206 protein-coding genes, 1 tRNA gene, 1 pseudogene and 1 riboswitch (2 of these 209 only partly in view) are annotated in these 228,276 nt (G+C 60.2%); of the genes and pseudogenes, 92 read left to right on the top strand and 116 right to left on the bottom strand.

The window, feature by feature from the left end:
* The 17 genes from ACWKV5_RS07220 to ACWKV5_RS07140 form a co-directional block, all read right to left on the bottom strand.
* A protein-coding gene (locus ACWKV5_RS07220; RefSeq protein WP_483840744.1) for a TIGR00180 family glycosyltransferase crosses the window boundary here: on the bottom strand, positions 1-682 show its beginning. Its footprint begins 2,252 nt before the window's first position; 682 of the gene's 2,934 nt are visible here — the first part of the coding sequence; the start codon lies at positions 680-682; the stop codon falls past the left edge of the window.
* A gap of 56 nt (positions 683-738) precedes the next feature.
* On the bottom strand, positions 739-1,476 hold the full coding sequence (locus ACWKV5_RS07215) for a cephalosporin hydroxylase family protein (protein ID WP_483840743.1): 738 nt from the start codon (positions 1,474-1,476) through the stop codon (positions 739-741).
* A 17-nt stretch (positions 1,477-1,493) separates the two neighbouring features.
* On the bottom strand, positions 1,494-2,564 hold the full coding sequence (locus ACWKV5_RS07210; protein WP_483840742.1) for a class I SAM-dependent methyltransferase: 1,071 nt from the start codon (positions 2,562-2,564) through the stop codon (positions 1,494-1,496).
* A complete protein-coding gene (locus ACWKV5_RS07205) occupies positions 2,554-3,411 on the bottom strand; it encodes an NAD-dependent epimerase/dehydratase family protein (protein ID WP_483840741.1) in 858 nt (285 codons plus the stop codon). Before ACWKV5_RS07205 ends, ACWKV5_RS07210 begins: the two co-directional genes overlap by 11 nt.
* The gene (locus ACWKV5_RS07200; RefSeq protein ID WP_483840740.1) at positions 3,408-4,634 is read right to left on the bottom strand and encodes a methyltransferase domain-containing protein; all 1,227 of its coding nucleotides are present in this window, start codon (positions 4,632-4,634) and stop codon (positions 3,408-3,410) included. Before ACWKV5_RS07200 ends, ACWKV5_RS07205 begins: the two co-directional genes overlap by 4 nt.
* Positions 4,631-5,191 carry a dTDP-4-dehydrorhamnose 3,5-epimerase family protein gene (locus ACWKV5_RS07195; RefSeq protein ID WP_483840739.1) on the bottom strand — a complete coding sequence of 187 codons (561 nt, stop codon included), beginning with the start codon at positions 5,189-5,191 and terminating at the stop codon, positions 4,631-4,633. The genes ACWKV5_RS07200 and ACWKV5_RS07195 overlap by 4 nt, the downstream gene beginning before the upstream one ends.
* A complete protein-coding gene (gene rfbG / locus ACWKV5_RS07190; RefSeq protein WP_483840738.1) occupies positions 5,188-6,270 on the bottom strand; it encodes a CDP-glucose 4,6-dehydratase in 1,083 nt (360 codons plus the stop codon). The genes ACWKV5_RS07195 and rfbG overlap by 4 nt, the downstream gene beginning before the upstream one ends.
* The gene (gene rfbF, locus ACWKV5_RS07185; protein WP_123434018.1) at positions 6,252-7,025 is read right to left on the bottom strand and encodes a glucose-1-phosphate cytidylyltransferase; all 774 of its coding nucleotides are present in this window, start codon (positions 7,023-7,025) and stop codon (positions 6,252-6,254) included. The genes rfbG and rfbF overlap by 19 nt, the downstream gene beginning before the upstream one ends.
* Positions 7,026-8,019: 994 nt before the next feature.
* Complete coding sequence (locus ACWKV5_RS07180) at positions 8,020-11,592, bottom strand: glycosyltransferase (protein ID WP_483840737.1); 3,573 nt, start codon at positions 11,590-11,592, stop codon at positions 8,020-8,022.
* Between the two features lie 93 nt (positions 11,593-11,685).
* The gene (locus ACWKV5_RS07175) at positions 11,686-13,251 is read right to left on the bottom strand and encodes a flagellar hook-associated protein 3 (RefSeq protein WP_483840736.1); all 1,566 of its coding nucleotides are present in this window, start codon (positions 13,249-13,251) and stop codon (positions 11,686-11,688) included.
* Positions 13,252-13,264: 13 nt separating this feature from the next.
* Positions 13,265-15,331: a flagellar hook-associated protein FlgK gene (gene flgK / locus ACWKV5_RS07170; RefSeq protein ID WP_483840735.1), complete on the bottom strand. Its 2,067-nt coding sequence runs from the start codon at positions 15,329-15,331 to the stop codon at positions 13,265-13,267.
* A gap of 23 nt (positions 15,332-15,354) precedes the next feature.
* Positions 15,355-16,650, bottom strand: a complete 1,296-nt coding sequence (gene flgJ, locus ACWKV5_RS07165) for a flagellar assembly peptidoglycan hydrolase FlgJ (protein ID WP_483840734.1) — start codon at positions 16,648-16,650, stop codon at positions 15,355-15,357.
* Between the two features lie 12 nt (positions 16,651-16,662).
* On the bottom strand, positions 16,663-17,751 hold the full coding sequence (locus tag ACWKV5_RS07160) for a flagellar basal body P-ring protein FlgI (protein WP_032833447.1): 1,089 nt from the start codon (positions 17,749-17,751) through the stop codon (positions 16,663-16,665).
* Between the two features lie 27 nt (positions 17,752-17,778).
* Entirely contained in the window at positions 17,779-18,474 is a 696-nt protein-coding gene (gene flgH / locus ACWKV5_RS07155; protein ID WP_483840733.1) for a flagellar basal body L-ring protein FlgH, read from the bottom strand.
* A gap of 52 nt (positions 18,475-18,526) precedes the next feature.
* The gene (gene flgG, locus ACWKV5_RS07150) at positions 18,527-19,312 is read right to left on the bottom strand and encodes a flagellar basal-body rod protein FlgG (protein WP_027922324.1); all 786 of its coding nucleotides are present in this window, start codon (positions 19,310-19,312) and stop codon (positions 18,527-18,529) included.
* Positions 19,313-19,357: 45 nt separating this feature from the next.
* Entirely contained in the window at positions 19,358-20,098 is a 741-nt protein-coding gene (gene flgF / locus ACWKV5_RS07145; RefSeq protein WP_483840732.1) for a flagellar basal body rod protein FlgF, read from the bottom strand.
* Between the two features lie 264 nt (positions 20,099-20,362).
* Positions 20,363-21,925 (bottom strand): sigma-54-dependent transcriptional regulator, encoded by a 1,563-nt coding sequence (locus ACWKV5_RS07140; RefSeq protein ID WP_483840731.1) that lies wholly within the window; start codon positions 21,923-21,925, stop codon positions 20,363-20,365.
* A 414-nt stretch (positions 21,926-22,339) separates the two neighbouring features.
* Between ACWKV5_RS07140 and phhA the strand changes: the two genes are divergently transcribed.
* The 6 genes from phhA (at position 22,340) to ACWKV5_RS07110 (ending at position 26,749) form a co-directional block, all read left to right on the top strand.
* The gene (gene phhA / locus ACWKV5_RS07135; protein ID WP_140670815.1) at positions 22,340-23,125 is read left to right on the top strand and encodes a phenylalanine 4-monooxygenase; all 786 of its coding nucleotides are present in this window, start codon (positions 22,340-22,342) and stop codon (positions 23,123-23,125) included.
* Positions 23,126-23,229: 104 nt separating this feature from the next.
* Positions 23,230-23,586 carry a 4a-hydroxytetrahydrobiopterin dehydratase gene (locus ACWKV5_RS07130; protein WP_322221475.1) on the top strand — a complete coding sequence of 119 codons (357 nt, stop codon included), beginning with the start codon at positions 23,230-23,232 and terminating at the stop codon, positions 23,584-23,586.
* Positions 23,586-24,779 (top strand): amino acid aminotransferase, encoded by a 1,194-nt coding sequence (locus tag ACWKV5_RS07125; RefSeq protein ID WP_483840730.1) that lies wholly within the window; start codon positions 23,586-23,588, stop codon positions 24,777-24,779. The genes ACWKV5_RS07130 and ACWKV5_RS07125 overlap by 1 nt, the downstream gene beginning before the upstream one ends.
* A 278-nt stretch (positions 24,780-25,057) precedes the next feature.
* Positions 25,058-25,189 (top strand): hypothetical protein, encoded by a 132-nt coding sequence (locus ACWKV5_RS07120; RefSeq protein WP_010461912.1) that lies wholly within the window; start codon positions 25,058-25,060, stop codon positions 25,187-25,189.
* Between the two features lie 76 nt (positions 25,190-25,265).
* On the top strand, positions 25,266-25,448 hold the full coding sequence (locus ACWKV5_RS07115; RefSeq protein ID WP_483840850.1) for a hypothetical protein: 183 nt from the start codon (positions 25,266-25,268) through the stop codon (positions 25,446-25,448).
* Positions 25,449-25,552: 104 nt separating this feature from the next.
* On the top strand, positions 25,553-26,749 hold the full coding sequence (locus tag ACWKV5_RS07110; protein ID WP_483840729.1) for an MFS transporter: 1,197 nt from the start codon (positions 25,553-25,555) through the stop codon (positions 26,747-26,749).
* On the opposite strand, the gene arfB is transcribed toward ACWKV5_RS07110, so the two are convergent.
* Both arfB and ACWKV5_RS07100 read right to left on the bottom strand, forming a co-directional pair.
* Entirely contained in the window at positions 26,746-27,159 is a 414-nt protein-coding gene (gene arfB / locus ACWKV5_RS07105; RefSeq protein ID WP_008010994.1) for an alternative ribosome rescue aminoacyl-tRNA hydrolase ArfB, read from the bottom strand. The genes ACWKV5_RS07110 and arfB overlap by 4 nt on opposite strands.
* Positions 27,160-27,301: 142 nt before the next feature.
* Complete coding sequence (locus ACWKV5_RS07100) at positions 27,302-28,714, bottom strand: amino acid permease (protein ID WP_483840728.1); 1,413 nt, start codon at positions 28,712-28,714, stop codon at positions 27,302-27,304.
* A gap of 811 nt (positions 28,715-29,525) precedes the next feature.
* Between ACWKV5_RS07100 and ACWKV5_RS07095 the strand changes: the two genes are divergently transcribed.
* Positions 29,526-29,663, top strand: coding sequence for a hypothetical protein (locus ACWKV5_RS07095; RefSeq protein WP_170219177.1), 138 nt, complete (start codon positions 29,526-29,528; stop codon positions 29,661-29,663).
* Positions 29,664-29,732: 69 nt separating this feature from the next.
* Entirely contained in the window at positions 29,733-30,698 is a 966-nt protein-coding gene (locus ACWKV5_RS07090; protein WP_483840727.1) for a leucyl aminopeptidase, read from the top strand.
* Between the two features lie 200 nt (positions 30,699-30,898).
* Here the strand turns inward: ACWKV5_RS07090 and rluB are convergent, their stop codons facing one another.
* The 5 genes from rluB to ACWKV5_RS07065 all read right to left on the bottom strand — a co-directional run bounded on the left by rluB (position 30,899) and on the right by ACWKV5_RS07065 (position 35,752).
* On the bottom strand, positions 30,899-32,185 hold the full coding sequence (gene rluB / locus ACWKV5_RS07085; RefSeq protein WP_483840726.1) for a 23S rRNA pseudouridine(2605) synthase RluB: 1,287 nt from the start codon (positions 32,183-32,185) through the stop codon (positions 30,899-30,901).
* 255 nt (positions 32,186-32,440) lie between these two features.
* A complete protein-coding gene (gene scpB / locus ACWKV5_RS07080; RefSeq protein WP_483840725.1) occupies positions 32,441-33,412 on the bottom strand; it encodes an SMC-Scp complex subunit ScpB in 972 nt (323 codons plus the stop codon).
* 11 nt (positions 33,413-33,423) lie between these two features.
* The gene (locus ACWKV5_RS07075) at positions 33,424-34,245 is read right to left on the bottom strand and encodes a segregation and condensation protein A (protein WP_487247653.1); all 822 of its coding nucleotides are present in this window, start codon (positions 34,243-34,245) and stop codon (positions 33,424-33,426) included.
* Positions 34,246-34,875, bottom strand: coding sequence for an L-threonylcarbamoyladenylate synthase (locus ACWKV5_RS07070; RefSeq protein ID WP_140667231.1), 630 nt, complete (start codon positions 34,873-34,875; stop codon positions 34,246-34,248).
* Positions 34,876-34,888: 13 nt separating this feature from the next.
* The gene (locus ACWKV5_RS07065) at positions 34,889-35,752 is read right to left on the bottom strand and encodes a PHP domain-containing protein (RefSeq protein ID WP_483840724.1); all 864 of its coding nucleotides are present in this window, start codon (positions 35,750-35,752) and stop codon (positions 34,889-34,891) included.
* 87 nt (positions 35,753-35,839) lie between these two features.
* Here ACWKV5_RS07065 and ACWKV5_RS07060 point away from each other — a divergent pair, with 87 nt between their 5' ends.
* The 6 genes from ACWKV5_RS07060 (at position 35,840) to ACWKV5_RS07035 (ending at position 40,077) form a co-directional block, all read left to right on the top strand.
* Positions 35,840-36,436 carry a septation protein A gene (locus ACWKV5_RS07060; RefSeq protein WP_483840723.1) on the top strand — a complete coding sequence of 199 codons (597 nt, stop codon included), beginning with the start codon at positions 35,840-35,842 and terminating at the stop codon, positions 36,434-36,436.
* A gap of 1 nt (position 36,437) precedes the next feature.
* On the top strand, positions 36,438-36,737 hold the full coding sequence (locus tag ACWKV5_RS07055; protein WP_084320523.1) for a YciI family protein: 300 nt from the start codon (positions 36,438-36,440) through the stop codon (positions 36,735-36,737).
* A 120-nt stretch (positions 36,738-36,857) separates the two neighbouring features.
* Entirely contained in the window at positions 36,858-37,271 is a 414-nt protein-coding gene (locus ACWKV5_RS07050; RefSeq protein WP_483840722.1) for an SH3 domain-containing protein, read from the top strand.
* Between the two features lie 7 nt (positions 37,272-37,278).
* Positions 37,279-37,956: a response regulator transcription factor gene (locus ACWKV5_RS07045; protein ID WP_027922300.1), complete on the top strand. Its 678-nt coding sequence runs from the start codon at positions 37,279-37,281 to the stop codon at positions 37,954-37,956.
* Positions 37,957-38,112: 156 nt separating this feature from the next.
* Positions 38,113-38,562 (top strand): Spy/CpxP family protein refolding chaperone, encoded by a 450-nt coding sequence (locus tag ACWKV5_RS07040; protein WP_483840721.1) that lies wholly within the window; start codon positions 38,113-38,115, stop codon positions 38,560-38,562.
* Between the two features lie 174 nt (positions 38,563-38,736).
* Positions 38,737-40,077, top strand: coding sequence for a sensor histidine kinase (locus ACWKV5_RS07035; RefSeq protein ID WP_483840720.1), 1,341 nt, complete (start codon positions 38,737-38,739; stop codon positions 40,075-40,077).
* 49 nt (positions 40,078-40,126) lie between these two features.
* Here the strand turns inward: ACWKV5_RS07035 and ACWKV5_RS07030 are convergent, their stop codons facing one another.
* Positions 40,127-40,693 carry a nitroreductase family protein gene (locus ACWKV5_RS07030; RefSeq protein ID WP_483840719.1) on the bottom strand — a complete coding sequence of 189 codons (567 nt, stop codon included), beginning with the start codon at positions 40,691-40,693 and terminating at the stop codon, positions 40,127-40,129.
* 121 nt (positions 40,694-40,814) lie between these two features.
* Between ACWKV5_RS07030 and ACWKV5_RS07025 the strand changes: the two genes are divergently transcribed.
* Positions 40,815-42,269, top strand: a complete 1,455-nt coding sequence (locus tag ACWKV5_RS07025; protein WP_483840718.1) for a TrkH family potassium uptake protein — start codon at positions 40,815-40,817, stop codon at positions 42,267-42,269.
* Here ACWKV5_RS07025 and ACWKV5_RS07020 read toward each other — a convergent pair.
* Positions 42,226-43,287 carry an AraC family transcriptional regulator gene (locus ACWKV5_RS07020; protein WP_483840717.1) on the bottom strand — a complete coding sequence of 354 codons (1,062 nt, stop codon included), beginning with the start codon at positions 43,285-43,287 and terminating at the stop codon, positions 42,226-42,228. The two genes, ACWKV5_RS07025 and ACWKV5_RS07020, sit on opposite strands and share 44 nt — an antisense overlap.
* Before the next feature lie 163 nt (positions 43,288-43,450).
* Here ACWKV5_RS07020 and ACWKV5_RS07015 point away from each other — a divergent pair, with 163 nt between their 5' ends.
* Both ACWKV5_RS07015 and ACWKV5_RS07010 read left to right on the top strand, forming a co-directional pair.
* The gene (locus ACWKV5_RS07015) at positions 43,451-43,762 is read left to right on the top strand and encodes an Mpo1-like protein (protein ID WP_027922294.1); all 312 of its coding nucleotides are present in this window, start codon (positions 43,451-43,453) and stop codon (positions 43,760-43,762) included.
* 33 nt (positions 43,763-43,795) lie between these two features.
* Positions 43,796-44,386, top strand: coding sequence for an HD domain-containing protein (locus ACWKV5_RS07010; protein ID WP_483840716.1), 591 nt, complete (start codon positions 43,796-43,798; stop codon positions 44,384-44,386).
* Between the two features lie 175 nt (positions 44,387-44,561).
* Here the strand turns inward: ACWKV5_RS07010 and ACWKV5_RS07005 are convergent, their stop codons facing one another.
* Positions 44,562-45,377, bottom strand: a complete 816-nt coding sequence (locus ACWKV5_RS07005) for a UDP-2,3-diacylglucosamine diphosphatase (protein WP_483840715.1) — start codon at positions 45,375-45,377, stop codon at positions 44,562-44,564.
* Between the two features lie 129 nt (positions 45,378-45,506).
* On the opposite strand from ACWKV5_RS07005, the gene ACWKV5_RS07000 reads away from it, so the two are divergent.
* Positions 45,507-46,265 (top strand): helix-turn-helix transcriptional regulator, encoded by a 759-nt coding sequence (locus ACWKV5_RS07000; protein WP_483840714.1) that lies wholly within the window; start codon positions 45,507-45,509, stop codon positions 46,263-46,265.
* Positions 46,266-46,343: 78 nt separating this feature from the next.
* A complete protein-coding gene (locus ACWKV5_RS06995) occupies positions 46,344-47,237 on the top strand; it encodes a DMT family transporter (RefSeq protein WP_483840713.1) in 894 nt (297 codons plus the stop codon).
* Here the strand turns inward: ACWKV5_RS06995 and ACWKV5_RS06990 are convergent.
* The 4 genes from ACWKV5_RS06990 to recQ all read right to left on the bottom strand — a co-directional run bounded on the left by ACWKV5_RS06990 (position 47,231) and on the right by recQ (position 52,113).
* Complete coding sequence (locus ACWKV5_RS06990) at positions 47,231-47,518, bottom strand: Rdx family protein (RefSeq protein WP_140666852.1); 288 nt, start codon at positions 47,516-47,518, stop codon at positions 47,231-47,233. The two genes, ACWKV5_RS06995 and ACWKV5_RS06990, sit on opposite strands and share 7 nt — an antisense overlap.
* A 44-nt stretch (positions 47,519-47,562) precedes the next feature.
* Entirely contained in the window at positions 47,563-49,305 is a 1,743-nt protein-coding gene (locus tag ACWKV5_RS06985; RefSeq protein ID WP_483840712.1) for a motility hub landmark protein FimV, read from the bottom strand.
* A gap of 127 nt (positions 49,306-49,432) precedes the next feature.
* Positions 49,433-49,867, bottom strand: a complete 435-nt coding sequence (locus ACWKV5_RS06980) for a MarR family transcriptional regulator (protein WP_483840711.1) — start codon at positions 49,865-49,867, stop codon at positions 49,433-49,435.
* Between the two features lie 119 nt (positions 49,868-49,986).
* On the bottom strand, positions 49,987-52,113 hold the full coding sequence (gene recQ / locus ACWKV5_RS06975; protein ID WP_123433986.1) for a DNA helicase RecQ: 2,127 nt from the start codon (positions 52,111-52,113) through the stop codon (positions 49,987-49,989).
* Positions 52,114-52,547: 434 nt separating this feature from the next.
* On the opposite strand from recQ, the gene ACWKV5_RS06970 reads away from it, so the two are divergent.
* From ACWKV5_RS06970 to ACWKV5_RS06945, 6 genes are all read left to right on the top strand, one after another.
* Positions 52,548-53,135: a UPF0149 family protein gene (locus ACWKV5_RS06970; protein WP_483840710.1), complete on the top strand. Its 588-nt coding sequence runs from the start codon at positions 52,548-52,550 to the stop codon at positions 53,133-53,135.
* Positions 53,136-53,145: 10 nt separating this feature from the next.
* Positions 53,146-53,553: a YbaN family protein gene (locus ACWKV5_RS06965; protein WP_483840709.1), complete on the top strand. Its 408-nt coding sequence runs from the start codon at positions 53,146-53,148 to the stop codon at positions 53,551-53,553.
* Between the two features lie 80 nt (positions 53,554-53,633).
* A complete protein-coding gene (gene lapG, locus ACWKV5_RS06960; RefSeq protein ID WP_483840708.1) occupies positions 53,634-54,341 on the top strand; it encodes a cysteine protease LapG in 708 nt (235 codons plus the stop codon).
* Positions 54,342-54,363: 22 nt separating this feature from the next.
* Positions 54,364-56,304 carry a cyclic di-GMP receptor LapD gene (gene lapD, locus ACWKV5_RS06955; RefSeq protein ID WP_483840707.1) on the top strand — a complete coding sequence of 647 codons (1,941 nt, stop codon included), beginning with the start codon at positions 54,364-54,366 and terminating at the stop codon, positions 56,302-56,304.
* A 138-nt stretch (positions 56,305-56,442) separates the two neighbouring features.
* On the top strand, positions 56,443-59,496 hold the full coding sequence (locus ACWKV5_RS06950; protein ID WP_483840706.1) for a hypothetical protein: 3,054 nt from the start codon (positions 56,443-56,445) through the stop codon (positions 59,494-59,496).
* A gap of 440 nt (positions 59,497-59,936) precedes the next feature.
* A complete protein-coding gene (locus ACWKV5_RS06945; RefSeq protein ID WP_483840705.1) occupies positions 59,937-60,302 on the top strand; it encodes a DUF6124 family protein in 366 nt (121 codons plus the stop codon).
* A 355-nt stretch (positions 60,303-60,657) separates the two neighbouring features.
* On the opposite strand, the gene ACWKV5_RS06940 is transcribed toward ACWKV5_RS06945, so the two are convergent.
* On the bottom strand, positions 60,658-69,327 hold the full coding sequence (locus ACWKV5_RS06940; protein WP_483840704.1) for a retention module-containing protein: 8,670 nt from the start codon (positions 69,325-69,327) through the stop codon (positions 60,658-60,660).
* Positions 69,328-69,921: 594 nt separating this feature from the next.
* Here ACWKV5_RS06940 and ACWKV5_RS06935 point away from each other — a divergent pair.
* From ACWKV5_RS06935 to ACWKV5_RS06925, 3 genes are read left to right on the top strand one after another with little or no spacing between them, the layout of a single operon-like run.
* Positions 69,922-71,286 carry a TolC family outer membrane protein gene (locus ACWKV5_RS06935; RefSeq protein ID WP_483840703.1) on the top strand — a complete coding sequence of 455 codons (1,365 nt, stop codon included), beginning with the start codon at positions 69,922-69,924 and terminating at the stop codon, positions 71,284-71,286.
* Positions 71,287-71,304: 18 nt separating this feature from the next.
* A complete protein-coding gene (locus ACWKV5_RS06930; RefSeq protein WP_483840702.1) occupies positions 71,305-73,464 on the top strand; it encodes a type I secretion system permease/ATPase in 2,160 nt (719 codons plus the stop codon).
* A gap of 9 nt (positions 73,465-73,473) precedes the next feature.
* Positions 73,474-74,841: an HlyD family type I secretion periplasmic adaptor subunit gene (locus ACWKV5_RS06925; protein ID WP_027925806.1), complete on the top strand. Its 1,368-nt coding sequence runs from the start codon at positions 73,474-73,476 to the stop codon at positions 74,839-74,841.
* A gap of 131 nt (positions 74,842-74,972) precedes the next feature.
* Here ACWKV5_RS06925 and ACWKV5_RS06920 read toward each other — a convergent pair whose 3' ends face one another.
* Both ACWKV5_RS06920 and ACWKV5_RS06915 read right to left on the bottom strand, forming a co-directional pair.
* Positions 74,973-75,569, bottom strand: coding sequence for a tRNA-uridine aminocarboxypropyltransferase (locus tag ACWKV5_RS06920; protein WP_483840701.1), 597 nt, complete (start codon positions 75,567-75,569; stop codon positions 74,973-74,975).
* 3 nt (positions 75,570-75,572) lie between these two features.
* Positions 75,573-76,466 (bottom strand): LysR family transcriptional regulator, encoded by an 894-nt coding sequence (locus tag ACWKV5_RS06915; RefSeq protein ID WP_007945995.1) that lies wholly within the window; start codon positions 76,464-76,466, stop codon positions 75,573-75,575.
* Between the two features lie 355 nt (positions 76,467-76,821).
* Here ACWKV5_RS06915 and speB point away from each other — a divergent pair, with 355 nt between their 5' ends.
* The 6 genes from speB (at position 76,822) to ACWKV5_RS06885 (ending at position 82,429) form a co-directional block, all read left to right on the top strand.
* Positions 76,822-77,772: an agmatinase gene (gene speB / locus ACWKV5_RS06910; RefSeq protein ID WP_027925808.1), complete on the top strand. Its 951-nt coding sequence runs from the start codon at positions 76,822-76,824 to the stop codon at positions 77,770-77,772.
* A 9-nt stretch (positions 77,773-77,781) separates the two neighbouring features.
* Complete coding sequence (locus tag ACWKV5_RS06905; RefSeq protein WP_483840700.1) at positions 77,782-78,204, top strand: YybH family protein; 423 nt, start codon at positions 77,782-77,784, stop codon at positions 78,202-78,204.
* Positions 78,205-78,258: 54 nt separating this feature from the next.
* Positions 78,259-79,770, top strand: coding sequence for a purine-cytosine permease family protein (locus tag ACWKV5_RS06900; protein WP_483840699.1), 1,512 nt, complete (start codon positions 78,259-78,261; stop codon positions 79,768-79,770).
* 161 nt (positions 79,771-79,931) lie between these two features.
* Positions 79,932-81,311 (top strand): sodium:solute symporter family protein, encoded by a 1,380-nt coding sequence (locus ACWKV5_RS06895; protein ID WP_483840698.1) that lies wholly within the window; start codon positions 79,932-79,934, stop codon positions 81,309-81,311.
* Between the two features lie 85 nt (positions 81,312-81,396).
* Positions 81,397-82,122: an MBL fold metallo-hydrolase gene (locus ACWKV5_RS06890; protein WP_483840697.1), complete on the top strand. Its 726-nt coding sequence runs from the start codon at positions 81,397-81,399 to the stop codon at positions 82,120-82,122.
* A gap of 55 nt (positions 82,123-82,177) precedes the next feature.
* Positions 82,178-82,429: an acyl carrier protein gene (locus ACWKV5_RS06885; protein ID WP_483840696.1), complete on the top strand. Its 252-nt coding sequence runs from the start codon at positions 82,178-82,180 to the stop codon at positions 82,427-82,429.
* A gap of 203 nt (positions 82,430-82,632) precedes the next feature.
* Here the strand turns inward: ACWKV5_RS06885 and ACWKV5_RS06880 are convergent, their stop codons facing one another.
* Together ACWKV5_RS06880 and ptrR are read right to left on the bottom strand one after the other, a co-directional pair.
* The gene (locus tag ACWKV5_RS06880; protein WP_007914492.1) at positions 82,633-82,761 is read right to left on the bottom strand and encodes a PA1414 family protein; all 129 of its coding nucleotides are present in this window, start codon (positions 82,759-82,761) and stop codon (positions 82,633-82,635) included.
* A gap of 139 nt (positions 82,762-82,900) precedes the next feature.
* Entirely contained in the window at positions 82,901-83,794 is an 894-nt protein-coding gene (gene ptrR / locus ACWKV5_RS06875; RefSeq protein WP_483840695.1) for a putrescine utilization regulator PtrR, read from the bottom strand.
* 103 nt (positions 83,795-83,897) lie between these two features.
* Here ptrR and ACWKV5_RS06870 point away from each other — a divergent pair, with 103 nt between their 5' ends.
* Complete coding sequence (locus tag ACWKV5_RS06870; protein WP_483840694.1) at positions 83,898-85,079, top strand: MFS transporter; 1,182 nt, start codon at positions 83,898-83,900, stop codon at positions 85,077-85,079.
* On the opposite strand, the gene ACWKV5_RS06865 is transcribed toward ACWKV5_RS06870, so the two are convergent.
* Complete coding sequence (locus ACWKV5_RS06865) at positions 85,024-85,956, bottom strand: DMT family transporter (RefSeq protein WP_483840693.1); 933 nt, start codon at positions 85,954-85,956, stop codon at positions 85,024-85,026. The two genes, ACWKV5_RS06870 and ACWKV5_RS06865, sit on opposite strands and share 56 nt — an antisense overlap.
* Positions 85,957-86,053: 97 nt before the next feature.
* Entirely contained in the window at positions 86,054-86,890 is an 837-nt protein-coding gene (locus ACWKV5_RS06860; RefSeq protein WP_123433967.1) for a CvfB family protein, read from the bottom strand.
* A 353-nt stretch (positions 86,891-87,243) separates the two neighbouring features.
* Here ACWKV5_RS06860 and ACWKV5_RS06855 point away from each other — a divergent pair, with 353 nt between their 5' ends.
* The 3 genes from ACWKV5_RS06855 (at position 87,244) to ACWKV5_RS06845 (ending at position 89,292) form a co-directional block, all read left to right on the top strand.
* Entirely contained in the window at positions 87,244-87,432 is a 189-nt protein-coding gene (locus tag ACWKV5_RS06855; RefSeq protein WP_017337097.1) for a hypothetical protein, read from the top strand.
* 208 nt (positions 87,433-87,640) lie between these two features.
* The gene (locus ACWKV5_RS06850; RefSeq protein ID WP_483840692.1) at positions 87,641-88,357 is read left to right on the top strand and encodes a TorF family putative porin; all 717 of its coding nucleotides are present in this window, start codon (positions 87,641-87,643) and stop codon (positions 88,355-88,357) included.
* Between the two features lie 65 nt (positions 88,358-88,422).
* Positions 88,423-89,292, top strand: coding sequence for a DUF6279 family lipoprotein (locus tag ACWKV5_RS06845; protein WP_483840691.1), 870 nt, complete (start codon positions 88,423-88,425; stop codon positions 89,290-89,292).
* A 123-nt stretch (positions 89,293-89,415) separates the two neighbouring features.
* Here ACWKV5_RS06845 and ACWKV5_RS06840 read toward each other — a convergent pair whose 3' ends face one another.
* Positions 89,416-89,805 carry a transcriptional regulator gene (locus ACWKV5_RS06840; RefSeq protein WP_483840690.1) on the bottom strand — a complete coding sequence of 130 codons (390 nt, stop codon included), beginning with the start codon at positions 89,803-89,805 and terminating at the stop codon, positions 89,416-89,418.
* Positions 89,806-89,982: 177 nt separating this feature from the next.
* Between ACWKV5_RS06840 and ACWKV5_RS06835 the strand changes: the two genes are divergently transcribed.
* From ACWKV5_RS06835 to ACWKV5_RS06825, 3 genes are all read left to right on the top strand, one after another.
* A complete protein-coding gene (locus tag ACWKV5_RS06835) occupies positions 89,983-90,717 on the top strand; it encodes a DUF899 domain-containing protein (RefSeq protein WP_123433963.1) in 735 nt (244 codons plus the stop codon).
* A 150-nt stretch (positions 90,718-90,867) separates the two neighbouring features.
* Positions 90,868-91,338: an AraC family transcriptional regulator gene (locus tag ACWKV5_RS06830; RefSeq protein WP_483840689.1), complete on the top strand. Its 471-nt coding sequence runs from the start codon at positions 90,868-90,870 to the stop codon at positions 91,336-91,338.
* A gap of 91 nt (positions 91,339-91,429) precedes the next feature.
* The gene (locus ACWKV5_RS06825) at positions 91,430-91,705 is read left to right on the top strand and encodes a hypothetical protein (protein ID WP_483840688.1); all 276 of its coding nucleotides are present in this window, start codon (positions 91,430-91,432) and stop codon (positions 91,703-91,705) included.
* Between the two features lie 68 nt (positions 91,706-91,773).
* Here ACWKV5_RS06825 and ACWKV5_RS06820 read toward each other — a convergent pair whose 3' ends face one another.
* Positions 91,774-93,120, bottom strand: a complete 1,347-nt coding sequence (locus ACWKV5_RS06820) for a DEAD/DEAH box helicase (protein ID WP_027925824.1) — start codon at positions 93,118-93,120, stop codon at positions 91,774-91,776.
* A 192-nt stretch (positions 93,121-93,312) separates the two neighbouring features.
* On the opposite strand from ACWKV5_RS06820, the gene ACWKV5_RS06815 reads away from it, so the two are divergent.
* Positions 93,313-94,611, top strand: coding sequence for a mechanosensitive ion channel family protein (locus ACWKV5_RS06815; RefSeq protein ID WP_483840687.1), 1,299 nt, complete (start codon positions 93,313-93,315; stop codon positions 94,609-94,611).
* Between the two features lie 161 nt (positions 94,612-94,772).
* Here ACWKV5_RS06815 and ACWKV5_RS06810 read toward each other — a convergent pair whose 3' ends face one another.
* Positions 94,773-95,417, bottom strand: a complete 645-nt coding sequence (locus ACWKV5_RS06810) for a hydrolase (RefSeq protein WP_027925826.1) — start codon at positions 95,415-95,417, stop codon at positions 94,773-94,775.
* 159 nt (positions 95,418-95,576) lie between these two features.
* On the opposite strand from ACWKV5_RS06810, the gene ACWKV5_RS06805 reads away from it, so the two are divergent.
* The gene (locus tag ACWKV5_RS06805) at positions 95,577-96,464 is read left to right on the top strand and encodes a LysR family transcriptional regulator (protein ID WP_483840686.1); all 888 of its coding nucleotides are present in this window, start codon (positions 95,577-95,579) and stop codon (positions 96,462-96,464) included.
* A gap of 21 nt (positions 96,465-96,485) precedes the next feature.
* Here the strand turns inward: ACWKV5_RS06805 and ACWKV5_RS06800 are convergent, their stop codons facing one another.
* The 3 genes from ACWKV5_RS06800 to ACWKV5_RS06790 form a co-directional block, all read right to left on the bottom strand.
* The gene (locus ACWKV5_RS06800) at positions 96,486-97,352 is read right to left on the bottom strand and encodes a carboxylate/amino acid/amine transporter (protein ID WP_483840685.1); all 867 of its coding nucleotides are present in this window, start codon (positions 97,350-97,352) and stop codon (positions 96,486-96,488) included.
* 347 nt (positions 97,353-97,699) lie between these two features.
* Positions 97,700-98,299 (bottom strand): FMN-dependent NADH-azoreductase, encoded by a 600-nt coding sequence (locus ACWKV5_RS06795; RefSeq protein ID WP_027925829.1) that lies wholly within the window; start codon positions 98,297-98,299, stop codon positions 97,700-97,702.
* 164 nt (positions 98,300-98,463) lie between these two features.
* On the bottom strand, positions 98,464-98,778 hold the full coding sequence (locus ACWKV5_RS06790; RefSeq protein WP_027925830.1) for a hypothetical protein: 315 nt from the start codon (positions 98,776-98,778) through the stop codon (positions 98,464-98,466).
* 49 nt (positions 98,779-98,827) lie between these two features.
* Between ACWKV5_RS06790 and ACWKV5_RS06785 the strand changes: the two genes are divergently transcribed.
* From ACWKV5_RS06785 to aqpZ, 5 genes and pseudogenes are all read left to right on the top strand, one after another.
* Complete coding sequence (locus ACWKV5_RS06785) at positions 98,828-99,751, top strand: PA3225 family LysR-type transcriptional regulator (RefSeq protein ID WP_483840684.1); 924 nt, start codon at positions 98,828-98,830, stop codon at positions 99,749-99,751.
* Positions 99,752-99,765: 14 nt separating this feature from the next.
* Positions 99,766-100,571 (top strand): annotated as a pseudogene (locus ACWKV5_RS06780) (alpha/beta fold hydrolase).
* A gap of 3 nt (positions 100,572-100,574) precedes the next feature.
* Positions 100,575-101,132, top strand: coding sequence for a peptidylprolyl isomerase (locus ACWKV5_RS06775; RefSeq protein WP_483840683.1), 558 nt, complete (start codon positions 100,575-100,577; stop codon positions 101,130-101,132).
* A gap of 85 nt (positions 101,133-101,217) precedes the next feature.
* Positions 101,218-103,050: an ABC transporter ATP-binding protein gene (locus ACWKV5_RS06770; protein WP_123433950.1), complete on the top strand. Its 1,833-nt coding sequence runs from the start codon at positions 101,218-101,220 to the stop codon at positions 103,048-103,050.
* A gap of 285 nt (positions 103,051-103,335) precedes the next feature.
* Positions 103,336-104,034, top strand: a complete 699-nt coding sequence (gene aqpZ / locus ACWKV5_RS06765; RefSeq protein ID WP_483840682.1) for an aquaporin Z — start codon at positions 103,336-103,338, stop codon at positions 104,032-104,034.
* 15 nt (positions 104,035-104,049) lie between these two features.
* Here the strand turns inward: aqpZ and ACWKV5_RS06760 are convergent, their stop codons facing one another.
* Positions 104,050-105,174, bottom strand: coding sequence for a GNAT family N-acetyltransferase (locus ACWKV5_RS06760; protein ID WP_483840681.1), 1,125 nt, complete (start codon positions 105,172-105,174; stop codon positions 104,050-104,052).
* 282 nt (positions 105,175-105,456) lie between these two features.
* On the opposite strand from ACWKV5_RS06760, the gene ACWKV5_RS06755 reads away from it, so the two are divergent.
* The gene (locus ACWKV5_RS06755; protein ID WP_483840680.1) at positions 105,457-106,788 is read left to right on the top strand and encodes a putative porin; all 1,332 of its coding nucleotides are present in this window, start codon (positions 105,457-105,459) and stop codon (positions 106,786-106,788) included.
* A 135-nt stretch (positions 106,789-106,923) separates the two neighbouring features.
* Here the strand turns inward: ACWKV5_RS06755 and ACWKV5_RS06750 are convergent, their stop codons facing one another.
* The 5 genes from ACWKV5_RS06750 to aceK all read right to left on the bottom strand — a co-directional run bounded on the left by ACWKV5_RS06750 (position 106,924) and on the right by aceK (position 115,186).
* Positions 106,924-107,160: an anti-sigma factor family protein gene (locus ACWKV5_RS06750; protein WP_483840679.1), complete on the bottom strand. Its 237-nt coding sequence runs from the start codon at positions 107,158-107,160 to the stop codon at positions 106,924-106,926.
* A complete protein-coding gene (locus tag ACWKV5_RS06745; protein ID WP_483840678.1) occupies positions 107,154-107,768 on the bottom strand; it encodes an RNA polymerase sigma factor in 615 nt (204 codons plus the stop codon). The genes ACWKV5_RS06750 and ACWKV5_RS06745 overlap by 7 nt, the downstream gene beginning before the upstream one ends.
* A 144-nt stretch (positions 107,769-107,912) precedes the next feature.
* On the bottom strand, positions 107,913-109,034 hold the full coding sequence (locus tag ACWKV5_RS06740; protein WP_483840677.1) for a beta-ketoacyl-ACP synthase III: 1,122 nt from the start codon (positions 109,032-109,034) through the stop codon (positions 107,913-107,915).
* Between the two features lie 331 nt (positions 109,035-109,365).
* Positions 109,366-113,277, bottom strand: coding sequence for an ATP-dependent RNA helicase HrpA (gene hrpA / locus ACWKV5_RS06735; RefSeq protein ID WP_483840676.1), 3,912 nt, complete (start codon positions 113,275-113,277; stop codon positions 109,366-109,368).
* 190 nt (positions 113,278-113,467) lie between these two features.
* Positions 113,468-115,186 (bottom strand): bifunctional isocitrate dehydrogenase kinase/phosphatase, encoded by a 1,719-nt coding sequence (aceK, locus tag ACWKV5_RS06730; protein ID WP_483840675.1) that lies wholly within the window; start codon positions 115,184-115,186, stop codon positions 113,468-113,470.
* Between the two features lie 156 nt (positions 115,187-115,342).
* On the opposite strand from aceK, the gene ACWKV5_RS06725 reads away from it, so the two are divergent.
* A complete protein-coding gene (locus ACWKV5_RS06725; protein WP_483840674.1) occupies positions 115,343-116,251 on the top strand; it encodes a DMT family transporter in 909 nt (302 codons plus the stop codon).
* 131 nt (positions 116,252-116,382) lie between these two features.
* Here the strand turns inward: ACWKV5_RS06725 and ACWKV5_RS06720 are convergent, their stop codons facing one another.
* The 6 genes from ACWKV5_RS06720 to ACWKV5_RS06695 all read right to left on the bottom strand — a co-directional run bounded on the left by ACWKV5_RS06720 (position 116,383) and on the right by ACWKV5_RS06695 (position 123,965).
* Complete coding sequence (locus ACWKV5_RS06720) at positions 116,383-117,963, bottom strand: aldehyde dehydrogenase (NADP(+)) (RefSeq protein WP_483840673.1); 1,581 nt, start codon at positions 117,961-117,963, stop codon at positions 116,383-116,385.
* 21 nt (positions 117,964-117,984) lie between these two features.
* Positions 117,985-118,980 carry an AraD1 family protein gene (gene araD1, locus ACWKV5_RS06715; RefSeq protein WP_483840672.1) on the bottom strand — a complete coding sequence of 332 codons (996 nt, stop codon included), beginning with the start codon at positions 118,978-118,980 and terminating at the stop codon, positions 117,985-117,987.
* 52 nt (positions 118,981-119,032) lie between these two features.
* Positions 119,033-120,208, bottom strand: coding sequence for an L-rhamnonate dehydratase (locus tag ACWKV5_RS06710; RefSeq protein WP_007943924.1), 1,176 nt, complete (start codon positions 120,206-120,208; stop codon positions 119,033-119,035).
* Positions 120,209-120,659: 451 nt separating this feature from the next.
* On the bottom strand, positions 120,660-121,664 hold the full coding sequence (locus tag ACWKV5_RS06705; RefSeq protein ID WP_140665797.1) for a 4-hydroxythreonine-4-phosphate dehydrogenase PdxA: 1,005 nt from the start codon (positions 121,662-121,664) through the stop codon (positions 120,660-120,662).
* On the bottom strand, positions 121,661-122,617 hold the full coding sequence (locus tag ACWKV5_RS06700; protein WP_483840671.1) for an amidohydrolase family protein: 957 nt from the start codon (positions 122,615-122,617) through the stop codon (positions 121,661-121,663). The genes ACWKV5_RS06705 and ACWKV5_RS06700 overlap by 4 nt, the downstream gene beginning before the upstream one ends.
* Complete coding sequence (locus ACWKV5_RS06695) at positions 122,610-123,965, bottom strand: MFS transporter (protein ID WP_483840670.1); 1,356 nt, start codon at positions 123,963-123,965, stop codon at positions 122,610-122,612. Before ACWKV5_RS06695 ends, ACWKV5_RS06700 begins: the two co-directional genes overlap by 8 nt.
* A 381-nt stretch (positions 123,966-124,346) precedes the next feature.
* Here ACWKV5_RS06695 and ACWKV5_RS06690 point away from each other — a divergent pair, with 381 nt between their 5' ends.
* The 4 genes from ACWKV5_RS06690 (at position 124,347) to ACWKV5_RS06675 (ending at position 128,487) form a co-directional block, all read left to right on the top strand.
* Positions 124,347-125,363, top strand: a complete 1,017-nt coding sequence (locus tag ACWKV5_RS06690; RefSeq protein WP_483840669.1) for a Bug family tripartite tricarboxylate transporter substrate binding protein — start codon at positions 124,347-124,349, stop codon at positions 125,361-125,363.
* Positions 125,364-125,415: 52 nt separating this feature from the next.
* Positions 125,416-125,949: a tripartite tricarboxylate transporter TctB family protein gene (locus tag ACWKV5_RS06685; RefSeq protein WP_483840668.1), complete on the top strand. Its 534-nt coding sequence runs from the start codon at positions 125,416-125,418 to the stop codon at positions 125,947-125,949.
* The gene (locus ACWKV5_RS06680; RefSeq protein ID WP_483840667.1) at positions 125,946-127,475 is read left to right on the top strand and encodes a tripartite tricarboxylate transporter permease; all 1,530 of its coding nucleotides are present in this window, start codon (positions 125,946-125,948) and stop codon (positions 127,473-127,475) included. The genes ACWKV5_RS06685 and ACWKV5_RS06680 overlap by 4 nt, the downstream gene beginning before the upstream one ends.
* A 70-nt stretch (positions 127,476-127,545) precedes the next feature.
* Complete coding sequence (locus ACWKV5_RS06675; RefSeq protein WP_123433932.1) at positions 127,546-128,487, top strand: LysR family transcriptional regulator; 942 nt, start codon at positions 127,546-127,548, stop codon at positions 128,485-128,487.
* A gap of 39 nt (positions 128,488-128,526) precedes the next feature.
* On the opposite strand, the gene ACWKV5_RS06670 is transcribed toward ACWKV5_RS06675, so the two are convergent.
* On the bottom strand, positions 128,527-129,390 hold the full coding sequence (locus tag ACWKV5_RS06670; protein WP_483840666.1) for a DMT family transporter: 864 nt from the start codon (positions 129,388-129,390) through the stop codon (positions 128,527-128,529).
* Positions 129,391-129,485: 95 nt separating this feature from the next.
* A complete protein-coding gene (locus tag ACWKV5_RS06665) occupies positions 129,486-129,650 on the bottom strand; it encodes a hypothetical protein (protein WP_483840665.1) in 165 nt (54 codons plus the stop codon).
* Positions 129,651-129,834: 184 nt separating this feature from the next.
* Between ACWKV5_RS06665 and ACWKV5_RS06660 the strand changes: the two genes are divergently transcribed.
* Complete coding sequence (locus ACWKV5_RS06660; protein ID WP_483840664.1) at positions 129,835-130,380, top strand: hypothetical protein; 546 nt, start codon at positions 129,835-129,837, stop codon at positions 130,378-130,380.
* A 257-nt stretch (positions 130,381-130,637) separates the two neighbouring features.
* Here ACWKV5_RS06660 and ACWKV5_RS06655 read toward each other — a convergent pair whose 3' ends face one another.
* Positions 130,638-131,576, bottom strand: coding sequence for an aspartyl/asparaginyl beta-hydroxylase domain-containing protein (locus ACWKV5_RS06655; protein WP_483840663.1), 939 nt, complete (start codon positions 131,574-131,576; stop codon positions 130,638-130,640).
* Between the two features lie 202 nt (positions 131,577-131,778).
* Positions 131,779-132,753, bottom strand: a complete 975-nt coding sequence (gene cysK, locus ACWKV5_RS06650; protein WP_483840662.1) for a cysteine synthase A — start codon at positions 132,751-132,753, stop codon at positions 131,779-131,781.
* Positions 132,754-132,850: 97 nt separating this feature from the next.
* Here cysK and ACWKV5_RS06645 point away from each other — a divergent pair, with 97 nt between their 5' ends.
* From ACWKV5_RS06645 to ACWKV5_RS06635, 3 genes are all read left to right on the top strand, one after another.
* Positions 132,851-133,957 carry a DUF748 domain-containing protein gene (locus ACWKV5_RS06645; protein ID WP_483840661.1) on the top strand — a complete coding sequence of 369 codons (1,107 nt, stop codon included), beginning with the start codon at positions 132,851-132,853 and terminating at the stop codon, positions 133,955-133,957.
* A gap of 257 nt (positions 133,958-134,214) precedes the next feature.
* On the top strand, positions 134,215-135,060 hold the full coding sequence (locus tag ACWKV5_RS06640; RefSeq protein ID WP_008035065.1) for an AAA family ATPase: 846 nt from the start codon (positions 134,215-134,217) through the stop codon (positions 135,058-135,060).
* A 12-nt stretch (positions 135,061-135,072) separates the two neighbouring features.
* Positions 135,073-136,251, top strand: a complete 1,179-nt coding sequence (locus tag ACWKV5_RS06635) for a vWA domain-containing protein (protein ID WP_027925858.1) — start codon at positions 135,073-135,075, stop codon at positions 136,249-136,251.
* A 103-nt stretch (positions 136,252-136,354) separates the two neighbouring features.
* Here the strand turns inward: ACWKV5_RS06635 and ACWKV5_RS06630 are convergent, their stop codons facing one another.
* The 4 genes from ACWKV5_RS06630 to ACWKV5_RS06615 are packed head-to-tail and all read right to left on the bottom strand — an operon-like array spanning position 136,355 to position 140,063.
* A complete protein-coding gene (locus tag ACWKV5_RS06630; protein WP_483840660.1) occupies positions 136,355-137,281 on the bottom strand; it encodes a 5-oxoprolinase subunit C family protein in 927 nt (308 codons plus the stop codon).
* The gene (locus ACWKV5_RS06625; RefSeq protein WP_483840659.1) at positions 137,278-137,982 is read right to left on the bottom strand and encodes a 5-oxoprolinase subunit B family protein; all 705 of its coding nucleotides are present in this window, start codon (positions 137,980-137,982) and stop codon (positions 137,278-137,280) included. The genes ACWKV5_RS06630 and ACWKV5_RS06625 overlap by 4 nt, the downstream gene beginning before the upstream one ends.
* Positions 137,979-138,731, bottom strand: a complete 753-nt coding sequence (locus ACWKV5_RS06620) for a 5-oxoprolinase subunit PxpA (protein ID WP_483840658.1) — start codon at positions 138,729-138,731, stop codon at positions 137,979-137,981. Before ACWKV5_RS06620 ends, ACWKV5_RS06625 begins: the two co-directional genes overlap by 4 nt.
* A 45-nt stretch (positions 138,732-138,776) precedes the next feature.
* Entirely contained in the window at positions 138,777-140,063 is a 1,287-nt protein-coding gene (locus tag ACWKV5_RS06615) for an MFS transporter (protein ID WP_027925862.1), read from the bottom strand.
* Between the two features lie 148 nt (positions 140,064-140,211).
* Here ACWKV5_RS06615 and ACWKV5_RS06610 point away from each other — a divergent pair, with 148 nt between their 5' ends.
* The 4 genes from ACWKV5_RS06610 (at position 140,212) to ACWKV5_RS06595 (ending at position 146,505) form a co-directional block, all read left to right on the top strand.
* Positions 140,212-141,141 (top strand): LysR family transcriptional regulator, encoded by a 930-nt coding sequence (locus tag ACWKV5_RS06610; protein ID WP_483840657.1) that lies wholly within the window; start codon positions 140,212-140,214, stop codon positions 141,139-141,141.
* A gap of 111 nt (positions 141,142-141,252) precedes the next feature.
* Positions 141,253-143,175, top strand: coding sequence for an IucA/IucC family protein (locus ACWKV5_RS06605; RefSeq protein WP_483840656.1), 1,923 nt, complete (start codon positions 141,253-141,255; stop codon positions 143,173-143,175).
* Positions 143,165-144,376, top strand: a complete 1,212-nt coding sequence (locus ACWKV5_RS06600; RefSeq protein WP_483840655.1) for an MFS transporter — start codon at positions 143,165-143,167, stop codon at positions 144,374-144,376. The genes ACWKV5_RS06605 and ACWKV5_RS06600 overlap by 11 nt, the downstream gene beginning before the upstream one ends.
* A 14-nt stretch (positions 144,377-144,390) precedes the next feature.
* Positions 144,391-146,505, top strand: coding sequence for a TonB-dependent receptor (locus tag ACWKV5_RS06595; protein WP_483840654.1), 2,115 nt, complete (start codon positions 144,391-144,393; stop codon positions 146,503-146,505).
* Between the two features lie 79 nt (positions 146,506-146,584).
* On the opposite strand, the gene ACWKV5_RS06590 is transcribed toward ACWKV5_RS06595, so the two are convergent.
* The 3 genes from ACWKV5_RS06590 to ACWKV5_RS06580 are packed head-to-tail and all read right to left on the bottom strand — an operon-like array spanning position 146,585 to position 148,447.
* Positions 146,585-147,127 (bottom strand): DUF2937 family protein, encoded by a 543-nt coding sequence (locus ACWKV5_RS06590; protein ID WP_027925864.1) that lies wholly within the window; start codon positions 147,125-147,127, stop codon positions 146,585-146,587.
* 12 nt (positions 147,128-147,139) lie between these two features.
* A complete protein-coding gene (locus tag ACWKV5_RS06585; RefSeq protein ID WP_123433917.1) occupies positions 147,140-147,916 on the bottom strand; it encodes a class II glutamine amidotransferase in 777 nt (258 codons plus the stop codon).
* A 33-nt stretch (positions 147,917-147,949) separates the two neighbouring features.
* Entirely contained in the window at positions 147,950-148,447 is a 498-nt protein-coding gene (locus tag ACWKV5_RS06580) for an MFS transporter (protein ID WP_483840653.1), read from the bottom strand.
* 247 nt (positions 148,448-148,694) lie between these two features.
* Between ACWKV5_RS06580 and ACWKV5_RS06575 the strand changes: the two genes are divergently transcribed.
* Together ACWKV5_RS06575 and ACWKV5_RS06570 are read left to right on the top strand one after the other, a co-directional pair.
* The gene (locus ACWKV5_RS06575) at positions 148,695-150,749 is read left to right on the top strand and encodes a S9 family peptidase (protein WP_483840652.1); all 2,055 of its coding nucleotides are present in this window, start codon (positions 148,695-148,697) and stop codon (positions 150,747-150,749) included.
* A gap of 217 nt (positions 150,750-150,966) precedes the next feature.
* The gene (locus tag ACWKV5_RS06570) at positions 150,967-151,440 is read left to right on the top strand and encodes a cyclic nucleotide-binding domain-containing protein (RefSeq protein WP_007944003.1); all 474 of its coding nucleotides are present in this window, start codon (positions 150,967-150,969) and stop codon (positions 151,438-151,440) included.
* On the opposite strand, the gene ACWKV5_RS06565 is transcribed toward ACWKV5_RS06570, so the two are convergent.
* A complete protein-coding gene (locus tag ACWKV5_RS06565; RefSeq protein ID WP_483840651.1) occupies positions 151,437-151,727 on the bottom strand; it encodes a hypothetical protein in 291 nt (96 codons plus the stop codon). The genes ACWKV5_RS06570 and ACWKV5_RS06565 overlap by 4 nt on opposite strands.
* Positions 151,728-151,822: 95 nt before the next feature.
* Between ACWKV5_RS06565 and ACWKV5_RS06560 the strand changes: the two genes are divergently transcribed.
* The 4 genes from ACWKV5_RS06560 (at position 151,823) to ACWKV5_RS06545 (ending at position 154,033) form a co-directional block, all read left to right on the top strand.
* On the top strand, positions 151,823-152,509 hold the full coding sequence (locus ACWKV5_RS06560) for a spermidine synthase (protein WP_027925870.1): 687 nt from the start codon (positions 151,823-151,825) through the stop codon (positions 152,507-152,509).
* A gap of 49 nt (positions 152,510-152,558) precedes the next feature.
* Complete coding sequence (locus ACWKV5_RS06555) at positions 152,559-152,930, top strand: YajD family HNH nuclease (protein ID WP_007898702.1); 372 nt, start codon at positions 152,559-152,561, stop codon at positions 152,928-152,930.
* A 163-nt stretch (positions 152,931-153,093) separates the two neighbouring features.
* Positions 153,094-153,564: an RNA methyltransferase gene (locus tag ACWKV5_RS06550; RefSeq protein ID WP_008153126.1), complete on the top strand. Its 471-nt coding sequence runs from the start codon at positions 153,094-153,096 to the stop codon at positions 153,562-153,564.
* A gap of 91 nt (positions 153,565-153,655) precedes the next feature.
* The gene (locus tag ACWKV5_RS06545; RefSeq protein WP_483840650.1) at positions 153,656-154,033 is read left to right on the top strand and encodes a YgaP family membrane protein; all 378 of its coding nucleotides are present in this window, start codon (positions 153,656-153,658) and stop codon (positions 154,031-154,033) included.
* 97 nt (positions 154,034-154,130) lie between these two features.
* Here ACWKV5_RS06545 and ACWKV5_RS06540 read toward each other — a convergent pair whose 3' ends face one another.
* A complete protein-coding gene (locus tag ACWKV5_RS06540; RefSeq protein ID WP_483840649.1) occupies positions 154,131-155,360 on the bottom strand; it encodes a hypothetical protein in 1,230 nt (409 codons plus the stop codon).
* Positions 155,361-155,455: 95 nt separating this feature from the next.
* On the bottom strand, positions 155,456-155,905 hold the full coding sequence (locus ACWKV5_RS06535) for a YcgN family cysteine cluster protein (protein WP_483840648.1): 450 nt from the start codon (positions 155,903-155,905) through the stop codon (positions 155,456-155,458).
* Positions 155,906-156,070: 165 nt separating this feature from the next.
* Between ACWKV5_RS06535 and ACWKV5_RS06530 the strand changes: the two genes are divergently transcribed.
* The gene (locus tag ACWKV5_RS06530; protein WP_483840647.1) at positions 156,071-156,664 is read left to right on the top strand and encodes a nitroreductase family protein; all 594 of its coding nucleotides are present in this window, start codon (positions 156,071-156,073) and stop codon (positions 156,662-156,664) included.
* Positions 156,665-156,805: 141 nt separating this feature from the next.
* On the opposite strand, the gene ACWKV5_RS06525 is transcribed toward ACWKV5_RS06530, so the two are convergent.
* From ACWKV5_RS06525 to ACWKV5_RS06495, 7 genes are all read right to left on the bottom strand, one after another.
* Positions 156,806-157,738 carry a D-2-hydroxyacid dehydrogenase gene (locus ACWKV5_RS06525; RefSeq protein ID WP_483840646.1) on the bottom strand — a complete coding sequence of 311 codons (933 nt, stop codon included), beginning with the start codon at positions 157,736-157,738 and terminating at the stop codon, positions 156,806-156,808.
* A 121-nt stretch (positions 157,739-157,859) separates the two neighbouring features.
* Complete coding sequence (locus ACWKV5_RS06520) at positions 157,860-158,153, bottom strand: YcgL domain-containing protein (RefSeq protein ID WP_007898694.1); 294 nt, start codon at positions 158,151-158,153, stop codon at positions 157,860-157,862.
* Complete coding sequence (rnd, locus tag ACWKV5_RS06515) at positions 158,150-159,283, bottom strand: ribonuclease D (protein WP_483840645.1); 1,134 nt, start codon at positions 159,281-159,283, stop codon at positions 158,150-158,152. Before rnd ends, ACWKV5_RS06520 begins: the two co-directional genes overlap by 4 nt.
* Before the next feature lie 122 nt (positions 159,284-159,405).
* Positions 159,406-160,068, bottom strand: a complete 663-nt coding sequence (locus ACWKV5_RS06510) for a class I SAM-dependent methyltransferase (protein ID WP_483840644.1) — start codon at positions 160,066-160,068, stop codon at positions 159,406-159,408.
* A 73-nt stretch (positions 160,069-160,141) separates the two neighbouring features.
* Positions 160,142-161,791 carry a phosphoethanolamine transferase gene (locus ACWKV5_RS06505; RefSeq protein ID WP_483840643.1) on the bottom strand — a complete coding sequence of 550 codons (1,650 nt, stop codon included), beginning with the start codon at positions 161,789-161,791 and terminating at the stop codon, positions 160,142-160,144.
* Positions 161,792-161,959: 168 nt separating this feature from the next.
* The gene (locus ACWKV5_RS06500) at positions 161,960-163,342 is read right to left on the bottom strand and encodes a glutamine synthetase family protein (RefSeq protein ID WP_483840642.1); all 1,383 of its coding nucleotides are present in this window, start codon (positions 163,340-163,342) and stop codon (positions 161,960-161,962) included.
* Between the two features lie 364 nt (positions 163,343-163,706).
* Positions 163,707-163,910: a hypothetical protein gene (locus tag ACWKV5_RS06495; protein WP_483840853.1), complete on the bottom strand. Its 204-nt coding sequence runs from the start codon at positions 163,908-163,910 to the stop codon at positions 163,707-163,709.
* Between ACWKV5_RS06495 and ACWKV5_RS06490 the strand changes: the two genes are divergently transcribed.
* Together ACWKV5_RS06490 and ACWKV5_RS06485 are read left to right on the top strand one after the other, a co-directional pair.
* A complete protein-coding gene (locus ACWKV5_RS06490) occupies positions 163,855-165,039 on the top strand; it encodes a cyanate transporter (RefSeq protein WP_483840641.1) in 1,185 nt (394 codons plus the stop codon). The two genes, ACWKV5_RS06495 and ACWKV5_RS06490, sit on opposite strands and share 56 nt — an antisense overlap.
* A gap of 109 nt (positions 165,040-165,148) precedes the next feature.
* The gene (locus ACWKV5_RS06485) at positions 165,149-166,084 is read left to right on the top strand and encodes a LysR family transcriptional regulator (RefSeq protein WP_483840640.1); all 936 of its coding nucleotides are present in this window, start codon (positions 165,149-165,151) and stop codon (positions 166,082-166,084) included.
* Positions 166,085-166,087: 3 nt separating this feature from the next.
* Here ACWKV5_RS06485 and ACWKV5_RS06480 read toward each other — a convergent pair whose 3' ends face one another.
* From ACWKV5_RS06480 to ACWKV5_RS06455, 6 genes are all read right to left on the bottom strand, one after another.
* On the bottom strand, positions 166,088-166,453 hold the full coding sequence (locus ACWKV5_RS06480) for a 5-carboxymethyl-2-hydroxymuconate Delta-isomerase (RefSeq protein WP_483840639.1): 366 nt from the start codon (positions 166,451-166,453) through the stop codon (positions 166,088-166,090).
* Positions 166,454-166,509: 56 nt separating this feature from the next.
* Positions 166,510-167,436 (bottom strand): LysR substrate-binding domain-containing protein, encoded by a 927-nt coding sequence (locus tag ACWKV5_RS06475; RefSeq protein WP_483840638.1) that lies wholly within the window; start codon positions 167,434-167,436, stop codon positions 166,510-166,512.
* Between the two features lie 72 nt (positions 167,437-167,508).
* Positions 167,509-169,620, bottom strand: coding sequence for a DUF6311 domain-containing protein (locus ACWKV5_RS06470; protein ID WP_483840637.1), 2,112 nt, complete (start codon positions 169,618-169,620; stop codon positions 167,509-167,511).
* Positions 169,617-170,003 carry a GtrA family protein gene (locus tag ACWKV5_RS06465; RefSeq protein WP_483840636.1) on the bottom strand — a complete coding sequence of 129 codons (387 nt, stop codon included), beginning with the start codon at positions 170,001-170,003 and terminating at the stop codon, positions 169,617-169,619. The genes ACWKV5_RS06470 and ACWKV5_RS06465 overlap by 4 nt, the downstream gene beginning before the upstream one ends.
* Positions 170,000-170,710: a class I SAM-dependent methyltransferase gene (locus ACWKV5_RS06460; protein WP_483840635.1), complete on the bottom strand. Its 711-nt coding sequence runs from the start codon at positions 170,708-170,710 to the stop codon at positions 170,000-170,002. Before ACWKV5_RS06460 ends, ACWKV5_RS06465 begins: the two co-directional genes overlap by 4 nt.
* Positions 170,711-170,713: 3 nt before the next feature.
* Positions 170,714-171,682 (bottom strand): glycosyltransferase family 2 protein, encoded by a 969-nt coding sequence (locus ACWKV5_RS06455; RefSeq protein ID WP_483840634.1) that lies wholly within the window; start codon positions 171,680-171,682, stop codon positions 170,714-170,716.
* A gap of 277 nt (positions 171,683-171,959) precedes the next feature.
* Here ACWKV5_RS06455 and ACWKV5_RS06450 point away from each other — a divergent pair, with 277 nt between their 5' ends.
* The gene (locus tag ACWKV5_RS06450; protein ID WP_123433895.1) at positions 171,960-172,151 is read left to right on the top strand and encodes a YegP family protein; all 192 of its coding nucleotides are present in this window, start codon (positions 171,960-171,962) and stop codon (positions 172,149-172,151) included.
* Between the two features lie 194 nt (positions 172,152-172,345).
* Here the strand turns inward: ACWKV5_RS06450 and ACWKV5_RS06445 are convergent, their stop codons facing one another.
* From ACWKV5_RS06445 to ACWKV5_RS06380, 14 genes are all read right to left on the bottom strand, one after another.
* Entirely contained in the window at positions 172,346-173,050 is a 705-nt protein-coding gene (locus ACWKV5_RS06445; RefSeq protein WP_483840633.1) for an NAD(P)H-dependent oxidoreductase, read from the bottom strand.
* A 65-nt stretch (positions 173,051-173,115) separates the two neighbouring features.
* Positions 173,116-174,531 carry an aldehyde dehydrogenase family protein gene (locus tag ACWKV5_RS06440; RefSeq protein WP_483840632.1) on the bottom strand — a complete coding sequence of 472 codons (1,416 nt, stop codon included), beginning with the start codon at positions 174,529-174,531 and terminating at the stop codon, positions 173,116-173,118.
* A complete protein-coding gene (locus ACWKV5_RS06435; RefSeq protein ID WP_483840631.1) occupies positions 174,524-175,714 on the bottom strand; it encodes a pyridoxal phosphate-dependent aminotransferase in 1,191 nt (396 codons plus the stop codon). Before ACWKV5_RS06435 ends, ACWKV5_RS06440 begins: the two co-directional genes overlap by 8 nt.
* A 27-nt stretch (positions 175,715-175,741) precedes the next feature.
* The gene (locus tag ACWKV5_RS06430; RefSeq protein WP_483840630.1) at positions 175,742-177,349 is read right to left on the bottom strand and encodes a 5-guanidino-2-oxopentanoate decarboxylase; all 1,608 of its coding nucleotides are present in this window, start codon (positions 177,347-177,349) and stop codon (positions 175,742-175,744) included.
* A 10-nt stretch (positions 177,350-177,359) separates the two neighbouring features.
* Complete coding sequence (locus ACWKV5_RS06425) at positions 177,360-179,459, bottom strand: acetate--CoA ligase family protein (protein WP_483840629.1); 2,100 nt, start codon at positions 179,457-179,459, stop codon at positions 177,360-177,362.
* An 18-nt stretch (positions 179,460-179,477) separates the two neighbouring features.
* A complete protein-coding gene (locus ACWKV5_RS06420; RefSeq protein WP_483840628.1) occupies positions 179,478-180,638 on the bottom strand; it encodes an acyl-CoA dehydrogenase family protein in 1,161 nt (386 codons plus the stop codon).
* A 41-nt stretch (positions 180,639-180,679) separates the two neighbouring features.
* Positions 180,680-181,471, bottom strand: a complete 792-nt coding sequence (locus ACWKV5_RS06415; RefSeq protein WP_483840627.1) for an enoyl-CoA hydratase/isomerase family protein — start codon at positions 181,469-181,471, stop codon at positions 180,680-180,682.
* A 327-nt stretch (positions 181,472-181,798) separates the two neighbouring features.
* Complete coding sequence (locus tag ACWKV5_RS06410) at positions 181,799-183,211, bottom strand: amino acid permease (protein WP_027925895.1); 1,413 nt, start codon at positions 183,209-183,211, stop codon at positions 181,799-181,801.
* A gap of 193 nt (positions 183,212-183,404) precedes the next feature.
* Complete coding sequence (locus ACWKV5_RS06405) at positions 183,405-185,666, bottom strand: ATP-binding protein (RefSeq protein ID WP_483840626.1); 2,262 nt, start codon at positions 185,664-185,666, stop codon at positions 183,405-183,407.
* Positions 185,663-186,436, bottom strand: a complete 774-nt coding sequence (locus ACWKV5_RS06400; RefSeq protein WP_483840625.1) for a substrate-binding periplasmic protein — start codon at positions 186,434-186,436, stop codon at positions 185,663-185,665. Before ACWKV5_RS06400 ends, ACWKV5_RS06405 begins: the two co-directional genes overlap by 4 nt.
* 5 nt (positions 186,437-186,441) lie before the next feature.
* Positions 186,442-187,158, bottom strand: a complete 717-nt coding sequence (locus tag ACWKV5_RS06395) for a response regulator (protein ID WP_483840624.1) — start codon at positions 187,156-187,158, stop codon at positions 186,442-186,444.
* Between the two features lie 92 nt (positions 187,159-187,250).
* Positions 187,251-187,898 carry a TetR family transcriptional regulator C-terminal domain-containing protein gene (locus ACWKV5_RS06390; RefSeq protein ID WP_483840623.1) on the bottom strand — a complete coding sequence of 216 codons (648 nt, stop codon included), beginning with the start codon at positions 187,896-187,898 and terminating at the stop codon, positions 187,251-187,253.
* Positions 187,899-188,281: 383 nt separating this feature from the next.
* Positions 188,282-189,064, bottom strand: coding sequence for a class II aldolase/adducin family protein (locus ACWKV5_RS06385; RefSeq protein WP_483840622.1), 783 nt, complete (start codon positions 189,062-189,064; stop codon positions 188,282-188,284).
* A gap of 76 nt (positions 189,065-189,140) precedes the next feature.
* Positions 189,141-190,190, bottom strand: a complete 1,050-nt coding sequence (locus tag ACWKV5_RS06380; RefSeq protein ID WP_483840621.1) for an ABC transporter substrate-binding protein — start codon at positions 190,188-190,190, stop codon at positions 189,141-189,143.
* A 216-nt stretch (positions 190,191-190,406) separates the two neighbouring features.
* On the opposite strand from ACWKV5_RS06380, the gene ACWKV5_RS06375 reads away from it, so the two are divergent.
* Both ACWKV5_RS06375 and ACWKV5_RS06370 read left to right on the top strand, forming a co-directional pair.
* Positions 190,407-192,368 (top strand): oxidoreductase, encoded by a 1,962-nt coding sequence (locus tag ACWKV5_RS06375; protein ID WP_483840620.1) that lies wholly within the window; start codon positions 190,407-190,409, stop codon positions 192,366-192,368.
* A gap of 66 nt (positions 192,369-192,434) precedes the next feature.
* On the top strand, positions 192,435-193,040 hold the full coding sequence (locus ACWKV5_RS06370) for a cupin domain-containing protein (protein ID WP_483840848.1): 606 nt from the start codon (positions 192,435-192,437) through the stop codon (positions 193,038-193,040).
* Between the two features lie 29 nt (positions 193,041-193,069).
* Here ACWKV5_RS06370 and ACWKV5_RS06365 read toward each other — a convergent pair whose 3' ends face one another.
* A complete protein-coding gene (locus ACWKV5_RS06365; RefSeq protein WP_483840619.1) occupies positions 193,070-193,402 on the bottom strand; it encodes a hypothetical protein in 333 nt (110 codons plus the stop codon).
* Positions 193,403-193,990: 588 nt separating this feature from the next.
* Between ACWKV5_RS06365 and ACWKV5_RS06360 the strand changes: the two genes are divergently transcribed.
* A complete protein-coding gene (locus tag ACWKV5_RS06360; protein WP_483840618.1) occupies positions 193,991-194,281 on the top strand; it encodes a DUF3077 domain-containing protein in 291 nt (96 codons plus the stop codon).
* A 140-nt stretch (positions 194,282-194,421) separates the two neighbouring features.
* Here ACWKV5_RS06360 and ACWKV5_RS06355 read toward each other — a convergent pair.
* The 5 genes from ACWKV5_RS06355 to dapA form a co-directional block, all read right to left on the bottom strand.
* A tRNA-Ser gene (locus ACWKV5_RS06355) sits at positions 194,422-194,511 on the bottom strand.
* An 84-nt stretch (positions 194,512-194,595) separates the two neighbouring features.
* Positions 194,596-195,309: a phosphoribosylaminoimidazolesuccinocarboxamide synthase gene (gene purC / locus ACWKV5_RS06350; RefSeq protein ID WP_007944067.1), complete on the bottom strand. Its 714-nt coding sequence runs from the start codon at positions 195,307-195,309 to the stop codon at positions 194,596-194,598.
* Positions 195,310-195,337: 28 nt separating this feature from the next.
* The gene (locus ACWKV5_RS06345) at positions 195,338-196,096 is read right to left on the bottom strand and encodes an MBL fold metallo-hydrolase (protein WP_123433871.1); all 759 of its coding nucleotides are present in this window, start codon (positions 196,094-196,096) and stop codon (positions 195,338-195,340) included.
* A gap of 4 nt (positions 196,097-196,100) precedes the next feature.
* Positions 196,101-197,216: an NlpB/DapX family lipoprotein gene (locus tag ACWKV5_RS06340; RefSeq protein WP_483840617.1), complete on the bottom strand. Its 1,116-nt coding sequence runs from the start codon at positions 197,214-197,216 to the stop codon at positions 196,101-196,103.
* 17 nt (positions 197,217-197,233) lie between these two features.
* Positions 197,234-198,112, bottom strand: a complete 879-nt coding sequence (dapA, locus tag ACWKV5_RS06335; protein ID WP_483840616.1) for a 4-hydroxy-tetrahydrodipicolinate synthase — start codon at positions 198,110-198,112, stop codon at positions 197,234-197,236.
* Between the two features lie 326 nt (positions 198,113-198,438).
* Between dapA and ACWKV5_RS06330 the strand changes: the two genes are divergently transcribed.
* Together ACWKV5_RS06330 and ACWKV5_RS06325 are read left to right on the top strand one after the other, a co-directional pair.
* A complete protein-coding gene (locus ACWKV5_RS06330; protein WP_027925530.1) occupies positions 198,439-198,999 on the top strand; it encodes a glycine cleavage system transcriptional repressor in 561 nt (186 codons plus the stop codon).
* 10 nt (positions 199,000-199,009) lie between these two features.
* Positions 199,010-199,483, top strand: a complete 474-nt coding sequence (locus ACWKV5_RS06325) for a peroxiredoxin (protein WP_123433867.1) — start codon at positions 199,010-199,012, stop codon at positions 199,481-199,483.
* Between the two features lie 124 nt (positions 199,484-199,607).
* Here the strand turns inward: ACWKV5_RS06325 and ACWKV5_RS06320 are convergent, their stop codons facing one another.
* Together ACWKV5_RS06320 and ACWKV5_RS06315 are read right to left on the bottom strand one after the other, a co-directional pair.
* Positions 199,608-200,678 (bottom strand): AI-2E family transporter, encoded by a 1,071-nt coding sequence (locus ACWKV5_RS06320; protein ID WP_483840615.1) that lies wholly within the window; start codon positions 200,676-200,678, stop codon positions 199,608-199,610.
* A gap of 31 nt (positions 200,679-200,709) precedes the next feature.
* Positions 200,710-200,949, bottom strand: a complete 240-nt coding sequence (locus ACWKV5_RS06315) for a sulfurtransferase TusA family protein (protein ID WP_027925533.1) — start codon at positions 200,947-200,949, stop codon at positions 200,710-200,712.
* Positions 200,950-201,047: 98 nt separating this feature from the next.
* Between ACWKV5_RS06315 and ACWKV5_RS06310 the strand changes: the two genes are divergently transcribed.
* Positions 201,048-202,481: a M48 family metalloprotease gene (locus ACWKV5_RS06310; RefSeq protein WP_483840614.1), complete on the top strand. Its 1,434-nt coding sequence runs from the start codon at positions 201,048-201,050 to the stop codon at positions 202,479-202,481.
* A gap of 74 nt (positions 202,482-202,555) precedes the next feature.
* Here ACWKV5_RS06310 and ACWKV5_RS06305 read toward each other — a convergent pair whose 3' ends face one another.
* From ACWKV5_RS06305 to rpoE, 4 genes are all read right to left on the bottom strand, one after another.
* Positions 202,556-203,980, bottom strand: a complete 1,425-nt coding sequence (locus ACWKV5_RS06305; RefSeq protein ID WP_483840613.1) for a DegQ family serine endoprotease — start codon at positions 203,978-203,980, stop codon at positions 202,556-202,558.
* A gap of 182 nt (positions 203,981-204,162) precedes the next feature.
* A complete protein-coding gene (locus tag ACWKV5_RS06300) occupies positions 204,163-205,119 on the bottom strand; it encodes a MucB/RseB C-terminal domain-containing protein (RefSeq protein WP_483840612.1) in 957 nt (318 codons plus the stop codon).
* Positions 205,120-205,127: 8 nt separating this feature from the next.
* Positions 205,128-205,715: a sigma-E factor negative regulatory protein gene (locus ACWKV5_RS06295; protein WP_027925537.1), complete on the bottom strand. Its 588-nt coding sequence runs from the start codon at positions 205,713-205,715 to the stop codon at positions 205,128-205,130.
* A 30-nt stretch (positions 205,716-205,745) separates the two neighbouring features.
* The gene (gene rpoE, locus ACWKV5_RS06290) at positions 205,746-206,327 is read right to left on the bottom strand and encodes an RNA polymerase sigma factor RpoE/AlgU (RefSeq protein ID WP_007944079.1); all 582 of its coding nucleotides are present in this window, start codon (positions 206,325-206,327) and stop codon (positions 205,746-205,748) included.
* 557 nt (positions 206,328-206,884) lie between these two features.
* Here rpoE and nadB point away from each other — a divergent pair.
* Entirely contained in the window at positions 206,885-208,501 is a 1,617-nt protein-coding gene (gene nadB / locus ACWKV5_RS06285) for an L-aspartate oxidase (RefSeq protein WP_483840611.1), read from the top strand.
* Here nadB and ACWKV5_RS06280 read toward each other — a convergent pair.
* Together ACWKV5_RS06280 and ACWKV5_RS06275 are read right to left on the bottom strand one after the other, a co-directional pair.
* A complete protein-coding gene (locus tag ACWKV5_RS06280; RefSeq protein WP_483840610.1) occupies positions 208,470-208,922 on the bottom strand; it encodes a protein YgfX in 453 nt (150 codons plus the stop codon). The two genes, nadB and ACWKV5_RS06280, sit on opposite strands and share 32 nt — an antisense overlap.
* A complete protein-coding gene (locus ACWKV5_RS06275) occupies positions 208,906-209,160 on the bottom strand; it encodes an FAD assembly factor SdhE (RefSeq protein WP_007944081.1) in 255 nt (84 codons plus the stop codon). Before ACWKV5_RS06275 ends, ACWKV5_RS06280 begins: the two co-directional genes overlap by 17 nt.
* 149 nt (positions 209,161-209,309) lie before the next feature.
* Between ACWKV5_RS06275 and ygfZ the strand changes: the two genes are divergently transcribed.
* Together ygfZ and ACWKV5_RS06265 are read left to right on the top strand one after the other, a co-directional pair.
* On the top strand, positions 209,310-210,251 hold the full coding sequence (ygfZ, locus tag ACWKV5_RS06270) for a CAF17-like 4Fe-4S cluster assembly/insertion protein YgfZ (protein ID WP_483840609.1): 942 nt from the start codon (positions 209,310-209,312) through the stop codon (positions 210,249-210,251).
* Positions 210,252-210,285: 34 nt separating this feature from the next.
* Entirely contained in the window at positions 210,286-211,107 is an 822-nt protein-coding gene (locus tag ACWKV5_RS06265) for an HDOD domain-containing protein (protein WP_483840608.1), read from the top strand.
* 119 nt (positions 211,108-211,226) lie between these two features.
* On the opposite strand, the gene ACWKV5_RS06260 is transcribed toward ACWKV5_RS06265, so the two are convergent.
* Together ACWKV5_RS06260 and ACWKV5_RS06255 are read right to left on the bottom strand one after the other, a co-directional pair.
* Positions 211,227-212,612, bottom strand: a complete 1,386-nt coding sequence (locus tag ACWKV5_RS06260; RefSeq protein ID WP_483840607.1) for a sensor histidine kinase — start codon at positions 212,610-212,612, stop codon at positions 211,227-211,229.
* Entirely contained in the window at positions 212,605-213,276 is a 672-nt protein-coding gene (locus tag ACWKV5_RS06255) for a response regulator (RefSeq protein ID WP_310271290.1), read from the bottom strand. The genes ACWKV5_RS06260 and ACWKV5_RS06255 overlap by 8 nt, the downstream gene beginning before the upstream one ends.
* Before the next feature lie 394 nt (positions 213,277-213,670).
* Here ACWKV5_RS06255 and ACWKV5_RS06250 point away from each other — a divergent pair, with 394 nt between their 5' ends.
* From ACWKV5_RS06250 to ACWKV5_RS06235, 4 genes are read left to right on the top strand one after another with little or no spacing between them, the layout of a single operon-like run.
* Positions 213,671-214,648: a Bug family tripartite tricarboxylate transporter substrate binding protein gene (locus ACWKV5_RS06250; RefSeq protein ID WP_483840606.1), complete on the top strand. Its 978-nt coding sequence runs from the start codon at positions 213,671-213,673 to the stop codon at positions 214,646-214,648.
* A 58-nt stretch (positions 214,649-214,706) separates the two neighbouring features.
* Positions 214,707-215,165, top strand: a complete 459-nt coding sequence (locus tag ACWKV5_RS06245) for a tripartite tricarboxylate transporter TctB family protein (protein ID WP_483840605.1) — start codon at positions 214,707-214,709, stop codon at positions 215,163-215,165.
* Position 215,166: 1 nt separating this feature from the next.
* On the top strand, positions 215,167-216,681 hold the full coding sequence (locus ACWKV5_RS06240) for a tripartite tricarboxylate transporter permease (RefSeq protein ID WP_483840604.1): 1,515 nt from the start codon (positions 215,167-215,169) through the stop codon (positions 216,679-216,681).
* Positions 216,674-217,708 (top strand): AbrB family transcriptional regulator, encoded by a 1,035-nt coding sequence (locus tag ACWKV5_RS06235; RefSeq protein WP_483840603.1) that lies wholly within the window; start codon positions 216,674-216,676, stop codon positions 217,706-217,708. The genes ACWKV5_RS06240 and ACWKV5_RS06235 overlap by 8 nt, the downstream gene beginning before the upstream one ends.
* A gap of 106 nt (positions 217,709-217,814) precedes the next feature.
* On the opposite strand, the gene ung is transcribed toward ACWKV5_RS06235, so the two are convergent.
* A complete protein-coding gene (gene ung, locus ACWKV5_RS06230; RefSeq protein WP_140666037.1) occupies positions 217,815-218,507 on the bottom strand; it encodes a uracil-DNA glycosylase in 693 nt (230 codons plus the stop codon).
* 132 nt (positions 218,508-218,639) lie between these two features.
* On the opposite strand from ung, the gene ACWKV5_RS06225 reads away from it, so the two are divergent.
* Positions 218,640-219,752 carry an enoyl-CoA hydratase/isomerase family protein gene (locus tag ACWKV5_RS06225; protein WP_483840602.1) on the top strand — a complete coding sequence of 371 codons (1,113 nt, stop codon included), beginning with the start codon at positions 218,640-218,642 and terminating at the stop codon, positions 219,750-219,752.
* Between the two features lie 116 nt (positions 219,753-219,868).
* Here ACWKV5_RS06225 and ACWKV5_RS06220 read toward each other — a convergent pair whose 3' ends face one another.
* Both ACWKV5_RS06220 and ACWKV5_RS06215 read right to left on the bottom strand, forming a co-directional pair.
* A complete protein-coding gene (locus tag ACWKV5_RS06220; protein ID WP_483840601.1) occupies positions 219,869-220,321 on the bottom strand; it encodes a hypothetical protein in 453 nt (150 codons plus the stop codon).
* Positions 220,322-220,488: 167 nt separating this feature from the next.
* A complete protein-coding gene (locus ACWKV5_RS06215) occupies positions 220,489-220,719 on the bottom strand; it encodes a hypothetical protein (RefSeq protein WP_483840600.1) in 231 nt (76 codons plus the stop codon).
* Positions 220,720-221,002: 283 nt separating this feature from the next.
* Positions 221,003-221,103: riboswitch (guanidine-I (ykkC/yxkD leader) on the top strand.
* 61 nt (positions 221,104-221,164) lie between these two features.
* Here ACWKV5_RS06215 and ACWKV5_RS06210 point away from each other — a divergent pair.
* The 6 genes from ACWKV5_RS06210 to uca all read left to right on the top strand — a co-directional run.
* The gene (locus ACWKV5_RS06210; RefSeq protein WP_483840599.1) at positions 221,165-222,232 is read left to right on the top strand and encodes a putative urea ABC transporter substrate-binding protein; all 1,068 of its coding nucleotides are present in this window, start codon (positions 221,165-221,167) and stop codon (positions 222,230-222,232) included.
* Between the two features lie 16 nt (positions 222,233-222,248).
* Positions 222,249-223,064 (top strand): ABC transporter permease, encoded by an 816-nt coding sequence (locus ACWKV5_RS06205; protein ID WP_027925556.1) that lies wholly within the window; start codon positions 222,249-222,251, stop codon positions 223,062-223,064.
* Positions 223,061-223,849 (top strand): ABC transporter ATP-binding protein, encoded by a 789-nt coding sequence (locus ACWKV5_RS06200; RefSeq protein WP_483840598.1) that lies wholly within the window; start codon positions 223,061-223,063, stop codon positions 223,847-223,849. Before ACWKV5_RS06205 ends, ACWKV5_RS06200 begins: the two co-directional genes overlap by 4 nt.
* 12 nt (positions 223,850-223,861) lie before the next feature.
* Positions 223,862-224,587, top strand: coding sequence for an urea amidolyase associated protein UAAP1 (locus tag ACWKV5_RS06195; RefSeq protein ID WP_483840597.1), 726 nt, complete (start codon positions 223,862-223,864; stop codon positions 224,585-224,587).
* Positions 224,588-224,598: 11 nt separating this feature from the next.
* Positions 224,599-225,240: an urea amidolyase associated protein UAAP2 gene (locus ACWKV5_RS06190; RefSeq protein ID WP_046029470.1), complete on the top strand. Its 642-nt coding sequence runs from the start codon at positions 224,599-224,601 to the stop codon at positions 225,238-225,240.
* 217 nt (positions 225,241-225,457) lie between these two features.
* A protein-coding gene (gene uca, locus ACWKV5_RS06185; protein WP_483840596.1) for an urea carboxylase crosses the window boundary here: on the top strand, positions 225,458-228,276 show its 5' portion. The gene runs 823 nt beyond the window's last position; the window shows 2,819 of its 3,642 coding nt (coding positions 1-2,819); the start codon lies at positions 225,458-225,460; its stop codon lies off the right edge, out of view.

Here is a 228,276-nt window from a genome sequence, read left to right as displayed (position 1 = left end):
CCGAGGAACCGTAAGGGATTTCCCGCACGGCGAACGGGATCGGCAAGATCCGCGCCTTGGCACGCGCGAGCATGTAATAGGCATGGCCGATTTCCTGCCACTCGAAGCTGGTGCCCGGCAGCAGCGCGTTGTGCCAGTCCTGCAGCAACTCGGTACGGCTGACCGCGTAGAACGGCGGCAGGAAGTGCCCCATGAATTGCGTCAGGCGTTCTTCGGCCGACTCCGAGCAATAGTCTTCCGGGCCCTTGCGGTCGCGGCGGAAGTAATTCACTTCCGTGGCGCGTGCCAGGTACATGATCCCGTAGCCGTGGCACATGCCGTAGTCGGCATGGTCTTCGAGGAATTCCAGCGACTCGGTGATCGCATCGTGCAGCAGGAAATCATCGTCAGCCGCCAGCACCATGTACGGCGTGGTCACCTGATTCACGCCATAGGCGAGTTTTTCCTGCAACCCGGTGTAGGTGAATTGCGGCAGGTGCCGGTAATCGACCATCGGGTAATCACGGGCGATGTCGTCGTCGCTTTTCAGCGACGAGTCCAGGACCAGAATCGTGCAGGGATAGCTGCTGTAATACTGCAAGGTGCGCCGCAGGTAGGCGTTGCGGTTGTGGGAAATCACCACCACCGTCAACCGTTCATTCAGCGGTGCCACATCGTTTCGAGCAGTGTTTTGAACGCGCATATTTCTATCCCCACAACCGGCCAGAAGCCGAGAACCTACATTCAATTCAAGAGTGATTAACGAACGCGACGCAGATAGCCATCCGGCGCCACGGTGATCAGCAGCTTGTTCTGCAACTGACGGTCGATTTCGAAGTCAGCGTTTTCTTCCAGGTATTTCCACACGGCGGTCTTCGGGTTGTCGCCCGGGCCCCATGGACGGTCCGGGAAAAAATCGGCCGGCATGTCTTCAACCACGGTGTCCATGACCACGCAGTAGCTGCCCACCGACACCAGTGGTGCGTACAGGCGCAGCTCTTCCAGTACGTGATCGTGGGTGTGGTTGGAGTCGAGTACGAGGATGACTTTCTTGCCTTCGGCGGCAGCGCGTACTTGTGCGGCGATGGCCTCGTCGATGCTCGAGCCTTCGATCATCTTGATGCGCTTGCTCATCGGGTGGCTTTCGATGGCTTCGCGGTTGTGCGGGCGAATGTCGAGGTCGATGCCCAGCACTTCACCATGGCCTTGCAGCTCCAGCAAGGAGGCGTAGTAGATGATCGAACCGCCGTGGGCGATGCCGCACTCAATCACCAGGTCCGGTTTGACCTGCCAGATGATTTCCTGCATCGCCATCATGTCTTGCGGCAGCTGGATGATCGGACGGCCCATCCACGAGAAGTGGTAGCTGTACTTGTGCTTGGCCGACTGATTGAAGAAATCCTGGGCCAGGCCGGTGAGTTTCTGGTCATCGCCCTGAGCGGCGATTTGTTCTGCGCACTCGGCTTCGAAGGCTTTATTGATGGTGTTGTCAGTCATTTTTCTAATCTCAATAGTCACTGGAACGAAGCGCTGTCGACGGCGTGATAGACGTAGCGTCCATCGGTCATCCGCTTGATTTCTTCGAGGTAGTTGGAATTCATTACAAATAGGTTGGCGCCTTCGGGCAGCGCGTCCATGACCTCTTGTGGTGAGGAAACACGCACGCCGCTCAGGGGCAGATAACGACCCTGCTTCGCCGGGTTGATGTCCACCACGCGATCCACTGCCACACCCGCCCTTTGCAGGAACAGCGAATAGATCACGCCTTTGGACGATGCACCCCAGATCGCTGAACCGTGCTCGGGCGCCTCCTGGATAATCTGCACCGCGCGCGCAAGACTCGCGGTGAAACCTTGCGGCAGGTCCAGGCGTGGCACCGGTTGTTCCGGGGTCAGGCGCAAGGTCGCCAGGTCGGCAACGATGTACAGGTATTGGCCGCCGAACAGGTGGCCGGCCTCGTGCACAGTGCCGAACATCCGGCGCAGGTCATCGAGGCGGAAATAATTGACGTGCTCGTAGAACAGGTCGAACCAGGCTTTGTGTTCGAGGATCCAGTCGAAGCACGGCACTTCGATGTAGATCTGCCCGCCCTGATTGGCGTCGGCGATCTCGGCGAGAAAACTCACCGGGTCCTGAATGTGTTCCAGCACGTGGCGCAGCACGATGGCGTCCGCCGCCAGGCCGAGGCCACGGGTGAACGGTGCCTTGATCACGTCGGCGTTGTCGCCTTCGTAGGCCGGGTCGATGCCGGTGATGGCGTAACCCAGGCCTTTGAGCAATTCGAGAAAGTAGCCTTTGCCGCAGCCGACTTCGATCAGTTCCCGGCCCTTGAAGTGGCGAGCAATGATGCGCTCGACATCACCCAGGTGCTTCTGGAACTGGCCCGAATGCGCCTGCTCGTTCTGGTAGTCGGCGTCGTAGCTGAGCCTGTTGGCATCGAAGGCCTGGTTGAAGATCAACCCGCTCTTTTCATCCTGCACCAGGACCATATCGGCAGACGCCGAAGCCCTGGCAGACTCGGGGTCGGCAAAGGTGCGGTTTTGCAACACCGGCAGGTCGGCGACCCGATACAACTCATGCCTCATGCGATGCTCCCAGTAGCTGTTGCAAACGGTCCGTCACGCCCCAGAACGCCATCGGTTCGTGGGTCGGGTATGGGTAGTGACCGAGGTTCAATTGGATCGTCGCGCCGCGCGCGCGCAGTCGCTGCTCGACCAGCGCCCGCACCGAAACCGGCTGGCCGCTGGCGCAATTGATCACGCCATCGAATTCACGCTGTTGCACGATGGCCGCGAGGTAACCGGCCGCGGTTTCAATCGCCAGGTAATCACGCAATTGCTCACCGGCCGACATGTTGAAACTGTCATCGCCCGCGTCGATGGCGCGGTCCAGCGCGGCGAGCAAACTGTTCGGGTTTTGCCCCTCGCCGTGCAGGTAAAACAGCCGCACCCATTGCAGGGTGAACGGTTGAACCTGCTGCAGGTTTTGCAGAAACAGGCGCAGGGTATTTTTCGCCAACCCGTACGGGTTGCTCGGCAGCGGCGCGGTGTGCTCACTGAGCGGGCCGCTTTGCATGCCATATTCGAAACAGGTGCCGGTGACCAACACGTGCGAGACGCCCGCCTCGACCGCGCCCTTGATGAACCGGTAATCGGCCATCAAGTTATGCTCGAAGTGAAACAGCGCCCGATAGTTCGGCAGCCCTGGCCAGGCCAGATGCACCAACGCGTCGATGCCATCGGTCAATGCGGGGATGTTCAGATCGTCGGCGTGAATATCCGCCGCGATGAATTCCACGGCATTGATCCACGGCAATGTCGCGGCAGTCTCGGCATTGCGCGCCACGGCGCGGACTTCGCAGCCACGGGCGAGCAAGGCTGCGACCAGATGACGGCCGACAAACCCGGTGGCGCCGGTCACTAGCACTTTCACAGCACGGTCAACTCAGGCACGGCGATCACGAAGCGGCCATCCCACTGACGCACCTGAGCCAATTGCTGACTGACTTCGGTCAGCAGGTTCCACGGCAGCACCAGCACGTAATCGGGTTTTTCCAGATCGATCTGTGCCGGCGAGACAATCGGAATGCGACTGCCCGGCAAATACTTGCCCTGCTTGTGCGGGTTGGCATCGGCCACCCACGCCAGCAAGTCCGGTTTGACCCCGGCGTAATTGAGCAACGTGTTGCCCTTGGCTGCGGCGCCGTAACCGACCACGCGCTTGCCATCGGCCTTGGCCTGCAACAGGAAGCGCAGCAGTTCGTGCTTGATGCGTTCGGCGGCGGGTGCGAGGGTCGCGTAGTACTCGGCAGTTTTCACCCCGGCGGCGAGTTCGGCCTGCAGTTGCTGAGCTACCGAAGCTTGCACATCGCGACGCACACCGTCGGCACGCTGGACGAAAACCCGCAGCGAGCCACCGTGGGTCGGCAACTGAGCGACGTCGAACACCTGCAAACCGTTGCGCTCGCACAATGCCTGAACAGCGGTCAGCGACAGGTAGGAATAGTGCTCGTGATACAGCGTGTCGAACTGCTGGCCGGCCATCAGCGTCAGCAATTGCGGGAACTCGAACGTCGCCACGCCGCTCGGTTTGAGCAAGGTCGCAAAACCACCAAGGAAATCGTTGATGTCCGGCACGTGGGCCAACACGTTATTGGCGGCCATCAGGTCGGCGGACCAGCCTTCGCTGACCAATTGCGCCGCGGTGTCGCGACCAAAGAACAGCTCACGAATCTCCAGGCCTTTGTCTCGCGCCGCTTGTGCGGTGCTGCGCGTCGGCTCGACGCCCAGGCACGGAATGCCGCGCCCGGCGACGTACTGCAACAGGTAACCGTCGTTGGCCGCGATTTCCACCACGCGGCTGTCTGCCGTCAGGCCGAAGCGCTCGGCCATCTGGGCCACATACGTTTCGGCATGGGCCAACCAGGTGCTGGAGAACGAACTGAAGTAGGCGTATTCAGCGTCGAACAGGCTGTCGGCGCTGGTGTAATCCTCGGTCTGCACCAGCCAGCATTGCTGACACACCGCCACCTTGAGCGGCACCCATTGCTCGGCTTGCTCAAGTTGATCGGCGCGCACATACGCGTTGGACGGCGGCGAGGTGCCGAGGTCGATCAGCGGCAAGGCCAGGGAAGTCCCGCAACCACGGCAATTCATACACGCACTCCAGCGAAGTGGTCATCAAGCAAGGGATGGCTGGAATCCCGTGCCGACAGATTATTGACAGGCAACGGCCAGGCAATCGCCAGCCGTGGATCGTTCACGCTCAAACCACCCTCGTGCACCGGCGTGTAGTCCGCGCTGTGCAGGTAGAGCAATTCGGCATCGTCGGTCAGGGTCTGGAAGCCATGGGCGAACCCGGCCGGGATCAGCAGGCTGCGTCCATCGCCGGCACACAGGTGCTCGGCGTGCCAGTGCAGGAAGGTCGCGGAATCGGGGCGCAAATCCACCGCCACATCCCAGACTTCGCCGCGCAGGCAGGTGATCAATTTGGCTTCCGGCGCGCTCGCATTTTGATAATGCAGCCCACGCACACTGCCCCGCTCACGGGTGCAGGAATGGTTGATCTGACGGATATGAAACGGTTCGCCGAAGGCGCTCAGGCTGCCTTCACAGAACAGGCGCGCGAAGTGCCCGCGCTCATCCTCGAAACGTTTGTGCTGCACGCTGAACAAACCGGCCAGCGGCAACGGCATTAACGAAAACTCGCTCACAGCGCGCCTCGGTACAGGTTCAACTGGCCCAAAGTGATGGCGCGCATGTCGTCGCCGTTTTGCCAGGCCAGGTGCCAGTCCAGCGTCTGGGTCAGGCACTGCTGCAACGACCAGCGCGGCTGCCAGGCCAACAGTTGACGGGCGCGGCTGCTGTCCAGGCGCAACAGGCCGGCTTCATGCAACTCACTCGGTTCGATGCGCAAGCCGCGGGCTTGCGGCCAGCGGCTGGCAAGCAATTCGACGACTTCGCCGACGCTGCACATGTCCGCTTCACTCGGGCCGAAGTTCCACGCACCGGCAAACTCGGGGCCTTGTTCATAGAGACCTGCCGCCAGTTGCAGGTAACCGGCCAGCGGTTCCAGCGCGTGTTGCCATGGGCGCACGGCTTGCGGGTAGCGCAAGGTCACCGGTTCGTCGGCGGACCAGGCCTTGAGCACATCTGGAATCAACCGCTCAGGTGCAAAATCACCGCCACCCAGCACGTTGCCGGCGCGGGCGGTGGCCAGGGCCAGACCGTGCTCGGCGTACTTTTCAGCCGGGAAGAACGACGCCGCGTAAGACTGCGCCAGCAACTCGCAGCAGGCTTTGCTGCTGCTGTACGGATCGTGGCCACCGAGGGCTTCGTTTTCGCGGTATGGCCACAGCCATTCCTGATTGGCGTAGACCTTGTCGGTGGTCACCAGCACACAGGCGCGCACACCGCCGACCTGGCGGATCGCTTCGAGCAGATTGAGGGTGCCCATGACGTTGCTGGAGTAAGTGCCCAGCGGGTCGCGATAGCCTTCGCGCACCAGCGGCTGGGCCGCCAGGTGCAGGACGATTTCCGGTTGGGTCTCGGCGATCAGCTCCAGCAATGCCCCGAGGTCACGCAAATCGCCGCGCTGATCGTTGATGCCTTCGTGCACGCGCGCCAGTTCAAACAGGCTCGGTTCGGTGGACGGGTCGAGCGAAAAACCGCTGACCTCGGCACCGAGGCTTTGCAGCCACAACGTCAGCCAACTGCCCTTGAAGCCGGTATGGCCGGTCAGCAGAACCCGCTTACCGCGCCAGAACTCCTGGCTCAGTCCCATTGCTTCCATGGGGCCTCCCCGCTCAGCCACAGCTGCTCAAGGTGGTTTTTGTCACGCAGGGTGTCCATCGGGTGCCAGAAACCGTCGTGCTGGAACGCTTGCAACTGCTGCTCATTGGCCAGCGCGGCCAATGGCTCGGCTTCCCAGGAGGTTTGGTCGTCAGCAATGTAGGGCAGGACTTTGGGCGACAGTACGAAGAAGCCGCCATTGATCCAGCCGCCGTCACCGCGTGGTTTCTCGATGAAGCCTTTGACGCTGTCACCGTCGCGTTCCAGAGCGCCGTAGCGTCCCGGTGGCTGCACGGCGGTCACGGTCGCGAGTTTGCCGTGGGTCAGGTGGAAGTCCACCAACGCGCCGATGTTCAGGTCCGAGACGCCGTCGCCGTAGGTGAAGCAGAACGCTTGTTCGCCTTCCAGGTAACGGGCGGCGCGACGCAGGCGGCCACCGGTCATGGTGTCTTCGCCGGTGTCGATCAGGGTCACGCGCCACGGTTCGCTGTAGTTCTGGTGAACGTCCATGCGGTTGTTGGACATGTCGAACGTGACGTCGGAGGTGTGCAGGAAGTAGTTGGCGAAGAAGTCCTTGATCGCGTAGCCCTTGTAGCCAAGGCAGATCACGAAGTCGTGAATGCCGTGGGCGGAGTACTGTTTCATGATGTGCCAAAGAATTGGCTTGCCGCCGATTTCGATCATTGGCTTGGGCTTGAGGTGCGACTCTTCGCTGATCCGCGTACCGAGACCACCCGCCAGAATTACTGCCTTCATCGCTGTCCTCTTGCTCTTCGCGCGGTTTGGCCAGCCCCGTCAGGGTTGGCGAACCGTCAGATGCACATCATTAGCCCGCAGCCACTGGGGCCTTCACGCCTGTTGAGGTGAAGGATTTATGGCGATATGTGGGGGACTTGCAGGAAGTGAGCCAATTGCTTGGGGTGGGCGACTGATGGGGTTTTGGCGGTTGGGTTTGGGTTTGGGTTTGGGTTTGGGTTTGGGTTTGGGTACATATCCATTGTTGCGGTAATGGCTGCTGGCGGTTTCGCTCTTACAGCGACTCACTTTTCCAGACGCCGAAAAGTAAGCAAAAGGCTTTGCCCCTCCATTCGGTGCCTCGCTTAGGCTCGGCATGCCCTCACTCCGGCATTGCTCCGGGGGCCCGCCGCCATCGGCCATCCATGGCCGGGGGCGGCTACCGCGGCATCCTTGCCGCGGTGCCCCCTACGCAACGCCTGCGTTCGGCCTCTGGGAAAGGGGCAACAGATCAAGATCAAAGTCAAAAGCCGAAGCAACGGCAACGGCAACGGCAAGATCAACAGCTTCGCGAGCAGGCTCGCTCCCACAGTTGGACTGGGTGCATCCATAAGAGATTGGTTGACTGGCAAGCCGCCATCGCTGGCAAGCCAGGCTCCTACAATAGATTGGCGTACAGCCGTTGCTTCTCACCACTCAACAGGCCGAGCGTTAGCTCGCCTGCAGCTTTTGATGTTGAGGCACCGCCCCCTCGAGAGGCCGAGTGGAGGTTCTGCGCAGTGGGCAACCCGGCATGGATGCCGGGTTAGCCGCCCCCGGCCATGGATGGCCGATGGCGGCGGGCCCACGGAGCAGGACCGGAGCGAGGGCATGCCGAGCCTAGGCGAGGCACCGAACGAAAGGGGCAAGAGCCCTTTGGTTACTTTGGGGCTTTTCCAAAGTGACTCGCTGTAAGAGCGAAACCGCCAGCAGCCATCACAAAAGAAACGGATATACACACAGACCGAAAAAAAAATCAGTCCGGCAACCACCCCCACAACCAGTGCTGAAGATTATCCCCGCGCAACATGAAATCCCGATGCACCGCCTCACGCAACTGATCCCCCATGCGATAACTCGCATCCGGATCCGCCAGGTGCATGCGAATCGCCTGCAACCACTCCTCAGTGCTATTGCTCAGAATCTTCGTGCAAGGCAGAAACCCGTCATACGCTTGGGTATCCGTGCAAATCACCGGATACCCACAAGCCCCATACTCCAGCAACCGCAAATTGCTCTTGCAGTCGTTGAAGATATGAAACTCCAACGGCGCCAACGCCAAATCAAGATTCAAACTCGCCAACTTATACGGATAGCTCTGCAGATCGATGGTGCCATGGAACTCATGAATGTACGGACGCAAAGCATCCGGACACATGCCAAAGAACACCCAATCCACCTCATTGGCCAACTCACGAACCACATCGGCAATGATCTCCAGGTCACCGGTATGACTCGTACCGCCACCCCAACCAACCCGCGGCTTTTTCGAAGTGCGGCGCTGACTGGTCAACGTCGCCCACGGCTCCGGCGGCAACATGTTCGGCACCACACGAATCTCGCTGTGCATGCTCGACAACACATCGGCCAGCGCCTGCGTGGTCACCACCACGCGATCACACAAACCAATCCCCTCACGCAACATCTGCTCCGTGTTCGCCGGCTTGTTGCGCGCGTGGCTGTTCTTTTTCGGTGTGCTGACAATGTAGTCATCCAGCTCGAAAATCCGCAGCGCATTGGAGTACTTCTTCATCCGCAGAATGTCGGCCGCCGAGCCCTCGCTGTAGCGCCCCTGCAAAATAATGGTGTCCGGCGACAGACGCTCGATTTCCACCGTCGACGGCGACTCGTAGGCCACCCGCGAAATGACCCGCCCCGCCGCCTCAAGCTCCGCCAGCGGCGCGGTCACGCGGTAGTGCCCGATCGCCGATTCGTTGACCGGCAAACCGAGAATCAGCGGCAGGTCGCGATGGCAGAACGGATTCCAGTTGTGACGCAGCGAAGGCTCCAGACTGAAGCTCGTCACACCGAGGGTCAGCGACGGGCTGTACGCCGGATCACGGGAGATTTTCGGTAGCCACTTCAGGTAGAAACTTTCCTGCTCGGCCACCTGCGCCTTAACATCGACCTGCGTCAGGGCTGGCGCCGCGTCTTCGCCCATCATCACCGTGGCAAACGGTGTCCAGACGATCAGGTAACCGTTTTTATCTGCCTTCAGGCACAGGTCAACACCACTGAGCCCAAGGTTGAATTCAGCCTCATCCAGCTGCCCGAGGCTGTCGAATACTTCCTTGCGCACCATCAGGCAATCACTGCTGACCGCACTCCAGTTCTGCGCCACTTGCAGACGCTGCATGTAGCCTCGCGCACTGGCATGCTCGCCGAGAAACGCCGACGTGGCAGGCCCGGCCAACCCCATAATCAAACCGGCGGAGACAATCGCGCCACTGGAATTGAGCAACCGCGCGCCGACCACGCCGACTTCCGGGCGCTGCGCATGATTGAGCATTTCGGCGAGCCAGTCGCCCGCGTAAATCACGCTACGCGGGCTGAGCGTCAACAGGTACTCGCCCCGCGCCTGGCTGGCAGCGAAGTTGACCAAAGCCGCCTCGCCGGCACGCCCGTCATAACGCAGCACGCGCAGCATCGCGGCGCCCAGCTGAGACATCGCGCCCAGCCACTCGGCCATCGCCGCATCACCGCGTCCTTCATCGACAATCAGGATTTCGTACTCGGTGTACGAGGTCTGCTCGATCAGGCTTTCGGTGCAGCGCTGCAAAGCGCCCAGCGAAGCGCCTGCGGCAATGATGATCGAAACCACCGGCCGGTGCGCGTGCAGGTAATCGATACGCTTGAGCAGCGGCAAATCGCCGTTGCGAATCTGGTGTTCGAGACCGATGCGGTCCAGGTGCGCACTGACGACGGCTTCGCTGCCCTCGATCACCTCAGGCAACGACAGCCAATCGGCATAGGTCTGCGCCGACTCCACCTGAATCTCGGCAATGTGCTCGATGGTGTGCAACCCGGCTTCTTCCGCCAGGCGCCAGAGCAAATCGTGCGGGGCCAATTCGCCGTGAGCCGAATCAAATCCGCCCACTGCCAAAAAGCGCTGACGCTCGAACGCCAAGGTGCGCCCGACGTATGGGTAGGAACGCATGAGGTCGAGGTTGAAGCCTGGCTTGAACACCGGCTCGGCGGACTCACCCTCCACCAATGCGCCTTCATCGCTGTAGGCGCAGAGCATGCCCGGCGTACCGGCAATGCGCTCGGCCAACACCAGCAACGACGACTCGCGCAAGGTGTCGCCCGCGCGCAGCAGGTAGAACCAATGTGCGCCTTCCAGTTGCGGAATCACGCCATTGAGCTGGCGTGCCCAATTATCCTCAAGCGGCAATTGCAGCACGTTATCGGCGCCATCGCAGTTCGCGTTGGACAGCACCACCACCGCTTGCGGCGCATACAGTTGCGTGCCAAGGCTGGCCAGCGTGGCGTTCAGGGCGACGCTGTCAGACTCGGTGTCGATGATGATCGGCACCAGGTTCGCACGCACGGCCCAACGGCTTATCGTTTCCGGCATGTGCCGGGTTTCCGCCGGAGTGAATTGGCGGCTCGCCAGCCACTCGCGATAGAACTCGGCATAGCTGTCGCTGTTCCCGCCCACTCGGCCGTTGACCACGGTGTTGCGACTGCCCAGCACGCGCACCACGCACAACTCTTCCCACTGGCGCGGTTCTTCGAGCGCCTTGCTCAGTTCGACGCAGCGCACCCAACCTGACGCAGGGGCCGATTCGCCTCCGCGCGAAGTCAGCATTTGCATCAGCCATTCCCATTCCTGCACGGCGGCACGGGTCATTTCCGTGGTCTTGCTCAGGCGTTCCGGGTACAGGCGCTCAGTGCTCAGCACGGTGTTCAGCACTGCCATGTTGCCGCGGCGCAGCAGGCACACGAACAAGGCGAAATCGAGCGTCGCGACAAAACCCGTGCCTTCCTGGGTCAGCGCCGGCAACAGCTCCAGCACATCGGCACGGCGCATCAGGGTCGAGCTGAAATTGCCGATGAAGTTCTTCGGCGTGTTCTCGAAAATCTCCAACATGTCGTCGCCCTTGAGCACTGCATCAAGAGGCGAAAAGCGGCAGTTATCAATGCGTGGCGGCAGGATGAAATTATTGGCATCGCTCATCATGCGCAAACCGCACACGAGGGTGACCTCGGGAAAGTCGATCAGCGCCTGGGCTTGCAACTCGATGCTCGGCGTGAACAGCCGGTCGTCATCGCACAGCACTTTGATGAACTCGCCTCGCGCCTCCTTGACACAACGCAGCACGTTCTTTTGCAAACCCAGGCGCTTGGGGTTGCGCAGGTAACGAACAGGGTGTGCAGGGTCGGCAAACGCCTTGACGATCTTCTGGATCTCGTCGGAGGACGAATCGTCACAGATGACGATTTCAACGTTCTCATAGCTTTGAGCGAGCGAACTTTCCAGCGCCTGACTGAAGAAGCGCGGGTTGAAGGCGGGGATGACGATGCTGACTAGAGGGCGTTGATTCACGACAGAACTCTCGAGCGGCGCGCCTCTGCCCTTTCAGGCAGAGACTGCGTAACCGCTTAGGAAAAGACGGTTGGTAGCTCGACAGACACAGACTCAGATCTTGTTGAACAAGCCCAGTTGAGCAATCTTGCTGAAGGCCAGTTGCGACGCTTGCAACATGGTTTGCTGCAAGGTCAGGCGGGTCATCACTTCGGCTGGATCGGAATCGCGGATCGCCGACTGGGTCTGGGTGTTGGCCAGGACCAGGCTCTGGTTGGTTTCGCTCTGGGTGTCGAGCGCTGAGCCGCGACCGCCCACCGAACTCAGCGAGGTAGACAACTGATCGCTGCCGCTCGCCAGGTTGCCGATGCCGGAGGCCAGTGCTGCCTGAAACTTCTGGATCGCGATCGGGTTGCCGTTGATTGGCGTGTTCAGTGCGGTTTTCAGCTGGTTCACGGTGTCCAGAATGTTCTGGGTTTCGTGAGTATTCACAGCCACGCTGAACTGATCGCCCGCACCCGGCGTGCCGGCCAGGGTGAAGCTCACGCCCGAGGCAGTAGCGACGCCGGCAACCACAGTGCCGGAAGACACAGGCTGGCTGTTAGGCGTCAACGGTGCGGCATACAGGTCGAACGCGGTGGCGCTGGTGAACTTCATCACCGCCGAACCGGTCGGGAAACTGGCGTGGTAATTCGCCGGGTTGGTGATGTTGCTGGCGGTGACCTGAGTCGCTGTCGGGTTGCCCGGGCTGCGGGTCGCCGTGAAGGTGTCAGGCTTGGCCGCCAGGGTAAAGGTGTGGCCCGGCAACACAGTGGCAGCGGTATCACCGGCCGCCAGGTTGATGTTCAGGTTCAGGTCGACACCACGGAACGACACGGTCTGGCCGGCTTTGGTCGTCGGGTCGAACGCACCGCCCTGGCTCGCTTCGGCGGTCACGTCGTTGCCGCCCGAATCGGTAATTTTCAGCTGGGTGCCGCTGACGAAATCGACGGTGTACGGCTCGCCTGCGCGGAACTTGTTGTTGTAGGTCACGTTCGACGACACCTGACCATTGGACAGGACCACGCGACCGTCATCCACCGCCGGTGCGGTCATGGTGACCTGGCTGCGGCTGGTGTTGATCGCCTGCTGGAACACTTCCCAACCGGTGCTGTTGGTGGCCATCGACATGGTGTCGCCGACTGCCAGGTCGAGCGTTACCTGGTCACCGTTGTAGCTGTAGGTGCCGTCGGCGTTTTGCGTGAACGGGACGGTGTCGCCCTTTGAACCGGCGAAGATGTACTTGCCGTTCTCGTCCTTGCTGTTCATCAGGCTCAGCAACTGACCTTCGATCTCGCCCAGTTCCGAAGCGTTGGCTTGACGGTCGGCGTCGGTGTAACCGGCGTTGCCGGCACCGATGGCCAGTTCCTGGGCGCGCTGCAGCACGTTGGTGATGCTGGTCATGACCGACTCGGTCTGGCCCAGGGTCGCCTTGAGGGTGTTGGTGTTGGCTTTGTACTGATCAAGCATCGAGGCCTGTTGACCCAATTGCAGCAGGCGCGAGGCACCGACCGGATCATCGGCCGCGGTGTTGACGCGAACCAGGCTGCTCGCCTCTTCGCTGCTCTTGACCACGTTGGAGAAGTTCTTCTGATAGTTGGCAGCAGAGGACTCGTAAAACTGGGCGGTAGAAATGCGCATGGGCTACGACTCCTTAAAGACTGTTGATCAGTGTGCTGAAGATTTCTTGCGCAGCCTTGATGATCTGCGAAGAGGCGGTGTAGTACTGCTGGTATTTGACCAGGTTGCCGGTTTCCTCATCGAGGTCGACACCGGACAGCGAATCGCGGGCATTCTTGGCGTTGTCCAGAATGGCGCCGGTCGCCGCGCTGTCGAGCTTGCCCTGGGCCGCCTTGGCGCCGACACCTTCAACCAGTTTGCCGTAGGCGTCGGTCAGGGAAATACCCTTGCTGGCGGTACCGGTGTCCACTACCTGCTTGGTCTGCAAGCCGGCCAGTGCGGTGCCGTTACGGTTGTCCAGGGTGCCTGGCTGCGCGATGTTGATATCGATCGCAGTGCCCGTGCCCGGCGAACCGGCCACGGTCATGTCGAAGCTGACGGTACGCTGCACGGCGGGCGGGCCCGGGTCCATGATCGGCGCACCCGTGCCGTCCTTCAGAGGCACGGTCAGGCTCAGGGTGTTGTTCTGATTCGGCTTGATGGTGCCGGTGCTGATCTGCACGCCTTTGGCGTCGAGCAACTGGTAAGGCTGGCTGGAGCCGTCGGCCGCTGCGGCACCGAACACCACTTTGACCGGCATGGAAGTGTTCATGCCGCTCTGAATGAGGGCGGTCGTGGCCGTGTCGTAGATGTCGAACTGCGTGGTCAGGGTTGGCTGGCCGCTGGACGAAATAGTCAGGGTGCCGCTGCCGCCCGGCGCAATCGCCGCGCTCAGCGGTGCCGCGATGGCCAGACGCTTGGAGTCGGTCATCTCGGTCTTGATGTTCGTCGCCGCGTTGCGGGTCGGCGTGATCTTGAACGTGTCACCGGCCGCGGCCCCACCACCGCTGAGCTTCAACGAGAAACCGTCAATCACCGGCGGCGGCGTGGTCAGCGTGCTGAAAGCGCCCATCGCGGTACCTTCCGGCAGGCGCTGCACGGTGTAGTTGGTGGCGCTGGTGAAAGTGACTTTGTAATCGTTGATGGTCAGTTTGCCGCTGTCCTCGATGCTCACATCGAAGTCGCCGGAACCGACGCTGTTGCCGACAGTGGCCACGCTGCGGTCGGCCATCTGCGCAGCGCTGTTGATGCTGTTGAACAGGTTCGAACCGAACGCACCGTTCTTGTCGATGCCCTGGGCTTGAAGGCTGTTCATCTGGTCGGCAACAACCAGGGCCACGCGGCCCAGTTCGTTCATGGCCGGGTCCAGCACGGTGCTGCGATAGCGCAGCAGACCGCCCATTTCGCCACCGGTCATCACCGACGTGATGTCGACGGTGCTCGAACCACGGTTGAGCTGAATGCCCATGCGCGATGGATCAGCCTGGCTCGGCACCATTTGCAGGGTGCTGGCGGTGCCGCCCATGACCAGCGGCTGGCCGCTGCCCAGGTACACATCAAGGTTGCCGTCGCGCTCGATAACTTGCGCACCGGTGAATGTGGAGAGCTGACGCACGGTTTCGTTGCGCGCGTCGAGCAGCTCGTTCGGCATGCCGCCGGACTTGGAAACTTCGGAAATTTTCTGGTTCAACTGCGCCACGGTGGCGGCGAGTTTGTTGACCTGATCGGCCATGTTCGTCAGGTTGCCGTTGATGTTCGCGTTCTGCGCGGTCAACTGGGCGGACACTGAGTTGAAACGGTTGCTCAAGGCCTGGGCATCGCTGAGCAGCAACTGACGGGACGCATCGTCACCCGGCTTGGCGTTGACGTTCTGCACCGAGGCGAAGAACTTGGTCAGCGCGCCGTTGAGGCCGGTGCCGCTGTCCGACAGCAAGGCGTCGAGCGGGCTGATCTGTCCGGCATAGGCCGCCGCATCGCTATTGAGCGAAGTGGTGGTCTGCAATTGCGCATCGAGGTAGCTGTTGTAGACGCGACGTACATCGGCCAGGGTCGTGCCGCTGCCGATGTAGACGTTGCCGAACTGATTCGAGGCTTTGGTGCCCTGCACGGTTTGCTGGCGTGAATAACCGGCGGTGTCGGCGTTGGCAATGTTATTGCCGGTAGTCATCAACGAGGATTGGCCAGCGGCCAGACCCGACATCCCGATATTGAGCAAACTCATGGTTCAGACCTTATGCCTTGTGCCTATAGAGGCGTGGTGGAAGCGCCCGCCGCAGCGTAGTTTTGGTAACTCGTCATCTGCTTGGCTATCTGCGAGATCTTGCTTGCGTAATCCGGGTCGGTTGCATACCCGGCTTTCTGCAACTCGCGTACAAACTGTTCTGGGTTATCGGCCGACTTCACAACATCTTGATAGCGATTATTGGTTTGCAGCAAAGTCACGAGGTCATGGAAGCTGTCTTTGTACGAGTCGTAGGAACGGAACTCAGCCGTCTCCTTGACCATCTCGCCATTGCGGAATTCGCTGGTGATGGCTCGCGCCGAATCACCCTTCCAACTGGTGCCGGCCTTGATGCCGAACAGGTTGTGGCTACTGCTGCCATCCTGGGCGCGCATGACCGATTTACCCCAACCGGTTTCCAGTGCAGCCTGGGCCACCAGATAACGCGGATCGACGCCAATGCGCTCGGCGGCTTCCTTGGCCATCGGCAGCATGGTGTTGACGAATTCGTCGGCGGAGCTGAAGGCTTTCTTCGGTGGCGCGAGAGGAATCTGCGCCATCGCACGGCCGTAAATCTGCATCTGCCCGCTGAACTTGTTGTCCGTTTGCGAGGCCAGCCAATCGCCGTTGAACAGCGGGCCAGCACCGGTGGTGGCCGTCGTCGTGGCGCGTTCAGGCAACAGGGTTTTGCTCGGCGCCGCTGCCGCAGTTGTCGTGGCTGAAGGTACCAGACCGGCGAGCAAGCGATCCGCCAGTTTCGGCGGCAAGGCCAGACGGCGCTGGTTGATCAGCTCCATGTCATTGCGATGCGTGCCCTCGCCTGCCGGCGCTTTCACTGAACGCGAAGCCCACAACGGACGCTGACCATTGAGCCGCGACAGCGGACCATCAGTGGCCACAGTGCCTGCCGCGATTGGCGTCGGCACGGCGGCTTTCGCCGCTTCCTGCTTGGCCGCGGACATCGCTGCCGCCTCGCCCGGCGCCAGCGGTTTGTTCTTCGACATCTGCCGCATCAGCACGTCTGCCAGACCAATACCACCGCCTTCGCGGGACATGGAAATGGCCAACTGCTGGTCGTACATTTCCTGGTACTGCTTGGCCGCCGGCGTATTGAGCGGATTGTCCTTGCCCAGCGCTTCGGTGGCCGAACGCATGGACTTGAGCATCTCACCGAGGAACAGCGATTCGAACTCCTGCGCTACCTTGCGCATGTTGCCGTCGCTGTTCTTGTCGCCCACCTTGAGCTGGTTCAGGCGATTCAAGTCCGAATAGGAACCGGAGTCGCTGCTGCTGACCAGACCGCTCTTGCGCATATCCATGACGACGGTCCCTTAGATCACGATCAGGTCGGCTTGCAATGCGCCAGCCTGTTTCAGTGCTTCGAGGATTGCCATCAAGTCGCCCGGCGCCGCGCCGACCTGGTTCACCGCACGGACGATTTCGTCGAGGGTGGTGCCCGGACCGAACTTGAACATCGGCTTGGCTTCTTGCTGGGCGTTAACCCGCGAGCGCGGCACGACGGCCGTCTGACCATTGGACAGAGGGCCTGGCTGACTGACGATCGGGTCTTCGGTGATGGTCACGGTAAGGCTGCCGTGGGTCACGGCGGCTGGTGACACCTTGACGTTCTGGCCGATCACGATGGTGCCGGTGCGCGAGTTGATGATGACTTTCGCCACCGCCTGGCCCGGATCGACTTCAAGGTTTTCGAGGATCGACAGGTAGTCGACACGCTGGCTCGGATCAAGCGGCGCGCTGACGCGAATCGAACCGCCGTCAATGGCCTGGGCAACGCCAGGGCCGAGCATGTTGTTGATCTTGTCGACGATGCGCTTGGCAGTGGTGAAGTCCGAACGGTTGAGGTTCAACGTCAGGCTGTTGCCCTGGTTGAAACCACTTGGCACCGAACGCTCGACCGACGCACCGCCAGGGATTCGACCGGCCGACGGAACGTTGACGGTGATCTTCGAACCGTCACGACCTTCGGCATCAAAACCGCCCACCACCAGGTTGCCCTGAGCGACAGCGTAGACGTTGCCGTCGATACCTTTGAGCGGAGTCAGCAGCAAGGTGCCGCCGCGCAAGCTCTTGGAGTTACCAATCGAGGACACGGTGATATCGACCTGCTGACCCGGCTTGGCAAACGCCGGCAAGTCCGCACTGATCGAGACCGCTGCGACGTTCTTCAGCTGCACGTTGCCCGAACCCGGCGGTACCTTGATGCCGAACTGCGAGAGCATGTTGTTGAAGGTCTGCAGGGTGAAAGGCGTCTGTGTCGTCTGGTCACCGGTGCCGTTAAGCCCGACCACCAAACCGTAGCCGATCAATTGGTTGGAACGTACGCCGGAAATACTGGCGATATCCTTCAGCCGCTCGGCCTGCGCGTTGAACGCGGCGGACAGCATCAGGGCGGCCACCATGAGGTGTTTAAGATTCAAACTGGCCACCTAGAAAGGGAACAGCGGGCTGAGGAAGAAACGGTCGAACCAGCCTGGCTGACTCGCATCGGCAAACGAACCGGTGCCCGAGTAGGTGATGCGTGCATCGGCGACGCGGGTCGACGACACGGTGTTGTCGGTGGCGATGTCATCGGCGCGCACCAGACCGGCAATCCGCACCAGCTCGTCGCCGGTGTTGAGGGTCATCCACTTCTCGCCGCGTACCGCGATGATGCCGTTGGGCAGCACATCAGCCACGGTGACGGTGATCGAGCCGGTGAGGGTGTTGCCCTGCGCCGCCTTGCTGTCGCCCTTGGTCGCGCGGTCGCCTTCATAGCTGGCGTCCAGGCTCAGGTCGCCGCTGCCGAACGGGTTGTTGGTGTTGGGCGTGGAGCCGAACAGCGAACTCAGACCGATGCTGGCCTTGCTGTTCTTGCCAATTTGCGAGTTGGCGTTTTTGCTCGCCTGAGTCTTCTCGTTCAAGGTGATGGTGATGATGTCACCGACCCGGAACGCCTTGCGGTCGCTGTACAGGTTCTGTTCAAAACCGGCCTGATAAATCGAGCCATTGTTTGCGGCAGCCGGCAACGGCGTGCGCGGCAACACCGGCGCGTAATACGGGTCATTGGGCTTGGGCGTCGATGGGACGCAGCCCGCGAGCACAACAGCCCCACTCAGTGCCAGAACAGATACAAAGCGATTCATGACCCTACCTCACGGTGTTGCAGGCGACCTCATGGCCGCCTCATAGACTTGATTACAGATTCTGCGTTACGAACGAGAGCATCTGGTCGGCGGTGGAGATCACCTTGGAGTTCATCTCGTAGGCGCGTTGAGTGGTGATCATGTTGACCATCTCTTCAACGGTGCTGACGTTGGACGTTTCCAGGGTGTTCTGCAGCGTGGTGCCGAAACCGTTCAGGCCCGGGGTACCCACTTGCGGCGCACCGGAAGCAGCGGTTTCCAGGAACAGGTTGTTACCCACGGCCTGCAGACCGGCCGGGTTGATGAAGTCGGCGGTTTGCAGATTGCCGATCACCTGGTTGGCCGGGTTACCCGGAACGGTGATGGACACGGTGCCGTCGCGACCGACCGTGAAGGTCTGTGCGTCGTTCGGAATCACAATGGCCGGCTCCAGGGCGAAGCCGCTGGCATTCACGATCTGACCGTTGGAGTCGAGGTGGAACGTACCGTCACGGGTGTAGGACGTGGTGCCGTCCGGCTGCAGGATCTGGAAGAAACCGCGACCGTCGACCGCCAGGTCAAGTGGCTGCTCGGTGGTTTGCAGGCTGCCGGCGGTGAAGTTTTTCTGGGTGCCGACGATGCGCACACCCGTACCCACTTGCAGACCGGACGGCAGTTCGCTGTCCTGGGTCGACTGGGCGCCAGGCTGGCGTTTGATCTGATAGAGCAAGTCCTGGAACTCGGCGCGGTCACGTTTGAAACCCGTGGTCGACACGTTGGCCAGGTTGTTGGAAATAGTGGTCAGGTTGGTGTCCTGGGCGGACAGACCTGTTTTGGCAACCCATAGAGCCGGAAGCATTCGATTCTCCTCGTGCGCCTGTTTTACGGCGCGACGTTCTGATAATTAGCTGATCTGCAAGACCCGAGCCATGGCCTGGTCATCGTCTTTGGCGGTGTTCATCATCTTGATGTGCAGCTCGAACTGCTTCGACAAAGCCAATACCGAGGTCATTTCTTCCACGGCATTGACGTTGCTCGACTCAAGGAACCCGGACACCAGTTTGACGCCGGAGTCGGCTTGCGCCGGCTTCCCGTCCTTGGTGTGGATCGAACCATCCAGGCCCTTGGTCATGTTCTTCAGGTCAGGGTTGACCAGTTTGATGCGGTCGACTTCAGCCATCACACGCGGGCCTTCGCCCATCGCACGGATGCTGATGGTGCCGTCTTCGCCGACTTCGATCTGCTGCTCGGGCGGCACGGCGATCGGACCGCCATTGCCCATCACCGGCATGCCGTTGCCGGCACGCAGCACGCCCAGGGCGTCGATGTTCAGGCTTCCGGTGCGCACATAGCTTTCAGCGCCATCGGGCGTCTGCACGGCGATCCAGCCGTTGCCTTGCACCGCGACATCGAGATCACGACCGGTTTCAACCAGCGAACCAGGGGAGAAGTCGGTGGCCGGGCGTTCGGTCATCGCAAACGCACGCGCCGGAAAGCTGTCACCAAACACCGGCATCGAACGGGCCTGTTCCAGGTCCTTCTGAAAACCGTTGGTGGAGATGTTTGCCAGGTTGTTGGCATGAGCCTTCTGCGCCAGTGCATTCTGGCTGGCGCCGGTCATTGCCACATAAAGGTACTTGTCCACACTCTTTCCTCTGCATGCCGGACGTTTGCCGCCCACCGCTGTACTGATGAGCGATAAGCAATTTACAGACCAACTTTTTTTTGGCGGCGCCGGGCCCGGCAAACAAAGGACTTGAGGGGTTTCAGAGGGGAATGGGGGATTGTGTCAAAGTCGAAAAACCGGCGGTGTCATGCCGGTGGGTGGCAACTGTCGGCCTTCATGACTGGCGCTTGGCAACCTGTGGCGAGGGAGCTTGCTCCCTCGCCACAAAAGACCCGCCGTGCGTCAGGCATTGGGCTCTTTGCCGACATCGTACTCACGCAACTTGTTGGCAATGGTCGTATGCGAAACGCCCAACCGCTTGCCCAGTTGCCGACTGCTCGGATGCTCGGAGTACAACCGCTCCAGCACCGCTTTCTCAAAGCGCCCGACAATCGCATCCAGCCCGCCCTCCAGCGAGAAATCGCCAAGCGGCTGACGCACACCGTAATCTGGCAGACGAATATGTTCGGCCTTGACCGTCCCGCCTTCACATAGCGAAACCGCCTGGAACAGCACGTTCTCCAATTGCCGGACATTGCCCGGCCAGTGGTAATGACTGAGCCGCTCCATCGCGGCCGGGGCCAGTTTCGGCAGCGGGCAACCGATCTGCCGACTGGCCTGGTCGAGGAAGTGCTCCACCAGCGGCGTCAAGCCGTCGAGGCACTCACGCAGTGGCGGAATGTGCAACGACAGCACGTTCAAGCGGTGATACAAATCCTGGCGAAACTCGCCCCGGGCGCACAGCTCGGACAAATCCACCTGAGTGGCGCAGATCACCCGCACATCCAGATAAACCTCTTCATCACTGCCGACACGACGGAAGCATCCGTCCTGCAAAAAGCGCAGCAATTTAACCTGCAAGCGTGGGCTCATTTCGCCCACGCCATCGAGAAACAGCGTGCCGCCGGCCGTCAGTTCCAACAGCCCAAGCTTGCCTTCGGCGCGTGCGCCTTCGAAGGCGCCAGGGCCGTAGCCGAACAATTCGGTCTCGGCCATCGATTCCGGCAAACCGGCGCAATTGAGCGCCATCAACGGCGACTGCCCGCGCGGGCTGGCGAGGTGGCAGGCGCGCGCCAGCAATTCTTTACCGGTGCCGGTTTCGCCTTCTATCAATAGCGGCGCATCCAGCGGCGCCATGCGCCGGGCTTCGCGCACCACCGCGGCCATGACTTTCGAGCTTTGGAAGATGCTGTCGAACCCGCGCAGTTCCTGCTTGCGCACGTTGTAGATGCGCTCCCCTACCCGGTCGGCGCGGTGCAGCGTCAGGACTGCGCCGGCCATGGCTTCGCTGTCGTCATGCTCGGATTGCAGCGGCGCGATATCGGCCAGAAATACATCCCCCTTGACCTTGACCCGCAACCCGTTGATTCGCGACTTGTTGGCGCGCACCAGTTCCGGCAAATCAAAATCCTCGGCGTAACGCGACAGCGGAATCCCCGGTACTTCATCCACCCGCACCCCAAGCAACTGCGCCGCCGCACGGTTAGCCGCGACGATGGAGCCGCCCATGTCGATCGACAGCACCGGAAACTCCAGGGCGCCGAGCAGGGCATTGAGCTCCATGTGCCGACGTTCGCTGGGCATCAGCCCTACCCGCTTGACGCCAAACACCCCGGCAATCGATTCGAACTTCGGACGCAGGGCCTGGAACTGAATGTTGATCAGGTTCGGACAATGCAGGTAGATCGCATTGCCATGCTCACCGCCGACCTCACCCCGGGCGACGTTGATCCCGTACTCCACCAGCAAGTTGAGAATGTCACGGAGGATGCCGATGCGGTTCTGGCAGTGGACTTTGATACGCATATAAATGGCCCGAAAAACGATAAATGAGGTCAATGCCTGCACACATTCCCTGTGGGAGCGAGCCTGCTCGCGAACGCGGTGAGTCAGTCGACATCAACATTGACTGATCCACTGCTTTCGCGAGCAGGCTCGCTCCCACAGGGAATCGCAGCGCTCAATTGAACGTGCCCTGCAGTATTTTTAGGTCGAACGTGAAGTTAGTCGTCAAGATTATGTGACACCCATCGACCTTTTCAAACCCGGAAATCGCCGCAGACACGACTTTCTCCGCAATCCGTAACGAAAACTTTACGTAAAACGCCGATTTTTCCTACAAAGAGCGCCGAACACCTGCTGCAACACCGCACGCCTTGGGGTATTTCTAGGTCCATAGCAGCACATAACAAGAACGAAATCCCCTCGCAGGAGAGCAGCATGAAGCAGACGCAGTACGTGGCTCGCGAGCCCGATGCGCAAGGTTTTATCGACTACCCCGCTGAAGAACATGCGGTGTGGAACACGCTGATCACTCGTCAACTGAAAGTGATCGAGGGCCGTGCGTGCCAGGAATACCTGGACGGTATCGAAAAACTCGGTCTGCCCCACGACCGCATCCCGCAACTCGGTGAAATCAACAAAGTCCTCGGTGAAACCACCGGTTGGCAAGTGGCCCGAGTTCCAGCGCTGATCCCCTTCCAGACGTTTTTCGAGTTGCTGGCGAACAAGCAGTTTCCAGTGGCAACGTTTATTCGTACCCGCGAAGAGCTGGATTACCTGCAAGAGCCGGACATTTTCCACGAGATCTTTGGCCACTGCCCGCTGCTGACCAACCCCTGGTTCGCTGAATTCACCCACACCTACGGCAAACTTGGCCTGCAAGCGACCAAGGAAGAACGCGTTTACCTGGCGCGTCTGTACTGGATGACCATCGAGTTCGGCCTGGTCGATACCGCTGATGGCCTGCGCATTTACGGCGGCGGCATTCTTTCCTCTCCAAAAGAAACCGTTTACTGCCTGTCGAACGAACCTGAGCATCAGGCATTCGATCCGCTGGAATGCATGCGCACGCCGTATCGCATCGATATCCTGCAGCCGCTGTACTTTGTCCTGCCGAACCTCAAGCGTCTGTTTGACGTGGCTCATGAAGACATCATGAGCATGGTCAAGCAAGGCATGCAGCTGGGCTTGCACACCCCGAAATTTCCACCAAAGGCTGCGTGATCCGCAGCTTTTAGAATCAAGTGAGCCTGTCATGAGCCGACGCTTTGGTTTAGCGTGGTGACACTGACGGCCGATGTCCAATCATTCGATTTCAGGAACACATCATGTCCACATTGAACCAAGCCCACTGCGAAGCCTGCCAAGCCGGTGCCCCTCAAGTCAGCGACGAAGAGTTGCCGATCCTGATCAAGCAAATCCCGGACTGGAACATCGAAGTACGCGACAGCATCATGCAGCTGGAAAAAGTCTTCCTGTTCAAAAACTTCAAGCACGCACTGGCGTTCACCAACGCGGTCGGTGAAATCTCCGAGGCCGAAGGTCACCACCCGGGCCTGCTGACCGAATGGGGCAAAGTCACCGTCACCTGGTGGAGCCACTCCATCAAGGGTCTGCACCGCAACGACTTCATCATGGCCGCGCGCACTGACGAAGTGGCCAAGGACGCCGAGGGCCGCAAATAATGCATTTCGACGCCATAGGTCGAGTTCCCGGCGATCCGATTCTCGGCTTGATGGAAGCCTATGCGCAGGATCCGAACCCGCGCAAATTCGACCTCGGCGTGGGCGTCTATAAAGATGCCCAGGGCCTGACGCCGATTCCGCAGTCGGTGAAGCTGGCCGAGCAGCGTCTGGTCGATCGCCAGACCACCAAGACCTACATCGGTGGTCACGGCGAACCGGCCTTCGGCAAAGCCATCAGTGAGTTGGTGCTGGGTGCCGATTCCGACTTGATCGCCGAACAACGGGCTGGGGCGACCCAGACCCCGGGCGGCACCGGCGCATTGCGCTTGAGTGCCGACTTCATCGCCCAGTGCCTGCCGGGCCGTGGCGTGTGGTTGAGCAACCCGACCTGGCCGATCCACGAGACGATTTTCGCGGCGGCCGGGGTCAAGGTCAGTCATTACCCGTACGTGGGCAGCGACAACCGCCTCGACGTCGACGCCATGCTCGCGGTACTGAGCGAAGCGCCGAAGGGCGACGTGGTGTTGCTGCACGCCTGCTGCCACAACCCGACCGGTTTCGACCTGTCCCATGACGACTGGCGCCGAGTGCTGGACGTAGTGCGCAGTCGTGACCTGGTGCCGTTGATCGACTTCGCCTACCAGGGCTTCGGCGATGGCCTGGAACAGGATGCCTGGTCGACCCGTCTGTTCGCTGACGCGTTGCCGGAAGTGCTGATCACCAGTTCCTGCTCGAAGAACTTCGGCTTGTACCGCGACCGCACCGGCGCGCTGATTGTCTGCGCAAAAACCGCTGACAAGCTCGTGGACATCCGCAGCCAGCTGGCCAACATCGCCCGCAATCTGTGGTCGACGCCGCCGGATCATGGTGCCGCCGTGGTCGCAACCATTCTTGGCGACCCGGAACTGAAAAGCCTCTGGGCCGACGAAGTGGAAGCCATGCGGTTGCGCATCGCCCAGTTGCGCAGTGGCTTGGTCGAGGCGTTGGAACCCCATGGTTTGCGTGAGCGTTTTGCGCACATTGGCGTGCAGCGCGGGATGTTCTCTTACACCGGGTTGACGGCGGAGCAGGTTAAACATCTGCGCGATCATCACAGCGTGTACATGGTCAACTCCGGCCGGGCCAACGTGGCCGGGATTGATGCAACGCGTCTGGATTTGCTGGCTGAGGCGATTGCTGAAGTCTGCAAATAATCCCAGCCATTGCACCATCAACTGTGGGAGCGAGCCTGCTCGCGAAAGCGGTGTGTCAGTCGACATCAACATTGACTGATCCACCGCATTCGCGAGCAGGCTCGCTCCCACTGTTGTTTTGTGTTGTTCCCTCTTCCAGACCTGTCTAGACAATCCCATCCGTCGCAACAAATGGATATAAAAGTCTGATTGTCATTTTCAGTGCTGTATCCTGCCCAAGCTTTTTAAAAGCGCGGATCTACCAGATCTATCAACAGACTTTGCGAGGAGCGCGAACCATGCACGAGATCCCTAATCTCCCCTTCCCAAGCCTGCACGAAACTGAGCAGACAACCACGCAACAAGCCGGCGCCCAACAGCCCGAGCCCAAAGAAGCCACTGAACGCCGCCAGGCCGACAGCGAAGACTGAAACACCTGCAATGCCAGACCGTGTGGAAAGCGCTAACATGCGCTTTCCACACCGCCTGAACCCCGAGCTTCACACCATGACCGATGAATTCAGCGAGACCCAAGCCAGCGTCCTGATCGGCACTGCCGAGAAGATGATCGAGATCTGGAACCGACTCTCCCCCGAGAAACAAGCCGCACTGCTCGCCCGCTTCGGCACTCAGGAAAACGCCCTGGCCGCCCTGGTCACGACGCAACTGGTTGCCCCCGCCAAGCCCTGAACCACACCGCCCGGCAAATAGTTTTACTTTTTCCACGACCCGCGAGCGCTCGCGCCGCTATCATAAGCAGCCTATCTATCCTGCTTTCCCGTGGACCTTTACCCATGTCTGAAAACCAGCGCCCCCTGGCGGTCACGCTGCAAGTCGTTTCCATCGTTCTGTTTACCTTCATCGGCTACCTGAATATCGGCATTCCCCTGGCCGTATTGCCCGGCTACGTCCACAGCGACCTGGGTTTCGGCGCGGTCATCGCCGGCCTGGTGATCAGCGTGCAATACCTGGCCACCCTGCTCAGCCGGCCCTACGCCGGCAAAATCATCGACAACAAGGGCAGCAAACTCGCGGTGATGTACGGCCTGGCCGGTTGCGGCTTGAGCGGTGTGTTCATGCTGGTTTCAGCCTGGACGCAGAGCCTGCCGACCGTGAGCCTGATCAGCCTGTTGATTGGCCGCCTGGTGCTCGGCAGCGCGGAAAGCCTGGTCGGCTCGGGATCGATTGGCTGGGGCATCGGCCGGGTCGGCGCGGCCAACACCGCCAAGGTGATTTCCTGGAACGGCATTGCCAGCTACGGCGCACTGGCCGTCGGCGCGCCGCTGGGGGTGCTGCTGGTTCATCAGTTGGGCTTGTGGAGCATGGGCGTGAGCATCGTGCTGCTGGCCGTGCTGGGCCTGGCGCTGGCATGGCCAAAAACCGCCGCGCCGATTGTGGTCGGTGAACGCTTGCCGTTCATGCATGTGCTGGGGCGGGTGCTGCCACACGGCTGCGGTCTGGCGTTGGGCTCCATAGGCTTCGGCACCATCGCCACTTTCATCACCTTGTATTACGCCACGCAACACTGGGACAACGCGGTGTTGTGCCTGAGCCTGTTCGGCGCCAGCTTCATCGGTGCACGCCTGTTGTTCGGCAACCTGATCAACCGCCTCGGCGGGTTTCGCGTGGCGATTGCCTGCCTGTCCGTAGAAACTCTGGGGTTGCTGCTGCTGTGGCTCGCGCCGGAGGCCCATTGGGCATTGGCCGGTGCAGCGCTGAGCGGTTTCGGATTTTCGCTGGTGTTTCCGGCGCTCGGCGTGGAGGCGGTCAACCTGGTGCCGGCCTCCAGCCGTGGCGCGGCGGTCGGGGCTTATTCGCTGTTCATTGATTTGTCGCTGGGGATTACCGGGCCATTGGCCGGTGCCATTGCGGCCGGGTTTGGTTTTGCGTCGATCTTTCTGTTTGCCGCGATTGCCGCACTCAGCGGTTTGGCATTGAGCGTTTACTTGTACCGGCAAGCGCCGAAGCAACGCGAAGCGCGGGCGCGTTAAAAATCGACCTTGCCGCGTCCGGCCTTGATGCTGCCGCGTTTGGTCTTCGATTCGAGTCGACGTTTTTTTGAACCCAGCGTCGGTTTGGTCGGGCGACGCTTCTTTTCGACCTTGGTCGCGCTGAGGATCAGCTCGGTCAAGCGCTCCAGCGCATCGGCGCGATTGGCTTCCTGTGTGCGGTATTGCTGGGCCTTGATGATCAACACGCCTTCGCTGGTGATGCGACTGTCACGCAGCGCCAGCAACCGCTCCTTGTAAAACTCAGGCAAGGACGAGGCCGGAATGTCGAAGCGCAGGTGCACGGCGCTGGAAACCTTGTTGACGTTCTGCCCGCCGGCGCCTTGCGCGCGAATGGCCGTCAACTCGATCTCGGCATCCGGCAGATGCACGTTGTTGGAAATCACCAGCATGGAAAAGCGTCCGTATTCAGAGTGCGCAGGATACCGCGAATAAGCTCTCCGGCACGCCGCAGATCAACTGTGGGAGCGAGCCTGCTCGCGATGAAAACAACAAACCCGGCATTGGCCGGGTTTGTCGTTTCTGCGTACGGCGTTATTTCACCGAAGCCTGCAACGCGTGCTGCGCACTGCGCTTGTTCTTGATGCCGTAGCAGATCCACATGAACACGACCCACACCGGAATCGCGTACACCGAGATCTGGATGCCCGGAATCAGCAGCATCACGCACAGGATGAACACCACGAACGCCAGGCAGATGTAGTTCCCGTACGGGTACCACAGCGCCTTGAACAGCGGCGTTTGCTGGGTCTTGTTCATGTGCTGGCGGAACTTGAAGTGCGAGAAGCTGATCATCGCCCAGTTGATCACCAGGGTCGCAACCACCAGCGACATCAGCAGTTCCAGCGCGTTTTGCGGGATCAGGTAGTTCAACAGCACCGCAATCAGCGTCACCGCCGCCGAAGCGAGGATCGAACGCACCGGCACGCCGCGCTCGTCGATCTTCGACAAGGCCTTCGGCGCATCGCCCTGTTCGGCCATGCCCAGCAGCATACGGCTGTTGCAGTAGGTGCCGCTGTTGTACACCGACAGCGCCGCAGTCAGTACCACGAAGTTGAGGATGTGCGCGGCGGTGTTGCTGCCGAGCATCGAGAACACTTGCACGAACGGGCTGCCGCTGTAGGAATCACCGGACGCGTTGAGGGTCGCCAGCAGGCTGTCCCATGGCGTCAGCGACAACAGAATGACCAGCGCGCCGATGTAGAAAATCAGGATCCGGTAGATCACCTGGTTGATGGCTTTCGGGATCACGGTTTTCGGCTTGTCGGCTTCAGCCGCAGTGAAACCGAGCATTTCCAGGCCGCCGAAGGAGAACATGATGATCGCCATGGCCATCACCAGACCGCTGACACCGTTCGGGAAGAACCCACCGTGGGACCACAGGTTGCTGACCGACGCTTGCGGACCGCCGTTACCGCTGACCAGCAAATAGCTGCCCAGGGCAATCATGCCGACAATGGCCACGACCTTGATGATCGCGAACCAGAACTCGGCCTCGCCAAAGACTTTGACGTTGGCCAGGTTGATCAGGTTGATCAGCACGAAGAAGCCGGCTGCCGAGACCCAGGTCGGGATGTCCGGCGCCCAGTAGTGGATGTATTTGCCGACCGCGGTCAGCTCCGACATGCCCACCAGGATGTACAGGATCCAGCAGTTCCAGCCTGACAGGAAGCCGGCGAAACCGCCCCAGTATTTGTGCGCAAAGTGACTGAAGGAACCGGCGACGGGCTCTTCAACGATCATTTCGCCGAGCTGGCGCATGATCATGAACGCGATGAAGCCGCAGATGGCGTAGCCGAGGATCATCGACGGGCCAGCGGATTTCAGGACCCCGGCCGAGCCGAGGAACAAACCGGTACCGATCGCACCACCGAGGGCGATCAATTGAATGTGGCGATTTTTCAGGCCGCGCTTCAGCTCGCCTGACTGCGAGTTTTGTCCACTCATGAAAAGGGTCTCACGTTCTGCATCGTTACAACGTTCATGCGTCACCTGTTTGTTTTTATCTGTGACGAAATCGAACCCGGCACACTCGTGGCGTGGCGGAGTGAACAAGGCGGATAGCCTTGAGGTTTGCGCATTTGCGCAGGAGGTCACAGGTAAAACGCGGCGCATTGTACACCGCTAACCCCCTGCTGCCAGACCCGCTGGATCAGCGTGTTGTAAGCCGGGATTGCCGGTGTCCGCCCCGAGTATCTCGGGCGGCTGCAAATAAAGAGTCAGACCCTTGCGGATCATTGACGGGAACGATTGAAAAATCGCCCCACGGGGAGAGATGGGTTTGAATCACGGCGTACATTGCGCCTCCTTCTTGTTATGCACCTGCACGACAGGCATGGGGCGCATCTGACCCTTCCTGCGACGCTGAAACAAGCGGCCCAGAGCCTTGGGCGATGGTTGAACGGATTGATTTCGGCAGGTTTTCCTTACACCCGTTCCGTAAGCGTCAACCCACGGGGTTTCAGGCGATATTTCGTCAGCATTTCTTTACACGGCGTAACGATAATTTTCCAAATCGGATTTATCTGTAGGACGACTGCAAATTGACGATAGGAAGCTTCCTAAGGAAAAAGCCGAGTTAGTTTTTGTTTTCTATTAATAAATAACCCTTAAAAGAAACAAACTAAACAGTTCACTGAACATCTTATTTGATTATTTTTTTGCATTATAAAAATCCCTCAACTAGGTTTGCAGCGACTTGCCGAGCCGCATCGACCGGCAAGTTGTTTCTACTCAAAAGTCATTAAGGAGTTTCACCATGCAAGCACTGGATAAAGACTTGGAAACTGAACTGCAACTGGACGATTGGTTTGAAGCACCGACCCATGAAGCCGCCGTAGAAATGATGCAAGCCGACGCGGTAGTTCCGTTCGGCACGGCGATGTGGCCTCTGTAAGACCTCCCGGCAGGCGTAATCCGGCCGGTTGTGCCTGCCACTTTTTACCGGTTTGTCACGGAGGACAGCATGGATAAGCATCGCGCCATTACGCATTTTCTCTACTACCTCGAACAGCACCCAGCCCTTGCCGGCATCAACCCGGCGAAGGTCTTGCTTGGCCACACCGCCGATTACGAGGCGCTGACCGGCGCTATTGCCGAACACGCCGGTGACCGCCAACCCTTGCGCTTCAACACGCTACGCCTTGATCTGGAGCCCCCGGCTTTACTGGCCCAGGCCATCGCCGACTGCGATCTGTACATTTTTTTCTACGACTCTTCCACCCTGCCCAACCCACGCCCCGAAGGCCCGGAGTTTGTCCGCGCACTGCATGGCGTGATGGCCGAGAACTGGAAGAAGTCGCTGCTATTCAAGGATTACGGCGATTACTTCTACGACACCTTCAGCGTCACCCCGCAACGCATTGCCGGGTTGAACAGCCATTTGATCCAGCGCCTGTCCCAGGCCACGACGTTAAGCTTCAAAGATGAACACGGCTCCTGGTTTGACGCTCCGCTGAACAGCATTAAAAAGTGGACTGACATCAATGGCATCGGCAACTTTGATTTGGCACCCGGTGAAATCGCCACGCACAGCGAAGCGATTAATGGGCAGGTGAAGTTCATGGGGACTTTTCTCAGTACGATTCCGTTTGCCCGCAAATACGGAGTATTGGAATCACCGCTGGAGTTATGGATCGAGAACTCGACCATCCGCAAAATCGCCACCGAGGTGCCGGGGCTGGAACATGACTTCAATAAATACCTGGAGGCCAATCCGTCGAATCGACGGATTGAAGAACTGGGGATTGGCACCAATGAGGGCGTGAAAGCCTTGTATGCGCGCAATGCCGGGTTCGAGGAGCGCCATTGCGGGCTGCACCTTGGGTTGGGCGGTGGCGCCAAGGGTAGCCATCATCTGGATTTGATCTTCTCCGGTGGCGTGTTGGCGCTGGATGATGAGCCGGTGTTTGATGGGCGGTTTGTGTTCTAGCCGTTGAAAAGGAGGTGCTGCAACTGGCGTCTTCGCGAGCAGGCTCGCTCCCACAGGTGACCGAGTTCTCTCGGGGAAATGCGATCAAATGTGGGAGCGAGCCTGCTCGCGAAGACGCCCGGTCATTCAACCCCTCACTTAAGCCAAGCCAAAAAAAACGCCATCCCGAGGGATGGCGTTTTTTATGTGGCGCTTACCGATTACTCAGGCTTGCGACGACCAAAGCCCGGACGCTGGCCCGAACCGGCTGGCGCACCGCGGCGCTTGCCCGATGGCGCGTCCTTGTCGACCAGGACGATACCTGGGCGTTTCTTCGGCGCTGGCTTGGCCGGGCGCTTGGTATCGCCAGGACGGTCGGCCACTGGCGTACCGCGACCCGACTCACCACGACCTGCCGGAGCACCGCGATCACTGCGACCGCCGCTTGGCGCACCACGGCCTTCGCCGCGCTCGGTGCGACCGTTGGCCGGACGTGGCGTGCGTGGACCGCGCTCGCCATCAGCACGAGGTGCTGCTGGCTTGCGGGCTGGACGCTCGCCTTCGAAATGCGGCTCGCGGGTATCACGCGGCGTAGCAGCGGTCTGGTTACCGATGGCTGGACGCAACGAACGCACGCGCTCGGTCTTGCCCATCGGACGCGACGATTTACGCTGCATACGGTCGAGCTTGTCTTTGCTCTTCGCGTTCATTTGCGGCATGGCAACCGGGGTCAGGCCAACTTCAGCACTCAGAATGTCGACTTCGTACTGGCTCATTTCGCGCCAGCGACCCATCGGCAGGTCGGAGTTGAGGAACACCGGACCGAAACGCACGCGCTTCAGACGGCTGACCACCAGGCCCTGGGATTCCCACAGACGACGAACTTCGCGGTTGCGACCTTCCATTACCACGCAGTGGTACCAGTGGTTGAAACCTTCGCCGCCTGGTGCCTGCTTGATGTCGGTGAACTTGGCCGGGCCGTCTTCGAGGACGACGCCTGCTTTCAGACGCTCGATCATCTCGTCGTCGACTTCGCCACGCACACGTACCGCGTATTCACGGTCCATTTCGTAGGAAGGGTGCATCAGGCGGTTAGCCAGTTCACCGTCGGTGGTGAACATCAGCAGGCCGGTGGTGTTGATGTCCAGACGGCCGATGTTGATCCAGCGACCTTCTTTCGGTTTCGGCATCTTGTCGAATACGGTCGGACGGCCTTCCGGGTCGAGGCGGGTGCAGATTTCACCGTCGGGTTTGTTGTACATGATCACGCGGCGTACCGACTCGGCGGCTTCTTCGCGCTTGATCACGCGGCCATCGATGGTGATGGCGTCATGCATGTCGACACGCTGACCGAGCGTGGCGTCTTTGCCATTGACCTTGATGCGGCCGTGGCTGATCCAGGCTTCTACGTCACGGCGAGAGCCGACGCCGATACGGGCGAGGACTTTCTGCAGTTTTTCGCCTGCTGGGCCGATTTCCTGGTCGTCTTTCTGGTCGTTGATACTCATCTGGGCACCTCCCGGTGTGGTCTGTTCAGGCAGCTCTGAGTGAGGGGCCTGAAGCGATGTAAATCTGTTCAACTTGGGCGAAGGGATCGCCGAAGGGTCGAGAATCATACGCTCATGTGGGCATTTGCGCATCAGAGACTAGCTGATGAACACAGAGTTACCTGTTTTTCCGCCGACCGGTGGCATCACAAGCCCCCTTTGTAGGAGTGAGCCTGCTCGCTCCCACAGGGGGTTGTAGTGTCTACAAAATCCGGGTCAGTCGTCGAACTCGCGGCGTTCGGCTTCGATGGCTTCGGCCAGCGCCCGGGCTTCGGCTTCTTCGTCGCTCAATTCGGGCTCGGGCTCGGGTTTCGGTTGTTCGAGGGCGGCAACGGCGGCCAATAGTTTTTCGCGAGCCTCGGCGACGCCCAGAACGTCGTCTTCGAGCTCCGGTTCCGGCTCTGCTTCGGCTGTAGCCTCGGGCTCGACCTGAAGTGCACCGCCGACTTCAGGTTCAAACGCGGTCATCTCGCCATCGCGTAACAAATCGTCGAAGTCGGTCTTGAGCCCCTCCTCCATGGTGTCCAGCTCCAGCAACAACGTGTGGAAACTGGTTTCTTCCTTGGGTTCTTCCGGCTCGGCGCTGGCGTCCGCCAACTCTTGCAGGCTGGCAGGCACGGGCGCGTCGTCGAAATCGAGCACCGGGTCCGGTTCCAGCTCGCGCAGTTCAGCCAGCGGCGGCAGGTCGTCGAGGTTTTTCAGGTTGAAGTGATCGAGAAACGCCTTGGTGGTTGCGAACATCGCCGGTTTGCCGGGCACATCGCGGTAGCCGACGATGCGGATCCACTCACGCTCCATCAGCGTCTTGACGATCTGACTGTTGACCGCCACGCCCCGCACGTCTTCGATCTCGCCCCGGGTGATCGGCTGGCGATAGGCGATCAGCGCAATGGTTTCGAGCATGGCGCGGGAATATCGCTGCGGCCGCTCTTCCCACAAACGCCCGACCCACGGCGAAAACTTTTCGCGGATTTGCAGGCGGTAGCCGGAGGCGACTTCTTTCAGCTCGAAAGCGCGCCCGTCACAGGACTTGGCCAGGATCGTCAGCGCTTTCTTGAAAACCGGTGGCTCCGGCCGCTCGCCCTCTTCGAAGAGTTCGAACAGGCGTTCAAGCGATTGCGGCTTTCCCGAGGCCAACAGAAAGGCTTCAAGCAGTGGCGCCAGCTCGCGGGGTTCAGTCAGGTTCATGATTCAACTCGTTATTCGGCTCGGGCCCGCACGTGGATCGCTGCGAACGGCTCATTCTGCACCAGCTCGACCAAGGATTCCTTGACCAGTTCGAGGATGGCCATAAAGGTCACCACCACCCCGAGTCGCCCCTCTTCTGCGGTGAACAGCTCGACAAAGGGCACAAAACCGCCGCCCTTGAGCCGATCCAGCACATCGCTCATGCGTTCGCGGGTAGACAGCGCCTCGCGACTGACCTGGTGACTTTCGAACATGTCGCCACGGCGCAGGACCTCGGCCATGGACAACAGCAACTCAGACAGGCGCACGTCCGGCAACAGTTTGCGCGCCCGGGCTTCCGGGGCATCCAGCTTCGGTACCACCACGTCACGGCCGACACGGGTCAGGCCATCGATGCCTTCGGCGGCCGCCTTGAAGCGTTCGTATTCCTGCAAGCGCCGGATCAGCTCGGCGCGCGGGTCATCTTCTTCGTCTTCGATGGTTTCGGCGCGGGGCAACAGCATCCGCGACTTGATCTCGGCCAGCATCGCGGCCATCACCAGGTACTCGGCGGCTAGTTCCAGGCGCACCGACTGCATCAACTCGACATAGCCCATGTACTGGCGGGTGATTTCCGCCACCGGGATGTCGAGGATGTTGATGTTCTGTTTGCGGATAAGGTACAGCAGCAGGTCGAGCGGGCCTTCGAAGGCCTCGAGAAACACCTCCAGCGCATCCGGCGGGATGTACAGGTCCAGCGGCATTTCCAGTACCGCCTGGCCATACACCATCGCGAAGGGCAGCTCTTGCTGGGCTCCGGCCTGACTGTCGACTGCGGGTTCTACTGCGGACATCTATGCCTCGGCCATGAACGGCGCAGGGTCGCCGCAACCGACACGGATCACTTCCGGCTCGCCGTCGGCGAGATTGATCACGGTGGAGGCCTTGATCCCGCCGAATCCGCCATCGATGATCAGGTCGACTTGATGTTCAAGCAACTGACGCATTTCGAACGGGTCGGTCAGCGGGTCGGTGTCGCCCGGCATGATCAGGGTCACGCTCATCAGCGGCTCACCGAGCTCTTCCAACAGCGCCAGGGCGATTGGATGGCTCGGGACCCGCAGGCCGATGGTGCGTTTTTTCGGGTGCAACAACAGCCGCGGGACTTCGCGGGTGGCGTTGAGAATGAAGGTGTACGGCCCTGGCAGGTGCGCCTTGAGCAGGCGGAACGTGCCGGTATCGATCTTGGCAAACACCCCCAGCTGCGACAGGTCGCTGCAAATCAGCGCGAAGTTGTGTTTGTCATCCAGCCCACGCAACCGGCGCACGCGCTCCACGGCATTCTTGTCGCCGATCTGGCAACCAATGGCGTAGGACGAGTCTGTGGGATAAATCACCACCCCGCCTTTGCGGATGATCTCGACTGCCTGTTTGATCAGGCGCGCTTGCGGGTTTTCCGGATGAATCTGGAAAAATTGACTCACATTCTCTACCTGTTCAGACGGCGGCAATAATTGGGTCATGTTTGAATCGACACCACAGTGGTGGCAGATCCTCCGGGAGCGGGCGATATTCGCCAATCTCGGACCAGCCTCCAGGGCCATGAAAATCACTGCCGGCGCTGACCAGCAGACCGAACTCACGAGCAAGAATCGCCAGGCTGCCCACTTGTTCGGCGGGCTGATGGCCATTGACCACTTCAATCGCGTGGCCCCCGGCTTGAATATAGTCAGAAATCAGGCGGCGACGCTTGCTGCGAGTGAAATCGTAGTGCCAGGGATGCGCCAGGCTGACCCAGGCCTTCGCCGCGCGCAGGGTTTCGACGGTCTCTTCCAGGGTCGGCCAGTGTTGCTTGACGTCGCCCAGCTTGCCGGCGCCCAGCCATTTGCGGAAGGCTTCGGCGCGATCCTTTACAAACCCTTCACGCACCATCCAGTCGGCGAAGTGCGGGCGGGCCGGCGCGTTGCCGCTGTCGCCCAGTTCCTGCTGCAGGGCACGGGCCCCTTCCAGCGCCCCCGGCATGCCTTTCAACGCCAGCTTGCGGCTTATTTCTTCGGACCGTAGCCAACGGCCATCGTGCAATTTTGCAATCGCCTCGACCAACGGCGGCGCCGTGACATCAAATCCATAACCCAAAACGTGAATGGTCGCGCCGCCCCAGGTGCAGGACAATTCGACGCCGTTGACCAGTTGCATCCCCAGCGCCGTCGCGGCTGTGCGGGCCTCATCGAGGCCCTCGAGGGTGTCGTGATCGGTCAAGGCCAGGACTCGCACGCCTTTCTCGAACGCACGCGCAACCAGTACCGCAGGCGCCAAGGCGCCATCGGAGGCCGTGCTATGGCAGTGCAAATCAACATTCACGGGACTTTGTTACCTCAAATCAGCTGGCGCTATCGCGCGCCCATATGTTTGTTATTATGCCGCCACATCCTGCTTCTGGCTGCCACTGTGAAACAATTCATCGATTTCATCCCGCTTCTGTTGTTTTTCATCGTCTTCAAACTTGACCCACGGGTCGTCGACATCGGCGGTCATGAGTTGACTGTAGGCGGTATCTACAGCGCCACCGCGATGTTGATCATCAGTTCGCTGGTGGTTTACGGCACATTGTTCTTCAAGCAGCGCAAGCTTGAGAAGAGCCAGTGGCTGACCCTCATTGCCTGCCTGGTCTTCGGTAGCCTGACCCTGGCGTTCCACAGCGAAACCTTCCTCAAGTGGAAAGCGCCGGTGGTGAACTGGTTGTTTGCCCTGGCGTTTATTGGCAGCCACTTCGTCGGTGACAGCCTGCTGATCAAGCGCATCATGGGTCATGCACTGACCCTGCCAGAGCCCGTCTGGACGCGCCTGAACATCGCCTGGATCGCTTTCTTCCTGTTCTGCGGCGCCGCCAACCTGTTCGTAGCGTTCACCTTCCAGGACTACTGGGTCGACTTCAAAGTCTTCGGCAGCCTGGGCATGACGCTGCTGTTCCTGGTCGGCCAGGGCATCTACCTGTCCCGCCACCTGCACGACACCGACACCACTACGCCAAAAACCGAGGACTGACATGCTCTACGCAATCGTTGCCACAGACGTCGCCAACTCGCTGGAAGCCCGACTGGCCGCGCGCCCTGCCCACCTTGAGCGCCTGCAAGTGCTCAAGGGCGAAGGCCGCATCGTATTGGCCGGTCCGAACCCGGCAGTCGACAGCAATGATCCGGGCGCTGCGGGTTTCACCGGCAGCCTGATCGTCGCCGAATTCGATTCCCTGAGCGCCGCACAGGCTTGGGCCGACGCTGATCCGTATATCGCCGCAGGCGTCTACGCCAACGTTTCGGTCAAGCCGTTCAAGCAAGTCCTGCCATAACTTTCCCCCCAAAATGCTCCCGCGCGGTGAACCTTGTCGGTTCATCGCGCTCTCAACGCTCATTATCCTCGTTTGCCTGCCGATAACCTGCCCAATACTCGATTGGAATCAGGAGTCGCGATGCGCAAGGGTCCGTTGTGTCTGTTGTTGGTGACGTTGTCGATCATGGCCCCGGCCCACGGTGAAGAAGGTGCTGAGGGCGGTAATTCGACGCCGCTGTCCCTGAGCGCCGGCAGCCAGATTAGCGAGTTGCAGCAACGCTTGAAGGTCAGCGAGCAGCAACGGGAAGAATTGAACAAGCAACTGCAAAATACCGATGCCGAACGCGAAAGCGCTCAACTGAGCCGGTTGCGCCAAGAGAATCAGCGCCTCAAGCTGCAACTCAAGGAAGTGCAGGCCAGTAGCCCGTTGCCACGTCTGCTGACTGATCAGCAGCAATGGTTTGTTATCGGCGGTGGAGTAGCGCTATTGGCCCTGCTCTGCGGTATCTTCGCCAGTGGTGCCACCAGAAAACGTCGGCAATGGCTAAATTGAGTGATTCATGAGCGAGCTGTTACTAATTGATGATGACCAGGAGCTGTGCGAGCTCCTGAGCAGTTGGTTGAGCCAGGAAGGCTTTCAGGTCCGTGCCTGCCACGATGGCCAGAGTGCCCGCCGCGCGTTGGCTGAAACCTCTCCCGCCGCCGTGGTGCTGGACGTGATGCTGCCGGACGGCAGCGGTCTGGAGTTGCTCAAGCAATTGCGCAGCGATCACCCGGACCTGCCAGTGCTGATGCTGTCAGCTCGCGGCGAGCCACTGGACCGCATCCTCGGCCTGGAACTGGGCGCCGACGATTACCTGGCCAAACCCTGCGACCCACGTGAACTGACAGCCCGCCTGCGCGCCGTATTGCGTCGCAGTCATCCGGCGGCAGTGTCCAGCCAACTGGAACTGGGCGATCTGTGTTTCAGCCCGGTGCGCGGCGTGGTCAGCATCGATGAACAGGAATTCACCCTCACCGTCTCCGAAAGCCGTCTGCTTGAAGCCCTGCTCAAGCAGCCCGGCGAGCCGCTGGACAAACAGGAACTGGCGCAGATCGCCCTCGGCCGCAAGCTGACCCTGTACGACCGCAGCCTGGACATGCACGTCAGCAACCTGCGCAAGAAAATCGGCCCGCACCCCGACGGCCGCCCGCGCATCGTTGCGCTGCGCAGCCGTGGTTACTACTACAGCCTGTAACTAGCCAGGTGCAACCTGTGTCCAGCAGGCCGTTTTGTCAGGTTGGCGAGAAATCGTCTTTACCCAAGCTTTACGCTCCGCTGACTGCCGCTGACCTTGATCTGCGTAATCTGTACTCATCCGGAACGTACCGGGAACGAGACAAGGAGATTCACCATGCGCAAGACTCTTATCGCTCTGATGTTCGCCGCCGCTTTGCCGACCGTTGCCATGGCCATGCCTGAAGGCACCGGCCCGATGGGTGGGCCGATGGACGGCTCGCGCCACGGCGGTCAGATGCACGGCATGCACGGCAAAGGCCCGTACAGTCAGCTGGACCTGAGCCGCGAACAGCGCGAGCAGATCCGCAAGATCATGGGCGAGCAGATGCACGAGCGTAAGCAACTGGTCGACAAGTACCTGGAGAAACTCTCGCCAGCCGACCAGAAAGCCCTGAAAGACGAAATGACCGCCAAGCATCAGAAAGCCGAAGCCGATGTACGCGCCGTGCTGAAACCGGATCAACAGAAGAAATTCGACGAGATCCAGAAAAAGCAGGCTGAGCGTCGCGCCGAGTGGGCCGAGTTCAAGGCCTGGAAAGCGCAACAACCGCAAAAAGCGCAATAATGCGCTGACCCCGGACCCAACGGCCAACCCGTTGGGTCTGTTACCCCCCAATCTAATGTGGGAGCGAACCTGCTCGCGAAGAGGGAGTGTCAATCGACATCATTGTTGAATGACCCTCCGCTTTCGCGAGCAGGCTCGCTCCCACAGGGATTTGCGTTAGCTTGAGGATTTTCTGTGCGTTCATTGTTCTGGCGTATCCTGGCCAGCTTCTGGCTGGCCATCGCTCTGGTGGCAGGGCTTTCCATTCTGCTGGGGCACATGCTCAACCAGGACGCGTGGATCCTCAGCCGCCATCCGGGCCTCAATACCCTGGCGCAAGAGTGGACGCAAACCTACGAATCCCAAGGTGAAGAAGCCGCCCAGGACATTCTGGAACAGCGCAAACGTCAATATCACATCGACGTTCAGGTGCTGAACGAAAGCGGCGACCCGGTCGTCCGCGGCACCTTCCCGCGTCGCGCAGCCGCGTTCGAAGCCCGGCAGAACAACGATGATCGGCGTCTGCCATGGCGCCGTTTGACCGCGGAATACACCAGCGAAAAAACCGGCGACACCTACCTGCTGATTTATCGCATCCCGCACCCTGAACTGGATTCCTGGCACCGCGAAAGCCTGCTGTGGCCGTTGAGTGCGCTGGGCATCGCATTGGTGGTGCTGACCTTGTTCAGCCTGTTCGTCACGCTGTCGATCACCCGCCCGCTCAGCCGTTTGCGCGGTGCCGTGCATGACTTGGGGCAAACCACATATCAGCAGAACAGCCTGGTGAAACTGGCCAACCGGCGCGATGAGTTCGGCGTGCTGGCCAATGACTTCAACCGCATGGGCTCACGCCTGCAAAGCTTGATCGGCAGCCAGCGGCAGTTGCTGCGCGATGTGTCGCATGAATTGCGCTCCCCGCTCGCCCGACTGCGCATTGCCCTGGCATTGGCGGAACGGGCCAACCCTGAAGAACGGGAAAAACTCTGGCCGCGCCTGACCCGCGAATGCGACCGGCTGGAGGCGTTGATCAGCGAAATCCTCGTGCTGGCGCGGGTCGATGCCGACAACGCCAGTGCCGAAGAGGTCGACCTCAACGCGTTGCTTCATACGCTGCAAAAGGATGCGCAACTGGGTTCACCGGAACAGAATGTACGCCTGGAGGCGGAGCCGCAACTGAACCTCAAGGGCTGGCCGACGATGATCGAGCGCGCTGTCGATAATCTGCTGCGCAACGCCCAGCGCTTTAACCCGGTGGGGCAGTCGATTGAAGTGCAGGCCGTGCGTCAGGGTGAGCGTATTGTGGTCAGCGTGCGTGACCATGGGCCGGGCGTGGACGCCGAGCATTTGAATCAGTTGGGTGAGCCGTTTTATCGAGCGCCGGGGCAGATAGCCGCCGGGCATGGCCTTGGATTGGCCATTGCGCGGCGTGCGGCGGAGCGCCATGGCGGTAGTCTGGTGCTGGCCAATCATCCCCAGGGCGGGTTTGTGGCCAGTCTGGAATTGCCGTTGGTGCCGGGGGTCGTCGTCCAACCGTAACCCCCCTGTGGGAGCGAGCCTGCTCGCTCCCACATTTTGATGGGTGTACTCAGGCCTTGCCGGGCCACGCGCTGACGAATTCGGCGAGGTCGACTTTCTCGGCCACCCGCGGTTCTTTCTGCGGTGTGCCGAGGTAAAGGAACGCAATCACCTCTTCTCCTTCCGCCAACCCCAGCCCTTTGGCCACATGCGCCGAGTAGGCCAGTTCACCGGTGCGCCATACCGCGCCAATCCCTTGCGCATACGCCGCCAGCAAAATTCCGTGCGCCGCACAGCCCGCCGCCAACAGTTGCTCGGATTTCGGGTACTTGATGTGATCCTGCACCCGCGCAATCACCACCACCACCAACGGTGCACGCAGCGGGCCGTTGCGCGCCTTGTCCAGTGCCGCTTCGGACACCTCGCTGTCTTGCAGCTTCGCCGCTTCGGCCAGCAACTCGCCCATTTGCTCACGTGCCGCGCCCTCGACAGTCAGAAAGCGCCAAGGCTGCAAATGACCATGGTCCGGGGCACGCATGGCGGCGCCAAACAGCACTTCGCGTTGCGCCGCAGTTGGCGCCGGGTCAAGCAGTCGTGGAACGGAAACACGGTTGAGCAAAGCGTCGAGAGCCTGCATCGGCCACCTCCTGGAAAAATGTTTGGCTATTCTAGCTGCAAGTGCGCACGCGGCGTCGGTTTACATGCCCTGCCCCGCAGGTAGAATGGCGCCCACTCCCACCACAGCCCGAGCGGATTTCATGGCGTTGCCGACCTTACGGATCATTGGTTTTATCATCGGCATCTTCCTGATCACGCTGGCCATTGCCATGGTCGTGCCCATGGCGACCCTGATGATTTTCGAGCGCACCCACGAGCTGCCCTCGTTCCTGTGGTCGAGCATGATTACCTTTGTCGCCGGCCTGGCGATGGTTATCCCCGGTCGTCCCGAGCACATCCACCTGCGGCCACGGGACATGTATCTGTTGACCGTCAGCAGTTGGCTGGTGGTCTGCTTCTTCGCCGCGCTGCCTTTTATGCTGGCTCAACACGTCAGTTTCACCGACGCGATCTTTGAAAGCATGTCCGGCATCACCGCCACCGGCTCCACGGTCCTCAGCGGCCTGGACACCATGTCCCCCGGCATCCTGATCTGGCGCTCACTGCTGCACTGGCTCGGCGGCATTGGTTTTATCGGCATGGCGGTGGCGATTCTGCCGCTGCTGCGCATCGGTGGCATGCGCCTGTTTCAGACCGAGTCCTCAGACCGTTCGGAAAAGGTCATGCCTCGCTCGCACATGGTGGCGCGCCTGATCGTGGCGGCCTATGTCGGCATCACCATTATCGGCAGCCTGGCGCTCTGGTGGGCCGGGATGAGCTTGTTTGATGCGATCAACCACGCGATGTCAGCGATCTCCACCGGCGGCTTTTCCACGTCGGACCAGTCACTGGCCAAATGGACGCAGCCGGCGGTGCACTGGGTGGCGATTGTCATCATGATTCTCGGCAGCCTGCCCTTCACCCTGTACGTCGCAACCTTGCGCGGCAACCGTCGGGCCTTGATCAAGGATCAACAGGTTCAAGGGATGCTCGGCATGTTGCTGGTGACCTGGCTGGTGCTTGGCACCTGGTACTGGTGGACCACCCAACTGCATTGGCTCGACGCCTTGCGGCATGTGGCGTTCAACGTGACATCGGTGGTCACCACCACCGGTTTTGCGCTGGGGGATTACAGCCTGTGGGGCAATTTCTCGCTGATGCTGTTCTTTTACCTGGGCTTTGTCGGCGGCTGCTCGGGCTCGACGGCGGGCGGGATCAAGATATTCCGCTTCCAGGTCGCCTATATCCTGCTCAAGGCCAACCTTAACCAATTGATTCACCCGCGCGCGGTGATCAAGCAGAAGTACAACGGTCACCGTCTCGACGAAGAAATCGTGCGTTCGATCCTGACCTTTTCGTTCTTCTTCGCCATCACCATCTGCGTCATCGCGTTGCTGCTCTCACTGCTCGGCGTGGACTGGATGACCGCCCTGACCGGTGCGGCCAGTACCGTGTCGGGTGTCGGGCCGGGGCTGGGTCCGACCATCGGGCCGTCGGGTAACTTTTCGTCGTTGCCGGACGCCGCCAAGTGGATTCTCTCGTTCGGCATGCTGCTCGGCCGACTGGAGATCATTACGGTGTTTGTTCTGTGCATTCCTGCGTTCTGGCGCCACTGACCTGCGCCGCCGCTTCGGTCATGTGCGCCCGGTACTCACCGGGGGTGGCATCGAACCAGCGGCGGAACGCGCGGAAGAAATTGCTCGGGTCGGCGAACCCCAGCAGGTAGGCAGTTTCCAGCAGCGTCATGGTCGGCTGGGCCAGGTATTGCTCGGCCAATTCACGCCGGGTGTCATCGAGCAAGGCCTGGAAACTGGTGCCCTCTTCCTGCAAGCGTCGCTGCAAGGTGCGTTGCGACAGGTGCAGCGTCTGCGCCACGGTATCGCGCTTGGGTTCGCCCTGGGGCAGCAGACGACACAACACCTGCCGCGCCTTGTGCGTCACGCGGCTCTCGGAAAACCGCGCCAGGTACTCGCCGGCAAACCGGTCATGCAACAGCGCCATCGCCTCGTTGGCGGTCGGCAGTGGCGCTTCCATGTCGGCCCGTTCGAAGATCAATGCGTCGTAAGGTGCGTTGAACAGCAACGGCGCATGAAAGGCTTGTTTATAGGGTTCGAGGTCGACAGGTTGGTCGCCCTGGATCAGCACCTTGCGCGGTTGCAAGGTGCGCCCGGTCAACCAGCCGCACAACGCCAGCGCACAGGCCAGTGAAGCCTCGGCACTTTGCCGGGTCGGCGGCAGGTGGTCGCCGTGGACGGTCAGAATCAGCGCATAACCTTCATCCAGCAGACGGAAACTCAGGTCGGCACTTTCGGCAATGATCCGCTGATAGCGCACCAGGCGCTGAAAGCCTTCGGCCAGGGTCTGGCTGGACATCAAGGCGTAACCGGCGACATGGAAGGACGCCGGTCGCACCACCTTGCCCATGTTCAGGCCGATCGCCGGGTTGCCGGACAGCTCGACCGCGCGCTGCCACAGCCGCGTCATGGAATCTTGCGGGAATCGCGCATCCGGATCATCCAGTGATGCGTAGTCGAGCCCTAGCTGCTTGAACAGTGCCCGGCAATCCAGGCCGTCCATCTCCAGTGCTTTGACAATCCCCATCGCCCAGCTTGCAGAAGTCGTTCGTTCGCTCATGGCGTTTGCTTACTGTTCAGTGAGCCGTCTGACGCGGCTAGTTTTCGAAGGATACTAAAGTGGCGCCTATTGTCACTGGCTGATACCAATGATCACTCTAGACTCAAATAAGCTACCCGCAGAACATCTTGCAATCAGAACAATAACCACAGAGATCGCTGTCGTGGAAAACATCAAACGTTTCAACAGCTTTGCTGAGTTCTACCCGTATTACCTCAGCGAGCACAGCGACAGCACTTGCCGACGACTGCACTTCATCGGCACGACGCTGGTCATCTTCATTCTTGCCCTGACCATCGGCAAAGGCGCATGGCTGCTGTTGTGGGCCCTGCCGCTGGCGGGTTACAGCTTCGCCTGGGCCGGGCATTTCTTTTTCGAGAAGAATCGGCCTGCGACCTTCCAGCATCCTCTTTATAGCCTGCTCGGCGACTTTGTCATGTACCGAGACATGATTCTGGGTCGCGTGCCGTTCTAACCAAGCGTCCAGAACACGAAGAGAGAATAGTCGATGAATGCCAACGCCCGTTTCACCCACATGAAGGATGGCACGCAGGAAGACTGGGCGATCATCGCCGCGGATTTCAGTGCCTACGCGAAACAATTGCCTTCCAGGATTGTGGCGCACCTGAAGTTGCTGGAGGGCGATTTTGGTGGCTTCCCGGTGGACCGTCTCACGCACTCCCTGCAAACCGCCAGTCGCGCCTGGCGCGATGGCCGTGACGAGGAATATGTAGTCTGTGCGTTGCTGCATGACATCGGCGACACATTGGGTTCCTACAACCATCCGGACATCGCCGCGGCGATTCTCAAGCCGTTTGTCAGTACCGAGAATCTGTGGATGGTGGAGAAACACGGGATTTTCCAGGGTTATTACTTTTTCCATCATTTGGGTATGGATCGGCACTTGCGCGAGCAGTTCAAGGACCATCCGCAGTATCAGGCGACCATCGAGTTCTGTGCCAAATACGATGCGGCGGCCTTTGACCCGGCGTATGACACGCTGCCACTGAGTTTCTTTATGCCGATGATGGAACGGTTGTTTGCGCAGCCGAAGAACTCGATCTACAAGGCGGCAATGGAAGAATATTCGCCGGCCTGATGCCCCCAGCGGGACCCTGTGGCGAGGGGGCTTGCCCCCGTTGGGGTGCGAAGCGCCCCCCAAAACCATTCAGCCGGTTACTCCTGACAGACCTCATTCGTCGGTTTACGACGGCTTCGCCGCCGAACGGGGCGATGCGGCGGTCCGACAAGCCCCCTCGCCACAAAGGCCATACCTACGCAGGCTCAGCAACCCTCAGCGCCTTCAACTCCGCCTCCCGCGCCTGCGCATCCGCCAGTCGATACAGCTCGATCGACCCGTCCCAATGCTCGATCAACGCCGTACACGACTCCACCCAATCCCCGCAATTGAGGTAATCCACCTCGCCCACCTTGCGAATCTCGGCATGGTGAATGTGTCCGCACACGACGCCATGCAACTCGCGTTTCACGCATTCGTGCGCGATGGCTTCCTCGAAGTCGCTGATGAAGCTGACCGCGGTTTTCACCTTGTGCTTGAGGTACGCCGACAACGACCAATAGCCGTAGCCATAACGGGCGCGCCAGTGGTTGAGCCAGCGGTTGAGGGTCAGGGTGAATTCGTAGGCCGAGTCCCCCAGGAACGCCAGCCAGCGGTGATAGCGAGTGATCACATCGAACTGATCGCCGTGGATCACCAGCAGATGACGGCCATCGGCGGTGACGTGCACGGCTTCGTCGACCAACTGGATGTTGCCCAGGATCAGCTTGGAATAACGACGCAGGAACTCGTCATGATTGCCGGTGACGTAGATCACTTCGGTGCCGCGCTTGCTCATGGTCAGCAAACGACGAATGACGTTGGTGTGCGCCTGAGGCCAGTACATGCCGCCGCGCAGTTTCCAGCCATCGATGATGTCGCCGACCAGGTAAATCTTGTCCGCGTGGTAGCCCTTGAGAAACTGCGACAGGTGCTCGGCCTGGCAGTCTCGAGTGCCCAGATGCACATCAGAAATCCACAAGGTCCGCACACGTTGCTTACGACTGGGTTTGGCGAGCTCGGCGCTGGTCATGGGCAACCCTCTGCGATGGTTTTTCCAAGCTTGCGCCGGTCGGGTTAATCGGCCATGACAGTGCTGAGTCATTCCTGTGACAGCAACCGGCCGGTGTAGACTGGCGTCATCTTGCCCAGGAGAGCGGTGATGCGACCGATCCTCACACTTCGCCAGTACACCCACGACCTGATCGTCCACAGCCACGACCACGCCCAACTGGTGTTCGGCTTGTCGGGTGCGCTGGATTTCGAAGTCGACGGGCATGGCAGTCAGGTGGTGCAGCAGAGTTTCGTGGTGGTGCCGTCCGGTTTCCATCACGCCTGCGGCAGCAGCAATGGCAGCCGCTGCCTGGTGCTGGATGTGCCGAGTGATCAATGGGTTTCACAGTCGCTGGGCGAGCACGCCGAGGCCAGTCGCCGACTGCTCGACAACGCCGGACGCTTGCCGCTGGATGCCGGGCAGAGCCAATTGGTCAGTTGGTTGGCGAGCAGCCAGGTCTATGATCCGTTGATCGCGCAACAAGGCGCCGTGCTGTTGTTGGCCAGCCTCAACAACGCCAAACCGGCCAGCGTGGGCGGACGACGCCTGCCGTATGCGGCGATGAATGCACACATCGACCGGCATGCAGCGTATCCGCTGCAAGTGGCGGACCTGGCCGGTGTCGCCGGGTTGTCCAGCGCCCGGTTGCATGCGCGGTTTGTCGCTGAATGCGGGCAGACGCCGATGGATTACATCCGCAGTCGGCGGCTGCATATCGCGGTGGGATTGTTGCGGGATTCGCCCCTGCCCATCGGCGAGATTGCCAGTCGGGTCGGCTACAGCTCACAGAGCGCCTTCGCCGCCGCAGTGTTGCGCGAGTTTGGCGCCTCCCCCGGCAAGCTGCGGCGCGAGGCTGGCGACAAATGAGGCGAGTCTGACGACAGACAGGTGCGCCGCCAGCGCTCTAGACTGCCCCTCTGTTGGTTGTATTGATCAAGGATTGCAATGACTCCCCGTACCGCCCTTGGCGCCCTGCATATCGGCGCATTGATGTTTGGCCTGACCGGTGTGTTCGGCAAACTCGCCGCCGCCTCCCCTGCTGTCATCGTCTTTGGCCGGGCCGCGTTTGCGGTGCTGGCTCTCGCGGGTTTTGCGCGTTTCGCCAGCAACACCCGTTGGCAGAAGCTTGAAGCCGTGGACTGGCGCCGCCTGCTGCTCAGCGGTTTGCTGTTGGCCGGGCACTGGGTAAGTTTCTTTATTGCGGTGAAGGTGGCGGGCGTGGCGATTGCGACCCTGGGCTTTGCCAGCTTCCCGGCGTTTACCGTAATCCTCGAAGGGCTGATCTTCCGCGAGCGGATTCGCGCCAATGAAATCCTGCTGGTGGTGTTGGTCAGTGTCGGGCTGGTGTTGGTCACACCGGACTTCGATCTGGCGAGCGGCGCCACCACCGGCCTGCTCTGGGCCGTCGGTTCGGGGTTGTTGTTTGCCCTGCTGTCGCTGACCAACCGGGCCAGTTCCGGACGGATCCCGCCGGTACAGGCCGCGCTGTGTCAAAACGTGGTGGTCGCGCTGTGCCTGCTGCCCGTGGCGGCACCGCAATTGAGTGAAGTGCGTGGCATCGACTGGCTATGGATCGGCCTGCTTGGAGTGTTCTGCACCGGCGTCGCCCACAGTCTGTTCGTCGCCAGCCTGGCGGTGATCAAGGCCCGCACGGCGGCGGTGGTGTTTGCCCTGGAACCGGTTTACGGGATCACCATGGCCTGGCTGTTGTTCAATGAAAACCCGACGTTGCGGATGCTGATCGGTGGCGCGCTGATCATCGTCGCGATCGTGGTTTCCAGCCGGCTGTCCGGTGGTTCAAGCAAAAAGACTGTAGCGGCTGAAGCGGCGTCTCACTGAGTGCGGTCGTTATGGCCCAGGTCGCGGTCCGGGTCGATCTGATCGCGGACCCGCTGCTTGAGCACCTTGGCTTCAGGGAAGCCGCCATCGGCCTTACGCTCCCAGAGTTGCACGTCATCACAAAAAATATGGAACACCCCACCGGTGCCGGGCACCAGCGACACTTTGCCCAGGTCATCACCAAAGGTGCTGAGCAGTTCCTGGGCCAGCCAGGCGGCACGCAACAGCCATTGGCATTGCGTGCAATAGGTGATGACGATTTCCGGTTTGTGCGCGGTCATGACGGACAATTCTCTGGGTCTGGGAGCGCAGCCATCATAGAGCCTCAGCCGATACCGGCCAACAGACTGCGGGCAGTCTGCTTGAGCGGTTCGTCGCCGTCCTTGAGCAATTCGTTGAGCAACTTGATCGCGCGGTCGAGGTCGCCATCGTCGATGCAGGTCTGGGCCTGTTCCAGTTTCCCGGCATTGGAGGGCGCCGCCGGGGCCAGGCTCAGCGGTTCAAGTTCCAGCGATTGAGGCGCATCGTTGAATTCATCCAGGAAGTCGTCATCCAGTGATGGCGTATCAGGTACGGGGTCCCATTCCAGTTCGGGCGCTTGCTGCGACGACTCGTCAGGCAGTTCATACACGTCGGGCATCACGTGCAGGTTCGAGGTAAAGGTCAGCTCGTCTGAAGGTTTGGCGGCGGGCGGCGGAGTGTCAAAAGGACTGACCAGATCCCAATTTGAATCCATCGACAATTCATCCAGGTTCAACTGGAATTCATCGTTGGGCACAGCTTCAACCGGGGCGACTACGGGCGCGGCCACCACGGGTGCAGCACTGCCCAGTTTCGGATGGCTGACGCGGATGTCCTGCAGTTTTTCTGGGTCGAACCCGGCGTTTCGCAGGCTGCTTTCCTGCGCATCATAGGCCGTCACATCACCCTGTTTGCCGAGCACTTCCAGCAGTTGCACCGCCAGATCCGTGCGCTGAGGCTCCTTGACCAGCGCGTCTCGCAACATGGCAGCGGCTTCGGAAAATCGGCCATAAGTCAGGTAGATGCCGACCCCTTCCAGCACATCGCCCGCTGAGCTTTCTTCACGATGATCGGACGCGGATTTGAGCTGGGTCTTTTGGACTAACGGTTGCACAGGAGGATCAAGCATCGGCTCCTGCCGTAACGACAAATCGGGGGCAGCCTCGGGCAAGGCCGCGACCTGCTGACGTCGATGACGAAGGAACAACCCGAGCAGCACCAAAGCCACCAGTGCCAGCAGCCCGATAATCAATGGCCAATTGGATGCTTCCTCGACAACCACAGGCGCGGGCACGGCCGCCACCGGCGCAGCGGGTTCGGCTGGCGTTTGTCTGACTTCAGCCAATTGGGTTTGCAGTTCGGTGATCTGTTTTTTCTGACCGGCGATCTGCTCATCCTGAGCCGCCAGCTTCGCATTCAACTCATCGATGGTTTTTTGCAGTTGCTGGTTTTGCAGGACAGTGGCGGCCAGTTGCTCAGCCACAACGGGATCACTCACAGGCACGGCGGCAGGTTGCGGGGGTGCGGGTTTCTTCGCAGGCGCTACTGGCGCACTGGCCGGTGTGACGACCGGAAATGCAGAAGGCTGAGGTTCGGCAACCGGCTCATCAGCGACGGGTTCAATCCCCGGAGTACCCGGCGGATCAATCAGTACCGTGTATTCGCGCAGCAAGCGCCCGTTGGGCTGATTGAGCTGCACCACGAAATTCAGGAAAGGTTCTTTGACCGCTTTGCTGGAGGTCACCCGGATCAGGTTGCGATTGCCTCGCAGGATCGGGCTGAACTTCAGATTGTTGAGGAAGAGCACCCGCTCGACACCGGCACGGCTGAACTCATCCGCCGTCGCCAGGCTGACGGACAACTCGCCCTCCTCCAGGCCACCGACATCCACCAGGGCGATGTCGGCACTCAACGGCTGGTTCAGCGCGGAGTGGAGCGTGATGTCCCCCAAACCCAGCGCAGGTGCCAATGTCGAGTAGGTGATAGCGCCACTGACCAGAATCAACCTGACGCCACACCGTAAAACCAACCGCCAACTCTCGAGCATGAGCATCCCTTAAATAACAGAACCAACCTATGCGTGTTTGCACATCCGGTACGAACACGATATTGCCTAGTAGTTCTTTATAGTCTGCCCAACGGGGTATCTCAAAAGTCTGGCGAGTGGTTATGCCTCAAGATTTTTCCAGGTTACCCAGAATGTGCCCGTGAACCCGCATGCACACCTTCAGGTCCGCCTCATCGACGCCGGCGAACAACTCGTGGCGCAATTGCGTGGCAATGGTTTCAATTTGTTCGATCAGGGGAAGGGCCGGTGCGCAGAGGACAATTTTTTTCGCCCGACGGTCTTCCAGCACGGCTTGGCGCTGTACCAGGCCTTGGGTTTCAAGGCTGTCGAGCAAACGGGCCAGCGTTGGCCCTTCGACACCGACGCTTTGCGCCAGCTCACGTTGGGTCGGGGGTTCCTCGAAACGGGCCAGGTGCAGCAGCACCAGCCAGCGCGCCTGGGACAACCCCAGACCGGCGAGACGACGGTCCAGTTCGGCACGCCAGCCACGCGACATCTGGGCCAATTGCATGCCAAAGCGGTGTTGATCGGTTAACGGCATAAAACACTCATGATTAGACTGAAATTAATTAAAACTAATTATTAGTCAGCTAAGCATGGCCGTTGGCTTGAGGCAAGGTTTGGTCTGTAGTGAATCGTTACATCAACCTACAGGCCCGCTTAAACCTCAAATTCCGATTGCAGGGCGGCACGCACGCAGTACAAAACGCCTTCCGGCACTCGACCGGCAAACAGTGCGGCGATCTCTGACACCGCTGGCAATTCACCTTCGCCGTCGAGGAACGCATCCTGGACTTCGCCCATCAATTCTTCCGGCAGGTCCAGCGCTTGCTCCAAAGACAGCTGCTGCTTGCCAATTGCTTCGGCGAGCATGGTGTAGACGTTCTTTTCCGAGCATTGCAGCTGGCCGGCGATTTGCACTGGAGTCATGCCGGCGCGAGCCAGGGTGATCAGCTCGTGGCGCACGTCGGCCACCACTTTCGGTGCCTCGACCTGACCGCCCAGCACTTCGAGGAAGGCCTCGCCATAACGCTCGAGCTTGCGTGCCCCCACACCGCTGACCGTGGCCATTTCTGCCAGCGACGTCGGCTGGCTGCGGAGCATTTCCAGCAACGTCGAGTCGGGGAAGATGACGTACGGCGGCACGCCATGTTCTTCGGCCAGTTTGCGCCGCAAGGCACGGAGCGCCTCCCACTGCTCGCGCTCTTCGCCACGCACCAGTTGGCTCGCCTGGCTCTTGCTGCTTTTGGCGGTGGTTTGCGGCTTGAGGTCGCGGCGCAGTTCCAGGGTCACTTCGCCCTTGAGCAGCGGCCGGCAGGTGTCGCTCAGGCGCAGGCCGCCGTAGCCTTCGAGGTCGATGTCGGCCAGACCACGGGCAACCAGCTGTCGGAACAGGGAGCGCCATTCGCTCTCGCCCATCGCCTTGCCGACCCCGAACACTGAAAGATGCTGATGACCAATGCTGCGGATTTTTTCGTTGTCCTTGCCCAGCAACACATCGACCAGATGCCCGACACCATAACGCTGGCCGGTACGGTAAATCGCCGAGAGCGCCTGACGGGCCGGCTCGGTGGCGTCCCAGGTCTGTACGCCGTCGACACAGTTGTCGCAATGGCCGCATGGCTCGGGCATGTCTTCGTCGAAGTAGGCGAGCAACGTCTGGCGACGGCAGCGGGTTTCTTCACAGAGCGAGAGCATCGCGTCGAGCTTGTGCTGCTCAAGTCGCTTGTGGCGCTCGTCGCCTTCGGAGTTCTGTAACATTTGCTTGAGCATCACCACGTCTTGCAGGCCGTAAGCCATCCAGGCGTCTGCCGGCAGGCCATCACGGCCACCACGACCGGTTTCCTGGTAATAGGCTTCAAGGGATTTCGGCAAATCGAGGTGCGCGACAAAACGCACGTTGGGTTTGTCGATGCCCATGCCGAACGCCACGGTGGCGACCATGATCAGGCCTTCCTCGTTGAGGAAGCGCTTCTGGTGATGGGCCCGGGTTTCGTTGGGCAAACCCGCGTGATACGGCAGCGCCGGAAAACCTTGTTCGCTGAGGAACACGGCCACTTCGTCGACTTTCTTGCGCGACAGGCAGTAAACGATGCCGGCATCGCTGCGCCGCTCGGCGAGGAATGCGAGCAACTGCTTGCGCGGCTGCTCCTTGGGCACGATGCGGTAGAAAATGTTCGGGCGGTCGAAGCTCGACAGGAAGCGCTCGGCGTCTTGCAGATGCAGGCGGTCGACGATTTCTTCGCGGGTACGCTTGTCGGCCGTGGCGGTCAGGGCGATACGCGGGACATTCGGGAATAACTCCGCCAATTGCCCCAGTTGCAGGTATTCGCGACGGAAGTCATGCCCCCATTGCGACACGCAGTGCGCTTCGTCGATGGCGAACAGGGCGATTTCAAGGCTTTGCAGGAAGGCCAGCATGCGCGGCTGGACCAGACGTTCGGGCGCGAGGTAGAGCATCTTCACTTCGCCGCGCTTGATGCGGGCCGCCAGGTCGCGCTGTTGTTCAGCGCTCAGCGTGGAGTTCAAGGCTGCGGCCGCGACGCCGAGCTCTTCGAGGGTGGCGACCTGGTCGTCCATTAGTGCGATCAGCGGCGACACCACCACGGCCAGGCCTTCGCGCAACAGCGCCGGCACCTGGAAACACAAGGATTTGCCGCCACCGGTAGGCATCAGTACCAGGGCGTCGCCACCGCTGGCCACGCGCTCAATGATTGCACCCTGACGGCCACGAAAACTGTCGTAGCCGAAGATGTCCTTGAGGACGCGTTGAGCCTGTTCGAGCATAAAAACTCCAAAAATCACAAAAACATCCCTGCAAGGCTGGTTCAGAACCATGCACGCTGCACTGACAAATCGTAAGTGCGCGTTGCATGACGCTTCACATCTCAGCCGCGACGCCAGCAGGGCATCACAAAACGCGCGAGTATACCCGAGGCCTCCACTGCGCAGGGCACCGCTGATAAGACACATGAAAACCAATACAGCGCAGAACCTGTGGGAGCGAGCCTGCTCGCGAAGGCGGCACCACATTCAACTGCAATGTTGACTGACCCACCGCTTTCGCGAGCAGGCTCGCTCCCACAGGGATTGAGTCTGACCGAACAGTACGGGTGACCAGAGAATCCCTCCCATGGCTGCAAATATCCCGCGCGGCTGGCCTGAGCGCTCAAGAAGGCCTAGAATTCCCGCATCTGTTTATTTCCCAAGGTAGCCCTTTAATGTCCTTCGCTGAGCAACTAACCCGTTTGCAAGTCTTCCTCGACGCCGACGAACTGCATGACGAGGCGCTGGACTACGTGGCCGCCCACGGCTACCTCACCGCGCTGTCGATCTGTTCCGAAGAAGTGCCGGACCGTGAATGGATCGACGCCCTCTTCGCCGAAGAGCCGCACTACGCCGACGACACCGAGCGTGAAGCCATCGAATCCACCCTGCTGGCCCTCAAGGCCCACATCGCCCGCCAACTGGCGTCCGATGAAGAGTTCGAGCTGCCGTGCGACCTGGACCTGGGTGAAGAGCCGGATGACTCCGACCTGCGCGGCTGGTGCATCGGTTTCATGGAAGGCGTGTTCCTGCGCGAAGCCGCCTGGTTCGAAACCGCCGAAGACGAAGTCAGCGAAATGCTCCTGCCGATCATGGTCGGTTCGGGCCTGTTCGACGAACAGCCAGAGTTCGAAGACATCGCCAAAGATGCCAACCTGATGGACGACATGATCGTGCAGATCCCGGAAGCCCTGACCGCGCTGTACCTGCTGTGCAACGCGCCAGACGAAAAACCGGCGATCCTCAAGCCACGTCACCACTAAGGTCTTGCCTATGGACAACCCCATAGGCAACCGCTCCCTGATGTTGCGTTACGTGCTGCTGGCCATCGGCTGGCTGAGCGTAGCGCTGGGGGTGATCGGGATTTTCCTGCCGGTATTGCCCACCACACCCTTTCTGTTGCTGGCCGCCGCGTGCTTCGCCCGCAGTTCGCCGCGTTTCTATCAGTGGCTGGTGGAGCATCCACGGCTGGGCCCATGGATTCGTGACTACCTCGACGGCAACGGCATCCCCCTCAAGGGCAAGGTCTACGCCATCGGGTTGATGTGGGTGAGCATCCTGTTCTCCTGCTACCTGGTGCCCCTGCCTTGGGCCCGCGGCTTCATGCTGACCAGCGCCGTGCTCGTCACGTTCTACATCCTCAAGCAAAAAACCCTGCAAAAGCCCCCTCACCACAGGTAGCCAGTACCCACCCGACAATTTGTCCGCCCTCGCTGAAAACACCGCCTAGACTTCAGTCATCTGCACGCGAGCAGCCAGACATGTCACGTCGTCCGCGTAGTCCAGGATGGTCAACGCTCCGACTTCGGCTCGGCGGGTGGCTGCTGTTGGTCAGTTTTCTGCTGACAGGGTTGGGCAGTGTCCTTGCCGACTGGGACTTTTCGCTGATTCTGCAAACCGCCGAAAAACGCTACGGCCCTCTCGGCCCCGCTCAAGGAAGAATCGAGGCCTGGAGTCAAATGCTCAAAAGCGAACTCAAGCAACCCGAGCGCGAGCAACTGAATGCGGTCAATCAGTTCTTCAATCAACAGCTGAATTTTCAGGACGACATGCGCATCTGGCGTCAGACCGATTACTGGGCCACGCCAGAAGAATCGCTGATCAAAGGCGCCGGCGACTGTGAAGACTACGCGCTGGCGAAATATTTCAGCCTGCGTTACCTCGGCGTTCCCAGCGAAAAACTGCGCATCACCTACGTCAAGGCACTTGCCCAAAACCAGGCGCACATGGTGTTGACCTTCTATAGCAGTCCCACGGCCGAACCGCTGGTGCTGGACAACCTGATCGGCGAAATCCGCCCCGCATCCCAGCGTAAAGACCTGTTGCCGGTGTACGCCTTCAACGCCGAAGGCCTGTACTTGCCCGGGGCCAACGGCGGCAAACGCAGCGGCGACACAAAAAAATTGTCGCGCTGGCAAGACGTGTTGAAAAAGATGCAAGCCGAAGGATTCGCCGTGGGCGAAGGCTAGCCGTCATAGCAAGGAGCGATTTATGTCACTGCGCAAACAGTTGTTTCTCGCCATTTGCCTGTTCCTGCTGGTGGCCTTCAGCGGCAGTTTTTTTGTCAGCCTGGAAAGCTCCCGCGAACAGATGCTCGGCCAGTTGCGCTCCCATGCCCAGGACGCCGCCACCGCACTGGGTTTGTCGCTGACCGCGCAAATCGACGACCCGGCCATGATCGAGTTGATGGTCAGTTCGATTTACGACAGCGGTTATTTCCGCAGCATCCGCGTGGTCAATATCGTCGATGAACAGGTGTTGGTGGAACGCAGCGCCCCCGCAAAAATCGACGGTGTTCCGCGTTGGTTCGTCAGGCTCGTCCACCTGCGTCCCGAAGGTGGCGACGCGCTGATCATGCGCGGCTGGGAACAGGTGGCGCGGGTCGAAGTGTTGAGCAATCCGCAATTCGCCTTGGCCAAACTCTGGGACAGCACGCTCGGCAGCCTGCTGTGGCTGTTGGTCTGCGGATTGCTCAGCGCGATATTCGGCGGTTGGTTGTTGCGTCGGCAATTGCGCCCGCTCGACAAAATGGTCAAACAGGCCGAAGCCATCAGCAAACGCGAGTTCCTGAGCCTGCCAAAACTGCCGCGCACCCCGGAATTGCGGCGCGTGGTGCTGGCCATGAACCAGATGGTCGAGAAGCTCAAGGCGCTGTTCGCCGAAGAAGCCACGCGCAGTGAAAAACTGCGGGCCGAGTCCTACCAGGACAGCCTCACGGGTCTGGCCAATCGCCGTTTGCTGGATGAACAACTGGCCGATCAGCTGCTGATCAGCGAACAGAGCAGCACCGGCCATTTGCTGATGCTGCGGGTCAACGACCTGATCGGCCTCAACCAACGTCTGGGTGGTCAGCGCACCGACGCGTTGATCAGCGCCGTCGGCGAACTGCTCAAGCGCCTGACGCATTTGCCAGAACGTCGTACCTGGCTGGCGGCGCGCAACCGCGGCGGGGAGTTCAGCCTGCTGACGCCGGGCCTGGATGACGCCGACGCCGAACGACTGGCCTCGGAAATCAGTGCGACCCTGGAAAACCTGCGCCTGACCGGCGCCAGCGATTGCATGCCGGTGGCGCATTTGGGCATTGTCCCCTACCACCCCGGCGAACCGGCCAGCGACGTGCTTTTGCGCCTCGATCAAGCGCTGACGCAAGCCCGGCAACACCCCGAGCGGCCGTGGGTGCATCTGGCCGATACCAGCACCGCGAACAACCACTCCCAGCATGACTGGCGCGCCTGGATCGACGACGCCCTGACCCACGGCAAACTGCAGCTGTATTTCCAACCCGTGGTGCAATGCGCCGACACCAGCCAGGTGCTGCACCACAAAGTCCTCGCGCGTCTGCTCGACCCGAGCGGTGAAGCCATTGCCGCCGGCCATTTTCTGCCATGGATCGAGCGCCTCGGCTGGTCCGCACGATTCGATCTGGCGATGCTCGAAGCGACCCTCGACTACCTCGTCGTCAATCGCTGGCCCCTGGCGTTAAGCCTGTCCGGCAGCACCCTGCGCGATCCGGCGCAGCTGCGACAGATCATCGACTTGCTCGACTCACTGCCGGAACTGGCACCGCTGCTGACCCTGGAAATCGACGAACGCCAATTGCCGCCACCCGAAGAATTGCAGCGCCTGAGCCATAGCCTGCTCGACACCGGTTATCGCATCGGCTTGCAACACTTTGGTGGCAGCTTCAGCCAGATCGGCAACCTGACGCAGCTCGGGTTGGCGTATCTGAAAATCGATGGCGCGTACATCCGCAGCATTGATGTGCAGCCTGACAAGCGGCTGTTTATCGATGCGATTTATCGGGCGACCAACAGCATTGATCTGCCGTTGATTGCGGAGATGGTGGAGACGCAGGGGGAGTTGGAGGTGATTCGGGAACTGGGGTTGTTTGGGGTGATGGGGAGGTTGATCGGGCCGCCGGAGCCGATGTGAGGGGCAAGACCGCTCGTCTTAAACCCGTGTGTACCTGTCAGATCTGACAGTAGGCAAACACCCACACCGAATATCTAATCGACCCTATCGGTGCCGCCCATTCAGAGAGCCTGGCGCCTCTATGGAAGGTACGCATTCATGAACAGCCCCATCACAAACGCTGCCCCCGCGTCCAATGGACAAGTCGTTGTATTTCCGCCCGATCGCGGCATCGGCGTGCTGGCTGTCGCCCCTCCCTATCCGCCTGGCTTCAAACCGCAGAACGATGGTGCGTTGGGGATCAACATCAACATGGTGCACGGTGACCGTGACGGGTTGCTGGTTTACATCCTGGCCTACCTGAACATGGCCATCGGCGACAGCATCAAGGTGTTCATCGAAACAAAAAACGCTCCCGTCGCTGATTTTTCGGTCACCGAAGCGCATTTCGATGCTCAAGGGAACGCGAAAAACATTCCGTTCTATATTTCGGCCAAGAACATGGAAGCCAAGTTTCTGCCCCTGCTGTCAGAGAACAAGGACTTCTGGATCGAGATCCAACGCGTGGGCGGCAACATCGAAGATTCGCTACCTGTTCCGTTGTTATACAAATACCCGGCGCCGGGCGAAGCGGATACTGACGGCGGCAAGCCCTTCAACCAAGGGCTTAAATTACCCGTCGCCTCGGAAAGCGTCGTCGATCAGACCGTGATCAATGACGGCATGTTCGTGACCGTGCTGGAATATTTCAATCAAAACATCGGTGACGTGGTGGTGCTTGCCTTCGGGTCTTTACTCCTGGAGAGCACTGTCACTGAATTGGGGGATGTTGTCTTTGAACTGACACCGCAGATGCTCGCCAGCCTGGCGCCCACCAGCAGCCTGGTGGTGCGCTGGGAGGTGTTCGACGTCGTGGAAAACAGTAGCGGCTGGTCGGATGCACTGATCCTCACGTTCAAACCCGGCGTGGTGTTGCTGGCCGCACCGATTTTTGAACAGGCCGATCCCGACAATGTGGTGAATCACGATGAGCTCGCGGGTGGTGCCATGGTGATCCTGGTCACCGGTGTATTTGCTAAAAATGATTTGATCGAGCTGACACTGGAAGGGCTTACCAAAAGTGGCGACCCAGCCACCCGCACCTTCAGCGTGACGCTGGCTGCCGCGAGCAGAGCAGTGGACTTTCCGGTTTCCAATGAGTGGGTACGCAACCTGATTGGAGGTTCGGCGCGGGCCTCCTATACATTGACCAGAGCAGGTAAGCTCCAGCGCTCGAAACCTGCCGATGCCACCTTCACCGGTACGTCCCTGCCATTGGGCCTGCCGATTGTCAGCCCGCTGGTAGACAACACGCTACCGGTCGATACCGCCACGGCCACGGTGCAGGTCGCCGACTACTGGCCCCTGAAAAAAGGCGCGACCGTCAAACTCAAGTGGCAAACCACCGATCAAGACGGGATTGTGGCGCTGTTCCTTTTCCAAGTGATCGTCACCGACCCGGCACAACCGATCATTTTCCAGGTGCCCGCCAAATACATCGCCCCCTATGCCAGTACACCTTTGACCGTGCAAAGCACAGTGACCAACCCGGGTGAGGTGGAGGTGTTTTCCGGATTGCTGCAATTAATGTTTGGTGATGTGGCGCAGGTGACTCCGACGCTCACCAATGTGCAGGACAATAGCGGCAAGGAAATCCCCAACGCTGGAATCACAAACAGCACCACCTTGAAACTGACGGGCACGGCGAGCAAAGGTAAAGAGGTCGAGATTTATGACGGCAGCGGTCCAAGCGCGGTGCCCAAGGGCAAAGCGACTGCCGATGCAATGACGGGCGTTTGGGAGCGCACTATCACCGTACCGGTAGGCGCACGCCGCTTGTACGCAAAATCGCTTTATCACAGCAGCAATGTTTATTCCAACGTGCGCACTTTGACCATCGAGACAGGGCTTACCCTGGATCCGCCAGTCCCTGCGGCAAATCCCGTTGACCCGCTGGCCTACCCTTTGGGTATGCCGATACAGGTCGCGTATCTCGCGTCGTCGTTCGGGGATCATGCGCAATTGATCCAACTGGGGCCTTTGCCGCAGACATTTCCGAAGCTGCCACTTGACTCAAATCATCAAGCCAACTTTAACCTCGACGCGCGGTTTCTCGGGGCGTGGCACGGCAAAACAGCGGAGTTTGTATGGGCGCTGATTCGGGGAAACGAGGAGATTGCGCGATCGGCGCCGCTGGTGTTGAACGTTAACCGGATTGCGGATGGGGATTCACGGTTGCCGACACCGATCATTGTGGGCCAGACGGGGGCGGAACTGGATGTCAACAAACTGGTGGCTGGCGATACATTGAGTATTGCGCCGTGGTTGCTTCAAGTGGCAGGGCGGTATGTGTGGTTGCGGCTTAGCGGATTTAACAACAGCGGTGCGCCAGTATTCATTGATGTTATTGATGGCGTACCTCACAACGAAACGCAGGGACTGACACGGTCAATCGGGCAGGCGTTGGTTGACTGGTTTAAAACGCTCAAGCAGGGCACTGCTGCGACGATTACGTTCAGGGTTAACTATTCCGGGCTGCGTGACTTGCTAACGGCGGTGGCGTTTCCGGTACGTACTTATACGGTTAAGGCCGCACCTGATATTCCGGAACTTATTGTCGATACATCGTTGCTCAGCTTGAAAGGGGAGAATTACACGTTCAGGTTTCCAGTGGCTGTGTACACAGGTGACGATGCCGTCGGCACGGCTGAAAGTCGGGCTGGGAAGGGGGGTGTTGGTACGATTACCTATGAGTCACTAAACCCATTAGTAGCGTCAGTCGATTCCAAAGGGGTGGTTCGCAGCGAAGGAAACGGCAGAACGACAATAGTGGTTCGCGACGCTGCCGGTCAGGAAAAGTCCTTTGAGGTCGTAACGGCTAACGTCACCATTGCCGAGTGGACCCCGCGATTAACTTTAGCGAATGGGAGGGCGTACGTAAGTCAGGTAGGTGGTCAAATGATTGCCAATAGCTTGACAGACCGCCGGGTGCAAATTGCGTCGCGTCGGGTCGCTTCGTTCAACATTGTAATAGGAGTTGCGACGCCACCTCCTTACCTCGGTCAGATAACTATTGCGAAGAAAGTGGGGGGCGCAGTGCAATTCAGTGTTAGTACGCTCTATGCGGATGGAACAACACTTTTTAAATATTGGATTAATAAACCGGCAAGTTAATTGATTCGATCCCGAACACAGGAAAGTCCAACGCATTTATTGGTCTAGCCGATCTTGTGCTCCGTGAGGCCTGAGTGAGCGCTAAACGGAGATGTTTAAAACACATCTCCAGACACTCACTCAGGCTACACATCCTTGCGCCGTTGCCTACGACTGCGCCAGAATCCGCCGGCTTGTGCGCTTTGACGCTGATCTTTATCGTTTCCGCATCGCTGCCAATCAGCGATCGGGTTTAGCGACCTGGACTATTCAAAGTGCATCAGTACTCCTGACCTTTTTGTAGACTTTTGACGTCTGCAATTACGTTATGGTGACTGTATGCGGGAGACCTTCGGGTCTACCGGGTTGCCTTTGACCGGTTCGCTAACCTGCATACAGTCGCCACCCTTACGTGTTTAGCGACAGGTTCTGGTGGTCTTGTTTTTCAAAGGAGTTTCACCATGTTCAAAATCACACCCACCCCGCCAGAAACCGACACCGACGACGTTTCCCCCTACGAATCCACCGACTCCAAAAAGCTCAACACCGCCGCCGACCGCGCGCTCGACTACTACCTCAAACCAGTCATTCCCAAAGACACGCCACGCAAACCCAGCACGATCTACTTCGTCGGGCCTGATACCGATAACGAAACGTTGCTGGTGAACGCCTGTGAGACGTTGGCGTCGGCGAGTGTCATGTTGAGTGATTTTGCGGGGCAGTTGAACGGCACACAGCGCCACACGCTGCTGGGCATTCAAAACTCCGTGATGTTGGGGGAAATGGCGGTGAACCGGATGCTCGACAACGTCGACCCGCACGGCTAACACGCGCCCCCTGTGGCGAGGGAGCTTGCTCCCGCTCGGCTGCGCAGCAGTCGTCATCCAGGCACATGCGCTCTGACTGAGGGACTGCGGTGAATGGTTTTGGGGTTGCTGCGCAACCCAGCGGGAGCAAGCTCCCTCGCCACAGTTGCGGGGTTAATAGCCGAGTTTTGTGGTGGTTGGTCGGGCCTCTTCGCGAGCAGGCTCGCTCCCACAGGGGATTTTTGTCGCACACATATTTTGTGCTCCACATCAAAACCTGTGGGAGCGAGCCTGCTCGCGAATGCGTTCTCACAGACAACAAAAACCCGCCACTCCTTACCCAGGAATGGCGGGTTTTGTCGTTTCAGCCTTCAGGTCAGACGGTGTCCACCTTCAACGAATGGTCATTCAACATGCCATTGATGATGGTCGCCGTGTCGTGACCACCCGCCACCACACCGCCCGCCCCCGGCGTGACGCCGTAGTGGCTGGCGAGGTTGACGCCGGCCAGGTCGATGGTCTGGTTCGGCGTGGCACCGGCCATGGCGCTGACGTCGATGCTGGTGAGCACCGACGCGCCGCTGCCGATGACTTTGAAGTGCAGGTAGTCATCCAGCGACGCCGACGTACCGTTTTCGCCTTGCAGCAGTTGCGACAAATCGAGTTTGTCGGTGCCGGGGGTGAAGTCGGTGACGACGTCGTGGCCGCTGTTGCCTTTGAGCCACTGGAAGGTGTCGGCCCCTGCCCCGCCGGTAAGGGTGTTGTTGCCCAGTCCGCCGATCAGGAAGTCGTCACCACCGCCCCCGTTGAGGGTGTCATCGCCCAGACCGCCGTTGATGACGTTGCTGTTGTTGTCGCCGGTGAGGCTGTCGTTGAAGTTGGAGCCGACCAGGTTTTCGATCCCGGTGAGGGTGTCGGTGCCGGCGCCGCCGGTGTTTTGTGGGGTCAGCAGGCTCAGGTCGACGGTGACCCCGGCGGTGGCGTGGGCGTAGCTCACGGTGTCGATGCCGGTACCGCCGTCGAGCAGGTCGTTGCCGGTGCCGCTGAACAGCAAATCATTGCCGGCGCCGCCGTGCAGTTCGTTGTTGCCGGTGCCGGCGGTGAGTACATCGTTGCCATCGCCGGCATTGATGATGTTGTTGCCGGTGCCCGCTATCAATGTGTCATCGCCCGCAGTGCCGGTGAGGGTGTGGCCATCCTGGTAGCTGATGGTCACGTTCGCGGTGTCGCTGCCGCCATGGTTGTCGCTGGCGGTGTAGGTGCCGTGGGCGTCCGGTGCGATGTCGTGAGCACCGGCGTAGTTGACGGTCATGGTCAACTGGTAGCTCTCGGATCCTTTGGCATTGCCTCCACTGGTGTTTTCGATGTTGGTGATGTGGATCTGATAGGTCCCATCCGACGATGCAGTGATCGTCCCGCCGTCCGCGATGGGCGTGAAGGCGCCACCATTGAGGGAATACTCCATGGTGATGTGTCCGCCCGCCAGATTGTGATCCAGATTGAGGGTTTCACCCGCTTTCAGTTTCACAGTGATGAGGTCTTCATCATTGGCGTTGTTGGCAGCCACCTGGCCCAGATACCCGCTGACCACCAGCAGCGCCGTCAGCGCGGCGGTGTTGGCCGTAGTAAAGGCACTTCGCACGTCGGCCAAATTCTGGTTGGCCGCGTTGTCATTGGTGCCTTTGAAATTGATCGCACCGCTGCCGGTGAAGTCCGCGCCCTTGGCCACCCAGCCGGTGGTGAAGTTGGTCGGCGATGCGGTCAGCGGATCCTTGTCGGCATCAGTGTCGTTGGCCAGCAACAGCTCGCCCGGCACCACGATGTTGCCCGACAGCACGTTGGTGATGATGTGGTCATCGACCGCCACCGGTGCCGCGTTCGGAATGACTTTGACTGTCAGCGTGGAGCTGGCGAGGTCGCCGTCGTTGTCGCTGACGGTGAAGCCGATGTTTTCGGTGATGACCACCGAGGTGGTTTTTTGCGAGGTGTAGTTGTACTCGCCGGTGTCGAGGTTCACCACCAGCGTGCCGCCATTGTTGGTGGCGATGCTGATGCTGTTGTTCACCGTGTTGAACGTGCCGTGGTTGGCGCCGCCACTGAAGTTCAGCGAACCCTGGTTGGCGTTGCCTTTCGGGTCGAAGGTGTACGTGGTGCCGTCGACCGTGAGGGTTTTGATGAAGCCGCCATCGGCGCCGAACGTGCCGTTCTCCAGCAAGGTTCCGGTAACCGGCGCACCGATCACCGTGCCCGAGAGCACCGAGTTGAGTTGGGTGAGATCGGTCACCACCACCGCATTGGTGTCGGTGTGGGTGCTGCCGTCGTAGGCCAACGGGTTGAGGTTGGCGTTGCTCACGCCGCTGCCCAGGCCGATTGCGTAGTTCTTGATGCCGTTGGCATCGAGGAAGGCTTTGAGCGCGGCCTCGTCGGTGGTGCCGATGTCGCCCTCGTTGGGTTTGCCGTCGGAGAAGAAGTAGCCGACGTTCTGCGCACCGGTGAGTTTGCCGGACGTATTGAACGCCGTCTGCATGGTGGCCACGGCAGCGTCGTAGTTGGTGCCACCGCCCGCTGACAGGCCGGCAAGCAGCGTCTTCGCGGTCGCCACGTCGACCCACACCGAGGTCCGGTCAGTGGCGTTGCTGCTGAAGGTGACGAGTTGCACTTTCACATCGCCCAGATCGTCGTACTTGTCGAGCAAGGCGCTGATGGCCTGTTTGGCCAGGTCCAGCCGCGACAGCCCACCCACCCCAGAAGGGTCGATCATGCTGCCGGAGATGTCGAGTACGATCAGTATGTTCGAGTCGATTTCCACGGCCGCCACCGAGCGATCCGAGGCCACCGCTTTAGGCACGTCGTCGACAATGTTGACGACGATGGTGCTGGTGGTGGTGTTGCCCAGGGCATCGGTGGCTTTGTAGGTGAAGCTTTCGCTCAGGGTGTTGGGCCCGTCGTTGGCGTTCGGCGAGGTTTTCGGCGCCGAGGTCAGGGTGTAGGTGTACGTGCCGTTGGGGTTGAGCAGGATTTGCCCGTACGTGCCGGTGGCGCTGCCGACCAGGCTGTAAGTGAGCGCACCGCTGCCGCCGGTGACGGAGCCGACCAGTGTCCCGGTGGCGGTTTCGCCGGTGTTGCCCGGGTCGCTGCCGATGACATTACCCGGCGCCAGGTCCTGACCGTCCTGATTCAGGTCGAGGGCTTTTTCGTAGACTGTCACGTCTTGATCCACCACGGCTTTAAGCCCGGTGTCGGTGACATTGATGGTGATGGTCGTGGTGCTTTCGTCGCCATCGGAATCGCGAATGGTGTAGGTGAACGTGTCGGTGGCGCCCTCTGGTCCGACCGAGTTCGGGTTGCTGTGGTACACGGCATTGCCGGCCGCATCCAGGGTCAGGTAGCCGTAAGTGCCATTGATATTGGTGCCCAGTCCGCCGACCGCCGAGGTCGCCGTATTACTGCCGGCACGTACACCAATTACCGCGCCTGCTGCAGCCGGACCGTCAGCCCCAAACACGTCGTTGCCCAGCACACTGATGTTGACCGTTGCGCCTTCGGCCGCACTCGCCGTGTTCGGCGCGGCGGTGGGCAGGTCATCGACGATGTTGACGTTGATCTGACCCGACGCGGTGCTGCCGTCGGTGTCGGTGGCCACCACGTTGAAGTTTTCGGTGATGCTGTTGGCGCCGCTGGCGGTTGGATGGGTTTCGTTATCCACCAGGGTGTAGCTGTAACTCACAACGCCTGTGGTGGCGTTGAATCCGGTGACGGTAAACGTGCTGCCGAGTGCCGTGGTGATGGTCTGCGGGAAGCCCGCCGCCACGCCACCGACCACCACATGAATGCCGCCAACGTCGAGGGTTTGCAGGCCGTCGAGCGCGGTCACGGTGAACGTGCCGCTCTGGGTCAGCGCCGGGGTGTTCGGGCTGGTGCCGTCGCTGAGGTTTTTCTCGTAGACGGTGAGTTCGCCGCCGTTGACGTTCAGGCCGTTCAGGACCACCGGGTCGTTGGCGTTCTGGATGTTCAGCACCAGCGTGGCGGTGCTGGTATCGCCGTCGGCATCGGTGAGGGTGTAGGTGAAGGTTTCGGTGCCATTGCCGCCGCCGTGCAGGTTTTTGAAGTCGGCATCATTGGGGTTAAGCGTGTAGGTGTAGGTGCCATTGGCATTGAGCACCAGTGTGCCGTAAGTGCCATTGAGCGTGGCGGGTGTGATCGGCCCGGCATTCGGTCCGGTCGCGACGTGGTCCGCACCTTGAACGTCGTTGGTCAGGACGTTGCCGGTGAGAGTCAGCGCGCTCTCCGTCGCGGTGGCCAAATTCGTGTCGTTCACGGCTTTTGGCACGTCATCGACGATGCTCACCACGATGGTGCTGGTGGTGCTGTTGCCCAGCGAGTCGGTGGCCTGGTAGGTGAAGCTTTCGGTCAGGGTATTGGCGCCGTCGTTCGCGTGCGGCGTGGTCGTCGCTGGCGAAGTCAGGGTGTAGGTGTACGTGCCGTTGGCGTTGAGCTGGATCTGGCCATAGTTGCCCGTGGCGCTGCTCACCAGGGTGTAGGTAATCGCGCCGACCGCGCCGGAGACCGAACCGACCAGCGTGCCCTTGGCGGTTTCGCCGGTGCTGGTCGGGTCGCTGCCGGTGACGGTGCCAGCGGCCAGGTCTTGCCCGTCCTTGGTCAGGTCCAGGGCTTTTTCGTAAACCGTCACGTCAGTATCGCGGGCCGCGACGATGCAGCTGTTTGAGACATCAATGGTGATGGTGGTCGTGCTTTCATCGCCGTCGGCATCGCGCACGGTGTAGGTGAACACGTCGGTCGCCCCCGCTGGGCCGACGCTGTTCGGATTGCTGTGATAAACCGCGTTGCCGTTGGTGTCCAGCGTCAGGTAACCGTAGGTGCCATTGATGTTCGAGCCCAGGCCGCCGATGGCGGAGGTCGAGGTGTCGCTGCCGGCACGCACGCCGATCACCGCGCCACTGGCCGCCGGGCCATCGGCGCCGCCGATGTCGTTATCCAGCACGTTGCCCGAGACGGTTGCGCCTTCCGCCACCGAGGTGTGATCCGGGTTGGCCTTGGGCAGGTCATCGACAATGTTGACGTTGAGCTGGTTGCTCGCGGTGCTGCCGTCGGTGTCCGTTGCCACCACATTGAAGTTTTCAGTGATGCTGTTGGCACCGTTACCGGTTGGATGGTTTTCGTTATCCACCAGGGTGTAGCTGTAGCTGACCACGCCGGTGACCGGGTTGTAACCGGTGATGGTCAGCGTGTTGCCCAATGCCGTGACAATCGACTGCGGGAAGCCCGCCGCCACGCCGCCGGCCACCACATGAATGCCGCCGACATCAAGGGTTTGCAGGCCATCGAGCGCGGTCACGGTGAAGGTGCCGCTTTGAGTCAGTGCCGGGGTGTTCGGGCTGGTGCCGTCGCTGAGGTTTTTCTCGTAGACGGTCAACTCGCCGCCGTAGACATCGAGACCGTTGAGGGTCACCGGATCGTCGTTGTTGTGGATCTGCAGCACCAGGTTGGCGGTGCTGATGTCGCCGTCGGAGTCGGTAATGGTGTAGGTGAAGGTTTCCGTGCCGTTGCCATTGCCGTGCAACGCTTTGAAATCGGCGTCGCTGGTGTTCAGGGTGTAGGTGTAAGTGCCGTTGGCGTTCAACACCAAAGTGCCGTAAGTCCCGGTGAAGGTACCGGCGGTGATCGGGCCGGCATTTTCGCCGACGGTCACGCGGTCGGCGCCTTGCACGTCATTGGTCAGCACGTTGCCGTTGAGGGTCAGCAGGGTTTCCGATGCGGTGCCGGCGTTGCTGTCGTCCACGCCTTTTGGCAGGTCGTCGACGATGTTGACGTCGAGCGTGCCATTGGCGGTGGTGCCGTTGTCGTCGACCACGGTCACGGCGAATTGCTCAGGCAATGTGTTCGCGCCGTTGGCGGTCGGGTGGGCTTCGTTGTCGGCCAGGGTGTAGCTGTAACTGACCACGCCGGTGGTGGCGTCGAACCCGGTGATGGTCAGCGTGCTGCCCAGCGGCGTGGTAATGGATTGCGGGAAGCCGGACGACACACCGCCGACTACCACGTTGATGCCACCCACGCTCAGGGTTTGCACGCCGTCGAGGGCGGTGATGGTGAAGGTGCCGCTTTGGGTCAGCGCCGGAGCATCGGGGCTGCTGCCGTCGCCGAGGTTTTTCTCGTAGACGGTGAGTTCGCCGCCGTTGACGTTGAGGCCGTCGATGGTCACCGGATCGTCGTTGTTGTGGATTTGCAGCACCAGCGTGGCGGTGCTGGTGTCGCCGTCCGAGTCGGTGATGGTGTAAGTGAAATTCTCGGTGCCGTTACCGCCGCCGTGCAGCGCTTTGAAATCGGCGTCGCTGGTGTTCAGGGTGTAGGTGTACGTGCCGTTGGCATTCAGCACCAAAGTGCCGTAAGTCCCGGCGAAAGTGCCTGGGGTGATCGGGCCGGCATTTTCGCCGACGGTCACGCGGTCGGCGCCTTGCACGTCGTTGGTCAGCACGTTGCCGTTCAGCGTCAGCAGGGTTTCCGATGCGGTGCCGGCGTTGCTGTCGTCCACGCCTTTTGGCAGGTCGTCGACGATGTTGACGTCGAGCGTGCCATTGGCGGTGGTGCCGTTGTCGTCGACCACGGTCACGGCGAATTGCTCAGGCAATGTGTTCGCGCCGTTGGCGGTCGGGTGGGCTTCGTTGTCGGCCAGGGTGTAGCTGTAACTGACCACGCCGGTGGTGGCGTCGAACCCGGTGATGGTCAGCGTGCTGCCCAGCGGCGTGGTAATGGATTGCGGGAAGCCGGACGACACACCGCCGACTACCACGTTGATGCCACCCACGCTCAGGGTTTGCACGCCGTCGAGGGCGGTGATGGTGAAGGTGCCGCTTTGGGTCAGCGCCGGAGCATCGGGGCTGCTGCCGTCGCCGAGGTTTTTCTCGTAGACGGTGAGTTCGCCGCCGTTGACGTTGAGGCCGTCGATGGTCACCGGATCGTCGTTGTTGTGGATTTGCAGCACCAGCGTGGCGGTGCTGGTGTCGCCGTCCGAGTCGGTGATGGTGTAAGTGAAATTCTCGGTGCCGTTACCGCCGCCGTGCAGCGCTTTGAAATCGGCGTCGCTGGTGTTCAGGGTGTAGGTGTACGTGCCGTTGGCATTCAGCACCAAAGTGCCGTAAGTCCCGGCGAAAGTGCCTGGGGTGATCGGGCCGGCATTTTCGCCGACGGTCACGCGGTCGGCGCCTTGCACGTCGTTGGTCAGCACGTTGCCGTTCAGCGTCAGCAGGGTTTCCGACGCGGTACCGGCGTTGCTGTCGTCCACGCCTTTTGGCAGGTCGTCGACGATATTCACGTCGAGCGTGCCGTTGGCGGTGGTGCCGTTGTCGTCGACCACGGTGACGGCGAATTGCTCAGGCAGCGTGTTCGCGCCATTGCCGGTTGGGTGGGCTTCGTTATCGGCCAGGGTGTAGCTGTAACTGACCACGCCGGTGGTGGCATCAAACCCGGTGATGGTCAGCGTGCTGCCCAGCGGCGTGGTAATGGATTGCGGGAAGCCGGACGACACACCGCCGACCACCACGTTGATGCCACCCACGCTCAGGGTCTGTACGCCGTCGAGGGCGGTGATGGTGAAGGTGCCGCTTTGGGTCAGAGCAGCAGAATCCGGTGAGCTGCCAAGGCTCAGGTTTTTCTCGAAGACGGTCAGTTCGCCGCCCTCGATGCTGAGGCCACCAATCGTGACCGGGTCATCGTTGTTATGGATTTGCAGCACCAGGTTGGCCGTGCTGGTATCGCCATCAGCATCCGTCAGCGTGTAAGTGAAGGTTTCCGTGCCGCTACCGCCGCCATGCAATGCTTTGAAATCAGCATCGCTGGTGTTCAGCGTGTAGGTGTAAGTGCCGTTGGGATTGAGCACCAGGGTGCCGTAGGTGCCGGTGAAGGTACCGCCAATCACCGGGCCGCTGTTGGGGCCCGTGGGAATGCGGTCGGCGCCTTGCGTGTCGTTTGGCAGCACGCTGCCGGTCAGGGTCAGCAGGGTTTCCGACGCGGTGCTGGCGTTGCTGTCATCGACAGCCTTGGGCACATCATCGGTGATGTTGACGTCCAGCGTGCCGGTGGCGGTGTCGCCGTTGCTGTCGCCGGCCACAACGGTGAACTGCTCGCTAAGGGAGTTGGCGCCGTCGCCGGCCGAATGGGTTTCGTTGCCGTTGAGGGTGTAGCTGTAACTCACCACGCCTGTGGCCGGGTTGTAGCCGGTAATGGTCAGGGTGTTGCCCAGTTGCGTGGTAATCGACTGCGGAAAGCCAATCGCCACGCCACCGGTAATCACGTTGATACCGCCGATGCTCAGGCTGTTCAGCCCGTCCGGTGCCGACACAGTGAACGTGCCGTTCTGGGTCAGCGCGCCCGGATTGCTCGCGGAACCGTCGGCCAGGTTGGCTTCGTTGAGGGTCAGTTCGCCACCCGCCACCGACAGGCCATCGAGCGTGACCGGGTTATTGACCGGCGTTACCGGTGGCGCAATGACGGCCGGAGTGCCATCGGCGTTCTGCTGGATATCCGCGTTATGCCGTTCTTCAGGGAATTCAGGAATACCGCCAAACCCGGCAGTCGGGAAGCCAATTGTCGGATCGACCTTTCCGCCCACTTCTTCGAGCATGACAAAGCTGTGGCCACCACCCTGCGCACCATTGGGAGCCGCTGTGAAGCTCGGCCCGGCCGCGGTGGCTTCACCGGTTTGCGTCGGGTCAGCGCCCGCCGCGATGGCTTTTTGCAGTTGCTCGACATCGGTCAGTTGCGCTTCGCTCGGCGTTACCGCCTCTGAAGTGCCAACGTGCGGCGACTCATTGGCGAGCAGGTGGGGATCCATCTGCATGCTGCTGCCACGCCCGAGGGTCAGTTCCTGGCCATTTTGCAGATGAACCGCCACCGCGCCTTCGGCCCCGGTGACCAGCTGATCGCCGGCGAACAATCGATCGCCCTCGATCAACGCGCGCCGAGTACCGTCGCTCGCGACCGCGAACACCTGACCAATGACTTTACTGACGATACCGATGAGCGTTGCCATGTGCATTTCCTCCGCTGCCAACCGCTGTCGGCATCCTGTTTTTAGCGAAGAACGTGCTCATGGTTTGAAAGCAGGTGGCTGCGCGGATCGCCTGCAGGGCGCGTTTACCTGAGTAAGCCGCTGCCCTGGCGATGTCCTCGCCCAGCGTGTCGCTCACCGGCAATGTCCGCGACTTCGGGATAAACCCCTATGCAATCAATGGCTTCGCAAGCCTGACTGCATCGCACTTGCCCGGTGAACGTTGCGTAACGATCCTGACTCATCAAAGTGACAAAAAACCGTCACCACAAATCGTTCCGCGTCCCTCCCCTCCAGCACTTCTCCGCCCTATGTCGATAAGTGGATGGAACTTTTCCTTAAACCCTTGAAAGCTCCCTAAAGCTCGTAATTCAAAGGCTTTCGTAATGAACAATGTGCTGGATTTTGCTGACGGCATAAGTTTTTTTTGGCATAAGGGCTATGAGAAAAATTTCTTAGCTATTCTCTAGAATGTTCTTAGCTCTGTTGTTACAAGGGTGAAACGGTTTTACCTATAAATGCCGTCAAATAATTGGCGACTGATAAGCACCATCAGGAATTCAGGGAGATGCACCCATGCGCGTTTTAACCCCCCTCTGCAGCGCGGTTCTGCTGGCCATGGCCTGCACTTCCGGCGCTCAAGCCATGTCGTTGACCGACGCAATCCAGAACACCATCGCAACCCATCCGGAACTGGCCTCGCGCGTGGATTCGCGCCTGTCCGCGGATGAACAGGTGAAAGTGGCCAAGGGGGGCTTTTATCCATCAGTTGATCTGAACGCCGCCTACGGGCGCGGATACAGCGATAACACCAACACCCGGGCAATCGGCCCAGGCAATCACCACACCGAAATCCTCAATTACACCCAGTCGGAGTTGCGCTTGCGGCAGATGCTGTTCGACGGTTTCAACACCGCGAACGAAGTCGAGCGCACCAAAGGCGTGGTCAACTCCCGGGCCTATTACGCTCAAGGCACCGCCCAGGACCTGGCCCTGCGCACCATCGAGGTCTACCTCGAAGTGCTCAAGCGCCGCGAACTGGTGACCCTGGCCACGAACAACCTGCAAGCGCACTTGCGCGTCAACGACCAGATCGGCCTGCGCACCCAGCGCGGCGTCGGCAGCAACGCCGACTCCGATCAATCCGGCGCTCGCCGTGCACTGGCGCAAAACAACCTCGACACCGCCGAAGTCGATCTGGCGGACGCCGAGTCGAACTTCGCCGCCGTTGTCGGGCGTCTGCCCGATGAGCTCGAAACACCGCCGTCGACTCGCGGTGAACTGCCTGCCTCCCTGCAGGAAGCCCAGCAGAGCATGGTGGAAAACAACCCGTACCTGAAATCCGCCCAGGCCGACGTGCAATCGGCCGAGAGTCAGTACGAAGTTGCCAAGTCGCCGTTCTACCCACGCTTCGACGCCGAAGCCGCGGTGGGCGCGAACAACAACGTGCAAGGCGATGAAGGTCACGACAACGAGTGGCGCGTAGGTGTGGTGATGAACTACAACCTGTTCCGCGGTGGCAGCGACAAGGCACGCCTGCAGTCCGATGCGCACCAGATCAACCAGGCCATGGACATCCGCAACAACGCCCTGCGCCAACTCAACGAAAACATTCACCTGGCCTGGAACGCCATGGTCAATGCCAAGAAACAAACCCCGACCGCACGCGAATACGCTGAAACCAGTAAACGGGTGCGCGTGGCGTATCAGGACCAGTTCGGTCTCGGTCAACGCACGCTGCTCGACTTGCTCGACAGTGAAAACGAGCTCTACAACGCCAACCGCCGCTACACCGAAGTGCGCTACACCGAGGAATATTCGATGTACCGCGTGCTGGCCAGCATGGGTGAGTTGTTGAGCAAGCAACGGGTGGTGTTGCCCGCCGATGCGATCGCCTCCTCCGAAGTGAAGAGCGAAGCCCGTTTGCCTGAACTGAAGTAGCTCACTGGAGCGATCAATGTGACCAGCATGGAATCCGGCAACACCGGTGTCGATCCGCGGCTGAGCTTCGATGACCCGCTTCTTGACGGTCTGTTGATCCTCTGCAAACTCCACGGCGCGACGGTCAGTCGCGCCAGCCTGAGTGCCGGGCTACCGCTGCACAAACAACGCTTGAGCCTGGACCTGCTGCCCCGCGCAGCAGCCCGGGCCAGTTTGCAGGCGCGACTGCTGCGCCGCGAGCTGGGGGATATTTCCGCGCTCAACCTGCCGGTGATGCTGATCCTCAACAACGGCCGCACGGCCATCCTGCGACGCTTCGGCGACGACGGTCAGGTGTTGATCCTGCCCAGCGAAGCCGACGGTGGCGAACAATGGGTCAGCACGGATGAGCTGGCCGAAAATTACAGTGGCCAGGCCTTGTTTGCCCGGCCACGCCATGAACTCGAAGACTTGCGCTCGCCCCTGGTACCGCGCGTCGAAGCGTGGTTTCGCGACACGCTGAAACTGTCGAAGTGGCTCTACAGCGATGCAATCCTGGCGAGTTTCCTGATCAACCTGCTCGGGTTGATGGTGCCGTTGTTCGTGATGCAGACCTACGACCGGGTGGTGCCGAACCAGGCCACCTCGACCTTGTGGGTGCTGTCGATCGGCTTGCTGATCGGCACCGGTTTCGAGCTGGTGCTGCGCGTCGTGCGCGCACATTTGCTGGACACCGCCGGCAAGAAAACCGACGTGATCCTGTCGGCGACCTTGTTCGAGCGCATCACCGGCATGTCGATGAAAGCCCGCCCGGCGACCATCGGCGGCTTTGCCCAGAGCATTCATGATTTCCAGGGGCTGCGCGAGTTTCTCACCGCGGTCACCCTGACCAGCCTGATCGACCTGCCCTTCGCCGTGTTGATGCTGGTAGTGATCGGCTTGCTCGGCGGCTGGCTGGTGGTCATTCCGTTGCTGGCGTTTCCGATCACGATCATCTTCGCGATGGTGATCCAGGTGCGCCTGCGCGACACCGTGCAAAAAAGCCTGAGCCTGGGCGCCGAACGCCAGGCCTTGCTGATTGAAACCCTCGGCGGCCTGGAAACCCTCAAGGCCTGTAGCGCCGAAAGCGAGCGCCAGCACAAATGGGAAAGCACCCACGGCGCCCTCACCCGCCTCGACAGCCATGCGCGCAACCTTTCGGCGCTGGCCACCAATGGCACGCTGTTCATCCAGCAGTTCTCCGGCATGGCAACGATTGTCGCCGGGGTCTACAGCATCATCGCCGGCAACCTCAGCGTCGGGGCGCTGGTGGCGACCTACATGCTCGGCAGCCGCGTGCTCGCGCCGCTGGGGCAGATTGCCGGTTTGATCACCCGCTACCAGCAAGCGCAGCTGACCATGAAAAGCACCGATGCGCTGATGGGCCTGCCGCAGGAACGCGACGCGAAACAGCGGCCATTGGAGCGCACTCAACTGCAAGGCGCCCTCGAAGTCAGCGGCGTGACGTTCCACTACAACGGCCAGAACGCGCCAGCGCTGTCCAACGTCAGCTTCAGCATGAAGCCGGGCGAACGCATCGGCATCATCGGTCGCAGTGGTTCGGGCAAAAGTACCCTGGCGCGACTGGTGATGGGGTTCTACACGCCGGAGGAAGGCCAGTTGCTGCTCGACGGCCTGGACCTGCGGCAACTGGACGTCGCCGACCTGCGCCAACAGATCGGTTACGTCGCCCATGATCTGCCACTGCTGGCCGGCAGCCTGCGCGACAACCTGACCCTCGGCGCCCGCTATATCAGCGATTCGAGGATGCTCGAAGTGGCCGAGTTGACCGGCGTCACCGAGCTCGCCCGTCAGCATCCGCAAGGGTTTGATCGCCCGGTCGGCGAACGCGGGCAGTTGCTGTCCGGCGGGCAACGTCAGGCGGTATTGTTGGCGCGGGCGTTGTTGCTCGACCCGCCGATCATGCTGCTCGACGAACCGACCAGCGCAATGGACAACAGCAGCGAAGACGTTCTGCGGCAAAAACTCCACACCTGGGTCCAGGGCAAAACCCTGCTCCTGGTCACCCACCGCACCTCGATGCTCAGCCTGGTGGATCGACTGGTGGTGCTGGATAACGGACGGATCGTCGCCGACGGTCCCAAAGAAGCGGTCATCGATGCACTGCGCAAGGGCCGCGTCGGCTCTGCGGCTGTCTAGGAGCGACCCATGGCCCGTTCATCGTCCGACACCTCCAAGGACCGCGGCTACTTCGGCAGCTTCGGCAAAACCGCCGAAAGTGAGTTCATGCCGGAAACAGCCGGTGCCTCGTTGCAGGATTCCCCGCGCTGGTCGCGCATTACGGTCTGGCTGGCTGCCGGGCTGATTATCAGCGCGGTGGTGTGGGCCAAGTTTGCGGTGTTGCAAGAAGTCACCATGGGCGAAGGCAAGGCGATTCCGTCGAGCAAGGTCCAGGTGATCCAGAACCTGGAAGGCGGCATCGTCACCGAGATCTTCGTGCGCGAAGGGCAAATGGTGAACAAGGGCGATACCCTGCTGCGCCTGGATGACACGCGGTTTCTGTCGAACAAGGGTGAGAGCGAAGCGGATCGTTACGCACTCACCGCGCAGGTGGAACGCCTGTCGGCAGAAGCGGAAGGACGGCCCTTCAAGCTGTCAGAAGAAGTGATCGCCAAGGCCCCGCAAGTGGCCGAAGACGAGCGCTCGCTGTACGAACAGCGCCAGCGCCGGCTCGCCAGTGAGCAGCGCACATTAAGCGAACAACTTCGGCAAAAAACCCAGGAACTGGCGGAATTCCGTTCCAAACAGGGGCAATTCAGCTCTAGCCTGGCATTGCTGCAGCAAGAGATGAACATGTCCACGCCGCTGGTGGGCACCGGCGCCGTTTCACCGGTGGAAATCCTCCGGCTCAAACGTAGCGCGGTGGAGATTCGCGGTTCGCTGAACGCAACGACACTGGCAATTCCCCGGGCGGAGTCGGCAATCAACGAGATCAAAAGCAAGATTGACGAGTCGGAACAATCATTCCGTTCCGACGCAGCAAAAGAGCTGAATGAAAAACGCACCGACCTGTCGAAAATCACGGCATCCAGCATCGCCATCGATGACCGCGTGACGCGCACCACAGTGGTGTCGCCGGTGCACGGGATTATCAAAGTGTTGAAGGTCAACACCATCGGCGGCGTGGTCCAGCCCGGCAGCGACATGGTTGAAATCGTGCCGTTGGAAGACAACCTGCTGATCGAAGCCAAGGTGCGACCACAGGACGTGGCGTTCCTGCATCCGGGGCAGAAAGCGATGGTGAAGTTCAGCGCGTATGACTACACGATTTATGGCGGGTTGAGCGCCAAGCTCGAACTGATCGGCGCCGACACCATCACCGATGACAAGGGCAACAGTTTCTATCTGATTCAGGTGCGCACGGATAAAAACCACTTGGGCGGGGATGTGAAACCGCTGCTGATCATTCCGGGGATGGTGGCGACGGTGGACATCATTACCGGGGAGAAGAGTGTGCTGGATTACCTGCTGAAACCGGTGTTGAAAGCGCGGACTGAGGCGATGCGGGAGCGGTAGTCTCTGGCCTGGGTTTGCGGTGACTGTTTCAGCGCTTTCGCGAGCAGGCTCGCTCCCACAGAGGATTTGTGAACGACACAGATCCAGTGTGGGAGCGAGCCTGCTCGCGAAGGGGCCCTCAATCACAACAACTATTTCGGCCCATGATTACGCTGGAAGGTCTCCTCCCCCATCGCCGCAATCTGCCCCTCGATCAACGCCTCGAACGGTTTCAACAACGGCTCAAACGAGCTCGGCGCTTCCAGCATCTGCAACGCCTGCACAATCGCCTCCACCGTCGATAAAGCCCCCGGCCCCGGGGCCTTGCGCAGTCGATAACGCGACACCCCGCCATCCGCCAACGTTACCCTCGGCAACGCCGCCAGCAACGGATTGAGGTGCAGCATCTTGCGCGCCTTGCGCCAGGTGCCGTCCGGGACCACCAGCAATAGCGGCTCGTCAGTCGCCGCATAAGTCAGCATCGGTTGCGCGTCCTCGCCCGGAAACAACAACCGCGCCTGATACCCCGGTTGATTCAACAGCACCGGCAAATCCTCAAAAACCTCGCCGACAATCAGCTCGGCATTGTTCAAGCCCAACGCTGCCAACCGCGCGGTGTTCAGTGCGTGGTTCACTTCACTCGGATGCTGCAACAGCAACACTCGAGTGCGGCTGTCGAGGCTAGGGATCAGCGGACACAAACAATGAGTTTGCGGGCGCAGGCAACGGGGACACTGGATTCTGGACATCGATCAAGCCTGATTCAGTTGTGCTTTGAGCAAATCGCGAAAGGTCTGGATCAGCGGTTCGCGGCTGCGGCCACGACGCACGATCATCGAAAACGGTGCCTGATAACCAAACGTCGCCGGCAACAACACGCGCAAATCGCCCTTGTCCGCCCAGGCCTGGGCATAGTGCTCCGGCAGATAACCGATGTAGGCACCGGACAGCACCAGAATCAGCTGCGCTTCCATACTCTCAACCGTGGCGGCGCTGTGCTTGAAACCGTGACGCGCCAGTTCGGCCTGGCTCCAGTAACCGCGGCCGACCATGCGCTGCTGGGTGATGACTTGCTCGGGGATACGCCGCTCGGTGAACAGCGGATGACGGCTGCTGCAATACAGCCAGTGCTGTTCGCGGTAGAGCGGCATGTAGACCAGGCCGCTCATGCGCGTGGAGAACGCGCCGATGGCCAGGTCGAGGCGATTGTCCTGCACGCCGAGTTGCAGTTCGTAGGGGCTCATCACCGACAAGTGCAAATGCACCGCCGGGTGTTCCTGGCTGTAGGCGCCGATGGCTTCGGCGAAGGGCAAGGCCTTGTCACTGACAGTCGAGTCGATCACGCCGAGGTTCAGGGTGCCGCGCAGTTCGCCCTTGAGGGCTGCGGCGTATTGCTCGAAGCCTTCGAGCTCGCCCAACAGACGCAAGGTTTCCTGATGGAACAGTTCGCCCTTGCTGGTCAGGCTGAACCCACCGCGACCGCGATGACACAGCACCAGACCGAGGGCTGCTTCGAGCTGGCTCATGTAGGTGCTGATGGCCGACGTCGAGAGGTTGAGCTCTTGCTGGGCGTTGGCGAACCCCTGATGGCGAACCACGCTGACGAAGATGCGCAATAGTTTCAGGTCGGGTAAAGCGTTGGCCATCAGACACTCCGATCACAAGGTCATGCAGGTTGCTTTTGTGGCGAGGGAGCTTGCTCCCGTTCGGCTGCGCAGCAGTCGTAATCCAGGCAGCGCAGTCTGTCTGACACAAAGGGGTGAATGGTTTTGGGGCCGCTTCGCAGCCCAGCGGGAGCAAGCTCCCTCGCCACAGGGTTCGTGCAAGGCCGTAAGTCTATCGCCAGGAGAACCATTAGTTTAGAAAAATCTGAACTAAGTATTTGCCCGTAGCGATTCTTCCCGGCCACTACATTTCGCAGAATCGGCCCCCAACGGTGCCTGTGTCTGTCCTGACCTGTGCAACCGACATAAATAAAACAACGACGATGAGGCCCTACCCGTGGACAAGATTCTTCACCAACCACTGGGCGGCAATGAAATGCCGCGCTTCGGCGGCATCGCCACCATGATGCGACTCCCACACCTTGATACCGCTGCCGGTCTGGACGCTGCCTTCGTTGGCGTGCCACTGGACATCGGTACCTCGCTACGCCCCGGCACCCGCTTCGGGCCTCGTGAAATCCGCGCTGAATCGGTGATGATCCGCCCGTACAACATGGCGACCGGCGCTGCGCCGTTCGATTCGCTGTCGGTGGCCGACATCGGCGACATCGCGATCAACACGTTCAACCTGCTGGACGCGGTACGGATCATCGAAGAGTCCTACCACAAGATCCTCGAACACGATGTGATCCCCCTGACCCTGGGCGGCGACCACACCATCACCCTGCCGATCCTGCGTGCCATCCATAAAAAGCACGGCAAGATCGGCCTGGTGCACATCGACGCTCACGCTGACGTGAACGATCACATGTTCGGCGAGAAAATCGCCCACGGCACCACCTTCCGTCGCGCCGTCGAAGAAGGCCTTCTGGATTGCGACCGCGTGGTGCAAATTGGCCTGCGCGCTCAGGGCTACACCGCTGACGACTTCAACTGGAGCCGTAATCAGGGCTTCCGTGTGGTTCAGGCCGAAGAGTGCTGGCACAAATCCCTGGCCCCACTGATGGCCGAGGTTCGCGAGAAAGTCGGCGGCGGTCCGGTGTACCTGAGTTTCGACATCGACGGCATCGACCCGGCCTGGGCACCTGGCACCGGCACCCCGGAAATCGGTGGTCTGACGACCATTCAGGCCATTGAGATCGTTCGCGGCTGCCAAGGCCTCGACCTGGTCGGTTGCGATCTGGTAGAAGTCTCGCCCGCTTATGACACCACCGGCAACACCTCGCTGCTGGCCGCCAACCTGCTGTACGAAATGCTCTGCGTACTGCCTGGCGTGGTCCACCGCTGAGGATCGGTCATGAACGAACGTGATCAGGTTTTGAAAGCCGCCGCCGCTCTGGTGTCCGCTTTCGCCCGTAACGATCGCGAAGCCTACTTCGGTGCGTTCAGCACCGATGCCAGCTTCGTCTTCTACACCCTCGAGCAGCCTCTGCTGTCGCGCGATGCCTATCAGGCGTTGTGGGACACCTGGCGCTCGGAGGATGGCTTCGAGGTGCTTTCGTGCACCTCGAGCAACGCCTTCGTCAGCCTGCAAGGTGACGTGGCGATTTTCATCCATGACGTGGCCACCGAGCTGCGCATGCAAGGGGAGCAACACTTCAGCCAGGAGCGCGAGACGATTGTTTTCAAGAAGCAAGCGTCTGGCCAAGAACAACAAGGCCTATGGCTGGCCTGCCACGAACACTTGTCCGCCTTGCCGGAAGGGCTGCCAACCCCTTAGCCAAACAGGTGACGCTCACGCACGATGAGCGCGCCTTTATGATCGGAGCTGATCATGAATAACAACAACAAAGACCAAAGCCTTACGCACATTGAAACCTACGGGGTCGAACAGATCCCGGACAGCGAACGCACCGCAGGCCCGACGGATTTGTTCCGGATGATCTTCGGTGGTTCCAACACCTTTGCCACCGCCGTGCTCGGCAGCTTCCCGGTACTGTTCGGCCTGTCGTTTCAGGCCGGCGTGCTGGCGATTGTGCTGGGCGTGCTGCTGGGCTCGCTGATCCTTGCACCCATGGGCCTGTTCGGCCCGATCAATGGCACCAACAACGCCGTGTCTTCCGGTGCGCACTTCGGCGTGCACGGGCGGATCGTCGGTTCGTTCCTTTCGCTGCTGACCGCCATCGCGTTCTTCTCGCTCTCGGTCTGGAGTTCGGGTGATGCGCTGATCGGTGGCGCCAAGCGCCTGATCGGCTTGCCGGAAACCGACCTGACTCTGGGCCTGGCCTATGGTCTGTTCGCGATTCTGGTACTGACCGTTTGCATCTACGGCTTCCGGTTCCTGCTGTGGGTCAACAAGATCGCGGTGTGGAGCGCCAGCTTGCTGTTCCTGCTGGGTGCCTTCGCCTTCGCCGGTCCTTTCGATGTGAACTACGCCGGCACCGTCAGCATGGGTCAGCCAGGTTTCTGGGCCGCGTTCATCGGTGCTGCACTGGTGGCGATGAGCAACCCGATTTCCTTCGGTGCGTTCCTTGGTGACTGGTCGCGCTACATCCCGCGTGACACGCCAAAAGGCCGGATCATGGCGGCGGTGGTGATCTCGCAGATCGCCACGTTCATCCCGTTCCTGTTCGGCCTGGCCACCGCGACCATCGTCGCGATCAAGGCACCAGACTACATCGCCGCCAACAACTACGTCGGCGGTTTGCTGGCTGTGTCGCCGAGTTGGTTCTTCCTGCCGGTGTGCCTGATTGCCGTGATCGGCGGCATGTCCACCGGCACCACCTCGCTGTATGGCACCGGGCTGGACATGTCCAGCGTGTTCCCTCGCGTGCTGTCGCGGGTCAAGGCCACGTTGCTGATCGGTGTGATGTCGATTGCCTTCATCTTCATCGGGCGCTTTGCGGCGAACCTGGTGCAGAGCGTGTCGACCTTCGCCGTGCTGATCATCACCTGCACCACACCGTGGATGGTGATCATGATCATCGGCCTGGTGGTGCGTCGCGGCTTCTATTGCCCGGATGACCTGCAAGTGTTCACCCGCGGCGAGAAAGGTGGCCGCTATTGGTTCACCCACGGCTGGAACTGGCGTGGCCTGGGTGCCTGGATCCCGAGCGCGGCCATTGGCTTGTGCTTCGTGAACCTGCCGGGGCAGTTTGTCGGACCACTGGGCGAAATGGCCGGCGGTATCGACGTCAGCCTGCCGGTCACTCTGGGCCTGGCCTCGCTGGTGTACCTGGCGCTGCTGAGCCTGTTCCCGGAAACATCGGCGGTGTTCGGCCCGAATGATTCACGCAGCAAGGGCACGCACACCGTAGCAAAGCCCGAACTCCGTCAGCCCGCCTGACACTGATCCAACTGTGGGAGCGAGCCTGCTCGCGAAGACTGCGGCACATCCAACCTGGATGTGACTGACAGAACGCCTTCGCGAGCAGGCTCGCTCCCACAGAAAGCAGCCCCACAGAACTTTTGTTTCACCATAAAAAAGACAATCGGAGACACGCCATCATGGCTTTGGATTTATTCGTCGTACTCATCTACGCCGCCGCGATGCTGATACTCGGCTACTACGGCATGCGCAAGGCCAAGACCAACGAAGACTTTTTGGTCGCCGGTCGTAACCTCGGCCCGAGCCTGTACATGGGCACCATGGCCGCCACCGTTCTGGGCGGCGCGTCCACCGTCGGCACCGTACGCCTGGGCTACGTCCATGGCATCTCCGGTTTCTGGCTCTGCGCGGCCCTCGGTTGCGGGATCGTGGCGCTGAACCTGTTCCTCGCCAAACCGCTGCTGAAGCTGAAGATCTACACCGTTACCCAGGTCCTGGAAAAACGCTACAACCCGATGGCCCGCTCCGCGAGCGCGGTGATCATGCTGGCGTATGCGCTGATGATCGGCGTGGTTTCGATCCTCGCCATCGGCACCGTGCTGCAAGTGCTGTTCGACCTGCCGTTCTGGGTCTCGGTATTGGTCGGCGGTGGCGTCGTGGTGATCTACTCCGCGATCGGCGGCATGTGGTCCCTGACCCTGACCGACATCGTCCAGTTCGTGATCAAGACCGTCGGCCTGATGTTCATCCTGTTGCCAATCTGCCTGTACCGCGTTGGCGGTTGGGATGAGTTGGTGTTGAAACTGCCGGCCACCGCCTTCAGCTTCACCACGATTGGCTGGGACACCATCATCACCTACTTCATGATCTACTTCTTCGGGATCCTGATCGGCCAGGACATCTGGCAGCGTGTGTTCACCGTCAAGAGCGCCAAGGTGGCTCAGGTCGCTGGTACATTCGCAGGCTTCTACTGCATCCTTTACGGCCTGGCCTGCGCCCTGATCGGCATGGCCGCTCATGTGCTGATCCCAGACCTGGACAACGTCAACAACGCCTTCGCCGCCATCGTCAAACTGTCCCTGCCGGACGGTATCCGTGGCCTGGTGATCGCGGCTGCCCTGGCAGCCATGATGTCCACCGCCAGCGCCGGCCTGCTCGCCGCCGCCACCACCTTGACCGAAGACCTGCTGCCGAAACTGCGCGGCGGCAAACAGTCGACGCTGGGCATCAATCGCCTGTTCACCCTGTTGACCGGCCTTGTCGTACTCGGCATCGCTCTGGTCGTGAACGACGTGATCAGCGCCCTGACCCTGGCGTACAACCTGCTGGTAGGCGGCATGCTGATCCCGCTGATCGGTGCGATTTTCTGGAAACGTGCAACCACCGCCGGCGCTATCGCCAGCATGGGCATGGGCTTCGCCACTGCGCTGGTGTTCATGTTCAAGGACGGTCTGGATTCCAACTCCCCGATCTACTACAGCCTCGGCGTAGGTCTGGTGGCGTTCGTGGTGGTGAGCTTGATGTCTCGCCGCCCGGCAGTTCTGGCCAGTGCCGCCTAAGCTGAACATAACGACTTGATGCTTTCTTCGACGGGTGTGGCGTCGGTTGCCACACCCGTTTTTTTTCGTCTGGAGAAAACCTTTGATGAAGATTGTTTCTCGCGATCAGTGGTTCGAAGTCAAACACCTCAGCGACGGCATTCGGCTGATTCACGAGCCTTACATTCGGCCTTTCTACCGCTGCAACCTCTGGCACGTTCAGGGCCGCGACAAGGACCTGCTGTTGGACAGCGGCTCAGGTCTGGTCAGCCTGCGCGAGCAGTTGCCGTGGATCACTGAACGGCCGCTGGTGGCGGTGGCGAGTCATTGCCATTTCGACCACATTGCCGGGCATCACGAATTTCCTGAACGGCTGGTGCACCCGGCCGAGGCCGACATCCTCGCCGCACCGGATGGCGACAACGACTTGAGCAAAGCCTTCGTCGGCGACGACATGTTCGAGGCTCACCCCGATTGCCCGTTGTGCTACGCCGAATACCGGGTCAAGGCCGCGCCGGCTACTGGCTTGATTGAAGAAGGTGATGTGCTGGATCTGGGTGACCGCGCGCTGCAAGTGCTGCACACACCGGGGCATTCACCGGGCGGCATCAGCCTATATGAAGCGGCGACTGAGACGCTGTTCAGCGGCGACATCATCTATGACGGACCGCTGATCGAAGACGCTTACCATTCCAATCTCGATGACTACGCCCGCAGCTTGCAACGCTTGCGGGCCTTGCCGATCCGCACGGTGCATGGCGGGCATTTCGGCAGTTTTTCTGGGGAGCATTTGCGCACGATGATTGACGAGTGGCAGCGCTCACACGGCTGAAGCCTGCTGTACTCAAGCGCAGGGACAACAACAATAACGCCCTCCAAGAGCAACCATGAAAAGAGCTGCCGTTCGCCTCACCGTGCATCAGTTCATCAGCCGCTTGCTGGAGGGCCGGGATGACTTCGGCGACGACGCCAGTCTGGTGGAGTTGGGGTTGGATAAAGCGGATATCGAAGACCTGATCTTCCATCTGGAAGATGAGTTGGGGTTGACGGCGTTTACGGCGGAAGAAGACCGGATGCTCAAGACCGCCAGGACGGCGAATGATTTGAGTCGGTTTTTGCAGGAGATCGGGCGGCATTGAGAAGAGCTGTCAAACACACTCGTTCAGGTGACAAAAGACTTGTGGCGAGGGAGCTTGCTCCCGCTCGGGTGCGCAGCAGCCGCAAAGCCTGTACCAGTGTTTAACCTGACATGCATCGGTGACAAACAAGGGCTGCTGCGCAGCCCAGCGGGAGCAAGCTCCCTCGCCACAGGCAAGCCTCTTCGCCGGTTTACTCCGCGGTCTTACCGGCGGCGCTGCTGGCGTCGGCGCTGTTCGTCGTCCGTACGAATTGGCACAGGTTGCAGAGGCGGTTCGATCAAACCGAGTGCAACACCCAAGTCGTGCAGCCAGTTTTGGATTTTCTCTTTCATGGTGCCCCCTTCAGGGTAGTGCCGAGCGACCGGAATTCTGAGGCCGCTTCGCACTGATAATAGTCCGAAGTCCTACGCAATGCTCATCAAAAGTCGCAATGATCTGTTACTGAATTGAACAAAATACTTGACCGTTCGTTCAAGCAATCGCCTGGGCCTCAACGTGTGCCCACGGATAGACCGTCTGCTGCTGCTCAATCCACGCATTCAAATTGGCCCCGACCATGCCCTTGCGCCACATCAGCCACGTCGTCGCGCGGGCGAACGGATCAGCCAGCGGGTGCGCCGCGACACTCTCACGGCCCGGCAGGCTGGCGAGCATCGACTCCGACATTAACGCCACGCCCGAGCCGGCAATCACGCACGCAAGCATTCCTGGATAGGATTCGATCTCCATCGCCCGGCCCATCGCAGCATGGTCGTGGGCGAACCAGGCCTCCAGGCGCATGCGGTAGGAACAGCCCTGGCGGAACGTGAACACCGAGCGCCCTTCCACATCCAGCGCGCTGCGCACCGGCGGGTGATCGGCTTCCGTGATCAGCACCAGCCGTTCGTCGCACAAGGGCACGCCGTCCAGCCCCGCCAGCTCCAGCGGTCCGTCCACCAGCGCGGCATCCAGCCGGCCAGTGAGCAGGCCTTCAAGCAATTCACCGCTCGGCCCGGATTGCACTTGCAGGTTTACCGCCGGGTAGGTGCGGTGATAACCCGCCAACAATTGCGGCAGATGAATCGCCGCCGTGCTGTACATGGTGCCGAGCACAAAGTCCCCGGCCGGTTGCCCGCCCTGCACGGCCGCACTGGCTTCGTCATGGAGGGCGAACAGCTTGGCGGTGTAGTCCAGAAGGACTTTTCCTGCAGGCGACAACTGCAAACGCTGACGCTCGCGGACGAACAGTTCTACGCCGAGTTGCTCCTCAAGTTGTTTAAGTCGCGTCGACAGGTTGGACGGCACCCGATGCAGTCGCTCGGCGGCACGGGTGATTGACCCCTCTTGAGCCACGGCCTGGAAGATCCGCAATTGGCTGAACTCCACGATCTTCTCCAAATCAGAACAAGTTACTCACTATTATTCATTTTAAAAGAAAGTCAATCAGTCCTAGCCTGACGGTCATTGATGCTTTGCCGGAACTCAGACTATGTCGCCGCTGATTCGCTTAACCGCCAGCTTTATCGCCCTGATGATGGCCATGGGCATCGGGCGCTTCGCCCTCACCCCGCAAATGCCGCACCTGCTCAGTGAAGGTCAGATCGACCTGACCGCGGCGGGCCTGATTGCCGCGGCCAATTACCTGGGCTACTTCGTCGGCGCGCTGGATGCGATGTTCTCGCGCAAGCCGGCGCAAGTCCGTCAGCGCTTGCTGGGCGGGTTGTGGCTCTGTGTGCTGCTGACCCTGGCGTCGTTCTGGGCCAACGGGTTCTGGTCGCATCTGCTGCTGCGTTTTGGCACCGGCGTGGCCAGCGCCTGGGTGCTGGTGATGATCACAGCGCTGAGCCAGCCATTGGCGGCCGCGGCCGGTCGTCCACGGTTGGGCGCCCTGGTCTTTGCCGGGCCGGGCCTGGGGATTTTTCTCACGGGGTTATTGGCCTTGGGTTCGAACCTGCTGGGGCAGACTTCCGCGACGCTGTGGCTGGTGTATGCCGGCGTAGCGCTGGTGATGCTGCTGGGAATTCTGCCGTTCTTGCCACAACCCACGGTACCGATGGCGGCAGCACCCGTCGCCTCCACATCGAACAATCAGGGCATCGCTCGACTGGGGGTGATCTATGGCTTGTATGGTCTGGGTTACATCATCCCCGCCACGTTCCTCTCACAAATGGCCAACGCGCAGTTTCATGGGCAATGGCAGGCCGAACTGTTCTGGCCGTGCTTCGGTCTGGCGTCGGCTGTCGGAGTGCTGCTTGTGAGCCTGCGTCGCCCCTCGCCAAATGGCACACGCCATTGGCTGATGATCACGTTGTGGCTGCAAGCCGTCGGGGTCTTCGCTTGCCTGTTGGGCAGCGGAACGGGTCTGGCGTTGGGCGTGCTGCTGTGTGGCACGCCGTTTCTGGCCTGCATGCAACTGGTGATGCAACGCTCCCGCGAATTGGCGCCCCACGCCACCCAGCGCAACGCCGGCCTGCTGACTGCGTGCTTCGCCGTGGGCCAACTCGCCGGGCCGTTGCTGGCCGCCCTGAGCAGCCATTTCAGTGGCGGTTTGCAGCCTGCTCTGGTGGTTGCCGGCAGCGGATTACTGATCGCCGGCGGCCTGTTGCTGCGCCCGGTCAGTACTGCCCGAGGGCTTTGCGCAAACGACGGCGCACCCACTGCTCAGCGCTGACAAAGGTGATGCCGAGCAAGACCAGCACGGCGCCGATGACGAAATTGAGGCTCAGTTCTTCGCCCAACAGCACCACGCCGAACGTGACGCCGAACAGCGGCGTCATGAACGAGAACACCGCCAGGTTTGCCGCCAGATAACGCCGCAACAGCCAGAACCACGTCAGGTAACTGAAGAACGACACCACCAATCCCTGGAACAGCACGCTGGCCACCGCGACGGTGGTCAGGCTGACGTGAGTAACCTGGCCGCTGAGAATCGCGATCAGCATCAGGCCGACGAAACCGACGATCAATTGATAGAACAAGGTCAGCGTCACCGGCGCTTCCGACAGCCGTGAGGCGCGCACCACCACCGTGGTTGCCCCCCACGCTGCACCGGCCAGCACGCCCAGCGCATCGCCCAGCAACATGCGGTGATCGAGGTTATCCCAGGACACGCCACCGGCAAACGCGATGGCGATCCCGATAAAGGCGAGGAGAATTCCCAGCCACTGAACCGGCCTCAAACGCTCACTCGGTAGCAACCAATGCACGCCCAACGCGGTGAAAATCGGTGCGGTATAGAGGAACACCGACATGTGCGCGGCCGTCGTCAGTTGCAGGCCTTCAGAGATGAAAAAGAATTCCAGACCAAACAGCGCACCGGCCAGCAAACCGCCGCGCCAGGTCGCACCGACCTGATCCCAGCCGCCCTTCCAACAGATCAGCAAGCCGACGAGCAATGCGGACATGCCCGACCGCCCCGCCGCCTGCATGACTGGCGCGATGTCCGGCGCCGCCCACTTGATCATCACCTGCTGCACGCCCCAGATCAGGCACAACCCGATCATCACCTGCAGGGCAAACCCGTCGGCGCTACGCCGGCTGGCGCTCACCGTGACACCTCGACAACACAATCCATGGCAGAAACCCGGTAGTCAAAAAACAAAGCCCGGCACGGGGCCGGGGCTTTTCATTACTGTTGGTGCTGGGTCAGCTTAGTTCAATGCGATCCGCGTGAATGACGATCTGGCCATTCTTGTACAACGCACCGATGGCTTTCTTGAAGTTGCCCTTGCTGACGCCAAACATGCTGGTGATCACCGTCGGGTCGCTCTTGTCGCTGACCGGCAGGCTGCCGTTGTTTTCACGCAACTTGGCGAGAATCTTCGAGTTCAGGCTGGTGGCGGCTTCTTCGCCTACCGGTTGCAGGCTCAGGCTGATCTTGCCGTCGGCACGGACTTCCTTGATAAAGCCCTTCTCTTCTTTGCCGGCGCGCATGAACTTGAAGATTTCATTCTTGTGGATCAAGCCCCAGTGCTTGTTGTTGATGATTGCCTTGAAGCCCATGTCGGTCGCTTCGGCCACCAGCAAATCAACTTCCTGGCCCGGTGTGTAGCTGGCCGGGGACTTGTCCAGGTAGCGGTCCAGACGTGCGGTCGCAGTGATGCGACGGGTGTGCTTGTCGAGGTAGACATGCACCACCACGTATTCACCGGCGGTCATCTGGCGTTTTTCTTCGGAGTACGGCAGCAGCAGGTCCTTCGGCAGACCCCAATCCAGGAACACGCCGATGCTATTGACTTCAACGACTTTCAAACTGGCGAATTCACCGACCTGAACTTTCGGCTTTTCGGTAGTTGCGATGAGTTTGTCATCGCTGTCCAGATAAACAAAAACGTTGAGCCAGTCTTCATCTTCGCTTGGAATATCTTTGGGGATATAACGATTAGGCAAGAGGATTTCGCCGTCCGCCCCACCGTCCAGATATAAACCGAAGTTAGTGTGTTTAACCACTTGCAAACTGTTGTAACGCCCGACTAAAGCCATTTCAAATACCCTCATTACGTGGGCGGCATTCTACCCGGTTTTGCGGGTAACGTTCGGCGGCCGGCCCGGTGGCGGGCGAAAATACTGCGCAATCCCTGATTTCCCTGAGGGGTTGACCCGCAAGGCTTCGCCACTCGTCAGCCCGATGAGGCGGTTTTGTCGCCTGCCAACCCGCCCGAACCTGGGTCATTTTCATCAACGTTCTTATTTAAAACAGCGTGTTAGAGACCTATTTCAGATAATGCCCCGAGATAAATACCGGCCCTGCGCTGTGTATTTTGAGGGGATATTAGCCAAGCAATTGTCAAGTATTTCCTGTACGATGCCTGGCCAAGTTAATTTTCTACAGGTTAATGGCCGCCATGCGTGTAAAAGCATCCAACAGCAAAGCAAAGCCAGCTCCAGCCGTTGAAACCAGCGAATCGATCAACAACCAGATTGCTGCGTTCCTCAAGTCCGGTGGTGAAATCCAGCAAATTGCCAAAGGCGTCAGCGGCCAGACGTTCGGCCCGTCCAAGCAGATCACGCTCGGCAAGAAGTAACACCCTGCTTTAACTGGTCCCAAAGCGCTTTGAGCTTCGAAGCGCTTGGACTGGAACCCTCCCGCAACACCCCGCCAACCCCATCAAAATTTCAAAAATCGACGAACGGCCCTCAATGCCGCGCATTCGCCGGTATCCTTGCACACGTCTAGAACAAGCGTTTCAGTAGGCTTTCGATCCCTGCTCCTCGCTGTCAATGGAGTGACGCATGCTCAAACCCTCCCTTCTGTTGCTCTGCATGCTGCTGGTATGTCCGCACGCCAGCGCGCAAATCTTCCAGCGTGAGCTGGGCGACTTCGATCTCAAGCTTGGCACCACGCCCAGCCGCAGCATGGCCCAGGGGCTAGTCAAGCCGTCCAGCACCGGCTCGTTCCATGGTGGCCTCGACCTGACCCACGACAGTGGCTTCTACGTCGGCCAATGGGCACCGAGCATGGGGTTGAGCCCGGGCAAGAACCTTGAAGTCGATTCCTACGCGGGATTCAAACAACCCTTCGATCAAACCCTCGGCTACGAAGTCGGCATGATCCACTACAGCTATCCAAAAGTGGACACCCTCGACAGCCAGGAGCTGTTCGGTGGCCTGACCCTGCTCGGCAGCCGCTTTGGTGCAGCCTTCAGCAACGACCCGGACAAACTGAACAAAACAGTGTTCGCCGACCTTGGTGGCAATCAACCTTTCGGCATCGGGATCAGCATGAAGTACACCACGCACCAGCTCTACACCCCGGTGTCGGTCGACGGTGGGTATGTCGGCAGCTTTACCGACTGGTCGGTGCAACTTTCCCGGCCCTTCATGGGCATCGACCTGGACCTGATCTACAGTGATTCAAACCTCAGTGGCAGCGACTGCTCGGCCTATTCCGGGCACAACAGCCAATGCGACGGGCTGGTCACCCTCAAGGCTGAACATTCGTTTTATTGAACGGCTGAACTGCCGGGTTCATCCTGCGTTCACATAAGAACCTACGCTTTCGCAAGGACCCGCCCATGTCGCGCTGGTTACTACGCTTCGCTGCCCTGATCATCCTGAGCCTTGTCCTCGGCGCGTGCAGCCGGATGGGCCTGGCCTACCGCAACCTCGACGTGATCATTCCATGGACGCTCAGTGACTACCTGGACATGAACGGCGAGCAAAAAGGCTGGTTCAACGAGCGCCTCAAAGAGCACCTGAGCTGGCATTGCACTACACAACTGCCGGGTTACCTGGATTGGCTGGACCGCTTGCAGACCATGGTCGAAACCAACCAGGTCACCGACGCCGCCCTGCAAACCCGCACCCAGGAAGCCAAAGCCGCCATCGCCCAGACCGCCCGGGAAATCACCCCGTCGGCCGTCGAGTTGCTGCAGGGGCTGGACGACAAACAAGTCGCGGAAATGAACGACGCCTTCGCTAAAGACCTGCGCAAACGGCAGGAGGAATACCTCAAGCCCTCCCTTGATCAGCAGATCAAGCAACGCGCCGAACGCATGGAGAAACGTCTGGATGACTGGCTCGGCCCGCTGAGCCCCACCCAGCAACAACGGGTGATCAGTTGGTCGAAGGCCTTGGGTGACCAGAACACCCAATGGATCGCCAACCGCGCGCATTGGCAGACGCAGTTCAGCGCGGCCGTTGCCCAGCGCCATAGCCCAGAATTCCCACAACGAATAGAGACGCTTCTGGTTAATCGCGAGAGTTTGTGGACGCCGGCCTATCGTCAGGCTTACGCCAATACGGAGGCTCAGGCGCGTGGGTTGATTGTGGATTTGATGGCCGAGAGCACGCCGGCCCAGCGTCAGCGGTTGTTGAAGAAAATCGAAGGTGTGAGAAAAGACTTCAATGACCTCAAATGCCTAAAAGCAGCCAAACAATCCTAAACCGCACGCATTTTCCCTGTGGGAGCGAGCCTGCTCGCGAAAGCGTTGTATCAGTCGACATAATCGTGACCTGACACACCGCATTCGCGAGCAGGCTCGCTCCCACAGGGTTATGCGCAGTCTTCAGGCAATCTGCGCTTTAGACGCCACTTCATCAAACGTCACTTCATCCAGCGCATCTTCCTGCTCATCCAACACCTGGCGCGGATGGTCATTCCCCGGAATGCTGCTGTCGATCAGGCTCAACAAACTGGAGCCGCGCGGCGTCAGAATGTAATTCGAGCCGCTACCGCCCTGATCCTCGGGCCGCGGTTCGATGTAGCCACGCGCCAGCAGCAGCTTTTCGTACTCACCCGCCACCGCTTTCAAGTGATCGAGGTTTTCCGTCTGCTCGCCTTCCGCCGTTTTCTCCGCCACGTACTGCTCGGCATAGGGCCGTGGCGTGAAGCTACTGTCACCCTTTTGCACTTCGTGCAGCAAGCGTTCAATCAAATCCCAGTTATAAGTCGTCATCCTGATTCAACCTCCAGACCGCGTGATTGTGATGGCCTTCTTAAGTTGTGACCGGCACCGCACGCAGCCGTTCAGCCGAGGCGCTGAACAGCACTGACCGGCGGTATGTCGAATCCGGCACAGGTCAAACGACTAGGCTGTGTAAGTCACCTCCCCGCCCCCCGCAGGAGAAAGCCAATGAACATTCAGAATCATCCCGTCGTGTCCCGCGAAGAATGGCTCGCCGCGCGCAAGCAACACCTGGCCCACGAAAAAGCCTTCACCAAGGAACGCGACAAACTCAGCGCCGAACGCCGAGCCCTGCCCTGGGTGAAAATCGACAAGGACTACCACTTCCAAGGCCCGCACGGCGAACTGAAACTGGCCGACCTGTTTGGCGGCCGCAGCCAACTGGTGATCTACCACTTCATGTTCGCCGCCGGCTGGGACGAAGGCTGCCCTGGCTGCTCGTTCCTGTCTGACCACATCGACGGTGCAAATCAACATCTGGCGCACCATGACATCGCCGTCGTGGCGGTTTCCCACGCACCGTTCGCCGAATTCCAGGCGTTCAAGCGGCGCATGGGCTGGAAATTCGATTGGGTGTCGTCAGAGGGTTGCGATTTCAACTATGACTTTGGCGTCACCGCACGGGCCGAAGAGGTCGCCGCCGGGAAAGCCACCTACAACTACGAAAAAACTGACGGCGCCGAAGAAGAACTTCCCGGCTTGAGCGTGTTTTATCGCAATGAAGCGGGCGACATATTCCACACCTATTCCACTTATGCGCGAGGACTGGATATGTTGGTCGGCGCCTACAACTACCTCGACCTGACGCCAAAGGGCCGCAATGAAGAGGAAATCATGGAATGGGTGCGGCATCACGACCGCTACGAAGAAAAGGCCGCCGCCAGCTGCTGCCATGGGGGCTAACCTCTTAGGCCGAGTCGCGGCCATCGCAGGCAAGCCAGCTCCCACATTGGATTTGCGTACGCCACCAATCCCCTGTGGGAGCGAGCCTGCTCGCGAAGAGGCCCGCCCAGTCAACGTCCACTGAACGAACCAGACGCCAAGGCCCCAGACATGAACGTCACCCTGAAAACCCTCCCCCCAGCCCGCGTCGCCTACCTGCGCTACACCGGCCCCTACGGCCCGGAAATCGGCACCTTCTGGCGCGAAACCGTCGCCCCGTGGATGATCGAAAACAACCTCCTCAACCGCGTACGCTACGGCATCGGCCATGACGACCCGAGCACCACACCCGCGCAATACTGCCGCTACGACGCCTGCGTCGAAGTGCCCGCCGACTTCGAACCGAAATACCCGTTCGCCGTCACTCATCTGCCCGGCGGCCGCTACGCCGTCGCCCACTTCAAAGGCCCGGCCAGTGAAATCCCGGCGGCTTGGGGAGAGCTGTGCGGGCAGTGGATGCCGCAAAGCGGATTGGCCTACGACCAGCGTCCGGGGTTTGAACGTTACCCAGTGGAGGCGTCCTACGATGAGAACAGCGGCGTGTTGGAAATGGACATGTGCATTGCCATAAAAGACCAGTAACACCCAACACTCTTCGGTCAACGAGCTGAACTTTTACAGGGCTTCAACCCTCAACCGGTTAACCCGCCTTAACCGGAACTGAGGCTCACTTATGAAAACCCTGCTGAAAATAACCCTCGCCACCACCCTCACCTGCGCCCTCCCCGCTTGGGCCTGCACCCCAGAGGAAGCCACCGCCAAGCGCGAGCAACTGGCGCAGGAAGTGGCCAAGCTCACCGAGCAGAATCCGGCCAAAGCCAAAGAGATCAATGCCGAGCTGCAGAAGATGGACTTGGGCACAGCCGCCAAGGATTTGCCGGACAAGTGCCAGCTCATCGATCAGCGATTGAAAGAATTGCAGACGGCGGACAAGAAAGCCGAGGGCTGATCAACCGCCAAATCCCGCGCATAAAAAAACCGGACATCTGTCCGGTTTTTTTGGGACACGACAACGGCTTATTCAGCAGCTGGCGCTTCCGGCTTGCGGCGCTTGAGCGGCGCCATGCCGTCCTTGCTGACCAGCGACAGGGCGTCGGTCTTCGGGCGGTTGGCGATTTTGCGCTTGGTCGGAGCCTTGGCGCCGGTTTTCTTCTTGTCGCCTTTGGCGTCGACTTTTTTCTTCTTCACGCCAACGGCTTTGCCCGAGGCCTTGACCTTTTTCGGTCCGCCGTAGGTGCCTTTGACTTCCTTGATGGTGCGGCGCTCGAAGCTCTGCTTGAGGTAGCGCTCGATGCTCGACATCAGGTTCCAGTCGCCGTGGCAGATCAGCGAGATCGCCAGGCCTTCGTTGCCGGCACGGCCGGTACGACCGATACGGTGAACGTATTCGTCGCCGCTGCGGGGCATGTCGAAGTTGATCACCAGGTCCAGGCCATCCACGTCCAGGCCGCGTGCAGCGACGTCGGTGGCGACGAGGATTTTCACGCCGCCCTGCTTCAGGCGGTCGATGGCCAGTTTGCGGTCTTTCTGGTCTTTGTCGCCGTGCAGCACGAACGCTTTGTATTCCTGCGCCACCAGACGACCGTAGATGCGGTCGGCCATGGCCCGGGTGTTGGTGAACACGATGGCCTTCTGATAGGTCTCGTTGGCCAACAGCCAGTTGAGGATCTGCTCTTTATGCACGTTGTGGTCAGCGGTGATGATCTGCTGACGAGTGGTCGCGTTCAGGTCGCTGACGTTGTTGACCTGCAGGTGCTCAGGGTTGTTCAGCACCTTGGCCACCATGTCACGCAGGCCCGAACCGCCGGTGGTGGCGGAGAACAGCATGGTCTGCTGGCGGTTGGTGCATTCGGCTACCAGACGCTGTACGTCGTCGGCAAAGCCCATGTCGAGCATGCGGTCGGCTTCGTCGAGGACCAGCACTTCAACTTCTTTCAAGTCGAGGTTGCCGGCGTTCAGTTGCTCGATCATCCGGCCCGGCGTACCGATCAGGATGTCCGGCACCTTGCGCAGCATGGCGGCCTGGACCTTGAAGTCTTCACCGCCGGTGATCAGGCCGGACTTGATGAACGTGAATTGCGCAAAGCGCTCGACTTCCTTGATGGTCTGCTGGGCCAGCTCGCGGGTCGGCAGCAGGATCAGGGTCTTGATGCTGACGCGGACTTTCGCCGGGCCGATCAGACGGTTGAGGATCGGCAAGACGAATGCAGCGGTTTTGCCGCTACCGGTTTGCGCAGTCACCCGCAGGTCACGCCCTTGGAGCGCCAGCGGAATAGCCGCTGCTTGCACTGGCGTTGGCTCGACAAATTTAAGCTCGGCCACGGCTTTGAGCAGGCGTTCGTGCAGGGCGAATTGGGAAAACACGGGTGCTACCTCGAAGAAATACAAAAAAACAGCTGCATAGGGTAACGGTTTCGAGCGCTCAGGCCGAGTTTCTTTACGAAAACGACGATAAACAGTGGCTTTTTGTTGCCTGATTTGTCTTCAAACGTCATCCAAACCCTCTTAAATGCTCTAATCGCCCGATCGCGTCCTTCAGGAGAATCGTTTTAGCCCATGGATATCAAACAGCTCTGGCTCAACGCCCAAGACCTCTGGGGCGCCCTCGATCAGCACCCACTCCTGCATTCAAGCCTGGCGCTGATGCTGTTGCTGGTCATTGCACTTGTCCTCGGACGAGTGGCGCGCTTCCTCATTCTTCACGCGACCAAAATGCTCGGCCGCCAACCGGCGCTGCACTGGATCAACGACTTCCGGCACAACAAAGTCTTTCATCGCCTCGCGCAGATCACACCGTCGCTGGTGATTCAGTTCGGCTTGCACCTGGTGCCGGAGCTGAGCAAGGCCAGCCTGAATTTCCTCGGCAATGTGGCGCTGGCGTTCACCATTCTGTTCCTGTTGCTGGCGATCAGCGCCCTGCTCAGCGCCTTGCTGGACATCTACGCGCGCACCGAACACGCCCGCACACGCTCGATCAAGGGGTACGTGCAACTGACAAAAATGGTCTTGTACGTGCTGGGTGCGATTGTCATCGTTTCCACCCTGATCGACCGTTCGCCGCTGTTGCTGCTGTCGGGTCTGGGCGCCATGTCGGCGGTGATTATTCTGGTCTACAAGGACACCCTGCTGTCGTTCGTGGCCAGCGTGCAACTGACCAGCAACGACATGCTGCGGGTAGGCGACTGGATCGAGATGCCGCAGGTCGGCGCCGACGGTGACGTGGTCGACATCACGTTGCACACGGTGAAGGTGCAGAACTTCGACAAGACAATTGTTTCGATCCCGACCTGGCGCCTGATGTCCGAGTCGTTCAAGAACTGGCGCGGCATGCAGCAATCCGGCGGTCGACGGATCAAGCGCAGCCTGTTCATCGATGCCAGCGGCGTGCGTTTCATCCGCGATGACGAAGAGCAGAAGTTGTCGCAGGTGCATCTGCTGACCGATTACATCGGTCGCAAGCAGGCCGAACTCAAGGCCTGGAATGCCGCGCAGGGCAATGTGGCGGCCATGTCCGCCAATCGTCGGCGGATGACCAACATCGGGACCTTCCGCGCGTATGCATTGGCGTACTTGAAGAGTCACCCGGAGATTCAGCCAGGCATGACCTGCATGGTGCGGCAGATGCAGACCACCGCGCAGGGTATTCCGCTGGAAATCTACTGTTTCACCAGCACCACGGCGTGGGCGGATTACGAGCGGATTCAGGGGGATATTTTCGATTACCTGCTGGCGGTGTTGCCGGAGTTTGGGTTGAGTCTTTATCAGCAGCCGAGTGGTGGGGATTTGCGAGCGGGGTTGTTGCCGGCGATGCTGGGCGCAAGCCACATTCCCGACGCCGAAAAACACATCATGTAACCACCACAAAAAACCCTGTGGGTGTGAGCCTTTGTGGCGAGGGGGCTTGCCCCCGTTGGACTGCGCAGCAGTCCCCAATCTTTTGATTAGGGGCCGCTTCGCGACCCAACGGGGGCAAGCCCCCTCGCCACAGTAATTTTCCCAAGTAATTGCGATTGGGGTTACTTGACCTGCCGCTGCGGTGCCTTGTGCACCATGGTGTAAGCGTAATCCACGCCCATGCCATACGCGCCGCTGTGTTCCAGCACCAACTCCATCACCGCTTCGTAAGTGTCTTTGTGTGCCCAGTCACGTTGGTACTCAAGCAGCACTTGTTGCCAGGTGACCGGTACTGCACCCGCCTGAATCATCCGCTGCACCGACATGTCGTGTGCTTCCTTGGTGGTGCCGCCAGAGGCGTCGGTGACGATGTACACCTCGTAACCTTCAGCCAGCGCTTCCAGTGCAGGGAAGGTCAGGCAGACCTCGGTCCACAGCGCGGCAATGATCAGCTTCTTGCGGCCGGTGGCTTTCACCGCATCAACCAGCGCCTTGTCTTCCCACGAGTTCATCGAAGTGCGCTCGATCGGCTTTTGCTCCGGGTGAACCGCCAGCAATTCCGGCCAGATGTAACCGCTGAAACTTTCAGTTTCCACCGAGGTGTAGATGGTCGGCACGTTGAAGATCTTGGCGGCCTTGGCCAGGCCTACGGTGTTGTTCTTCAGCGTTTGACGGTCGATCGACTGCACGCCGAACGCCATTTGTGGCTGGTGGTCGATCAGGATCAGGGCGGAGTTGGTTGGGTTGAGCAGTTCACGAATAGACATGGCGCGTTCCTTTTGATGTCGATTTTCAAAGTGAGTAATGGGTGAGTCGACGTTGCCGTCAGCGGCGTTGTCGTCGGCTTGGATGTCACTTTAGGGGCTGGCATAGAAAGGGACAATTCCCTAAAATCGAGAATCATTGATTCTAAAATAGGGACAATCATGGATCGCATTGAATGCATGCGCGCCTTTGTCGTCACGGTCGGCGAGAACGGTTTCGCCGCGGCTGCTCGGGCAATGGATGTGCCGCGATCAAAAGTCAGTAAACAGATTCAGGCGCTGGAGGAAGCCATCGGCGTGCAATTGCTGCAGCGCACCACGCGCAGCCTGCACTTGACCGAGGCCGGCGCCGAATACTTCGACGCAGCACGCGAAGTGCTGGCATCGCTGGATGAGGCCGAACAGCGTGCGCGTAACGGCATTGGCGAGTTGCGCGGGGTGTTGCGCGTCAACGCGCCGATGTCATTTGGCTTGCGCCGACTGGGGCCACTGATCCCGCTGTTTCATGAGCAGCACCCGAACATCGAGTTGCAACTGGTGCTCAGCGACCAGCAGGTGGATCCGGTGCGCGGGGGTTTCGACGTGACCATCCGTATTGCCAGCCTGCCGGATTCGACGATGATCGCCCGGCAACTGGCGCCGGCTCCGCGCATCATGGTGGCGTCACCGGCGTATCTGGCACGCGCCGGTATACCGCAGACTCCGCAAGACTTGCGCGCACATCAGTGCCTCAACTACGGGTACCTGCAAAGTGGCGTCAGCCTGCAACTGTGCAATGGCAAGGAAACTCAACGGGTCAACGTGACCGGCCCGTTGCACGCCAACAACGGCGACTTGCTCGCTCAGGCTGCCGAAGCGGGGATGGGCATCGCCCTGTTGCCCAACTTCATTGTCGAGGATGCGCTGGCGGCTGGCCGCCTGATGCCGGTGATGTGTGAATGGCAGGCACCCGCGATCACGATCAACGCGGTGTACCCTTCGGCACGTCGGGTCCCGCAAAAGACCCGGACGTTTATTGAGTTTCTGGTGGAGCAGTTGGCTGAGAAGTAATACGCATCACTCCTACAGGGGTTATGCGGCGGTCAGTGGTTTGCGGATACCCAACCGACTGATCCACACCGCCATCAGAATCACCGACCCACCGAGAAACAACCGCCCCAGCTCCTCATGCTGATTCCAGATCAACAAATTGATCAGCAACCCCACCGGCACATGGAGGTTGTTCATCACCGCCAGCGTCCCGCCGTTCACCATGCACGCGCCCTTGTTCCACCAATACAGACCCAGCGCGGTCGAGACCAGGCCGAGGAACACCAGCACGCCCCATTGCAGCGGCGCTTCGGGCAGGAAGTTCTGTTTACCGAACAGCAGGAACGCCGGCAAGGCCACCGCTAATGCACCGAGGTAGAAGTAGCCAAAACGCCGGTAATGCGGCAGATCGCTCGGGTATCGCGCCACCAGATGCTTATAAAGCACTTGCCCGGCGGCGTAGGTGAAGTTGGCCAGTTGCAGCAGCAGGAAGCCCATGAAGAAATCCGGGTTGATCCGGTCGTAGCGAATCACCGCCGCGCCCATCACCGCCACCAGTGCAGCGATCAATGCCCACGGATTGAAACGCCGGTTCAGCGCGTCTTCGATCAAGGTCACGTGCAACGGCGTGAGGATGGTGAACAGCAACACTTCCGGCACCGTCAGCACCCGGAAGCTCAGGTACAGGCACACATACGTCACGCCGAACTGCAATGCGCCGATCAACAGCATGCCGCGCATGAACGCCGGTTCCACCGAACGCCAGCGCGTCAGCGGGATGAACACCAGCCCGGCCAGTACCACGCGCACCAGCACCGCGAAATAACTGTCGACGTGACCGGCCAGGTATTCGCCGATCAAACTGAAGGAAAACGCCTGGATCAGCGTGACAAAAAGTAGATAGCCCATGCTCGCCTCGTTTTGAATGGCGGCGACGATAGCGGGTTTTGCCGTTTATCGCGAACACAGGCCAACGCACAAAACCATTGTGGGAGCGAGCCTGCTCGCGAAAGCGGTGTGTCAGTTAAGGGCGATATTGGCTGACACGACGCCTTCGCGAGCAGGCTCGCTCCCACAAGGGGATTTGGGGTGTTGATGAAATCGCAGGCAAAAAAAAGCCCGATCTCGCTAAAGCGTTCAATCGGGCGACAGCACTCAGGAGCAACAAGTGCAAAGGGAGGTTCGTTGCGCGTAAAGCCTTGAAGGGGTTGCGCCAGGTCACTTGAACATCAAGGGATTATCTGGCGATTAAAGGCTCAGGCGACCTGGGCAAGCTTGGCGTTGGCCTGGTTCAGGCCCTTCTCCTGGAAGTCACCGCCCAGGTTCATGCCTTCGGCGTGAATGAACGTCACGTCGTGGATGCCAATGAACGCCATGACCTGACGCAGGTACGGTTCCTGGTGGTCTGCCGTGCTACCGGCGTAGATCCCGCCGCGAGCGGTCAGCACGTAGGCACGCTTGCCGCTGAGCAGGCCTTGCGGGCCGGTATCGGTGTACTTGAAGGTCACGCCGGCACGCAGCACATGGTCGAGCCAGGCTTTGAGCGTGCTGGGGATGGCGAAGTTGTACATCGGTGCAGCCATGACCAGCACGTCGGCGGCCAGCAACTCATCGGTCAACTGGTTGGAGCGTTCCAGCGAAGCCTGTTCGATGTCGCTGCGTTGCTCGGCCGGTTTCATCCAGCCGCCCAGCAAGTTGATGTCCAGGTGCGGCACCGGATTGACGGCCAGGTCACGCACGGTGATCTGATCGGCCGGATGCGCGGCTTTCCATTGGCTGATGAAGGTCTGGGTCAGTTGACGGGAAACCGAGTCTTGCTGACGGGCGCTGCTTTCGATGATCAGAACGCGTGACATGGGATGTAGGCTCCATCTGAGAATGCTGTAAGGCGATGGAGTGGAGGTTAAACAGAGTCATATCGATGAAAAAGCGCAAATAACTGCTATAACCCATCAATAAATTCGTTTATAAGCTGAGCATACCCTGTGGGGGTGAGACAGCCCCACACAGGAACAAAGCGTCATTTCGGGGTGCAGGTCAGCTCGATACGCAGCTTGATGATGCTGCGGGTGAACTTCGCGGTAGCATTTTTATGCTTGCCCGCCGGTACATCGATCTTGCGGGTACGTGGCGCTTCCGGGCCATTGATGAACACGGCCTTGCAGCTGACATCGACATCGCCGTAGTTAGCCACCCGGATGGAGCCGATGTCGTTATCCGTGTCGAAAGTCTCATAGTCGACTTTCAAGCCATTGAGGTCTTTCTGCACATCGATCGGATAAGCAAATGCCGTCAGCGGCAGCATCGCCAGCAGCACACAACAGAATTTATTCATTCAGCAGTCTCCATAAAGGGCTGCCAGCTTAGGACAAGAGGAGCTATTCATGAAAGCGCCCCGCGTGACCCTTGATCAATGGCGAACATTGCAGGCCGTGGTCGACCACGGTGGTTTCGCCCAGGCCGCCGAAGCGCTGCACCGTTCGCAATCGTCGGTGAGCTACACCGTCGCGCGCATGCAGGACCAGCTCGGCGTGCCGCTGTTGCGCATCGACGGTCGTAAAGCCGTGCTCACCGAAGCTGGTGGCGTATTGCTGCGCCGCTCGCGGCAACTGGTGAAACAGGCCAGCCAACTGGAAGACCTGGCCCATCACATGGAACAAGGCTGGGAAGCCGAAGTGCGGCTGGTGGTCGACGCGGCGTACCCGAGCGCTCGCCTCGTGCGCGCCTTGACCGCGTTCATGCCGCAAAGTCGCGGCTGCCGTGTTCGCCTGCGTGAAGAGGTGCTGTCGGGGGTGGAGGAAGTCCTGCTCGAAGGCGTGGCCGACCTCGCGATCACCGGCCTGAGCATTCCAGGCTATTTGGGTGCGGAGTTGAGCGACGTCGAATTCGTCGCGGTCGCCCACCCCGACCATGCGCTGCACCGCCTCAACCGCGAACTGAATTTCCAGGACCTGGAAAGCCAGATGCAAGTGGTGATCCGTGACTCCGGCCGGCAGCAGCCGCGCGACGTCGGCTGGCTCGGCGCCGAACAGCGCTGGACCGTCGGCAGCCTGGCCACCGCCGCGACGTTTGTCAGCAGCGGCCTGGGGTTCGCCTGGCTGCCACGGCACATGATTGAACGGGAACTCAAGGAAGGCACGCTCAAGCTGCTACCGTTGGATCAGGGCGGCAGTCGCAATCCGAGCTTTTACCTGTATTCGAACAAGGACAAACCCTTGGGACCGGCGACGCAGATTCTCATCGAACTGCTGCGCACTTTCGACACCGCACCACTGGACGCGCCTTTCGCCGCCCCTGAACAAGCCTGACAAGGAGTGAATGCATGGCCTATTTCGAACATGAAGGTTGCAACCTGCACTACGAGGAATATGGCCATGGCACGCCATTGCTCCTGGTCCATGGGTTGGGGTCCAGCACGCTGGACTGGGAAATGCAGATCCCGGCGCTGTCCTCGCGCTACCGGGTGATCGTCCCGGATGTGCGCGGCCACGGTCGCTCCGACAAACCCCGCGAGCGCTACAGCATTGCCGGTTTCAGTGCCGACCTGGTCGCGCTGATCGAGCATTTGAACCTCGGCCCGGTGCATTACGTGGGGCTGTCGATGGGCGGCATGATCGGTTTTCAACTGGCCGTGGACCAGCCGCAATTGCTCAAGAGCCTGACCATCGTCAACAGCGCGCCAGAGGTCAAGTTGCGCAGCCGCGACGATTATTGGCAGTGGTTCAAACGCTGGAGCCTGATGCGCGTCCTCAGCCTGGGCACCATCGGCAAGGCCCTCGGCGGCAAGCTGTTCCCGAATCCGGAGCAGGCTGATTTGCGTCAAAAGATGGCTGAGCGCTGGGCAAAAAACGACAAACATGCTTATCTCGCCAGCTTCGATGCCATCGTTGGCTGGGGGGTTCAGGAACGACTTTCGAAGGTTGCCTGTCCAACCCTCATCGTCAGCGCCGACCGTGATTACACGCCGGTGGCGCTGAAGGAAACCTATGTAAAACTGCTGCCCGATGCGCGGCTGGTGGTGATCGCCGATTCGCGCCACGCCACCCCGCTGGACCAACCCGAACGCTTCAACCAAACACTGCTCGAGTTTCTCACCGCAGTCGATACCACCCCAATCAGGATCACTGACCCATGCTGAAAAAAATCGCCCTCGTCGCCGGTTCCGTTCTGTTTGCCGCCAACCTGATGGCTGCCACGCCAGCCAAGGCACCGCACGTCTTGCTGGACACCACCAACGGCCAGATCGAAATCGAACTGGACCCGGTCAAGGCGCCAAAAAGCACTGAAAACTTTCTGAAGTACGTGAACAGTGGCTTCTACAACAACACCATTTTCCACCGCGTCATTCCGGGCTTCATGATCCAAGGCGGCGGTTTCACTCAACAAATGCAGCAAAAACCGACCGAAGCGCCGATCAAGAACGAATCGAAAAACGGCCTGCATAACGTCCGTGGCACGCTGTCCATGGCGCGTACCTCCGATCCGGATTCGGCCACCAGCCAGTTCTTCGTCAACGTCAAGGACAACGATTTCCTTGACCAGGGTGACGGCTACGCCGTGTTCGGTAAAGTCGTGAAAGGCATGGACGTGGTAGACATCATCGTCAATACCCAGACCACTACCAAAAGCGGCATGAAAGACGTGCCCGCCGATCCTGTATTCATCAAGTCGGCCAAGGTCATCAACTAAGCTTCACAGGAAGTCTTGAGCGGTTGCCGTCCCGCGGCACCGCTCACACTGTTCAAAGGAGAGCCCGTGCGCGGGCGGAGAACTGATGCTTTATCGCCGTTTTGAAAAACTGATCGACGTCTTTCGTGATGCACCGACGGCGGCTCCGCCGGATCGGGTTCTCCCTTTCTATACCTATTACCTGAAGCAGGTCTGGCCGAGTTTCGCCGCCCTGCTGATCGTCGGCCTCTTCGGCGCGCTGATCGAAGTGGCGCTGTTCAGTTACCTGAGCCGCATCATCGACCTCGCCCAAGGCACGCCCAACGTCAATTTCTTCAAGGAACACGGTATCGAGCTGGCCTGGATGGCAGTGGTGGCGCTGATCCTGCGCCCGGTGTTCGTTGGCCTGCACGACTTGCTGGTGCACCAGACCCTGAGCCCCAGCATGACCAGCATGATCCGCTGGCAGAACCACAGTTACGTGCTCAAACAGAGCCTCAATTTCTTCCAGAACGACTTTGCCGGGCGCATCGCCCAACGCATCATGCAGACCGGCAACTCGTTGCGTGATTCAGCGGTGCAAGCGGTGGACGCGCTCTGGCACGTGCTGATCTACGCGATCAGTTCGCTGGTGCTGTTTGCCGAGGCCGACTGGCGCCTGATGATCCCGTTGCTGAGTTGGATCGCCGCGTACATGGGTGCGCTCTACTACTTCGTGCCACGGGTTAAAGAGCGTTCGGTGGTGTCGTCCGATGCGCGCTCCAAACTCATGGGGCGGATCGTCGACGGCTACACCAACATCACCACGCTGAAGCTGTTCGCCCACACCAATTTCGAACAGCAGTACGCCAAGGAAGCCATCGAAGAGCAGACGGTAAAGGCCCAACTGGCTGGCCGCGTGGTCACCAGCATGGACGTGGTCATCACCAGCATGAACGGCCTGCTGATCGTCACCACCACCGGCCTGGCCCTGTGGCTGTGGACGCAGTCGCTGATCACCGTGGGCGCGATTGCCCTGGCCACTGGCCTGGTGATCCGCATCGTCAACATGTCCGGCTGGATCATGTGGGTGGTCACCGGCATCTTCGAAAACATCGGCATGGTCCAGGACGGTTTGCAGACCATCTCGCAACCGGTCAGCGTGACCGATCGCGATCAAGCCAAACCGCTGGCCGTCGCTCGCGGCGAAGTGCGCTTCGAGCACGTGGATTTCCACTACGGCAAGAAGAGCGGGATCATTGGCGACCTCAACCTGAACATCAAGGCCGGTGAAAAGATCGGCCTGATCGGTCCGTCCGGTGCCGGCAAATCGACCTTGGTCAATCTGCTGCTGCGCCTGTATGACGTGGAGGGCGGGCGAATCCTCATCGACGGCCAGAACATTGCCGACGTCGGCCAGGAAAGCCTGCGCGAGCGCATCGGCATGATCACCCAGGACACGTCGCTGCTGCACCGTTCGATCCGCGACAATTTGCTGTACGGCAAACCCGACGCCACCGACGCCGAACTCTGGGAAGCGGTGCACAAGGCCCGTGCCGACGAGTTCATTCCGTTACTGTCCGACGCCGAAGGCCGCACCGGTTTTGATGCGCATGTCGGTGAGCGCGGAGTGAAACTCTCCGGTGGCCAGCGCCAGCGGATTGCGATTGCCCGGGTGCTGCTCAAGGATGCACCGATCCTGATCATGGACGAGGCCACGTCAGCCCTCGACTCTGAAGTCGAAGCGGCGATCCAGGAAAGCCTGGAAACCCTGATGCAGGGCAAAACCGTGATCGCCATTGCCCACCGGCTTTCAACCATCGCCCGGATGGATCGGTTGGTGGTGCTGGAAAACGGCAGGATCGCCGAAACCGGCACCCACGCCGAACTGTTGGCCCATGGTGGGTTGTATGCACGGCTGTGGCAGCACCAGACCGGCGGTTTCGTAGGAATCGATTAACCCGCAATCACCCCAACCCCATACAAGCGAGCCTGCTCGCGAAGGCGGCGTGTCAGTTGGCATAGTTGTGTCAGATACACCGCCTTCGCGAGCAGGCTCGCTCCCACAGGGATCTTTTACACGCCTAAAACCGCCACAGCCTCTCAACCACGGGCTCTGGCGGTTTTTTATGGGCACTGGAATTCTCAAAAAACCCTGCTGTACTCAGCCAAGGTTTCTGGAGATGGTTCTGCAGTCCATCTACTGGATGCGATAGGCAGTAAAACCTCGAAAGGACACGCTCTCATGTCTCTATTCAAACGTTCTGCGACAGAGTTAGTAGGCACGTTCTGGTTAGTGTTAGGAGGCTGTGGCAGTGCGGTACTGGCCGCTGCCTTCCCGAATGTGGGGATCGGTTTGCTGGGGGTGTCCCTGGCGTTTGGTTTGACGGTGCTGACCATGGCGTTCGCCATCGGCCATATCTCCGGTTGTCACCTCAATCCGGCAGTGTCGCTGGGCCTGGTGGTCGGCGGACGGTTCCCGGCCAAGGAACTGCCGGCCTACATCATTGCCCAGGTAATCGGCGCAGTGATTGCAGCCGCGTTGCTGTACTTCATTGCCAGCGGCAAACCCGGCTTCGACCTGGCCGGGGGCTTGGCTTCCAACGGTTATGGCGAACACTCTCCCGGCGGCTACTCCATGGCAGCAGGGTTTGTCTGTGAACTGGTGATGACGGCGATGTTCATCCTGATCATCCTCGGTGCCACCGACAAGCGCGCCCCGGCCGGACTTGCGCCCATCGCCATCGGCCTGGCACTGACTCTGATCCACCTGATCTCGATTCCAGTCACCAACACCTCGGTCAACCCGGCGCGCAGCACCGGCCCGGCCCTGATTGTCGGAGGCTGGGCGATTCAACAACTGTGGATGTTCTGGGTCGCGCCGCTGCTCGGTGCGGTAATTGGCGGCGTGGTTTATCGCTGGCTGGGCAAAGAAGACGCTTAAGGCCCCGAACGAGGATCAGTCTTGCCGATAAGGCAAGGCGGTCCTCGCCTCTTCGGCATAGGCCAGCACGCCGACACGCTCTTGCTCGAGGAAGTCTTTGACTGCTGCTTTCAGACCGGGATGCCGCAGGTAGTGCCAGGAATGCGTGATTACCGGTTCAAACCCGCGAATCAGCTTGTGTTCGCCCTGGGCACCGGCGTCGAATCGCTGGAAGCCGTTGGCAATCGCATAGTCCATGCCCTGATAGAAACAGGTCTCGAAGTGCAGGCGATCAAACTCCGCCAGGCAGCCCCAGTAACGACCATAAAAACTGTCGCCACCCACCAGGCTGAAGGCCATGGCCACCGGCCGTGAGCCTTGCTTGGCCAGCACCACGCGAATCGACTCCGGCATGCGTTCGGCCAGCAGGCTGAAGAATTCGCGCGTCAAATAAGGCCTTTGCCGACGCACCGCGTAAGTATTGGCGTAGCAGGCATAGACGAAATCCCACTGCGCCTGATCCAGCTGCCGACCTTCGAGCCATTCGAAATCAATGCCCTGCCCCGCCACTTGCTCACGCTCTTTGCGCATCTGCTTGCGCTTGCGTGAACTGAGAGCGTCGAGGAAGTCCTGGAAGTCCCGGTAGCCGCGATTCTGCCAATGATATTGACAGCCAATGCGCTGCAGCCAGCCTGGCTGTTCGCTCAATGCAGCGTCGGTAAACGGGTCAGTGAAGTTGATGTGCGCACTGGAAAGCCCTTCGATCTCAAGGTAGCCCGGCAGGCTGTTAAGTAACTCGAAACCGTCCTCGACGCTGGCCGCCAGCAACCGCGGACCACTCACCGGACTGAAGGGCACGGCGGTCAATAATTTGGGGTAATAGTCGATACCGGCGCGCTCGCAGGCATCGGCCCAGGCGTGATCGAACACGTACTCGCCATAGGAATGCCACTTGCGGTAACTGGGCAACGCGGCGATCAGCCGATCACCCTCGACGTGCAACAAATGCTCGGGCTGCCAGCCGGAATGCGGGCCGACACTGCCGCTGTCCTCCAGGGCACTGAGGAAGGCATGGCGCAGAAAAGGCTGACTCTCAGGAACGAGCGCATCCCAGTTATGCGGTGCGATTTCGGACAGATTTTCCAATCGTTGCAGCGGCATCAACTTCCTCTCCACTTCTTGCGTGAAAGCCTCGCGAGTATCGCCTATCGCCAGCCATTCCACACCCGCGTTTCGCCGACAGGCCCGCGAAGAAAAAGTTCAAACAGCCTTTGTATCGTCATCAAGACGCCATCACTTTGCCACTGCCCTGTCATAAACCATCGCGATACTGGCGCCTGTTTTTAGAGCGCCTGGTTATTACCCGGCCACTGTTTTCCGTCCATCAATGGTCGGTTGTGCCCTGGATGGCTCAGTCATCCACTCTCATCTTCGGAGATTGATATGCGTCTTGCTTCCACGAAAACTGCGGCGGCCCTGTGTGGCGGGCTACTGCTGGCCATGAGCGTTCCGGCCAGCGCTGCAGTCGACGCCAAACTGCTCGACATGCTCAAGGCTAACGGCTCGATTACCAACGCACAGTACGGCGAGCTGCAAGCCGAACTGGCCCGGGATCAGAAAGACCAGCAAATCGCCCGTCAGGCTCAGCAAGAGACCAACGAGCAGATCGCACAAACTGCGAAGAAAACCGACACGCTGAGTGCCTTCGACCAGAAACTGGCATGGGCCGCCAAGACCCAGTTCAAGGGTGACGTTCGTTTCCGTGAAGAAACCGTCCACAACGATGGCGTTCCAAACAACAAAGACCAGGATCGCCAGCGCATTCGTGCCCGACTGGGTGCCTACAGCGAAATCAACCCGCAAGTCGACACCGGTATCCGTATCGCCACCGGCAGCAACGACGACGCGCGCTCCACCAACCAGGACCTGAACAACTACTTCGACAAGAAGCAGATCTGGCTGGACCAGGGTTACGTCGACTACCACCCGGACGCGATCAAGAACCTGCACCTCGTTGGCGGCAAGATGCCACAACAATGGGTGAGCATGGGCGACATCATCTGGGATAGCGACATCAACCCGGAAGGCCTGTCCGCATCCTACAAGTACCCGCTGAGCGGCAGCACCGAACTGTTCGGTAGCGCCGGTCACTACACCCTCAAGGACAACGTCGACGGCGAAGGCGTGCAGTTCAAACACGACCTGCGTCTGTACGCTGGCCAGTTGGGTGCGCGCTTTGCCATCACCGACAGCCTGAAAATGACCTTGGGCGGCAGTATCTATTCCTACGACAACGACGCGAACAGCGCCTGCCCGACCACCGGCACCGTCACCGCGCCCTGCGCCCTGGCCGTCAACGGCAACAGCCCGAACGAACGTTTCAAACTGTATGAAGGCTTTGGTCAGCTCGACATCAACAACCTGCCAGTACCGCTCTCGCTGTACGGTCAGTACGTCAACAACAAAGACGCGAGCAACGACCAGGACACTGGCTGGTTGACCGGCGTCAAGACCAAGCTCTACGGCTTCGCAGTGGACTACAACTACCGCGATGTACAGCGTAACTCGGTAGTCGGCGCCTTCACCGACTCCGACTTCGCCAACGGTTTCACCGGTTCGCGCGGCAGCAAGTTGAAAGTGAGCTACGAGTTGGACAAGAACTTCAACCTGGGCGCGACGTACTTCATGGCAACGTCTGACCAGACCAACGCCAGCATCAACAAGAAAGATTCGGACATCAACACCCTGCAACTGGATGCTGAAGCGAAGTTCTGATTTACCCCCGCTACACGACTCGGGCAAGGAAGCCCGGGTTGCTTTTACAGTCTGGCGTGGATGGGTTGATCCCCATCATCCGTTCGATTCATCCACGCGAGCCTGTTTCTTGACCCCCGCCCCCCATCCCCGCTGCTACGGAATGTCCTTGCGACGTTCGGCAGCCAGACGTTCGGCCAGCGTATCAGCGTCCGGCACGGCGTCCTCGGGCATGGCGCGCAATGTCGCCTGCATCACCCGCATCTGACGAATGAACCGCCGGCAATTAGGGCAGAACATCAGGTGATGACGCACCATCAGCCGCTCACGAAAACTCAACTGCCCGTCAAGATAATCGCTGGAACGTGCCACTTGTTCCTTACAGGTCAGCATTCGCCGGTTTCCTCAAAATGTTCTACGGTCGCAAAGACCTTCAACCGTGCCCGATGCAGCAGCACACGAACATTGGAGAGCGAGATTTCCAGAAGATTACAGATCTCTTCCAGCTCAAGCCCCTGACGCTCGCGAAGTAATAACACACTGCTTTGCAGTTCCGACAGGCTGAGCAGCGTGTGTTCCAGGCATTCGCGCAGCTCGTTTTCGGTCAGTAGCGCTTCCGGCGTGTCCTGGTGCCAGGCAAACGGCGCCACCAGCCAATGACCATCAGCGGACGAGAAACGATCGTCATCGATGGTCCCGTGGGGCGACGGCAGGTCATCGAGGAGCACTTCGCGACGGTTTTGTTTGTATCGACCTTTTGCCGCATTCGCGGTAATGGTCAGCAACCAGGTCTTGAGGCTCGACCTCGCCTCGAATTTGCTCAAGTTACGCACCACCGACAGCCACGCATCCTGAACGATTTCGTCGGCATGCCGGCTGCCCACAATCGCGTAGGCCACCGCGCGCATGGCGCTCTGGTAAGTGCTGACTAATTCCTTGAATGCCTTTTGCTCGCCGGCCAGTAATCGCTCAAGCAGTTGCGAATCGTCAGCCGCCATCAATCAATCCCCTTGTTCTGACTTCGAAAATGACGACGGCAGGACTCCGCCCGCGGCGCAGTCCTGCCGTTATTTCCGAAAGCTACAGTGTCCTGACGGTTTCGACTGTAGGAAACGTCCCAACTATCCAACGGAAAAAGGTGTGGCTCAACGCTTGCGCAGAATCACGCTGCCAATCGAGTAACCGGCGCCAAACGAACTGAGCACGGCCAGCGAGCCGGCGGCCAGATCATCCTGATTCTTGTGAAAAGCGATCACCGACCCGGCGGAGCTGGTGTTGGCGTAGGTGTCGAGAATCACCGGTGCCTCTTCTTCGGTGGCCTCGCGACCCAGCAGTTTCTTGACGATCAGGTGGTTCATGCTGAGGTTGGCCTGGTGCAGCCAGAAACGCTTCACGTCACCGATGTTGAGCTTGTTCTCATCCAGGTGCGTGGCGATCAGCTCGGCGACCATCGGGCACACGTCGCGGAACACCTTGCGGCCTTCCTGCACGAACAGTTTGTCCTTGGCACCGATGCCCTCTTCCGCAGCGCGGTTGAGGAAGCCGAAGTTGTTGCGGATGTTGTTGGAGAACTTGGTCAGCAGTTTGGTGCTGACGATGTCGAACTGGTACTTGGACGTCGCCAGGTCCGCACGCTCGATGATCACGGCGGTGGCCGCGTCACCGAAGATGAAGTGGCTGTCGCGGTCGCGGAAGTTCAGGTGACCGGTGCAGACTTCCGGGTTGACCATCAGGATCGCCCGGGCCTGGCCCAGTTGCACGCTGTTGGTGGCGGCCTGGATGCCGAAGGTTGCCGAGGAGCAGGCAACGTTCATGTCGAAACCGAAGCCCTGGATGCCCAGCGCTTCCTGGACTTCGATGGCGATGGCCGGGTAGGCGCGTTGCAGGTTGGAGCAGGCGACGATCACGCCGTCGATGTCCGCAGCAGTCTTGCCGGCGCGCTGCAAGGCTTGTTCGGCAGCGCCGATGGCCATTTGGCAGAGCACCGACCATTCGTCGTTCGAGCGCTCCGGCAGGCGTGGCGCCATGCGTTGCGGGTCGAGAATGCCGTCCTTGTCCATGACAAAGCGGCTTTTGATGCCGGAGGCTTTTTCGATAAACGCAGCGCTGGACTCGGTCAACGCTTCGATTTCGCCACGGGCAATGGCCTCGGCGTTGTCGGCGTTGAATTGCGCGACGTAGGCGTTGAAGGACTGCACCAGCTCTTCGTTGGAGATGCTGTTGGCCGGGGTGTACAGGCCGGTGCCGCTGATGACGACGTTATGCATGGTCGTTTCTCTAATCTGTTCAGGCAGAAAGCATTGGCACCGACGTACCAACACACAAAGGGTCTGTTCCCGTCACGGGAAGCCAACCAGGCATCGCTTTATTCCGTTCCGCCCGAACCTTGAAGGGCTCAAAACCGCGGGGCCGGCGTTTATAGGCGCGAAGTTTGCCATAAACGTTAGATTTTGGCGCCTTTTGCGCGAGTAACGGCGTACCTAAAATGTGGGAGCGAGCCTGCTCGCGAAGAGGGCATCAGCTTCAACATCATTGTTGACTGACACACCGCCTTCGCGAGCAGGCTCGCTCCCACAGGTTTTGTGGCGAGCCCCGGTTTCAGGGTTCGACCTGGGTCCACTGTTTATTCAGGCGTTTATCGGAGATCGGCACCTTGGTCCCCAATTGCTGGGCAAACAGCGAAACCCGGTATTCCTCCAGCCACCAGCGATACAGCTCCAGCTGCGGATCGCGCTTGCCTTCCTGGGCATGTTTGCTGGCGCGGGTCTGGTATTGGGCCCAGAGGCCGGACAATTCGCCGCTCCACACCCGATCCCGTTGCACCTGAGCACCGATTTTCTCGAAACGCTGCTCGACCGCTTTCAGGTAACGCGGCAGCTCCTTGAGCCACACCATTGGCGTTTCACGGACAAAACCGGGATACACCAGGTGACTGAGCTGCTGCTTGATGTCGTTCAGGGCCACGGCTTGCGCCAGGTCGATCTTGCCCTTGAAGCGTTTTTGCAGGCCATGCCACAGTTTGAGGATTTCCAGGGTCAGCTTCGCCAGACGCTCGGCGTGTTCAGTCCAGCCGCCACGTTTGCGCTCGGCCAACGCCGCCAGCCCGGCACCATCGCGTGGCAACGGGTCTTCACCGTCGAGAATGCAGCTGTCGAGACTGGCCAGCAGAATGTCTTCCACCAGACTGTCGACGCGCCCCATGTCGCGGTACATCAGGCCCAATTCGGTCAGCCCCGGCAACTTGCCGCGCAGGAATTTCGCCGGTTCCGCCAGTTGCTGCATCAGCAAACGCTGCAATGCACGACGATGCTGGAACTCGGCTTCGGCCGGCGTCGAGAAACGCCCTTCCTTGACCGTGCCGCCCTCTTCCACCAGCGCCGGATAGACCGTCATCGACAGCCCGGCAATCTTCTGTTGGGTTTTCTCGGCGACCGCGGCAAAGACTTTCGCCTCCACCGGTCGCTGGCTTTTCGCGGTTTGCGGTACCGCCAATGCGGCCTGACTCGCTTCAGCAAAACGCGCGGTCAGTTCCGCCAGATCACGCCCTTCGCCAAGGAACTTGCCCTCGCCGTCGACGATTTCCAGGTTCATTCGCAAATGGCTGTCGACCTGTTGTGACGCTTCGGCCCACGCTTCATCGCTGACCCGCGCGCCGGTCATGCGCAGCAATTCGCGGCCCAGCGCCTGCGGCAATGAACCCTCGGCGAAGGTCATGCGTTGCAGCGCGGCTTTGACGAAGTCTGGCACCGGCACGAAATTCTTGCGCAAGGCCTTGGGCAGGTTGCGCACCAGCGCGATGCATTTGGCTTCGATCACCCCCGGCACCAGCCACTCCAGACGTTCCGGTGGCAACATTGGCAGCAACGGCGCCGGCACGCGCAGGGTCACGCCATCGCGTGGATGGTTAGGCTCGAAGTGGTAACTCAGCGACAGCTCCAGATCACCGATATGCAGGGTGTCCGGGTAATGCAGGGCGGTGACTTCGCTAGCCTCGCGGGCCAGCACGTCTTCTTCGCGCATGATCAACAGCTGCGGGTCTTTCTGGCTGTTGACCTTGTACCAACTGTCGAACGTGGCGGTCTGGTGAATCTCCGCCGGCAATCGCGCATCGTAGAAAGCGAACAGGGTTTCTTCGTCGGCGAGAATGTCACGGCGACGGGCCTTGGCTTCCAGTTCGTCGAGTTGCTCCAGCAGTTGCGCGTTGGCTGTCAGGCATTTGGCCTTGGATTGAATCTCGCCGCGCACCAGCCCTTCACGAATGAAAAACTCACGGGACACCACTGGATCAATCGGCCCGTAATGCACGGGCCGGCGACCAACCACGATCAGTCCGAACAAAGTGATCTGCTCGAAGGCCACAACCTGACCGCGCTTCTTCTCCCAATGCGGTTCGAAGTGGTTTTTCTTGATCAGGTGCCCGGCCAGCGGCTCGATCCAGTCGGCATCGATCTTGGCGACCATGCGCGCATAGAGTTTGGTGGTTTCCACCAGCTCGGCGGTCATCAGCCATTGCGGGCGCTTCTTGCCCAAACCGGATGACGGGTGAATCCAGAAACGCCGCTGACGGGCGCCCAGGTAATCACCTTCATCGGTTTTCTGGCCGATCTGACTGAGCAGGCCCGAGAGCACGGCTTTGTGCAGTTTCGGGTAATCCGCCGGTTCTTTGTTGATGCTCAGCTGCATGTCGCGGCAGATCAGGCTCAACTGACGGTGCGAGTCGCGCCATTCGCGCAACCGCAGGTAATTGAGGAAATTCTTGCGGCACCAATTGCGCAACGGACTCGCCGTCAGCGCCTGGCGTTGCTCTTCAAAGCCGCGCCACAGATTGACCAACCCGGCGAAGTCCGAGTCCGCGTCTTTCCATTGTGCGTGAGCCTGATCAGCCGCCTGCTGACGCTCCGGCGGACGCTCGCGCGGGTCTTGAATCGACATGGCGCTGGCGACGATCAGCACTTCCTGCAAGCTGCCGAGTTTCGCCGCTTCCAGGAGCATGCGGCCCATGCGCGGGTCCACCGGCAAGCGCGCCAGATTGCGCCCCAACGGGGTCAGCTGACTGTTGCGGTCCACCGCCGAAAGCTCTTGCAGCAGGTTAAAACCGTCGCTGATGGCCTTGCCATCCGGCGGTTCGATAAACGGGAAATCGGTAATCTCGCCAAGGCGCAGGTGCAGCATCTGCAAAATAACGGCGGCAAGGTTGGTGCGCAGGATTTCCGGGTCGGTAAATTCCGGGCGACCCATGAAATCGTCTTCGCCATAAAGGCGGATGCAGATGCCGGGCTCAACCCGACCACAGCGACCTTTACGCTGGTTGGCGCTGGCCTGTGAAATCGCCTCGATGGGCAGGCGCTGGACCTTGGCGCGGTAGCTGTAACGGCTGATGCGTGCGGTGCCGCTGTCGATCACGTAACGAATGCCCGGCACCGTCAGCGAAGTTTCCGCGACGTTGGTCGCCAGGACCACGCGACGTCCTGGGTGCGACTGGAAAATCCGCTGCTGCTCTGCCGGCGACAGACGCGCATACAACGGCAGGATTTCGGTGTGCTTGAGCTGGGCCTTGCGCAGCATGTCGGCGGCATCGCGAATTTCGCGCTCGCCGGGCAGGAACACCAGCACATCGCCGGGGCTCTTGCGCTCGCTGCGTTCGAACGCGGCAATTTCGTCGAGGGTGGCGAGAATCGCCTGGTCCACGGTCAAGTCGTCCTCGACGCGGTTGCCCTCTTCGTCCTGCTCCAGCGTCAGCGGGCGATACCAGGTTTCCACCGGGAAGGTGCGGCCGGAGACTTCGACAATCGGTGCGTCGTCGAAGTGCTTGGAGAAGCGCTCCAGGTCGATGGTGGCCGAGGTGATGATGACTTTCAGGTCCGGACGGCGCGGCAGCAGGGTTTTCAGGTAACCGAGCAGGAAGTCGATGTTCAAGCTGCGTTCGTGGGCTTCGTCGACGATGATCGTGTCGTAGCGTTCGAGGTAGCGGTCGTTCTGGGTTTCCGCCAGCAGGATGCCGTCGGTCATCAGTTTGATCAGGGTGTTGGAATCGCTCTGGTCCTCGAACCGCACCTGATAACCGACCAGCGCGCCCAGTGGCGTCGCCAGTTCTTCAGCAACGCGGCTGGCCACGCTGCGCGCCGCAATTCGACGCGGCTGGGTGTGGCCGATCAGGCCATGCTGGCCGCGACCGATTTCCAGGCAAATCTTCGGCAACTGGGTGGTTTTACCCGAGCCGGTTTCGCCAGCGATGATCAGCACCTGATGCTTGAGCAGCGCGGCTTTGATTTCGTCGCGCTTGGCGGCGATCGGCAAACTGTCGTCGTAACGAATCACCGGCAGGCTGGCGCGCCGCGCCAACACCTGATCACAGGACGCCTGCAGGCGCGTCACCCACAGGGCCAGCTTGGCCTCGTCAGGTTTCTTGCGCAGCTCAAGCAACTGCCGCCGCAGCCGGTGGCGGTCGGCGAGCATGGCGTGATCGAGGTTTTTCAGCAGTTTGTCGATGGAGGGCGATTCGTCGGTCATCGGGTACGCAATTCAGTCGTCTAGTGGCGCAGGGGGGCGATTGTCGCAGATTTGGCGGTACAAATGAGCGCTGCGATTTTTCGAACGGTCACTGCTCCCTGTAGGAGCCCGGCTTGCCGGCGATAGCGATCTTGCGGACGCCATCGCCGGCAAGCCGGGCTCCTACAGGTTTGTGGTCGCCCAAACGAGGTTATTCGTTTTCGAAGCCTTTGCGCCGATACGGGAACACGTCGATGATCTTCCCCGCCCGAATCGCCTCTTGCAGGCTTTTCCAGTAATCGGCGTTGTACAACTCGCCATGCAACTGATCAAACAAGCGCCGCTGACCCGAGTCAGCAAACAAAAAAGGTGGAAACTCCTCGGGAAACACATCCAGCGGCCCGATCGAATACCAAGGCTCCGATGCCATCTCGTCTTCCGGCGTACGCGGCTGCGGGATGTGGCGGAAGTTGGCCTCGGTCAGGAAACAAATCTCGTCATAGTCATAAAACACCACGCGACCGTGGCGGGTGACGCCGAAGTTTTTCAGCAGCATGTCGCCGGGAAAGATGTTCGCCGCCGCCAGTTGCTTGATCGCCAGGCCGTAATCCTCCAGCGCCTCATGCACCTGCGCCTCGTTGGCGTTTTCCAGGTACAGGTTCAACGGCGTCATCCGCCGTTCGGTCCAGCAGTGGCGGATCAGCACAGTGTCGCCTTCGACCGACACCGTGGAGGCTGCCACTTCGAGTAATTCTTCCAGGCACGCCGGGTCGAACTTGCTCAACGGGAAACGGAAATCGGCGAACTCCTGGGTATCAGCCATGCGCCCGACGCGGTCGACGCTTTTCACCAGACGGTATTTCTCGATCACCGTGGCGCGGTCGACGTTCTTCGACGGCGAGAAACGGTCCTTGATGATTTTGAACACGGTGTTGAAACCCGGCAGGGTAAACACGCTCATGACCATGCCGCGCACACCGGGGGCCATGATGAACTGGTCGTCGGTGTTGGCCAGGTGATTGATCAGCGCCCGGTAGAACTCGGACTTGCCGTGTTTGTAGAAACCGATCGAGGTGTACAGCTCGGCGATGTGCTTGCCCGGCAGGATGCGCTTGAGGAAACCGATGAACTCCGCCGGCACCGGCACGTCGACCATGAAATACGAGCGGGTGAACGAGAAGATGATCGACACGTCCGCTTCATCGGTAATCAGCGCATCGATCTGAATCCCGCGACCTTCGCGGTGCAGCAGCGGAATTACCAGCGGCCACTGCTCGTCCCGGGTGTAGATGCGCCCGACCAGGTACGCGCCTTTATTGCGGTAGAGCACCGAGGAAAACAGCTCGACGCTCAGCTCCGGGTCCTTGCACACCCAGTCCGGCAGGTTCTCGCGCAGTTGCGCTTCGAGGCGGCTCAGGTCGCCGGCCAGGTCAGCGTAATCTTCACTGAAACGGTAGTCGGCAAAAATGCTCGCCAGCATGCCGGACAACTGACCCTGAGGTTTGTAGGTGCGGGTTTGTGCGGCGCGGGCCCGACGCAGGCTTGGGCGCGTGGTGTGGATAAACATGCAGCCGTCGCTGATCAGGTCATGGCTGAACAAACCGCAGAAAATCGAGTTGTACCAGGTCTCGGACAGTTCATCGTCGAAACGCAGGTCGATCAGCGTGATGTACGCGCTCTTGACCAGCGGCCAGCAACTGACGTCCAGCGTGTCACTGTCGAACGCGACGCGCAGCCGCTCCACAGTTTCACTGACTTTTTCTTCATAGAGATTGATCCGCGCGGCGGACGCGACTTGCGTCTCCTGCCACTGGGCCTGCTCGAAGCGGGCTCGCGCGCCGTCGGTAATCTGACGGAAATGCTCGCGGTAATCGTCAAAGCCATCGAGGATCATTCGGGCGATATCGGCGGCTGGCCATTGCTGCGGCATGGTGAGACCTCTGCGGGAATTCGTGAGCCCTGAGCTTAGCCAGTGAACCGGGTGCAGGAGAAGCGTAATTTTCACTGCAGTTATTTGCCCGTTTTTCGGTTGCCATCGATCTGGCACTCGGCAACACTCTCGTCCCCATAAAGGAAGGAGAGCAGCGTGAACCCCGTCGATATCGTCCGTTTACTGTCATTGGCGGCCATTTGGGGTGCGAGCTTTCTGTTCATGCGCATCATCGCCCCCGTGATTGGCACAATCCCCACGGCGTTTTTCCGCGTGTCGATCGCTGCCACCGGCCTGCTGATTATTCTCGGGCTGATGCGCATCAGCTGGGACTTCAAAGGCAAACTCAAGACCGTGATGCTGCTCGGGGTGATCAACTCCGGGATCCCGGCGACTCTGTATTCCGTGGCCGCCCAGGTGCTGCCGGCCGGGTACTCGGCCATCTTCAACGCCACCACGCCACTGATGGGCGTGTTGATCGGCGGGTTGTTCTTCCATGAACGACTCACCGCCGCCAAGCTTGGCGGGGTATTGCTCGGGTTGTTTGGTGTGGGCGTGCTGACCCGGGCGGGCCCGGTCGCGTTCGACCTGCAATTGCTGATGGGCGCCCTCGCCTGCCTGATGGCCACGACCTGTTACGGCTTCGCCGGTTTCCTCGCCCGCCGCTGGCTGGATCAGGCCGGCGGTCTCGACAGCCGTTTGTCCGCGCTGGGCAGCATGCTCGGGGCGACGCTGTTTCTGTTGCCGTTGTTCGGCTACAGCGTGATCAGCCAACCGCCGGCGAGCTGGGGCGGCTGGAATGTCTGGTTGTCGTTGCTGGGGTTGGGGCTGGTGTGTACTGCGCTGGCGTATATCATCTACTTCCGCTTGCTCAGCTCGGTCGGGCCGGTGCGGTCGATGACCACGACCTTCCTGATCCCGCCGTTCGGGGTGTTGTGGGGAGCGTTGTTGCTGGATGAGCCGTTGTCGATGGCGCATATCTATGGCGGGGTGTTGATTGCGGCGGCGTTGTGGCTGGTGTTGAAGCCGGCGGTGGTGAAAGTGGCTGAGGTGACGGCCAAGTAGATTCTGGTGGTGCTGATGACGCCTTCGCGAGCAGGCTCGCTCCCACAGTTAACCTCAGCGCTCACAGATGTTGTGTTCACAGGAGATCCAGTGTGGGAGCGAGCCTGCTCGCGATGGCGTCGGTTCAGACACTACAAGGCCGACTGACACACCTCCCCATCCACCAACCGCCGAATCCCCAGCGGATTAGCGTTCTGCAACGCCTCGGGCAGCAACGCCTCAGGATAATTCTGGAAGCACACCGGCCGCAGGAACCGATCAATCGCCAGCGTCCCCACCGACGTCCCCCGCGAGTCGGACGTCGCGGGGTACGGCCCGCCATGCACCATCGCCTCGCACACCTCGACCCCGGTCGGATAGCCGTTGAGCAAAATCCGCCCGACCTTCTCCTGAAGCAGCTCGGCCAGCCAGCGGTACTCCAGCAACTCCTCGGCCTCGCCAATCAGCGTCGCCGTCAATTGCCCGCGCAATCCGTGCAACGCCGCCACCAACTGCGCCCGATCTGCAACTTCAATGACGATAGTCGTCGGCCCGAAGACTTCTTCCTGAAGCAATCCATCGCCCTTGAGCAACAGACTGACATCCGCCTTGAATATCTGCGGCTGCGCCTGATTGCCCTCTTGCGGGCGGCCCGCCAGATGCATCACCCCCGGATGTTCATGCAACTCTGCGAGCCCTCGGCTGTAGCTGACCAAGGCACCGGCATTGAGCATGGTCTGCGCCGGTTGCTGGTTCATGCTCGCGCAAAAGGTTTCCAGGAAGGTGCTGAACTGCGGCGAACGCAGGCCAATGACCAGGCCGGGATTGGTGCAGAACTGACCGCAACCCTGGGTCACCGAACCGGCGAGTTGTGCGGCGATTTGCTCGCCGCGTTCCGCCAGCGCTTCGGGCAACAGGAACACCGGGTTGATGCTCGACATTTCGGCAAACACCGGGATCGGTTGCGGGCGGGTCGTGGCCATATGGCTCAGGGCATTGCCGCCCTTGAGCGAGCCGGTGAAGCCTACCGCCTGAATCGCCGGGTGCTTGACCAGCCACTCGCCAACGCCCCCGCCGTAGATCATGTTGAACACGCCCGCTGGCATTTCCGTGCGTTCGGCGGCACGGATGATCGCGTCCGCCACCCACTCGGCCGTCGCCATGTGACCGCTGTGCGCCTTGAACACCACCGGGCAACCGGCGGCCAAGGCCGACGCGGTATCACCGCCGGCCGCGGAGAATGCCAGGGGAAAGTTGCTCGCGCCAAACACCGCGACCGGCCCTAAACCGATGCGGTACTGACGCAGGTCCGGACGCGGCAACGGCTGGCGATCCGGCAGTGCCCGGTCAATCCGCGCACCGTAGAAATCCCCGCGACGCAGGACCTTGGCGAATAAACGCATCTGCCCGCTGGTGCGCCCCCGCTCCCCCTGAATGCGCCCGGCCGGTAGCGCGGTTTCGCGGCACACGGTGGCGACGAAATCATCGCCGAGCGCATCGATTTCATCGGCGATGGCGTCGAGGAACCGGGCGCGCTTTTCAGCGCTCAGGTTGCGATAGACCGGGTAAGCGGCGGCCGCAGCGTTGGCGGCGGCGTCCACTTCGGCTTCGGATGCCTGAAAGAAGGTGCCCGGCAGCGGTTCGCCGGTGGTCGCGTCGAGGCTTTGCAGTTGCAACGTGCCGTTGGCGCTGCGGCGACCGCCGATGTAGTTGTGTCCCAGTGGCAATGTCATGAAGGGTTCCTTTTGAAAGGCTTAAAGCGCACGCACCTGACCGATGGCCAACGGCTGGGCGCTTTCGCCGATACCGTTCACCAGTGGCGCACCAAACTCATCGAGGCTGATCTGGAAGCGATCGCCCGGCTGGGTTTTCACCCCGTCGGCAAACGACAGCGTGGCGGTGCCGAAGTAGTGCACATGGACATCGCCGGGGCGCAAGAACTGCGCGTATTTGAAGTGGTGGAATTCGAGGTTGGCGAGGCTGTGGCACATGTTGTCTTCGCCACTGAGAAATTCCTTTTCCCAGATCGTTTCGCCATTGCGCTTGATGCGGCTGGTGCCGACCAGATGCCTGGGCAATTCACCGACACGCAGTTCGGGGCCGTAGGAGCAATAGCGCAGTTTCGAATGCGCCAGGTACAAGTAATTGCGTCGTTCCATCACATGGTCGGAGAACTCGTTGCCCAAGGCATAACCGAGGCGATACGGCAGGCCGTCGTCGCCGATCACGTACAGGCCGGTCAACTCGGGTTCTTCACCGGCGTCTTCGGCAAACGGTGGCACCGGAAAGTCCGCACCGGGGCGCACGACGATGCTGCCGTCGCCCTTGTAGAACCATTCCGGTTGCGCACCGACCTGCCCGGCGGCGGGTTTTCCACCTTCCAGGCCCCACTTGAAGATGCGCATGGTGTCAGTCATGCCGGCTTCGACGGCGCCGCCCTGCTGGTGCATCTTGTCCCGTGCCGAGGCGCTGCCAAGATGGGTCAGGCCGGTGCCGCTGATCAGGCAATGGGCCGGGTCTTCGTGGTCCAGCGGTGGCAGGACTTTGCCTTGCTGTAGCAGTTGCGCGTAATCGGGACCCGGTTCGGTGCCGCGCCGGGCGACCTCTTCTTGCAGACTGCGCTGGGCGCGAATTGCCGCGAGGGCCAGTTCACGGGTGCTGCCGGTACCTTTGAGCACTTGGACCTGTGCACCCTCGACGAGGCCGACCTGGCGCTCGCCGGCGGTGTTTTCAAATTGAATCAGGCGCATGACGGCCTCCAGAAAGTCGGGGATGGCGCCGCCCGCAGGCGACACCTCAAGGTCACTCGATGATGTTGAAGTCGCTCAGGTATTCATCGGAGATTTCCAGGCCTAGGCCCGGTGTGTTGTCGTCGAGCTGGATGTAGCCGTTGACCGGTTGTGGCTCGCCCTTGAACACGTAGTAGAACAGTTCGTTGCCGACCTCGACGTCGAACACCGGGAAGAACTCGGCCATTGGCGAGGCGGTGGTGGACATGGTCAGGTGGTAGTTGTGCATCTGCCCGGCGTGAGGGATAACCGGCACCGACCAGGCTTCGGCCATGGCGTTGATCTTGCGCGCGGCAGTGATGCCGCCGACGCGGTTGGTGTCGTACTGGATCACGTCGACGGCGCGGCGTTCCAGCAGGTCCTTGAAGCCGTAGGAAGTGAATTCATGCTCACCGCCGGAGATCGGCATGATCCCCATTTTTTTCAACTCGATGTAGCCTTCGATGTCATCCGCGATCACCGGTTCTTCGAGCCAGCGCGGTTCGAATTCGGCGAGTTTGGGCAACATGCGGCGGGCGTATTCCAAAGTCCAGCCCATGTAGCATTCGAGCATGATGTCGATGTCGGGGCCGGCCAGGTTACGCAATGCACGCACTTGTTCGATGTTCTTGCGCATGCCCGCCGGGCCGTCTTTCGGGCCGTAGCCGAAGCGCATTTTCAGTGCGGTGAAACCCTGGTTCAGATAACCCTGGGCTTCTTCGAGGAACAGGTCGAGGTTGTCGTTGGCGTAGAGTTTTGAGGCGTAGGTCCAGATCTTTTCCTTGGTGCGCCCGCCGAGCAATTTGAACACCGGTTTGTTCACGGCTTTGCCCATGATGTCCCAGATGGCGATGTCGATGGCCGAGATCGCCGCCATGCCAATGCCTTTACGGCCCCAGGCGTGGCTCTGGCGGTACATCTTCTGCCAGATGTATTCGTTGTCGAAGGGGTCTTCGCCAATCGCAATCGGTGCCAGGTAGGTGTCGATGATTTCCTTGGCCACACGCGGCGCCAGGGCGCAGTTACCGATGCCGACGAGGCCGGTATCGGTCTCGACTTCCACCACCAGCCAGCCGTGAAAACGGAACGAGCCCATGGCGTCGCCACGCTCGAACAGGATGTCACTGGCGTTGGTGCAGAAGTGCGCTTGAGGCGGAACGACTTTGCCTTTCCACTCAAAAACGCGGGTACGGATGGCTTTGATTTTCATGAATACAATTCCTTGCGCTGCCGGCTTCTTGTAGTTGTTGGGTCGCTGCGAAGAACCGCTCGGGTAGCGGGTTCCAGGCATTCGATGGAGCGACTTTAGCCAGCGCTCGGGGGTGCGGATAATCACTTATGCGTATCCGGCGATAACCTGGGGTGATCGCAAAAACGAGTTATCCGCTAGATCGGGTTATCAGCCTTAATGCAAAAAAAATGTGGGAGCGAGCCTGCTCGCGAAAGCGGAAGTACAGACACCTTTTTAGTGACTGTCAGACCGCCTTCGCGAGCAGGCTCGCTCCACACAGGGGAATTGCGTTGATCACAAAAATCCAGCAACACCATCAATCAGTGTGGGAGCGAGCCTGCTCGCGAAAGCGGTAGTACAGGCACCCATTCAGTGACCGTCAGACCGCCTTCGCGAGCAGGCTCGCTCCCACAGGGGGATCAGTGTTGTGTCAGTAGTTGTTGGTACCCATCCGGCACGCGATTTCGAACGCCTGGCGGATCGCCCCGACGTTCGCCTTGCCTTGCCCCGCAATGTCGAATGCGGTGCCATGGGCCGGCGTGGTAATCGGTATCGGCAAGCCGCCCTGCACCGTCACGCCGCGGGAGAAGCCCATCAACTTGATCGCGATCTGGCCCTGGTCGTGATACATCGTCACCACCGCGTCGAAGGCACTGGCATCGCCCTGCACCTTGAGGAAAATCGTGTCCCCAGGGTACGGCCCTTCCGCCGCAATCCCCAACGCCTGGGCGGAGCGCACGGCGGGGCCGATGATGTCCAGCTCTTCCCGGCCGAATGAGCCGTTGTCGCCGTTATGCGGGTTCAGCCCGCACACACCAATGCGCGGTTTGGCCAGGCCGTTGCGCTTGAGCGCGGTGTCGATCAACTGAATGGCTTCCACCACCCGCGCCTGCGTGAGCATGCCCGGCACTTCAGCCAGCGCCACATGGGAAGTCACCCGCGACGTCCACAAGTTATCGAGCACGTTGAACTCGCAGAACGGCCCGTGAAAATCCAGCAACTCGGCGAACCAGTGCAGCTCATCGTTATGCGCCATGCCAGCCATGTGCAGCGAGGTCTTGTTCAGCGGTCCGAACAGCACGGAGTCGGTGATGCCGGCCTCGGTCAGGCGCAGGGCTTTTTCCAGGGTGTCGAGGCTGTAGCGACCGCCGATGATGCTGGCTTCATTGCGCGCAAACTCGCCAATCGTGTCGCCGCGAAAGTCATAGAACAGCGGCGTGTCATCAACGAATGACAGGTGCTCCAGCGATTCGACGCGACGGTACGGAAATTCCGCTCCGGCAATGCGCATGCCGCGACGCATTTCTGCTTCGTCGGCGATCAAAATCACATGGGCCTGACGGCGCACCTCGGGCTCGGCGAGCAGGCGTGCGATAAGTTCCGGACCGATGCCGGCCGGGTCGCCCAGGACCATCGCGATGGTGGTTTTGTTCATGCTTCACTCCTCAAGGATTCAGGCCGCACCCGGTCAATGGCGCAAGGCTCGCAGCGATAGACCCGCTGCGCGTTGCTGTAGAAAAGTCGTTCCTGATCGGCGCTCGGAAAATCGGCAACGATGGATTTGAAACCGCTGTAGATGTCGTCGAACGAGCCGCACAGGCTGTCCACGGGGAAGTTGCTGGCAAACATCGCCCGGTCGCAGCCGAACATGGCGATGACTTCGCGCACGATCCAGGCGTTGTCTTTGGCGCGCCAACGCTGACCGCCCTGGCCCAGGCCGGAGATCTTCACCCGCACGTTCGGCCACTGCGCCAGCCGCGCCATCGCCAGGCGCCAACCGGCCAGGCCTTCGGCACTGCGGTCGTTGGGCAAACCGGCATGGTTGAGAATCAGCGTGATGCCGGGGAAATCCCGGGCCAGGCGTTCGGCTTCGTGCAGATTCCACCAAGGCGTCTGCAAGTCGAAATGCAGGCCCAGGCCTTCCAGCGCGGCGTAACTGCGGCGCCAGTGTTCGTCGCTCATCAGGCTGCGCACGTGCCCAACCTGCTCCGGTGCGATAGGACCGCCGGGCTTGTGGCGCACACTGCGCACACACTTGAAACCCGCTTGCTCGGACAGCACCGCGATGGCGTCCGGATGGTCGAGCCAGGCTTGCGCGACGATCGCATTCGGCACGCCGTAGCGAGCGGCCAGCCCCTCGATGAAACGGGTTTCGCCAATCGGGTCTCGCGGGTTCCATTCGGTTTCGACGTACACCGTTTGCACGACGTTATGGGCACCGGCATCGGCGAAGTAGTCATCGGGAAAATAACGCCGTTTGATCGCGCTGTAGTCGCCGTAGCGAAACGGGATATTGGCCTCGGGCGAGAGCCACGGATGGTCATTGATCGCCGGGTCCCAGAAATGGTGATGAGCGTCTACGATCGGGCCGTCCCACACCTTAGTCATGACGCACCTCATCCAGGCTGATAAACAATGTGGCCAACACGAAGACCGCCGAGCACGCCGCAAAGAACCCCAGCACCGGCGCGAAACCGCCGGCCATTTGCACAATGACGCCCACCAGAATCGGCACCGCGATACCGCCCGTGCTGCCGGCCATGTTCATCACGCCGCCGATCAAACCGACTCGCGCCGGCGCCGCCAGCAACGCCGGGAAGCTCCAGTAGAGGCTGCCCCACATCAGGAAAAACGCGGTCATGGCCAACAACGCCACCGCCGCAAACGGATCGCTCAGGGTCGGCAGCAACAGGAACGCGCCCAACGCCACGACGCCGGAGAACGCCAGCAGACTCTTGACCGCCACACCGCGGCTGACACCTTTGCGAATCAGGCCGTCGCAGAGGAAACCACCGGTCAATGAACCCAGCGCACCGCAGATGAAAATCACGAAGGTCGCCGCGCCAATGCCCTTGATATCGAAGCCGCGCGCCTGCGCCAGGTAACTCGGGCCCCAGGTCAGCAAACCGAAATAGACCATCGCCCAACTCGCACGGCCGATCAGCAAACCCGTCAATGAACGGGGCGCGATGCCCAGGCCCTTGACCGGCGCACGGGCGGCTTCGGCAGCGGGCGTCGCGCGTCCGGCGTTGATCTTCTCCAGCTCCTGGGCATTCACTTGCGGATGCGTGGCCGGGTCATCGCGCAGATAACGCCGCGCCAGCCATGCCAGAACAAGCGTTGCAATCCCGGCGATCACGAACGCCAGGCGCCACGAATCCAGCGAAGCAATCAGGTACGCAATGATCAACCCGCCCAGTGCCACGCCCAACGGGCTGCCACTGTCCATCAGCACCGCGCCGCGACTGCGCTCGCTCGGCGCCAGCCACAGGGAAATCAGCTTGCCGCCGGAGGGAAACAAGGGCGCCTCGGCGGCCCCCAGTGCGACGCGGGCAAACAGCAGTGACACACCGCCCGTGGCAAAGGCAGCGATGACCTGAAAAGTCCCCCACAACCCCGTGGACCAACTGATCACCCGGTGCGGACCGAAACGGTCGATCAGCCAGCCGCCGGGAATCTGCAACAGCGCATACGCCCAGAAAAAACTGCTGAGGATCAGCCCTTGCAGGCTCGGCGACAGGGAGAATTCATGGGCGATGGTCGGCATCGCAATCGACAGCGACACCCGATCGATCAGGTTGACCATGGTCAACGCAAAGACGATCGCGAAGATCCGCCAGCGTACGCTGCTGGCTTTGCTCGCACCGGAGAGCGGGACGGCCGCTGCCGATGATTGAACACCTGCCGATTGAGCACCCGAGTCATGCAGATGCAGGGAAGCACTGGGACGAGCCATGGTGCGTACCTCGATTTATTATTCTTGTGGTGACGACATTGCCGCGGCGTGGCGGCGTTGGTGAGCACTATCGAAGGCCCAGTGATAACCGTCTAATCAAAACTTGAAATCAGGCGATAGCCTCGAGTTATGGCATGCCCTGCTTTCAGGCAGCTTTCAACGGATAGCAGCCTTTTCGACTTTCCTCGAAAACCGCTCTGGCGCAAAGGCTGGAGCGTTAACGGCCACTTTCACTGCCCAGACCTATAACCCCAGGCTATCGGTGTATGTATTGTTTTGACTAGACGTGGAGCCGGCGGCTTCACACACTCAGGCCAGGCTTGCAGCAATCGAGCATCGACAAGCCACTCATAACAACTACAAAAACGAGGCCCTTCCATCATGCGAAATGCATTCGTCCGTCGCACCTCCCGTTTGTTTCTCGGCTGCACACTGATCGCCGCTGGCGCCCTTCCCGCGCTCGCCAACGCTGCCTGGCAGCCGGACAAGAACGTCGAAATCGTCGTCGCCGGTGGTCCCGGTGGCGGCACTGACCAACTCGGTCGCCTGATCCAGTCGATCATCACCACCCACAAGTTTCTCGATGTGAATACCATCGTCCTGAACAAGGGCGGTGGCAATGGTGCCGAAGCCTTTCTCGACCTGAAAATGAACAAGGGCGACGCCGAAAAACTGGTGATCGGCACCAACAACATCTACCTGTTGCCGCTGGTGTCCAAGCTTGGTTACCAATGGCAGGAACTGACGCCAGTCGCCGCCGTGGCCGAGGATGACTTCATTCTCTGGAGCTACAAAGACGCACCGTGGAAGGACGCCAAGGGCTTCTACGCCGCGGTCAAGGCGGACCCGTCGAACCTGCGCATGGGCGGCAGCCAGTCGAAAGATGTCGACCAGACCCTGACCCTGCTGCTGAACCAGACCAACGACGCCAAACTCGTCTACATCCCGTTCAAGAGCGGCAGTGAAGCCGCGACCCAACTGGCCGGCAAACACATCGCCGCCAACGTCAACAACCCCAGCGAAAGCATCAGCCAATGGCGTGGCGACCAGGTCGAGCCACTGTGCGTGTTCAGTAAAGAGCGCATGAGCTACACCGAGAAAGTCGCCGGGGATAAATCCTGGGCCGACGTGCCGACCTGCCACGAAGAAGGCCTGGGCATCGACCAGTACCGCTTCCCGCGCACCGTGTTCATGCCTGGCGACGTCACTGCCGAGCAGCGCGCGTTTTATGTCGAGCTGATGCGCAAAGTCACCGAGACGCCGGAGTTCAAGGCGTACGTGAAACAGAACGCGCTGGTGCCGACCTTCCTCGAAGGTGAGCCGCTGACCGCCTACATTGAGAAAGACACCGCCCGCGTGACCCCGGTGTTCAAAGAAGCCGGCTGGCTGAAAAACTGAGTCGCCAACGGCCGTCCGCACGCGTGCGGCCGTCCCCTGCTGGAGGTGTTTCATGTCCCAATCTTCGGATTCACCGGCGCTGGTCGGCACCCGCTGGGTCGAACTCGGCCTGACACTCTTCACCGCGCTGATCGGCGCGGTGGTGATGTTCGGCAGCGTCGAACAAGGTATCGGCTGGGGCGATTCCGGCCCTGAGCCGGGTTACTTTCCCTTCTACATCGGTCTGCTGCTGAGCGCCGCCAGTGCCGGCAACGGTGTGTTGACCGTGGTGCGCTGGCAAGCCCTGAGCGTTTCGTTCGTCAGCCGCAGCGCGTTCAAGCAAGTGTTGTCGGTGTTCATCCCGATTGCGCTGTTTGTCGGCGCCATGCCGTTCACCGGTATTTACGTGGCCTCAGCCTGTTTCATCGCCTGGTTCATGTGGCGTGACAAGGTCCGCGTCAAACCCTATGGCAAGCTGATGATCGGCACGGTGTCGCTGGGCGCGGTGCTCGCCAGCTATCTGATTTTCGCGCTGTGGTTCAAGGTCCCGCTGGATGCCGGCCCGATGGGCGACTGGATTGCCCTGGCCGGGAGAAATTTCAAATGAGCGAGTTCGATTCCCTGCTGCAAGGCATGAACCTGATCCTGACCCCAGGCCACATCGGCCTGATGGTGATCGGCGTGCTGCTGGGCATTCTGGTCGGTGTGTTGCCTGGCCTCGGTGCCCCTAATGGCGTGGCGTTGCTGCTGCCGCTGACGTTCACCATGTCGCCGGTGTCGGCGATCATTCTGCTGTCGTGCATGTATTGGGGCGCGCTGTTCGGCGGCTCGATCACCTCGATTCTGTTCAACATTCCCGGCGAGCCTTCATCGGTGGCGACGACGTTCGACGGTTACCCGATGGCCCGTGAAGGCCGCGCCGCCGAAGCCCTGACCGCCGCATTCAGTTCAGCGCTGATTGGCGCGCTGGCCGGGGTGTTGTTGCTGACGTTTCTGTCGACAAAAATCGCCGCGTTCGCCATGTCGTTCAGCTCGCCGGAGTTCTTCGCGGTGTACCTGTTGGCGTTCTGTACGTTCATCGGCATGAGCAAGAACCCGCCGCTGAAAACCGTGGTGGCGATGATGATCGGGTTTGCCATGGCGGCGGTCGGCATGGACACGGTGTCCGGCAACCTGCGCCTGACCTTCGACCAACCGATCTTGATGACCGGCATCAGTTTCGAAGTGGCGGTGATCGGTCTGTTCGGTATTGGTGAAATTCTCTGCACCGTCGAGGAAGGCCTGGTGTTTCGTGGCGAGCATGCGCGCATCACGCCGATGATCATCCTGCGCACCTGGGCCAAGTTGCCGCGCTACTGGTGGACGATTGTGCGCAGCACGCTGGTTGGTTGCTGGATGGGTATCACCCCTGGCGGCCCGACTGCCGCGTCGTTCATGAGCTACAGCCTGGCGCGGCGATTCTCGAAGAACCGCGAGAACTTCGGCAAAGGTGAACTCGAAGGCGTAATCGCCCCGGAAACCGCCGACCACGCCGCCGGCACCAGCGCCCTGCTGCCGATGCTGACCCTGGGCATTCCCGGTTCGGCCACGGCGGCGGTGATGCTCGGCGGCTTGATGATCTGGGGCCTGCACCCGGGGCCGACGCTGTTCGTCGAGCAGCATGATTTTGTCTGGGGCCTGATCGCCAGCATGTACCTGGGCAACGTGGTCAGCCTGATCGTGGTGTTGGCCACCGTGCCGCTGTTTGCCTCGATCCTGCGGATTCCGTTCTCGATCATTGCGCCGATCATCATCATGGTCTGCGCCATCGGCGCTTACTCGGTACACAACTCGTTCTTCGACGTGGTGCTGATGCTGGGCTTCGGCGCGCTGGGTTATCTGTTCAAGAAACTCGGTTATCCGATTGCACCGCTGGTGCTGGCGGCGGTGTTGGGCGACAAAGCCGAAGATGCATTCCGTCAGTCGATGCTGTTTTCCGACGGTCATCTGGGGATCTTCTGGTCCAACCCGTTGGTGGGCAGCCTGACCACGGCGGCGCTGCTGATGCTGTTCTGGCCGCTGATTTCCAAGGCGCTGGGCGGCCTGATGGGCCTGCGCAAACCCCACGTCGCCAAACCCAAATCGGTGCTGTGACACAGCAATGCTGGCAACGCCTGACATTTGTTGTCAGGCTTGCCACAGACTTCCTTGCGAGCCACGGCCCATGACCCGAATTCCTGCTGCCAATGTGATCCACAGTCGACTGCGCCTGCGCCAACTGCGGTTGATGCTGGCGTTGCAGGAGTTCGGCTCGTTGCGCCGCGCCGCCGACCACATCGGCATGACCCAACCGGCCGCGACCAAAATGCTCCACGAAGCCGAGGACTTGCTCGGCGTCGAACTCTTCGAGCGCCTGCCCCGGGGCATGCGCGCTACCCCGTTCGGGGAAACCGTCATTTACTACGCACGCATGGTGTTCGCCGAACTCAGCGGCATGCGTGAGGAATTGGTAGCGCTGGAGTCCGGCAACCTTGGCCGCGTCGCGGTCGGTGCGATTCCGGCACTGGCCTCGGGGCTGTTGACCCGCACCATCGCGACCTTGAAACAGAGCCATCCCCGGTTGTCCATGAGCATCCAGGTCGACACCAGCGATGTGCTGGTGCAAGCGCTGTTGCAGGATCAACTGGATATCGTGTTGGGGCGGATTCCGGCCGGTGCGCGGGCCGAGGAGTTGCTGTTTGACAGCCTCGGTGAAGAAGCCTTGTGCGTGATCGCCGGGGCGAAAAATCCATTGGCGCAGGAGAAACAGCTGAGCTGGGCGGAACTGCAGCACATGACATGGGTGCTACAACAGCATCCCAGCCCGATGCGCGCCATCATCAATCAGGTGTTTCACAACGCGCGGGTCGACATCCCCAGCAGCATTGTCGAAACCACGTCGATCATGACTTTGCTCTCGTTGGTGCAGCAGACCGACATGCTCGGTGTCACGCCGGTGTCGGTGGTGGAGGACTATCCTGGTCGGGATTTGCTGGCCATTTTGCCGATCAAGTTCGAAGCACGGCTGCCGCCTTATGGGCTGATCACCCGGCGTCATCGCATTCAATCGTCGGCCATGCAGGCGTTCATGAATTCGGTGCGGGCCGAGCACGCGCTGGCCAAATAAAAAGGCCCGGAGCGTTGAGTGCTCCGGGCCTTTTTCGGGTTACGTGCTTTTACGGAATACAAAGACCAGACCAACGATGATCAGCAGCATGCCCAGCAGGCTCAACGCCGCCAGCTTGTTGCCGAAAATCAGGTAATCCATCACCGCCGTCACCGCCGGCACCAGGTAAAACAGACTGGTGACGTTCACCAGATTGCCCCGTGCGATCAAGCGATACAGCAACAACGTCGCCAGCACCGACACCACCAGTCCCATCCACAACACCGGCACGATAAACCCGGTGCTGTGTTCAAAATGAAACGGCTGGAACGGCACAAAGATCCCGCACAGCAACAACCCGGCGAGGTATTGCACCGGCAAGGTGCCGAGGGGATTGTCGGTGATGCGTTTCTGCATGATCGAGCCGAAGGTCATGCTCGCCAGCGCCAGCAATCCGTAGAGCATGCCGGCCATCGACATGCCAGCCAGGCCGATGCCCTGATACACCACCATGATCAATCCAGCCAGACCCAGCCCCAGACCGAACATCCGGCTGAGGGAGCGCTGACGCTCCATCAGCACCACGGTCAGGATCGGTTGCACGCCCATGATCGTCGCCATCACGCCCGGGGTGACTTTCAGGTCCAGGGCCAGCAGATAGAAAATCTGGTAAGCCCCCAGCAGCACTACGCCCGTGGCCATCGCATACAACATCGGCTTGCCGCCCTTGGGCAACTTCAGCTTGAGCAACGGCACCAGCAGCACCAGGCCGCACAAGGCGATGGCGAAGCGCACCAGCAAAAAAGCAAAGGGCGACGCGTGCGCCAGGCCCCATTTGGAGAAGATCGCCCCGCTGCTCCACAGCAGGACGAACAGGCTCGTGGACGCCGCCGCGAGCGCGGATTGTTTCGAAAGGACAAACATGAATGCCACCTGTAGTCAGGCAAAAGCCAACTCAGCCGAAGCTGAAATTCAGTAGTTTTTCTGGCGGGCAAAGGGCAACAGCAAAAAGAAGCTGATCAGCCCGAAATGCCAACGCCCGGCGGTGCTGCGACTGCGTACACCGGCGTGCTACGGACAGGTGGGGGGTAATGGCTGATCTGCGCAGGTTGCTGATTCCCGCACGGCATGACGCCAGCGTTGACCGCTGAATCGACTACCGCGTTGATGAGGGATGCAGGCATGGGCTGATCTTTTTTGATGAGGTTGACGGTGGGGTGGAAATCACCGTGCGCCGACTATAACCAGCGACAGACATGGATTGCAATGACTTGGACAAAGGGCCAGTAACGACAGCCGGAGAAGTGCTGCTTACTCTGAGTGAAAGGGAATCGCCCGCGTTGGGGGACAGGGAATGCAAGAGATCACATGCCAAGGGAACGGACGTGTCTGAAGTATCAGTTGTATCGGTCAAGGGCTCGATCACTTGCAAGCTTGAAAATTGCTGAACTCCAAAAGGCGCTGGAGCTATTCGACCCCACAAATCTCGAATTATCGAGGGTACGTTTTGAAGCGATAAACACACAGACGCTAAATGCCTGGAACCTATGGACGGATCAACATTTCGCATGGAATGAAGTGATTGAGTGGAAAGCGAGGGAGCCTTTGGCTCTGGACCTTGCTATCTGGTTTGATGAAGAGCTGTGTGGACTGTGCTTCGCAAATCCAAACAACAGTCGGCGTCGTATCCGCATCGTACGACTGGAGGGTCGCCCCAGAGAGGTCCACCCATTAAAAAAGCGCATTGCGTCACTGTCCTTATTGGTCATTGAGCAGTACGCCCGAATCATTGGTAGCAGATGCATTGAAGTACAGGAGCCCATGGAAGGTGCCATTTCAATCTATCGAGAACTCGGCTTTTTCTTCGATGATGAAGGCCGACTTGTCAAAACGCTGGAGAGCCTAGTATCGTGAAATCTGTTCAATTAATGACCAACAGAGGAGGAAATATGCGCAAGGTTGTTAAAAAGTCCTCGTCAAGGAAACGCTCCCCCGCAGCAGATAATAAAAACGTTGCTATAGAGCTGACAGCTAGTGAGCGGCGACTTCTACAGATTATAGCTACGGGAACTGAAACCGAAGAACCTGCCGGGGTTCTAGCGGGTGCGTCATTCAGATTTTCCTCATAAAAAAACCGCTCCAAGGAGCGGTTTTTCATTTCTTGCCTGGCATCAGCCAAACAACCAATACCCCAATAACGTCAACACCAGCACCGCCAACACCGGCCGCAGTACGCGGTAGGCCTTGGGATGACGACGCTTCCACTGTTTAACCACCCCACTGACCTTATCGCTGGAGTTCTTGCTCCAGGCATATGCCCGGTTGATCCCGCCAACACGTTCATCATCAAGGTTTTGAGGGGCCGTGGCACGACCGAGCCAACCGCTGATCGAGCGGTTGATGTGGGTCATGATGCGATTACTCAGTGGGCGCTCAATGTCGCAGAACAAAATCACCCGGGTTGTCCCGGTTTCGTTCTTGACCCAGTGCACATAGGTCTCATCGAACATTACGTCTTCGCCATCGCGCCAGGCGTAGACCTGGCCGTCAACGAAGATGCGGCAATCATCGGAGTTGGGGGTCGACAGGCCCAGGTGATAACGCAATGAACCGGCAAACGGATCACGGTGCGGATTGAGGTGGCTGTCACCTGGCAGTAACGCAAACATTGCACCCTTTACGTTGGGGATGCTGTTGACCAGTTCCACTGTCTTCGGGCACAGGGCTTCTGCCGAGGGCAGTGCCTTGTCGTACCACTTGAGGTAAAAACGCTTCCAGCCTTTCTTGAAGAACGAGCCGAAACCGGCGTCGTTGTTCTTCTCGGCAGCGCGGATATAGCCCTCGTCGAACAGGTGCATCGCTTCGTCGCGGATAACTTCCCAGTTGTCCTTGAGCACGTCCAGTTCCGGAAACTTGCTGCGGTCCAGATAGGGTTTGGACGGGACACCGGAGAACAGGTACATCAGGGCGTTGTAGGGCGCGAACAGCGCCGAGTGATTGACGAATTGCCGCAATACCGGCAATCGCGCCTTGCCGCGCAAATGGACATAGAGGGTGCTGCCAAGAAACAGCAACAACACCGACGCTTTCGCGGCAAAGGAAAAGCTCATCAACGACTCCTTGATATTCAGGCTCACGCACTACGCCATTTACCCGACGTGGCAGTCGGCCATGATAAACATTACCGACCTCGGGAAAAACCCGCCTGATACAACATTCAGAATTAAGGATTACGCAACAAAGCACTTCTTAACATAAGGTTCCTGAACAAGGGCTGACCTGAAATCAGCCCCGCCGCTTCATCAGTTACGCTTATTGCTGATTCTCCTGTTCGGTAAACAAATCACTGAACAACATGCTCGACAGGTAGCGCTCGCCGGAGTCCGGCAGGATCACCACGATGGTCTTGCCCTGCATTTCCGGGGTTTCTGCCAGGCGTACAGCAACAGCCATGGCAGCGCCACACGAGATACCGCACAAAATCCCTTCTTCCTGCATCAAGCGCAGGGCCATGGCCTTGGACTCGTCGTCAGTCACCAGCTCGACCCGATCAACCATAGACAGGTCCAGGTTCTTAGGCACAAAACCGGCACCGATGCCCTGGATCTTGTGCGGGCTCGGCTTGATTTCTTCACCGGCGATGGCCTGGGTAATCACTGGAGAACCCGCAGGCTCAACGGCCACCGAAATAATCGGTTTGCCTTGGGTATTCTTGATATACCGCGAAACACCGGTAATGGTTCCACCTGTTCCGACGCCTGCCACCAGCACATCGACCGCGCCATCGGTATCGTTCCAGATTTCCGGACCGGTGGTTTTTTCATGGATGGCCGGGTTGGCCGGATTATCGAACTGCGCCGGCATGAAGTACTTGGCCGGGTCGCTGGCAACAATTTCGCCGGCTTTTTCAATTGCGCCTTTCATGCCCTTCGCCGGCTCGGTCAGCACCAGTTCGGCGCCCAGGGCCTTGAGCACTTTGCGGCGTTCGATACTCATGGACGCCGGCATGGTCAGCATCAACTTGTAACCACGGGCAGCGGCGACAAATGCCAGGCCGATCCCGGTATTGCCCGAGGTCGGTTCGACAATGGTCATGCCAGGCTTGAGTTTGCCGGTGCTTTCGGCGTCCCAGATCATGTTCGCGCCGATCCGGCACTTGACCGAATAACCAGGGTTACGCCCTTCGATCTTGGCCAGGATGGTCACGCCGCGCGGGGCGATGCGGTTGATCTGCACCAGCGGTGTATTACCGATGGAGTGGGCGTTGTCAGCGAAAATACGGCTCATGGCTGGGTCCTTGTACAGCATTGAATAAGCCCACAAAGGTATGCCTGTTGCCGGTGGTCGTCCAGTTCGACCGAACGTCCTGAAGCGGGCGCAGTCAATGGCTTTACATCGCCAGAGAATTGCCACCATGAAGCGTCGATACAGCTGGCCCCTGTGGACCCTCGCCGGCCTCGTTGTGCTGCTGATAGCCCTGCACATCGCCCTGCCCTACATGGTGCGCGACTACCTGAACGACAAACTGGCGAACATGGGTGATTACCGGGGCCAGGTCACCGATGTGGACCTGGCCCTGTGGCGCGGCGCCTACAAAATCAACGGACTGAAAATCGTCAAGGTTGACGGCAAGGTGCCGGTGCCGTTCGTCAATGCACCGCTGATCGACCTCTCTGTCAGCTGGCATTCGCTGTGGTACGACCATGCGGTGGTGGCGCGGGTGCAATTCTTCAATCCAGAGGTGAACTTCGTCGACGGCGGCGCCAACAAGCAAAACTCGCAAACCGGTCAGGGCACTGACTGGCGTTCGCAACTGAGTAAGTTGGCCCCCTTCACGCTGGACGAAGTGCGGATCTATGACGGCAAACTCAGCTTTCGCAACTTCAATTCCAAACCTCCGGTGAACATGAACGCCACGCAGGTCAATGCCAGCATCTATAACCTGACCAATGTGGTCGACAAACAAGGCAAGCGTGACGCCCGTTTCGAAGGCAAGGCCCTGCTGCTTGGGCATGCGCCACTGGAAACCACTGCCACATTCGACCCTTTAAGCAACTTTGAAGACTTTGAATTCCGCCTGCGTGCCAAGGACATCGAACTCAAACGCATGAATGACTTCGCCTCGGCCTACGGAAAATTCGACTTCAATGCCGGTCATGGAGACGTGGTCATCGAAGCTCAAGCGAAAAAAGCCCGATTGACGGGCTACATCAAGCCGCTGTTGAAGGACGTTGACGTGTTCAATTGGCAGCAAGACGTGGAAAACAAGGACAAAGGGATTTTCCGCTCCATCTGGGAAGCCATCGTCGGCGGCTCCGAAACCGTGCTGAAAAACCAGGGCAAAAATCAGTTCGCAACGCGAGTGGAGCTGAGCGGCAATGTGCATCGCAAGGACATCAGTGCGTTTCAGGCGTTTTTGCAGATTTTGCGCAATGGTTTCATCCAGGCGTTCAACGCCCGGTATGAGCGGCCGAAGCCTGAGGCGGGCTAGGGTTTGCGTGTGACGGTGTAGCGACCGGTTTCTTCTGCCGCCCGTGTAGATGTCGATTGCTGCTGCAAGAAATCCCATCCCAGGCAGGCTAATACTCGCCAGCTCCGAAACCGAGTCAAGATGTGACGCTCCATTCAGAGACTGAATAAGTCGTCTGCGTTCACAGTCGACCGGGCAGCGCGGTATAGTCGGGCATCACCATTATTGCGTCCCGCCCTGCCCCGTTCAGGTCGGCGTCACCGTTCGAGGATTAGCAGATGAAGTTCGAAGGCACCCAGGCCTACGTCGCCACCGATGACCTGAAGCTGGCGGTCAACGCCGCCATTACCCTGGAGCGTCCGCTGCTGGTCAAGGGCGAGCCGGGCACGGGCAAGACCATGCTGGCCGAGCAACTGGCCGAGTCCTTCGGCGCCAAGCTGATCACCTGGCACATCAAGTCCACCACCAAGGCGCATCAGGGCCTGTACGAGTACGACGCGGTCAGCCGCCTGCGTGACTCGCAACTGGGCACGGAAAAGGTCCACGACGTTCGCAACTACCTGAAAAAGGGCAAGCTCTGGGAAGCCTTCGAATCCGAAGAGCGGGTGATTCTGCTGATCGACGAGATCGACAAGGCGGATATCGAGTTCCCGAACGATTTGCTGCAAGAACTCGACAAGATGGAGTTCTACGTTTACGAGATCGATGAGACCATCAAGGCCAAGAAGCGCCCGATCATCATCATTACCTCCAACAACGAGAAAGAGCTGCCGGACGCTTTCCTGCGTCGCTGCTTCTTCCACTACATCGCCTTCCCGGATCGCGTCACGCTGCAAAAAATCGTCGATGTGCATTACCCGGACATCAAGAAAGACCTGGTCAGTGAAGCGCTGGACGTGTTCTTCGACGTGCGCAAGGTGCCGGGGCTGAAGAAAAAGCCATCGACTTCTGAACTGGTGGACTGGCTCAAGTTGCTGATGGCCGACAACATCGGCGAAGCCGTATTGCGCGAACGCGATCCGACCAAGGCCATCCCGCCGCTGGCCGGTGCGCTGGTGAAGAACGAACAGGACGTGCAATTGCTTGAGCGCCTGGCGTTCATGAGCCGTCGCGGCACCCGCTAAGAGGCTGATGCCATGCTGCTCAACCTGTTCAATGAAATGCGCGCCGCCAAGGTGCCAGTCTCGGTGCGCGAGCTGCTGGACCTGATCAACGCGCTGAAACAGCGCGTGACCTTCGCCGACATGGACGAGTTCTATTACTTGTCCCGGGCGATTCTGGTGAAGGACGAAAAACATTTCGACAAGTTCGACCGGGCGTTCGGGGCTTACTTCAATGGCCTGGAAAAACTCGACGACCACCTTCAGGCCCTGATTCCTGAAGACTGGTTGCGCAAGGAGTTCGAACGCTCCCTGACTGACGAAGAACGCGCAGCGATCCAGTCCCTTGGCGGCCTCGACAAGCTGATCGAAGAGTTCAAGAAACGCCTCGAAGAACAGAAAGAACGCCACGCCGGTGGCAACAAGTGGATCGGCACCGGCGGCACCAGTCCCTTCGGCTCTGGCGGCTTCAACCCGGAAGGCATTCGGGTCGGCGATGCCGGCAAGCGTCAGGGCAAAGCGGTCAAGGTCTGGGACCAGCGCGAGTACAAGAACCTCGACGACTCGGTGGAACTGGGTACGCGCAACATCAAGGTGGCCCTGCGCCGCTTGCGCAAGTTTGCGCGTCAGGGTGCAGCCGAAGAGCTGGACATCGATGGCACCATCGACCACACCGCCAAAGACGCCGGGCTGCTGAACATCCAGATGCGGCCGGAGCGGCGAAACACCGTCAAGCTGTTGCTGCTGTTCGACATCGGCGGCTCGATGGACGCGCATGTGAAGATTTGCGAGGAATTGTTCTCGGCCTGCAAAACCGAGTTCAAGCACCTGGAGTACTTCTACTTCCACAACTTCATTTATGAATCGGTGTGGAAGAACAACATGCGTCGCACCTCCGAGCGCACTTCGACCCAGGACTTGTTGCACAAGTACGGCGCCGACTACAAAGTGATTTTCATCGGTGATGCCGCCATGGCCCCTTATGAAATCACCCAGGCAGGCGGAAGCGTCGAGCACTGGAACGAAGAAGCCGGATATGTGTGGATGCAGCGGTTCAAGGAGAAGTACAAGAAACTCATCTGGATTAACCCGTATCCGAAAGATACGTGGGGCTATACGTCTTCGACCAACATTGTGCGGGACTTGATCGATGACCAGATGTATCCACTGACCCTTCGGGGGTTGGAGGAAGGGATGCGGTTTCTTTCCAAGTAATTTTTGTTGTCAGTGCCGGCCTCTTCGCGAGCAGGCTCGCTCCCACATGGGGTCTTGTGTACGACATAGATCCATTGTGGGAGCGAGCCCGCTCGCGAAGCTTTTAGCTTTTCAGGAATCGATGTAGATACTCGACCTGCTCGCGATGCGCCACCTCCTGCACCACCGGCCGCAACCGCACCTTCGCCCCCGGCAAGCACTGCGCCAGTCGCGCCAGCGCCAACGGCGTCAACGCCCCCAGTCGCGGATAGCCGCCAATGGTCTGCCGATCATTGAGCAACACAATCGGCTGTCCGTCCGGCGGCACCTGCACCGCGCCGAGCGGGATGCCTTCGGAAATCATCGGTTTTCCCTGGTACTGCAACGCCGTACCCAGCAGGCGAATGCCCATTCGGTCCGCGCGGCTGTCGAGGGTCCACACACTGTTGAACGCGTCGAACGCACTCTGCCCGCCGAACTCGCCGATCTGTGCGCCCAGCACCAGATCCAGCGGCGAATCATCGGAGAAGTCCGGTCGATTTTCCGCCGGTAACTCCCGCAACAGGAGCAGCGCACTCCCGGCATAGCTCAACTGCGCACCTTTGGCCAACGCCCGGCCCCGCCCATCCAGACCGCCCAGTTCCTCACGCACGACCGTCGAACGGCTGCCCAGGACGCTTGGCGCATCAAATCCGCCCGGCGCCGCGAGATAAGCCCTAGCCCCGAGCAGCGGTTGGGTGAATTGCAATCGCTGGCCTTTATGCAGCCGAAAACTGCGCCATGGCGCCAGCGCCTGGCCGTCGATTTGAGCTCCCAGATCCGCCCCGGCCAGCGCCAGCACGCAATCCTCTTCGGCCACCACGGTGAACCCGCCGAGGGTGATTTCAATCACCGGCGCATTCAGGTCATTGCCCAACAGCCAGTTAGCCCAGGACATTGAACGCCAATCCAGCCCGCCGCCCTGGGTCACGCCCAGATGCCGCACGCCAAAACGACCGGCATCCTGCAGCAGGCACAGCGGTGTACTTGCCTCTATTGATAAGCGGCTCATGCCTGCGCCTCCAATGGCGTGTCGTCACCGCCCAGATGGATGAATTCAGCATGGCTAACGGCTTCAAAGCGCACCGTGTCGCCCGGTTGCATCAGGCTGTAGCCATCGCGTTCCCGGTCGAACAGTTTGCTCGGGGTACGACCGATCAGGTTCCAGCCGCCGGGGGATACCACCGGATAGGCGGCGGTCTGGCGCTCGGCAATACCGACGCTGCCGGCCGCGACTTTTTTGCGCGGGGTATTCAGGCGTGGCGCGGCGAGCACTTCCTCGACCAATCCCATGAAGGCGAAACCCGGCGCGAAGCCCAAGGCAAACACCTGGTACTCGCGTCCGCTGTGACGACGGATCACCTCCTCCACGGCCAGTCCGCTGCGCTGCGACAACAGGCTCAGCTCCGGGCCGACACTCAGGTCATACCAGACCGGCAGCACATGGCATTGACCGCCGGTGCGGGTATTGGGCGAGAGATCGATCAACGCCTGAGCGATCAATTCCCGCGCCTGCGCCGGGTTCAGCGCAGTCAAGTCGTAATGCACCATCAACGTCGTATAGGACGGCACCAGATCGATGAGATGCCCGCCGAACGCCGCCCGCAGATTTTCGCTGGCCGCTAGCATCCACGGCATGTTGGCCTCGCTGATCTCATCGAACAGACGCACCATCAGGCAATCCAGCGCCACCACTTCCACCCGCAGTTTCATGGCGCGCTCTGCAGATCAAGGGCTTCGCGGATCCGTCGCACGGCGGCGACCGAGCTGGCGTTGTCGCCGTGCACGCACAGAGTATTGGCCTGCAAATGCAACGCGCTACCATCGCTGGCGGTGAGGTGGTCGCCACGGGCGATGGTCAGCGCCTGTTCGATGATTTTCTCGGGGTCATGATGCACAGCGCCCGGCAGTTGCCGTGAAACCAGCATGCCCGCACTGTCGTAGGCGCGGTCGGCGAAGGCTTCAAACCACAAGGTCACGCCATATTCATCGCCCAATTGCTGCGCTGCACTGTTGTCGCGGGTGGCCATCAACATAAGCGGCAAGCTGCGGTCGTACGCCGCCACCGCCTGCAGCACCGCACGCAATTGCGCCGGGTTGGCCATCATGTCGTTGTACATCGCGCCGTGGGGTTTGACGTAGCTGACACGTCCGCCCTGGGCCCGACAAACACCGTCGAGGGCGCCAATCTGGTAATGCAGGATGTCCTGGAGTTCCTGGGCGGTGTACGCCATGGAGCGCCGGCCAAAACCGGCCAGATCCTGATAGGCCGGGTGCGCGCCGATCTGCACGCCGTTGCTCAGCGCCAGGCTGACGGTCTTGCGCATGATGCTCGGATCGCCAGCGTGAAAGCCGCAGGCAATGTTGGCGCAATCAATGAAGGGCATGACCTCGGCGTCCAGACCCATGGTCCAGTTGCCGAAACTCTCGCCGATGTCGCAGTTCAATAGCAGGCGGTTCATTGGTGAACACTCCTGTAGGCATTGTTCTTGTCAGATGTAGGCAGATTACTGCGCATCCAGTTGTTTGCCACGGGTTTCCGGCAGGCTCAGCGCGGCGAGGATCACTACGCCGTAAGACACCGCCGCAAACGCCCCGATACCGACGCTCAATGGCACCTTCTGGCTGAGCAACCCGATCAGCAGCGGAAACAGTGCCGCCAGTGCCCGACCAATGTTGTAGCAAAAACCCTGGCCCGAGCCGCGAATCCGCGTTGGGAACAGTTCAGTCAAAAACGCGCCCATGCCACTGAAGATCCCCGAGGCGAAGAAGCCCAGCGGGAAACCCAGCCAGAGCATCACGCCATTACTGACCGGCAGTTGGGTGTAGAGCAACACGATGGTGAACGAACCCACAGCGAACAGGATGAAGTTCTTCTTGCGGCCGAGAATGTCAGTCAGATACGCGCTGATGACGTAACCGACGTAGGAACCGACGATCACCATCGCCAGATAACCGCCGGTGCCGAGTACGCTCAAGCCCCGTTCGTTCTTCAGAAACGTCGGCAACCATGAAGTAATCGCGTAGTAACCGCCCAGTGCACCGGTGGTCAGCACCGAAGCGCGAATCGTGGTGAAGAGGATGCCCGGGGCAAAAATCTCGTAGAACTTTGCCGGGTTGCTCGGTTCCTGCCTGGCCTTGGCCTCGCGATAGATTTCCGGGTCCTTGACCAGGCGACGCACGAAGATCACAAAAATCGCCGGCACGATGCCGAGAATGAACAGCGCACGCCAGGCGTCTTCCGGTGGCAACACCGAGAACAGCAGCGCATACAGAATCGCTGTCAGCCCCCACCCCAGCGCCCAGCCCGATTGCACCATGCCCACCGCTTTGCCACGGTCCTTGGCGCGAATCACTTCGCCCATCAGCACCGCGCCGGCGGTCCATTCGCCGCCGAAACCGAAGCCCATCAGGGTGCGGCTGATCAGCAGTTGCTCGTAGTTTTGCGCGAAGCCGCAGAGGAAGGTGAAGAAGGCGAACCACAGCACCGTCAGTTGCAGGGTGCGCACACGACCGATGCGGTCCGAAAGTATCCCGGCCACCCAACCGCCAATGGCCGAGGCGATCAGGGTGCTGGTGTGAATCAGCCCGGCTTCGCCGGTGGTGATGCCCCACATGGCAATCAGGGTCGGCACCACGAAGCTGAGCATCTGGGTGTCCATGCCGTCCAGGCCATAGCCGATCTTGCAGCTCCAGAAGGTGCGGCGTTCCTGCTGATTGATGTTGCGGTACCAGTCGAATGGTCCCGGGCGAGCCGTGGTTTTGGGGATGTCGAGCGTGTCGGGCGCACTCATGGCAAATCTCCGCGCTAGTTTTTATTGGTATTGTTCTGAGCCCCGACGACGCCTATCGTGGGAACCGGATGCGCCGATTTTTGGGTTCCTGGCCCTGTCGCGTCCAACTAATAAAAACCGGGCTTAGGCATAAGAAAAAGTTGATCCCATGAATCTGAAGTTTCTCGAGACCTTTGTCTGGGTCGCCCGACTCAAGAGTTTTCGCCTGACCGCCGACAAGCTCTTCACCACCCAGGCCTCGATATCCAGCCGTATCGCCGTGCTCGAAAACGAGTTGGGGGTGAAGCTGTTTTTGCGCGATTCACGCGGCGTCAGCCTGACGCCCGAGGGCCTGAAGGTGCTCGACTATGCCGAGCAGATGATGGACACCATGCAGGCGCTCAAACAGTCGATCGAGACCCGTTCGAGCAAGGTCGGACGGGTGCGGATCGGCGTCATGGACACAGTAATCCACACCTGGCTGAGCCCGCTGGTGGCACAAATGACGGACCTCTATCCGTTGGTGGAAATCGAACTGGTGGCCGATACCTCGCTCAACCTCTGCGATCAGCTGCAAAAAGGCTTCCTCGATCTGATTTTGCAAACCGACCTGATGCGACAGGAAAGCGTGCGCAGCCTCGAGCTGGCGAGTCATCCCATGGGCTGGATCGCGGCGAGCAATTCTCTCTACAACCGCGAGTACTCTGGCATTGCCGATCTGGCGCGCGAGCGGATCATTACCTATTCGAAAAACTCCCATCCGCATCAAGAGGTGCTCGCCCTGATGCAGGCCAATGGCGTGATGACGCCACGCCTGAACTGCGTGAACTCGGTGTCGGCGATTACCCGCCTGTTGCGCGATGGTTTCGGCATTGGCGCGCTGCCGCCGGTGCTGGTGGCCGAGGAACTGGCACGCGGGGAACTGACGCTGCTGGGCATTGATCAACGACCACCGGATTTGCAGGTGGTGGTGTCGTGGCGCACGGGCGTTGAGTGGGTCGAGGAGATTGTGGCGTTGTGTCAGCACGTCGTGGAGCGTTATGCGCAGAAAGTGGGCGAGCATTACATCGTCTTGAGCACCCCGGCAGCCAGAATCTGAAGGAAATTTCCTATTTTATAAATCTGAACCACTATCATTTGCGTTATTTTTTCAAGGAGGTATTCTCTGCGCGCTTTCAGCTAACCAACTGTCCACAAGGAACCGGACTTGATGCGCGCCTACACGCAAAAACAGCAGCTATTGCTCGCTCACTGGAGCGAAGCCCTCGGCACTCAGGCTTTCCAGTCCCACCGGATCACCCTCGACCATTTGAGCAATGCGCTGGAGCCCGCCGCCCAGCGCTGCTTTCAACGCCTGATCCAGGCGCTGTTTCGTGAAGGTCTGATCAACCCCGACGCTTGCGAATACGACGACAATAGCCATTGCTGGCTGCCGCTTGGCGATGGCTCGCACCTGTGCTTCGAGCACCTGTCTGGCACCCGAATGAACAGCTGGGACGTGCGCGGCAGCATCGTCCTGCATACCCCCGGCAGACTGCCCCACAAAATCCAGCTGCCCAGCGAATTGCTCGCTCACCTCAGCACTCAACTCAACCCGCAAGCCTCACCGCAGGTACTGGAGCGTCTGGCCCTGGAACTGGATGACAGCTTCAGCAACGACACCCTGTGCCTGGCGTTCCACCATGGATGGACCGAACGCCTGAGAGAGCAGATCGACACCGAACACGACGACAACCTGCTCGCCTGGCTCAAAGCCGGCACCTGCCATCAGAACCCTACGTCACTGCTTGAGCAGTGGGGCACTCTCGGCCATCCGTGGCACCCGAACTACAAGACCAAGCTGGGTTTGAGCGCAGCTCAAGTCATCGCCTTCTCGCCGGAATTCGAAGCGAGTTTTCCGATTGTGCTGTGCGCCCTGCATCGCCAGTACGCACACGTCGAAGTGCTGTCGGGTACCGCCGATTACTGGGATTGGTGGCAAGGTCACTTCCCACAGGCCGCCGAACAATTACAGCGCCATTTGCAGCAACTGGGCCTGGACGTAAAGGACTACCTCCCGCTCCCGTCGCACCCATGGCAAGCCCATGAAGAATTGGCGAATTCGTTCGCCAATGAGATCGCCGACAACCTGCTGATCGTCACTGACATCGTCGCTTTTACCGGCCACCCGACCATGTCCTTTCGCACGGTCCTGCCGGACGCCAGCCGCGTTGCTCCGATGGTCAAACTGCCGGTGGCTTTGCGACTGACCAGTGTGCAGCGTACCGTGTCCCCGCGCTCGGCCCGCATGGGGCCGCGCATCAGCCAACTGATACTGAAGATCCTCGATCAGGAGCCGCAGATTCAGCGTTTGCTGAACATCGTCCCGGAGCGCATCGGCGTGCACTACGCGCCGCAACCGGCCGATGACGAGCGCTCCCGGCATGCAGCTGTGCTGTATCGCGACAACCCTCTTACCCTGCTGCAAGAAGGCGAGTTGGCGGTGCCGGTCGGCAGCCTGTTCGCCGTCAACGAATTCGAACAACCGTTGCTGCGTGATTGGATAAGACTGGCTCAGGGTCGTGACGACAGCGAGGCTATGCTGGCGTTCTTCGATGATTACCTGTCGATTGCCGTACCGAGTCTGTTGGGTATTTACCTGATGTATGGCGTAGCGTTCGAAGCGCACCAGCAAAACAGTTTCATGGTGATGGGTGCTGACGGGCAGTTGAATCGGCTGCTATTGCGTGACTTTGGCGACGTTCGTATCGATCGCAAAACCCTGCACGGCAAGGGCCTGGATCTCCAGTTGCACGATCCGAAAATGACCCTGTATGACGACTCCGGTTTTGTCCGCGACAAACTCCTGCACACCACGTTCATGTGCCACCTTGGTGAGCTGACTTTGCTCTGTGCCCGCCACTGGAATGTGCCAGAAAATATCCTTTGGGAGCGATTGGCAGCGCACGTTGCACAGTGCTTCGAGACCTTGCGCGAGCGCGTTGAACCGGCACGTTGGGAAAGCGAGCGCCAGGCCTTGCTGGAACAGGATTGGCCCGCCAAATCGTTCCTGCGCATGCGCCTGCTCGACAGTCACGCCGACATCGTCGGACGCCTGAGTAACCCGCTACGCCCGATCACACATGCTCGCTGATAGTCGCGCCTTGCGACTGCTGATCGTTATCCAGTTGGTTTCCATGGGTGCCATGGAAATGAGCGGCCCGTTCTGGCCCCTGCAGATCCAGCATCTGCTCGGGCCGGAGGGCGCCGGCTACACCGCGCTGTTATCCGCGATGGTTTATGCCGGTCCCATGCTGGCCGCCATGTTCCTGACGCCCATGTGGGGCCGGTTGGGTGATCGTACCGGACACAAACCGATGATTGTTCGGGCGTTGCTGGCACTCGCGCTGTGCCAAGGGTTGGCGGCCATCACCCCCGACCCGTGGCTGCTGGTGGGCATTCGCGTGATGCAAGGCGCGCTGGCCGGGTTTCTCGCCGCCGCGCAAGCCTATGCCTTGGCCTGCTGCGACAGTTCCAGACGGGGTCACACCCTGGCCCGTCTGCAATCGGCGACTGCCGTCGGCTCGTTGATTGGCCCGGTACTGGGCGGCTGGTTGATGGACGTCTCGGGATTTGCCCTGCTCTGTTATGGCGCGGCGGCGATTTGCCTGCTGTGCACCCTGGGGAGTTTTTTCCTGCCGGCCGACAAGGCTCGGACCTCGGAGAAAAAACCGGTTGAACCGGTTGCCCTGCCCAAAGACTGGCTCCGTGGAATCCTGCTGGTGATCGTGTTGATTCAGGCCGCGAAGATGATCCCGCAGCCGTTCTACGCGCTGTACGTCGCGAACATTTTGCATGCCCCAAGCTGGCTGATCGGCGCCACCTACGCGGCAAGTGCCGCGACCCTGGCCATTTCCGCACCGCTGTGGGGACACCTGTTCGACCGCTGGCAGCCGGCCTACACCTTGCGCGTCATCGAAGGCGTGGCCTGGCTGTGTGCCCTGACGCTGGCGGCTACGGCATTGGCCAACGAATGGCTGGGGTTTCTCGTCAGTCGACTCATCTGGGGCATCTGGCAAGGCGCCCTGCTGCCGGTGGCTTATGCACTGATCGCCAACACCGTAACCGCCACCCAACAGGGCTTTGCGCTGGGCCTCGGCAACAGCGCGGCCAAGGCTGGCGCTCTGCTCGGTGCCGTTCTCGGCGGAGTCGGCATGGGGCTGGTCGGATTGGCCCACAGTTTCTGGCTGGTGGCGCTGACCTACGCCGTAGCCGCCATCGGGATCCGCTGGGTCCGATCATTCAACGCCAAACCTGACCGCTCGACCTTATCTACCCACACTACTCACAACTAAAAAAAGTCCTCATCATGACCCGAACCAAACTCTCCCTGCTGATCCCGCTGCTCGGTACCTTCAGCGCCCAGTCCTGGGCCGACGAGGATACCGAGCAGCAACCCGGCACTTTGAACATGCAAGCCACCGTCGTCTCTGCTACTCGCAGCGAAGCGAGCATCGCCTCGATTCCAGGTTCGGTCCAGGTGATCGACGAACAGCAGATCCGCGAGCAGAGCGGCGCGGGTCGCCGGGTCTCCGACATCCTCGGGCAATTGGTCCCCGGCCTTGCGCCGTCCAGCGGCGGCATGAGCAACTTCGGCCAGACCCTGCGCGGGCGCAACATGCTGGTATTGATCGACGGCGTATCGCAGAACGCCACGCGCGACAACTTCCGCCAGCTCAACAGCATCACACCGGCCAGCGTCGAACGCATCGAAGTGGTCTCCGGCGCCAGCAGCCTCTACGGGGCCGGTGCTTCAGGCGGCATCATCAATATCATCACCAAGCGCAATCAGGGCCAGGACATTGCCTACAGCAGCAAACTGGGCCTGACCAGCGGCAACAACCTCAACAGCAAAGGCTTCGCCTACGAAGCCTTTCAGAGTGCGACCGGGCGCAAGGATGCCCTGGACTGGTACGTCTCCGCCGACCTGATCCAGCGTAACGATCAGTACGACGGCAACGGCAACCGCATCCCTCAGGACACCTCTCAGGGCAGCAGCATGGACACCGAAACCTATGACCTGCAAGGTCGTTTCGGCTACGAACTGGATGCCGACAAAAAACTCAGCCTGTCACTGCAGGACTACAAGGATCAGCAGGACACTGGCTACACCAAAGACCCGAAAAACCTGCAGCAAGCCGTGGCGGTCCAGGGGTTGAAACTGGATGACCAACCCTATACCCACAATCAGGCGGTCAACCTCAATTACACCGACAAGGACTTCTACGGTCAGGGCCTGCAACTGGAAAGTTACTGGCGCCGCGCCGATGCACTGTTCTTCCCGGACCTGTCGCGGGGCAAGGCCGGGATTTCCGACAACAACAGCATCCAGGATGTCTACGGCCTGCGCGCAGCCATCGACACGCCGCTGCCAGCCATCGGCAGCGCCACGGGCAACCTGGTCTGGGGCGCCGACTACGATAATGAGCGCTCCCGCCAACGAGGTGACCAATACACACTCAAAGGCCTGACCTACACCAAGACCGGCACCACCTACGAGCTGGGGCCGGACATCGAAACCACCACCAAATCGCTGTTCGGGCAGATGTCTTGGGACATCGGTGACTGGACCTTGCGTGGCGGTGTGCGCCGTGAATGGATCGAAAGCGATGTCTCTGACAGCATCGCTTATGGTCAGATCGTCCAGACCGGTATACGCGCAACGTTGCCCGGCGACACCCTCAAATACGACGCCACGCTGTACAACCTGGGGGCGGTCTACCACCTGAGTGAAAACCAGGACGTATTCGCCAATTTCAGCCAGGGGTTTTCGCTGCCGGATATCCAGCGCTTCATGCGGGATGTCAGCAGCACCTTCGACATCCAGAGCCTCAACGCCCAGGCCATCAAAGTCGACAGCTACGAGCTGGGCTGGCGCGGTGACTGGGACCAGTGGCAGGCTGACGTCACGGTGTATGAAAACACCTCGGACGTGACCCAGTTCTACGATGCCACTGATCGTGTATTGCGCCTGATCAACCAGAAAGAACGCGTTCGCGGCATCGAAAACAACCTGACCTACCGTGTGACCGATCAATGGTCGGTGGGTGGCACTTACGCCTGGGCCAAAGGCGAGACCGAGCAGAACGGCAAATGGATCGATCTGCCGGCCACGCGTATCTCACCGGCCAAGACCACGCTGTTCGTCGGCTACACCGAAGACGACTACACCCTGCGCCTGCAAGGCATGCATTTGGCCAGTTACGACGCTGCCGCCAAGGACAACAACGGACGCGACATCGAAGGTTATACGCTGGTGGACCTGCTCGGCTCCGTGCAACTGCCGGTCGGTCGCCTTGAAGGCGGGATTTTCAACCTGACCGACCGCACCTACGTGAACCTGTTCACCCAGGCCAATGCCAGAGCGCCATACGCCAACGCCGAGGGCCGCACGCTGAGCATGAGCTACTCGGTCGACTGGTAAAAACAGGTGCCGGTTTGCCAGTGATGCGATCTGCCACACATACCGTGTCGCGGCAATCGCCGGCAAACCGGCAGCGGAGTTACAAACCGCGCACATCCCGATCTTCGATCGGCCGGCTCTGGCGCAGGCGTTTGCCACCCAGCACCACCCAGTCGATCAAGCGGAACAGGCATTCAATGCCGAACGACAGCAGCAACGCGCCGCTCATGCCCCAGATCATGGCTTCCGGTGTCAGCAGGATCTGATAGCTGTAGCCATTCCAGGTTTCCTTGCGGATGTCCGGGTCGGCGGCCAATACCACTTGCAGGAAGCGGATGTACCACGGGCCTTGCATGGCCTGGAATTGCTTGTCCAACGCCAGTTGGCGGGTCAGCAGGTTGCTCAGGCTGTCGGCATCGCTGCGAAAAATCGGGTCTTCGCTGGCGCGGTAATGGGCGACCAGCGCCTGCATGTCGCCCTTGAAGAACTCGTTGGCGGTACCCTGGAAACCGCTCAAACCGGTCTGCGCCTCAATCAGGTGCGCCTCGACCCGCTTGGCGTAATCATTGATAAAACCCGGCACCTGGACACCGATCAACAGGCCCGCCGCAAACAACACCAGCCGTAGATAACTGAGCAACATCGGGGGAGATCCTTATTCGGTCTTGCCCTGGCTGACGCATTCGCCGCGTCGCCAGAGGCTCCATTGGCCCGGTTCGTAGCGGGTCCAGGTTTCGTTTTCGGTCAGGGGTTCGGTGGCAATCACCGTCACCACGTCGTTGGGCGTGGTTTCGGCCTGGAAGTCGACGATCACATCGACATCCTTCAAGCGCGCCGGGCCGAAAGGCGCTCGGCGGGTGATCTGGGCCAATTTGGTCGAGCAATAGCAGAACAGCCAGTCACCGTCGCTGAGCAGGCAGTTGAACACGCCTTTGCTCCGGTATTCGGCGCAGGCCGCCACCAGGTCTGGCAGCAGCTTTTCAACCTCGACCGGCTCCGGGAACGCAGCGCGAACGCGGTTGAGCAAATCGCAGAACGCCGCCTCGCTGTCGGTATCGCCGACGGGACGGTAGAAGCTGGCGGTCGGTTGAAAGTCGGCGAGTTGGCCGTTGTGGGCGAAACACCAGTTGCGCCCCCACAGCTCGCGCACGAACGGGTGGGTATTGGACAGGCAGACCTTGCCGACGTTGGCCTGGCGGATGTGCCCGATCACCACTTCACTTTTGATCGGATAGCGCTGCACCAGGTTCGCGACTTCAGACTCGCAACTGGCAGCCGGGTCCTGAAACAGACGCAGACCGCGACCTTCATAGAACGCGATCCCCCAACCATCACGGTGCGGCCCGGTACGGCCGCCGCGCTGCATCAGCCCGGTGAAGCTGAACACGATATCGGTCGGCACATTGGCGCTCATGCCCAATAACTCACACATGCTCGGATTCTCGATGAAAAGGCAGGGGCAAGGTTACAAACGCGGCTCGACGCGCAATCGCTGCGGATTGCTCGGCACCGGTGGGCGACCGTAACGATCATCGCCGGCACCGCCGAAAGGATGATCATCGTCCGGGTCTTCGGCTTTGGCCGCTGCCTTGGCGGCGGCTGCCTGTTCCTTGCGAGCGTTGGAAGCGCGCTCGATGGGGAAGCGGATCGCCACCATGACCAGATAAAGGCCGAAGGCGATCATGCCGTACATGAACAGATCGGAAATCGCCCGCCAGGCGTTGTTGCCGACCTTGAACAGCAGGTCGAGCGCCGTGATGGCGATGGCCGGCGCGACTTTATCTTTCACTGGATCGATGATGGTCGGGCTGAATAGCAAGACAGCCACCAGCAGCCGCAACGGCTCGCGCAGCCAGCGCCACATCCAGCGGGTCAAGCGCATCCACACCAACAGGCAGCCAAAAGCGGCAAAGGCGTAGAAGCCCCAAGCGATCAGATAGTCGTTCTCGGTCATGGTGTCCATGGCAAGGCAGGCAAAGAGGCGCTTATAGTAACGACTTTTCGCCCATCAGGCTTGCCCCAATACCTGTCGGTCAAGATACAGAACCTGTGGGAGCGAGCCTGCTCGCGATAGCGGTGTGTCATTCAACATTTATGTTGAAGGTGATGGCCTCTTCGCGAGCAGGCTCGCTCCCACAGGATTTGTAGAGGCCTCCAGATTTGCATGCCTGCTGCAGGCGCCCAATTTCGTACTTTGTCGAGAGCCATCCATGCCCTTATCCGCCAACGTTTCCGCCGCTCCGATTGCCCACAAGGCTGACGGCGATGACCCGTATGCCTGGCTGCAGGAGCGCGACACCGACGCGGTGCTCGACTACCTCAAGGCTGAAAACAGCTATCAAGAGGCGTTGACCGCCGATCAGGCCGGCCTGCGCGAGACCCTGTTCGAAGAGATCAAGGGCCGGATTCTCGAAACCGACCTGTCGCTGCCCTCCCCTTGGGGCCCGTACCTGTATTACACGCGGACTACCGCCGGTGACGAATACGCCCGGCACTACCGCTGCCCGCGCCCGGTCGATGACAGCCTGCAACTTGATGAAAGCCGGGAACAGTTGCTGCTGGACCCGAATGAACTGGCCAACGGTGGCTTCTTTTCCCTCGGGGCATTCAGCATCAGCCCGGACCACCAGCGTCTGGCCTACAGCATCGACTCCACGGGCGATGAGATTTACACCCTGTTCGTGAAGGAATTGTCCGATGGTCGCGTCAGCGAACTGGAGTTCCAGGACTGCGACGGCAGCATGACCTGGGCCAATGACAGCCTGACCCTGTTTTTCGGCGAACTGGACGACACCCATCGCCCGCACAAACTGTTCCGCTATCGACTCGACGGTACAGCCGCCGAAGAAGTGTTCCATGAACCGGATGGACGTTTCTTCCTGCATTGCTACCGCTCCAGCTCCGAACTACAACTGCTGCTGTCCCTGGGCAGCAAGACCACCAGTGAAGTCTGGGCACTTGATGCCGCCTTGCCGCATCAGGCCTTCACCTGCCTGGCGCCACGGGTCGAGGACCATGAATACGACGTCGACCACGGCGCCCTCGACGGCCAATGGGCCTGGTTCATTCGCACCAACCGCGACGGCATCAACTTTGCCCTGTACAGCGCCGTCGATACCGGCGAGGCGCCGACCGAAGCCGACTGGCAGAACCTGATCCCCCACAGCGACAGCGTGATGATCGAGGGCATGAGCCTGAACACCGGCGCCATGACCCTGAGCCTGCGTGAAGGCGGCTTGCCGATCATCGAAGTTCACCCACAAGGCCTGGCGCCTTATCGCGTGCAATTGCCGGACGCGGCCTACAGCCTGCACGTCCAGAACAGCCTGGAGTTCGTCAGCGACAGGATCCGCCTGCGCTACGAAGCCCTGAACCGACCGGCGCAAATCCGCCAACTGGAGCTGAACAGCGGCGAGCAGAAAGTGCTCAAGGAAACCCCCGTGCTCGGCCCGTTCGACGCCGATGCCTACGTCAGTCAACGCCTGTGGGCCAGCGCCCCGGACGGTACGCAGGTGCCGATCAGCCTGGTGGTCAAGCGCGAACATCTGGGCCAACCCGTGCCGTTGTACCTCTACGGCTACGGCGCCTATGGCGAAAGTCTCGATCCGTGGTTCTCCCATGCCCGCCTGAGCTTGCTGGATCGCGGCATGGCCTTCGCCATCGCACACGTGCGCGGCGGCGGTGAATTGGGCGAGGCCTGGTATCGCGCCGGCAAGCAGGAACACAAGCACAACACCTTCAGCGACTTCATTGCCTGTGCTGAGCATTTGATCGCCAACGGCTTCACCACCGCGCCGCAACTGGCGATCAGCGGCGGCAGTGCCGGTGGCTTGCTGATTGGTGCAGTGCTCAATCAGCGGCCGGAGTTGTTCGGTGCGGCGATTGCCGAAGTGCCGTTCGTCGACGTGCTCAACACCATGCTCGACCCGGACCTGCCGCTGACCGTCACGGAATACGACGAATGGGGCAATCCGCAAGAGCCGGACGTTTATGATCGGATCAAGGCCTACGCCCCGTACGAAAACGTCACTGCGCAAGCCTATCCGGCGACCCTGGTGATTGCCGGCTACAACGACAGCCGTGTGCAGTATTGGGAAGCGGCCAAGTGGGTGGCGAAGTTGCGCGCGACCAAAACCGACAGCAACACCCTTCTGCTCAAGACCGAACTGGGTGCCGGGCATGGCGGGATGAGCGGTCGATATCAGGGATTGCGTGACGTAGCGCTCGAATACGCATTTTTGTTCAAGGTTTTGGGGATTGCCTGAGGAACTTGGCCCGGTGTGCTGGTCTTAAGACCAGACCCCGGGCCCCGGCATTTACTCCATCCCCTGTGGGAGCGAGCCTGTTCGCGAAAGCGGTGTGTCATTCAACACGGATGTTGAATGTGATGGCCTCTTCGCGAGCAGGCTCGCTCCCACAATGGAACACCAGTAAGCCCAAGGCCCCGAACAGCAACAGACACAAGAAAAAGACCGTGACGACATGTCAGAACCGACCTTACTGAACAACGAAATTCGCGACTGGCTGATGGACTGCGGCCTGTTCGACCAATTGCTGCCCGTCGACTTCGCGGCGGCCTCGGGCTATTTCAGCATCAGCACCGTGGCGCAGGGCGAGGAGATTTTCCACGAGGGCGATGCCGGCAGCTTCATGTGCATCATTCACACCGGCCAGGTCGCGGTGCAAAAAACCAACGGTGACGGGCAACTGGTGACCATGGCTACGTTGCGCAGTGGTCGCTCGTTCGGCGAAATGGCGGTGCTGGATGGCGAACGACGTTCAGCCAGTTGCGTGGCCGCCAGCAATTGCCAGTTGCTGAACCTGGGCAAGGACTCGCTGGAAAAGATGATCAATGACGCGCCGAAAATCGCCGCCAAGATCATTCGCGCCCTCGCCGTATCCCTCTCCAAACGCTTGCGCATGGCCGACGGGCAACTGCTTTCGCAGCAGGTTTAACCGCCCGGCGATTTGGCTTTCGACGGGTTTTGTTCGATCCCCGGCACGGGCTGGTCCTTCGTCGGCGGGCTGGGCATTTCTATCGGCACCAGCGGCGGCCCACCACTGCCCGGCCCGGCTTTGGGCATGGACGGCGCGCTGATTTGCGGATACGGCGTCGGTGTCGCGGTGCCGGGCGCCCCAGACGTAGGCGCGGGGCTGACAGGGATGGGTTGCAGCATTTGCGCCTGCACCGCAGTAATCGAGAGCGCGGCCAGAGCAATGGCCGTTAGAATAGTGCGCTTCATCAATGGCTCCGTTGGCCTTGTTGTCACTTTCAGGCTACTCCCAACTGCGTCTGTTTGCCCTCACCGTTTATGCCAATCCTTCTCAAGAGAGCCCCATGAAACGTTTCGTTCTGCTCGACACTGCCCCCATCCCTGAAAACGGCGGTGCCCTGTGCCTGTTCGAATACGGTGAGGATTTCGTCATCAAGATCCAGGGTGGCGATGGCGGGCAACTGATGAACACCCGCATGCACGGCTCCGAGGATGCGTTGGCCGAGATTCCGTGCCGCAAAGTGGCCGGCCGGCCGAATTCACGGGTGCTGATCGGCGGCTTAGGCATGGGCTTCACCCTCGCCTCCGCGCTCAAGCATTTGGGCAAGACGGCCGAAGTGGTGGTCGCCGAGCTGGTGCCTGGAGTGGTGGAGTGGAACCGTGGACCGCTGGGCGAGAAAGCCGGCAACCCGCTGCTCGACCCACGCACCGTGATCCGCATGGAAGACGTGGCCAAGGTGTTGCAAGCCGAGCCGCAAGGCTTCGACGCGATCATGCTCGACGTCGACAACGGCCCCGAAGGCCTGACTCAACGAGCCAACAGCTGGCTCTATTCCGCCGGCGGCCTGAGCGCCTGCGCCAAGGCCCTGCGGCCAAAAGGCGTGCTGGCGGTGTGGTCGGCCAGCGCCGACAAGCAGTTTTCCGACAAGTTGAAGAAGGCCGGTTTCAAGGCCGAAGAAGTCCAGGTCTTCGCCCACGGCAACAAGGGCACGCGCCACACGATCTGGATTGCCGAGAAGCTCAAGGGCTGAGCTAAACTCACGTCATAACCGTCATTAGTCTTTTTACAAAGGTGAACCCATGAGTTCGTCCACCCCGACCAACACTTCGAAGTTGGACCGCATCCTCGCCGACAACCAGCGCGACAAGGAAATGGGCTACCGCGACAAGGCCCTGAAGATGTACCCGCACGTGTGCGGCCGCTGCGCCCGTGAGTTTTCCGGCAAGCGCCTGAGCGAGCTGACCGTGCACCACCGTGACCACAACCACGACAACAACCCGCAGGACGGCTCTAACTGGGAGCTGTTGTGCCTGTATTGCCACGACAATGAACACTCGCGGTATACCGATCAGCAGTATTTCGACGAAGGCTCGCTGAGCACGCCGAAAATCGCCAAGGCGACGCATAACCCGTTTGCGGCGTTGGCCGGGTTGATGAAGAAAGAAGACTGAAGATCTTCCGTGCCTTCACTGGCCTCATCGCGAGCAAGCTCGCTCCCCTGTGGGAGCGAGCCTGCTCGCGAAGGCGATCGCCCAGACACCACCAATCTCAAACTGAACACCCCTCCCCCAATCCCCGTATAATCGCCGTTTTTTCCCCGAAGGCACCCCGCTCGTGGCAGACAAACGGTACAGCTGCATTGGTTTGTATAACCCCAAATCACCGGAAAACGTCGGCTCGGTCATGCGCGCCGCCGGCTGCTATGGCGTGGCGTCCGTGTTCTACACCGGCAAGCGTTATGAACGCGCCGCCGATTTCGTGACCGACACCAAGCGCGTCCACTACGACATTCCGCTGATCGGCATCGACGACCTGAAAAAAATCCTGCCGCTGGGCTGTGTGCCGGTGGCCGTGGAACTGGTCGAAGGTGCGCGCTCCCTGCCGGAATACACCCACCCGGATCGCGCCCTCTACATTTTCGGCCCGGAAGACGGCTCGCTGGATAAAGAGATTCGCGACTGGTGCGAAGACGTGGTCTACATCCCGACCACCGGTTGCATGAACCTGGCGGCCACCGTCAACGTCGTGCTCTACGACCGCATGTCCAAAGGGCTCAACACCCGTTCCGGGGCGAAATTTCGCTGATTCGACGCACATCCGATGGAACAAGCCGCCCGTCTCGGCAGTCAGCTTAACTATCCACGACTGAAGCAGCCTTTCTGCCAGGAGAAAGATCATGAGCGAACTCAAACGCGTAGAACGCATTGAATCCACCCCGTTCCAGAGCCGTTCCGAGCACAACGTTTACGGTTGGGAGCGCGCAGGCTCCGTGGCCGGTGGCGTGGTGATGATGGGCAAGGGCCTGCGTCGCGGCGGGATTTTCGGATTGATTCAAGTGGCGATCGGCGGTGTGGTACTGGCCCGCGGGATTACCGGGCACAGTTCGGTCAAAAGCATGATCGAGAAGAGCCGCCAGGACATGGACAACGTGCGGGCGAAGATCGAGCGCGCCGGGGAAGAGTTGCGCAAGCTGAAGGCGAATGCCGAGGCAGCGACCAATACGGCTACGGTGACGGGGAATGATTCGTTGAAGTCGCCGAAGACTGGGGTTTGATCCAAGAGATGTAGTGGGGCTTAGGGCATCATCGCGAGCAGGCTCGCTCCCACATGGGGTCTTGTGTACGACATTGATCCTGCTCGCGAAGGCGGTGTTACTGAAGCAGCTCGGTATCGAGGACCTTGGAAGGCTCGCCAATCACGCTCTCGGCGAGTTGGACAAACTCCTTGGTATCGACACTCTCCAGATGCATCGCCCCGCGCAACACATCATCCAGCGAACGCTTGTTACGCGTCTTCAAGCGAATCTCGCGGTCCAGCTCCTGTAGCACCACCACCGCTTTCGACACCTGCGCCGGGCTGATCTGGTCGCCGCGCAAGGTCGTGACTTTCTGGCTGTCCTTGAGCAGCTTGCCATGCAGGCTTTCGTACCGCTCATCGCTCATGCCGCCGGCTCGGCGCACCAGTTCGATGGCGTAATACTCGGCAAACCCTTCACTGATCCATTCGCTGCGCTGTTTATCGTTGATCCGCGCGAATACCTGCGCCAGTTCACGTACCAGCGCGCTGCTGCCGCTTTCGCTGACCAGCGGCAGACGCGTGTTCAGATAGATCGACTCGTGCGCGGCCTGGCTGCCGCGCCACATCGGGTCGTTGGCGCCGACAATCAGCAATTTGCCCGGATGACGCGGGAACACGGCCTGCACTTGCGGCCAGACGAAGGTCAACAGGGTCAGCACGTCCATGCGGCGCATGCCCTGGCCCTGAGGCGAAGCGACGGTGACTTCGGTCTCCCCCAGTCGCGTGCGACGGCTGCCGAGGTGGCCGGCGAGCATCCAGCCGGTGGGCCGGTCGAATAGTCGGGACACGTTATCGATGCGGAATTTGTTCTTGCCGATTCGCGGCCAGGCGGTTTCGACGCTTTTCCAACCGCTGGGCAACTCGAACTCAAGGCGTGAAACCAGTTCGATGCCGTCCTCTTGATCGAGTTTGGCAGGCGGCACCAGATCGTCACCACGCATCAGCGCCCAGGTTGGCGTCATGCGCGTGTCGAAATTGCCGTTTTTGCGCCCGTGGCTGATGCGCACGCGGTAGGTCAGGCTGGCCTTGTCGGCAGCGGGATGCCAGATACCCCGCGCCGATTTGCCCGGCGTGAGTTGCCATTGGCCGTCGGCCTTGAAGTCGCTGTAGTGGCTGCCGTCGCCCAGATCAAAATCCAGGCTGCGCACCGCCGAACCCTGGGCCAGCGTCAAGCGCACCTCCGCCTGATCGCTTTGCGGCAACAGACGCACGTGGTAATCCAGATCGACTTTCTTCGCCGCCCACACGGACGAGCTCAGGGCCAGTAGCCCCACTGCCAACGCCAGCCGCAATCCCACAGCCATACACACTCCTTGTGGCGAGCGAGCTTGCTCGCGCCGGGCTGCGTAGCAACCCCAAATTCTTGTCATCCCCATTACAGGGTAACTAGCTACGAGTATTAACCCGCGCGGAATATCAGGTGATCTTCCCAGTCATCTTCAGGCACGCTGCCTTCGGCCAGCATGCGCCCGGATTGTGAAATTCGTTGGCGGTGCACCTCATCACGATCACCGCACACCAGATGGTGCCAGAGCGGCAAGTCCTTGCCCTCACTGACCAGGCGATAGCCGCAGGTCGGTGGCAGCCATTTGAACTCGTCGGCCTTGCCCGGCGTGAGCTGGATGCAGTCCGGGACAAAATCACGACGGTTAGGGTAATCGGTGCACTGGCAGGTTTTCAGGTCGAGCAGTTTGCAAGCGATGCGCGTGTAATAGACGCTGTTGTCGTCTTCATCTTCGAGTTTTTGCAGGCAGCACAGGCCACAGCCGTCGCACAGCGACTCCCATTCCTCTTGATCGAGTTGATCGAGGGTTTTGCGTATCCAGAACGGTTCGACTTTGGCGGCCATGGCTCAAGCATCAACATCAGGTGGTGAAAAGGCCGCCAGTCTAGTGCCAAGGCCCTTGTGGGCCAAGCATTGGCGACTGCCGGTAGAAGGGACTTGTCAGTTTTTGCGCCGCCCAGTAGGGTTTTGCGTCGCTCCCTCACTTCAAACGTAGCAAGGAATCTCTCGATGAGTGCCAATCCACGCGTTGCCGACTATGCCATTCACCCGCAGTTCACCGATCGCTGGTCGCCGCGCGCGTTCACCGGCGAAGCGATTTCTGAAGAGACTCTGCTGAGTTTCTTCGAAGCCGCGCGCTGGGCACCGTCGGCCTACAACTCGCAGCCTTGGCGGTTTCTCTATGCGCGTCGCGACACGCCAAACTGGGAGCGTTACCTGGGGCTGCTCAACGAATTCAACCGCAGCTGGGCACAACACGCCTCAGCGCTGGTGATCGTGATGTCGAAAACCACCTTCGTCGCGCCGGGCGCGACCGAAGAAACCCCGGCGCTGTGGCACACCTTCGACACGGGTTCGGCGTGGGGTCACCTGGCGTTGCAAGCGAGCCTCAGCGGCTGGCACACCCACGGCATGGCCGGTTTCGATCAGGAGCTGACCCGCAAGGAGCTGAACATTCCCGAGGGTTATGCCCTGCACGCCGCCGTTGCGGTGGGCAAGCTGGGGGATAAGGCGACGCTGGCGGATTACCTGCAAGCGCGTGAAGAGCCGAGCCCGCGTCGCCCGTTGAGCGAATTGGCCGCTGAAGGCGACTTCACCCTCTAATCAACACCGCAAAACCAATGTGGGAGCGAGCCTGCTCGCGAAGGGGCCGTCACATTCAGCATCAATGTTGAATGTAAGACCGCTTTCGCGAGCAGGCTCGCTCCCACAGGTTTTTTTGCACACTATTCAAGTCAGCGGTGTTCAGTACCCGCGCTCGAAATCCACTTCCCCGCGCAACGCGTCACCCGCCTCATACGCTCGCAGGTTCTCGACAAACAAATTCACCATCATCGATGGCGAGGTCGGTGCCGAACTGTGGCCGGTCAGCAGCAAACCCCAGGCTGTCCAGAACGGATGACGTTGCGGCAGCGGCTCCTGACGGCAGACGTCAATCACCGCGCCCGCCAGATGCCCTTCTTTCAAGGCTTCGACCAGGTCGGCGTCGACCACCGCCACGCCGCGACCGACGTTGATGAACAACCCGGTCGGCTTGAACTGCTTGAACAGTGCCGCGTCGTACAGGTCGTGGGTGTTCGGGGTATTGGGCAGCAGATTGATCACGTAATCCACTTCGCCGACCAGGCGCGGCAAGTCCGTCAGTGCGCCGACTTCGATAAACGGTGCCTGCTCGCGAGCTTCGCTGGCAATGCCGTACAACTCGACGCCAAACGGCAGCAGAAACTTCGCCACGGTCTGGCCGATGTCGCCGGTGCCGACGATCAATACTTTGCGACCCGCCAGGCTTTGGCCCTGGCGACTGTCCCATTTGCGCTCGACCTGACTGACCAGCCGCGCCAGCACTTCGCGTTCGTGGCCGAGCATGTAGGTCAGCACGTATTCAGCCATCACCTGACCGAAAATGCCGACCGCGCGGGTCAGGCGATAGTGACGTGGCAAGCCGTCGGCCAGCAGCGGCGTGATGCCCGCCCAGGTCGATTGCAGCCATTGCGGCTCATGGCCCTGACGCAACAGGGTGGCCAGCAGATCCGGTTGACCCAGCCAGACCGGGCAATCAGCCGCCAGACGGGCCAGTTCAGCGGAGTCGCCACTGGTGAGCACTTCCAGCTCAGGCGCCGCCTGACGCAGCAATTGTGCATACACCGGGTGGTCGTGTTCAGCAATCAGAACGCGCATGTTTCAAACCTTTCAAAAACCGTGCAGACGACCGCCGAGCGAGTATGGCTCCCTCGTCGCGGTCATCGCCAAAAATCATTCCAGTGTTTCACACCGACTCTGAACAGAGCCTGTCTGCCGCTTACATCGGGTCGTTGCGGCGCAGCAATTCTTCCGGCAAGTGTTCGATGTATTCGTCTTCGGCCGGTGGCATCTGCAGGTGGTAGCCCTGCTTTTCGAGGTTTTCCAGGACCACGGTGATGTCCTCGCGCGACAGCTTGCGCTCGGGGGTCAGCACCAGGTCGAAGGCGTGGTGCGGTTTGCCGAAAGCGGCCATCAATGATTCCGGGACGCGCTCCAGTGCATCGCTTTTGAGCACATAGAGGTACATCTCGTTTTTCTTCAGGCTTCGGTAGATCGAGCAGATACGTTTCAAGGCTGTTCTCCGGCGGTGGCCAGGCTGTCGAGCAACGCCTGGCCCATCAATTCGCGGCGCCAGCCACGCAGCGAATCAGGCAATTGGTAAGGACCATTGGGGAAGCCGCTCTTGAGCAGCGCTTCCAGGGTTTTCTTGCGCAGCATCAATTCCGGCGCGATGTTCAAGCGTTCGGCTTCGGCCTGGCCAATGGCGCGCAGCTGTTTGACCAGCACGGCAGCATCCACCGGCAGCGGCTCCGGCACGGCGGGTGGCCATTGATCGGGCGACACACTGGCGGCACGTTTGATCAGATCCAGCAGAAACTCGCCATCCTGACGCACGGTGCGTGGGTGCATGTCTTCGATTTTCGCCAGCGCGCCGAGGTTGTCCGGCTGAGTCCGGGCCAGCGGCCACAGGGAGTGCTCTCGGACAATGCGGTTGCGCGGCAGATCACGGGCACGGGCCTCACGCTCACGCCAAGCGCACAGTTCACGCAGCACGGCGAGCTGGGCGCGGGACAGCTTCCAGGCCAGCTTGGCATCGCGATAGACCTCGTACGGGTCGACCTCGCGGCGCAGGTTGGCCACCAGCTCAGCGCCATCGTCCAGCACCCAGTTGTATTTGTCGTCAGACAGCTTCGGACGAAGCTGTACGAAAACTTCCGCCAGGTGCAAGGCATCTTCGGCGGCGTAGCTGATCTGGGTGTCGGACAGCGGACGCTGCAACCAGTCGGAACGGGTTTCGCCCTTGGGCAGGTCGATGCCGAGCACCTCTTGCACCAATCGCGAGTAACCCATGGAGAAACCCAGGTTCAGGTAGGCAGCCGCCAGTTGCGTGTCGAACAACGGCGCCGGCAGGCTGCCGGTCAGTCGCAGCAGGACCTCGAGGTCTTCACTGCACGCATGGACGACTTTGACCACCGCCGGGTTTTCCAGCAACGCGGCCAAGGGCTGCCAATTGTCGATGGTCAGTGGGTCTATCAGGTAAGCGCGTACGCCATCGCCGATCTGCAGCAGGCCTGCAATCGGGTAAAAGGTGTCGACCCGCATGAATTCGGTGTCGAGGGCAACGAATGGCAGCTGCTGCCACTCGGCGCAAAACTGACCGAGGCTATCGTTGTCGCGAATCCAGTGAATATCGATGGCCACACGGCTCTCCCTTGAAGAATGGCGCGCAGTATATATCGCCCCCGGCGATTTCCGCGCATCACTGAACAAGAGCTTTAGCGAAAAGACCTGCCCGACAGCAAGAAATGTCTGACAAGCGGAGACTAACTGGTCTTACTGAGTACGTAGACCCGCATCCACGTGCAGCCCGGCAGGACGTCCTGATGGCTCAGCACCCGGAAACCGGCATGCTTGAAGTCCGCTTCGATCTCAGCCTTGCTGACCGGCTGCGGGGCGTGAGAGGCCTCGGGCTCTGGTCGACGCAGATTGAAATAGCCGTCGACCCGGGCCGCCACAATCACGGTATCGCGGCTGACCCGGTGGAATTCTTGGAGCATGGCCAACCGATGTTCGGCGCAAGTGATGTGCTGAAACAGTTGCAGGCAAAAAATGCAGTCCACCGCGTTGGCGGACAAGCCAAGGCTAAAGGCTGAACTCTGGAAGGTCTTGATCCGCTTGAGCAGGCTCTGCGGATGGTGAGTCTGCGCATGGTTGAGCATGTCCTGGGACGGGTCCGACGCGAGGATCACGCGGTTGGCGTGCTCGGCCAGCACTGGCCAGAAGCGCCCGGCACCGCAGGCCACGTCAAGGATCAACCCCGGTTCGCCCGCCACCTTGAGCGCATTGCGCACCAGGTTTTCCTCGCGCCAGAACGCCAGGCGCCCCATCAGGCTACGCGGTTGCGGCTGACGGCAGACGCGGGCGTGTTCCTGATCGTAGCGCCGGGCGAACTCAAGCTCGATGGCGGATGTGGGTTGCGCAGACATGTGCAATTGACTCTTGGTGATAACTCTCTAATGGCCGCAGGTTAGCGGCCAGTCCCTGAAAAAATTGAAGCGTTCATTCCTTGGCCAATACGCCGTCGACCACCGCACCGCGACAGCCGGCAAACATATCCAGATTCTGGTTGTAGACCTTGCTGTTGACTTCCAGCAGCCCCAGCATCGAATGGAACAGGTTGTCCTGGCTCAATGGTTTATCGCGACTCAGTTGCAGACAGTGAGTGTCCACCGAGAACGACTTCTGATAACTGTCGGAGAACCATGCCAGCATGGCCACGTGCTTCTGTTGTTCAGGCGCCAGCATGTAAGGCGTGCCGTGCAGGAACAGGTTGTATTCACCCAAAGATTCGCCGTGGTCGGATAAGTAGAGCATCGCGGTGTCGACTTTCTCCTGGTTCTTGCGCAACAGATCGATCAGGGTCGACAGCACGTGGTCGGTGTACACCAGCGTGTTGTCGTAACCATTAACGATACTTTCGCGACTGCAATTGTTCAGCGCGTTACTTTCACAAACCGGCGTGAAATGTTCGAACTCTTTGGGGTAGCGCTTGAAGTATTCAGGGCCATGACTGCCCATTTGATGCAAGACCAGCACGGTGTCCTTATCGAGTGTGTCGATAAATTGTTGCAATCCTTGCAGCAGGATTTCGTCGCGGCATTCACTGTTGGCGCACAACACCGGGTCTTTCAGGTTGCTCACGTCGTCAATCGTGACCCGATCGCACGTGCCTTTGCAGCCCGACTGGTTGTCACGCCAGATCACGTCCAGGCCGGCCCGTTTAAGCACGTCCAGCAGGCCCTCTTCATTCTTCGCCTTGCTGGCGTTGTAGTCCTTGCGGCCCATGTTGGAGAACATGCACGGCACGGACACGGCGGTTTCGGTGCCGCAGGAATGCACATCGGTGAACGCGATCAAGCCGGCTTCTTGACTCAGCTTCGGGGTGGTGTCGCGGCCATAGCCCAGGATGCCGAAGTTCTCGGCCCGGGCGCTTTCGCCCACCACCAGCACGGTCAGGGATTTGCGGCCATGGGATTGCCAGACCGGGTTCTTCTGCGCGTCTTCGCCGATTTTCACAAAGGGTTGATGGGCAGAAGCAACCTGTTCACGCAAATAACCAGCGGAGGCACCGATGTAGTTGCTCGGTACGACCATCAGGCGCAATTCATGGTGATTACGGAACAAAGAGGACAAGCCCTGATAGTTAATCAGGGCCACGCCGCCGATGACGGTAGCCGAAGCAACACCTACCAGCACCTTACTTAATAACTCATGGTGCCAGCGACGATAACTGATCGGTGTTTTCCACAATAACCACGACGGCAAAACACCCAGGAAAAAGATATAAGCCAGCAACTTAAGCGAGAGTAAGTCTCGAACTTCTGTCGCATTGGTTTGCGCAAAGTTACGCAACATGCCGGTATCAATCAGTACACCGTATTGACTCATGAAGTAGGCCACCCCGGCACTGATCATGAAGATCAGCGTCAGGACCGGCTTGAGCACTCGTTTGAACGCCAGAAAGGTCAGCACAATGTTGAAAGCCGCCAGAATCATCGCCCCGAATGCCACGCGCATGACGATGCCTTTACCATCGGCCGCGGTGATTTCAAACAAGTGCTGCCACAGCACAAAATTGAAGGCAGTCAACAAAAAGGCGCTGGCAATCAGTGTCACCCATTCCGGGCGCACGGCTTTAATCTTCAACATGGTGATCGGCTGTTCCTGAAAAGAAGTGCCTGCGGCAAATGTGAAAATTTCATTGACCGCGACAACACTAATGTTAGGCACCCAACCATCAATTTTTTGTGAAAAAGAAGCCAACGATTAGTTGGCTAATAAAACCAGCGACAAACGTTTTGATTATTTGAGAATGATTCAGGCCTGGTTCAGGTACCAACGCCAATCCTGCTCGCCGACTTCGCCCATGAACTGTCGATACTCGGCGCGCTTAACGGCCAGGTAGACGCCCAGAAAAGGTTGTCCGAACGCTTCACGCGCCCAGGTCGACCCCTCCAGCGCCCGCAACGTGGTCAGCCAATCGGTGGGTAACAACTCCGTGGCCTGGGCGTACCCGTTGCCCTCCACCGGCGCACCCGGATCGAGTTGTTCGCGGATACCGCGATGAATACCGGCCAGAATCGCTGCGGCTGCCAGGTACGGGTTGGCATCGGCGCCGCAAATACGGTGTTCGATGTGCCGGGAAAACGCCGGCCCACCCGGCACGCGCAAACTCACCGTGCGGTTGTCCACGCCCCAGGTCGCCGCCAGAGGAGCGTAGCTGTTGGTCTGGAATCGGCGGTAGGAGTTGGCATTCGGGCAGAACAACAGCAACGAATCGAGCAAGGTGCTGAGCATGCCGCCGACCGCTTGCCTGAGCAACGGCGTGCCGTCCGCGGCTTCGCTGGCAAACAGGTTGTTACCCTCTCTGTCCGCCAGGCTGACGTGCATGTGCATGCCGGTGCCCGCCAGGTCGTCGAAGGGTTTGGCCATGAAGCACGCCGTCATCCCGTGCTTGTGCGCCACGCCCTTGACCAGCCGTTTGTAACGCACGGCTTCGTCCATCGCCTGCAGGGCATCGGTGCGGTGCTCGAGGGTAATTTCCACCTGTCCCGGCGCATATTCGGAAATCGCCGTACGCGCCGGAATGCCTTGCAACTTGCAGGCGCTGTAGAGATCGGCCAAAAACGGTTCGATCTGCTCCAGTTCACGCAGGCCATAGACTTGCGTCGTGCGCGGCCGCCCGCCATCGACATCGCGCGCCGGTTGCGGCCGCCCGTTGCTGTCGCGCTGCTGATCCAGCAGATAAAACTCCAGCTCCGCCGCCATCACCGGGTAATAACCATCGGCCTGCAAGCCTTCGATCACTTTCGCCAACAAGTGCCGGGGATCGGCGATCGTCGCCGGCATGCCTTCTTTCGGGTGCATGCTGACTTGCACCGCCGCTGTCGGAATCAACCGCCATGGCATGCGCGTCAGGCTGGCGCTGATCGGATAGGCACGGCAGTCAATGTCGCCGACGTCCCAGACCAGTCCGGAGTTTTCCACGTCGTCGCCATTAATGGTCAGGCCCAGAATGGTGCTCGGCAGCGGCCGGCCACTCTCGTAAACCGCCAGCAGTTCATCGCGATGCAGCAACTTGCCCCGTGGCACGCCGTTGTTGTCGAGGATGAACAGCTCGAACATTTCAATGTCCGGGTTCTGTTCGAGAAAGGTCAGGGCTTCTTGCGGGGAGGCGAACGAGGTCGTGGCACAACTCATGGGTATTCTCTTTTTTCCGCGTCAGGCAAACGCGCAGGCGTTGCCGATGTGATCCAGCGCGTGGCGCGGGACCTGTCAGAACAATCAACGGGAAATGCAGGAATCCGGTGGGCGTGCGTGACGGCAATGCCACAGCGCCCAGAAGGCCAACTCGGAGGGAAGTGCGACGGGACAATCGCCCATAGGTAAAACCGCAGAGGACAGATGAGCGGCAGCGTCACACGGGCGGTCAGGTCTTTAAATCGGGATTTGAAGAACCTTGGTTGCGGGTTGGCTAAACAATCACCCTCGCAACACCCTGAATCCCCTGTGGGAGCGAGCCTGCTCGCGAAGGCGTCGTGTCAGTCGCCCTTTGTATCGACTGTCACACCGCCTTCGCGAGCAGGCTCGCTCCCACAGGGACGGTGGTGTGGCCGAGGTATTTAATTTTTAAATAGTGCCGCGGATTATCTGATTTGCCGCCGTCAGCCTTGGCGCGCCTAATCGGGGCCTTGTTTTGGAAGGCCTGCTTGATGGAAAACGTTCGTGCAACCACCCGCCCTGCCCTTTGGCTGATGTTCAGCATCATGCTCGTTGCCCTTAACCTACGTCCGTCGATGGCGGCGGTCGGGCCTCTGCTGTCGTCGATTCGCGCGGACATTGCGCTGAGTTTCAGCATGGCCTCGCTGCTGACGATGCTGCCGGTCATGGCCATGGGCCTGGCGATGTTTTTCGGCTTGCGGGTCAGCCAACGCTTCGGCGAGCAGCGCACGGTGGTGCTGTCGTTGTTGATCATTGGCGTGGCCACGGCGTCGCGGCTGTTTCTCGACTCGGCCGCCGAACTGATCCTCAGTGCGGTGCTGGCGGGTATCGGTATTGCACTGATCCAGGCCCTGATGCCGGCGCTGATCAAAGCCCGGTTCCGTGACAACGTCGCCCTGTGCATGGGGCTCTATGTCACGTCGATCATGGGCGGCGCGGCAATTGCGGCCTCGTTTGCGCCGCTGGTCATGAATCAGAGCGGCAGCTGGCGCATCGGCCTGGCGGTCTGGGCGGCGCTGGCCGTGGTGGCCCTGCTGCTGTGGTCTGGCCAGCGCAGCGAATCAACCGCACGCCCGACGCAATCAACCCGCCAACCGAGCTTCTTCGCCAATCCCCGCGCCTGGTTACTCGCGATCTTCTTCGGTCTGGGCACTGCGTCCTACACCTGTGTGCTGGCGTGGCTCGCGCCGTACTACGTGGAACAGGGCTGGAGCGAACAGAACGCGGGATTGCTGCTGGGCTTTTTGACGGCCATGGAAGTGTTGTCCGGGCTGGTGACGCCTGCCATCGCCAATCGAAGCCGTGACCGACGTCTGGTGCTGGTGGTGTTGCTGGCGTTGATCATGGCCGGTTTCTGCGGGCTGATTCTTTGCCCGCAACAGCTGAGACTGCTCTGGCCGTGCCTGCTGGGGCTGGGCATCGGCGGGCTGTTCCCGATGAGCCTGATTGTGTCGCTGGATCACCTCGATGACCCGCAACGCGCCGGCGCCCTGACGGCATTCGTGCAAGGCATCGGGTATTTGATCGCTGGCCTCTCACCGCTGATGTCCGGGATGATTCGTGACCAACTGGGCAGTTTCGAATGGGCCTGGTGGGCGCTGACCGGGGTCGTGGGGTTGATGATCCTGATGGTCCTGCGCTTTAATCCGCGGCATTACCACCAACACATCGACTGATCGGCGCAGAAACTTCCTACAAGGCATTCTCCTGGCACCATCGTTCCGTTAGGATCTTTCGCACACGTTTGCGCACTGATCGCGCACGGAACACAGCGAGACAGAACGGATGCTGAACAGTAACTTGCTTAGAAAGCTCGACATGCAGGACCTCATGGTGTTTGTCGCCGTGTACGAGCAAAGCAGCGTCACCGGTGTGTCGGAGGCGCTCTGCGTCAGCCAGTCCACGGTGAGTTACTGCCTGAAAAAGCTGCGAACCAGTTTTGAAGACGAGTTGTTCATCAATACCCGCACCGGTATGCGCCCCACCTACAAAGCCAGCACCATGTACGCGCATGTGCTGAAAATCCTCGAAAGCATCAACTTGTGCCACGCCGGCGCCCAGGCGTTCGACCCGACCTTGCAAGCGGTGACGTTCAATATCTGCGCGCCGGAGTACTTCGAACAGCTGATTCTGCCGCGCCTGCTCAAGCGCTTCGATTTCGCCGACCTGCCGGTGATGGTCAACATGCACAAGTTCGAAACCGACATCCCGGTCGACGAATTGCGCGATGGCCGACTCGACCTGGTGATCTGTTTCGGCCCGAATTTCCATCGCAGCCACACCGACTTCAAATCCCGGCTGTTACTGGAAGATGACCTGGTCTGCGTGTTCGACAAGCGTGCCACGCCGCTGGAGCCGCGGTTAAGCCTGCAAGCCTTTGTGCAACGCCGGCATGTGTTTCCAACCCCGTGGACGTCCAGCACCAACATGGTCGACGGCTGGCTGGCACAACAAGCGCACAAACGGCAGATTGTCGCGCGGGCCAACAGCTACAGCGCAGCACTGAAGTTGATCACCGGCACCGACTACATCCTGACCCTGCCTCGCCGCCTCCAGCAATTGCTGGCCAACGAGGCGATCTTCAATCATTGCGAAGCCCCCAACGGCCTGCCGGGTTTCACCCTGGACATGCAGTGGAGTCAAAGCGCCGATCAGGACAGCGCCAACACCTGGCTGCGCGAGCAGGTGATCGACGTCTGTGCCGAGCAGGCACTGGCCTGAGATTCAGAGGTTGATGGCGGTCTTGGTGTAAGACTCGCGATCGATATCGAGGATTTCCACGCACACCTGCACTTCGACGCCGGCTGGCCATTCACACAGGTCCTGGACCACCGCCAGCAGGCTTTCCGACAGTTGCTGCTTGATCTGCGGTGGGCGACCGCTCAACAGCGCCAGTTTCACATGCACAAATGCCCGTTCATTCAACGCGGTGCCGACCTTGAACGTCTCGACCTTCAGCGCCCGGCTCTTGATGTCGGATTCCGCCGCAAACTGACCGGAAGCCACCAAGGCATTATTGAGCCGGATCAACGCCACGTCGGCATTCAGCCCGGGCAGGTTCGCGGTGTATTCCATGTGCACGTGTGGCATGAGGGGCTCCAGGTAGAGGGCAGAAAGATCCTACGTATAACACAGCGCCGTCTGACTCACTCCGACAGCGGCAAGGGTGGACGTTCACTCATGAACACCTCCAGGCGCGAACGCAACCAGCGTTCGGCGGGGTCGGTATCGACATGGCTGAGCCAGACCATCGACAGGTCCAGGGTCGGGGTCTTGAACGGGAACGGTTCCTTGAACAGCAAACCGGTGGCTGCCATGGCGTCGGCCGTGTAATCCGGCAGGCTGGCAATCAGATCGGTGCCCGCGAGCAAGGCCGGCAACGAGCTGTATTGCGGTACGGACAGCACCACCTGGCGTGTCCGGCCAATCTCGGCCAGCCACTCATCGGCGTAACCACTGACGTTCGCCGTGTGGGAGACCAGCACATGAGGGCGTGAGCAATATTCATCGAGCGTCAGCGGTGTGTCGGACGCATCGGCGCGCAGGATGCTTGGCAGAATGTGGCGCAACAATTTGCGCTTGGCGTTGGCCGGCAGTCCGCGGGTCTGGCTGATGCCGACCGTGATGTCGCCGGACGCCAGCAAGTCCGGTATGCGCCAGTAATCGACGTGCTGGACCACGAACACCACTTTCGGCGCTTCCTGGCGCAAGGCGCGCAGCAACGGAGGCAGCAGGCCGAACTCGACGTCATCCGACAGCCCGATGCGAAAGGTCATGGTGCTGCTGGCCGGGTCGAAACTGTGGGTCAGGCTCAACGCCACCGACAACGAATCCAGCGCCGGCGACAGGTACTGGATCAACTCCTCGGCACGGGCCGTCGGTTCCATGCGGTGGCCGACGCGGATGAACAGCGGATCGTTGAACATCGCCCGCAAGCGGTTGAGCGCCGAGCTGATGGTCGGCTGACCGAGAAACAACTTCTCCGCCACCCGCGTCACGTTGCGCTCGAGCATCAACGTTTCGAACACCACCATCAGGTTGATGTCCGCCTTGCGCAGTTCGTTACGATTCATTCCTTGCCCCCGGTCCCCAACACTTGAGGCAGTGTAGAAAGGCCCGAGGGAGGCGTCTATGTCCAGCGGACATCAATTGACGGTCAAGGTCTTCAATCCGAGTGCGAGTACCCGTGCGTCCTGCCCTATCCCGAACTGTTTGGGGGTGACGGCATCGGCAAATTGAAATTGCAGCCTCAGTACCCCCTGACTCGATACCCGTTGCTGCATCTCGTGCGTGATCGGCACGTCGATAATGTTGCCATCGGCCTGTTCAAGCCGGGTATTGAGCGCCGGCATGCCATTGATGCTGATGACGACACTTTGCCCTGCATGCCCTGGCGGTAGAAACGCCGTGGCTTCCAGACGCAAGGAATGCACCGGCGCCGGAACCCGGAACATGACTTCAGCCTCGGGACCTTCGGACCAGGTGCCCCAGAGCTCCGAATCGGACCAGCCCCTGGCCAGCATCGCCCGCCCCTGGCTGCCATAGGCAAAGACGGTTTTTTGTCCGGAACCGAGGGAGGGAATCAGCTCCAGCGGGTTGACTTGCGGTGTGGCCTGCAAGCAAGTGCTGCAGCGTTTCCAGCCCGGTGCCAGCACCGTAAAACCGTCAATCCGGGTAAACAGGTCCGATTGGGTATCCACATTCGTCACAGCCTGGAGCAGCGCACGCTCATCGAGCAGGTACAACGAATCGGCATCATAATTTCCCGAGGCCATTTCGCGCGCCGTCTCCTGCTCGGATTTGATCCAGTTGACCGTGTCCATCCGCCCCAGGTAAACGGCGTTCGTCGCCAAGCCGTGGGCACCGGCAAAATCAGCCACCGCCATCCAGTGCGGGGAGAGGTTCTGCGGAACAATCCAGCGGACATTCTTGTAGTGGGCGGCGGCGCTTTCCCAGAACGGATCCACCATGGGCGAGGCCCACTTCGCGGCCGGCGCCACCATCAACTGCTTGCGTACCCCTTCCCAGCCGGCGTGGGTGTCCAGAACCTGAATCAGCAACGCCAGCGACATCAGACTCACGGCGGTTCGAGGCGTGTTGGCCCGGATCACCAGGAACAGGATGGTGAAGATAATCGCGTAGTAGACCGGCCAGAACATCCGTCCGGATGCACGGAAGACATTGGCGATAGAGATCACTACCGGGGGTAACGGATAGGTGAATTCGAGCGAGCCCATCGCCACATGGTTTGACAGCGAAAACAGGGTCAGCCCTGCCAGCGCCAGAAACAGCAGCGGGTGCCGCCCCAGCCGTTGGCGAAAACCGGTTTTACCCTGCAGCAACCCCGCCACGGCACAGATGCCCAGCGTGATCAGCCCCAGGCCGAGAAACAAAAACCCTTCGCCATCACCGAACCCTTGGACACCGGGTACATCCTTCAATACATACGACCACTGCCCCGGATCGATCAATGACAGCAGGTTCATGGCGTACATGCCAAAACCGTCCGATATCGCGCCACTGCCCACCGAAAAATAGCCTGCCTGCCAACAGCAAAAACTGACCAGCGAAAACAGCCCGATCAATTCGATGGCAACAGACTGCAGCGTCAGTTTTTTCCTGAAATAACCGGCCGTGAGGTCGGCAATCCAGATCACGGCCACCATCGCCAGAAAATACGCATGGATCAACGCGGCCGCCGCCAGCAATGCGCCCCAGGCCAGACGTCGACGGCGCAAATCCGGGTGCAGCCCCAGGTACAACGAAGCCAGCACCAGAAAATGACCACCGAGGGACAAGTGGAACGGCATGCGCATGATCATCGGCGGTGCGAAGAGAAACAGCGCCGTCCCCACGGCACGTACACCCACATGGGAAGAAACCAGCCCCAACAGTTTCCATGCGAACCAGGCCTGCAAGACAAAACAGGCCAGGAACCACAACCCGAAATACTGGAAAGGCATCGGCAACAGCGAGGCGAACGGTTTGAACAAGAGGGCCAACAGCGGATTGGAATCAGAGAAAATGATGCCATTGCCCAATTCCAGCCCGTAGGAAGGATTGAGCCCGACGGGAAAGGACCACGGCGACTGACGGAAAAACGCCCAGCCCAGATAGTGCGTCGCCGGATCACCGTTCCCTAGCCACGCAATGTTTTGCGGGTTCAGCGCCCTCGGCCCGACCACGATGAAAAAAGCCACAACACCGATCAACAGGGGCAGCAGGTTGAGCGGCAGGCGTTTAACAAGATCCTTCATCGGTACGTCCAAAAGTTATGCAATACAAAGGTGAAGGCCGGAATCGTCAGCGCTACCGCGCCAATCCCCAGCAAATAATGCAGCCCGGCCATCTGTGCAGCCCAGGCCACCAGCATCGCCAGCAGAAAACCGGCAACGGACACCATCATGAAACGCAGCAGTGTCCGACCGTGCAATCGCGCGGAAAAACTCCAGGTGGTATTGATCACGTAGGACACCACGGTCGCCACGGCAAACGCCACCCCATTGGCCAGCGGCGGCAATGGCGACACGTAATTGATGAACAGCACGGCCACCAGCGCATGCAGGGCCGTGACGAACAACCCGGTCACGGCAAAGCGCAGGCCACGCTTGATCAGGGCGGATTTTTCAGCTGACGTCACGGCTTCTGCGCCAGGACAAACACCGTCAACCCGGCCAGACGATTGGCGTTCATGAACGGCAACTCGATGCTGCACAAGGACTTCAACAGCGTATTCACCAGCGGGTGATGTCGCTTGAGTTGCGAACGCGGCAGCGAGGGTTGCGCGCCCTTGGGCAGCAGTCGCAACGTGGCGGCAATCGGGAACACCAGGCCGAAATAATAAGCGCCCTGCTGCACCGTCAACCCGGCGTCCCGGGCCACGGTTTCCAGTTGCGCCAGGGTGTAGCGGCGCTTGTGTTCGAGAAACTCGTCGTGCCCGCTCCAGAGAAACCGGAACGCCGGCACCGTCATCAGGAACCGGCTGCCAGAGGGGACTTTGTCGACATAGGCCTTGAGTAAGCCGACGTCGTCGTCGACATGCTCCAGCACGTCCATCAGCAACACCAGGTCGGCGTCCACCGCATCGATTTCGCGACGGTAATGCACCGGTTTGCCAGCGGTGCTGGCGTCCGAGTCGGCGTCGTAACTGATGTCCACACACCACGCTTCGCTGGCCGAGGAATGACTCAGTAGATGGTGAGTGAAGAACCCGGAGCCTGCGCCCACATCGAGAATTTTCTTGAACGGAGTGCTGCCGAGCAACCGCATGGTCGCCGCCGCTTTCGACGCGTAATACCAATGCTGATCGATGCTTGAACCGAGAATGTCGGTTTCCTTGAGATCCACGGTTCAGTCCTTGGGGTCATAGACACGCCGCACCAGATACACCGGCCGGCGTTTCGATTCGATATAGGTTCGGCCCAGGTATTCACCCAGCACACCGATGCCAATCAATTGCAGGCCACCCAGAAAGGTCACGGCGACCATCAGCGAGGCGTAACCCGGAAGGTCGATACCGGAAATCAGGGTGCGCAATATGATGAAGATGGCGAACGAGAAGGAAATCATCGAAACGAGCAGCCCGAGGTAGGTCCAGATCCGCAGCGGTTCGGTGCTGAAACTGGTGATGCCCTCCAAAGCGAAGTTCCACAAGCGCCAGCCGTTGAACTTGGTCGCTCCGGCCGCCCGCTCCGGGCGCTCGTAGTTGACGTGAGTGGTGCGAAAACCGACCCAGGCGAACAGGCCTTTCATAAAGCGCCGGGACTCGGGCAGGGTCTGCAGGGCATCGATCACGCAGCGGTCCATGAGCCGGAAGTCACCGACATTTTCCGGCAGGTGCTGCTCGGCAATTTTGTTGTGCAGGCGGTAGAACCAGTTGGCTGAGGTCTGCTTGGCCCAGGAATCGGTTTTACGACTCACACGATGGCCCAGCACTACTTCAAAGCCTTCACGCCAGCGAGCAATCATCTCGAGGATGACTTCGGGCGGGTCCTGCAAATCAACGTCGATCGGCACCACGACCTGGCCGGTGGCGGTCTGCAAACCCGCGGTCAACGCCGCTTCCTTGCCGAAATTACGGCTCAGATCAACGACGCGCAGGCGCGGGTCCGTCAGTTGGCGTTCCAGCAATAGATCCAGCGTCGTGTCGGTGCTGCCGTCATTGACGAACACCAGCTCCAGACCGATCAGCGCCTCGTCCTTGAAGACGTCATTGATCCGCGCGAGGAACAAGTCGACGGTGGCTGCTTCATTGAACACCGGGATGACGAGCGATAACGCCAGAGGCCCGGCCAGTTGCGTTCCGTGCTGATGAGTCAATTGATTGCTCTTTTTTATAGTGGTTTTTCTACAATCCGGGGTCGTCGCCGGTTTCTCGACGCCATGAGCCGAGTCGTATTAAGCAGGACCGAGGGTGGTGATGCAAGGGCGAATCCGAGGGGGTTTTGGCCATTTCCACCGGCCCGCCGGCGCCGGCAGAAATATTTTAAAATGCCCGGAAACAAATGCCCGGTGGCCAAAAAACCCAGCTCCGCTAGGCTTGCCCCCGACGCGTCACACAGGTTGTCGCAATAACCCATCGCATGGAGCGAGCAGTATGTATTTCGAGATTTACAGGCAATCCAGGGGCACCCCGAGCACCGGCAAAGGACAATGGCGCTGGCGGTTGAGGGCGGGGAATCACGAGACCATCGCCAGTGGCGAGTCGTATGTGAACAAGGCCGATTGCCTGCATGCCATCGGGTTGATCAAAGGGGTCGAGGGTGAGACGCCGGTGAAGGAGATCTAAATCTGATAGCCGATGCCCGGGCTGCCTGGTTTGGGCATTGGGTTATCCATTGATTTTGGGTTGGACTCACCGGCCCCTTCGCGAGCAGGCTCGCTCCCACAGTGGATTTGAGTCATCCGCAAAACCTGTGGGAGCGAGCCTGCTCGCGAAAGGGCCCGAAAGAGCCACATCAAAATGTCAGGTACATCGCCGGTTCAGACCGGCAACGGATACAACGCCTCATCAAACTGCGCCAACCGCGGAAACTGCATCGGCTGGTCATCGCTCAAGTGCTCAAGACGCTGCTGATAGCTCGTCAGGAAGTCCTTGCGCGCCTCGTCGCTGATGTAAGGCACATGCCACGCCACGAACGGCTCCAGCACGTCGAAGCCGACATACGCCAGCGTGCCCCGCAGGATCGGCCGCAGCATGTCTTCCAGCGGACCGTGAATCGCGCCATCACCGAACATGTGCTCGCGCCCGCCCAGGGTCACGGTCACCAGCGCCTTCTTGCCGCTCAAGCCGCCCTGATCGTAAAAGCGCTTGCCGCCATAGCAGATCCCGGACACCAGCACCCGGTCGATCCAGCCCTTGAGTATCGCCGGGGTCGAGAACCAGAAAATCGGGAAATTGAGGATCAGCAGGTCAGCCCACAGCAACTTGTCGAGTTCCTGCCGGATGTCCGGCGCCAGCGACTGGCTTTTCACACCCAACCGTTGCTCCAGCGCATACACCAGGTACTCCGGGTTTTCCCGCGAAGAAAAATCATCGGCGCTCGCCACCGGGTTCCAGTTCATCGCGTACAAGTCGCTGACCTGAACCTCATGCCCTTGGCCTTCAAGGGTCGCGACAGCCTGGTCACGCAGGGCGGCGGTGAAGGATTTCGGTTCCGGGTGAGCGTGGACGATCAGTACTTTCATGACAATTCCTTAAACATTTACCAGCGTTGAGTTTGAAGTCGGTAATGCGCGCATTCAATGAGCGATCACACCTGAATCGCCTTCACTTCAACGAACTCGTTGAGCCCTTCCTCGCCCCACTCGCGGCCATTGCCCGACTGTTTGTAGCCACCAAACGGCGCCTGATAATTGAACGCTGCGCCGTTGAGGAAACACTGCCCGGCACGCAACTGCCGCCCCAGATGCAAGGCGCGTTCAGCACTGCCGGCCCAGACACCGCTGGACAGGCCGAACGGCGAATCGTTGGCGAGCTGAATCGCCTGTGCTTCATCGGTGTAGGGAATCAGGCACAGCACCGGGCCGAATATTTCTTCCTGGGCGATGCGCATCCGGTTGTCGACATCGGCGAACAGCGTCGGGCTGACGTAGAAACCACGCTCGAATGCCTCGGCCGTGTCGCCGCCGCACACCAGCCTTGCGCCCTCCTGCTGACCGACCTGAATGTAGTCACGCACGGTGCGCCGTTGCGCCGCCGAACACATCGGCCCGAGGAAACTCTGCGGGTCCAATGGATCGCCCATGCGCAGGCTTTGGGTTTCGGCGATGGCCAATTCCACCGCTTCAGCGTAACGACTGGCCGGCAGCAACATGCGAGTCAACGCGGTGCAGGTTTGACCAGAGTTGATCATCACGTCTTGCACGCCGTAGCGCACAGCGGCGGCGAGGTCGGCGTCTTCGGCAATGAGCAGCGGTGACTTGCCGCCCAGTTCCAGGCACACGCGCTTCACCGACGGCGCAGCGGCTTGTGCCACACGAACCCCGGCGCCGGTCGAGCCGGTGAACGAGACCATGTCGACGTCCGGGTGTTTGGCCAGTGCTTCGCCGACCTTCGAACCTGGCCCGCTGACCAGGTTGAATACACCGGCCGGCAAGCCGATGGACTCGATCATCTGCGCCAGCAAAAAGGCGTGCAGCGGGGTTTCCTGGCTCGGCTTGACCACCACCGTACAACCGGCGGCCAGCGCCGGGGCGAGCTTGCCGATCAGTTGATGCAGCGGGTAATTCCACGGGTTGATGAACGCGCACACACCCACCGCTTCGCGAATCACCAGCGAGTTGCCGACCTCACGCACTTCGTCCATCAGGCCTGCGAGTTCGACGTAGTGCTCGAGCCCGATGATCGGCCCGTCGACCTGCACCGAGCGGCACCACTGCACCGGCATGCCCAATTCAGCGGTAATGAGCGAAGCCATCTCATCAGCCCGCGCGCGCAACTGCTCGGCGAGGGCGCGGATGTAACCGGCACGCACGCTCGACGGCGTGCGCGACCATGAACTGAACGCCTTGCGTGCGGCGGCCACCGCGTTGTCGACATCGCGCTCATCGCCCAGCGGCACTGAGCCTGCGACTTCTTCAGTGGCCGGGTTGATCACCTCGGCGATGCCCTGCCCCGACGGGGTTTGCCAGTGGCCATCGATAAACAGCGCTTTATGGTTATGCATAAACCTGAGACTCCAGCAATTCAGTGGCGCAACGGGTGATGCGCTGGCAGGCGTCACGCAACGGTTCCGCGCCCAATACCAGCCCCAGGCGAATGTGCCCGGCGGCGCTCGGGCCGAAGGCTTCACCAGCCAATACCGACACGCCATGGCGGTCGAGCAAGCGGTCGGCAAACGCCTGCGCGCTGAGCCCGGTGTCGCGGATATCGACCATCACGAACATCCCGCCATCGGGTTTCAAGGCGCGTACGCCAGGGCAATCGGCCAGGCATTCGCAGACCAGATCACGACGTTGGCGATAGGCTTCGCGCATCGCCTCCAGCTCGGGCAAGTTGCTTTCGAGGGCGACGACGGCGGCGTCCTGCACGAAATCCGGCAAGCCGTAGAGCATGCACAGCGCGAGGTTTTCCAAGTGCGCCGCGAGAGCCGGTGGCGCCACCGCCCAGCCGATTCGCCAACCGGTCATGGCGTGGGATTTCGACAGGCTGTTGAGCGTCGCGGTGCGCTCGGCCATGCCCGGCAAACTGGCCGGGCTCACATGCTCGCCATCGAACAACAGCTCGCTGTAGACCTCATCGGAAATCAGCCACAGGTCGTGAGCGATGCACAGGTCGGCCAATGCTTGCCAGGTGGAGCGGGACAAACTGGCGCCCGACGGGTTATGTGGACTGTTCAGCGCCAACGCGCGAGTGCGCGGCGTGATGCGCGCCGCGACATCTTCAGGCAGCACGCGAAAACCATTTTCCGAACGCACCGGTACCGGAATCACCACGGCGCCACAGGCACCGAACACTGCTTCATAGGTCACGTACATCGGCTCGGCGACAATCACTTCATCGCCGGGGTTGAGCACGCATTGAGCGACGCTGAACAACGCGCATTGCGCGCCGGCCAGGACGATGACCTGTTCGGCCGAAACCTGCTGGCCGCTGCGGCGTCCGTAGTGTCGGGCGATGCTTTCACGCAAGGCGCGTTTGCCACGCACGTCGGCGTAGTGGGTGTTGCCGGACAACAGGCTGTCGATGGCGGCCTGCACGATTGGCGCCGGCGTGTCGAAATCCGGGTCGCCGACCGACAGCAGCAGAATGTCTTCACCCTGCTCTTGCAGCGCGAGTGCGCGGTAATGGATGTCCCACGCGGCAGCGCCGTCCCCGGCGATACGTTGAGTCAGATCGGAAAAGCGCATGTCGATACCTCAGACAGAAAATGAAAATCAGTGCGCGCACGCATGCTTGAGTTCGATCAGGGTCACGCCGTTGCGCTTGAAGCCGTGGCGCAGATCGGTTTGCAGCTCGGCCAGGCTTTGCGGCTGGCTCACAGTGCAGCCGAACGCGCGACCGAGGGCGGCGAAATCCGGGTTGCGTGGCAGTACGCCAATCGGTTCGATGTCGAGCCCGAGCATGTCGTCGCGGATCTGCCCAAGCGCATCGTTGTTCCACAGCAGCACCACCAGCGGGCTGTCGAGTTCCTCGACGGCGGTCGCCAGTTCTTGCGCGGTGTAGAGGAAACCACCGTCGCCGACCAACACCAGGCCTGGCCGCTGCGGCGCACCGAACTTGGCGCCGATGCCCGCCGGCAAGCCGTACCCCAAGGTGCCATAGCCAGTCGGGTGCAACCAGCTGCGCGGTGCCAGGCTGTTGAAGGCGTAGTTGCCGGTGTAGGCCAGTTGGGTCATGTCGGTGCTGATGAACGCATCGGCCGGCAACTCGGCGGCGATACGCTCGAGAATCGCCTGGTGGATCGACTGCAATGGGCCATGGCTTGCCTTTACGGCTTCGCGCAAGGCCGCGACGGCAGTAACCGCTGCGCTGGCATCACGCTCGGTGGACGGCAGACGTTCCAGCAGCGCGGCGAGGGTTTGTTGCGCGTCGCCGTGCAAGGCCACCGCGCACGGGTAGAAGTCGTTGAACTTGCGTGGGTCGATGTCCACACGCAGCAGTTCGGCATTCAGCGGCAAGCGCTCGCGCCAGAAATCGGTGTCGGCCATTTCGGTGCCGACCGCCAGCACCACGTCGGCTTCGGCGATCAGGTTCCAACCGGGCTCGACACATAAGGTCGAGCCCGCGTTCAGCGGTGCATCCGGCGGCAACAGGCCTTTGCCGGCGACGCTGGTAAACAGTGGCGCAGCGAGTCGGGTGCTGATGTCGCGCAGTGCTTGCTGCGCATTCAACGCGCCGCCGCCGGCAATGATCATCGGCCGCTTGGCGTTCTGCAGCTTGGCCACGGCCTCGTCCAGCGCGGTGGTCGAGGCGGCGCCACGGCCGGGACGACGCACCACGTCGTTGCTCCAGTCACGGCTGATTTTTGCCGAGAGCACGTCCAGCGGCACCGAGATGTGCACCGGGCGCGGACGCTCGCTGTCGAACACCGCGTAGGCGCGGGCGATCAGTTCCGGCAGGTCCTCGGCGCTTAATGCGACCGCCGAGAACGCGGTGATCGGTGCGGTGATCGAGCGTTGGTCCTGGGTTTCGTGCAGGCAACCCCAGCCCTTGCCGAGGCTGGCGGTGTGATTGACGCTGGAAATCACTAGCATCGGAATCGAGTCGGCATACGCCTGGCCGATGCCGGTGGCGGCATTGGTCACGCCCGGCCCGGTGATGATGAAGCACACGCCCGGTTTGCCGCTGACGCGTGCATAGCCGTCGGCCATGAAGCTGGCGCCCTGCTCGTGGCGGGTCAGGACATGGCGAATGCCGCTGCCGGGCAAGCCGCGATACAACTCCAGCGTGTGCACGCCGGGAATGCCGAACACGGTGTCGACGCCGTAGTTGGCCAGCAGACGCACCAGGGCCTGGCCGCCGGTCAATGTTGTGGTTTGCATGTTCACATCCTCACTCGTGGCCAAGGCGAATCAACGCATCGACCGCAGTCGTGCCAGCGGCACCGACCAACAATGGGTTCACATCGAGTTCCAGCAACAGCCCGGCGTTTTCGCAGGCGTAATCGGCCACCGCACGGATCGCTGTCACCAGCGAATCCAGATCCGCCGCTTCACGACCGCGAAACCCTTGCAGCAACGCGGCACTGCGCAGGCTTAAAACAGCCTTGCGAATGGCGCCGTCGGTGGTCGGCAGCAGCAGGCTGCGACTGTCCTTGAGCAACTCCACCAGAATCCCGCCAGCGCCGATGACCAAGGCCAGGCCGAAGTCGTTTTCGCGCTTGATGCCGACGATCAATTCAGCCAGCGGCGGCTTGGCCATCGGCTCCAGCAGCACTTGATCGAACGGCACCTGCGGTGCGTACTCGGCAATGCTTGCGCGCATTTTTTCCAGGGCGGCGCTCAGGGCCGTGGCGTCCTTGATGTTCAACGCCACAGCACCGGCTTCGGTTTTGTGTGGCAGTTGCGCGCTGACCGCTTTGAGCACCAGCGGATAACCCAGCGCGTTGGCGTCATTCAACGCTTTGTCCGGCGTGCTCAAGACGCCGTTGGGCGTCGGCAGGCCAAAGGCGCGCAATGCTTTTTTCGAATCCCACTCGTTGAGCAGGCGTCCTTCGCCAACCAAGGCGTGCGGACAATGCGGCACCAGCGCCGATTCACCGAGCGCCAGCAGCGCCTGACGATTGCGCTGATAACCGGCAATGCGTCCCCACGCGGCTAAACCGTCTTCCACGCCTTGCAACGCAGCAACGCCTTGTGCATGCAGACGTTCACGAGCGTGGGCCGGCAGCAATTCGGGAAACGCCGAGGTGACAAAACCGGTCTTGCCGTGGCGCACCAGTGCGGCGCAAAACAGTTCCAGCAGCAGGTCGCATTCCTTGCGTTCACCGGTGAACTCCGCCGGGTAATCGAGCACCAGCATCGCGGCGTCGGCTTCGGTTCGCAGGGCACTGTCGAGCATGCGGTTCAACGCTTCGCCGTCGCCCCAGATCGCCGTGGTGAAATCCAGCGGATTGACCAGGTTGGCGTAGGTGGGCAGCACTTGCGCCAGTTCCCCGACCTGGCCTTCATCGAGTTTGGGCAGGCTCAAGTCATTGCGTTCGGCGTAGTCGGCAATCAACCCGGCGTCACCACCGGAACAGGCCAGTGCGATCAGGCTGTTGCCCGCCGGCAACTGGCCGCACGCCGCAGCTTTCAGGGTTTCGACAAAACTCACCGGACCACTGACGCGGATCACGCCGAGGCGCGCAAACAAACTGTCGTACAGCGCATCCGAGCCGGACAGCGAACTGGTGTGACTGAGCGCCAGTTCGGCACCGATCTGCGACACGCCGGTTTTCAGGGCGATGATCGGGATGCCTTTCTCCAGCGCCTTGTGGGCAGCGCGGGCGAAACCCGGTACGTTTTTCAGGCCTTCGAGGTGCAAGCCGATGGCCGTGACGCGCGGCTCATCGAGCAACACGTCCATCAATTCAGCGATGCCCAATTGCGCCTGATTGCCGACCGACGCCATGTAGGCCACCGGCAGCGAGCGGTCGCTCATCGATAGGTTGTAGGCAAAGTTGCCGCTCTGGGTCAGGACGGCGACGCCCTTCTCCACCGGTTTGCCGCCATGGGCGACCGGCCACAGCGCGGAGCTGTGCAAGTAGTCGAGCAGGCCATAGCAGTTGGGGCCGAGCAGCGCCATGCTGCCAGCCGCTTTCAGTAATTGTTGCTGCAAGGCCAGGCCTTCCGCGCCGGTTTCGGCAAACCCGGAGGCGTAGCAGATCGCGCCACCCGCACCCTTGGCCGCCAGTTCCGCAACGCAGGTCAGGGTCAGTTCGCGGTTGGTCGCGATGAACACCGCGTCCGGGCCGCACGGCAGTTCGGCGATGCTGCGTATGCACGGTACGCCTTCAAGCGTGTCGTGCTGCGGGTTGACCAGCCACATCTCGCCCAGGTAGCCACCTTCGGCGCAGCGCTTGAGCGCGCGGGCCATGCTGCGGCCACCGACAAACGCCAGGTGGCGCGGCGCGAGCAGGCGTTTGAGGTTGTCACGAATCGTCTGCGACATAAAAATTCTCCGGGCCGATCAGCGCAACAACGGCCGCAGCAATTCGCGGGAAATGATGTGGCGCTGGATCTCCGAGGTGCCTTCCCAGACTCGCTCGATCCGCGCGTTACGCCAGATGCGTTCCACCGGGCATTCATCCATCAGGCCCATGCCGCCGAAAATCTGCACCGCTTCATCGGCGACTTTGCCGAGCACCTCACTGGCGAACAGTTTGGCCATGCCGGCCTCGCCATCGGTCATGCTGCCCTGGTCCATTTTCCACGCGGTGTGCAAGGTCAGCAGCTCGGCCGCGCGGATCTGCGTGACCATGTCCGCGAGCTTGAACGAGACGCCTTGATAGGTACCGATCGGCTGGCCGAATTGCTTGCGATCCGCCGCCCACTGCAGCGACACATCCAGCGCCCGTTGCGCCTGACCGACACAGTTGGCGGCAACCATGACGCGCCCGGCGGTGAGCCAGGCGTTGGCCACGTCCCAACCCTTGCCGACTTCGCCGAGCACTTTGGAAGCCGGGACGCGGCAGTCGTCGAAGAACATCTCGTAGGTGTGATAACCGCGGTTGCTCACGCATTTCGGACCGCGGCGGATGGTCATGCCCGGCGTGTTGCGGTCGACGAGGAACGAGGTCACGGCGTTGCGCTGGCGGCCGTTGTGTTCGTAGGTGTCGGTCACCGCGAAGACGATGGCGAAGTCGGCATGGCCGGCGTGGCTGATGAAGTGTTTGCTGCCATTGAGAATGAAGTCATCACCGTCGCGGACGGCGCGGGTCTTGATCGCGTTGGCATCGGAACCGGCACCCGGTTCGGTCAGCGCGAAGCAGTCGATTTTCTCGCCCTGGATGCACGGCAACAGGTAGTCGTTGATCTGATCGCCAGTGCAGGCCATGAGAATTTTCGACGGCCGAGCGACGAACACATGCAGCGCCCAGGAAACCTTCGACAGTTCACGTTCGATCAGCGCCTGGGACAGGTAGTCCAGACCACCGCCGCCGACTTCTTCGGGCATGTTGAAAGCATAGAAACCGGCGGCGATGGCCTTGCCGCGAATCTGTGCCGCCAGCTCCGGGGAGACTTCGTCGGCACGGTCGACCGCTTCCTCATGGGGCAGCAGTTCCTTGGCGACAAAACTGCGTACCGCGTCCACCAACATTTCTTGTTCTTGGGTCAGTTGGAAATTCATGGGGCTACCTGTTGTTCGTGTGCTGAAGGTGGTGTCGGGGCTTAGCGGCCGACGAAATGGGCCGGGCGTTTTTCGATGGAGGCGCGCAGGGCTTCGTTGCCGTCTTCGCTGCGACCGCACAACAGGCCGGCGGCGAGCTCGGCTTGCAGTTGCTCCGGCAGGCTGCGCTGGGCGCCCTCACGCATGAGTTTTTTGGTCTGGGCAAACGCGAAGGTCGGGCCGTTGGCCAGGCGGGTGGCCAGTTCTGTGGCGACGTCGAGCAGTTGCTCATCGGCGCAGACTTCACCGACCAGGCCGGCGGCCAACGCGCGATCGGCGCCCCACAATTCGTCGAGGAACAACAGGCGCTTGGCTTGTTCGGTGCCGATCAGCCGTGGCAGATGCCAACTGGCGCCAGCGTCCGGCGAGTAGGCCATGCTGGTGTAGCCGGCCTTGAAGCGTGCCGATTGCGCTGCGATGCGCAGGTCGCAGCACAGCGTCAGGTCCATGCCGGCGCCGACGGCGGTGCCGTTGATGGCGGCGATGGTCGGTTTTTCCAGGCTGTACAAACGGCTCATCAAGGCGTGAGCAGTTTCGGTCCAGCCGTAGGTTTCGAGGGCGCCACGGGCTTCGGCTTCGGCCCACTCGGCGAGGTCGGCACCGGCGCAGAAGCTGCGACCGCTGCCGGTCAGCACAACCACGCGCACGGCGGGGTCGGCGTTGAATTGGTCCAGCAAGGCGTGGAGGTTTTTCAGGGTCGGAATGTCCAGCGCGTTGCGCTGGGCCGTGCGATTGAGGGTGATCCAGGCAACGCCGGCTTCGACCTGACTGAGCAGAGAAGAGTGAGTAGTCATGCGAATCCTCGAATTATTGTGATTGGTCTGAGGTGATGCGACTTGAGGCCATACTAAACGAGTGTTCAGTAAGGCGGCAATCGGCAGATAAATGAGCTGCAACAGCTTAAAAATTTGTCTATCTATTTGTATTTAAAGGATTTATTTAATTAAGCCGGCGCCCTGAGAGTGGCGCTGTTACAACTTCGAACAACTGCCTACAGCCCGCCGCAAAACCACTGTGGGAGCGAGCCTGCTCGCGAAAGCGGTGGATCACTCAACAGTGATGTTGAATGTGATGCCGTCTTCGCGAGCAGGCTCGCTCCCACAGGAGGTTCGTCGTGGCAGTTACACAGTCGGCAAACTCGGCGCCAGCACCGCTTCGCGCTTTCGATGAATCAGAAAGTACGCGCCATAGCACAGCGCAATAAATCCGAAGCCCCAGTACAGCGAAGGCCGTTGCGTTTCATCCAGCGCCAGGAACACAAACAGCGAACAGCACAACGCGATGCACGTCAGCGGCAACAGCGGGAACCACGGCGCGCGGTATTTCAGGTCGCTGAGTTTGCCGCCATCACGCAGATACGCCCTGCGGAATTTGTACTGCGCCAGCGCAATCACGATCCAGGTCACGGTGCCGGACATGCCGCTCACCGCCATCAGCACCATGAACAGCGTGTCTGCCGCGACAAAACTGGTCATCAGCGACACCAGCGCAAAGCACAAGGTGATGCTCAGCGCCCGCAGCGGCACGCCGCGCTTGCTCAAGGGCGACAGGCTTTTCGGTGCCATGCCGGTTTTCGACATCGCCCACAGAATGCGCGTCGAGGCATACAGGCCGGAGTTGCCCACCGACAGAATCGCCGTGAGGATCACGAAGTTCATCAGGTCTGCGGCATAAGGAATGCCGACCATGTCGAACACCTGCACGAACGGACTTTCCATCAATCCGGCCTGCTGCCACGGCACAATCGCCGAGAGCACCACAATCGCCAGCACATAGAAAATCAACACGCGAAACACCACGTTGCGCACCGCGCGCGGGATGCTTTTTTCCGGTTGATCGGTTTCGCCGGCGGCCACGCCCATGATCTCGCAGCCCTGGAAGGCGTAGACCACGGTCATCATCACCGCGAACACCGCCGACAGGCCGTTGGGGAACAATGAGTCGCCGATCAGGTTGTTCATCATCGGCGCCGGTGCACCGCTGGTCAGCGGGATGGCGCCGAAGATCACCAGCACGCCGACCACGATAAAGCCAAGAATCGCCGCCACCTTGATCCCGGAGAACCAGTATTCCGCTTCACCGAAGGCGCGGGTCGCCAGTGCGTTCAAACCGAACAACACCACCACGAACAGCGCCGACCAATACCAGATCGGCACCGCCGGAAACCAGCGTGTCATCAACATGCCCGCCGCTGTGAACTCCAGGCCCACGGTGGTCGCCCAGCTCATCCAGTACACCCAGCCGATCATGAACCCGGTGGCGGGCCCGATGAACTTGGTGGCATGGGTTTGAAACGACCCGGACACTGGCATTTGCACGGACAGTTCGCCCAGGCAGACCATCACCAGGTACATCAAAAAACCAGCGACCAGGTACGCCAGAATCGCGCCCACCGGCCCGCCCTGATTGATCGTTACCCCGGAGCCCATGAACAGCCCGGTGCCGATCACGCCGCCCAGCGACAACATGAAAATGTGCCGGCTTTTCAGGGCGCGGGTGAGTTGGATGCCTTTGGTTTCGGTAGATTCGCTCATGTCCGCACCTCAATAGTCAGCAAGGTGTGCGGCATGGCGCGGGGAAGGATCAGCTTTACGGCAGTTCATTATTATTATCTCCAATAAGCTTCGAAGACCGCGCTGTGGCGGTTGCCTCGATTATTGGAAGCGCATGTAAGGTCCGGTTGACCGTAAAGATCGAAGTTGTAAAAAGTCGTAACGAACTTGTACGTCAGCAGTGCAAAAGGTCCGCCAGCGTCTGTTGCGAGACCCGCAATTGCTCCTGAACCTTGGGCGCCAACGCCCGCAATGCCGACTCGTCGTTGACCATCGCGGCCTCTTCCAAGTTTCGTAGCACATTGGCCAACGCACGAAAACCCAATGAGTCGCTGCTGCCGGCCAGTCGATGCGCCAAATGGGCGACTTCAGTGCAGTCGTCGGCCTCGATGGCTTCGGTGAGTGCGTCACGATGCTGATGGATCGAGTCGCGCAACACCGCCAGCAAGCCCTGAAGTTTCTGTTCCCCGAGCAAAGTGCGATGGGTGTCCAGCAGCGGCCAATCCATCGCCTCGTCATCCGGTTGTGGTGTGGCTATCGGCAATTTCCCGGCCAGCACCTTTCGCAGGTTTTCGAGCTTCAGCGGCTTGGCGAGAATGCCGTCCATCCCGGCCTCCAGATAACCGCGCATCAAGGCCGGCTGCACGCTGGCGGTCAGGGCGAAGATCCGCGTCTGACGGTTCGGGCCTTGGGTGTGGCGAATCAATTTGCACAGCTCGACGCCGCTGATGCCCGGCAAGTGCACATCGAGCAGGATCAAATCGAAGGCCTGCCCGGCACATTGCGCCAGCGCCTGTTCGCCCTCTTCGGCAAGCCAGACTTGATGCCCGTCGCGCTGCAACAAACCGCTGACCACTTCGCGGTTCAGCGCCACATCCTCGACCACCAGCACCTTCAGCGCCTGCACGGATGCGCTGCTCCGCGCCACCGTGATGACGCCGGTAGACGCCTGCAACGTCAGTTCGAACCAGAAACAACTGCCCCGCCCGACTTCACTTTCAACGCCGATCCGTCCGCCCAATTGCTCGACCAGATGTTTGCTGATCGCCAGCCCGAGCCCGGTGCCGCCAAAGCGTTGCGCCACTTCTTCGCTGGCCTGGGTGAAGCGCTCGAAAATCTTCTCCTGCATGGCCGGGGCGATGCCGATGCCGTTGTCCGTCACGCTCACGCGCAAGCGTTGCCCGGCCTGTTCCGGGCCTTGCGCCAGCAGCGTGACGTCGACCTCAACCTTGCCGCCTTCGGTGAACTTGATCGCGTTGGCCAGCAAGTTGCTCAGCACCTGACGCAAGAATTGCTCGGCCCCATGATGCCGTTCGGCGACCTGCGGATCGATTCGGCAGTGCAGCGTCGTGTCGTTGCTCAACGCACGTGGTTCCAGCAGGGTCAGCACTTCGTCGAGCAGTTGCCGGACCGAGAAATCGACCGGTTCCGGGTGGCTGACGCCCTCCTCCAACCGCGCGAAATACAGCACTTCGTTGAGAATCGACAGCAGCCCTTCCCCGGCCTTGTACAGCGCATCCAGACGTTTGCCGTCACGCTCATCCAGTCGAGCGCCGCGCAGCAGTTCGGCCATGCCGAGAATGCCGTTGAGCGGTGTGCGCAACTCGTGGCTCATGGTCGCCAGAAAGCGTGACTTGGCGAGATTGGCGGCCTCGGCTTCGTCCTTGGCACGCATCAGGCTGGCGGTGCGGCGCTCGACCAGCCTGAGCAATTCATCGCGATTGTCTTGCAGGGCCAGCCGATCGGTTTCGCGGCGGTCAATGTCGCTGAGAATCGCCTGGCGCATATCGTCCAGCGCGTGGGCCACGGTGTCGATCTCGTCTTCGTGAGCGTTGCGGCGTTTGTCCAGGTGCAACGGCTCGTGCCAGTCACCGGCAGCGATGCGCCGGGCAAACTCGGCCATGACTTGCAGGTGCCGAGTGACCAAGCGGTAAAACAGCCCCGACAACGCCACCGCCAGGCCGCACAGAAACACGCTCATCCACAGCAGGCTGGTCAAACCGGTGGCAAACAGGCGCTGATGCACCGCGCCCAGGTCGGTGCTGACCTCCAACTGGCCTAGGTGCCGTGGTGGCCCGGTCGGCGGCTGATAATCCAGTTCAAAACGCTCGATGCGTAACGGCCCGATCGGGTCGGCATTGCCTTGCAGCAGATCGAAATCGGGGCTGATCAGGTGCACCCGCGCTACGTCGGAAAAGTCCACCAGCCCCCGCAGCTGCACGTTCAGTTGTTCCTGGTTCAAGTCCCAGAGACTGCGCTCCAGACTGGCCAGGTAACCGGCCCGAATCAACTCCATGCGCGAGTCGATATCGCGCATCTCGCGGCGGTATTCGAAGTACAGCTGCACAGTGCTCGCCAGCACGGTGAAACACAGGCTGAACAACAGAATGAACAGCAGCAAGCGCCGCAACAGGCCACCCGGATGCACGCGGATCATTTGGAATTCGCCGGCAGGTTGATCATGTCGCGGTAGGTGACTTCGCTTTCATTCAACCACTGCTCAACCTCTCCGGCATCGACCATGCGTTTCAATTGCGCGTCGATCTCCGGCATACGATTGGCCAAGCGCGATTTGCGTGAGACGGCCACTCGTAAATAATCCACGCTCAAGGCATTCGGTAGCGCGACGATGTCTTGCGCGCCCGGCAGGTTCTCGACGTAAAGCTGACCGGTGCGCCGTTCCGAAGTGATGAAATCGATGCGCCCGCGAATCAGCTTGCCGAAGTTCTGGCCGCTGTCAGAGACCCATTCGATGTTCTGGTGTTGCGCAACCAAACGGTCGAAATCGACGCCGTAACTTTCACCGAACAGCAACCCGCCCCGGTAGTTGGCCAGGTCCTCCAGACGCTCGAATTTCACCGGGTGCTGACGATTGATGAACAACGCAACCTCCTCGCGCAACACTGGCACCGTCGAAAAAACCATGCTCTGTTCGCGTTGCGCGGTGCTGTAGGCCAACACCACGTCGACCCGGCCTTCGGCAGCGTCGAGCAGGCAGCGTTTCCAGTTGCCGAGCACGACGATGTCGACGTCGTAGCCCAAACGGCCGAAAAGGTTTTTCACCACGCTCGGGGCCAGGCCGCGCACGTGTTTGCCGTCACTCCAGGAGATCGGCGGGTACACCGGGTAGTCGCAGTAGCGCACTTTTTCAGCGGCCATCGCGCTGTTCGCGGCCAGCGCCAACAGCAGGCCAAACACACGCAGCATCGGGCTCAGGCCGCCACGCTGGCGGTGAACAGGTAACCGGCGCCGTGAATGGTAATGATCAATTGCGGTTCGGCCGGGTCGTCGTGCAGCTTGCGGCGCAAGCGTCCGACCAGCACGTCGATGGAGCGATCGTTGGGCACCCATTCGCGATTGCGGATCTGGTCCATCAGTTGATCGCGGCTCAAGGTGTGGCCGCTGTTGCGCAGGAACACGCTGAGCAACTGGTACTCGCCGTGGGTCAGCAGAGTTTCGGCGCCGGTCTGGTCGATCAGCCGTCGGCGGTCGGTGTCCAGCGCCCAGTCGGCGAACTGTTTGACCGGTTTGGCGAGGGTTGCCACTGGCTGCGGCGTCTGCGCGTGACGCACCCGGCGTATCAGGTTTTTCGCCCGGGACACCAGTTCGCGTGGGTTGAGCGGTTTGATCACGTAGTCATCGGCGCCGCATTCAAGGCCGACGATGCGGTCGATTTCGTCGTTGCGCCCGGTGATCAGAATGATCCCGACTTCCGAACGCACCCGCAGCTCACGGGTCAGGGTCAGGCCGTCCTTGCCCGGCAAGCGGATATCGAGCATCACCAGATCGACCGTCTGGCTCGCCAGGAAAGTCTCGGCCAGCTCCGCCGTGGCGGCGCAATGCACCTCGTAACCTTCCTGGGACAAGTAGGCCTGCAGCAGTTCGCGAATCAACGGATCGTCGTCGACGATCAATACCCGAGGAGTCATCGCATGGTGTCCCGCGTGTGCCCGGAGGCGTGTTTCTTATTAGAGTGTTTTGTTGCTGTGGCGCCAGAGAGTATCGACTGCTGAACGACTGATCAACAGCCCGTCGTCTGGACGCAAAACCGCTGGCGGCCGCCCGCCTGCAAACCGTCGACCCAGGCTTCGCAAATCTGGATGCCCTGCTCCGGGGTGAAGGTGCCGGGGTTGAGGCCCGACTCCAGCCACAAACCGTCGAGCAAAGCGCTGAGGCTGATGGCGGCGAGATCCGCGTCGAAATTTTCCCAGTGTTCTTCCTGTGCCAGCTCGGTCAGGACCTTGCGCAAGATGCCGCGGTACTCGCCGTAGGAATGTTCGTGCGCGAGGTTGATCGACTCGGCCGTGCGCACCGCGCCCCAGAATGCCAGCCAGGCGTCGATCAATTGCGGATCGAGCAATTCGGCGGAAAACGAACCGCGGAAGAACGCCGACAGACGCTCGCGGGCGTTGGGTGCCGCGTGGGCCATGGCGTCGCGCAGCAGGCTCATGACGCGACCGGTGATTGCCCGGTAGGCCTCGGCCACCAGTTCATCCTTGCCGGAATAGTGATGGCTGATCAGCCCGACCGATACACCGGCTTCGGCGGAAATCTTGCGGATCGAGGCCCCCTGGAAACCGTGACGCTTGAGGCACACCAGCGTCGCCTCGATCAGATTGGCCTTGCGCAACTCCGGCTCCATGCGGGAAAAACGGGCTTCCTGACTCATGCGCGACACTCTCCGTGGATCAATCGTTAGGGACGCGGTGGGTTAATCCGCGCGCTGAACGACTGTACAGCAAGAGGGTGGGAAGTCTCTAGTCGGTTGCATGCGTCTGAGACCGAGTCGCGGCCATCGCGGGCAAGCCACGCTCCCACATTTGATCTGTTTGTTTTCATTGTTTGCGTCCAACACACAACCCCTGTGGGAGCGTGGCTTGCTCGCGATGGCGGCGGCACATTCAGCATTGTTGCCACCTGACAGACTGCATTCGCGAGCAGGCTCGCTCACACATTTGATCGGTGTAAACCGGCTATGTGTGCCCGACACAAAACCCTGTGGGAGCGAGCCTGCTCGCGAAGACGCCAGCCCGATCAATTGAGGAACACAGGTCAATCCCGATAGCCCGGTGCCACCCGATCAAGCAATCGCAGCATCGCAGCCCAAGCCAATTGCATCGCGTCCGGGTCGCTCAACTCGCCTTCGTCCAGCGGCCGGCCCGGATCATTGAACTGACGCTCGGTGTGTTCGCAAACCTCCGCCGACGGCAACACCAACTCACCCGCTGCCTGCGCAGCAAGCTGAATTTCGCAGGCTTTTTCCAGGTAATACATCCGTAAAAACGCCTGACTGACGGTCTCCCCCACGGTCAACAAACCATGGTTGCGCAGCATCAACACCGGCTTGTCGCCAAGGTCCCGCACCAGACGTTCCTGCTCACTCATGTCCAGCGCCACACCTTCATAGTCGTGGTACGCAACCCGACCATAGAACTCCATCGAGATCTGATTCACTGGCAACAACCCGCACTTCAACGCGGCCACCGCGCAACCGGATTTGGTATGAGTGTGCAGCACGCACTGCGCGTCTTCACGAGCCCCGTGAATCGCGCTGTGAATCACAAACCCCGCCGGATTCACCGGGTATGGCGACGCCTCCACCGCCCGGCCATCCAGGCCAATCTTCACCAAGTTGGACGCGGTGATTTCATCGAACATCAACCCGTACGGATTGATCAGGAAGTGATGCTCAGGCCCCGGTATGCGCACCGAGATGTGGGTGAAGATCAGATCGGTCATGCGAAAGTGCGCGATCAATCGGTAACAGGCAGCCAACTCCTCACGCAGGCGTTGCTCGGTGGCACTGCGCTGAGAAAACGTGGCGATCTCGTTCATTGTTGTTAAGTCTCCAGGCTGATCGACTGCGCGAAACAGTAAGGCTGGACGCGCTGCCACGTCCAGCCGCTTGCGATTACTTGCTGGCCCAGGCGTTGAAGCGCTCTTCAAGTTCTTCACCGTGATCCACCCAGAACGCCACGTCCATCGACAGCGCGCCCTTCAGGTTTTGCGGCGCGGTGGGCACCCATTGCGCGAGTTTGCTGTCCAGTTTGGCGGCGGCTTCGGTATTGGTCGGGCCGTAAGGGATTTGCTCGACATACTTGACCTGCGCATCTGGCTGATTGGCGAAGGCGATAAAGCGTTTGGCCTGATCGACATGTTTCGAGCCCTTGATGATCGCCCAATAATCCATGCCATACAGACTGCCCGGCCAGACCAGCCCGAGGTGACTACCGCTTTGCGCGGCGGCGGCCACACGTCCGCTGTAGGTCGAGGTCATCACCACATCCCCGGCCGTCAGCCATTGCGCCGGTTGCGCGCCGGCCTCCCACCATTGGATGTAAGGCTTGAGCTGAGTGAGTTTGGCAAAGGCACGGTCGACACCTTGCGGAGTGTTCAGCACGGAATACACGTCCTCGACTTTTACGCCGTCGGCCAACAAGGCGAATTCCAGGTTGTACACCGCGCGTTTACGCAGGCCACGCTTGCCGGGGATTTTCTGCACGTCCCAGAAATCCGCCCATGACGTCGGGGCCTGCGCCAGCTTCTGCGTGTCGTAGGCAATCGCCACGCTCCACACCAGCGCCGCCGACCCGCACGCCTGTGCCGCATCGGGTATCAATTGCTCGACGCGGCCGAGTTTGCTCCAGTCTAGTTTCTCGTACATGCCTTCATCGCAGCCGCGCATCAGGTCCGGGCCTTCGATCTGCACCACGTCCCAATCGGCATTGCCGGTGTCGACCATCACTTTGATCCGGGCCATCTCGCCGTTGTATTCACTCTGGATCAGCTTGCTGTGATCCGCGACGCTGAACGGCTGGAAAAACGCCACATCCTGGGCTTTCTGGCCGGCACCGCCGTAACCTACCACCACCATGTCCGGTGCTGCCTGAGCGCTGCCCAGGCCCATGGCCAGGGACAGCATCAAGGGATAAAAACCGTGCTTGAGCGTGTTCGATTTCATCAGTGGTTCCTCTTGCAGGTGCCACGCGACCAACGCCGCCGTGACCCATTTTTATTGTTGTGAGGTTCGCCTCAGGTGCGGGCGCCAAATGAATCTACTGCGAGCACCAGTAAAAAAACAAGTTGATTTTTTACTGAAGGTAAATTTCTATAGGCAAATAATAACAACGCCGAAAACCCGGCCTTTCGGCTTCAGCCTGCCTGGAGTACCCGCACCATGCCGTCCTCTTCCGTCGCTTTTGCACACCTGTTCGAACCCTTGCAGCTGCGGGGCAAACGCCTGAAAAACCGCATCATGTCCAGCGGTCACGACACGTCGATGCCCACCGACAACCTGGTCAACGAGCAACTGATCGCCTACCACACCGCGCGCGCCGAAGGCGGTGTCGGGCTGATCGTGCTGCAAGTGGCCGGGGTGCATGACAGCGCGCGGTACACCTCGCACGTGTTGATGGCGACCGATGACGCGTGCATCGAGGGCTATCGAAAAATCGCTGACAGTTGCCACGCACACGGCACCGTGGTGCTGTCGCAGATCTTCCATCCGGGCCGGGAAATCATGGAGTCCAGCGATGGCCTGCTGGCCGTCGCGTATTCGCCTTCGGCGGTGCCCAACGAACGCTTCCGGGTGATGCCGCGAGCGCTGGATCAGACGATGATCGACGAGATCGTCGCCGGTTACGGGGCCGCGGCCCGGCGCTTGTATCAGGCGGGAATCGACGGCGTCGAAGTGGTCGCCAGCCACGGTTACCTGCCGGCGCAATTCATCAACCCACGGGTCAACCGTCGCACCGATGGCTACAACGGCGAACTGGAACAACGCCTGCGTTTTCTGCGCGAAGTGATCGCCGCCGTGCGCGCCAACACCGATGAACACTTCATCATCGGCCTGCGCATCTCCGCCGACGAACGCGATCCCGAAGGGCTGACCGAAGACGAATCCTTGTCGGCCGTGCAATTGCTGCAACCGCTGCTGGATTACGTGCACATCGTCGCGGGCACCTCCGCCTCCTTGGGCGGTGCGGTGCACATCGTGCCGCCGATGGCGATTGAAGCCGCGTACCTGGCCAAAGAGGCCGGAACGTTCAAGGCCGGCCTGTCGATTCCGCTATTCGTCACCGGGCGCATCAACCAACCGCAGGAAGCCGAATTGATCCTGTCGCGTGGTCAGGCCGATGTCTGCGGCATGACCCGCGCGCTGATCTGCGACCCGCAAATGCCCAACAAAACCGACACCGGCCACGTCGAAGATGTGCGCGCCTGCATCGCCTGCAATCAGGCGTGCATCGGCCACTTTCACAAAGGCTTGCCGATCTCCTGCATTCAGCACCCGGAAACCGGGCGTGAGCTGATCTTCGGCCAACGGCAACCGGCGAAGCAACGTAAACGCATCATGATCGCGGGTGGTGGTCCCGCCGGCATGAAGGCTGCCGCTGTCGCCGCCCAGCGCGGACACGACGTGACCCTCTACGAAGCCAACTCACAACTCGGCGGCCAGGTATTGCTCGCGCAACTGTTACCCAAACGTGCTGAATTTGGCGGCGCCAGCACCAATCTGCAACGGGAAATGCAACTGGCCGGCGTGCGCGTCGTGCGCAACACCCGCGTCGACCGGGCGCTGGTGGAGCGCGAACGACCAGACATGGTGATCGTCGCCACCGGTGCCGAACCCTATTGGCCAGCGTTCGAGCGCGGCGGCGAACTGCAGGTGGTCGACGCCTGGCAAGTACTGCGCGACGAGGTACAAATCGGCCGTTCCGTGGTGGTGGTCGACTGGCGCTGCGACTGGATCGGCCCCGGCATCGCCGAACGCCTGGTTCGTGCCGGGCATCAAGTGCAACTGGCGGTCAACGGCACCCATTGCGGGGAAAACCTGCCGCTGTACGTGCGCGATCAACTGGCCGGCGAACTGCATAAACTCGGCATCCCGATCACTCCCTACGCCCGCCTGTATGGCTGCGACGACAACACCGTCTACCTGCAACACACCGCCAGCGGCGAGCCGATGCTGTTCGAAAACATCGACACCCTGGTGCTCTGCCAGGGCCATCAACCGGTCGATACCCTCGGCGCAGAACTGCAAGGCCTGGTGGAGTTTCGCCGCATCGGCGACTGCCTCGCCCCACGCACCGCCGAAGAAGCCATCTACGAGGGTTTGAAAGTCGCCTGGGAGCTTTAAGGCTGTTTATACTCCGGGGTTTTGACAGATCCCGGTTTGGAGCACGCCATGAGCAACAGCAGCAAAATGCAGCCTGCCAACGGCGCGCCCACACAGGACAGCGCCACGCCTTCGGCGGAACCGCACTTTCTCGGCACGCGGATTCGAGGCTTGCGCAAACGCCGGGGCATGACCCTGGCCGAACTGGCGCAGATGAGCGAATTGACAGCGGGGTACATCAGCCAACTCGAACGCAACCTCGCCTACCCGTCCATCCCGGCCCTGTTCAACATCGCCCGGAGCCTGGGCGTGACCATTCAATGGTTCTTCGCCAGCGAAACGCAAACAGCGCCGGAAGATGACGGCATCGTCGTGCGTAAAAACACCCGGATGAGCGTGCATTACGAAGATGGCATCGTTGATCACTTGCTGACGCCGCAACCGAATCGACAGCTGGAGATGCTGCACTCGCGGTTTCCGCCGGGGACTTATAGCCAGCAGAGTTATAGCCATGAAGGCGAAGAAGCTGGGTATTTGCTGTCGGGGAGTTTTGAGTTGTGGGTCGGGGAACGGCATTTTTTGCTGGGTGAAGGGGATAGCTTTAGTTTTTCCAGCCAGGAACCGCATCGGTATGGGAATCCGGGGGATGTGGATGCGGTGGTGATTTGGGTGGTTACGCCGCCTACGTTTTGAGCATTTGGCGTTGGCTGTCGAATGTCAGCTCACAGGCCCTTCTGTTGAGCTGAATCGTCCGCAGACAGGATGAGCGGCGGCTGCGCTACCAGCTCTGAATCGGTATCGGGGTTCGCTTGAGGTTGGGGTTTGGCGGTGAACAATGGGGCTAACAGTCGCCGTATACCTTCTTCAATGAATGAGAGAAGCCCGAAGGTGATGAAGCCGAAAATCAGCCCGGCGACCAGAATACTCAACGGGTGTATTCGGGAGGCGTCGGTGCTGTCCATCATGTAAAAGAAGGCCTGAACACCGGCGGCTACACAGGCCGCTACGGCTGTTATCAACTTCACAGACAACCAAAGCCGTTGCCATCTGTTCATGCGTCCTCCGTCATCCGGATATTTGGTGTGTATTGCATGATAGCTAATGACGGGGATTTGCCTTCGAGCAGTCGCTTCCTGTTTTGGCATTCAGGCTTTTTTGTGTTGCACGATTACCCGACTATCCGAGTGACTCTTGATGAAGTTGTAGGCAAAATCCGAGAGTTGCGTAAGAGGGTACGTTTGCTCTGCTTTTGGGCAAGTTACCTCCTTGTTGGTCATTCCTACGTCGGGATACTCTCCAGACGTCGCTGCACATTCAGCGATCGGGCGTGAGACCCCGGGTACCAATCAAGGCGCAAAGCGCCACAGAACCCATCGCGGTGTTTTTTTCGACTGCGATACGGTTTTATGGCGGCTGTGCGTGGAAGGCCTTCGGGCCTACCGGTTACCTTGATTGCCGGGTCTCACACCACGCATGGCTGCCACCCAAGCTTTTGAGACGGCTAAGTGGTAGTTCCTCAAATCAAGGGAACTGATAATGAACAAAATAAATCCGTCTAAAAATCATCCTTTCGCTCACCGCTGCTCTGCACAACATAGCTTTCCGCTTCGTCGCCTTCACCTCCGCATCAATGGAGGTGGCAAATGAGCGAACCAACGGAAGCAAAAACCATCGGCTTCACCCCCATTTATTGCTCAGACAATGCAATGTTCCACGTCAGCGCGGGCGTGCCCATCAGTGTTGCATTGGCACAGGCCTCGGACTTCCTGTTCTTGGCGAAGGCGCTCGCAGAGGATGCAGCTTATGCAAAAGACACCGACCGTCATGCTTGGGCTGCGCACTATTTGACTTCGATGGGAAAAGCGCTGATCGATGATGTGGTGAAGGCTGTTTCGCCACGGCCTGTTCGGACGAGTGAAAAGACAGCAAGTTAGTGCCCCGCCACTCAGAGTATTCGCCCGAGATATCAGGGGCTTCCAACTCTGGTTGAAAGCGCAGCTAAAAATGCCCTGAGCGAATCGTCAGAAACGAAAAAGCCCCGTAACTTTTCAGCTACGGGGCTTTTTCTATGTAATGGCGGAGAGATAGGGATTCGAACCCTAGGTACCGGTGAAGGTACAACGGATTTCGAATCCGTCCCATTCGGCCACTCTGGCATCTCTCCAACGGCGCGCATCATAACAACACTTTTGCCGGAAGCGAACCCCCTAACGCAAAATAATTCTGTGCTATCAGATGCTTGCGTCGATTAAAGCGGTACGCCCAGACGATTGGCGACTTCTTCGTAGGCTTCGATGACGTCACCGAGGCCCTGACGGAAGCGGTCCTTGTCCATTTTCTTGCCGGTGGCCTTGTCCCACAGGCGGCAGCCGTCCGGGCTGAATTCGTCGCCCAGGACGATGGAGCCGTCGTGGAATACGCCGAATTCGAGTTTGAAGTCGACCAGCAGCAGGCCGGCGTCGTCGAACAGTTTGCTCAGGACTTCGTTGACCTTGAGCGACAGTTCTTTCATGCGAACCAGTTGCTCGGCGGTGCCCCAACCGAAGGCCACGACGTGGGATTCGTTGATGAACGGGTCGCCCTTGGCGTCGTCCTTCAGGAACAGTTCGAAGGTGTAAGGGTTGAGCTTCATGCCTTCTTCGACGCCTAGGCGCTTGACCAGGCTGCCAGCGGCGTAGTTACGCACGACGCACTCGACCGGGATCATGTCGAGTTTTTTCACCAGGCATTCGTTGTCGCCCAGCAGTTTGTCGAACTGGGTCGGCACGCCGGCGGCTTCGAGTTTCTGCATGATGAAGGCGTTGAACTTGTTGTTCACCATGCCTTTGCGGTCGAGCTGCTCGATGCGCTTGCCGTCGAACGCCGAGGTGTCGTTGCGAAACAGCAGGATCAAGCGGTTAGCGTCGTCGGTCTTGTAAACCGATTTGGCTTTGCCGCGGTAGAGTTCTTCACGTTTTTCCATGATGGGCTCCGCTTGCTAAGTAGGTGGGCTAGGCGATGTGTCGCCAGTCGAGCCCTGAATCTTGATCGGCCAGTTGCAGCCAGTCGGGGTCGCACCCGAGGGTGTCGACAAAACATTGCCGGGCCAGCTGCGGCAGGTTGTTCTTGCTGCTCAGATGGGCCAGGACCAGGTGTTGCAGGCCTTGCCAGCCCAACTCAGACACCAGGAATGCCGCCTGGTGGTTGTTCAAATGTCCCAGTTCACCGCCCACCCGCTGCTTGAGAAAGTACGGGTAGTGACCGCGAGCCAGCATGTCACGGCAATGGTTGGACTCGATCATCAACGCATCGAGGTCCCGATAGCCGTCCAGCACCGTGTTGCAATACGAGCCCAGGTCGGTCAGCAGGCCGAAGCGCCGCTCACCGTCGCTGAACACGTATTGCGTCGGCTCCTGTGCATCGTGGGCCACGGCAATGACGCCGATGCTCAGAGCGCCGATCTGCAGTTGCTCGCCGCCAGCCAGAAGGCCAGCCGGTTCAATCGGTTTGCGCATCCCGCGCAGGGTCCCGCGACTGAGGTAGACAGGCAGATTGTAGCGCCGAGACAGCAAACCCACGCCATGCACGTGATCGGCATGTTCGTGGGTCACGAGTATCGCGCTCAACTGCGCAGGGTTCACACCCAGGCGCAGCAGGCGTTTTTCGGTTTCCCGCAGGGAGAAACCACAATCCACCAGCACGTACGTGTCATCGCTGGCTACCAGCGTGCCGTTCCCTTGGCTACCGCTGCCGAGAACGGCAAAACGCATGTGATCAGCCCAGTTTGTCCTGAATCTCACTCAACACTTTACGCGCCACGTCTGCCGGCGCCACGGTGTTGATGTTTTTCTCGACGGTCACCTGGACGTTTTCACCGACCTTGCTCAGGCGAACCTGATAACGCTCGGCACGGGCTTCAACTTCTTCCTTGCTCGGCGCGCTGCCGAACAGGCTGCTGAAGAAGCCAGGCTTCTCGTCTTTCTTCTCGGCTTTCTCGGACAGGTTAATGTAGTACAGGCCCAGGCTGCGGTTGATGTCTTCAACGCGCCATTCGCCTTGCTCCAGCGCACGACCGACGCTCGACCAGGCACGGTCGAGGTCGTTGCCGACGTTCAGAACCGGGTTGCCGCTGCCGTCTTCGCTCAGGCTGATACGACTTGGCGTATCGAAATCACGCGAAGCCAGCATGGAGACCGAACCGCCCTTCTCCGAAATGCGGCTCATGCTCGCGAGCATGTCGTCGACCAGTGCTGCGTCCAGGCCGGTGTTGACCGAACGGTTGGTGAAGTCCACATCGGCGGTGCTGCCGGCAGGACGCTCGGCGCTGACCACGTAGATTTCACTGGTGTTGCGCTGCACGCCCGGCTCGATCCGCACTCGCACGCGGGTTTCGCTGTCGGTGGCGACACCGGCGGCGCTCAGGCGTTTAGCCATCGCTGCCGACAGTTCGTCGGAATGCTGCCAGGTCGTGGTGAATTCGCCGGTTTGCGGCTTTTGTTCATCCAGACGGAAACCGTTGTCCTGGAAGAACTGCACAGCCACTGGCCAGGCTTCGGCCGGAGGGTTCTGCGCCAGGATCGAACGCGAATCGCCGACTTTCTGCAGGGAGTAGGCACTGGCATCGGCCGACGCCGACAACGGCTGCGGACGAGGAACGATGTATTCGCCCTTGGCGGTGTCATCGGCCACGTTACGCGGGATCGGCAGGAGCGGATCCAGACGTTTGGCGGTGGTGACATCCGGTGGCAATTGCATCGGTGCAGTCTGTTGCGCTTCCAGGTAGTCGCTACCACGGTCACGGAAATAACCTTCCGGGCCCCAGACCCATCCACAGCCACTGGTGCTGGAGATAATCAAGGCAAGTGCGGAAAGTCCGGCCATTCGCTTCATGCGTTGTACTTCCTCAATTAAACCAGGACGCTGCACTGGCGCAGGGCCGAGCGAAGCGTTTCATGACAAGGTGTGCTCAGCCAGGTCAGCGGCAGGCGAATGCCTTCATGCATCAGGCCCATTTCGACCAAAGCCCACTTCACCGGAATCGGGTTGGCTTCGATGAACAGGTCCTTGTGCAGCGGCATCAATTTTTCGTTGATTGCCCGTGCAGTCTCGGCATCGCCCTTGAGCGCGGCCTCGCACAGGTCGGCCATTTCGCGCGGGGCGACGTTGGCGGTGACGGAGATGTTGCCTTTGCCGCCCAGCAGGATCAGCTCGACAGCGGTCGGATCATCGCCGGACAGCACGATGAAGTCCTTGCTCACGCCATCAAGGATTGCCTTGGCACGCTTCAGGTCGCCGGTGGCTTCCTTGATACCGATGATATTCGGCACGGTGGACAGGCGAATCACGGTCTCGGCCTGCATGTCGCAGGAGGTGCGGCCAGGAACGTTGTAGAGGATCTGTGGAATGTCGACCGCTTCAGCGATGTGTTTGAAGTGCTGGTACAAGCCTTCCTGAGTCGGCTTGTTGTAGTACGGAACGACCAGCAGGCAGGCATCGGCGCCGGCCGCTTTGGCGTTGCGGGTCAGTTCGACGGCTTCGCGGGTCGAATTGGCGCCGGTACCGGCGATCACCGGAATACGGCCATTGACCTGCTTGACCACGGCCTTGATGACCGCGATATGCTCGTCTACGTCGAGGGTTGCCGACTCGCCGGTAGTACCGACCGCGACAATGGCGTGGGTGCCGTTTTCAAGATGGAAGTCCACGAGTTTGCTGAGGCTGTCCCAGTCAAGACGCCCTTGTGCATCCATGGGTGTGACCAGTGCCACCATACTGCCCGCAATCATGAAACCGCTCCTGCCGGAAAAAGAGAGCGGTAATGGTACTGGCGCCAAGATGCTTGCACAAGCAAAGTACTGCGCTGCCGCCATTCCCCTTGGCGTTGCTTTTCGCTACCCTTCAGACTTTGATCGGTACTGATAAGCTCGTACGCCAGTTTCCAGCCTCCATTTACGGCATCACAAGCCCCGATCCAGCGTTGCCACCCCTCGCTCCGGCCTCACTGGAGCACGTTGCAACTTGTGGCTCGGGTTTTCTGAATTCGCATCCGCAGGCTTGTTCCCGGAAAAAAGCCCTTAGACGTACCGACCGCTCATCGCTTTAGGAATGCTGCATGTCCACCCCCACAGTTCGCGAACAATTCCTTGTCATCAGTGCCCTCGGCGCCAACCCCATGGAGCTGACTAACGTCCTGTGCCGCGCCAGCCATGAAAATCGCTGCGCCGTGGTCACTTCCCGCCTGACCCGTCATGGCGAGTGCAGTGCGTTGATCCTTGAGATTTCCGGTAGCTGGGACGCCCTGGCGCGTCTGGAAGGCAGCTTGCCGAGCCTCTCCAAAAAGCATGCGTTCACCGTCAATGTGGTGCGCAGCGCGGCCCTGGAGAACCGTCCTCAGGCGCTGCCTTATGTGGCTTATGTCAGCTCGGCCTACCGTTCGGACATCATCAATGAGCTGTGCCAGTTCTTCATGGACCACAACGTCGAGTTGGAAAACCTGACCTGTGACACGTATCAGGCGCCGCAAACCGGCGGCACCATGCTCAATGCCACATTTACCGTGACCTTGCCGGCTGGCGTACAGATCAGCTGGCTGCGCGATCAGTTCCTGGATTTCGCCGACGCGCTGAATCTGGATGCCCTGATCGAACCGTGGCGCCCACAAAACCCAATGTAAGGAAGCTTTCATGGCCGTTGCCATCGACCAACCGGTTGCCGACTTCGAAGCACCCGCCACCAATGGACAGACCGTCAGCCTCGCGGGCCTTAAAGGCAAGCAAGTGGTGATCTACTTCTATCCCAAGGACAGCACGCCGGGTTGCACCACTCAAGGTCAGGGCTTTCGCGATCAGCTTGAGGCGTTTAAAGCGGCCAACACCGAAGTGTTCGGCGTGTCGCGTGACAGCCTCAAGTCCCACGAAAACTTCAAGGCCAAGCAGGCGTTCACCTTCGAGCTGATCAGCGACAAGGAAGAAGCGCTTTGCCAGCAGTTTGATGTGATCAAGCTGAAGAAGTTGTATGGCAAGGAATACATGGGCGTTGATCGCAGCACGTTCCTGATCGACAAGAACGGTGTGCTGCGTCAGGAATGGCGCGGCGTGAAGGTGCCGGGGCATGTGGATGCGGTGTTGGCGGCTGCTCAGGCTTTGAATAAGGCCTGATTTTTTTCGGCGCCTGTTCGGACGCCTTCGCGAGCAGGCTCGCTCCCACATTGGTTTTGTATTCACACAGATCAAATGTGGGACCGAGCTTGCTCGGGATGAGGCCATCAGCCTCACTGAAGTACTAAAGCAGCGGCGCGACTTCCGGCTCCTTGCGCGGCCACGCATCCAGCACGGCCTTGAACAGCGTCGCCAGCGGAATCGCAAAGAACACCCCCCAAAATCCCCACAACCCGCCAAACAACAGCACCGCGCAAATAATCGCGACCGGGTGCAAGTTGACCGCCTCCGAAAACAGCAACGGCACCAGCACGTTGCCATCCAGCGTCTGAATGATCCCGTAGACCGCCATCAAATAGATGAACTGATCGCTCCACCCCCACTGGAACAGCGCAATCAGCATCACCGGCACGGTCACCACCACGGCACCGACGTAAGGCACCACCACCGACACGCCCACCAGCAAGGCCAGCAGCGCGGCGTAGTTAAGCCCCAGCACGACGAATCCGATGTAGGTGACCCCACCGCAGATGAAGATCTCGATGACCTTGCCGCGAATGTAATTGGCGATCTGCCGGTTCATTTCATGAGCGACGCGGGTGATCAACGCCCGCTCACGGGGCAGGTAGCCGCGCACCCACTGGCCGATCATCTCCCGGTCCTTGAGGAAGAAAAACACCAGGATCGGCACCAGAACCAGGTAGATCATGATGTTCACCAGCAGCGGCAGACTCGACAGCGAGAACGTCAGCGCCCACTGGCCGAATTTACCGATCTCGCCCCGCGCCACTTCGATGGCCTGCAACACCTGTTCATCGGACACCAGATGCGGATAGCGCTCGGGCAGCAGCAATAACAGCGACTGCCACTTGACGAGCATGCCCGGCAACTCGTTGAACAACGTAATGAGCTGATGCCACAGCAGCGGCACCAACACAATCATGAAGACCAGCAGTGCCCCCATGAACAGCGCGAAGACCAACCCCACGGCGACGCCACCGGGCATGCGCAAGCGTTCGAGGGTGGCCACCAGGCCCTGCATGAGGTACGCCAGCACCATCCCGGCCAGTACCGGCGCGAGCATGCCGCCCAAGGTGAGCACGGCGGTGAATGCCAGCACCAGCAGCACCGCCAGCACCACGGCTTCTTCATCGGAAAAGTAGCGCTGAATCCAGTCGCGTAACACCTTGAACATCAATATTCCTTAGAAACGAACGCAGCAGGTTTCAGGCTTTTTTCAGCCAGTAGCGGTAAACACCCGCCTCATCTTCTTCGCGAAGCAGCGTATGACCGGCCAATCGGGCAAAGGTGCGGAAGTCACGCTGCGAACCCGCGTCCGTGGCGATCACCTTGAGCACCGCGCCACTGGCCAGGCGATTGAGCTCCAGCTTGGCCTTGAGCAACGGCAACGGACAATTCAGGCCGCTGGCGTCCAGTTCGACGTCATGCTCTACAGCGTCGGTCATTGTTTCACTCCGGGTCTGGTGGTTGAGTTGCCTAGAATATCTGGTCGCAAGCCAAGTGTCCGGCTACAGTAAGGTCTTTGTCGACTAAGGCTTTGTGCATGACTTTTTTGCGCCCTACCCTGCTGACGCTCGCTTGCCTGCTCGCCTCACCGGGCTTTGCCGACGACCTGCCGTCACTCGGCGACGCCAGTTCTGCCATCGTCTCGCCGCAACAGGAATACCAGTTGGGCCGTGCCTGGCTGGCGCTGTTGCGCAGCCAGGTTGCGCAGCTCAACGATCCGCAGCTCAAGGACTACGTCGAATCCAGCGTTTACCGACTGGTGGAAACCAGCCAGGTCAATGACCGGCGCCTGGAGTTCATCCTGATCAACAGCCCACAGCTCAACGCCTTTGCGGCGCCGGGCGGGATTGTCGGGGTCAACGGCGGCTTGTTCCTCAATGCGCAGACCGAGGGCGAATACGCCTCGGTACTGGCTCACGAATTGGCTCACTTGTCGCAACGCCACTTTGCCCGTGGTATTGAAGCGCAGCAGCGCATGCAAGTGCCGATGATGGCCGCCCTGCTGGCCGGGATCGTGATTGCGGCAGCCGGTGCCGGCGACGCCGGGATCGCAGCCATTGCGGGTACGCAAGCGGCGGCGATTCAGGAACAGCGACGCTTCTCGCGTCAAAACGAGCAGGAAGCCGACCGCATCGGCATCGTCAATCTGGAAAAAGCCGGTTACGACCCACGCTCGATGCCGACCATGTTCGAGCGCCTGGGGCGCCAGTACCGCTTTGACGCCAAGCCGCCGGAATTCCTGCTGACTCACCCGGTTACCGAATCGCGTATCGCCGACACCCGCAACCGCGCCGAACAGGCTCCGCAAGGCGGCATCGAAGACACCCTGCGTTATCAGCTGATTCGCGCGCGCGTCCAGTTATTCTACGAAGAAACCCCGGGCCTGGGCGCCAAGCGCTTCCGTGCCTTGCTCGAAGAAAACCCGAAAAACGACGTCGCGCGTTATGGCTTGGCAATCGCCCAGATCAAGGGTGGCCAGCTGAATGAAGCTCGGGAGAACCTCAAGCCGCTGCTGGCCAAGGCGCCGAACGAGATCATCTATAACCTGGCGGAAGTCGATCTGGACATCACCAACAATCGCCTGCCGGATGCTCAATCACGCGTCGACCGGTTGCTCACGCAATACCCCGGCAACTATCCGCTGAATCAGGTGCGTGTCGATCTGCTGCTGAAACAGAACCGCACCGCCGATGCTGAAAAGGCATTGGAAGGCCTGCTCAAGTCGCGCCCGGACGATCCGGACGTGTGGTATCAGGTGGCCGAGACTCGCGGTCTGTCGGGCAACATCATCGGCCTGCATCAGGCTCGCGCAGAGTACTTTGCATTGGTCGGCGACTATCGTCAGGCCATTCAGCAACTGGATTTCGCCAAGCGTAAGGCTGGCAGCAACTTCCCGTTGTCTTCGCGTATCGATGCACGTCAGCGTGAACTGATGGAGCAGGAACGCATGATCAAGGACATGATGGGCTGACGGTTCAGTTGTAAATTGCGCGCACAAAAAAACCGCCTCTTTCGAGGCGGTTTTTTATTCAGCCAACAACCGGTTTATTCAGCCAGTTTGAAGGTGATGAAGCTGGCACGACCCGAACGCAGAACGCGCATCGAGACCGAACGGTTCTTCGGCAGCGCCTTGGCAATCTCGGTGAACTCCTTGCTGGAGCCGATAGCCTGGTTGTTCAGGTGAGTGATGATGTCACCTGGTTGCAAGCCAATCAGCGAGGCAGGGCCGTCCTGAACTTCCTTGATCACCACACCACCTTTGAGGTCGTAGGTTTTCTTCTGTTCATCGGACAGTTCGGCAACGGAGACACCCAAACGATTGCTGCTGATTTCAACGCCGGACTTAGGCATTGCATCCAGCTCTTTGCCTTCGTCAGGAATCGCGCCGACCGTCAGTTCGACGTTCTTGCGTTTGCCTTCGCGAATCACTTCAAGATTGGCCTTGGCACCCGCTTTCAGTGCGCCTACCAGGTGTGGCAAATCGGCAGACATGACAATCGGCTGACCGTTCATGCTCAGAATCACGTCGCCAACTTGCAGGCCACCCTTGGCAGCCGGACCGTCGTCCTGGATCTGAGCAACCAGCGCACCGGCCGGTTTCTCAAGACCAAACGATTCGGCCAGGTCCTTGTTCACTTCCTGAATCACCACACCCAACCAGCCACGGCTGACTTTGCCACCGTCTTTGAGCTGATTGGAAACGTCCATGGCAACATCGATAGGGATCGCGAACGATACGCCCATGAAGCCCCCGGAGCGGGTGTAGATCTGCGAGTTGATCCCGACCACTTCGCCATTCAGGTTGAACAGCGGACCACCCGAGTTACCCGGATTGATCGGCACGTCGGTCTGGATGAACGGCACATAGTTTTCGTTTGGCAGGCTACGCCCGATGGCGCTGACGATGCCTTGCGTCACAGTATGGTCGAAACCGAACGGCGAACCGATGGCAACCACCCACTGGCCGGCTTTCAGGTCCTGGGATTTGCCGAGTTTAAGCACTGGCAGGTCCTTGCCTTCAATCTTCAGCAGCGCCACGTCGGAACGTGGATCAGTGCCGACCAGTTTGGCTTTCAGCTCACTGCGATCAGCCAGACGCACGAGGATTTCATCGGCATCGGCAATCACATGGTTGTTGGTCAGGATGTAGCCATCAGGCGAAATGATGAACCCCGAACCCAGGGACTGGGCTTCACGCTGGCGATCACCACGCGGCGAACGCGGTTGAGGCATGCCCCGCTCGAAGAACTCGCGCAGCGCTGGCGGCAGGCCTTCAAGGTCGGGCATTTGCCCGGACACTTTGCGATCCGGCAGTTTCTGAGTGGTACTGATGTTCACCACGGCAGGCGAGGCCTGCTCGACCAACTGGGTGAAATCAGGCAGCTCAACCGCTTGCGCAGTGACCGCCTGACCGAGCACCAGCACGGTGGCACAAATGGAAAGGTAAGACTTCAAGCGAGGTATCGACATACGGCTCCCGTTACGACGAGCATGGTTAAGCGATATGGAGCAAGGAACACCGGGAACAATACGCCGGTATTTTTGTTCCGGGAACAACAAAACAAGGCCAGAGCCGTGAGGCTCTGACCTATAGAAACATTCAGGATTTTTTGCAAATTGAAATGCTCACCAAACATTTCGACAATGGCTCACTACTTGGTTGCAGTGGCATCGGTGCGCATGGACAGCGCAATCCGTTCAGCGGTGCCTATCGGGATCTCACCGACCACCGTCACCATCATTTCGCCCTGAGGCGTGGTCAGACGGCGGGATACAGCAACGGTGGGGCCCAACTGTGTGCGGGTGTCCGTCACAGTTGCGCCATTCAATGGCTCAAGGAACACCGAAAAACGCGCCAGGCCGTCGTCATACATCAGACTGTTGACCTGCGTTTTGGTCTCCGGGTCCTTGCGAGCGCTGCTGCTGGTCAACTCGAAACCGGGTGGTAACCAGTCCGAATGCCAAACCTGTGCAGCCTTGACGGCGGAAGCCTTGTCGCTGTCTAGGGTGACAGCCTTGCAATCTTCGCCCGCCTGCAAGTCCTTGTCAGACGGCACGTCAGCGGTGTCCAGTTGGGTGAACTGGAATCGCTCCAGCAACTGCCCTTTGTCATTAAGCAGCAATGACTTGAGCGGCAGGCCGGTTTCTTTGTCCAGATGGAGCTCAAAACCGTATCGATGCTGATCACGTGGCGTCAGCGAAACAATCACTGCCGCACGCCCAGCCACACGCGACTTGCCGATGACGGCAAGGTCATACCAATTCTTTAACTTCTGTGGATCCAGTGCACGAGCAGCGGAATTGGGTGAGTCACCCAGTCCTGCTATCAGGGTGCCGCTGACGCATTGAGTATGCCCATCAACGCGCACGACTTCCTGTGCGGAGCCGTCGAGCTGGAGTAAACGCTCTCGGACTTTGCCATCCTGGACGCGATGCCAGATGTTATGGGTAGAAAAACTACCGTTACGCTCGTAAACGAATGTACCGAAAAAGCTTTGCTGTTGCTCGGCCTGGCCCAGACGGGTCAACCAGTCCTGGGCTTCATCAGCGTGGGCTGGTACGACAAACCAGCCTGCGAGCAGAAGCGAAAGTAGAGGTATGGCGCGCATGATCCTCCTTAGCGGTTTTCCAGGCTTGCTGCACGAGCGTAAGGCAGAGCACTTTCAGTGCCTTTCAGCGCAGCTTGTTGAGCATGTTGGCGCAAGTAGCTTGGCAGACGCTGATCGTGCCAGCCTGGCTGACCTTGCAATACACCGTTGGCCATAGGGCCAGTGGCATCCGAACTCTCATTGTAGCCTGCCAATACAGCTGGACCTTTGACCTGAGGAACGGCCAGACCCGGTTGATTGGATTGCTGAGCCAGTTCGACACCAGCGATCTCGTCCTGGTTGTACAAACGAACGCCGGCCAGTACAGCCAGTGTTACCGAGGCGGCTACTGCCAGGCGACCCAGGCTGCGCCATGGACCACGGGAGGCTTTTGCCGGTACGGCTTCGTCGGCCAACGCAGCAGACACTGCCGCAGCGATATCCAGGCGTGGAAGCAGCAAGTCCTTGTGCATGACTGCCCGAGCGATTTGGTAACGGGCCCAGGTTTCACGGGTTTCAACATCGTCAAAGGCATTTAATACCCGACGCAATTCCAGTTCGTCCGCTTCGTTATCCATCACTGCGGACAGCGATTCCTGCAGGGCTTCACGACTCATGGCGTTCCTCTCTTGGCTGTCGCCGCTGTCTCAGTTTTCCTGCAACAACGGCTGCAGGGCTTTATCGATGGCCTCCCGAGCGCGGAAAATCCGGGAGCGCACGGTACCCACCGGACATTGCATGACGGCCGCAATGTCCTCGTAACTCAGACCATCGAATTCACGTAAAGTTAAAGCCGTACGTAAATCTTCTGGCAGTTGCTGGATGGTCCGATGGACGGTGCCTTCGATCTCATCCCGCAGCAATGCACGTTCTGGCGACTCGAGATCCTTGAGGCCATGATCGCCATCGTAGAACTCTGCATCCTCGGAACTGACATCGCTATCCGGCGGCCGACGGCCGCGTGAAACCAGATAGTTTTTCGCCGTGTTGATGGCGATGCGGTAAAGCCACGTATAAAACGCGCTGTCTCCGCGAAAATTTCCAAGGGCTCGGTACGCCTTGATAAAGGCTTCCTGCGCCACATCCTGGGCTTCATGGGTGTCGTGCACGAAACGCACGATCAACCCGAGAATTTTGTGCTGGTATTTCAGCACTAGCAGATCGAAAGCTCGCTTGTCGCCACGTTGAACGCGCTCGACCAGCTGCTGATCCTCTTCCTGGGTTAGCATGAACACTCCTCGATAAGCTCGGAGGAAGCTTGCATAACTAAACGACCAGACTTGCAAACATAGACTCGGGCTTTTCGCAAAAGTTCTCCCCCTCCAAGCAAGTTTCCTGCGGGCTCTGATTTGGCACGCACGAAAAGCGCAGCGCGGGTTACCCGGCTGCGCGAATAATCTTGTCGTCGGATTCGCCAGCAAGGATCAAACTGCAGATCCTGCCCTGAAGCCGACACTGTTCCTTGAATCAGGCAACCGTCTATTGATCTTGGGCCTTTGGCAAAAGTTCCATTATTTATAACCAGACGGCGCCGACATTGTGCAACCGTGAATGGAAAAATACTGTTAAATCGACGATACAGTCGTCTTGTCGTCGATTCGGTCAAAAAACCATCCGACGAAGCGTCGAGTATTTCCCGTCACAGTAGTTTCACAATGCCATATGCGCTCGGGTATTGTGCCGCTCCCCCCCTCTATATACTAGTGGGCTGTGTGGCCGACTTGACTCGCCGTTCCAGCAGTCTTGCGCCAACCCCGACCCGGGTCGCTTTGAGCGGAATCCTGAAATGAGCCAACAGTTTCAACACGATGTTCTGGTGATTGGCAGCGGCGCTGCCGGTTTGAGTCTTGCGCTGACCCTGCCCGGTCACTTGCGCATCGCGGTACTGAGCAAAGGTGACCTCGCCAACGGCTCGACATTCTGGGCCCAGGGTGGCGTCGCTGCCGTGCTGGATGACTCCGACACCGTTGAGTCCCACGTCGATGACACCCTCAACGCCGGCGGTGGCCTGTGCCATGAAGACGCCGTGCGCTTTACCGTCGAGCACAGTAAAGAGGCGATTCAATGGCTGATCGACCAAGGCGTGCCGTTTACCCGCGATGAACAATCCGGTACCGAAGATGGCGGGTTCGAGTTTCACCTGACCCGCGAAGGCGGCCACAGCCATCGGCGCATCATCCATGCTGCCGATGCCACCGGTGCCGCGATATTCAGAACGCTGCTGTTCCAGGCCCGGCAACGGCCCAACATCGAACTGCTGGAACAACGCGTCGCAGTGGACCTGATCACCGAAAAACGCCTCGGCCTGGAAGGCGACCGCTGCCTCGGCGCCTACGTACTCAATCGCGGGACCGGCGAAGTCGACACCTACGGCGCACGGTTCGTCATCCTTGCGTCCGGTGGCGCGGCCAAAGTCTACCTCTATACCAGCAACCCCGACGGCGCCTGCGGAGATGGCATTGCCATGGCCTGGCGTTCCGGTTGCAGGGTGGCGAACCTGGAGTTCAACCAGTTCCACCCCACCTGCCTTTACCACCCGCAGGCAAAAAGCTTCCTGATCACCGAAGCCCTGCGCGGCGAAGGTGCGCAACTGAAGCTGCCTAACGGCGAACGCTTCATGCAGCGCTTCGATCCGCGCGCAGAACTGGCACCACGGGACATCGTTGCCCGGGCCATCGACCATGAAATGAAGCGCCTGGGTGTCGATTGCGTCTATCTGGACATCAGCCACAAGCCCGAGGCGTTCATCAAGACGCACTTTCCGACCGTATATGAACGCTGCCTCGAATTTTCCATCGACATCACCAAGCAGCCGATCCCGGTGGTCCCGGCGGCGCACTACACCTGTGGCGGCGTGATGGTCGATCAAAGCGGTCGCACCGACGTGCCAGGGTTGTATGCCATTGGCGAAACCAGCTTCACCGGCCTGCACGGCGCCAACCGCATGGCCAGTAATTCGCTGCTGGAATGCTTCGTTTACGCCCGTTCGGCGGCGGCGGACATTCTTGAACAGTTGCCGCACGTGGCAATTCCAGCCGCCCTGCCCATCTGGGATGCGAGCCAGGTCACCGATTCTGACGAGGACGTGATCATTGCGCACAACTGGGATGAACTGCGCCGATTCATGTGGGACTACGTCGGCATCGTGCGTACCAACAAACGCTTGCAGCGAGCGCAACACCGCGTGCGGCTGCTGCTGGACGAGATCGACGAGTTCTACAGCAACTATAAAGTCAGCCGCGATTTGATCGAATTGCGTAACCTGGCTCAAGTGGCAGAACTGATGATCCAGTCCGCCATGGAGCGCAAGGAAAGCCGGGGCCTGCATTACACCCTCGACTACCCGGATATGCTCCCGGTTGCCTTGGACACTATTCTGGTGCCGCCCACCTACGTCGACTGAACGTCAGTCGAACCCGCAGGCGTCGGTGCATATCCGCCGCCTGCGAGTCGCGGGGCACGCAAATCGACTGGACCCGCCGTTCGCCGCGCAAGCGAAACCGCAGCACCACGATCAAGGGCAGCGCCAGGCTGTCCGGTCGCAGCTGCACCGGTTGCCAGCCCCGCGCCTGATTCCACAACTGCCAGCCCTCGGCATCGCGACGCAAGCCGCGATATGCCTGCGGGTGTGTCAGCAGAATCTGACGGGGCAATACCCAAACGCCATGCGCCAGACAGCAAAAAGCGCCGAGCACACTGGCCCAGACCGGTATAGACAGAAGAAATAACGAACCCAGCGCGAACAGCTGGGCCAGGAGATACGCCGCCAGCAACTGCCGTGAGGCATGCCAGCGGCATTCGAACGTATTACTTGGGCTGGACACGGTCCAGGATCATGCGAACCATGCGCTGAAGCTCCGGATCTTCCGATTCGGCGCGTTCCATGAACCAGCCAAACATGTCCTGGTCTTCGCACTCAAGCAGCTTGCGGTAGCAATCGCGGTCGACATCATTGAGGTGCGGGTAGACTTCTTTAACAAACGGCACCAGCAACACGTCCAGCTCAAGCATGCCGCGGCGGCTGTGCCAGTAGAGGCGATTCAGTTCAACATCTTCGACCATGGAGCGCTCCTCAAATAGGCGGCAAGTATACAGCCCCGCGCCTCGTCGAACAGTCGGCTTTGGTCGGGCACTGCCGACCTTTTGTGAACTACCCATTTCACGGGCGCCCCCTTATGATGTCCCCCAGACTCTTTATCCTGCGATGACCCATGGCCGATTCTGCTTTTTTCTGCACCCTGTCTCACGAAGGCGTTCTTGCGGTCCGCGGCGCGGATGCCGGCAAATTCCTGCAAGGCCAATTGACCTGCAACCTCAATTACCTGAGTGAAACCCAGGCCAGCCTTGGCGCCCGCTGCACGCAAAAAGGCCGGATGCAGTCGAGTTTCCGCATCCTGCTGGAAGGCGACGGAGTGGTAATGGCCATGGCCACCGAACTGCTGGAAGCGCAACTGGCGGACCTGAAGAAGTACGCGGTGTTCTCCAAATCCAAATTGACCGACGAAAGCGCTGCCTGGGTCCGCTTCGGCGTCGATCATGGCGATGCCGCGCTGAGCAGCCTTGGTCTGGCGTTGCCGGCTGACACCGACAGTGTCGTGCGTCACGAAGGCCTGATCGCCATCCGTGTCTCACCTGATCGCGCTGAACTGTGGGTCGCCGCCGATCAGGCCGACGCCATCAAGGGCAAGCTGTCCGCCCTGCTGACCGAAGGCAGTCTGAATCAATGGCTGCTGGGCCAGATCCGCGCAGGGATCGGTCAGGTCATGCCAGAGACACGCGAACTGTTCATCCCGCAGATGCTCAACCTGCAAGCCGTCGGTGGCGTGAGCTTCAAGAAAGGCTGCTACACCGGCCAGGAAATCGTCGCGCGCATGCAGTACCTGGGCAAACTCAAGCGCCGGTTGTACCGTCTGACCCTGGACGCCAACGAACTACCCGCCCCTGGCACACCGCTGTTTTCCCCGAGCCATGGCAGTTCCATCGGCGAAGTGGTGCTGGCTGCCAACGCGCAACAAAACATTGAACTCCTGGCCGTGCTGCAAGCCGAAGCAGCCGAGGGTGGCGACATTCATCTCGGCACTCTCGAAGGACCAGCCCTGAACTTGCTCGACCTGCCTTACTCACTGGACCGCGATCGCGAGATCCAGCGTTAACCGCAGCATTTGTGGCAACACCTAGAGAAACGAAATGAGCGATCTGGCGGAAAAGGTCCAACAGGATTTGGTTGAGGCCATCGATAACGATGACCTGGTTCTGCCAACATTACCGGAAGTGGCCATGCAGATTCGCAAGGCCGCCGAAGATCCGGAAATCAGTGTCAGCACCCTGAGCAAAGTGATCGGCCGCGATACGGCGTTATCGGCGCGCCTGATCAAAGTGGTCAATAGCCCACTGCTGCGCGCGACTCAAGAAGTCAACGACCTGCACACGGCGATCACGCGCCTGGGCGTCAACTACAGCAGCAACCTGGCAATCGGCCTGGTGATGGAACAGATTTTCCACGCCCGCTCCGAGGTGGTGCAGCAGAAGATGCGCGATGTCTGGCGCAAAAGCCTGGAAATCGCCGGGGTCAGCTATGCGCTATGCCGCAGCTACACACAACTCAAACCCGATCAGGCCGCCCTCGGTGGGCTGGTGCATCAGATTGGCGTGTTGCCGATTCTGACCTACGCCGAAGATCACTATGAACTGCTGTCCGACCCGATCAGCCTCAACCATGTGATCGACCACATTCACCCCCTGATTGGCGACAAACTGCTCAGGGTCTGGGAGTTTCCGGAGAAACTGGTGAAGGTGCCAGGGCAATACCTGGACTTCAAGCGTGAGTCCGAGCGGATTGATTATGTGGATCTGGTGCAAGTGGCCAGTCTGTATTGCCACAAGGACAGCGACCACCCGCTTGCCCGTTTCGACCTGACCAGCGTGCCTTCCTTCAAGAAGCTTGGGATTGATCTGGAAAACGATGCGGTGATCAAGGATCTGGAAGAATCGCGGTCGATGTTTTATTGATTCAGACCGCGTCGCGCCCTTCGCGAGCAGGCTCGCTCCCACAATAGATCTCTGTCACACCGAAGATCCGCTGTGGGAGCGAGCCTGCTCGCGAAGAGACAAGTCCAGACAATACAAAACTACCCCGCAATAAAGCTCACCCGAACCTTCAACCCCTTCGTCTCACCATCATGCAGACTGATCTGCGCCAGATGCGCGCGGCAGATCTCGCCCACAATCGCCAGCCCCAGCCCCGACCCGGCGACCTGTTGATTGCGCCGATAAAAGCGCTCAAACACCCGGTCCCGCTCATCCACCGGAATTCCCGGCCCGTCATCCTCGACCTCCAGCACCGCCGGTGCCGTGACCCGCAGAATCACATTGCCGCCCGACGGTGTATGGGCCAACGCGTTATCCACCAGATTACTCAGCAGTTCGTTCAGCAGCGTCGGCTCACCACGCAGCCACACCGGTTCGTCCGCTTCGAGTGCCAGGGCCACGCCGCGCGCGTGAGCCAGTGGCGCCATGGCCATGCCCAACTCGCGGGCCAACTGACTCAAATCCAGCAACTGCGCGCCGCCCTCGGCAATGGCCCGGGCACCGTTTTCGACCCGTGCCAGCGACAGCAATTGATTGGCCAGGTGGGTCAATCGGTCCGTGCCCTGGGCTGCAGTTTCCAGGGTACTGCGCCAGGTTTCGGGTTCACTCGCCCGCAGGCCAAGTTCCAGCCGCGCCTTGAGCGCTGCCAGTGGCGTACGCAGTTCATGGGCAGCATCGGCGATGAACTGCGCCTGGCGCTCGAACTGCCCGCGCAACCGCTCGGTAAAGTGATTGAGCGCCCGCACCAGCGGCCACAACTCGTGCTGCACTTCCACCAACGGCAATGGCCGCAGATCATCCGACTGGCGCTCTTCCACCGCCGTGCGCAAGCGCTCCAGCGGACGCAACGCCGCACTCACCGCGAACCACACCAACAACAGCGCACCGATCGCCAGCATGCCCAACCGCAGCAGCGTGTCCGCCGCCAGACTGCGCGCCATGCTGACCCGTGCCTCATCGGTTTCCGCCACGCGAATTTCCGCCATGCCATTCATGTTCGGCTCGCTGACCGGTTTGAGCAGGCTGACCACCCGCACGTTCTGCCCGCGATACGTGGCGTTGTAAAACCGTGCGAGCGCCGGGTAGTCATCGGTACGCGGTGTTCCCGGCGGTGGCGCGGGGAGGTTTTCGTAACCGGAAATCAGATTCTGGTGGATGTCATTGACCAGGTAAAAAATTCGCCCCTCACTGTCGTAGGCAAACGTATCCAGCGCGACGTAAGGCACGTCGGCACTGAGCGTGCCGTCACGCTGGGTGACACCCGCCGCAATGGTTCGCGCCGATGCCAGCAGGGTGCGGTCATAGGCGGTGTCGGCGGCTTCGCGACCATTCCAGTACGCGCTCAAACCACTGGCCAGCATTAACACCACCAGCAACAACGCGAGGTTCCACAGCAACCGCCAGCGCAGGCTGCTGGGCTTATGCATCGCGGCTTTCCAGCAAGTAACCAAGGCCGCGGAAGGTCACGATCGCGACCGGTTGACCATCCAGTTTTTTGCGCAAGCGATGCACGTAGATTTCGATGGCATCAGGGCTGGCTTCTTCATCCAGGCCGAACACCTGGGAGGCCAGTTGCTCTTTGCTCATCACTCGACCGGGCCGGGCGATCAGCGCTTCGAGAACCGCCTGTTCGCGGGAGGTCAGGGTCAGCAATTCTTCACCGAGGCTGAAGCGTCGGGTATCCAGATCATAGGCCAGCACGCCGCAGCGCTGCTGACGTTCACCGCCCAGCACACTGCGGCGCAACAAGGCTTTGACCCGCGCTTCGAGCTCGGTCAGTTCAAAGGGTTTGGCGAGGTAATCATCAGCGCCAAGGTTCAGGCCATGCACCCGATCCTTGACGTCGCTGCGCGCGGTCAGCATCAGCACCGGCAGGTTCTTCCCCCGGGAACGCAAGCGCGCGAGCACTTCAAAACCGTCCATGCGCGGCAGGCCGACGTCGAGAATGGCCATGGCGTATTCCTCGCTGCTCAAGGCCAGGTCTGCGGCCACGCCATCGTGCAGCACGTCCACGGTCAACCCGGTGCTCTTGAGCGCCTGGGCGACACTTTCGGCCAGCTGCAAATGGTCTTCGACGAGCAGAACGCGCATGGATCTTTACCTCATTCAGGGGATGGTCGACGCCATTCTTTGGCGCGGAGTTTACAGCCGCATCCGCTGCTGTGAAGCCCGAAAACCGTGAAAGCCTGCTGAAAGGTTAGTGAAAGGTTGGGCCGTTAGAGTCGCCCCACGGAGGGTTTCGACTGCCGACCCTCCAATCGTGCTTTGAAATGTAGCTCCCGAAAAACGCCATGACGCGTTTTCGCCAATAAGAACAATAAAACGAGGTACTGCACCATGCTGTCCATACAGCTTCAGGCTTACCCGCCCCACCTTTCCTTCAGAATCCCGTCGTTTATGCTTGCCAGCGCCGTTGTCGGCTGCACGACGCGAAACCGCCGCACCTGAAACATCCCCAAAAACAAAAACTCCCGTGGAGACAATAATGAATCGATCACTGCGCCGTTTCGCCCTCGCCGCCAGCTGCATGCTGTTCGCCGGTCAATTGATGGCCGAACCCAAACGTCCGGAATGCATCGCCCCGGCCTCCCCGGGTGGTGGTTTCGACCTCACCTGCAAACTGGCGCAGAGCGCGCTGGTCAACGAAAAGCTGCTGACCAAACCGATGCGCGTGACCTACATGCCCGGCGGTGTTGGCGCTGTGGCCTACAACGCAGTGGTCGCTCAACGCCCTGCCGACGCCGGCACGCTGGTGGCGTGGTCCAGCGGTTCGTTGCTGAACCTGGCGCAAGGCAAGTTCGGCCGTTTCGATGAAACCAACGTGCGCTGGCTGGCCGCCGTCGGTACCAGTTACGGCGCCATCGCTGTGAAAAGCGATTCGCCCTACAAGACCCTGGATGATCTCGTTCAAGCCTTGAAGAAAGACCCGAGCAAAGTGGTGATCGGTTCCGGCGGCACCGTCGGCAGCCAAGACTGGATGCAAACCGCATTGATCGCCAAGGCTGCCGGCATCAACCCGCGCGACCTGCGCTACGTCGCCCTCGAAGGCGGCGGTGAAATCGCCACCGCCCTGCTCGGCGGCCACATCCAGGTCGGCAGCACCGACATCTCCGACTCCATGCCGCACATCCAGAGCGGCGACATGCGCTTGCTGGCCGTGTTCGCCGAGAAGCGCCTGGACGAGCCGGAAATGAAAGACATCCCGACCGCCAAAGAGCAAGGCTACGACATCGTCTGGCCGGTGGTTCGCGGTTTCTACCTCGGGCCAAAGGTCAGCGACGAAGACTACGCCTGGTGGAAAGACGCTTTCGACAAGCTGCTGGCGTCCGAAGACTTTGCCAAGCTGCGCGATCAGCGTGAACTGTTCCCGTTCGCCATGACCGGCCCGGAGCTGGACACCTACGTGAAGAAGCAGGTTGCGGACTACAAAGTGCTGGCCAAAGAGTTCGGCCTGATTCAGTGATCGCCTCTGTCTAGCGGCTGCGGCCTCGTTTCGCGGGGCTGCGGCACAGGAGTTTCCCATGCTCTTACAACGCATTTTTGCTTCGGTGCTGTTGCTGGCCTGTGTTGGCCTGGCGCTGATGGCGTGGCCGTATCAAGCGGCTTTTTCCTACGAACCGGTGGGGCCGCGAGCCTTTCCGCTGCTGATGCTCGGGCTGATGGGCCTGGCGCTGTTGTACATGGTGTTTCGCCCTGCGGCGATCAAGCACGACGCTGACGAACCACCGATGGACCGCGAAACCCTGAACAAAATCGGCATGTGCGTGGTGCTGTTGCTGGTGTTTGCCGGCACCTTCGAACCCTTGGGTTTCATCGTCGCCAGCATCCTGATCGGCATTCCGATGGCGCGCCTGTACGGCGGTCGCTGGGTGCCCAGCATTGTGATCATCACGCTAATGGCCGTCGGCCTTTACCTGCTGTTCGACAAGTTGATGGACGTCCCGCTGCCCTTGGGCGTGCTCGATATTCTGGAGAACTGATATGGATACGCTTGGCTATTTGGGTCAGGGTTTCGGCGTCGCGCTGAGCCCGTACAACCTGGTGACTGCTTTGTGCGGCACCCTGATCGGCACCGTGGTCGGCCTGTTGCCGGGCCTGGGCCCGATCAACGGCGTGGCACTGTTGATCCCGATCGCGTTCGCCTTGGGTCTGCCACCGGAATCGGCATTGATCCTGCTGGCGGCGGTGTACCTGGGTTGCGAATACGGCGGGCGAATCAGCTCGATCCTGCTGAACATTCCCGGTGAAGCCTCCACCGTCATGACCACCCTCGACGGTTACCCGATGGCCCGCAAAGGCCTGGCCGGTGTCGCGCTGTCGTTGTCGGCATGGAGCTCGTTCATCGGTGCGTTCATCGCTACTTGCGGCATGGTGCTGTTCGCCCCGCTGCTGGCGAAATGGGCGATTGCCTTCGGTCCGGCGGAATATTTCGTGCTGATGGTTTTCGCGATTGTCTGCCTGGGCGGCATGGCCGGTGACCGACCGCTGAAGACGTTTATTGCAGCGCTGATCGGCCTGTTTTTGTCGACCGTGGGCATCGACGCCAACAGCGGCGTGTATCGCTTCACCGGGGACAACATCCACCTGACCGACGGCATTCAATTTGTCGTGCTGGTGCTGGGGCTCTTCTCCATCAGTGAAATTCTCCTGTTGCTGGAAAAAACCCATCACGGTCAGGAAGCGGTAAAAGCCACCGGCCGCATGATGTTCAACTTCAAGGAAGCCTCGGCGGTGTTCGTGGTGAACATTCGTTGCGGTGTGCTGGGCTTCATCATGGGCGTATTGCCGGGCGCCGGCGCGACCCTCGCCAGCGCCGTGGCCTACATGACCGAAAAACGCATCGCCGGCGCCAAAGGCACCTTCGGCCAGGGCGACATGCGTGGCCTGGCGGCACCGGAAACCGCCATCGGCGGCGCAGCGTGCGGCGCACTGGTGCCGATGCTGACCCTCGGTGTTCCGGGTTCGGGCACCACGGCGGTGATGATCGGCGCCCTGTCGCTGTACAACATCACACCGGGCCCCCTGCTGTTCCAACAGCAACCCGACATCGTCTGGGGCCTGATCGCCTCGTTGTTCATCGCCAACATCATGCTGGTGATCCTCAACATCCCGATGATCCGCATCTTCACCCGCATCCTCGCCGTGCCGAACTGGGCACTGGTGCCAGTGATCGCAATCATCACCGGGATCGGCGTCTACGCGGTGCACGCCACCACGTTTGACCTGTTCCTGATGATCGGCATCGGCATCTTCGGCTACCTCCTGCGCAAGCTCGACTTCCCGTTGTCGCCAGTGCTGCTGGGCTTCATCCTCGGCGGTTTGATGGAGCAAAACCTGCGTCGGGCGCTGTCGATCTCCAACGGTGCGCTGGAAATCCTCTGGTCGAGCCCGATCACCTTCGGTGTCTGGGTGCTGACCGCGATCATGCTGTTGATGCCGATCCTGCGAATCTGGCGTAAACGTTCGGCCGCCCAACGCGCTATCGCCGATGTCTGATCGAACACCCTTCAACGCCTGGTGGGGTACGCCGCTGGTCGGCGCGCTGGGCGGTTACCTTGCCAGTCAGGTCGGCTGGCCGCTGCCATGGATGGTCGGCTCGTTGCTGGCGATCATCCTCGTGCGCTGCCTCACGCCTTGGCAGTTGGCGGAAATCCCTGGCGGCCGCAAGTGCGGCCAGTGGATTGTAGGAATCGGCATCGGCCTGCACTTCACCCCGGTGGTGATGGAGCAGGTGCTGAGTCATTTCGGTTTGATTTTCTTCGGTGCGTTGGTCACCAGCCTGTCGGCCGTGGTCGGGGTCTGGTTGATGCGCCGTACCGGCGAAGATCGCGCCACTGCGTTCTTTTCCAGCATGCCGGGCGGCTCCGGGGAGATGGTCAACCTCGGCGCGCGCAACGGTGCGGTACTCAGCCGTGTCGCGGCGGGGCAAAGTCTGCGCGTGCTGGTAGTGGTGCTGTGTGTGCCGGCGGCGTTCAAGTATTTGTTGGGTGATGGTGCGCCGGTTGCTCATCCGACAGCCGTCAATTGGTGGTGGCTGGCCCTTTTGTTCCCGGCGGGCGCCTTGGCGGCGTGGCTCTGGGAGCGTCTTCGTCAACCCAACCCGTGGCTGTTCGGGCCGTTGCTGGTGAGTGCAGCGGTGAGCATCGGTTGGGATTTGCACATCGGTTTGCCACACGGCGGCAGTCAGATTGGCCAATGGCTGATCGGCAGCGGCCTGGGCTGTCACTTCAACCGACAGTTTTTCCGGCGTGCACCTTCGTTCATGGGCCGGACCTTGATCGGCACGGTGTTGACCATGTTGATCGCCACGGCGGCGGCGCTGGTGTTGAGTGCGTTGACCCATCTGGATCTGCGCTCGCTGACCTTGGGCATGATGCCCGGCGGGATTGCGGAGATGAGCCTGACAGCGGAGACGCTGCAATTGTCAGTGCCGCTGGTGACGGCGATGCAAGTGATGCGGTTGTTGTTTGTGCTGTTTCTGGCGGAGCCGTTGTTCAAGTATTGGAACCGGATGCCGGATTAGGCGATAGACCGAGTCGCCGCCTTCGCGAGCAGGCTCGCTCCCACAGGGTTCGTGTATTCCTTGTGGGAGCGAGCCTGCTCGCGAAGGGGTCGGACCTGCCTACACATCAAACCGGCGGCAACCGCCACTCAATCGGCGTCTCGCCATTCTGCTCAAGAAACTTGTTGGTCCGGCTGAAGTGCCCGCATCCCAGGAATCCGCGATACGCGGACAGCGGCGACGGATGCACCGACGTCAGCACCAGGTGCTTGGTCGCGTCGATCAGTTTCTGCTTGCTCTGGGCATGCGCGCCCCACAGCATGAACACCAGATGCGGCTGCTGCTGGCTGACGACCTCGATGATCCGGTCGGTGAAAAACTGCCAGCCCTTATCCTTGTGCGCATTGGCATTGGCGCGCTCGACCGTCATGGTGGTGTTGAGCATCAGCACGCCCTGGTCGGCCCAGCTCTGCAAATAGCCATGGTTGGGAATATCGATGTTCAGGTCGCGCTTCAATTCTTTATAGATGTTCACCAGCGACGGCGGCGCCGGCACCCCCGGTTGCACCGAGAAGCACAAACCATGGGCCTGGCCCGGGCCGTGGTAGGGGTCCTGACCGAGGATGACGACTTTGACCTTGTCCAGCGGCGTGGAGTTGAGTGCGTTGAAGATCATCGGGCCCGGAGGATAGATCTCCTTGCCCGCCGCACGCTCCTGTTGCAGGAACTCACGCAACTGCGCCATATAGGGCTGGTCGAATTCAGCACGCAGTGCTTCCTTCCAGCTCGGTTCGAGTTTGATACGGTCGTCAGCAGTCATGGTTACATCCGGCAAAAACAATGGGGCGAACCCTAGGAAAGCCCATCACGCTTGTCAATTGATCTGACGCACATCCGGCACTTTCCTCAACAGCGATCATACTGAACGCTCAAATTCCCGATCGAGGTCACGATGAATCTGCACTTCGAAGAACTCACCGGCACCGACGGCGCGCGCATCGGCATCGCCAGCCTCGATGCCGAAAAGTCCCTCAACGCCCTGTCCTTGCCGATGATCAACGCCCTGAGCGATCAAATGAACGCCTGGGCCAAGGACCCGCAAATCGTCTGCGTGTTACTGCGCGGCAATGGCGCCAAGGCCTTCTGCGCCGGCGGTGAAGTGCGCAGTCTGGTGGAAGCCTGTCGTGCGCATCCCGGGGAAGTGCCGCCGTTGGCCGCGCACTTCTTTGCAGCTGAATATCGCCTGGACTTCAAACTGCACACTTACCCGAAACCGTTGATCTGCTGGGGCCATGGTTATGTGCTCGGTGGCGGGATGGGGTTGTTGCAAGGCGCGAGCATCCGGATTGTCACGCCGAGCAGTCGGCTGGCGATGCCCGAGATCAGCATCGGCCTGTACCCGGACGTTGGCGCCAGTTGGTTCCTCTCGCGACTCCCCGGCAAACTCGGCCTGTTTCTGGGCCTGACCGGCGCGCACATGAACGGACGCGATGCCATCGACCTGGACCTGGCCGACCGCTTCCTGCTCGATGAACAGCAAGAGGAACTGATCCAAGGGTTGCTGCAGTTGAACTGGCAGGAACAAACGCCGATGCAGCTCAACAGTTTGCTCAAAGCCTTGCAGCAGGAAGCCGTTGCGCAAATGCCCGAAGCCCAGTGGCTGCCGCGGCGCCAGGATATCGATGAACTGCTGGATGTCAGTGACGTGAGCTGCGCCTGGAAGGCGATCAGCCTGCAACGCGACAGCGCCGATCCGCTACTGAGCCGTGCCGCAAAAACCATGAGCGAAGGCTCGCCGCTGACCGCGCATCTGGTCTGGGAACAAATCGTTCGGGCCCGCCACATGTCGCTGGCTCAGGTTTTTCAGATGGAATACACCCTGAGCCTCAACTGCTGCCGTCATCCGGAATTCAGCGAGGGGGTGCGGGCGCGGTTGATTGATAAGGACCAGAAACCGCATTGGCATTGGCCGGATATCAACAATGTGCCGGATGCGGTGGTGGAGGCGCACTTTCAGAAGGCTTGGGAAGGCCGGCATCCATTGGCGGATTTGTCGGAATACTGAAAGCAAATGTGGGAGCGAGCTTGCTCGCGAAGGTGGAGTGTCATTCAGCAATAAAGTGACTGACATTCCGCCTTCGCGAGCAGGCTCGCTCCCACAGGTTTTGGTACTTAATTTAATTAACGGTGGCCACCTCGGCCATCGTGATCACCACGACCATTGTGGTCACCGCGTCCACCGTGGTTGTTGTTGCGTCCGCCACCACCCCGATAGTCATTATTCCAGCCGCCTCGGTTACGCCCGTCCCACCCTTGATTCTGATGAGCCCGGTAATCGCCTCGGGATTGGTAGTAACGCGGGGCCGGTTGATACACCCTTGGTTGAGAGTAATAGCGCGGCGTCGGCTGGTAGTACCGCGCTGGCGGTGAGTAGTACCGGGGCGGTGGCGAGTAGTAACCGCCGCCACCGGAATAGTAGGAACTGCCACCGGCGTAATAGGTGGGCGCTGGCGAGGTATAGACCTCGGAACCGTAGTAGCTGTCTCCTCCATCTGAATAGGGCACGCACGCCCCAAGCGATAATCCGGACAGAGCAATCAGAAGAATTCGGCTGAGCTGTTTTCGACAGTTCATGGCGGCCTCCTGGACCGCGAGTGAGCCACACCAGCGACGCTGGCGAGCGACAGTCAATTATTCGGTGACTGTCGAAAGATCAGACATCGATTTCGAAATCTGGTGCGCTCCTGAAACACATTGAAACATCTGCCCGATGAAAGGTTTTTCATCTATTCACCCGCTGATTAGTGGTGCCAGCTGTGATATCCACCGCCGTAATAGCGCGGTCCGTGGCCACCGTAATAACGGTAGTGATAACCACCGTAATAGCGTGGGTAATAGCCACCGTAGTAATAGGGCGAGTAATAACCGGGGTAGTAATAAGGTGCGGTGTACACGTCGTCGTAGCCTGCGTAGTAATAGCAGCCAGACAACCCCAACCCCAGCAACGCACAGAACACCATTCGACGCAGCATGACGGCCTCCGAAAAGACCCGGGACAGCAGCCGGCAACGGTCGGCTGACATAGCGTTTGACTGGAAAACCAGCGTCGAGTGCTGCGCCGCCAATACCTTCAGATCAGCGGCCCGCCCGTCCCATTGCGGTGCAGCCGCGCACCATCAAAAGGCACCCCGCCTGCCCTTCCCGCGCCCTACCGCGCGTCATCCCCCGCGCTAGAGCGCTCGCGCCGACTTGGCACGCCTCTCGCTTTAGCAACAGTGTGCAAGAGTTCATCACAGGTTCGCGGCACCACAATTTGCAATGGCTGACTAGGGTTCCGGCTCGCTTGTGCGAGTGGCTGGTCCGAGAGTTGGCGACCTCCAGTTGAGGTTACACGGCGGGACAAAAGCCCGGGAGACAAGCCACCGTTCGCGGTGCCGCGTTGACTCCTGCCCGCCCCTGATCAACTGGAGAACCACCATGTCCCAGCTTCGTATACCCGCCCTGCTCGCCGCTGCGTTCGCAGCCTTCGTGAGTTTCTCGTCCCAGGCCGCCCAGAAAGACCACTTCAGCGTCTGCTGGACGATTTACGCTGGTTGGATGCCGTGGGAATACGCCGGCAGCCAAGGCATCGTCGACAAATGGGCGAAGAAGTACGGCATCAAGATTGATGTGGTGCAGCTCAACGATTACGTCGAATCGATCAATCAATACACCGCCGGCCAGTTCGACGGTTGCACCATGACCAACATGGACGCGCTGACCATTCCTGCCGCCGGCGGCGTCGACAGCACCGCGCTGATCGTCAGCGACTTCTCCAACGGCAACGACGGCATCGTGCTCAAGGGTGATGGCAAGAAAATCACCGACCTCAAGGGCATGGACGTCAACCTCGTCGAGCTCTCGGTTTCCCACTACCTGCTGGCCCGCGCGCTGGATTCGGTCGACCTCACCGAGAAAGACCTGAAAGTGGTCAACACCTCCGACGCCGACATCTCGGCCGCCTTCAACACCGAGCAGGTCAACGCCGTCACCACCTGGAACCCGATGCTCTCGGACATCAAGGACAAGCCTGACGTGACCGAAGTGTTCAATTCCAGCCAGATCCCCGGCGAGATCATGGACATGATGGTGGTCAACAGCGCCACCCTCAAAGACAACCCGGCCCTGGGCAAAGCGCTGACGGGTGCCTGGTTCGAAGTCGTCGAGTTGATGAACGCGAAAAACGCCGCCAGCAAAGCCGCGCTCGAACACATGGCCAAGGCGTCCGGGACCGACTTGCCGGGTTTCCAGGCGCAACTCGACACCACCAAATTGTTCGCCACGCCCAAAGAGGCCCTGGACTTCTCCACCAGCAAGCAACTGCCGGAAACCATGCGCAAAGTCGCCGAGTTTTCGTTCCAGCACGGCTTGCTCGGCGAAGGCGCCAAGGACACCAGCGCCGTCGGCATGGCGTTCGCCAACGGCGTGACCAGCGGCGACAAGTCCAACCTCAAGCTGCGCTTCGACCCGACTTACGTGCAGATGGCTGCTGACGCCAAGCTGTAATCACGAGGAGCTGGCCATGCGCCTGATCAATCGCCACCCGGATCGCCCGAGTCGCCTGTTGCTGGTGATCCTGCCGTTCGCCCTGGTGCTGTTCGCCTACTTCATGGGCTCGGCCGAGCGGCTGATGGACAACCCCAACGACAAGCTGCTGCCGAGCGCGGTGCAGATGACCGACGCGGTAAAACGCCTGGCCTTCGTTGCCGACTCCCGTACCGGCGAATACCTGCTCTGGCAGGACAGCGCTTCAAGCCTGCGCCGTTTGGCCATCGGCCTCGGCATCAGCGCATTGGCCGGGTTGTGCCTGGGCATGGCGGCCGGGACGTTGCCGCTGTTCGGCGCGCCGTTGTCGCCATTGCTGACGGTGCTGTCGATGGTGCCGCCGCTGGCGATCCTGCCGATTCTGTTCATCGTGTTCGGCCTTGGGGAGTTGTCGAAAGTGATGCTGATCGTGATCGGCATCACCCCTGCCCTGGCCCGTGATCTGGAACAGCGCGCCCGGGAGATTCCGGTCGAGTTGCTGATCAAGGCCCAGACCCTCGGCGCCTCGACCTGGACCTTGATGCTGCGCGTGGTGCTGCCGCAACTGTTGCCGCGCTTGCTGATCTCGTTGCGGCTGATGCTCGGCTCGGCGTGGTTGTTCCTGATTGCCGCCGAAGCCATTGCCTCGACCGACGGCCTCGGCTACCGGATCTTCCTGGTGCGTCGTTACCTGGCGATGGACGTGATCCTGCCGTACGTGGTGTGGATCACCCTGCTCGCCTGGCTGATGGACTGGGGCCTGAAGCGCCTGACCCAACGTGCTTTCCCTTGGTATGAAGGAGCGCGCGCATGAGCTTCATCACGGTGAAAAACGTCTGGCAGCAATACGACGATCAAGTGGTGCTCGAAGGCCTGAACCTGAACGTCAACGAGGGTGAGTTCTGCACCCTCGTCGGCGCTTCCGGTTGCGGCAAATCGACCTTCCTGCGCTTGCTGCTCGGCCAGGAACGCGCCAGTCGCGGCGAGATTCTGCTCGATGGCCAGGCACTGGCCGGTGAACCGGATTCGAGCCGTGGCGTGGTGTTCCAGCGCTACTCGGTGTTCCCGCATTTGACCGTGCTGGACAACGTCGCCCTCGGCCTCGAATTGCCACGTTCGTCATTGCTCGGGCGCCTGTTCGGCAGCGCCAAGCGTGATGCACGGGAACAGGCTTCGGTGTTGCTGCACAAAGTCGGCCTCGGCCATTCGCTGGACAAATACCCGGCGCAACTGTCCGGCGGCATGCAGCAACGCCTGGCCATCGCCCAGGCGCTGATCATGAAACCCCGCGTGTTGTTGCTCGACGAACCGTTCGGCGCGCTCGACCCGGGTATCCGCAAAGACATGCACGCCTTGCTGCTGGAACTGTGGCGCGAAACGCAACTGACGGTGTTCATGGTCACCCACGACCTGTCCGAAGGCTTCAGCCTTGGCACGCGTTTGCTGGTGTTCGACAAGGTCCGCGTCGACCCGCACGCCCCCGGCGCCTATGGCGCGCGCATCACCTACGACATCCCTTTGAACAGCGACCGCCGCACCACCCGTGCCGCCGTCGACGCCTTGCCGATGCCACTGGCAGGCACGCTTCGTATCGCTTAGAGGATTCTGCACATGACTGATTCAACCCAACTGTTCACGCCCTTCGCCGAAGAATTGCTGCCCGGTGGCGGCCATCGTTCATTCGTCCTGAAACGCGGCCAACTGCTGCGCCTGACCGACCTGCGCGGCGGAGCCAACGTCAGCCTGACGCTGCTCAATGCCAATGAAAAAACCGAACGCCTGAACCTGCCCGACAGCCTCAAATGCCAACACACCGCCAAGCTCACCAGCGGCCATTGCCTGTACTCGGACATGGGGCGCGTACTGGCCGCGATCACCGCCGACACCTGCGGCTGGAGCGACAGCCTCGGTGGCGTGCTCTGCGCTGAAGAAGTCGCGGAAAAGTATGGCGCCGGGCGCTATCAGGAACTGCGCAACGGCTTCTTCCGCAACGGCACCGACAACCTGTTGGTGGAATTGGGCAAGTGGGGTTTGGGTCTGTCGGACTTGCTGATGACCCTCAACCTGTTCAGCCGCGTCGACGTCGACGAAGCCGGGCGCTTCCATTTCGTCGAAGGCAATTCCCGCGCTGGCGATTACATCGAGTTGTACGCGCCGATGGACACACTGGTGGTGCTCACCGCGCTGCAACACCCGATGGACCCATCATCCGAATACGCGCCAAAACCGCTGAAGCTCAGCTGGATGAACGCCGACGCCAGCGTCGCCGAACACTGCCGCACTTCGCGCCCGGAAAACGAGCGCGGCTTCATCAACACCGACCGTTTGTTCGCCTGAGGATCGCTGCCATGTCACTCGCAATCGCTACCGCTCACAAACAGCCTGACACCGCGATCTACCGTGCAACCATCCCGGCCGGCGAACCGTGGCTGATGGAGGTCAAGGCCGGCCAGACCTTGCGCATCCTCGACCTGGAAGGCAATCAAGCCGTCGATACGTTGTTTTACAGCGTGGCCAATCCGAAAGAACGCTACGACGTGCAACGCACGCTGCGTCGGCAAAACAGCGTTTACCTGAGCACCGGCAGCGTGCTGTATTCGAACCTTGGCAAGCCGATGCTGACCATCGTCGCCGACACCTGCGGCCGTCACGACACCCTCGGCGGCGCCTGCGCGCAAGAGAGCAACACCGTGCGCTACGCCCTGGAAAAACGCTACATGCACAGCTGCCGCGACAACTACCTGCGTGCCTGCGTCCATGACGGGCGACTGGGCAAGGGTGACATTGGGCCGAACATCAACTTCTTCATGAACGTGCCGGTCACCGCGGATGGCGGCTTGACCTTTGAAGACGGCATTTCGGCGCCGGGCAAATACGTCGACCTGCGGGCGGAAATGGACGTGATCGTGCTGATCTCCAACTGCCCGCAATTGAACAACCCGTGCAACGCCTACAACCCGACCCCTGCGGAGCTGCTGGTATGGAACTAAAAATCGCGCGGTTGCGCAGATGGTTGTTTGCGCTGTGCCAGGCCCGCTCCGGGCAGTGCCTGAAAAAGTAAAACCACCACCCCTCCCCTGTGGGAGCGGTGGTGTTTGAAATGAACTGTTTTTTCACCGGGGACGGCCCTGGTGCATCAAAAAAAACTGCGGGACGGCCCGCATCCCAGGTCGAGGCTGATGCGCAATCGCCTCCGGGGGTTATGCCATGTTCGAAAAAGTCCTGATTGCCAACCGTGGCGCCATTGCCTGCCGCATCCTGCGCACCCTGCGTGATTTGCAGGTCAAAGGCGTCGCGGTGTACTCCGAAGCCGATGCCGCCAGCCTGCACATCCTGCAAGCCAACGAAGCCCACAGCCTCGGCGAAGGCGCGGCCGCCGGCACCTATCTGGCGGTCGACAAGATCCTCGCCATCGCCAGAGCCACCGGCGCCACGGCGATTCATCCCGGCTACGGTTTCCTCTCGGAAAACGCCGCGTTCGCCGAAGCCTGCGAAGCCGCGAACATCGCCTTCATCGGCCCGACTCCCGAACAGCTGCGCGTGTTCGGCCTCAAGCACACCGCCCGCGCCCTGGCCAAACAACACGGCGTGCCGATGCTCGAAGGCACCGAACTGCTCGACAGCCTCGACGCCGCCCTGATCGCCGGCGAACAGGTTGGCTACCCGGTGATGCTCAAAAGCACTGCCGGCGGTGGCGGTATCGGCATGCGCGTGTGCCGCAGCGCTGCGGAACTGAGCGAATCCTTCGAAGCGGTGAAACGCCTCGGCCAGAACAACTTCAGCGATGCCGGCGTGTTCATCGAGAAGTACATCCAGCGTGCGCGGCACCTTGAAGTCCAGGTGTTCGGTGATGGTCGCGGCGAGGTGATTGCCCTCGGCGTGCGCGACTGCTCGGTGCAACGGCGCAACCAGAAAGTCCTCGAAGAAACTCCGGCGCCGAACCTGCCCGAAGGCATGGCCGACGACCTGTGCGCAGCGGCGATCAAACTGGCGAAAGCGGTGAACTACCGCAGCGCCGGCACCGTGGAATTTGTCTTCGACAGCGAAGACCAACGCTTCTACTTTCTTGAAGTGAACACCCGCTTGCAGGTCGAGCACGGCGTTACTGAACAGGTCTGGGGCGTCGATCTGGTGCGCTGGATGGTCGAACTCGCCGCCGGTGATCTACCGCCGCTGCGTGAGTTGAGCCAAGGGTTGAGAGCCGAGGGACACGCGATTCAGGCGCGGCTGTATGCCGAAGATCCGGGACGTGATTTCCAGCCAAGCCCAGGCTTGCTGACCGCCGTGAATTTCCCGGCCGCCAACGGCATCCAACTGCGCATCGACACCTGGGTCGAGGCTGGTTGCGAGATCCCGCCGTACTTCGACCCGATGATCGCCAAGGTCATCAGTTGGGCACCAACCCGCGAAGAAGCACGCGCCGATCTGCATCAGGCACTGGCTGACAGTCAGCTCTATGGCGTGGAAACCAACCGCGACTACTTGCGGCAGATTCTGCTGGATGCACCTTTCGCCAGCGGCCAGCCGTGGACACGTTGCCTGGAAGGCCTGGTGTATCAGGCCAACACCTTTGAAGTGCTCAGCGCTGGGACGCAAACCAGCGTTCAAGACTATCCCGGCCGCCTCGGCTACTGGGCGGTGGGCGTGCCGCCATCGGGTCCGATGGACAGTCGTGCGTTGCGTCTGGGCAATCTTTTGCTCGGTAACGAAGAAGGCGCCGCCGCGCTGGAAATCACCATGAGCGGGCCGTTGCTGCGCTTCAATTGTGATGCCGTGGTGGCGGTGACCGGGGCGGTGATTGCGCTGACGCTGAACGGTGAAACCGTCGCGATGAACACCACGTTGTTGATTCCGGCCGGTGCCACGTTGAGCCTCGGCACGATTGCCGGTGCCGGCGCGCGCAGCTATTTGTGCGTACGCGGTGGCTTGCAGGTTCCGGATTATCTGGGAAGCAAAAGCACCTTCACCCTTGGTCAGTTTGGCGGGCATGGCGGTCGTGCGCTGCGGGCGGGGGATGTGTTGCATGTGCCGGCTTTGCTCGACCGCAGCGCGGGTGTCGAACTGGCTGAAGTCGCTGAGTTGTCTGCCGTACGACAAATTCGCATGATCTACGGCCCGCATGGCGCACCGGAGTACTTCACCGAACACTACATCGGTACGTTCTTCGCGACCCAGTGGGAAGTGCATTTCAACTCCAGCCGGACCGGCGTGCGCCTGATCGGGCCGAAGCCGGAATGGGTCCGTGCCGACGGCGGTGAAGCCGGGCTGCATCCGTCGAACATTCACGACAATCCGTACGCCATCGGGGCGGTGGATTTTACCGGGGACATGCCGGTGATCCTTGGTCCGGACGGCCCGAGCCTCGGCGGGTTTGTGTGCCCGGTGACCGTGATCGAAGCGGACCTTTGGCAACTGGGCCAATTGAAGGCCGGGGACAAAGTGCAATTCATCCCCGTCGATATCCAGACCGCCCGCACCCTCGCCTTGAAATGGAATTCCCCCTGTGGGAGCGAGCCTGCTCGCGAAGAGGGCGTGTCAGCCGCCATTGATGTTTCAGATACACCGCTTTCGCGAGCAGGCTCGCTCCCACAGGGGGTTGTGTCGCCTGTGGTGCTGGATTTGGGTCAGGGAGATACGCGGCTGGTTGCACGCCTTTCCGGGGACACTCACCTGCTGCTCGAAATCGGCGCGCCGGAGCTGGATCTTGTTTTACGCTTCCGCGCCCACGCCCTCATGCAAGCCCTGGAAAGCAAACACCTGCACGGCGTGATCGACCTCACTCCGGGCATCCGTTCGCTGCAAGTGCACTACCAACCCGAGCAACTGCCGCTGGCCGACCTGCTCGGCATCGTCGCCGGTGAATGGGACGCCGTGTGCGCCGCCAAGGACCTGCAAGTGCCCTCGCGCATCGTGCACCTGCCACTGTCCTGGGACGACCCGGCCTGCCAGCTCGCCATCGAGAAATACATGACCACCGTGCGCAAGGACGCGCCGTGGTGCCCGAGCAACCTGGAGTTCATCCGCCG

It is taken from the genome of Pseudomonas oplopanacis (assembly GCF_057128725.1).
The sequence above is the reverse complement of the archived record's forward strand: the minus strand, read 5'-3'. Positions and strand labels throughout refer to the sequence as shown.

What these genes read in the sequence shown, in the direction of transcription:
- ACWKV5_RS06485 (WP_483840640.1), top strand. Translation starts at nt 165,149, where the DNA reads ATGCTGAACAGTAACTTGCTTAGAAAGCTCGACATGCAGGACCTCATG.
- ACWKV5_RS06225 (WP_483840602.1), top strand. Translation starts at nt 218,640, where the DNA reads ATGAATCTGCACTTCGAAGAACTCACCGGCACCGACGGCGCGCGCATC.
- ACWKV5_RS06625 (WP_483840659.1), bottom strand. Translation starts at nt 137,982, where the DNA reads ATGAAACTGCGGGTGGAAGTGGTGGCGCTGGATTGCCTGATGGTGCGT.
- rfbG (WP_483840738.1), bottom strand. Translation starts at nt 6,270, where the DNA reads ATGGAAGCAATGGGACTGAGCCAGGAGTTCTGGCGCGGTAAGCGGGTT.
- ACWKV5_RS07025 (WP_483840718.1), top strand. Translation starts at nt 40,815, where the DNA reads ATGGCGTTGCCGACCTTACGGATCATTGGTTTTATCATCGGCATCTTC.
- ACWKV5_RS06575 (WP_483840652.1), top strand. Translation starts at nt 148,695, where the DNA reads ATGCCCTTATCCGCCAACGTTTCCGCCGCTCCGATTGCCCACAAGGCT.
- ACWKV5_RS06670 (WP_483840666.1), bottom strand. Translation starts at nt 129,390, where the DNA reads ATGTTTGTCCTTTCGAAACAATCCGCGCTCGCGGCGGCGTCCACGAGC.
- ACWKV5_RS06415 (WP_483840627.1), bottom strand. Translation starts at nt 181,471, where the DNA reads ATGACTACTCACTCTTCTCTGCTCAGTCAGGTCGAAGCCGGCGTTGCC.
- rluB (WP_483840726.1), bottom strand. Translation starts at nt 32,185, where the DNA reads ATGAGTATCAACGACCAGAAAGACGACCAGGAAATCGGCCCAGCAGGC.
- ACWKV5_RS06495 (WP_483840853.1), bottom strand. Translation starts at nt 163,910, where the DNA reads ATGATGCTGAACATCAGCCAAAGGGCAGGGCGGGTGGTTGCACGAACG.
- ACWKV5_RS06915 (WP_007945995.1), bottom strand. Translation starts at nt 76,466, where the DNA reads ATGGCCAACGCTTTACCCGACCTGAAACTATTGCGCATCTTCGTCAGC.
- ACWKV5_RS06900 (WP_483840699.1), top strand. Translation starts at nt 78,259, where the DNA reads ATGAATAACAACAACAAAGACCAAAGCCTTACGCACATTGAAACCTAC.
- ACWKV5_RS06645 (WP_483840661.1), top strand. Translation starts at nt 132,851, where the DNA reads ATGGCTTTACATCGCCAGAGAATTGCCACCATGAAGCGTCGATACAGC.
- ACWKV5_RS06340 (WP_483840617.1), bottom strand. Translation starts at nt 197,216, where the DNA reads ATGAAGCGAATGGCCGGACTTTCCGCACTTGCCTTGATTATCTCCAGC.
- arfB (WP_008010994.1), bottom strand. Translation starts at nt 27,159, where the DNA reads ATGCTGGTGATTTCCAACAACGTGCATCTGCCGGATGCCGAGATCGAG.
- ACWKV5_RS06940 (WP_483840704.1), bottom strand. Translation starts at nt 69,327, where the DNA reads ATGGCAACGCTCATCGGTATCGTCAGTAAAGTCATTGGTCAGGTGTTC.
- lapD (WP_483840707.1), top strand. Translation starts at nt 54,364, where the DNA reads ATGTCACTGCGCAAACAGTTGTTTCTCGCCATTTGCCTGTTCCTGCTG.
- ACWKV5_RS06840 (WP_483840690.1), bottom strand. Translation starts at nt 89,805, where the DNA reads ATGACGACTTATAACTGGGATTTGATTGAACGCTTGCTGCACGAAGTG.
- ACWKV5_RS06895 (WP_483840698.1), top strand. Translation starts at nt 79,932, where the DNA reads ATGGCTTTGGATTTATTCGTCGTACTCATCTACGCCGCCGCGATGCTG.
- ACWKV5_RS06845 (WP_483840691.1), top strand. Translation starts at nt 88,423, where the DNA reads ATGTCGCGCTGGTTACTACGCTTCGCTGCCCTGATCATCCTGAGCCTT.
- ACWKV5_RS06360 (WP_483840618.1), top strand. Translation starts at nt 193,991, where the DNA reads ATGAGCGAACCAACGGAAGCAAAAACCATCGGCTTCACCCCCATTTAT.
- ACWKV5_RS06370 (WP_483840848.1), top strand. Translation starts at nt 192,435, where the DNA reads ATGCAGCCTGCCAACGGCGCGCCCACACAGGACAGCGCCACGCCTTCG.
- ACWKV5_RS07140 (WP_483840731.1), bottom strand. Translation starts at nt 21,925, where the DNA reads ATGCGTATCAAAGTCCACTGCCAGAACCGCATCGGCATCCTCCGTGAC.
- ACWKV5_RS06200 (WP_483840598.1), top strand. Translation starts at nt 223,061, where the DNA reads ATGAGCTTCATCACGGTGAAAAACGTCTGGCAGCAATACGACGATCAA.
- ACWKV5_RS06705 (WP_140665797.1), bottom strand. Translation starts at nt 121,664, where the DNA reads ATGAACAAAACCACCATCGCGATGGTCCTGGGCGACCCGGCCGGCATC.
- ACWKV5_RS06585 (WP_123433917.1), bottom strand. Translation starts at nt 147,916, where the DNA reads ATGTGTGAGTTATTGGGCATGAGCGCCAATGTGCCGACCGATATCGTG.
- ACWKV5_RS06325 (WP_123433867.1), top strand. Translation starts at nt 199,010, where the DNA reads ATGGCCGTTGCCATCGACCAACCGGTTGCCGACTTCGAAGCACCCGCC.
- ACWKV5_RS06240 (WP_483840604.1), top strand. Translation starts at nt 215,167, where the DNA reads ATGGATACGCTTGGCTATTTGGGTCAGGGTTTCGGCGTCGCGCTGAGC.
- ACWKV5_RS06565 (WP_483840651.1), bottom strand. Translation starts at nt 151,727, where the DNA reads ATGAAGCGCACTATTCTAACGGCCATTGCTCTGGCCGCGCTCTCGATT.
- rpoE (WP_007944079.1), bottom strand. Translation starts at nt 206,327, where the DNA reads ATGCTAACCCAGGAAGAGGATCAGCAGCTGGTCGAGCGCGTTCAACGT.
- ACWKV5_RS06995 (WP_483840713.1), top strand. Translation starts at nt 46,344, where the DNA reads ATGACTCCCCGTACCGCCCTTGGCGCCCTGCATATCGGCGCATTGATG.
- ACWKV5_RS07000 (WP_483840714.1), top strand. Translation starts at nt 45,507, where the DNA reads ATGCGACCGATCCTCACACTTCGCCAGTACACCCACGACCTGATCGTC.
- ACWKV5_RS06530 (WP_483840647.1), top strand. Translation starts at nt 156,071, where the DNA reads ATGAGTGCCAATCCACGCGTTGCCGACTATGCCATTCACCCGCAGTTC.
- ACWKV5_RS06275 (WP_007944081.1), bottom strand. Translation starts at nt 209,160, where the DNA reads ATGGTCGAAGATGTTGAACTGAATCGCCTCTACTGGCACAGCCGCCGC.
- ACWKV5_RS07110 (WP_483840729.1), top strand. Translation starts at nt 25,553, where the DNA reads ATGTCTGAAAACCAGCGCCCCCTGGCGGTCACGCTGCAAGTCGTTTCC.
- ACWKV5_RS06935 (WP_483840703.1), top strand. Translation starts at nt 69,922, where the DNA reads ATGCGCGTTTTAACCCCCCTCTGCAGCGCGGTTCTGCTGGCCATGGCC.
- purC (WP_007944067.1), bottom strand. Translation starts at nt 195,309, where the DNA reads ATGGAAAAACGTGAAGAACTCTACCGCGGCAAAGCCAAATCGGTTTAC.
- ACWKV5_RS06945 (WP_483840705.1), top strand. Translation starts at nt 59,937, where the DNA reads ATGTTCAAAATCACACCCACCCCGCCAGAAACCGACACCGACGACGTT.
- nadB (WP_483840611.1), top strand. Translation starts at nt 206,885, where the DNA reads ATGAGCCAACAGTTTCAACACGATGTTCTGGTGATTGGCAGCGGCGCT.
- ung (WP_140666037.1), bottom strand. Translation starts at nt 218,507, where the DNA reads ATGACTGCTGACGACCGTATCAAACTCGAACCGAGCTGGAAGGAAGCA.
- ACWKV5_RS06510 (WP_483840644.1), bottom strand. Translation starts at nt 160,068, where the DNA reads ATGTCTGCGCAACCCACATCCGCCATCGAGCTTGAGTTCGCCCGGCGC.
- ACWKV5_RS07095 (WP_170219177.1), top strand. Translation starts at nt 29,526, where the DNA reads ATGCAAGCACTGGATAAAGACTTGGAAACTGAACTGCAACTGGACGAT.
- ACWKV5_RS06250 (WP_483840606.1), top strand. Translation starts at nt 213,671, where the DNA reads ATGAATCGATCACTGCGCCGTTTCGCCCTCGCCGCCAGCTGCATGCTG.
- ACWKV5_RS07020 (WP_483840717.1), bottom strand. Translation starts at nt 43,287, where the DNA reads ATGAGCGAACGAACGACTTCTGCAAGCTGGGCGATGGGGATTGTCAAA.
- ACWKV5_RS06985 (WP_483840712.1), bottom strand. Translation starts at nt 49,305, where the DNA reads ATGCTCGAGAGTTGGCGGTTGGTTTTACGGTGTGGCGTCAGGTTGATT.
- aceK (WP_483840675.1), bottom strand. Translation starts at nt 115,186, where the DNA reads ATGCCGCAGCAATGGCCAGCCGCCGATATCGCCCGAATGATCCTCGAT.
- ACWKV5_RS06680 (WP_483840667.1), top strand. Translation starts at nt 125,946, where the DNA reads ATGAGCGAGTTCGATTCCCTGCTGCAAGGCATGAACCTGATCCTGACC.
- hrpA (WP_483840676.1), bottom strand. Translation starts at nt 113,277, where the DNA reads ATGACCGACGAATCGCCCTCCATCGACAAACTGCTGAAAAACCTCGAT.
- ACWKV5_RS06815 (WP_483840687.1), top strand. Translation starts at nt 93,313, where the DNA reads ATGGATATCAAACAGCTCTGGCTCAACGCCCAAGACCTCTGGGGCGCC.
- ACWKV5_RS06870 (WP_483840694.1), top strand. Translation starts at nt 83,898, where the DNA reads ATGTCGCCGCTGATTCGCTTAACCGCCAGCTTTATCGCCCTGATGATG.
- ACWKV5_RS06375 (WP_483840620.1), top strand. Translation starts at nt 190,407, where the DNA reads ATGCCGTCCTCTTCCGTCGCTTTTGCACACCTGTTCGAACCCTTGCAG.
- phhA (WP_140670815.1), top strand. Translation starts at nt 22,340, where the DNA reads ATGAAGCAGACGCAGTACGTGGCTCGCGAGCCCGATGCGCAAGGTTTT.
- ACWKV5_RS06590 (WP_027925864.1), bottom strand. Translation starts at nt 147,127, where the DNA reads ATGTTGCTCAGTTATCTACGGCTGGTGTTGTTTGCGGCGGGCCTGTTG.
- ACWKV5_RS06190 (WP_046029470.1), top strand. Translation starts at nt 224,599, where the DNA reads ATGTCACTCGCAATCGCTACCGCTCACAAACAGCCTGACACCGCGATC.
- ACWKV5_RS06540 (WP_483840649.1), bottom strand. Translation starts at nt 155,360, where the DNA reads ATGGCTGTGGGATTGCGGCTGGCGTTGGCAGTGGGGCTACTGGCCCTG.
- ACWKV5_RS06315 (WP_027925533.1), bottom strand. Translation starts at nt 200,949, where the DNA reads ATGACCGACGCTGTAGAGCATGACGTCGAACTGGACGCCAGCGGCCTG.
- ACWKV5_RS06920 (WP_483840701.1), bottom strand. Translation starts at nt 75,569, where the DNA reads ATGTCCAGAATCCAGTGTCCCCGTTGCCTGCGCCCGCAAACTCATTGT.
- flgK (WP_483840735.1), bottom strand. Translation starts at nt 15,331, where the DNA reads ATGAGTTTGCTCAATATCGGGATGTCGGGTCTGGCCGCTGGCCAATCC.
- ACWKV5_RS06260 (WP_483840607.1), bottom strand. Translation starts at nt 212,612, where the DNA reads ATGCATAAGCCCAGCAGCCTGCGCTGGCGGTTGCTGTGGAACCTCGCG.
- ACWKV5_RS06835 (WP_123433963.1), top strand. Translation starts at nt 89,983, where the DNA reads ATGAACATTCAGAATCATCCCGTCGTGTCCCGCGAAGAATGGCTCGCC.
- ACWKV5_RS06690 (WP_483840669.1), top strand. Translation starts at nt 124,347, where the DNA reads ATGCGAAATGCATTCGTCCGTCGCACCTCCCGTTTGTTTCTCGGCTGC.
- ACWKV5_RS06965 (WP_483840709.1), top strand. Translation starts at nt 53,146, where the DNA reads ATGGACAACCCCATAGGCAACCGCTCCCTGATGTTGCGTTACGTGCTG.
- ACWKV5_RS06305 (WP_483840613.1), bottom strand. Translation starts at nt 203,980, where the DNA reads ATGTCGATACCTCGCTTGAAGTCTTACCTTTCCATTTGTGCCACCGTG.
- ACWKV5_RS07120 (WP_010461912.1), top strand. Translation starts at nt 25,058, where the DNA reads ATGCACGAGATCCCTAATCTCCCCTTCCCAAGCCTGCACGAAACTGAG.
- ACWKV5_RS06395 (WP_483840624.1), bottom strand. Translation starts at nt 187,158, where the DNA reads ATGACTCCTCGGGTATTGATCGTCGACGACGATCCGTTGATTCGCGAA.
- ACWKV5_RS06545 (WP_483840650.1), top strand. Translation starts at nt 153,656, where the DNA reads ATGAGCGAACTCAAACGCGTAGAACGCATTGAATCCACCCCGTTCCAG.
- ACWKV5_RS06685 (WP_483840668.1), top strand. Translation starts at nt 125,416, where the DNA reads ATGTCCCAATCTTCGGATTCACCGGCGCTGGTCGGCACCCGCTGGGTC.
- ACWKV5_RS06580 (WP_483840653.1), bottom strand. Translation starts at nt 148,447, where the DNA reads ATGGACACCATGACCGAGAACGACTATCTGATCGCTTGGGGCTTCTAC.
- ACWKV5_RS06805 (WP_483840686.1), top strand. Translation starts at nt 95,577, where the DNA reads ATGGATCGCATTGAATGCATGCGCGCCTTTGTCGTCACGGTCGGCGAG.
- ACWKV5_RS06990 (WP_140666852.1), bottom strand. Translation starts at nt 47,518, where the DNA reads ATGACCGCGCACAAACCGGAAATCGTCATCACCTATTGCACGCAATGC.
- ACWKV5_RS06605 (WP_483840656.1), top strand. Translation starts at nt 141,253, where the DNA reads ATGCGCGCCTACACGCAAAAACAGCAGCTATTGCTCGCTCACTGGAGC.
- flgJ (WP_483840734.1), bottom strand. Translation starts at nt 16,650, where the DNA reads ATGGATATGCGCAAGAGCGGTCTGGTCAGCAGCAGCGACTCCGGTTCC.
- ACWKV5_RS06365 (WP_483840619.1), bottom strand. Translation starts at nt 193,402, where the DNA reads ATGAACAGATGGCAACGGCTTTGGTTGTCTGTGAAGTTGATAACAGCC.
- ACWKV5_RS06720 (WP_483840673.1), bottom strand. Translation starts at nt 117,963, where the DNA reads ATGACATTGCCACTGGGACACAACTACATCGGCGGTCGCCGCAGCGCC.
- ACWKV5_RS06320 (WP_483840615.1), bottom strand. Translation starts at nt 200,678, where the DNA reads ATGTTCAAGGTGTTACGCGACTGGATTCAGCGCTACTTTTCCGATGAA.
- ACWKV5_RS06665 (WP_483840665.1), bottom strand. Translation starts at nt 129,650, where the DNA reads ATGCCTGCATCCCTCATCAACGCGGTAGTCGATTCAGCGGTCAACGCT.
- ACWKV5_RS07090 (WP_483840727.1), top strand. Translation starts at nt 29,733, where the DNA reads ATGGATAAGCATCGCGCCATTACGCATTTTCTCTACTACCTCGAACAG.
- aqpZ (WP_483840682.1), top strand. Translation starts at nt 103,336, where the DNA reads ATGTCTCTATTCAAACGTTCTGCGACAGAGTTAGTAGGCACGTTCTGG.
- ACWKV5_RS06500 (WP_483840642.1), bottom strand. Translation starts at nt 163,342, where the DNA reads ATGAGTTGTGCCACGACCTCGTTCGCCTCCCCGCAAGAAGCCCTGACC.
- ACWKV5_RS06220 (WP_483840601.1), bottom strand. Translation starts at nt 220,321, where the DNA reads ATGAACTGTCGAAAACAGCTCAGCCGAATTCTTCTGATTGCTCTGTCC.
- ACWKV5_RS06390 (WP_483840623.1), bottom strand. Translation starts at nt 187,898, where the DNA reads ATGAGTCAGGAAGCCCGTTTTTCCCGCATGGAGCCGGAGTTGCGCAAG.
- ACWKV5_RS06830 (WP_483840689.1), top strand. Translation starts at nt 90,868, where the DNA reads ATGAACGTCACCCTGAAAACCCTCCCCCCAGCCCGCGTCGCCTACCTG.
- ACWKV5_RS07010 (WP_483840716.1), top strand. Translation starts at nt 43,796, where the DNA reads ATGAATGCCAACGCCCGTTTCACCCACATGAAGGATGGCACGCAGGAA.
- ACWKV5_RS07050 (WP_483840722.1), top strand. Translation starts at nt 36,858, where the DNA reads ATGCGCAAGGGTCCGTTGTGTCTGTTGTTGGTGACGTTGTCGATCATG.
- flgG (WP_027922324.1), bottom strand. Translation starts at nt 19,312, where the DNA reads ATGCTTCCGGCTCTATGGGTTGCCAAAACAGGTCTGTCCGCCCAGGAC.
- ACWKV5_RS07030 (WP_483840719.1), bottom strand. Translation starts at nt 40,693, where the DNA reads ATGCAGGCTCTCGACGCTTTGCTCAACCGTGTTTCCGTTCCACGACTG.
- ACWKV5_RS06255 (WP_310271290.1), bottom strand. Translation starts at nt 213,276, where the DNA reads ATGCGCGTTCTGCTCGTCGAAGACCATTTGCAGCTGGCCGAAAGTGTC.
- ACWKV5_RS06380 (WP_483840621.1), bottom strand. Translation starts at nt 190,190, where the DNA reads ATGAAATCGAACACGCTCAAGCACGGTTTTTATCCCTTGATGCTGTCC.
- ACWKV5_RS06420 (WP_483840628.1), bottom strand. Translation starts at nt 180,638, where the DNA reads ATGAATTTCCAACTGACCCAAGAACAAGAAATGTTGGTGGACGCGGTA.
- ACWKV5_RS06440 (WP_483840632.1), bottom strand. Translation starts at nt 174,531, where the DNA reads ATGCATAACCATAAAGCGCTGTTTATCGATGGCCACTGGCAAACCCCG.
- ACWKV5_RS07125 (WP_483840730.1), top strand. Translation starts at nt 23,586, where the DNA reads ATGCATTTCGACGCCATAGGTCGAGTTCCCGGCGATCCGATTCTCGGC.
- ACWKV5_RS06560 (WP_027925870.1), top strand. Translation starts at nt 151,823, where the DNA reads ATGAAACGTTTCGTTCTGCTCGACACTGCCCCCATCCCTGAAAACGGC.
- cysK (WP_483840662.1), bottom strand. Translation starts at nt 132,753, where the DNA reads ATGAGCCGTATTTTCGCTGACAACGCCCACTCCATCGGTAATACACCG.
- ACWKV5_RS06695 (WP_483840670.1), bottom strand. Translation starts at nt 123,965, where the DNA reads ATGGCTCGTCCCAGTGCTTCCCTGCATCTGCATGACTCGGGTGCTCAA.
- ACWKV5_RS06385 (WP_483840622.1), bottom strand. Translation starts at nt 189,064, where the DNA reads ATGAACGAGATCGCCACGTTTTCTCAGCGCAGTGCCACCGAGCAACGC.
- ACWKV5_RS06480 (WP_483840639.1), bottom strand. Translation starts at nt 166,453, where the DNA reads ATGCCACACGTGCACATGGAATACACCGCGAACCTGCCCGGGCTGAAT.
- ACWKV5_RS06405 (WP_483840626.1), bottom strand. Translation starts at nt 185,666, where the DNA reads ATGATCCGCGTGCATCCGGGTGGCCTGTTGCGGCGCTTGCTGCTGTTC.
- lapG (WP_483840708.1), top strand. Translation starts at nt 53,634, where the DNA reads ATGTCACGTCGTCCGCGTAGTCCAGGATGGTCAACGCTCCGACTTCGG.
- ACWKV5_RS06505 (WP_483840643.1), bottom strand. Translation starts at nt 161,791, where the DNA reads ATGTTGAAGATTAAAGCCGTGCGCCCGGAATGGGTGACACTGATTGCC.
- ACWKV5_RS06885 (WP_483840696.1), top strand. Translation starts at nt 82,178, where the DNA reads ATGAAAAGAGCTGCCGTTCGCCTCACCGTGCATCAGTTCATCAGCCGC.
- dapA (WP_483840616.1), bottom strand. Translation starts at nt 198,112, where the DNA reads ATGATTGCGGGCAGTATGGTGGCACTGGTCACACCCATGGATGCACAA.
- ACWKV5_RS06195 (WP_483840597.1), top strand. Translation starts at nt 223,862, where the DNA reads ATGACTGATTCAACCCAACTGTTCACGCCCTTCGCCGAAGAATTGCTG.
- ACWKV5_RS06740 (WP_483840677.1), bottom strand. Translation starts at nt 109,034, where the DNA reads ATGCATAACGTCGTCATCAGCGGCACCGGCCTGTACACCCCGGCCAAC.
- ACWKV5_RS06310 (WP_483840614.1), top strand. Translation starts at nt 201,048, where the DNA reads ATGACTTTTTTGCGCCCTACCCTGCTGACGCTCGCTTGCCTGCTCGCC.
- ACWKV5_RS06905 (WP_483840700.1), top strand. Translation starts at nt 77,782, where the DNA reads ATGAACGAACGTGATCAGGTTTTGAAAGCCGCCGCCGCTCTGGTGTCC.
- ACWKV5_RS06700 (WP_483840671.1), bottom strand. Translation starts at nt 122,617, where the DNA reads ATGACTAAGGTGTGGGACGGCCCGATCGTAGACGCTCATCACCATTTC.
- ygfZ (WP_483840609.1), top strand. Translation starts at nt 209,310, where the DNA reads ATGGCCGATTCTGCTTTTTTCTGCACCCTGTCTCACGAAGGCGTTCTT.
- ACWKV5_RS06295 (WP_027925537.1), bottom strand. Translation starts at nt 205,715, where the DNA reads ATGAGTCGTGAAGCCCTGCAGGAATCGCTGTCCGCAGTGATGGATAAC.
- ACWKV5_RS06345 (WP_123433871.1), bottom strand. Translation starts at nt 196,096, where the DNA reads ATGCGTTTTGCCGTTCTCGGCAGCGGTAGCCAAGGGAACGGCACGCTG.
- ACWKV5_RS06850 (WP_483840692.1), top strand. Translation starts at nt 87,641, where the DNA reads ATGCTCAAACCCTCCCTTCTGTTGCTCTGCATGCTGCTGGTATGTCCG.
- recQ (WP_123433986.1), bottom strand. Translation starts at nt 52,113, where the DNA reads ATGCTCGAACAGGCTCAACGCGTCCTCAAGGACATCTTCGGCTACGAC.
- ACWKV5_RS06800 (WP_483840685.1), bottom strand. Translation starts at nt 97,352, where the DNA reads ATGGGCTATCTACTTTTTGTCACGCTGATCCAGGCGTTTTCCTTCAGT.
- ACWKV5_RS06435 (WP_483840631.1), bottom strand. Translation starts at nt 175,714, where the DNA reads ATGCGCTTTTCCGATCTGACTCAACGTATCGCCGGGGACGGCGCTGCC.
- ACWKV5_RS06330 (WP_027925530.1), top strand. Translation starts at nt 198,439, where the DNA reads ATGTCCACCCCCACAGTTCGCGAACAATTCCTTGTCATCAGTGCCCTC.
- ACWKV5_RS06620 (WP_483840658.1), bottom strand. Translation starts at nt 138,731, where the DNA reads ATGAACCGCCTGCTATTGAACTGCGACATCGGCGAGAGTTTCGGCAAC.
- ACWKV5_RS06610 (WP_483840657.1), top strand. Translation starts at nt 140,212, where the DNA reads ATGAATCTGAAGTTTCTCGAGACCTTTGTCTGGGTCGCCCGACTCAAG.
- ACWKV5_RS06205 (WP_027925556.1), top strand. Translation starts at nt 222,249, where the DNA reads ATGCGCCTGATCAATCGCCACCCGGATCGCCCGAGTCGCCTGTTGCTG.
- ACWKV5_RS06245 (WP_483840605.1), top strand. Translation starts at nt 214,707, where the DNA reads ATGCTCTTACAACGCATTTTTGCTTCGGTGCTGTTGCTGGCCTGTGTT.
- ACWKV5_RS06600 (WP_483840655.1), top strand. Translation starts at nt 143,165, where the DNA reads ATGCTCGCTGATAGTCGCGCCTTGCGACTGCTGATCGTTATCCAGTTG.
- ACWKV5_RS06640 (WP_008035065.1), top strand. Translation starts at nt 134,215, where the DNA reads ATGAAGTTCGAAGGCACCCAGGCCTACGTCGCCACCGATGACCTGAAG.
- ACWKV5_RS07175 (WP_483840736.1), bottom strand. Translation starts at nt 13,251, where the DNA reads ATGCGCATTTCTACCGCCCAGTTTTACGAGTCCTCTGCTGCCAACTAT.
- ACWKV5_RS06790 (WP_027925830.1), bottom strand. Translation starts at nt 98,778, where the DNA reads ATGAATAAATTCTGTTGTGTGCTGCTGGCGATGCTGCCGCTGACGGCA.
- ACWKV5_RS06775 (WP_483840683.1), top strand. Translation starts at nt 100,575, where the DNA reads ATGCTGAAAAAAATCGCCCTCGTCGCCGGTTCCGTTCTGTTTGCCGCC.
- ACWKV5_RS06675 (WP_123433932.1), top strand. Translation starts at nt 127,546, where the DNA reads ATGACCCGAATTCCTGCTGCCAATGTGATCCACAGTCGACTGCGCCTG.
- ACWKV5_RS06430 (WP_483840630.1), bottom strand. Translation starts at nt 177,349, where the DNA reads ATGCAAACCACAACATTGACCGGCGGCCAGGCCCTGGTGCGTCTGCTG.
- ACWKV5_RS06570 (WP_007944003.1), top strand. Translation starts at nt 150,967, where the DNA reads ATGTCAGAACCGACCTTACTGAACAACGAAATTCGCGACTGGCTGATG.
- ACWKV5_RS06950 (WP_483840706.1), top strand. Translation starts at nt 56,443, where the DNA reads ATGAACAGCCCCATCACAAACGCTGCCCCCGCGTCCAATGGACAAGTC.
- ACWKV5_RS06785 (WP_483840684.1), top strand. Translation starts at nt 98,828, where the DNA reads ATGAAAGCGCCCCGCGTGACCCTTGATCAATGGCGAACATTGCAGGCC.
- ACWKV5_RS06880 (WP_007914492.1), bottom strand. Translation starts at nt 82,761, where the DNA reads ATGAAAGAGAAAATCCAAAACTGGCTGCACGACTTGGGTGTTGCACTC.
- ACWKV5_RS06760 (WP_483840681.1), bottom strand. Translation starts at nt 105,174, where the DNA reads ATGCCGCTGCAACGATTGGAAAATCTGTCCGAAATCGCACCGCATAAC.
- rfbF (WP_123434018.1), bottom strand. Translation starts at nt 7,025, where the DNA reads ATGAAGGCAGTAATTCTGGCGGGTGGTCTCGGTACGCGGATCAGCGAA.
- ACWKV5_RS06235 (WP_483840603.1), top strand. Translation starts at nt 216,674, where the DNA reads ATGTCTGATCGAACACCCTTCAACGCCTGGTGGGGTACGCCGCTGGTC.
- ACWKV5_RS06525 (WP_483840646.1), bottom strand. Translation starts at nt 157,738, where the DNA reads ATGCGCGTTCTGATTGCTGAACACGACCACCCGGTGTATGCACAATTG.
- ACWKV5_RS07160 (WP_032833447.1), bottom strand. Translation starts at nt 17,751, where the DNA reads ATGGTGGCCGCCCTGATGCTGTCCGCCGCGTTCAACGCGCAGGCCGAG.
- ACWKV5_RS07040 (WP_483840721.1), top strand. Translation starts at nt 38,113, where the DNA reads ATGCGCAAGACTCTTATCGCTCTGATGTTCGCCGCCGCTTTGCCGACC.
- ACWKV5_RS06555 (WP_007898702.1), top strand. Translation starts at nt 152,559, where the DNA reads ATGAGTTCGTCCACCCCGACCAACACTTCGAAGTTGGACCGCATCCTC.
- ACWKV5_RS07215 (WP_483840743.1), bottom strand. Translation starts at nt 1,476, where the DNA reads ATGACTGACAACACCATCAATAAAGCCTTCGAAGCCGAGTGCGCAGAA.
- ACWKV5_RS06400 (WP_483840625.1), bottom strand. Translation starts at nt 186,436, where the DNA reads ATGCTGCGTGTGTTTGGCCTGCTGTTGGCGCTGGCCGCGAACAGCGCG.
- ACWKV5_RS06855 (WP_017337097.1), top strand. Translation starts at nt 87,244, where the DNA reads ATGGCCGCCATGCGTGTAAAAGCATCCAACAGCAAAGCAAAGCCAGCT.
- ACWKV5_RS06615 (WP_027925862.1), bottom strand. Translation starts at nt 140,063, where the DNA reads ATGAGTGCGCCCGACACGCTCGACATCCCCAAAACCACGGCTCGCCCG.
- ACWKV5_RS07100 (WP_483840728.1), bottom strand. Translation starts at nt 28,714, where the DNA reads ATGAGTGGACAAAACTCGCAGTCAGGCGAGCTGAAGCGCGGCCTGAAA.
- ACWKV5_RS06300 (WP_483840612.1), bottom strand. Translation starts at nt 205,119, where the DNA reads ATGCGCGCCATACCTCTACTTTCGCTTCTGCTCGCAGGCTGGTTTGTC.
- ACWKV5_RS06655 (WP_483840663.1), bottom strand. Translation starts at nt 131,576, where the DNA reads ATGAGCTTTTCCTTTGCCGCGAAAGCGTCGGTGTTGTTGCTGTTTCTT.
- ACWKV5_RS06750 (WP_483840679.1), bottom strand. Translation starts at nt 107,160, where the DNA reads ATGCTGACCTGTAAGGAACAAGTGGCACGTTCCAGCGATTATCTTGAC.
- ACWKV5_RS06755 (WP_483840680.1), top strand. Translation starts at nt 105,457, where the DNA reads ATGCGTCTTGCTTCCACGAAAACTGCGGCGGCCCTGTGTGGCGGGCTA.
- ACWKV5_RS07055 (WP_084320523.1), top strand. Translation starts at nt 36,438, where the DNA reads ATGCTCTACGCAATCGTTGCCACAGACGTCGCCAACTCGCTGGAAGCC.
- ACWKV5_RS06980 (WP_483840711.1), bottom strand. Translation starts at nt 49,867, where the DNA reads ATGCCGTTAACCGATCAACACCGCTTTGGCATGCAATTGGCCCAGATG.
- ACWKV5_RS06860 (WP_123433967.1), bottom strand. Translation starts at nt 86,890, where the DNA reads ATGGCTTTAGTCGGGCGTTACAACAGTTTGCAAGTGGTTAAACACACT.
- ACWKV5_RS06890 (WP_483840697.1), top strand. Translation starts at nt 81,397, where the DNA reads ATGAAGATTGTTTCTCGCGATCAGTGGTTCGAAGTCAAACACCTCAGC.
- ACWKV5_RS06410 (WP_027925895.1), bottom strand. Translation starts at nt 183,211, where the DNA reads ATGAGCGAATCTACCGAAACCAAAGGCATCCAACTCACCCGCGCCCTG.
- ACWKV5_RS07045 (WP_027922300.1), top strand. Translation starts at nt 37,279, where the DNA reads ATGAGCGAGCTGTTACTAATTGATGATGACCAGGAGCTGTGCGAGCTC.
- ACWKV5_RS07005 (WP_483840715.1), bottom strand. Translation starts at nt 45,377, where the DNA reads ATGACCAGCGCCGAGCTCGCCAAACCCAGTCGTAAGCAACGTGTGCGG.
- ACWKV5_RS07075 (WP_487247653.1), bottom strand. Translation starts at nt 34,245, where the DNA reads ATGTCCGCAGTAGAACCCGCAGTCGACAGTCAGGCCGGAGCCCAGCAA.
- ACWKV5_RS06710 (WP_007943924.1), bottom strand. Translation starts at nt 120,208, where the DNA reads ATGAAAATCAAAGCCATCCGTACCCGCGTTTTTGAGTGGAAAGGCAAA.
- ACWKV5_RS06795 (WP_027925829.1), bottom strand. Translation starts at nt 98,299, where the DNA reads ATGTCACGCGTTCTGATCATCGAAAGCAGCGCCCGTCAGCAAGACTCG.
- ACWKV5_RS06770 (WP_123433950.1), top strand. Translation starts at nt 101,218, where the DNA reads ATGCTTTATCGCCGTTTTGAAAAACTGATCGACGTCTTTCGTGATGCA.
- ACWKV5_RS06630 (WP_483840660.1), bottom strand. Translation starts at nt 137,281, where the DNA reads ATGAGCCGCTTATCAATAGAGGCAAGTACACCGCTGTGCCTGCTGCAG.
- ACWKV5_RS07130 (WP_322221475.1), top strand. Translation starts at nt 23,230, where the DNA reads ATGTCCACATTGAACCAAGCCCACTGCGAAGCCTGCCAAGCCGGTGCC.
- ACWKV5_RS06810 (WP_027925826.1), bottom strand. Translation starts at nt 95,417, where the DNA reads ATGTCTATTCGTGAACTGCTCAACCCAACCAACTCCGCCCTGATCCTG.
- ACWKV5_RS06660 (WP_483840664.1), top strand. Translation starts at nt 129,835, where the DNA reads ATGCCAAGGGAACGGACGTGTCTGAAGTATCAGTTGTATCGGTCAAGG.
- ACWKV5_RS06265 (WP_483840608.1), top strand. Translation starts at nt 210,286, where the DNA reads ATGAGCGATCTGGCGGAAAAGGTCCAACAGGATTTGGTTGAGGCCATC.
- ACWKV5_RS06450 (WP_123433895.1), top strand. Translation starts at nt 171,960, where the DNA reads ATGTATTTCGAGATTTACAGGCAATCCAGGGGCACCCCGAGCACCGGC.
- flgH (WP_483840733.1), bottom strand. Translation starts at nt 18,474, where the DNA reads ATGAATCGCTTTGTATCTGTTCTGGCACTGAGTGGGGCTGTTGTGCTC.
- ACWKV5_RS06470 (WP_483840637.1), bottom strand. Translation starts at nt 169,620, where the DNA reads ATGAAGGATCTTGTTAAACGCCTGCCGCTCAACCTGCTGCCCCTGTTG.
- ACWKV5_RS06210 (WP_483840599.1), top strand. Translation starts at nt 221,165, where the DNA reads ATGTCCCAGCTTCGTATACCCGCCCTGCTCGCCGCTGCGTTCGCAGCC.
- ACWKV5_RS06595 (WP_483840654.1), top strand. Translation starts at nt 144,391, where the DNA reads ATGACCCGAACCAAACTCTCCCTGCTGATCCCGCTGCTCGGTACCTTC.
- ACWKV5_RS07200 (WP_483840740.1), bottom strand. Translation starts at nt 4,634, where the DNA reads ATGAATTGCCGTGGTTGCGGGACTTCCCTGGCCTTGCCGCTGATCGAC.
- ACWKV5_RS07115 (WP_483840850.1), top strand. Translation starts at nt 25,266, where the DNA reads ATGACCGATGAATTCAGCGAGACCCAAGCCAGCGTCCTGATCGGCACT.
- ACWKV5_RS06970 (WP_483840710.1), top strand. Translation starts at nt 52,548, where the DNA reads ATGTCCTTCGCTGAGCAACTAACCCGTTTGCAAGTCTTCCTCGACGCC.
- ACWKV5_RS06490 (WP_483840641.1), top strand. Translation starts at nt 163,855, where the DNA reads ATGGAAAACGTTCGTGCAACCACCCGCCCTGCCCTTTGGCTGATGTTC.
- ACWKV5_RS06635 (WP_027925858.1), top strand. Translation starts at nt 135,073, where the DNA reads ATGCTGCTCAACCTGTTCAATGAAATGCGCGCCGCCAAGGTGCCAGTC.
- ACWKV5_RS06535 (WP_483840648.1), bottom strand. Translation starts at nt 155,905, where the DNA reads ATGGCCGCCAAAGTCGAACCGTTCTGGATACGCAAAACCCTCGATCAA.
- ACWKV5_RS06445 (WP_483840633.1), bottom strand. Translation starts at nt 173,050, where the DNA reads ATGAAAGTACTGATCGTCCACGCTCACCCGGAACCGAAATCCTTCACC.
- ACWKV5_RS06475 (WP_483840638.1), bottom strand. Translation starts at nt 167,436, where the DNA reads ATGAATCGTAACGAACTGCGCAAGGCGGACATCAACCTGATGGTGGTG.
- ACWKV5_RS06425 (WP_483840629.1), bottom strand. Translation starts at nt 179,459, where the DNA reads ATGTCGCAGACGATTCGTGACAACCTCAAACGCCTGCTCGCGCCGCGC.
- ACWKV5_RS06925 (WP_027925806.1), top strand. Translation starts at nt 73,474, where the DNA reads ATGGCCCGTTCATCGTCCGACACCTCCAAGGACCGCGGCTACTTCGGC.
- ACWKV5_RS07210 (WP_483840742.1), bottom strand. Translation starts at nt 2,564, where the DNA reads ATGAGGCATGAGTTGTATCGGGTCGCCGACCTGCCGGTGTTGCAAAAC.
- ACWKV5_RS06215 (WP_483840600.1), bottom strand. Translation starts at nt 220,719, where the DNA reads ATGCTGCGTCGAATGGTGTTCTGTGCGTTGCTGGGGTTGGGGTTGTCT.
- scpB (WP_483840725.1), bottom strand. Translation starts at nt 33,412, where the DNA reads ATGAACCTGACTGAACCCCGCGAGCTGGCGCCACTGCTTGAAGCCTTT.
- ACWKV5_RS06825 (WP_483840688.1), top strand. Translation starts at nt 91,430, where the DNA reads ATGAAAACCCTGCTGAAAATAACCCTCGCCACCACCCTCACCTGCGCC.
- araD1 (WP_483840672.1), bottom strand. Translation starts at nt 118,980, where the DNA reads ATGCGCCTGATTCAATTTGAAAACACCGCCGGCGAGCGCCAGGTCGGC.